183 protein-coding genes, 5 tRNA genes, 1 other RNA gene, 1 pseudogene and 1 riboswitch are annotated in these 203,739 nt (G+C 71.3%); of the genes and pseudogenes, 75 read left to right on the top strand and 115 right to left on the bottom strand.

Going from position 1 to position 203,739, the window contains the following annotated elements; all coding sequences use genetic code 11:
- From M8H82_RS20435 to M8H82_RS20445, 3 genes are all read right to left on the bottom strand, one after another.
- Positions 1-416, bottom strand: a 416-nt coding sequence (locus tag M8H82_RS20435) for a cellulose binding domain-containing protein (protein WP_250076170.1), incomplete at its 3' end; no start/stop codon positions are given.
- Between the two features lie 110 nt (positions 417-526).
- Positions 527-1,924: a HAMP domain-containing sensor histidine kinase gene (locus M8H82_RS20440; protein ID WP_250076172.1), complete on the bottom strand. Its 1,398-nt coding sequence runs from the start codon at positions 1,922-1,924 to the stop codon at positions 527-529.
- Positions 1,921-2,610 (bottom strand): response regulator transcription factor, encoded by a 690-nt coding sequence (locus M8H82_RS20445; RefSeq protein ID WP_250076174.1) that lies wholly within the window; start codon positions 2,608-2,610, stop codon positions 1,921-1,923. Before M8H82_RS20445 ends, M8H82_RS20440 begins: the two co-directional genes overlap by 4 nt.
- A 110-nt stretch (positions 2,611-2,720) precedes the next feature.
- On the opposite strand from M8H82_RS20445, the gene M8H82_RS20450 reads away from it, so the two are divergent.
- Complete coding sequence (locus tag M8H82_RS20450) at positions 2,721-3,251, top strand: hypothetical protein (RefSeq protein WP_250076176.1); 531 nt, start codon at positions 2,721-2,723, stop codon at positions 3,249-3,251.
- Between the two features lie 18 nt (positions 3,252-3,269).
- On the opposite strand, the gene M8H82_RS20455 is transcribed toward M8H82_RS20450, so the two are convergent.
- Together M8H82_RS20455 and M8H82_RS20460 are read right to left on the bottom strand one after the other, a co-directional pair.
- A complete protein-coding gene (locus M8H82_RS20455; RefSeq protein ID WP_250076177.1) occupies positions 3,270-4,139 on the bottom strand; it encodes a spermidine synthase in 870 nt (289 codons plus the stop codon).
- Positions 4,140-4,175: 36 nt separating this feature from the next.
- The gene (locus tag M8H82_RS20460; RefSeq protein WP_250076179.1) at positions 4,176-4,583 is read right to left on the bottom strand and encodes a hypothetical protein; all 408 of its coding nucleotides are present in this window, start codon (positions 4,581-4,583) and stop codon (positions 4,176-4,178) included.
- Positions 4,584-4,866: 283 nt separating this feature from the next.
- Between M8H82_RS20460 and M8H82_RS20465 the strand changes: the two genes are divergently transcribed.
- Positions 4,867-6,300, top strand: a complete 1,434-nt coding sequence (locus tag M8H82_RS20465; RefSeq protein ID WP_250076181.1) for a hypothetical protein — start codon at positions 4,867-4,869, stop codon at positions 6,298-6,300.
- A gap of 17 nt (positions 6,301-6,317) precedes the next feature.
- Here M8H82_RS20465 and M8H82_RS20470 read toward each other — a convergent pair whose 3' ends face one another.
- Positions 6,318-6,914 (bottom strand): histidine phosphatase family protein, encoded by a 597-nt coding sequence (locus tag M8H82_RS20470; RefSeq protein WP_250076182.1) that lies wholly within the window; start codon positions 6,912-6,914, stop codon positions 6,318-6,320.
- Positions 6,915-7,104: 190 nt separating this feature from the next.
- Between M8H82_RS20470 and M8H82_RS20475 the strand changes: the two genes are divergently transcribed.
- The 7 genes from M8H82_RS20475 to M8H82_RS20505 all read left to right on the top strand — a co-directional run bounded on the left by M8H82_RS20475 (position 7,105) and on the right by M8H82_RS20505 (position 13,549).
- Complete coding sequence (locus M8H82_RS20475) at positions 7,105-8,082, top strand: phosphatase PAP2 family protein (protein ID WP_250076184.1); 978 nt, start codon at positions 7,105-7,107, stop codon at positions 8,080-8,082.
- Complete coding sequence (locus M8H82_RS20480; protein ID WP_250076186.1) at positions 8,033-9,166, top strand: hypothetical protein; 1,134 nt, start codon at positions 8,033-8,035, stop codon at positions 9,164-9,166. The genes M8H82_RS20475 and M8H82_RS20480 overlap by 50 nt, the downstream gene beginning before the upstream one ends.
- A complete protein-coding gene (locus tag M8H82_RS20485; RefSeq protein WP_250076188.1) occupies positions 9,157-10,749 on the top strand; it encodes a hypothetical protein in 1,593 nt (530 codons plus the stop codon). Before M8H82_RS20480 ends, M8H82_RS20485 begins: the two co-directional genes overlap by 10 nt.
- Entirely contained in the window at positions 10,746-12,080 is a 1,335-nt protein-coding gene (locus M8H82_RS20490) for an AAA domain-containing protein (RefSeq protein WP_250076189.1), read from the top strand. The genes M8H82_RS20485 and M8H82_RS20490 overlap by 4 nt, the downstream gene beginning before the upstream one ends.
- A gap of 348 nt (positions 12,081-12,428) precedes the next feature.
- Positions 12,429-12,797: a hypothetical protein gene (locus M8H82_RS20495; RefSeq protein WP_250076192.1), complete on the top strand. Its 369-nt coding sequence runs from the start codon at positions 12,429-12,431 to the stop codon at positions 12,795-12,797.
- A 127-nt stretch (positions 12,798-12,924) separates the two neighbouring features.
- Positions 12,925-13,485, top strand: coding sequence for a bifunctional DNA primase/polymerase (locus tag M8H82_RS20500; RefSeq protein WP_250076193.1), 561 nt, complete (start codon positions 12,925-12,927; stop codon positions 13,483-13,485).
- Positions 13,476-13,549, top strand: a tRNA-Lys gene (locus M8H82_RS20505). The genes M8H82_RS20500 and M8H82_RS20505 overlap by 10 nt, the downstream gene beginning before the upstream one ends.
- Positions 13,550-13,752: 203 nt before the next feature.
- Here M8H82_RS20505 and M8H82_RS20510 read toward each other — a convergent pair.
- Entirely contained in the window at positions 13,753-15,099 is a 1,347-nt protein-coding gene (locus M8H82_RS20510) for a M6 family metalloprotease domain-containing protein (RefSeq protein WP_250076195.1), read from the bottom strand.
- Between the two features lie 364 nt (positions 15,100-15,463).
- Here M8H82_RS20510 and M8H82_RS20515 point away from each other — a divergent pair, with 364 nt between their 5' ends.
- On the top strand, positions 15,464-17,314 hold the full coding sequence (locus M8H82_RS20515) for an EAL domain-containing protein (protein ID WP_250076198.1): 1,851 nt from the start codon (positions 15,464-15,466) through the stop codon (positions 17,312-17,314).
- On the opposite strand, the gene M8H82_RS20520 is transcribed toward M8H82_RS20515, so the two are convergent.
- The 3 genes from M8H82_RS20520 to M8H82_RS20530 form a co-directional block, all read right to left on the bottom strand.
- Positions 17,290-18,381: an LLM class flavin-dependent oxidoreductase gene (locus M8H82_RS20520; protein WP_250076199.1), complete on the bottom strand. Its 1,092-nt coding sequence runs from the start codon at positions 18,379-18,381 to the stop codon at positions 17,290-17,292. The genes M8H82_RS20515 and M8H82_RS20520 overlap by 25 nt on opposite strands.
- Positions 18,382-18,527: 146 nt before the next feature.
- The gene (locus tag M8H82_RS20525; protein ID WP_250076201.1) at positions 18,528-19,259 is read right to left on the bottom strand and encodes a decarboxylase; all 732 of its coding nucleotides are present in this window, start codon (positions 19,257-19,259) and stop codon (positions 18,528-18,530) included.
- Positions 19,256-20,044 (bottom strand): aspartate/glutamate racemase family protein, encoded by a 789-nt coding sequence (locus M8H82_RS20530; RefSeq protein WP_250076203.1) that lies wholly within the window; start codon positions 20,042-20,044, stop codon positions 19,256-19,258. The genes M8H82_RS20525 and M8H82_RS20530 overlap by 4 nt, the downstream gene beginning before the upstream one ends.
- A gap of 133 nt (positions 20,045-20,177) precedes the next feature.
- Here M8H82_RS20530 and M8H82_RS20535 point away from each other — a divergent pair, with 133 nt between their 5' ends.
- Both M8H82_RS20535 and M8H82_RS20540 read left to right on the top strand, forming a co-directional pair.
- A complete protein-coding gene (locus M8H82_RS20535; protein WP_250076205.1) occupies positions 20,178-21,125 on the top strand; it encodes a D-2-hydroxyacid dehydrogenase in 948 nt (315 codons plus the stop codon).
- 22 nt (positions 21,126-21,147) lie between these two features.
- On the top strand, positions 21,148-22,524 hold the full coding sequence (locus M8H82_RS20540) for an amidase (protein ID WP_250076206.1): 1,377 nt from the start codon (positions 21,148-21,150) through the stop codon (positions 22,522-22,524).
- Here the strand turns inward: M8H82_RS20540 and M8H82_RS20545 are convergent.
- Entirely contained in the window at positions 22,505-22,999 is a 495-nt protein-coding gene (locus tag M8H82_RS20545; protein WP_250076208.1) for a DUF3830 family protein, read from the bottom strand. The two genes, M8H82_RS20540 and M8H82_RS20545, sit on opposite strands and share 20 nt — an antisense overlap.
- Positions 23,000-23,046: 47 nt before the next feature.
- Between M8H82_RS20545 and ehuB the strand changes: the two genes are divergently transcribed.
- From ehuB to M8H82_RS20575, 6 genes are all read left to right on the top strand, one after another.
- Complete coding sequence (gene ehuB / locus M8H82_RS20550; RefSeq protein WP_250076210.1) at positions 23,047-23,952, top strand: ectoine/hydroxyectoine ABC transporter substrate-binding protein EhuB; 906 nt, start codon at positions 23,047-23,049, stop codon at positions 23,950-23,952.
- Positions 23,949-24,647: an ectoine/hydroxyectoine ABC transporter permease subunit EhuC gene (ehuC, locus tag M8H82_RS20555; protein ID WP_250076212.1), complete on the top strand. Its 699-nt coding sequence runs from the start codon at positions 23,949-23,951 to the stop codon at positions 24,645-24,647. The genes ehuB and ehuC overlap by 4 nt, the downstream gene beginning before the upstream one ends.
- Positions 24,644-25,294, top strand: a complete 651-nt coding sequence (gene ehuD, locus M8H82_RS20560) for an ectoine/hydroxyectoine ABC transporter permease subunit EhuD (RefSeq protein ID WP_250076214.1) — start codon at positions 24,644-24,646, stop codon at positions 25,292-25,294. Before ehuC ends, ehuD begins: the two co-directional genes overlap by 4 nt.
- A complete protein-coding gene (ehuA, locus tag M8H82_RS20565; RefSeq protein WP_284049142.1) occupies positions 25,284-26,075 on the top strand; it encodes an ectoine/hydroxyectoine ABC transporter ATP-binding protein EhuA in 792 nt (263 codons plus the stop codon). Before ehuD ends, ehuA begins: the two co-directional genes overlap by 11 nt.
- A 165-nt stretch (positions 26,076-26,240) precedes the next feature.
- Positions 26,241-26,999, top strand: a complete 759-nt coding sequence (locus tag M8H82_RS20570) for an IclR family transcriptional regulator C-terminal domain-containing protein (RefSeq protein WP_250076216.1) — start codon at positions 26,241-26,243, stop codon at positions 26,997-26,999.
- A 137-nt stretch (positions 27,000-27,136) separates the two neighbouring features.
- Positions 27,137-27,210: transfer RNA gene (locus M8H82_RS20575), tRNA-Lys, on the top strand.
- On the opposite strand, the pseudogene M8H82_RS20580 reads toward M8H82_RS20575, so the two are convergent.
- From M8H82_RS20580 to M8H82_RS20595, 4 genes and pseudogenes are all read right to left on the bottom strand, one after another.
- A pseudogene (locus M8H82_RS20580) lies at positions 27,176-28,862 on the bottom strand (AMP-binding protein). The gene M8H82_RS20575 and the pseudogene M8H82_RS20580 overlap by 35 nt on opposite strands.
- A gap of 90 nt (positions 28,863-28,952) precedes the next feature.
- Entirely contained in the window at positions 28,953-29,558 is a 606-nt protein-coding gene (locus M8H82_RS20585) for a lytic polysaccharide monooxygenase (RefSeq protein WP_250076218.1), read from the bottom strand.
- 143 nt (positions 29,559-29,701) lie between these two features.
- Positions 29,702-30,811, bottom strand: a complete 1,110-nt coding sequence (locus tag M8H82_RS20590) for an SPFH domain-containing protein (RefSeq protein ID WP_250076219.1) — start codon at positions 30,809-30,811, stop codon at positions 29,702-29,704.
- 52 nt (positions 30,812-30,863) lie between these two features.
- The gene (locus M8H82_RS20595) at positions 30,864-32,147 is read right to left on the bottom strand and encodes a peptidoglycan-binding protein (protein WP_250076221.1); all 1,284 of its coding nucleotides are present in this window, start codon (positions 32,145-32,147) and stop codon (positions 30,864-30,866) included.
- Between the two features lie 158 nt (positions 32,148-32,305).
- Between M8H82_RS20595 and M8H82_RS20600 the strand changes: the two genes are divergently transcribed.
- From M8H82_RS20600 to M8H82_RS20610, 3 genes are all read left to right on the top strand, one after another.
- A tRNA-Lys gene (locus M8H82_RS20600) sits at positions 32,306-32,379 on the top strand.
- 414 nt (positions 32,380-32,793) lie between these two features.
- A complete protein-coding gene (locus tag M8H82_RS20605; protein ID WP_250076224.1) occupies positions 32,794-34,767 on the top strand; it encodes a glycosyltransferase family 2 protein in 1,974 nt (657 codons plus the stop codon).
- Positions 34,764-36,701: a kelch motif-containing protein gene (locus tag M8H82_RS20610; protein WP_250076227.1), complete on the top strand. Its 1,938-nt coding sequence runs from the start codon at positions 34,764-34,766 to the stop codon at positions 36,699-36,701. The genes M8H82_RS20605 and M8H82_RS20610 overlap by 4 nt, the downstream gene beginning before the upstream one ends.
- 40 nt (positions 36,702-36,741) lie before the next feature.
- On the opposite strand, the gene M8H82_RS20615 is transcribed toward M8H82_RS20610, so the two are convergent.
- The 14 genes from M8H82_RS20615 to M8H82_RS20680 form a co-directional block, all read right to left on the bottom strand.
- Entirely contained in the window at positions 36,742-37,761 is a 1,020-nt protein-coding gene (locus M8H82_RS20615) for a glycoside hydrolase family 6 protein (protein WP_250076228.1), read from the bottom strand.
- A 318-nt stretch (positions 37,762-38,079) separates the two neighbouring features.
- Entirely contained in the window at positions 38,080-38,745 is a 666-nt protein-coding gene (locus M8H82_RS20620) for a class F sortase (RefSeq protein WP_250076230.1), read from the bottom strand.
- A gap of 2 nt (positions 38,746-38,747) precedes the next feature.
- Entirely contained in the window at positions 38,748-39,278 is a 531-nt protein-coding gene (locus M8H82_RS20625) for a hypothetical protein (protein ID WP_250076232.1), read from the bottom strand.
- A 103-nt stretch (positions 39,279-39,381) separates the two neighbouring features.
- Positions 39,382-40,161, bottom strand: coding sequence for an HAD-IIA family hydrolase (locus M8H82_RS20630; protein ID WP_250076234.1), 780 nt, complete (start codon positions 40,159-40,161; stop codon positions 39,382-39,384).
- Between the two features lie 75 nt (positions 40,162-40,236).
- Positions 40,237-41,763 (bottom strand): alkaline phosphatase family protein, encoded by a 1,527-nt coding sequence (locus M8H82_RS20635; RefSeq protein ID WP_250076236.1) that lies wholly within the window; start codon positions 41,761-41,763, stop codon positions 40,237-40,239.
- Between the two features lie 67 nt (positions 41,764-41,830).
- Positions 41,831-42,886 (bottom strand): 2-aminoethylphosphonate ABC transporter substrate-binding protein, encoded by a 1,056-nt coding sequence (locus M8H82_RS20640; protein WP_250076238.1) that lies wholly within the window; start codon positions 42,884-42,886, stop codon positions 41,831-41,833.
- A 37-nt stretch (positions 42,887-42,923) separates the two neighbouring features.
- Positions 42,924-43,721, bottom strand: coding sequence for an ABC transporter permease subunit (locus M8H82_RS20645; protein WP_250076241.1), 798 nt, complete (start codon positions 43,719-43,721; stop codon positions 42,924-42,926).
- A complete protein-coding gene (locus M8H82_RS20650) occupies positions 43,708-44,526 on the bottom strand; it encodes a 2-aminoethylphosphonate ABC transporter permease subunit (protein ID WP_250076243.1) in 819 nt (272 codons plus the stop codon). Before M8H82_RS20650 ends, M8H82_RS20645 begins: the two co-directional genes overlap by 14 nt.
- A complete protein-coding gene (locus tag M8H82_RS20655) occupies positions 44,519-45,571 on the bottom strand; it encodes an ABC transporter ATP-binding protein (protein ID WP_250076245.1) in 1,053 nt (350 codons plus the stop codon). The genes M8H82_RS20650 and M8H82_RS20655 overlap by 8 nt, the downstream gene beginning before the upstream one ends.
- Positions 45,568-46,233 (bottom strand): phosphonatase-like hydrolase, encoded by a 666-nt coding sequence (locus tag M8H82_RS20660; RefSeq protein WP_250076246.1) that lies wholly within the window; start codon positions 46,231-46,233, stop codon positions 45,568-45,570. The genes M8H82_RS20655 and M8H82_RS20660 overlap by 4 nt, the downstream gene beginning before the upstream one ends.
- 5 nt (positions 46,234-46,238) lie before the next feature.
- A complete protein-coding gene (locus M8H82_RS20665; protein WP_250076249.1) occupies positions 46,239-47,363 on the bottom strand; it encodes a TIGR03364 family FAD-dependent oxidoreductase in 1,125 nt (374 codons plus the stop codon).
- 141 nt (positions 47,364-47,504) lie between these two features.
- The gene (locus M8H82_RS20670) at positions 47,505-48,260 is read right to left on the bottom strand and encodes a GntR family transcriptional regulator (RefSeq protein WP_250076251.1); all 756 of its coding nucleotides are present in this window, start codon (positions 48,258-48,260) and stop codon (positions 47,505-47,507) included.
- Positions 48,261-48,291: 31 nt separating this feature from the next.
- Positions 48,292-49,071 carry a hypothetical protein gene (locus tag M8H82_RS20675; RefSeq protein WP_250076253.1) on the bottom strand — a complete coding sequence of 260 codons (780 nt, stop codon included), beginning with the start codon at positions 49,069-49,071 and terminating at the stop codon, positions 48,292-48,294.
- 109 nt (positions 49,072-49,180) lie between these two features.
- A complete protein-coding gene (locus M8H82_RS20680; RefSeq protein WP_250076255.1) occupies positions 49,181-50,281 on the bottom strand; it encodes an ROK family transcriptional regulator in 1,101 nt (366 codons plus the stop codon).
- Positions 50,282-50,337: 56 nt separating this feature from the next.
- Between M8H82_RS20680 and M8H82_RS20685 the strand changes: the two genes are divergently transcribed.
- Together M8H82_RS20685 and M8H82_RS20690 are read left to right on the top strand one after the other, a co-directional pair.
- A complete protein-coding gene (locus M8H82_RS20685) occupies positions 50,338-51,405 on the top strand; it encodes a Gfo/Idh/MocA family oxidoreductase (protein WP_250076256.1) in 1,068 nt (355 codons plus the stop codon).
- Positions 51,402-51,908: a heme-degrading domain-containing protein gene (locus M8H82_RS20690; RefSeq protein WP_250076258.1), complete on the top strand. Its 507-nt coding sequence runs from the start codon at positions 51,402-51,404 to the stop codon at positions 51,906-51,908. The genes M8H82_RS20685 and M8H82_RS20690 overlap by 4 nt, the downstream gene beginning before the upstream one ends.
- A gap of 82 nt (positions 51,909-51,990) precedes the next feature.
- Here M8H82_RS20690 and M8H82_RS20695 read toward each other — a convergent pair whose 3' ends face one another.
- From M8H82_RS20695 to M8H82_RS20705, 3 genes are all read right to left on the bottom strand, one after another.
- Positions 51,991-52,842, bottom strand: coding sequence for a fumarylacetoacetate hydrolase family protein (locus M8H82_RS20695; RefSeq protein ID WP_250076260.1), 852 nt, complete (start codon positions 52,840-52,842; stop codon positions 51,991-51,993).
- A gap of 120 nt (positions 52,843-52,962) precedes the next feature.
- On the bottom strand, positions 52,963-53,649 hold the full coding sequence (locus tag M8H82_RS20700) for a YidC/Oxa1 family membrane protein insertase (protein ID WP_250076262.1): 687 nt from the start codon (positions 53,647-53,649) through the stop codon (positions 52,963-52,965).
- A 94-nt stretch (positions 53,650-53,743) separates the two neighbouring features.
- Positions 53,744-54,052: a DUF6412 domain-containing protein gene (locus tag M8H82_RS20705; protein ID WP_250076264.1), complete on the bottom strand. Its 309-nt coding sequence runs from the start codon at positions 54,050-54,052 to the stop codon at positions 53,744-53,746.
- A 218-nt stretch (positions 54,053-54,270) separates the two neighbouring features.
- Here M8H82_RS20705 and M8H82_RS20710 point away from each other — a divergent pair, with 218 nt between their 5' ends.
- Together M8H82_RS20710 and M8H82_RS20715 are read left to right on the top strand one after the other, a co-directional pair.
- Positions 54,271-55,743: a glycoside hydrolase gene (locus M8H82_RS20710; RefSeq protein ID WP_250076266.1), complete on the top strand. Its 1,473-nt coding sequence runs from the start codon at positions 54,271-54,273 to the stop codon at positions 55,741-55,743.
- Positions 55,744-55,819: 76 nt separating this feature from the next.
- Entirely contained in the window at positions 55,820-56,851 is a 1,032-nt protein-coding gene (locus M8H82_RS20715; RefSeq protein ID WP_250076268.1) for a YecA family protein, read from the top strand.
- Between the two features lie 81 nt (positions 56,852-56,932).
- Here M8H82_RS20715 and M8H82_RS20720 read toward each other — a convergent pair whose 3' ends face one another.
- Positions 56,933-57,400 (bottom strand): SRPBCC family protein, encoded by a 468-nt coding sequence (locus tag M8H82_RS20720; RefSeq protein WP_250076270.1) that lies wholly within the window; start codon positions 57,398-57,400, stop codon positions 56,933-56,935.
- Between the two features lie 165 nt (positions 57,401-57,565).
- Between M8H82_RS20720 and M8H82_RS20725 the strand changes: the two genes are divergently transcribed.
- Entirely contained in the window at positions 57,566-60,628 is a 3,063-nt protein-coding gene (locus M8H82_RS20725) for a DUF3427 domain-containing protein (protein WP_250076272.1), read from the top strand.
- Between the two features lie 17 nt (positions 60,629-60,645).
- Here the strand turns inward: M8H82_RS20725 and M8H82_RS20730 are convergent, their stop codons facing one another.
- The gene (locus M8H82_RS20730; protein ID WP_250076274.1) at positions 60,646-61,221 is read right to left on the bottom strand and encodes a hypothetical protein; all 576 of its coding nucleotides are present in this window, start codon (positions 61,219-61,221) and stop codon (positions 60,646-60,648) included.
- Between the two features lie 101 nt (positions 61,222-61,322).
- Between M8H82_RS20730 and M8H82_RS20735 the strand changes: the two genes are divergently transcribed.
- A complete protein-coding gene (locus M8H82_RS20735; protein WP_250076275.1) occupies positions 61,323-62,342 on the top strand; it encodes a hypothetical protein in 1,020 nt (339 codons plus the stop codon).
- A gap of 33 nt (positions 62,343-62,375) precedes the next feature.
- Here the strand turns inward: M8H82_RS20735 and M8H82_RS20740 are convergent, their stop codons facing one another.
- The gene (locus M8H82_RS20740; RefSeq protein WP_250076277.1) at positions 62,376-63,029 is read right to left on the bottom strand and encodes an ATP-binding protein; all 654 of its coding nucleotides are present in this window, start codon (positions 63,027-63,029) and stop codon (positions 62,376-62,378) included.
- Positions 63,030-63,221: 192 nt separating this feature from the next.
- Here M8H82_RS20740 and M8H82_RS20745 point away from each other — a divergent pair, with 192 nt between their 5' ends.
- The 5 genes from M8H82_RS20745 (at position 63,222) to M8H82_RS20765 (ending at position 67,151) form a co-directional block, all read left to right on the top strand.
- Entirely contained in the window at positions 63,222-64,070 is an 849-nt protein-coding gene (locus tag M8H82_RS20745; RefSeq protein ID WP_250076280.1) for a helix-turn-helix transcriptional regulator, read from the top strand.
- Positions 64,067-64,303 carry a DUF397 domain-containing protein gene (locus M8H82_RS20750; protein ID WP_250076282.1) on the top strand — a complete coding sequence of 79 codons (237 nt, stop codon included), beginning with the start codon at positions 64,067-64,069 and terminating at the stop codon, positions 64,301-64,303. Before M8H82_RS20745 ends, M8H82_RS20750 begins: the two co-directional genes overlap by 4 nt.
- 143 nt (positions 64,304-64,446) lie before the next feature.
- Positions 64,447-66,123, top strand: coding sequence for a glycosyltransferase family 2 protein (locus M8H82_RS20755; protein WP_250076284.1), 1,677 nt, complete (start codon positions 64,447-64,449; stop codon positions 66,121-66,123).
- Positions 66,124-66,193: 70 nt separating this feature from the next.
- Positions 66,194-66,691, top strand: a complete 498-nt coding sequence (locus M8H82_RS20760) for a peptidylprolyl isomerase (RefSeq protein WP_250076287.1) — start codon at positions 66,194-66,196, stop codon at positions 66,689-66,691.
- A gap of 154 nt (positions 66,692-66,845) precedes the next feature.
- Positions 66,846-67,151 (top strand): hypothetical protein, encoded by a 306-nt coding sequence (locus M8H82_RS20765; protein ID WP_250076289.1) that lies wholly within the window; start codon positions 66,846-66,848, stop codon positions 67,149-67,151.
- A gap of 103 nt (positions 67,152-67,254) precedes the next feature.
- Here the strand turns inward: M8H82_RS20765 and M8H82_RS20770 are convergent, their stop codons facing one another.
- From M8H82_RS20770 to M8H82_RS20780, 3 genes are all read right to left on the bottom strand, one after another.
- Positions 67,255-67,728 (bottom strand): carboxymuconolactone decarboxylase family protein, encoded by a 474-nt coding sequence (locus tag M8H82_RS20770; RefSeq protein ID WP_250076291.1) that lies wholly within the window; start codon positions 67,726-67,728, stop codon positions 67,255-67,257.
- Between the two features lie 133 nt (positions 67,729-67,861).
- Positions 67,862-69,376, bottom strand: coding sequence for an MFS transporter (locus M8H82_RS20775; RefSeq protein WP_250076293.1), 1,515 nt, complete (start codon positions 69,374-69,376; stop codon positions 67,862-67,864).
- 57 nt (positions 69,377-69,433) lie between these two features.
- Positions 69,434-70,804, bottom strand: coding sequence for a DUF445 domain-containing protein (locus M8H82_RS20780; protein ID WP_250076295.1), 1,371 nt, complete (start codon positions 70,802-70,804; stop codon positions 69,434-69,436).
- A 217-nt stretch (positions 70,805-71,021) separates the two neighbouring features.
- Here M8H82_RS20780 and M8H82_RS20785 point away from each other — a divergent pair, with 217 nt between their 5' ends.
- The gene (locus M8H82_RS20785) at positions 71,022-72,356 is read left to right on the top strand and encodes an SGNH/GDSL hydrolase family protein (RefSeq protein ID WP_250076297.1); all 1,335 of its coding nucleotides are present in this window, start codon (positions 71,022-71,024) and stop codon (positions 72,354-72,356) included.
- 47 nt (positions 72,357-72,403) lie between these two features.
- Here M8H82_RS20785 and M8H82_RS20790 read toward each other — a convergent pair whose 3' ends face one another.
- From M8H82_RS20790 to M8H82_RS20805, 4 genes are read right to left on the bottom strand one after another with little or no spacing between them, the layout of a single operon-like run.
- Positions 72,404-73,120 carry a DUF1707 domain-containing protein gene (locus tag M8H82_RS20790; RefSeq protein ID WP_250076299.1) on the bottom strand — a complete coding sequence of 239 codons (717 nt, stop codon included), beginning with the start codon at positions 73,118-73,120 and terminating at the stop codon, positions 72,404-72,406.
- 32 nt (positions 73,121-73,152) lie between these two features.
- Complete coding sequence (locus M8H82_RS20795; RefSeq protein ID WP_250076301.1) at positions 73,153-74,112, bottom strand: ATP-binding cassette domain-containing protein; 960 nt, start codon at positions 74,110-74,112, stop codon at positions 73,153-73,155.
- 6 nt (positions 74,113-74,118) lie between these two features.
- Positions 74,119-74,940, bottom strand: a complete 822-nt coding sequence (locus M8H82_RS20800) for an ABC transporter permease (protein WP_250076303.1) — start codon at positions 74,938-74,940, stop codon at positions 74,119-74,121.
- Positions 74,933-75,733 (bottom strand): ABC-2 family transporter protein, encoded by an 801-nt coding sequence (locus M8H82_RS20805; protein WP_250076305.1) that lies wholly within the window; start codon positions 75,731-75,733, stop codon positions 74,933-74,935. Before M8H82_RS20805 ends, M8H82_RS20800 begins: the two co-directional genes overlap by 8 nt.
- A gap of 203 nt (positions 75,734-75,936) precedes the next feature.
- On the opposite strand from M8H82_RS20805, the gene M8H82_RS20810 reads away from it, so the two are divergent.
- The gene (locus M8H82_RS20810; RefSeq protein WP_250076307.1) at positions 75,937-78,276 is read left to right on the top strand and encodes a transglycosylase domain-containing protein; all 2,340 of its coding nucleotides are present in this window, start codon (positions 75,937-75,939) and stop codon (positions 78,274-78,276) included.
- Here the strand turns inward: M8H82_RS20810 and M8H82_RS20815 are convergent, their stop codons facing one another.
- The 3 genes from M8H82_RS20815 to M8H82_RS20825 all read right to left on the bottom strand — a co-directional run bounded on the left by M8H82_RS20815 (position 78,277) and on the right by M8H82_RS20825 (position 79,532).
- Positions 78,277-78,597, bottom strand: a complete 321-nt coding sequence (locus M8H82_RS20815; RefSeq protein WP_250076309.1) for a multidrug efflux SMR transporter — start codon at positions 78,595-78,597, stop codon at positions 78,277-78,279. It lies immediately after the preceding gene.
- A 48-nt stretch (positions 78,598-78,645) separates the two neighbouring features.
- Positions 78,646-78,718, bottom strand: a riboswitch (guanidine-III (ykkC-III) riboswitch).
- Between the two features lie 87 nt (positions 78,719-78,805).
- Positions 78,806-79,159, bottom strand: coding sequence for a co-chaperone GroES (locus tag M8H82_RS20820; protein ID WP_250076311.1), 354 nt, complete (start codon positions 79,157-79,159; stop codon positions 78,806-78,808).
- A gap of 43 nt (positions 79,160-79,202) precedes the next feature.
- A complete protein-coding gene (locus M8H82_RS20825; RefSeq protein WP_250076313.1) occupies positions 79,203-79,532 on the bottom strand; it encodes a DUF3618 domain-containing protein in 330 nt (109 codons plus the stop codon).
- Between the two features lie 93 nt (positions 79,533-79,625).
- Between M8H82_RS20825 and bcp the strand changes: the two genes are divergently transcribed.
- The 4 genes from bcp to M8H82_RS20845 all read left to right on the top strand — a co-directional run bounded on the left by bcp (position 79,626) and on the right by M8H82_RS20845 (position 81,465).
- A complete protein-coding gene (gene bcp / locus M8H82_RS20830) occupies positions 79,626-80,093 on the top strand; it encodes a thioredoxin-dependent thiol peroxidase (protein WP_250076315.1) in 468 nt (155 codons plus the stop codon).
- A 132-nt stretch (positions 80,094-80,225) separates the two neighbouring features.
- Positions 80,226-80,867, top strand: a complete 642-nt coding sequence (locus tag M8H82_RS20835; protein ID WP_250076317.1) for an HNH endonuclease signature motif containing protein — start codon at positions 80,226-80,228, stop codon at positions 80,865-80,867.
- Positions 80,864-81,370, top strand: a complete 507-nt coding sequence (locus M8H82_RS20840) for an HNH endonuclease (RefSeq protein ID WP_250076319.1) — start codon at positions 80,864-80,866, stop codon at positions 81,368-81,370. The genes M8H82_RS20835 and M8H82_RS20840 overlap by 4 nt, the downstream gene beginning before the upstream one ends.
- 12 nt (positions 81,371-81,382) lie before the next feature.
- A tRNA-Leu gene (locus tag M8H82_RS20845) sits at positions 81,383-81,465 on the top strand.
- 42 nt (positions 81,466-81,507) lie between these two features.
- Here the strand turns inward: M8H82_RS20845 and rdgB are convergent.
- The 4 genes from rdgB to M8H82_RS20865 form a co-directional block, all read right to left on the bottom strand.
- Positions 81,508-82,110 (bottom strand): RdgB/HAM1 family non-canonical purine NTP pyrophosphatase, encoded by a 603-nt coding sequence (gene rdgB / locus M8H82_RS20850; protein WP_250076321.1) that lies wholly within the window; start codon positions 82,108-82,110, stop codon positions 81,508-81,510.
- Between the two features lie 10 nt (positions 82,111-82,120).
- Positions 82,121-82,519, bottom strand: a complete 399-nt coding sequence (locus tag M8H82_RS20855) for a hypothetical protein (protein ID WP_250076323.1) — start codon at positions 82,517-82,519, stop codon at positions 82,121-82,123.
- Between the two features lie 144 nt (positions 82,520-82,663).
- The gene (rph, locus tag M8H82_RS20860; RefSeq protein ID WP_250076326.1) at positions 82,664-83,401 is read right to left on the bottom strand and encodes a ribonuclease PH; all 738 of its coding nucleotides are present in this window, start codon (positions 83,399-83,401) and stop codon (positions 82,664-82,666) included.
- Between the two features lie 97 nt (positions 83,402-83,498).
- Entirely contained in the window at positions 83,499-83,732 is a 234-nt protein-coding gene (locus tag M8H82_RS20865; protein ID WP_250076328.1) for a glucose PTS transporter subunit EIIB, read from the bottom strand.
- Positions 83,733-83,859: 127 nt separating this feature from the next.
- Between M8H82_RS20865 and M8H82_RS20870 the strand changes: the two genes are divergently transcribed.
- Positions 83,860-85,152, top strand: a complete 1,293-nt coding sequence (locus tag M8H82_RS20870; RefSeq protein ID WP_250076330.1) for a PTS transporter subunit EIIC — start codon at positions 83,860-83,862, stop codon at positions 85,150-85,152.
- A gap of 194 nt (positions 85,153-85,346) precedes the next feature.
- Positions 85,347-86,612 carry a PTS transporter subunit EIIC gene (locus M8H82_RS20875; protein WP_250076333.1) on the top strand — a complete coding sequence of 422 codons (1,266 nt, stop codon included), beginning with the start codon at positions 85,347-85,349 and terminating at the stop codon, positions 86,610-86,612.
- A gap of 63 nt (positions 86,613-86,675) precedes the next feature.
- Here the strand turns inward: M8H82_RS20875 and M8H82_RS20880 are convergent, their stop codons facing one another.
- Entirely contained in the window at positions 86,676-87,428 is a 753-nt protein-coding gene (locus M8H82_RS20880) for an MBL fold metallo-hydrolase (RefSeq protein ID WP_250076334.1), read from the bottom strand.
- A gap of 212 nt (positions 87,429-87,640) precedes the next feature.
- Between M8H82_RS20880 and M8H82_RS20885 the strand changes: the two genes are divergently transcribed.
- On the top strand, positions 87,641-88,069 hold the full coding sequence (locus M8H82_RS20885; RefSeq protein ID WP_250076336.1) for a type II toxin-antitoxin system PemK/MazF family toxin: 429 nt from the start codon (positions 87,641-87,643) through the stop codon (positions 88,067-88,069).
- Between the two features lie 4 nt (positions 88,070-88,073).
- Here the strand turns inward: M8H82_RS20885 and M8H82_RS20890 are convergent, their stop codons facing one another.
- The 7 genes from M8H82_RS20890 to clpS all read right to left on the bottom strand — a co-directional run bounded on the left by M8H82_RS20890 (position 88,074) and on the right by clpS (position 92,790).
- Positions 88,074-89,024, bottom strand: a complete 951-nt coding sequence (locus tag M8H82_RS20890) for a PLP-dependent cysteine synthase family protein (protein ID WP_250076338.1) — start codon at positions 89,022-89,024, stop codon at positions 88,074-88,076.
- Positions 89,025-89,030: 6 nt separating this feature from the next.
- On the bottom strand, positions 89,031-89,318 hold the full coding sequence (locus tag M8H82_RS20895; RefSeq protein ID WP_250076339.1) for a MoaD/ThiS family protein: 288 nt from the start codon (positions 89,316-89,318) through the stop codon (positions 89,031-89,033).
- A gap of 95 nt (positions 89,319-89,413) precedes the next feature.
- Positions 89,414-89,509, bottom strand: a complete 96-nt coding sequence (locus M8H82_RS36815) for a putative leader peptide (RefSeq protein WP_019065921.1) — start codon at positions 89,507-89,509, stop codon at positions 89,414-89,416.
- An 89-nt stretch (positions 89,510-89,598) separates the two neighbouring features.
- Positions 89,599-90,021 (bottom strand): Mov34/MPN/PAD-1 family protein, encoded by a 423-nt coding sequence (locus M8H82_RS20900; protein ID WP_250076341.1) that lies wholly within the window; start codon positions 90,019-90,021, stop codon positions 89,599-89,601.
- A gap of 77 nt (positions 90,022-90,098) precedes the next feature.
- Positions 90,099-91,523: an amino acid permease gene (locus tag M8H82_RS20905; protein WP_250076343.1), complete on the bottom strand. Its 1,425-nt coding sequence runs from the start codon at positions 91,521-91,523 to the stop codon at positions 90,099-90,101.
- Between the two features lie 334 nt (positions 91,524-91,857).
- A complete protein-coding gene (locus tag M8H82_RS20910; protein ID WP_250076345.1) occupies positions 91,858-92,460 on the bottom strand; it encodes a DUF2017 domain-containing protein in 603 nt (200 codons plus the stop codon).
- A gap of 12 nt (positions 92,461-92,472) precedes the next feature.
- Complete coding sequence (gene clpS / locus M8H82_RS20915; RefSeq protein ID WP_250076346.1) at positions 92,473-92,790, bottom strand: ATP-dependent Clp protease adapter ClpS; 318 nt, start codon at positions 92,788-92,790, stop codon at positions 92,473-92,475.
- Between the two features lie 57 nt (positions 92,791-92,847).
- On the opposite strand from clpS, the gene M8H82_RS20920 reads away from it, so the two are divergent.
- Positions 92,848-94,194: a nicotinate phosphoribosyltransferase gene (locus tag M8H82_RS20920; protein ID WP_250076348.1), complete on the top strand. Its 1,347-nt coding sequence runs from the start codon at positions 92,848-92,850 to the stop codon at positions 94,192-94,194.
- A 75-nt stretch (positions 94,195-94,269) separates the two neighbouring features.
- A complete protein-coding gene (locus M8H82_RS20925) occupies positions 94,270-94,860 on the top strand; it encodes an isochorismatase family protein (protein WP_250076349.1) in 591 nt (196 codons plus the stop codon).
- Positions 94,861-94,873: 13 nt separating this feature from the next.
- Here the strand turns inward: M8H82_RS20925 and M8H82_RS20930 are convergent, their stop codons facing one another.
- Together M8H82_RS20930 and M8H82_RS20935 are read right to left on the bottom strand one after the other, a co-directional pair.
- Positions 94,874-95,218 (bottom strand): hypothetical protein, encoded by a 345-nt coding sequence (locus M8H82_RS20930; RefSeq protein ID WP_250076350.1) that lies wholly within the window; start codon positions 95,216-95,218, stop codon positions 94,874-94,876.
- Positions 95,219-95,339: 121 nt separating this feature from the next.
- On the bottom strand, positions 95,340-97,712 hold the full coding sequence (locus M8H82_RS20935; RefSeq protein WP_250076351.1) for an immune inhibitor A domain-containing protein: 2,373 nt from the start codon (positions 97,710-97,712) through the stop codon (positions 95,340-95,342).
- Positions 97,713-98,112: 400 nt separating this feature from the next.
- Here M8H82_RS20935 and M8H82_RS20940 point away from each other — a divergent pair, with 400 nt between their 5' ends.
- Positions 98,113-98,373 (top strand): hypothetical protein, encoded by a 261-nt coding sequence (locus M8H82_RS20940; protein ID WP_250076352.1) that lies wholly within the window; start codon positions 98,113-98,115, stop codon positions 98,371-98,373.
- Between the two features lie 9 nt (positions 98,374-98,382).
- On the opposite strand, the gene M8H82_RS20945 is transcribed toward M8H82_RS20940, so the two are convergent.
- Entirely contained in the window at positions 98,383-99,045 is a 663-nt protein-coding gene (locus M8H82_RS20945; protein ID WP_250076353.1) for an RDD family protein, read from the bottom strand.
- 89 nt (positions 99,046-99,134) lie between these two features.
- Positions 99,135-100,814 carry an RDD family protein gene (locus M8H82_RS20950; RefSeq protein WP_250076354.1) on the bottom strand — a complete coding sequence of 560 codons (1,680 nt, stop codon included), beginning with the start codon at positions 100,812-100,814 and terminating at the stop codon, positions 99,135-99,137.
- A 231-nt stretch (positions 100,815-101,045) separates the two neighbouring features.
- Here M8H82_RS20950 and M8H82_RS20955 point away from each other — a divergent pair, with 231 nt between their 5' ends.
- A complete protein-coding gene (locus M8H82_RS20955; RefSeq protein WP_250076355.1) occupies positions 101,046-101,522 on the top strand; it encodes an SsgA family sporulation/cell division regulator in 477 nt (158 codons plus the stop codon).
- 12 nt (positions 101,523-101,534) lie between these two features.
- On the opposite strand, the gene M8H82_RS20960 is transcribed toward M8H82_RS20955, so the two are convergent.
- On the bottom strand, positions 101,535-102,905 hold the full coding sequence (locus M8H82_RS20960) for an FAD-binding oxidoreductase (RefSeq protein ID WP_250076356.1): 1,371 nt from the start codon (positions 102,903-102,905) through the stop codon (positions 101,535-101,537).
- Positions 102,906-103,003: 98 nt separating this feature from the next.
- Between M8H82_RS20960 and M8H82_RS20965 the strand changes: the two genes are divergently transcribed.
- Entirely contained in the window at positions 103,004-104,395 is a 1,392-nt protein-coding gene (locus tag M8H82_RS20965; RefSeq protein WP_250076357.1) for a tetratricopeptide repeat protein, read from the top strand.
- Here M8H82_RS20965 and hppD read toward each other — a convergent pair.
- Entirely contained in the window at positions 104,392-105,537 is a 1,146-nt protein-coding gene (gene hppD / locus M8H82_RS20970; protein WP_250076358.1) for a 4-hydroxyphenylpyruvate dioxygenase, read from the bottom strand. The two genes, M8H82_RS20965 and hppD, sit on opposite strands and share 4 nt — an antisense overlap.
- A 124-nt stretch (positions 105,538-105,661) precedes the next feature.
- Here hppD and M8H82_RS20975 point away from each other — a divergent pair, with 124 nt between their 5' ends.
- The 5 genes from M8H82_RS20975 to M8H82_RS20995 all read left to right on the top strand — a co-directional run bounded on the left by M8H82_RS20975 (position 105,662) and on the right by M8H82_RS20995 (position 109,892).
- Complete coding sequence (locus M8H82_RS20975) at positions 105,662-106,132, top strand: Lrp/AsnC family transcriptional regulator (protein WP_250076359.1); 471 nt, start codon at positions 105,662-105,664, stop codon at positions 106,130-106,132.
- 62 nt (positions 106,133-106,194) lie between these two features.
- Positions 106,195-106,842, top strand: coding sequence for an ABC transporter permease (locus M8H82_RS20980; protein ID WP_250076360.1), 648 nt, complete (start codon positions 106,195-106,197; stop codon positions 106,840-106,842).
- Positions 106,835-108,082 (top strand): betaine/proline/choline family ABC transporter ATP-binding protein, encoded by a 1,248-nt coding sequence (locus M8H82_RS20985; RefSeq protein WP_250076361.1) that lies wholly within the window; start codon positions 106,835-106,837, stop codon positions 108,080-108,082. The genes M8H82_RS20980 and M8H82_RS20985 overlap by 8 nt, the downstream gene beginning before the upstream one ends.
- The gene (locus M8H82_RS20990) at positions 108,079-108,936 is read left to right on the top strand and encodes an ABC transporter permease (protein ID WP_250076362.1); all 858 of its coding nucleotides are present in this window, start codon (positions 108,079-108,081) and stop codon (positions 108,934-108,936) included. The genes M8H82_RS20985 and M8H82_RS20990 overlap by 4 nt, the downstream gene beginning before the upstream one ends.
- The gene (locus M8H82_RS20995) at positions 108,933-109,892 is read left to right on the top strand and encodes a glycine betaine ABC transporter substrate-binding protein (RefSeq protein WP_250076363.1); all 960 of its coding nucleotides are present in this window, start codon (positions 108,933-108,935) and stop codon (positions 109,890-109,892) included. Before M8H82_RS20990 ends, M8H82_RS20995 begins: the two co-directional genes overlap by 4 nt.
- Positions 109,893-109,895: 3 nt before the next feature.
- Here the strand turns inward: M8H82_RS20995 and M8H82_RS21000 are convergent, their stop codons facing one another.
- The 5 genes from M8H82_RS21000 to M8H82_RS21020 form a co-directional block, all read right to left on the bottom strand.
- Entirely contained in the window at positions 109,896-110,687 is a 792-nt protein-coding gene (locus tag M8H82_RS21000) for a S16 family serine protease (RefSeq protein WP_250076364.1), read from the bottom strand.
- A gap of 47 nt (positions 110,688-110,734) precedes the next feature.
- On the bottom strand, positions 110,735-111,376 hold the full coding sequence (locus M8H82_RS21005; protein WP_250076365.1) for an IclR family transcriptional regulator: 642 nt from the start codon (positions 111,374-111,376) through the stop codon (positions 110,735-110,737).
- A 301-nt stretch (positions 111,377-111,677) separates the two neighbouring features.
- Positions 111,678-113,471 carry a DEAD/DEAH box helicase gene (locus tag M8H82_RS21010; protein WP_250076366.1) on the bottom strand — a complete coding sequence of 598 codons (1,794 nt, stop codon included), beginning with the start codon at positions 113,469-113,471 and terminating at the stop codon, positions 111,678-111,680.
- A gap of 106 nt (positions 113,472-113,577) precedes the next feature.
- Positions 113,578-113,811: a hypothetical protein gene (locus M8H82_RS21015; RefSeq protein ID WP_308293267.1), complete on the bottom strand. Its 234-nt coding sequence runs from the start codon at positions 113,809-113,811 to the stop codon at positions 113,578-113,580.
- 152 nt (positions 113,812-113,963) lie between these two features.
- Positions 113,964-115,424: an MFS transporter gene (locus M8H82_RS21020; protein WP_250076367.1), complete on the bottom strand. Its 1,461-nt coding sequence runs from the start codon at positions 115,422-115,424 to the stop codon at positions 113,964-113,966.
- 202 nt (positions 115,425-115,626) lie between these two features.
- Here M8H82_RS21020 and M8H82_RS21025 point away from each other — a divergent pair.
- Positions 115,627-115,701 (top strand) — tRNA-Cys (locus M8H82_RS21025).
- 46 nt (positions 115,702-115,747) lie between these two features.
- On the opposite strand, the gene M8H82_RS21030 is transcribed toward M8H82_RS21025, so the two are convergent.
- From M8H82_RS21030 to M8H82_RS21060, 7 genes are all read right to left on the bottom strand, one after another.
- Entirely contained in the window at positions 115,748-116,266 is a 519-nt protein-coding gene (locus tag M8H82_RS21030; RefSeq protein WP_308293268.1) for an SUKH-4 family immunity protein, read from the bottom strand.
- A 71-nt stretch (positions 116,267-116,337) separates the two neighbouring features.
- The gene (locus M8H82_RS21035; RefSeq protein WP_250076368.1) at positions 116,338-118,650 is read right to left on the bottom strand and encodes a molybdopterin cofactor-binding domain-containing protein; all 2,313 of its coding nucleotides are present in this window, start codon (positions 118,648-118,650) and stop codon (positions 116,338-116,340) included.
- Entirely contained in the window at positions 118,647-120,086 is a 1,440-nt protein-coding gene (locus M8H82_RS21040; RefSeq protein ID WP_250076369.1) for a 2Fe-2S iron-sulfur cluster-binding protein, read from the bottom strand. Before M8H82_RS21040 ends, M8H82_RS21035 begins: the two co-directional genes overlap by 4 nt.
- Positions 120,083-120,976 carry a xanthine dehydrogenase family protein subunit M gene (locus tag M8H82_RS21045; RefSeq protein ID WP_250076370.1) on the bottom strand — a complete coding sequence of 298 codons (894 nt, stop codon included), beginning with the start codon at positions 120,974-120,976 and terminating at the stop codon, positions 120,083-120,085. Before M8H82_RS21045 ends, M8H82_RS21040 begins: the two co-directional genes overlap by 4 nt.
- A 225-nt stretch (positions 120,977-121,201) precedes the next feature.
- On the bottom strand, positions 121,202-122,833 hold the full coding sequence (locus M8H82_RS21050; protein ID WP_250076371.1) for a beta-N-acetylhexosaminidase: 1,632 nt from the start codon (positions 122,831-122,833) through the stop codon (positions 121,202-121,204).
- Positions 122,834-123,042: 209 nt separating this feature from the next.
- Complete coding sequence (locus tag M8H82_RS21055) at positions 123,043-123,351, bottom strand: DUF3039 domain-containing protein (RefSeq protein ID WP_250076372.1); 309 nt, start codon at positions 123,349-123,351, stop codon at positions 123,043-123,045.
- A 30-nt stretch (positions 123,352-123,381) separates the two neighbouring features.
- The gene (locus M8H82_RS21060; RefSeq protein ID WP_250076373.1) at positions 123,382-123,954 is read right to left on the bottom strand and encodes a YqgE/AlgH family protein; all 573 of its coding nucleotides are present in this window, start codon (positions 123,952-123,954) and stop codon (positions 123,382-123,384) included.
- A 252-nt stretch (positions 123,955-124,206) separates the two neighbouring features.
- On the opposite strand from M8H82_RS21060, the gene murA reads away from it, so the two are divergent.
- Positions 124,207-125,547, top strand: a complete 1,341-nt coding sequence (murA, locus tag M8H82_RS21065; protein ID WP_250076374.1) for a UDP-N-acetylglucosamine 1-carboxyvinyltransferase — start codon at positions 124,207-124,209, stop codon at positions 125,545-125,547.
- A 163-nt stretch (positions 125,548-125,710) separates the two neighbouring features.
- On the opposite strand, the gene M8H82_RS21070 is transcribed toward murA, so the two are convergent.
- The 6 genes from M8H82_RS21070 to M8H82_RS21095 all read right to left on the bottom strand — a co-directional run bounded on the left by M8H82_RS21070 (position 125,711) and on the right by M8H82_RS21095 (position 132,749).
- A complete protein-coding gene (locus tag M8H82_RS21070) occupies positions 125,711-125,992 on the bottom strand; it encodes an HU family DNA-binding protein (protein WP_007382399.1) in 282 nt (93 codons plus the stop codon).
- 319 nt (positions 125,993-126,311) lie between these two features.
- Complete coding sequence (locus tag M8H82_RS21075; RefSeq protein ID WP_250076375.1) at positions 126,312-127,745, bottom strand: NAD-dependent malic enzyme; 1,434 nt, start codon at positions 127,743-127,745, stop codon at positions 126,312-126,314.
- Positions 127,746-128,102: 357 nt separating this feature from the next.
- Positions 128,103-130,400, bottom strand: a complete 2,298-nt coding sequence (locus M8H82_RS21080; RefSeq protein ID WP_250076376.1) for a UvrD-helicase domain-containing protein — start codon at positions 130,398-130,400, stop codon at positions 128,103-128,105.
- A gap of 82 nt (positions 130,401-130,482) precedes the next feature.
- Positions 130,483-131,244 carry a zf-HC2 domain-containing protein gene (locus M8H82_RS21085; protein WP_250076377.1) on the bottom strand — a complete coding sequence of 254 codons (762 nt, stop codon included), beginning with the start codon at positions 131,242-131,244 and terminating at the stop codon, positions 130,483-130,485.
- Positions 131,245-131,294: 50 nt separating this feature from the next.
- Positions 131,295-131,879 (bottom strand): sigma-70 family RNA polymerase sigma factor, encoded by a 585-nt coding sequence (locus tag M8H82_RS21090; RefSeq protein ID WP_186287205.1) that lies wholly within the window; start codon positions 131,877-131,879, stop codon positions 131,295-131,297.
- A gap of 267 nt (positions 131,880-132,146) precedes the next feature.
- Positions 132,147-132,749 carry an ABATE domain-containing protein gene (locus M8H82_RS21095; protein WP_250076378.1) on the bottom strand — a complete coding sequence of 201 codons (603 nt, stop codon included), beginning with the start codon at positions 132,747-132,749 and terminating at the stop codon, positions 132,147-132,149.
- Positions 132,750-132,915: 166 nt separating this feature from the next.
- On the opposite strand from M8H82_RS21095, the gene M8H82_RS21100 reads away from it, so the two are divergent.
- Positions 132,916-133,380 (top strand): DUF1772 domain-containing protein, encoded by a 465-nt coding sequence (locus M8H82_RS21100; RefSeq protein WP_250076379.1) that lies wholly within the window; start codon positions 132,916-132,918, stop codon positions 133,378-133,380.
- A 121-nt stretch (positions 133,381-133,501) separates the two neighbouring features.
- On the opposite strand, the gene M8H82_RS21105 is transcribed toward M8H82_RS21100, so the two are convergent.
- Both M8H82_RS21105 and M8H82_RS21110 read right to left on the bottom strand, forming a co-directional pair.
- Complete coding sequence (locus tag M8H82_RS21105) at positions 133,502-134,662, bottom strand: uroporphyrinogen-III synthase (RefSeq protein WP_250076380.1); 1,161 nt, start codon at positions 134,660-134,662, stop codon at positions 133,502-133,504.
- Positions 134,663-134,783: 121 nt separating this feature from the next.
- Positions 134,784-136,166 (bottom strand): NarK/NasA family nitrate transporter, encoded by a 1,383-nt coding sequence (locus M8H82_RS21110; RefSeq protein WP_250076381.1) that lies wholly within the window; start codon positions 136,164-136,166, stop codon positions 134,784-134,786.
- A gap of 212 nt (positions 136,167-136,378) precedes the next feature.
- Between M8H82_RS21110 and M8H82_RS21115 the strand changes: the two genes are divergently transcribed.
- The gene (locus M8H82_RS21115; RefSeq protein ID WP_250076382.1) at positions 136,379-136,903 is read left to right on the top strand and encodes a hypothetical protein; all 525 of its coding nucleotides are present in this window, start codon (positions 136,379-136,381) and stop codon (positions 136,901-136,903) included.
- Here M8H82_RS21115 and M8H82_RS21120 read toward each other — a convergent pair.
- The 8 genes from M8H82_RS21120 to M8H82_RS21155 form a co-directional block, all read right to left on the bottom strand.
- On the bottom strand, positions 136,895-137,485 hold the full coding sequence (locus tag M8H82_RS21120) for a hypothetical protein (protein WP_250076383.1): 591 nt from the start codon (positions 137,483-137,485) through the stop codon (positions 136,895-136,897). The two genes, M8H82_RS21115 and M8H82_RS21120, sit on opposite strands and share 9 nt — an antisense overlap.
- Positions 137,486-137,493: 8 nt before the next feature.
- A complete protein-coding gene (locus M8H82_RS21125; protein ID WP_250076384.1) occupies positions 137,494-138,885 on the bottom strand; it encodes a hypothetical protein in 1,392 nt (463 codons plus the stop codon).
- Positions 138,882-139,184 (bottom strand): hypothetical protein, encoded by a 303-nt coding sequence (locus M8H82_RS21130; protein ID WP_250076385.1) that lies wholly within the window; start codon positions 139,182-139,184, stop codon positions 138,882-138,884. The genes M8H82_RS21125 and M8H82_RS21130 overlap by 4 nt, the downstream gene beginning before the upstream one ends.
- Positions 139,181-139,789: a hypothetical protein gene (locus M8H82_RS21135; RefSeq protein WP_250076386.1), complete on the bottom strand. Its 609-nt coding sequence runs from the start codon at positions 139,787-139,789 to the stop codon at positions 139,181-139,183. The genes M8H82_RS21130 and M8H82_RS21135 overlap by 4 nt, the downstream gene beginning before the upstream one ends.
- 141 nt (positions 139,790-139,930) lie before the next feature.
- The gene (locus tag M8H82_RS21140; protein WP_250076387.1) at positions 139,931-141,208 is read right to left on the bottom strand and encodes an acyltransferase; all 1,278 of its coding nucleotides are present in this window, start codon (positions 141,206-141,208) and stop codon (positions 139,931-139,933) included.
- Positions 141,205-143,403, bottom strand: coding sequence for a glycosyltransferase (locus M8H82_RS21145; protein ID WP_250076388.1), 2,199 nt, complete (start codon positions 143,401-143,403; stop codon positions 141,205-141,207). The genes M8H82_RS21140 and M8H82_RS21145 overlap by 4 nt, the downstream gene beginning before the upstream one ends.
- Positions 143,403-144,668 (bottom strand): hypothetical protein, encoded by a 1,266-nt coding sequence (locus tag M8H82_RS21150; RefSeq protein ID WP_250076389.1) that lies wholly within the window; start codon positions 144,666-144,668, stop codon positions 143,403-143,405. Before M8H82_RS21150 ends, M8H82_RS21145 begins: the two co-directional genes overlap by 1 nt.
- A gap of 156 nt (positions 144,669-144,824) precedes the next feature.
- Positions 144,825-145,781, bottom strand: a complete 957-nt coding sequence (locus M8H82_RS21155; protein ID WP_250076390.1) for a LysR family transcriptional regulator — start codon at positions 145,779-145,781, stop codon at positions 144,825-144,827.
- 83 nt (positions 145,782-145,864) lie between these two features.
- Here M8H82_RS21155 and M8H82_RS21160 point away from each other — a divergent pair, with 83 nt between their 5' ends.
- Positions 145,865-147,082 (top strand): MFS transporter, encoded by a 1,218-nt coding sequence (locus tag M8H82_RS21160; protein WP_250076391.1) that lies wholly within the window; start codon positions 145,865-145,867, stop codon positions 147,080-147,082.
- Between the two features lie 64 nt (positions 147,083-147,146).
- On the opposite strand, the gene M8H82_RS21165 is transcribed toward M8H82_RS21160, so the two are convergent.
- The 6 genes from M8H82_RS21165 to ftsE all read right to left on the bottom strand — a co-directional run bounded on the left by M8H82_RS21165 (position 147,147) and on the right by ftsE (position 152,153).
- The gene (locus M8H82_RS21165) at positions 147,147-148,118 is read right to left on the bottom strand and encodes a PHB depolymerase family esterase (protein ID WP_250076392.1); all 972 of its coding nucleotides are present in this window, start codon (positions 148,116-148,118) and stop codon (positions 147,147-147,149) included.
- A gap of 103 nt (positions 148,119-148,221) precedes the next feature.
- Positions 148,222-148,590, bottom strand: a transfer-messenger RNA (tmRNA) gene (ssrA, locus tag M8H82_RS21170).
- Positions 148,591-148,673: 83 nt separating this feature from the next.
- Positions 148,674-149,216 carry an SsrA-binding protein SmpB gene (gene smpB, locus M8H82_RS21175; protein ID WP_250076429.1) on the bottom strand — a complete coding sequence of 181 codons (543 nt, stop codon included), beginning with the start codon at positions 149,214-149,216 and terminating at the stop codon, positions 148,674-148,676.
- A 57-nt stretch (positions 149,217-149,273) separates the two neighbouring features.
- On the bottom strand, positions 149,274-150,437 hold the full coding sequence (locus M8H82_RS21180; protein ID WP_250076393.1) for a S41 family peptidase: 1,164 nt from the start codon (positions 150,435-150,437) through the stop codon (positions 149,274-149,276).
- Between the two features lie 68 nt (positions 150,438-150,505).
- On the bottom strand, positions 150,506-151,423 hold the full coding sequence (ftsX, locus tag M8H82_RS21185) for a permease-like cell division protein FtsX (protein ID WP_250076394.1): 918 nt from the start codon (positions 151,421-151,423) through the stop codon (positions 150,506-150,508).
- Between the two features lie 40 nt (positions 151,424-151,463).
- Positions 151,464-152,153 carry a cell division ATP-binding protein FtsE gene (ftsE, locus tag M8H82_RS21190; protein WP_130436517.1) on the bottom strand — a complete coding sequence of 230 codons (690 nt, stop codon included), beginning with the start codon at positions 152,151-152,153 and terminating at the stop codon, positions 151,464-151,466.
- Between the two features lie 235 nt (positions 152,154-152,388).
- Between ftsE and M8H82_RS21195 the strand changes: the two genes are divergently transcribed.
- Complete coding sequence (locus tag M8H82_RS21195; protein WP_015660032.1) at positions 152,389-152,580, top strand: hypothetical protein; 192 nt, start codon at positions 152,389-152,391, stop codon at positions 152,578-152,580.
- A 122-nt stretch (positions 152,581-152,702) separates the two neighbouring features.
- Here M8H82_RS21195 and M8H82_RS21200 read toward each other — a convergent pair whose 3' ends face one another.
- From M8H82_RS21200 to M8H82_RS21215, 4 genes are all read right to left on the bottom strand, one after another.
- A complete protein-coding gene (locus M8H82_RS21200) occupies positions 152,703-153,311 on the bottom strand; it encodes an LPXTG cell wall anchor domain-containing protein (protein WP_250076395.1) in 609 nt (202 codons plus the stop codon).
- 295 nt (positions 153,312-153,606) lie between these two features.
- Positions 153,607-154,713, bottom strand: a complete 1,107-nt coding sequence (gene prfB, locus M8H82_RS21205; RefSeq protein ID WP_250076396.1) for a peptide chain release factor 2 — start codon at positions 154,711-154,713, stop codon at positions 153,607-153,609.
- A gap of 406 nt (positions 154,714-155,119) precedes the next feature.
- On the bottom strand, positions 155,120-156,355 hold the full coding sequence (locus M8H82_RS21210; RefSeq protein ID WP_250076397.1) for a serine/threonine-protein kinase: 1,236 nt from the start codon (positions 156,353-156,355) through the stop codon (positions 155,120-155,122).
- 120 nt (positions 156,356-156,475) lie between these two features.
- Positions 156,476-158,113, bottom strand: coding sequence for a serine/threonine-protein kinase (locus tag M8H82_RS21215; RefSeq protein WP_250076398.1), 1,638 nt, complete (start codon positions 158,111-158,113; stop codon positions 156,476-156,478).
- A gap of 362 nt (positions 158,114-158,475) precedes the next feature.
- On the opposite strand from M8H82_RS21215, the gene M8H82_RS21220 reads away from it, so the two are divergent.
- From M8H82_RS21220 to M8H82_RS21245, 6 genes are all read left to right on the top strand, one after another.
- Complete coding sequence (locus tag M8H82_RS21220; RefSeq protein WP_250076430.1) at positions 158,476-162,201, top strand: FtsK/SpoIIIE domain-containing protein; 3,726 nt, start codon at positions 158,476-158,478, stop codon at positions 162,199-162,201.
- A gap of 153 nt (positions 162,202-162,354) precedes the next feature.
- Positions 162,355-163,722: an ABC transporter substrate-binding protein gene (locus M8H82_RS21225; protein WP_250076399.1), complete on the top strand. Its 1,368-nt coding sequence runs from the start codon at positions 162,355-162,357 to the stop codon at positions 163,720-163,722.
- Positions 163,723-163,725: 3 nt separating this feature from the next.
- On the top strand, positions 163,726-165,060 hold the full coding sequence (locus M8H82_RS21230; protein WP_250076400.1) for a carbohydrate ABC transporter permease: 1,335 nt from the start codon (positions 163,726-163,728) through the stop codon (positions 165,058-165,060).
- Positions 165,057-165,938, top strand: a complete 882-nt coding sequence (locus tag M8H82_RS21235) for a carbohydrate ABC transporter permease (protein ID WP_250076401.1) — start codon at positions 165,057-165,059, stop codon at positions 165,936-165,938. Before M8H82_RS21230 ends, M8H82_RS21235 begins: the two co-directional genes overlap by 4 nt.
- Before the next feature lie 212 nt (positions 165,939-166,150).
- Positions 166,151-168,406 carry a bifunctional glycosyltransferase family 2 protein/CDP-glycerol:glycerophosphate glycerophosphotransferase gene (locus M8H82_RS21240; protein WP_250076402.1) on the top strand — a complete coding sequence of 752 codons (2,256 nt, stop codon included), beginning with the start codon at positions 166,151-166,153 and terminating at the stop codon, positions 168,404-168,406.
- A 113-nt stretch (positions 168,407-168,519) separates the two neighbouring features.
- Positions 168,520-169,788, top strand: a complete 1,269-nt coding sequence (locus M8H82_RS21245) for a hypothetical protein (RefSeq protein ID WP_250076403.1) — start codon at positions 168,520-168,522, stop codon at positions 169,786-169,788.
- Between the two features lie 83 nt (positions 169,789-169,871).
- Here the strand turns inward: M8H82_RS21245 and M8H82_RS21250 are convergent, their stop codons facing one another.
- Positions 169,872-170,285, bottom strand: coding sequence for an organic hydroperoxide resistance protein (locus M8H82_RS21250; RefSeq protein WP_250076404.1), 414 nt, complete (start codon positions 170,283-170,285; stop codon positions 169,872-169,874).
- 107 nt (positions 170,286-170,392) lie between these two features.
- Here M8H82_RS21250 and M8H82_RS21255 point away from each other — a divergent pair, with 107 nt between their 5' ends.
- Positions 170,393-170,878, top strand: a complete 486-nt coding sequence (locus tag M8H82_RS21255) for a MarR family winged helix-turn-helix transcriptional regulator (protein WP_250076405.1) — start codon at positions 170,393-170,395, stop codon at positions 170,876-170,878.
- Here M8H82_RS21255 and M8H82_RS21260 read toward each other — a convergent pair.
- Positions 170,832-172,367 carry a glycosyltransferase family 39 protein gene (locus tag M8H82_RS21260; RefSeq protein WP_250076406.1) on the bottom strand — a complete coding sequence of 512 codons (1,536 nt, stop codon included), beginning with the start codon at positions 172,365-172,367 and terminating at the stop codon, positions 170,832-170,834. The genes M8H82_RS21255 and M8H82_RS21260 overlap by 47 nt on opposite strands.
- A gap of 105 nt (positions 172,368-172,472) precedes the next feature.
- Here M8H82_RS21260 and galE point away from each other — a divergent pair, with 105 nt between their 5' ends.
- A complete protein-coding gene (gene galE, locus M8H82_RS21265; protein WP_250076407.1) occupies positions 172,473-173,453 on the top strand; it encodes a UDP-glucose 4-epimerase GalE in 981 nt (326 codons plus the stop codon).
- Between the two features lie 26 nt (positions 173,454-173,479).
- Here the strand turns inward: galE and M8H82_RS21270 are convergent, their stop codons facing one another.
- On the bottom strand, positions 173,480-174,118 hold the full coding sequence (locus M8H82_RS21270; RefSeq protein WP_250076408.1) for a TetR/AcrR family transcriptional regulator: 639 nt from the start codon (positions 174,116-174,118) through the stop codon (positions 173,480-173,482).
- 179 nt (positions 174,119-174,297) lie between these two features.
- On the opposite strand from M8H82_RS21270, the gene M8H82_RS21275 reads away from it, so the two are divergent.
- Together M8H82_RS21275 and M8H82_RS21280 are read left to right on the top strand one after the other, a co-directional pair.
- Positions 174,298-175,224: an ABC transporter permease gene (locus M8H82_RS21275; protein WP_250076409.1), complete on the top strand. Its 927-nt coding sequence runs from the start codon at positions 174,298-174,300 to the stop codon at positions 175,222-175,224.
- On the top strand, positions 175,217-176,071 hold the full coding sequence (locus M8H82_RS21280) for an ABC transporter ATP-binding protein (protein ID WP_250076410.1): 855 nt from the start codon (positions 175,217-175,219) through the stop codon (positions 176,069-176,071). Before M8H82_RS21275 ends, M8H82_RS21280 begins: the two co-directional genes overlap by 8 nt.
- Before the next feature lie 85 nt (positions 176,072-176,156).
- On the opposite strand, the gene M8H82_RS21285 is transcribed toward M8H82_RS21280, so the two are convergent.
- The 3 genes from M8H82_RS21285 to M8H82_RS21295 all read right to left on the bottom strand — a co-directional run bounded on the left by M8H82_RS21285 (position 176,157) and on the right by M8H82_RS21295 (position 182,844).
- Entirely contained in the window at positions 176,157-181,091 is a 4,935-nt protein-coding gene (locus M8H82_RS21285; RefSeq protein WP_250076411.1) for an NAD-glutamate dehydrogenase, read from the bottom strand.
- A gap of 490 nt (positions 181,092-181,581) precedes the next feature.
- Positions 181,582-182,247, bottom strand: coding sequence for an HAD family hydrolase (locus M8H82_RS21290; RefSeq protein WP_250076412.1), 666 nt, complete (start codon positions 182,245-182,247; stop codon positions 181,582-181,584).
- Between the two features lie 81 nt (positions 182,248-182,328).
- The gene (locus M8H82_RS21295) at positions 182,329-182,844 is read right to left on the bottom strand and encodes a hypothetical protein (protein WP_250076413.1); all 516 of its coding nucleotides are present in this window, start codon (positions 182,842-182,844) and stop codon (positions 182,329-182,331) included.
- A 328-nt stretch (positions 182,845-183,172) separates the two neighbouring features.
- On the opposite strand from M8H82_RS21295, the gene M8H82_RS21300 reads away from it, so the two are divergent.
- Positions 183,173-183,709 carry an Rv3235 family protein gene (locus M8H82_RS21300; RefSeq protein WP_250076414.1) on the top strand — a complete coding sequence of 179 codons (537 nt, stop codon included), beginning with the start codon at positions 183,173-183,175 and terminating at the stop codon, positions 183,707-183,709.
- A 249-nt stretch (positions 183,710-183,958) separates the two neighbouring features.
- On the opposite strand, the gene secA is transcribed toward M8H82_RS21300, so the two are convergent.
- Positions 183,959-186,805: a preprotein translocase subunit SecA gene (gene secA, locus M8H82_RS21305; protein ID WP_250076415.1), complete on the bottom strand. Its 2,847-nt coding sequence runs from the start codon at positions 186,803-186,805 to the stop codon at positions 183,959-183,961.
- 267 nt (positions 186,806-187,072) lie between these two features.
- Here secA and M8H82_RS21310 point away from each other — a divergent pair, with 267 nt between their 5' ends.
- Entirely contained in the window at positions 187,073-187,645 is a 573-nt protein-coding gene (locus M8H82_RS21310; RefSeq protein WP_250076416.1) for a GNAT family N-acetyltransferase, read from the top strand.
- A gap of 52 nt (positions 187,646-187,697) precedes the next feature.
- The gene (locus tag M8H82_RS21315; RefSeq protein ID WP_250076417.1) at positions 187,698-188,870 is read left to right on the top strand and encodes a winged helix-turn-helix domain-containing protein; all 1,173 of its coding nucleotides are present in this window, start codon (positions 187,698-187,700) and stop codon (positions 188,868-188,870) included.
- A 6-nt stretch (positions 188,871-188,876) separates the two neighbouring features.
- Here the strand turns inward: M8H82_RS21315 and M8H82_RS21320 are convergent, their stop codons facing one another.
- The 7 genes from M8H82_RS21320 to mtnA all read right to left on the bottom strand — a co-directional run bounded on the left by M8H82_RS21320 (position 188,877) and on the right by mtnA (position 197,950).
- Positions 188,877-189,623: a response regulator transcription factor gene (locus M8H82_RS21320; protein ID WP_250076418.1), complete on the bottom strand. Its 747-nt coding sequence runs from the start codon at positions 189,621-189,623 to the stop codon at positions 188,877-188,879.
- Positions 189,624-189,825: 202 nt separating this feature from the next.
- Complete coding sequence (gene hpf, locus M8H82_RS21325; protein ID WP_374211681.1) at positions 189,826-190,518, bottom strand: ribosome hibernation-promoting factor, HPF/YfiA family; 693 nt, start codon at positions 190,516-190,518, stop codon at positions 189,826-189,828.
- Between the two features lie 312 nt (positions 190,519-190,830).
- Positions 190,831-191,721 carry a ComF family protein gene (locus tag M8H82_RS21330; protein WP_250076419.1) on the bottom strand — a complete coding sequence of 297 codons (891 nt, stop codon included), beginning with the start codon at positions 191,719-191,721 and terminating at the stop codon, positions 190,831-190,833.
- Between the two features lie 188 nt (positions 191,722-191,909).
- Positions 191,910-193,751 (bottom strand): LpqB family beta-propeller domain-containing protein, encoded by a 1,842-nt coding sequence (locus tag M8H82_RS21335; RefSeq protein ID WP_250076420.1) that lies wholly within the window; start codon positions 193,749-193,751, stop codon positions 191,910-191,912.
- On the bottom strand, positions 193,741-195,801 hold the full coding sequence (mtrB, locus tag M8H82_RS21340) for an MtrAB system histidine kinase MtrB (RefSeq protein WP_250076421.1): 2,061 nt from the start codon (positions 195,799-195,801) through the stop codon (positions 193,741-193,743). The genes M8H82_RS21335 and mtrB overlap by 11 nt, the downstream gene beginning before the upstream one ends.
- A 1-nt stretch (position 195,802) precedes the next feature.
- Positions 195,803-196,492, bottom strand: a complete 690-nt coding sequence (mtrA, locus tag M8H82_RS21345; protein WP_187283109.1) for a two-component system response regulator MtrA — start codon at positions 196,490-196,492, stop codon at positions 195,803-195,805.
- Positions 196,493-196,807: 315 nt separating this feature from the next.
- Positions 196,808-197,950: an S-methyl-5-thioribose-1-phosphate isomerase gene (gene mtnA / locus M8H82_RS21350; RefSeq protein WP_250076422.1), complete on the bottom strand. Its 1,143-nt coding sequence runs from the start codon at positions 197,948-197,950 to the stop codon at positions 196,808-196,810.
- A gap of 141 nt (positions 197,951-198,091) precedes the next feature.
- On the opposite strand from mtnA, the gene M8H82_RS21355 reads away from it, so the two are divergent.
- The 5 genes from M8H82_RS21355 to M8H82_RS21375 are packed head-to-tail and all read left to right on the top strand — an operon-like array spanning position 198,092 to position 203,675.
- The gene (locus M8H82_RS21355; RefSeq protein ID WP_250076423.1) at positions 198,092-199,414 is read left to right on the top strand and encodes a glycerophosphoryl diester phosphodiesterase membrane domain-containing protein; all 1,323 of its coding nucleotides are present in this window, start codon (positions 198,092-198,094) and stop codon (positions 199,412-199,414) included.
- A gap of 4 nt (positions 199,415-199,418) precedes the next feature.
- Positions 199,419-200,186 carry a DUF4129 domain-containing protein gene (locus tag M8H82_RS21360; RefSeq protein WP_250076424.1) on the top strand — a complete coding sequence of 256 codons (768 nt, stop codon included), beginning with the start codon at positions 199,419-199,421 and terminating at the stop codon, positions 200,184-200,186.
- Positions 200,183-201,376, top strand: a complete 1,194-nt coding sequence (locus M8H82_RS21365; protein ID WP_250076425.1) for a DUF4350 domain-containing protein — start codon at positions 200,183-200,185, stop codon at positions 201,374-201,376. Before M8H82_RS21360 ends, M8H82_RS21365 begins: the two co-directional genes overlap by 4 nt.
- Positions 201,376-202,365, top strand: coding sequence for a MoxR family ATPase (locus M8H82_RS21370; protein WP_250076426.1), 990 nt, complete (start codon positions 201,376-201,378; stop codon positions 202,363-202,365). Before M8H82_RS21365 ends, M8H82_RS21370 begins: the two co-directional genes overlap by 1 nt.
- On the top strand, positions 202,365-203,675 hold the full coding sequence (locus tag M8H82_RS21375; protein WP_250076427.1) for a DUF58 domain-containing protein: 1,311 nt from the start codon (positions 202,365-202,367) through the stop codon (positions 203,673-203,675). Before M8H82_RS21370 ends, M8H82_RS21375 begins: the two co-directional genes overlap by 1 nt.
- The last annotated feature ends 64 nt before the right edge of the window (positions 203,676-203,739 follow it).

Below are 203,739 nucleotides of genomic sequence, written 5' to 3' on the forward strand. Positions count from 1 at the left end.
GCGCACTTGACGCCGTCCACGACGCAGCCGGTGGGGTCGCCGGAGCCGTTGACGACGAAACCGACGGTGACCGACTCCCCGGCCGCGAGGCCGTCCTTGTCCCAGCCGGCCGGCTTCACGGTGACGCGGGCACCGCTGACCTGGGACTCGGCGTTCCACAGCGAGCTCAGCTTCGCCCCCGGCGGCAGGTCGAAGGTGAGGGTCCAGTCGGGCTTCGCCGAGCCGGTGTCGTTGGTGACGACGTACTGCGCGGTGTAGCCGGTCGACCAGTCACTGGTCTTCGTGTACACGGCGCCCACACCGGCCGCCTGCGCGGTGCCGGTGAGGAAGACGGCGCCGCCACCGACCACGGCCGCGGCGACGAGACCGCCTATCGCCTTGTTCCTGCCGCTGATCCTGCGTCGGTGGGTGCTCATCGCGTGCCTGCTTTCACTGCTCACGGGGGAGGGGGTGCGGCAGCACGCTAGCGAGGCCGAATCGGGCAAAAAGCCTGATCGGGGCGGGGGTTGCGGATCTTAGGGTGCGCTTAAGGAAGGGATCGGGGGCGGTTAAAGGTCGAGACCAGCCGGCCGCCGCGGCGTCTGCGCACCCGGTGCCCCCGGCGCTCGGGCGCCCGCCCGTCGAGCTGGATCCAGATCCGCACCTCGGTCCCGCCGAGCACCGAGGATCCGATCCGCACGTCCCCGCCGGTCGACTCCGCGAGCCGGCGCACGATGTCCAGGCCGAGCCCGGTCGACCCGGCGCTGCCCGAGCCCCGTCCGCGGGCCATCGCCGCCTCCGGGTCGGGTATGCCGGGCCCGGCGTCCGACACCAGCACGATGACCGCGTCCTCGCCGTTGTGCACGTCGACCGCGAAGGCCGTGCCCTCGGCGGTGTGCCGGAAGACGTTGCCGAGCAGGGCGTCCAGCGCGGCAGCCAGCTCCGCCCGGGCCACGGGTATGCGCACCGGCCGGTCGATCCCGGCCACCCGGACCTTGCGGCCCTCGTCCTCCGCGAGCGCCGACCAGAACGCCATCCGCTCGCGCACCACCTCGGCCGCGTCGCATCCGGCGCCCGGACCGGCCGCGGCCGTCTGGGGCTTGGCCTCCCGGGCGGTCCGGATGATGGTGTCGACCTCCCGCTCCAGCTGCGCGACGGCGGCCCGGGTCTGCTCGGCGGCGGGGCCGTCCCCGAGCGAGGCCGTGTTCAGCCGCAGCACGGTCAGCGGTGTGCGCAGCCGGTGCGACAGATCGGCGGCCAGCTCCCGCTCGTTGGCGAGCAGCTGGACGACCTGGTCGGCCATGGAGTTGAACGCGGTCGCCGCGAGCCGCAGTTCGGTCGGCCCCTCCTCCGGCACCCTGGCACCGAGCTTGCCCTCCCCCAGTTCGTGCGCGCCCTCGACCAGGCGCTGGGCGGGCTGCACCATCCGCACGCCGAGCCGGTCGGCGACGGCGACCGAGCCGACGATCAGCGCGGCACCGACGGCGGCGAGGACCGCCCAGGCCGTCGAGACGCCGTTGCTGACCTCTGCCTCGGGGACGTAGACCTCCACGACCGCGATCTCGCCGGAGCTCAGCGCGACGGGCTGCAGGAGGGTGGAGCCGCCGGGCACCTCGGTGGTGGAGGCGCGGCCGAGCCGCCGTACGGTCGCGATGTCGTCGTCCGCGGCGCGCTGCCGGCCGATGTCGACGGCCTGCGCCTGGTCGGCCGCCGGGATGTGCACGGCCATCTCCGCCTCGGAGCCGGCCGAGGCCACGACGCGCTCGAGCTGGTCGCGGTCGGTGGTGATGGACAGCGCCGGGGCGACCGCGGCGGCCTCCCGCTCGGCGTTGGAGAAGGCGCGGTCGCGGGCCATCTCCTTGATGACGAGTCCGAGCGGCACCGCGAAGGCCAGCACGACCATGGTGGTGACCGCCAGCGAGACCTTGACCAGGGCCCACCTCACAGCGGTGGCTCCAGCTTCACGCCGACCCCGCGCAGGGTGTGCAGATAGCGCGGGTTCGCGGCGGTCTCGCCGAGCTTGCGGCGCAGCCACGACAGGTGGACGTCGATGGTCTGGTCGTCGCCGTAGGACTGCTGCCACACCTCGGCGAGCAGTTCCTTGCGGGGGACGACGACGCCGGGGCGGCCGGCCAGGAAGGCGAGCAGGTCGAACTCACGGCGGGTCAGGTCGAGCCGGACGCCGTCCAGTTCGGCCTGGCGGCGCAGCGGGTCGACGGTGAGGCCGCCGACGCGGAGCACGGAGGAGGGGGCGGCCTCGGCGCCGCCCGAGCGGGCCCGGCGCAGCACGGCGGCCATCCGGGCGGACAGGTGCTCGACGGAGAACGGCTTGGTCAGATAGTCGTCGGCGCCCGCGTTCAGCAGCCGGACGACCTCCGTCTCGTCGTCGCGGGCCGTGGCGATGATCACGGGCACGTCGGTGATGCCGCGCAGCATCTTCAGGGCCTCGGACCCGTCCAGATCGGGCAGACCGAGGTCCAGGATGACCACGTCGAAACGGAAATGGGCGACCTCGCGCAGCGCCTCCAGAGCGGTGCCGACGCTGCGCACGGTGTGTGCGGCGTCGGTCAGATGCCGGATGAGGGCCGAGCGCACGAACTGGTCGTCCTCGACCACGAGCACACTTGCCATGCGCCGCACCGTACGCCATGCGGGCGAGCCCGGTCGGGGCCTGTGGACAACTCCACCGCCGGGGACAACCGGGCGACACCTGTGGGGCGCGTGAGGCAGTATGGCCCGCGATGCGCAGAGGACTCGTACACGTACTGGCTTGGTCGCTCGCCACGGGCGCGGCGGTCACGCTGTCGTGGTGGGGCGTGCACACGGTCATGGCGGGCACGGCCTACGACCCCCCGCGCGCCCTGCCCATCTCGGCGGGCGACGCGACGACGCAGGAGTCGAAGCCGCTGGCGTCCTCGACCCGCCGGGGCACCCCCTCGCAGTCGGCGTCGGCCCCGGAGAAGAGTCCCGCACCGAGACCGTCCCCTTCCGGCACCCCCCGCCCGTCCGGCACGCCCACCACTGCCCCGGCCCCCTCCCCCACCTCCTCCGGCCAGGTCAAGAGCTACGCCACCGAGGGCGGCCGGGCGGTCTTCGACCTCGGTAAAACGTCCGCGACGCTGGTGTCGGCGACGCCCGGCACGGGGTGGTCGATGCAGGTGTGGAAGACGGAGTCGTGGATCCGGGTGGAGTTCGCGCGGGGAGCGGACCGGGTGTCGGTGTTCTGCACCTGGCACGACAGCGCGCCGCGGGTGGAGATCGGCACCTACTAGGCCCTGCCCGCCCGACGGCTAGCGGAAGACCGACGCCGGGGGCGCCGGTGAGGCCACCGCCGCGGCGTCCGTGACGGGGGTCGCGCCGCCGGTGAAGTCCGTGAGGTTCCTGCCGTGCTCGACCCTGCCCGGGTGCGGGTCCGAGGCGGCGCGCCGGGTGAGGTCCGCGACCGGGAGCGGGTGGTCGGCGGCGACCAGGACGGCGTTGCCGAAGCGTTTGCCGCGCAGGACCGTCGGGTCGGCGACCAGGGCGAGTTCGGGGAAGCGGGCGGCGGCGGTGGCGATCTGGCCGCGCAGATGGGCCAGCGGCGGTCCGTCGGCGAGGTTGGCGGCGTACCAGCCGCCGGGGCGCAGGGCGCGGCGCACCTCGTCGAGGAACTCGGTGGAGGTCAGATGGGCCGGGGTGCGGGCGCCGCTGAACACGTCGGCGATGACGAGGTCGGCCCAGCCGTCGGGCACCTTGGCGAGCCCTTCGCGGGCGTCCGTCGAGCGCACCCGGATCCGGGCGTTGCGGTCCAGCGGCAGTTCGCGGCGGACGAGTTGGAGGAGCGGGCCGTCGCGCTCGACGACCTGCTGGGTGGAGCGGGGGCGGGTGGCGGCGACGTACCGGGCGAGGGTGAGGGCGCCCCCGCCGAGGTGCACGGCCTGGACGGGTCGGCCGGGCGGGGCGACGAGGTCGATGACGTGCCCGAGCCGCCGCTGGTACTCGAAGGAGAGGTAGGCCGGGTCGTCGAGGTCGACGTGCGACTGCGGCGCCCCGTCGATGAGCAGCGTCCAGGCGCGGGCCCGGTCCCGGTCGGGTATCAGCTCGGCAAGCCCTCCGTCGACGGCCTCGACGACGGCTTCGGTGGCCGCCTCGTGGCGCCTGGAGTTCTTGGACCTGCCCATTGGCCCATTATGCGGAGCCGCGGGCGGTCGTGCCCGTCACCGGCAGTTGTCCGCCGCCTCGATCAGCCGCGCCGCCTCCCCGAGCGCCGCCCGCAGCACCGCCGGATCCGTCGCGAGGTCCGCCTCGCCGGGCGGCAGCAGCCAGTCGGAGCCCTCCACCGGCGGCTCCGGGGCCAGGGTCAGCCCCCGGCCGTCGGTCTGCGTACAGGTGCTGCCCGGCATGTCCCAGGCGGCCGCCGTCCCGGCCGGCACCACGAAGCCGAGGGTGTCGCAGCCGTCGTCGTGCAGGACGGGTCCCACCGCGTCCCCCGCACCGCGCCGGAGGATGTCGACGGCCTCCAGTCCTTGCCTCGCGGGCACCGTCACCAGATCGCAGGCCGCCCCTGTGCACGACGGCGTGCAGGGATCGATGCTCTGTCCGGTCTCCATTCCGGCCTCCACCACGGAACCCCTCCTCGAAACGAGCGGGTCGGGAGTCGGGCGGCTCCCGGTCCACGTGGTTCAACGGGTCACCGCGTCAACAGCTACGGCACAAGTGCGCCGCAAAGGATGGCAGTTCATGGCAGATTCTGGATGAGATATCCGGTTTGTAGCCAAACACTGCGTGGCGGGTCCGGCACAGCAGGTACGTTCTTGCCCGCCGGACACCAGGGGCACGAAGCGAACAAATAGTTCAACTCGCCACGGATCCGGCATGGTTCGACGGTTCGCACGAGAGGACCCGGCCATGACGTCGTCAGAGCCGAACTCGGCCCAGCCCTCCAGGCCACCCCGACCGAACCTCGTGTTCCGGCAGTTGCGCGGACAGCGCTCGCCGGCCGAGTTCGCCGCGGCGGTCCGCCGGGCCGCGCGCGAGATCGGGGAGCGCGTCAGCTGTGACGCGCGGTACGTCGGCAGGGTCGAGGCGGGCGAGATCCGGTGCCCCAACTACGCGTACGAACGGGTGTTCCTGCACATGTTCCCCGGCCGCACGCTCACCGACCTGGGCTTCGCGCCCCGCTCGTCCGTCCGCGGGCGCCGGGCGCGTGAGGCCGAGGACGTGCCCCCCGCGAGCCCGGCATATGCCGCGTGTGAGACGCGGGGGGCGTACGAGCCGTATGACACGCAAGACCCGTACGACCCGCACGAGAGACCCGAGGAGAGCGACGTGCTGCGTCGCGCATTCATGACCGGCGGAGGCGCCACGGTGGCCGCCGCCTCCCTCAGCCCCTTCGGGCTCGCCCTCGACGCCACGGCCGCGGAACGTCCCGCGCGGCGGCTCGGGACGAGCGAGGCGGAGGTGGTGGAGGAAGCGGTCCGCAGGATCCGGCTGCTCGACGACCGGCACGGCGCGGACGGCCTGTACCGGCGCGCGGCGGCTCCGCTGCGGGCCGCCTACGAGCTGCTGGACGCCGCTACCACGCGGCACGCGGTGGGTGAGCGGCTCCACTCGGGCGCGGGTGAGCTGGCCATCTCGGTCGGCTGGCTGGCGCACGACTCGGGCCGCTTCGACGACGCGCGCTCCCACTACGCGGAGGCGCTGGCGACCGCCCGGATGGCCGGGGACCCGGCCCTGGAGGCGCACGCCTTCTGCAACGCGTCGTTCCTCGCGCGGGACGCGGGCCGCCCGCGCGAGGCGGTGCGCGCGGCGCAGGCCGCGCAACGCGTCGCACGTCCCCTCGGTTCCGCGCGCCTGATGTCCCTGCTCGCGCTGCGCGAGGCGGGTGGCTGGGCGGGGCTCGCCGACCGCACCGGCTGCGCCCAGGCACTCGCGCGTGCCCAGGCGCTCTACGACCGGGGCCGCTCGGACGCCGACCCCGAGTGGATGAGCTTCTACGGCGAGGCGGAACTGGAGGGCCTGGAGGCGCAGTGCTGGTCGACGCTGGGCGACTGGCGCCGCGCGGCCCGGCACGCGGGACGCGCGGCGCGGCTCCAGGACCCGCACTTCACCCGCAACATCGCCCTGTACACGGCGGAACTGGCGGACGACCTGGCGCGGGGCGGCCACCCCGACGAGGCCGCGGCGGCCGGCCTGCGCGTGCTGGAACTGCTGACCGAGGTCCAGTCGTCCCGGATCCAGACCATGCTGGCGGGCACGGCCCGGGTGCTCCTGCCGCACCGGCGGGCCTCAGGGGTGTCGGCGTTCCTGGAGAAGCACGCGAGCATGCCGCGAGCGGTGTGAGGCGGGGGCTCGTCCGGTCAGCCCGCCAGATGTCCCGTGTCGTTCCAGCTCTCCACGGCCGGCTCCCCGTACGCCCACCCGAGGACGGAGAGCGAGGTCGGATTCAGCCGGATCCGGGCGGCGAAGTCCAGCGGCAGCCCCAGCCACCGGGCGCCGATGGACCGCAGGATGTGCCCGTGGGCGAAGATCAGCACGTCCCGGTCCGCGGACCGCGCCCAGGACACCACCTCGTCGGCCCGCGCGGTGACCTCGGCCCGCGACTCGCCCCCGGGGACACCGTCCCGCCAGATCAGCCAGCCGGGACGGACGGCGTGTATCTCCGCCGGGGTCATGCCCTCGTACGCGCCGTAGTCCCACTCCATGAGCGTGTCCCACTCGGCGGCCCGGTCCCCGAACCCGGCCAGTTCGCACGTCGCACGCGCGCGTGCCAGCGGACTGGTCCGCACCTCCACCCCGGGCAGCCCGTCCAGCGGCGCCCGGTGCAGCCGCTCCCCGAGCAGCTTCGCCCCCCGCTGTCCCTCCTCCAGCAGCGGCACATCGGTCCGCCCGGTGTGCTTGCCGGACAGCGACCACTCGGTCTGCCCGTGCCGGGCCAGCAGAATGCGCGGTGCCATGGGGTGCAGGGCCTTTCCAGGAATATGCGAGGCGGAACCCATCCATCATCCCGCACCCTGTGAGAGGGCAACCCGGCGGGCGATCTCTGCGTCTATCAGGGCCGGGGGCGCCCTACGGAGGCGTGCGCGTACATCGTAAAGTGGCCTGTCCGGGCAACCGGCGCCACGACGAGAAGGGGGAGGCGATCGGATGCCGCACGCCGAGACACCAGGCATTCAGACGGCAGCGCGAGGCCGTCTGCGCTGGTGGACCGAGCTGCCGCTGATCGCCTTGGTGTACGCGTGCTACTCGGCCGGCCGCCTGCTGGCCCGCGGTGATGTCACCACGGCCGTCGACCACGGCCTGGCCATCCTGCGCATCGAGAAGCTGCTGTACCTCAACGCCGAGCACCCGCTCAACCGCCTGTTCACCCGCGAACCCTGGCTGGGTGTGCCGGCCGACTTCTGGTACGCCTCGCTGCACTACCTGATCACCCCGCTGATCCTGATCTGGATCTTCAGGTCCCGTGCCGTGCACTACCGCGCCGCCCGCACCTGGCTGATGACGTCGACCTTCATCGGCCTGATCGGCTTCACCCTGCTGCCGACCTGCCCGCCCCGGCTCCTCTCCCCGACGCACGGCTTCGTGGACACGATGGCCCAGTACAGCCAGTACGGCTGGTGGGCCGGCGACGCCAGCGCCCCGAAGGGCTTGGGCGGTCTGACCAACCAGTACGCGGCCATGCCGAGCCTGCACTGCGGCTGGGCGCTGTGGTGCGGCGTCATGCTGTGGCGGTACGGCGGGACCCGGCTCACCAAGATCGCCGCCGTGGTCTACCCGCTGGTGACGGTGATCGTCGTGATGGGCACCGCGAACCACTACTTCCTGGACGCGGTCGCGGGCGCCGCCGTGATGGGCGCCGGCCTGCTGCTGACGCCGTACGTCCTGCGCGGCGCCGAGCGGGTCCGGGCACGCTTCGAGGGCCGCGGCAGCCTGATCGCGGCCGGCTCGGCGCGGGCGGCCGCAGGGACCTCTCCCGCCGCAGAGGCCTCGATTGTCAGTGGCGGATGCCAGACTTCCGCGGGTGAGCGATTTCCACGGCAGCGCGAGTCACGGTTCGATTCCGGAGCCGAGCCGGGTGCCTCCCCCACGGACGCGGGGGACGGCGCTGCGGCACCGGCTCGCTGAGCTGCGCGGTCCCGAGGTACCGGCCAAGGCGCTGGACGCCCGCGCCCTGGCCGCCCTCGCCGCCAACCCCGGCTGCAGACGGCGCGCCGTCCTGGACGGCGCGGGGGTGGACAAGTCGGCCCTGGCGGGCGCCCTGGGCGCGCCCTCGGCGTTCGGCCAGTCGCAGTTCGCCCTCACCCGGGGCAACGCCTTCGAGGCGAAGGTCAAGGCGGACGGCGGCGCGGAGCTGCTGCGACTCGTGCACGAGAAGCTGGACCGCTCCGCCGAGCCGCCCGCCCGGGCCCAGGTGCCGGACCTCTCCGCCGCCGGCCCCGAGGGCCGCGCGGCCCGTACGGCGCTGGCGCTGCGCGAGGCGGCCGGGGCACCGGGCCGCTGGACGCTGCTGGACCACCCGATGCTCGCGCTCGACGTGGCCGGCTCCCCCGCGTTCCTGGAGCCCGACGCGGTGGTGACGCACCCCGACGGCAGCTGGACGGTCGTGGAGATCAAGTCCTTCCCGATGCTGGACGGCTCCGCGGACCCCTCGAAGGTCGGCGCCGCGGCCCGGCAGGCGGCGGTGTACGTCCTGGCCCTGGAGCAGGTCGCCGCCCGCCTGTCCCCGCCCCCGCGCGTGCGGCACCGGATCCTGCTGGTGTGCCCCAAGGACTTCTCCAACCTCCCCACCGCCTCCGCCGTCGACATCCGCAAGCAGCGCGCGGTGACCGCCCGCCAGCTTTCCCGGCTCACCCGGATCGAGGAGATCGCCGACGCCCTCCCCGAGGGCACCTGCTTCGACCCGGAGCTGCCCGCCGCCGAGCTGACGGCCGCGGTGGAGGCCGTCCCGGCGACGTACGCGCCCGAGTGCCTGTCCGCCTGTGAGCTGGCCTTCCACTGCCGGGACCGCTCCCGCGCGGCCGGCGCGGTCACCTCGCTGGGCCGTTCCGTCCGGGCCGAGCTGGGCGGTCTGACCACGGTCGAGGACGTCCTGGCGGCGGCCCACGGCACCGCCGGGGATCCGGCCGACCCGGCGGTGGCGGCCCTGCGCAGGGCGGCACGGCTGCGGGCCGAGGCGCTCGGCGCCCGGGAGGCGGCCCCGTGTCCCTGATCGCCACCCTCGCCCGCCTGGAAGCGGTCAGCACCGGCCGCGCCCAGCCCTCGGCCACCGTCCGCCACCGCCGCCTCTCCGAGCGCCCGCTGGTCCTCGTGCCGCTCACCACCGCCGGTGAGGCAGGCGCCCCGCTCGGCGCGCTGGTCGGCACGGACCGGGACGCGCCCCGGCTGCTGGTCGTGCCGCAGCCGCGCGACCGGGACCTGCGGTTCGCGTTCCTGGCGGAGCTGGCCGATGTCGTCCTGCCGCACATCGAGGCGTACACCGAGGCCGTCGAGACGGCCGAGCGCACCGACACCGACCCGGAGACCGGCAAGCGGGTCAAGGTCGAGGTCGACCTGTGCGCGGACGCCCCCCAGCTGATCGTCCCGAGCCGCGCTGGCCTGGACTTCGTACGCCTGCTCGGCCGCTCCATGCGCTTTCGCCGTACGGCGGAGCAGGACCCGGAGACGCCCTACCCCGCGCCGCACCGGGTGCCGCTGCTCGGCCGGTGGCTGACGCACTACGGCGAGCGGTCCCGGGTCCCGGGCTCCTCGCTGCTGCTGGCGATGACGGACCTGCTGGCCCGGCACTGGGCCACGGGGCAGTCCACGCTGGAGGACCAGCACCTGGGCGCGCTGCTCGCCTGGATCGACCCGCCCGGTGGCGAGTCGGGCGCCGAGGCCGCCCTGCGCGCGGAGCTCGCCCGGGACGAGCGGGGCCAGTTGCGGTGCCCGCCCGCGGGCCCGGCCACCGACCCGGCGTTCGACAACAAGCTGCTCGCCCCCGCCATCGAGCGCTACGACCGTGCCCGCACCGCGCTCGCCGCGGCGGAGGACGGTCTGCAGGCGGACGACCGGCTCGGGGCGCTGACCGCCGCCGAGCGGGAGATCCGCGCCCTGGTCGAGGGCGTCACCCGGCCCACCTGGGACGCGGTGTGGCAGGGCCTGGACCTGCTGCGCACCCGGCTGCCCGAGGTCGGGCTCCACGTCGAGGAGCGGTGGACGCGCGACCGCTGGTCGTTCACCGCCCACCGGGACCGGATCACGGCCGGTGAGCCCCCGCAGCCGCGCCGCGACGACGCGGTGACCGCGGCGAACAAGCTCGCCGCGCGCGAGCGCGAGCAGGCCCGCCTCGAGGCCCAGGAGGCGCTCGACGACCCGCTGGTGATGGCGGGGCGACGGCTGGCCGGGGAGGCGTTCGCGGGTGAGGTCGTCGAGGTCGTCATGACGTACAGCGAGGGCAAGCGGCCCAGCCCGCGCCCGCTGGTCACGGTGCGCACGGACGACCGGCCGCAGCTCGGGGAGCGGGTGAAGGTGTACCGCTCGCTGGGCGGGAAGGCGCAGTCGGCGGAGTTCGTGAGCGGCGACGGCGATCTGCTGGTGCTGCGCGTCCTGGACAAGATGGGGCGCGGCAAGGAGCCCGAGGCGGGGTCCGTGCCGGAGAAGGGCGACCAGGTCTGCTTCACCCTGTTCGAGCACGAGCAGCGGGGCGGGGCGAAGCTGCCCGACCCGGAGCAGACGCCGTGGACGCACGGCGGGCCGCCCGGCGAGGCCGTACCGGAGCCCGCCGATCAGCCGACCGAGGAGGACGTCCTGTGACCGCCGTGTTCGACCCGGGCGCGGCGGCCGCGCAGGCCACCGACGCGATCCTCGCCGACACCCTGCACGGCACGCACCGCGGGGTGGTCGTCGACTCCCCGCCCGGGGCCGGCAAGTCCACGCTGGTGGTGCGTGCGGCGCTGGAGCTGGCCGACGCGGGCCGCCCGCTGATGGTGGTGGCGCAGACCAACGCCCAGGTCGACGACCTGGTCCTGCGGCTCGCCGAGAAGAACCCCGACCTGCCGGTGGGCCGGCTGCACAGCAGCGACGCCGACCCGTACGACAAGGCGCTGGACGACCTGCCGCACGTGCGCAAGTCGGCGAAGGCCGCGGATCTGACCGGGCTGCCGGTCACCGTGTCCACGGCCGCGAAGTGGGCGCATGTGAAGGTCGACGAGCCGTGGCGGCACGCGATCGTGGACGAGGCGTACCAGATGCGGTCGGACGCGCTGCTGGCCGTGGCCGGGCTGTTCGAGCGGGCGCTGTTCGTGGGCGACCCGGGGCAGCTGGACCCGTTCGCGATCGTGGGCAGCGAGCAGTGGGCGGGGCTGTCGTACGACCCGTCGGCATCCGCGGTGACCACGCTGCTCGCGCACAATCCCGAGCTGCCCCAGCACCGGCTGCCGGTGTCCTGGCGGCTGCCCGCGTCGGCGGCGCCGCTGGTCTCGGACGCGTTCTACCCGTACACGCCCTTCCGCAGCGGCACCGGCCACGGCGACCGCCGTCTCGCCTTCGCCGTCCCCTCCGACGGGTCCGGCCCCGACAAGGTGATCGACGAGGCGGCCGAGGCGGGCTGGGGCCTGCTGGAACTGCCCGCGCGGCACACCCCGCGCACGGACCCGGAGGCGGTGGGGGCGGTGGCGGCGGTCGTACGGCGGCTGCTGGACCGGGGTGGCGCGGCCACCTCGGAGCGGTCCCCGGACCCGGCACCGCTGACCGCCGAGCGGATCGCCGTCGGCACCGCGCACCGGGACCAGGCGGCCGCGGTGCGCGCGGCGCTCGCCGAGCAGGGCGTGCTCGACGTCACCGTCGACACCGCGAACCGCCTCCAGGGCCGGGAGTACGACGTGACTGTGGTCCTGCATCCGCTGTCCGGCCGCCCCGACGCCACCGCGTTCCACCTGGAGACGGGCCGCCTGTGCGTCCTCGCCTCCCGCCACCGGCACGCCTGCATCGTGGTCTGCCGAGCAGGCGTGACCGACCTCCTGGACGACTACCCGTCCACGGAACCGGTCCAGCTGGGCACCCTCGTGAAGTTCCCGGACGGCTGGGAGGCCAACCACGCGGTCCTGTCCCGCCTGGCAGAACACCGGGTGGCGTGGCGCCCATGACCGACGCGCCCGCAACGACCGACCTCGGCACCCGTCCGCCGGACGGAGTCCGGCACGCCGCCGGGGGCGGCCGACGAACACAGCCCGGACGGCTGGGAGGCCAACCACGCGGTCCTGTCCCGCCTGGCGGAACACCGGGTGGCGTGGCGCCCGTGACGGACGCGCCGTGGCGGAACACCGGGCTGCGTGGTGGCGCCAGTGACCCACAGCTCCCGTGTCGCAGGAACATCCCGCGCCGTACGGACCTTGAAACCGCCGGAGGCGACCCGCCCCCTTGCGCGGGCGCGGGACAATGGACGGTGGCCCGCTCCCCAGGGGGTCATCCGTGACGTACGAGGAGGAGAAGACATGGCGGAGCCCACGCCGCGTCGGAACGAACCGCGGCTACGCCCCGCGCCCCTGCTCTTCGAGCCCACGCAGGCGGCGGCCGACCCGGAGCACTTCTTCGACCTGGAGTCGATAGAGGACCCCCGGGCGCTGCTCGCGCGCGCGACGGAGCTCACGCTCGCGTTCCGGGCGGCGGCCGACCGTGCCCTGGAGTTCCAGGCCATGGCGGCGGCCCAGCTCGCCGACCCGCGGCGCTTCGACCGGCTGACGACCGCGGACATCGCGGAGCGGGCCGAGTGGACCGAGGACTACGCCAAGAAGATGGTCGAGTTCGGCAGAGACCTGCTGCGGGGGGCCGTCGAGGGCCGGGAGCAGATCGACCCGGTCTGAGGCGGTCCGGGTCCGGCATATGCCAGACGGGCAAGATCCGGGCAAGATACCCCTTCCCACCCCCTCCTGTCCCGATTTCCGGCAACCCTCAGAGACGGAACGCTCACGGCCGGTAGATGTAGTTGCCATGAGCAGTTGCCTCGGCGCCTCGGGCGTCACTCCGGACGGAGCAGCCTGGCTGGCTTCGGCAGGAACGTATCCGCGCAACACCCTGGCGTTCTGGGAGGAGCGGCCGGACGCTCCGGTCGTACTGCCCTGCGGTGCGGTCTTCGACGTGGTCAGCGTCCCCACGATGTTCGGGCGCCGGATGCTGGACCGGCTCTGGGACGACGGTCCCGGTTCCGGCCCGGTGGCCGTGTTCCGGGGCCGGACCCTGCTGTTCGCCGCGCCCGGCACGGCCCAGCGGCTGCCGTCGCTGCTGCGCTGGGAGGAGTTCGGGCGGACGGCGGACATCCCGCCCCTGCTGTGCCACGGCACCGGGGACGCGGTGACCGTCCCCGCCCCGGCCGGCACCCCCGAGCAGAGCTCGCGCTGGCTGGTGGCCCCGGACACCCGCCACCCCTGGCTTCCCGGCCCCGAAATCCTGCTGTGGGCGGCTGTCCGGGCGGCACGCGCGGCGGTGCGGATATCGATTTTTCCTCCCCCCGACCAGGGTGCTAAGGTCTACGACGTCAGCAGGCGCCGCTAGCTCAGTTGGTTAGAGCAGCTGACTCTTAATCAGCGGGTCCGGGGTTCGAGTCCCTGGCGGCGCACAGACAGTGAAGGCCCTTCGCGGAAGCGGGGGGCCTTCGCATTTCCGCCCAGACGCCCCTCGACGCCGCAGGCGCGGCTGGGGGTCCGGGGGTCATCCCCCGGGAGATGCAGCATCAGCGGGTCCGGGGTTCGAGTCCCTGGCGGCGCACAGACAGTGAAGGCCCCTCGCCAACAGCGAGGGACCTTTCATGTTGCCGACGCCCTACCGCGTAGCGATCCGTACCGTCCACGCCCCCGACGTCGTCCGGCCCTCCACCTCCACGCGTACGCCCTCGCCCGGGACCGTGAAGCTTTCGCCCGCGGCGACGGGGGCGTCGGCCAGGGGTGGGTAGACCGAGTTCTCCCAGCAGGCCTCGGTGCGGGGGTGGGCGTCGATCACCTCGACCGGGCCCCGGCCGGACTCCGCGCCGCCGCGCACGCGGTACACGAGGACCCCGTCCCGGCACGCCCCGGCGTCGTTGCCGATCCGGCCGCGCGCCTCGAAGGCGAGCGCGCTGTCCGCGCCGGTGCGCACCACCGCGAGCTTGGTGCCGCCCCCGAGCCCGAACGCGGGAGCCCCCGCGGCGCCCGCCACCGCCACCCCCGGCCCGGCCCCGAGCGGCTCCAGGGTGAGCCGGGTGCCGTCCGGGTCCCGTACGCAGGCCACCTGGCGCGGATCCAGCCAGCCGAGCTTCCACTTGTGCCAGCCGAACAGGTCGGGGGCCAGCCCGAACTGGCTGCCCATCAGGTCCCAGTCGCCGACGTAGGTGTCCCAGTCGCCCTCGCCGTCCACCGGCCGGTGGTAGAGGTCCGGCAGATCGAAGACGTGGCCCGTCTCATGGGCGAGAACCAGCCGGTCCGGTGGATGCTGCTCGAACACCGTGACGACCCGCCGGATCTCCGCCCCGTCCGCACGCAGCGGGGTGTCCAGGTTCACGACCTTCGTGGCGTCGGAGTCCACCCCGGGCGCGTCCGGGTCGGCGACGAAGTAGACGACGTCGTAGCGGGAGAAGTCGACCCGGGCGTCGGCGGCGGCCAGGGCGTCGCGGAGGTAGGCACCCCGGTGCACGGGCTGCCAGTCGCGCTGTATGGCGTACGCCGTCGAGGGGCGCGGCATCCGGATCCAGTCCCCGAGGGGATGCGCGCGCAGGGTGAACTTGCCGTAGGAGGCCCGCTCGAAGAACCGGCTGGTGGCCGGGAAGTGGTCGGCGGTCAGCACGGCGGGGCTGGTCAGCGGGGTCGAGTCGGGGAAGGACAGGAACACCATGACCGCGTCCAGCGAGCGGGCCGGCCGCGGATAGGCGGCGTTCCAGGTGTCCAGGCCCTCCGAATGGTGGGCGTCGGTGCGCTTGAGGGCGCAGGGCGCCGCCGAGTACGGCTCGGCGACCGAGGGTGCGGAGAGCATCGAGGTCGCGGCGAGCGCCGACATCGTGGTGAACACGGCGGCGGTGGTGCGCAGTCGGGGCCGTTCGCGCAGCCTGTCCCCGAGCCCTCGGAACGTCGCACGGGTGAGTTCCCTGAGCGGGAGCTGACGCGGCACGTGGACCTCCGGGAGCGGTTCGCGGGACACCGCACCCAGCCTGTGGGAATTTGTCGTACTACGCCCTGTTTGTCTGCACCGGACGAGTGAGAGGCGCGGCGGAAAGCCGACGCCGACACCCCCGAAACGCTCACGGACCGTCACATGTGGTCGGGGGGCCGCTGAACCTGTCCAGGTGCGGGCAGAAACGAATTGTCAGATCGGCGGCTCGGCCCGGGACACTGGACAGTGGCTGGAAGGGCCCCGACCCAGCCTCTATGATCGGCACACTTTCCTGACCCTTTCCTGTACTGTCCTGATCCTTTTCCTGCACGGATCCGGCCCGGCGGCCGCCAGGTCGGTCGGCATCCCGACGAGACCCATCCGAAGACCGAGTGCACTGCGGGAGCGAGCGGTGAGCGGAACGTCCGAAGGGCCGGCGCCCGCGGCAGATCTCATCGGGCCGGCTGTCACAGAGAGTAGTCAAGGGTCCCCTTCGCGTACCGGTCCGCACGACCGGCCGGACACCACACCCCTGCGGTCCGCCTTCGACGCCGCTCCCCTGGCGATGGCCGTCGTCGACCGCGAGGGCCTGGTCACCGGCGCCAACCCGGCCCTCGGCGAGCTGCTCGGCAGCACCCCGCAGGCGCTGGCCGGAAAGGTCGCCGCCGAGCTGGTGGACCTGACGTCCGACGCCCGCACCTGGCACGCGTACCGCGAGGTGCTGCGCGGCCGGCAGGCCCGGCTGCGCTGCACGCGCCGGCTGAAGCACCCCGACGGGCACTGCCTGTGGGTGCAGGTCGCCATCGCGCCACTGCCCGCCGAGGAGCGCGGCGGGGTCCTGCTGTCGGTCTCCGACATCAGCGCCCGGCGCGAACTCCAGGCCCGGCTGCGGCACTTGCAGAACCACGACCCGGTGACCCGGCTGCCCAACCGCACCCTGTTCTTCGAGCGGCTGTCGGCCGCGCTGGAGGCGGAGGCGTACCAGGAGGGCGGCACCGGGCGGATCGGCCTGTGCTATCTCGACCTGGACGGCTTCAAGGCGGTCAACGACACCCTCGGCCACCGGGTGGGCGACCGGCTGCTGGCGGCCGTGGCCGAGCGGCTGACCCGGTGCGCGGACGAGGCGGGGTACGCCCGGGCGAGCACCCCGCTGGTGGCCCGGCTCGGCGGCGACGAGTTCGCCCTGCTGGTCGAGGACTCCACCGGCACCGAGCAGCTCGCCGACCTCGCCGAGTCGGTGCTCACGGCGCTCCAGGACCCCTTCGACATCTCGGGCCGGCGGTTGTCGGTGTCGGCGTCGATCGGGGTGGTGGAGCGGCATGCCGCCGGGACCAGTCCGACCGCGCTGATGCAGGCCGCCGACACCACGCTGTACTGGGCGAAGGCCGACGGCAAGGACCGCTGGACGCTGTTCGACCCCGAGCGCAACGCCCACCGCATGACCCGCCAGGCCCTCGCCTCCACGCTCCGGCCCGCCATCGAGCGCGGGGAGTTCGTGCTGGAGTACCAGCCGCTCGTGTGCATGGAGGACGGCCGGCTGCGCGGGGTGGAGGCACTGGTGCGGTGGAATCATCCGCAGTTCGGCCTGCTGACGCCGAATCGGTTCATCGGACTGGCCGAGGAGGACGGCTCGATCGTGCCGCTCGGCCGCTGGGTGCTGGCCACCGCCTGCCGCCAGGCCCGGCAATGGCAGCTGGACCGCCCGGACGAGCCGCCGATCTTCGTCAGCGTCAATGTGGCGGTCCGTCAGGTCTGGGACTCCGACCTGGTCGCCGACGTGGCCGAGGTCCTCGCCGAGACCGGCCTGGCGCCGCACCTGCTCCAGCTGGAGCTGACCGAGTCCGCGGTGATGGGCTCCGGCGGCCGGCCGCAGCAGGCGCTCCAGGCGCTCAGCGACATGGGTGTGCACATCGCGATCGACGACTTCGGCACCGGCTACTCGAACCTGGCCTACCTGAGCCGGCTCCCGGTGTCGGTGCTGAAGCTGGACGGTTCCTTCGTCAAGGGCTTCCAGTACGACGGTGAGGGCATCGCGCCGAACCCGGCCGACGAGGTCGTGGTGGAGGCGATGATCCAGCTCGCCCACCGGCTGGGGCTCACCGTGACGGCGGAGTGCGTGGAGACGTCGGCGCAGGCGTCCCGGCTACGGCGGATCGGCTGCGACACCGGCCAGGGGTGGCTGTACTCGCGGCCGGTGACGCCGGATCGTATCTCCGAGCTGCTGCGCTCGCCGGAGGCTCAGGCGATCGCCCGCAGTTCGTAGGCGTCGGCGAGGAGTTCGTAGGACCGCAGCCGCAGCTCGCCGCGGTGGGCGTGGGACGTGATCATCAACTCGTCGGCGCCGGTGCGCTTGTGGAGGTCGTCCAGGCCCGAGCGGACCTCGTCGGCGGTGCCGTGCACGATGTTGGCGCCCCAGGAGGCGATGAACTCCTCCTCCATGGCGCTGAACCGGTGCGCCTCGGCCTCCTCGGGGCTGGGGAACAGCCCCGGGCGCCCGGTCCGCAGCCGCACCATGTTCAGTCCGGTGGCCCGCACCTGCCGCCGGGCCTCCCGCTCGTCGTCGGTGGCGAGCGCGGAGACGCCGATCAGGGCGTACGGGGCGGCCAGCACCTCGGACGGCCGGAAGGACTCCCGGTAGAGATCGAGCGCCGGGATCGTGTTGTGCGCGGAGAAGTGGTGCGCGAAGGCGAAGGGCAGCCCGAGGGTGCCGGCGAGCCGGGCGCTGAAGCCGGAGGAGCCGAGGAGCCAGAGGGGCGGCCGGTGCGCGCTCTGCACCCCGCCGGGGGCGGTGGCCTGGACCGGCCCCGGGACGGCGTGGATGCGGCGGTAGGGGTGGCCGTCGGGGAAGTCGTCGTCGAGGAAGCGGGTGAGCTCGGCAAGCTGCTGGGGGAAATCGTCGGCGGCCTCGTTCAGCCGGTCGGTGCGGCGCAGGGCGGCGGCGGTGGCACCGTCCGTGCCGGGTGCCCGGCCGAGGCCGAGGTCGACCCGGCCGGGGGCGAGCGCCTCCAGGGTGCCGAACTGCTCGGCGATGACCAGGGGGGCGTGGTTGGGGAGCATGACGCCGCCGGAGCCGAGGCGGATGCGGTCGGTGTGGGCGGCGAGGTGGGCGAGGATCACGGCGGGCGAGGAGGAGGCCACGCCGGGCATGGAGTGGTGCTCGGCGACCCAGTAGCGGTGGAACCCGCGGGACTCCGTGAGGCGGGCGAGGTCGACGCTGGTGCGCAGCGCGTCGGTGGCGGTGCTGCCCGCGCCGACGGTGACCAGGTCGAGTACGGACAGGGGGACGGGGGCGGTGCCCTGTGCCGTGCCCCGGATCTCGTCTGCCGCCATCGGTGAGTGCCTCCTGAATCGCGCCGGCGTGGTTCCTCGGGCGATAACAGGAGGCGGACTCCGCTTTATTCCCGGCCTGTGCTCCCGGCCTGTGCTCCCGGCCGTCTCCCGGCGCCGCGGACCGTGCGCCGGGAGGGCCCGGGCCCCTACACCTGGACGATCGGCTCCCTCGTGAACAGCGAGCCCAGCGCCGGGGCGTTCACCCTGCGGTCGGCCAGGCGCAGGGCCTCCCAGACCGTGACCTGGTTCGCGGTCAGGACCGGCTTGGACAGCTCCTTCTCCAGCACCTGGATCAGCGCCGCCGTGTGCAGTGCCGTGTCCGGCAGCAGGACCGCCTCCGCGGACTCGTGGTCGGCGCGGCGGGCGAGGGCCAGGACCTCGTCCTCGCCCCACTGGCCCACCTCCGCCGCCGTGACGATGCCGGAACCCCGCACCGACACCACCTCCGCGCCGCCCGCCCGCAGGAACCCGGCGAACAGGTCCGCCACGTCGTCGGGGTACGTCGCCCCCACCGCCACCCGGCGCAGCCTCAGCTCGCCCAGCGCGTGCACGAAGCCGAAGGAGGTCGAGGAGGCCGGCATGCCCGCGGTCCGGGCGAGGGCGCGGACCTGCTCGTGGGCGCCCTCCCAGCCGTGCACGAAGCTGCCGCTGGTGCAGGCCCAGACCACCGCCTCCGCGCCGGACAGCCGCAGTTGCTCCACGCCCGCCGTCAGGCGGTCCGCCGAGCCCATCTCCCTGAGGGCGTCCACCCGGTGCGCGTCCTCGCCGATGTCCGTGTGCACCAGGTCCACCCGGATGTCGCTGCCCAGGAGCTGCTCGATGCGTGGATAGTCGTCCTCGGCGGAGTGGCCCGGGTAGAGGAATCCGAGTGCCGTCATGTCGAACCTTCCTGCTGCTGTTCCACGTCCGGAAGTGCGGGACCGTTGCGGGCCGCCGGATCGATCAGCGTCTGGTACGGCCCCACGGCTCGGGTACCCAGCCGACGCAGGGCCGCCCACATCGTGACCTGGTTGGCCGAGATCACCGGTATGCGCAGTTCCGCCTCCAGTTGCGGGATCACGTCGTAGGTCGGCAGGTTGGTGCAGCTGATGAACAGGCAGTCCGTGCCGCGCCGCGCCGCCCTGCGTGCCATGTCCGCCACCTCGCGGTAGGGCACCTTCCATATGTGCCGCGTCAGACCCATGAACGCACACCCCGTCACCCTGACGCCCGCCTCGGCCACGTACTCCTCCAGCGCCCGGGTCACCGACACCGTGTACGGCGTCACCAGCGCCACCCGTCGCGCGCCGAGGTCGGCCAGCGCCTCCAGCAGCGCTCCCGAGGTGGTCACCGAGGGCACCGCGCCCGCCCTGGTCATCGCCTCGCGCATCGCCCGCTCGCCCGCGGTCCCGCCGACGAAGCTGCCCGAGGTGCAGGCGTAGGCCACCACCTCGGGGGCGATGGCGATCAGGGTGCGGACCCCCTCGGAGAGGGTCTCGTGCTCGCTCACCAGCCGCGCCAGATCCAGGCTCACCTCGACCGGCACGTACGGCGTGCGGGTCAGATGCAGGGACACCTCGTCCGGAATCCAGCGCCACAGCTCGCGGTCGAGGGCGAAGTCGAACGGCGCGACCACACCGACACCGCGCTGCGGCCGGGGACCGCCGAGAAAGGACACGTCCATCGCAGGCACCGCCCTCGCGAGGAGACATGGGAACGGCGGACGGTGCGGGCGTCCGTGTTGACGAAGGTAGATTCGGGTGCGAGCGTGGTCAATCCGCGCATGTCAGACGTCCGGTTTTCAGCGAAGGAACGGCATGACCACCCCCACGCTGCTCGTCCTGGACGCCGACCCGCTCCCCCGGCTCGGACGGCTGACCGGACGGGCCCGGATCGAGCACGCGGACCCCACCACGCTCGCCGCCCGGCTGCCGGACGCCGATGTGCTGCTGGTCTGGGACTTCACCTCGCACGCCGTACGGCACGCCTGGCCCGGTGACGGGCCCCGGCCCCGCTGGGTCCACACCGCGAGCGCGGGCGTCGACCACCTGATGTGTCCGGAACTCGCCTCCTGCGACACCGTGGTGACCAACGCCCGGGGCATCTTCGACGAGCCCATCGCCGAGTACGTCGCCGCCCTGGTGCTGGCGATGGCCAAGGACCTGCCGCGCACCCTGGAGCTCCAGGGGCGGCGGACCTGGCAGCACCGCGAGTCGCGGCGGCTGAAGGGCACCCGGGCCTGTGTCGTCGGCTCCGGGCCCATCGGGCAGGCCGTCGTCCGCACGCTCAAGGCGCTCGGCGTCGTCACCGCCCTGGTCGGGCGGGTCCCGCGCACCGGTATCCACGGGCCCGAGGACCTGGACCGGCTGATCGCCCGCGCCGACTGGATCATCGCCGCCGCCCCGCTCACCGAGCAGACGCACGGCATGTTCGACGCCCGCCGGTTCGGCATGATGCAGCCCTCCGCGCGGTTCATCAACGTCGGCCGCGGTCAGCTCGTCGTGGAGGAGGCGCTCGTCGAGGCGCTGTCCAAGCGGTGGATCGCGGGCGCCGCGCTGGACGTCTTCGCACACGAACCCCTCGGCCCCGACAGCCCGTTGTGGGGCCTGCCGGGACTGATCGTCTCCCCGCACATGAGCGGGGACACCGTCGGCTGGCGTGACGAACTCGCCGCGCAGTTCGTGGAGTTCTTCACGCGCTGGGAGGCGGGCAGAACCCTGCCGAACGTGGTCGACAAGCAGCGCGGATACGTACCGGGACGTTGAACTTCCCACCGCTGGAGGGCGTATGACCGACCTGACCGGACTGACCGCCGTACAACTCCTCGACGGGTACCGCGCGGGCGCGTTCAGCCCGGTGGACGCCACGCGTGCGGTGCTGGAGCGGGCCGAGCGGATCCAGCCGGAGGTGAACGCGTTCGTGCGGATCACCGCCGAGCAGGCGCTGGCGCAGGCCCGCGCGTCGGCCGAGCGGTGGCGGCGCGGGGAACCGGCGGGGCTGCTGGACGGGGTGCCGGTCACGGTGAAGGACATCCTGCTGATGCGGGGTGCGCCCACCCTCAAGGGCTCGAAGACCATTTCGGAGCGCGGGACTTGGGACGAGGACGCGCCCTCCGTCGCCCGGCTGCGTGCGCACGGTGCCGTCTTCGTCGGCAAGACCACCACCCCCGAGTTCGGCTGGAAGGGCGTCACCGACTCGCCGCTGACCGGGGTCACCCGGCATCCGCTGGACCCGGCGCGCACGGCGGGTGGTTCCAGCGGCGGCGCCGCGGCGGCCGTGGCGCTCGGCGCGGGCCCGCTCGCGCTCGGCACGGACGGCGGCGGAAGCGTCCGTATCCCGGCGTCCTTCTGCGGGATCTTCGCGCTGAAGCCCACCTACGGCCGGGTGCCGCTGTATCCGGCGAGCGCGTTCGGGACGCTGGCGCACGTGGGCCCGATGACCCGGGACGCCGCCGACGCGGCGCTGCTGCTCGATGTCATCGGGGCGCCGGACTCCCGGGACTGGTCGGCGCTGGGTCCCGCTTCCGGATCGTTCCTCGACGGGCTGTCCGGGGGCGTGCGCGGGCTGCGGGTGGCGTACTCGCCCTCCCTTGGCGGCCAGGTGGCGGTGCGTCCGGCGGTCGCCTCGGCGGTGCGGCGGGCGGTGGAGCGGCTCGCGGGGCTCGGCGCGTACGTCGAGGAGGCCGATCCCGACGTCACCGATCCGGTGGACGCCTTCCACACCCTGTGGTTCACCGGCGCCGCCCGGGTCACCCAGCGCCTCGGGCCGGACCAGCGGGCGCTGCTCGACCCCGGCCTGCGCGAGATCGCCGCACTCGGCGCCCGCCGCAGCGCCCTCGACTACCTGGCCGCCGTCGACGTGCGGGCCGAACTCGGCCGCCGGATGGGCCGCTTCCACGACTCCTACGACCTGCTGGTCACCCCCACCCTGCCGATCACCGCGTTCGAGGCGGGCGCCGAGGTGCCCAAGGGCTCCGGGCACCGCCGCTGGACGGGGTGGACGCCCTTCACGTACCCCTTCAACATGACCCAGCAGCCGGCCGCCACCGTCCCCGTCGGCACCGACGGGGACGGAATGCCGGTCGGCCTTCAGCTCGTGGCCGCCCGGCACCGGGACGATCTGGTGCTGCGGGCGGCGCACGCGCTCATGTCCGGCGGAAGCTGAGCGTCTCCCCCGCGGCGCCCGAGCGCCACAGGTCGTTGCAGGCGTCCGCCATCTCCGGCAGGCCCTCCACGATCTGGCCCCAGACGATGCCGGGCACCCAGCCCACATCGCCGTTGAGCAGCAGGTTGTTGCGTTCGTAGAACAGGGCCAGGTCGACCAGGGTGGTGCCGGGGCGGACCTCGCGGTCGTAGCCGTAGGCCTTGGTGCCCAGCTCCGCGCCCGCGAAGGCGAAGTAGCACAGATCGCCCGGGATGGGGGTGACGGTCGGGTTCTCCAGGGGTGGCTCGGTGTCCGCGAAGGGCGGGAAGAGGGCGTAGATCTCGTTGCGGGCGTATTTGGCGTGGTAGACGTCCCCGCTGAGCGGGAGGGCGTCCCAGACGGCCGCGCAGGTGATCGGTGCGCGGTCGTCCAGGAGTTTCGCCGTGCAGTGGATGTCCCGCTTCAGGAGCGAGACCTCGATGAACCGATCAGTCATGCGAACCAGGGTGCATACAACTCATGCTCTCGGGTAGCCGCGCCGCCATGGCTCCACCACTCGAACATGGCGAACACACATCTGGACCCACCCGCCGAACGCTGCTCGCGGGGGTGGCGGCGCTCGGTGCGCTGGGCGCGGCGGGCTGCTCACGGGTGGCCACCGCCTCCAGCGAGGACGGCGGTGACCTGCTGGAACGGCTGCGCGCCGCGGGTGTCGTACGGCTCGGCATCGCGGGTGAGATCCCGTTCGGTTACATCGACCGCAACGGTGAGCTGACCGGTGAGGCACCGGAACTGGCCGAGGTCATCTTCAAGCGGCTCGGGGTGGACCGGGTGCAGCCCGTGCCGACCGAGTTCGGTTCGCTGATCCCCGGGCTCAACTCGCAGCAGTTCGATGTCGTCGCGGCCGGGATGTACGTCAATCCCGAGCGCTGCGAGCAGGTCATCTTCTCCGATCCCGACTACCAGATGCTCGACTCCTTCATCGTCCGCAAGGGCAACCCGAAGGGTCTGCACACCTACCGGGACGTCGTGGAGAAGAAGGCCAAGTTCGCCACCGGCACCGGGTACGCGGAGATCCAGTACGCGGTGGAGGCCGGGTACGAGGAGAGCGACATCCTCATCGTCCCGGACCAGGTCGCCGGACTGAACGCCGTGGAGGCGGGCCGGGTCGACGTGTTCGCCGGGACCGCGCTGACCACCCGCGAGGTGGTGAAGAAGTCGAGCAAGGCCGAGGCGACCGAGGCCTTCAAGCCCATCGTCGGCGGCAAGCCCCATGTCGACGGCGGCGCGTTCGCCTTCCGGCCCACCGAGACCAAGCTGCGGGACGCCTTCAACGTGGAGCTGCACAAGCTGAAGAAGAGCGGCGAACTGCTGCGCATCCTCAAGCCGTTCGGCTTCACCGAGGCGGAGATGACCGACCTGACCGCGAAGGAGCTGTGCGGCGGATGACGTCGGGACTCTGGGAACTCGTACTCAAGGGCGTCTGGGTCACCGTCCAGCTGCTGTTCTTCAGCGCGCTGCTGGCCACGGCCGTCTCGTTCGTGGTCGGCATCGCCCGCACCCACCGGCTGTGGATCGTCCGCTTCCTCGCGGGCTTCTACACCGAGGTGTTCCGCGGGACCTCCGCGCTGGTGATGATCTTCTGGGTGTTCTTCGTGCTGCCCACGGCCTTCGGCTGGCAGCTGGTGCCGATGTGGGCGGGCACGCTGGCGCTCGGCCTGACGTACGGCGCCTACGGCTCGGAGATCGTGCGCGGCGCCCTGACCGCGGTGGATCCGGCGCAGAAGGAGGGCGGTATCGCCCTCAGCTTCACGCCCTGGCAGCGGATGCGGCTGATCCTGCTGCCGCAGGCGGTGCCGGAGATGATCCCGCCCTTCTCCAATCTGCTGATCGAGCTGCTCAAGGGCACCGCGCTGGTGTCGGTGATGGGCATGGGCGATCTGGCGTTCAGCGGCAATCTGGTACGGCTCGCGCTCCAGGAGAGCGCTGAGATCTACACGTACCTGCTGTTCATCTACTTCGTGATCGCCTTCCTGCTCACCCGGGTGATGCGGGGCCTGGAGAAGCAGCTCAAGGCCGGTGTCGGCAAGCAGCCGGAGAAGCGGGTCGTCGTGCCCGAGCCGGTCGGAGGTGGTGTGCGATGACCTGGGACTGGAACGCCGTGAGCGACTTCATGCCGTACTTCTGGGACGGGCTGTGGGTCACCCTCCAGGCCCTCGCCCTCGGCTCGGTGATCTCCTTCGCCCTCGGTCTGGTGTGGGCGCTGCTGATGCGCGCGCCCTCCCGCTGGGTGCGCTGGCCGGTCGGGGTGGTCACCGAGTTCATCCGCAACACCCCGCTGCTGGTGCAGCTGTTCTTCCTCTTCTACGTGCTGCCGGAGTGGGGCCTTACCTTCTCGGCGTTGACCACCGGTGTGGTCGGCATCGGGCTGCACTACTCGACGTACACGATGCAGGTCTACCGGGCCGGTATCGAGGCGGTGCCGGTCGGCCAGTGGGAGGCCGCGACGGCGCTGAACCTGCCGCTCACCCGGACGTGGACCGCGGTGATCCTGCCGCAGGCGATCCGCCGGGTGGTGCCGGCGCTCGGCAACTACGTGATCTCCATGCTCAAGGACACGCCGCTGCTGATGGTGATCACCGTCCTCGACATGCTCGGCCAGGCGCGGCTGTTCTCCCAGGAGCAGTTCCAGTTCACCGAGCCGCTGACGGTGATCGGTGTGGCCTTCATCGTCATTTCCTATCTGGCCTCCCTTCTTCTGCGAGCCCTGGAGCGACGCCTTGTCCACTGACATCCAGCCCAGCCCCGACACCAATCCCGCCGGCAAGCGCTCGGACGGCGAGCTGATCCGGCTGGAGCAGGTCACCAAGCGGTTCGGCGACAACACCGTCCTCGACCACCTCGACTTCTCCGTCCAGGCAGGCAAGCACGTCACGCTGATCGGCCCCTCCGGCTCCGGCAAGACCACGATCCTGCGCCTGCTGATGACGCTGACCAAGCCCGACGAGGGCACGATCACCGTGGACGGGCAGCGGCTGTTCCCGGCGCCCGAGAAGCAGGTGCGCGAGGTCCGCAAGAAGATCGGGATGGTGTTCCAGCAGTTCAACCTGTTCCCGAACATGACGGTCCTCAGGAACATCACCGAGGCGCCGGTGACCGTGCTCGGCATGTCCAAGGACGCGGCCGAGGAGCGGGCCCGGGACCTGCTGGAGCTGGTCGGGCTCACCGAGCACCTCGACAAGCGCCCCGGGCAGCTCTCCGGCGGCCAGCAGCAGCGGGTGGCGATCGCCCGGGCGCTGGCGATGCGGCCGCAGGTGCTGCTGCTGGACGAGGTGACCTCGGCGCTGGACCCGGAGCTGGTCGCGGGCGTCCTCGATGTGCTCAGGGACATCGCCCGCTCCACCGACATCACGATGCTCTGCGTGACGCACGAGATGAACTTCGCCCGGGACATCTCGGATCAGGTACTGATGTTCGACTCCGGGCGGATCATCGAGTCCGGCGCCCCGGAGAAGATGTTCAGCGACCCCGAGCACGACCGGACCCGGGAGTTTCTCGGCGCGGTGCTGTGACCGAGGCGGGCAGGTCATGGCGCTGTCATATGCCAGCGGGTTATCACCGCAGTTGAGGGCGTCGGATTCTCGTCAACAAGCGCTCGCTACAGGCTCCTTGGCGGCTATCGTGGAGAGCGACTGACCGGAATCCGGCCTCACACAGCTAGCGCAGGGGGAAACACCGTGGCGCTGAAGCACGAGCCGACCGCGCCGTACCACTCGGCCCAGGACGCGCTGCGCGTCCTGGAGACCGTGGCACGGCACACCACCGGAATCACCGACGTCGAACTCGCCCGGCACACCGCCCTCGGCCCGGAGCGCCTGACCAGCCTCCTGAGGATGCTGCGCCGTGAGGGGTACGTCGAGCAGATCACCGACGGCGCCTATGTGACCGGGGAGGCGCTGGCCCGGCTGGGCTCGGCGCACGACCGGGAGACGGCCCTGCGCGAGAAACTCCAGCAGACGCTGGACCGGCTGCGCGACTCGGTCGGCGCGGCGGTGTACATCAGCCGGTACGTCGACGGTGAGGTGAGGGTCACCCAGTACGCCGACAGCCCGGCCGCTCCCGCGGTGAACGAGTGGGTGGACTTCCGTTTCTCCGCCCATGCGACGGCGGTCGGCAAGAGCCTGCTGACGCAGCTCGACCACAACGGCCGGCGGGATCATCTCTCGCGGCACAAGATGGCCCGGCTCACCTCGCGCACGATCACCAGTGACAAGCTCCTGCTGTCCCGTCTCGCGGCCCAGCCGCCGACGGTGCCCGTGCTGGATCTGCAGGAGTACGCGGTGGGCACGGTGTGCGCCGCGGTGCCGATCACGGCGGGGGCGTCCGTGGGGTGCCTGGCGGTGTCGCTGCCGCTGGAGCACGCGCATCGGCTGCGGCAGGCGGCGGACGCGCTGAACCGGAACGCGGCGCCGGTGCTGCTGTCCCTGGCGATCTAGGTCGTCTTCCGTCCGCGGGCCGTGGGGCTGGTCGCGCAGCCCTTCGCGCCCGTGGTTCGAAGCACCCGCTCGGACCAGGTACTATTTTCTTCGTCGCCAGCCGCGAGACATCAAAACGAGCGGTTGTCGTGAGTCATGCGCCGCTAGCTCAGTTGGTTAGAGCAGCTGACTCTTAATCAGCGGGTCCGGGGTTCGAGTCCCTGGCGGCGCACAGATGGTGAAGGCCCCTCGCGAGCAGCGGGGGGCCTTCGCTTTTACTGGCTCGGGGAGACGAGCGGGCCTTGCGCGTCCTCATCCGTGAGCGGGCGGTACGTCGACTCGTTCGGGGGGCGCCACCACACCTGGTCCGGGCTGTGCACGCCCTCCCGTCTGAGCTGGGCTCGGTGGATCTTGTTCGTCGCGGTGACCGGCATGCGGTCCATGACCCGTACGAACCGGGGCGCCATCTTCGTGCCGAGGTCCGGCTGCGCGAGCAGGAACTCCGCGAACGCCGGCGGGGTCGAAGTCCCCGGCGAGGGCCGCCATCACCTGGTCCCCGGTCACCGGGTCCGGCACCGCGTACACGGCGACGGCGCGGGCGCCCTCGTACCGGGCGAGGATGTTCTCGATCATCGCGGCGGCCAGATTCTCCCCGTCGACCCGGATCCGGTCGTCGGCCCGCCCGGCGAAGTAGAGGTAGCCGTCCGCGTCCCGGCAGAACAGGTCGCCGGTCCAGTACGCCCCGTCCCGCCGCCGCTCCGCTTCCGCCTCCGGATTGCGCCAGTACCCCTCGAAGGGGTTCGGCCCCCGGTTCACCAGCTCCCCTATCGCCTCGTCCCCGTTCAGCAGCCGCCCGCCCGCGTCGAACCGCGCCGGCGGCCGCTCCTCGCCCGTCTCCGGATCGAGAACGGCGAGCCCGGGCCCCGCCCGCCCCACCGCGCCGGCCGGGGTTCCCGGCGACCACTGCACCGCGGCGCCGCCCTCGGAGGACCCGTACCCCTCCACCAGCCGCACCCCGAACCGCCGCTCGAAGGCCGCCGCGTCCGCCGCCCCCGCCTCGGTCCCGAAGCCGAGCCGCAGCGGATTGTCGCGGTCGTCGGAGCGCGGCTCGGTGGCGAGGAGGTACTGGATGGCCCGGCCGACGTAGGTGAAGTACGTGGCCCGGTACGTCCGTACGTCCGCCAGGAACCCGGACGCCGAGAACCGCCGCCGCAGCGCCACGCCCGCCCCGGCCGCGAGGGCGGGGGCCCAGTCGGCGATGACGGCGTTGCCGTGGAACATCGGCATGCAGATGTAGTGGACGTCCTCGGGGCCGGTCCCGAACTGTCCGGCCAGCGTCCTCCCCGCCGCCGCCAGCCGGCCCTGCGTGCAGATCGCGGCCTTGGGGGCGCCGGTCGAGCCGGAGGTGAAGCAGAGCAGCAGCCGGTCGCCCGGGGTGGCGCGGGAGGGGTCGGGGCGGGCGTCGGCGTACGGCGCGAGCAGGGCGTCGTACTCCTCGGAGCCGGTCAGCAGGATCCGGACGCCGGGCAGGTCGAGGCCCTTGAGGAGGGGCAGCCATCCGGGCTCGGTGATCAGGACGCGGCACTCGGTGTGCACGATGTCCCGGGCCAGCTCCGGGCCCCTGCGGGTGGGGTTGATCCCGGCGACGGCGGCCCGGGCGAGCGCGGCGGCGCCGATCCAGAGGGGGTACTCCGGGGTGTTGTCGAGCAGGACGCCGACGTGCGGCTCGGCGCCGGCCGGCAGCAGGTCGGCCAGGAGGGCCGCGCGGGCGGCGGCACCGGTGGCGGCCTCGTGGTGGGTCAGGACCTGCTCCGCGCACCACAGTCCCGGCCGGTGATCACCCCAGCGCGCCGCTACGAGTTCGGCGATGCTCGTGGACTCCATGAGCGCGCAGGGTAGTTGACGGTCCGTCAGATGAACATGCCCGGAGTCCCCCAGGGGCGGTCGGCCGCCCCCGGGGGATTTGGGTGAGGATCAGAACGTGACGTCCGAGCAGGCGTAGAACGCGTTGCCGGTGTCGGCGACCGTCCATACCGCCAGGATCACGTGCCGTCCGCTGAGCCCGGACGGCAGCCTGCCACTGTGCGAGAGCGTGGACGGTGGCCGCTGGTTGTTGTACGGCACCGTCAGGAACGGTGTGAGGTTGAGGTCGGAGCGGGCCAGGTTGTGGTTCTGGTTCCAGCCCGGCTTGGTGATGTAGTACCGGAAGTCGGTCGTGGCGTGCATGGCGGTGAACTGCCAGCGGAAGGTGTAGCTCTGACCGCCCGTCACCTTGGTCGCAGGCCAGGCACCGCCCGACGGCGTGCGCGGGGCGCTGAGCTGGCCGAAGTGGCCGACCCCGCCGTTGCATATCTGCCCGTCGGCCGGGCCGGAGCCCGGGAATCCCTTCGGGCCCTCGACGCTCTGCGGCTCCCACTGGATGGAGCCGCAGTTGGTCACGGTGCCGTTCTGGCAGAGCTTCTGCCTGCTGATGGGGAGGTCGGTGTAGCCGTGGCCGCTGGCCCCGCCGGACGAGAGCACAAGGGCTCCAGTGGTGGCGAGACCGACCACGGCAGCAGACAACTTGGTCTTTCTGCGCATGCTGCTGCTCCTGGGAACGTGGGGGATGTTCAGTGAGCTGTGCAGGTAGGTCTAGACCAAGTTCGAGAATATTGCCGTTGGTTGGCCATGTCCATACGCAAGGCATGTCCACACCAATTACGAGAACCACTGACGAGGACCACCTACGAGGCGGATTCCCCCCGCCCGGCGCAGAAAGCGACCGTGAGGTCCTTCACCAGCGCCTTGCGCTCGTAGTCGTCGAGCTCGACGAGCCCCCGCATGGTCAGCCGGGTCACCGTGTCCTCCACCGAGTCCACGACCGAGGTGAGCATCGACGCCCGCTGCTCGGCGTCCAGCGCGGCGATCCGGCGCCGGTGCATGGCGGCGGCCACCTCGGGCGCGTACTCCACCCGGACCGGCTGCACCGAGAACACCTCGACGCCGATGGGCGCAGCGTCTGCCGCGACCAGCCGGGTCAGCGCCTCCACCGTCGCCTCGCCGCCGCCGCGCCCCGACCCGGGCGCCTCCACGGGGACCCGGGCGAGCGCGGCCTCCACGCACTCCCGCAGGTAGGTCTCGTGGTCCTCGACGCCCAGCGTGGCCCGCGCGGTGTCCCGCACCCGCCACACCGCGAGGACCACCACCCGCAGCGCGACCCCGTTCGCGTCGGCCGCCGGCACCGGCTCGCTGCGCCAGTGCCGCAGCCGTACGTCCACCCGGCGGCGCAGCAGCATCGGGTTGACCCACATCAGGCCGGTGCGCCGGACGGTTCCCCGGTAGCGGCCGAACAGACCGAGCACCCAGGCCCGTCCGGTCCGGCCCCGGGCGAGTCCGCCGAAGCCGAACAGGCCGAGAGCGCCGGCCCCGGCATAGGCCGCCCACTGCGCGGGGCCGAGGCTCCCGCCCGCGTACGACGGCAGCCGCAGTGCCTCCAGTACCAGGGGCGGCAGCACCCCGGCCCACCAGGAGGTGACCGCGCAGCCCGCGAGACCGCAGGCGCCGGCCAGCACACCCACCGCGCCGGGCAGCACCCTGGCGGGCCGCTCGGCCAGGGCCGGGTCCACCTCGGGCACGGTCCGCCCCTGCGCGGCGGCCGGCCGGCGCAGCCGCGGCTGCTCCCCCGTGCCCTGCCGGCGGCTGACGACGGCGGGCTTCAGCGGGACGGCCACCGGGGCGGGTTCGTCCCGGAAGAGCAGATGGACGGGGATCTCGGTGGTGGCCTCGTTCTGGATCAGCCGGGCGGTCCTGGGCGGTCCCTCGGACTCCGGTGTCGGTGAAGTGGTCGTGCTCATGCGTGCCTCCAGCCTCCGCGCCAGATGCGTCACAACAGGGGGTACAGGTCGATTACGCGAACAGCCGTCGCCAGGTCTCCGGCCCCGGGTAGCCGTCCGCCGCGCCGCCCCGCCATCCCTGGGCGCGCTGGAACGCCTCGACGTTCCGCCGGTCGGCCTCGCCCCAGCGCGGCCCCGGACCGGTCGTGTAGTACTTGCCGAACCCTTTCTTCACCAGTTGCTCGCCGAGCCGCGTGACGTAGGTGTTGTCGGCTCCGGGCCGGAACAGCGCCCGCCCCGGATACCCGGCCACCCCGTGCGAGGCGGGCGGCGGCGGTCCGGCCGCTCCCGCGGTGATGTCCCTGCCCTGGCCGGTGACCAGCAGCGCCCAGGTCCGCGGCCCCGGCAGCCCGTCCGCCTCCGCGCCGCGCCAGCCCTGCGCCTGCTGGAAGGCCCGGGTGGCCCGTTGGTCGGCGTCCGACCAGCGCGGTCCGGGTCCCGCGGTGTAGTAGCGCCCCGCCCCGCGTTCGACGAGCATGCGGCCGAGCCGGGTGACGTGCTTGTTGTTGGCCCCGGGCCCGAAGTACGCCCGGCCCGGATAGGGCGCCGCGGCGGTGTCCGGGAGGGAGCCCGCGGTACCGCCGGCGAGGCCCTTGTAGCGGTAGGCGACATAGCGGCCGGAGTGGCTCCAGTAGGCGTACGGGGTGGCCTGCCTGCGGGCGTGCGGGCGGGTCGCCTCGTAGGCGATGTAGGAGGTGTGCGTGTAGTCCGTCCAGCCGCCGAAGAGGACGACGTGGGAGCCCCGCTCGGGATCGGCCGGGTTGTGGAACAGCAGCATGTCGCCCGGCTGGAGGTCCTCCTTGGCGATGCGCACGCCGTACTGGCCGAGGGAGCCGGTCCACTCGTTGCCGGGCAGGCTCCAGGCCATCGAGACGAACCCCGAGCAGTCCTGCCGGTATCCGTCCGACCAGTACTGGGACATGCTGTACGGCACCTTCGCCGCGACCCACTGCTTGGCCCGCCGGATGATCTCCGCCCGGCTGGTGACCGGCGCCGCGGCGGGCTTCGACGGGACCCCGGCGGGGCCGTGCAGCGGGGCCTTGCTCCCCTGCGGGGTGTCGGGCTCGTCGGCGGCCGGAAGGCTCGGCCGGACGGGCGCCTGCGGGGCCGCGAGCGCCGGTACGGCCTGCCCGGCCCCGAGCGCCGCCGCGGCGGCCGCCACGATCACCGTCCGGTGGGCCGGATGGGCGCCCCCGCGTCCGGCCGCGGAGTGCGGCAGGACTCGGCGCCAGTGAACGCATCCGGGGCACTCGCAGTCGTTCGCGGGATCGAATTCCTCGAAGACCGGAGTCCCCATGCGATGCCCCTCACATTTCGGTGGGAATATCCGCGTGTGTACACATTCGCCAGTTTCGCAACCGTCGTCCGGGCGCGCATGTTGACGGTCCGAATGATGTACGGCCCGGGGCCGGACGGAGCACCCTCCGAGGTCGGGTAGAGTTGTCGCGTCAGCAGGCGCCGCTAGCTCAGTTGGTTAGAGCAGCTGACTCTTAATCAGCGGGTCCGGGGTTCGAGTCCCTGGCGGCGCACCGACACAGGAAGCCCCCCGTCGACGCGGGGGGCTTCCCGCGTCCCCGGACGCGCACAACAGGTACACAAGCCCCCCACAGCCGCCACAATGAACGCGTATGACCGGTAAACACCGCGTTTCGCATCTTGCGATCATGCTGAACGCCGTAGAACCCTGGTCCTTCAAGCTGCCGCCCTTGCGCGGCGGTTGGGGGGCAAGGAGCCGGTTGCCGTGTCGACGGGGAGAGGGGCCCCGTGCCCGACCGGATGCCGAGGGGGGCATCATGCAACCGGAAGGTCGCGTTTCCATGTCTATGAAGTGGAAGATGTGGTGACGGTGACCCGCCACTGATACGTCTGTGAAGGTCGAGGGGGACCGACACCGACGAAAGAACCGACAGACACGCGGCGACCTGCGTGTGGGGGGATGACTCATGACGTCGACGCCGACGGGCGCCCGGCAGAACTCCGACCCGTCACAGACCACTCAGCTCAGAGTGCCAACTCATCGGACCGGAGCGTTCCGGCGCATCAAGAAGACGCTGCCGAAATACGACTACGAGCACTACAGCCGGCTGGCCGGCCCCCTCACCCAGCCCGATCCGAACAAGCCGTACCGGGTGCAGTACCGCTCGCTGATCTCCCAGGAGCCGCACCGCATACGCGTGGCCCTGATGCTCGCCGCGGCGCCGCTGCTCTCGCTGGTGCTGCTGGCCTGGCTGCTCCAGCCCGAGCACTGGACCGAACGCGACTACCCGGCCTACGACTTCCTGCCGGCGCTCGACATGGTGATGCTCGTCTCGATCGGCCTGATCGAGTTCTTCCGGTGCATGAACGTCCTGTCGAACGCGCACGCCACCCTGGTCGCCCGCGACCCGATCCCGGTGGTGCCCGAGACCGGCACCAGAGTCGCCTTCCTCACCTCCTTCGTGCCCGGCAAGGAGCCGCTGGAGATGGTGACGAAGACCCTGGAGGCGGCGGTCAAGCTGCGCCACCGGGGCCTGCTGCACGTCTGGCTGCTCGACGAGGGCGACGACCCGGAGGTCAAGGAGGTCTGCGCCCGGCTCGGCGTGCACCACTTCTCCCGCAAGGGCATCGCCAAGTGGAACCAGCCCAAGGGCCCGCACCGCGCCAAGACCAAGCACGGCAACTACAACGCCTGGCTGGACGCGCACGGCGACCAGTACGACTTCTTCGCCTCCGTCGACACCGACCACGTGCCGCTCCCGAACTACCTGGAGCGCATGCTCGGCTTCTTCCGGGACCCGAACGTCGGCTTCGTCATCGGCCCGCAGGTCTACGGCAACTACGACAACTTCGTCACCAAGGCCGCCGAGTCCCAGCAGTTCCTCTTCCACGCCCTCATCCAGCGCGCGGGCAACCGCTACGGCTCCCCGATGTTCGTGGGTACGTCGAACGCCGTACGCATCAAGGCGCTGCAGCAGATCGGCGGCCTGTACGACTCGATCACCGAGGACATGGCGACCGGCTTCGAGATCCACCGCCACAAGAACCCGGCGACCGGCAAGAAGTGGCGCTCGGTCTACACCCCGGACGTGCTCGCCGTCGGTGAGGGCCCGAGCGCCTGGACGGACTTCTTCACCCAGCAGATGCGCTGGTCGCGAGGGACCTACGAGACGATCCTCAAGCAGTACTGGAAGGGCTGGTACTCGCTGCCGCCGAGCAAGCTCTTCAACTACACGATGATGATCATCTTCTACCCGATGTCCGCCCTGAACTGGATCCTCGCGGCCCTCAGCTGCGCCCTGTTCCTGGGCCTCGGGGCCTCCGGTGTGAACATCGACCCCACCATCTGGCTGATGCTCTACGGCAACGCCTCCGCGCTCCAGATCGGCCTGTACATCTGGAACCGCCGCCACAACGTCTCGCCGCACGAGCCCGAGGGCTCCGGCGGTGTGGCCGGCATGGTGATGTCCGCGCTGTCGGCGCCGCTGTACGCCAAGGCGCTGATCGACTCGGCGCTGCGCCGCAAGAGCAAGTTCGTCGTGACCCCCAAGGGCGACTCGGCCAGCCCCGACCGCTGGTTCGGCACCTTCCGCTACCACTGGTACTTCATCCTGATCTTCGGCGCCTCGATCGCCGCGGGCTTCGTCTACGGGCACGCGCACCCGGCGATGGTCATCTGGGCGACGTTCGCCATGCTGATCACCGCCACCCCGATCTTCGCCTGGCGGCACATGCTGCGGCAGGCGAAGAAGAAGCCGCCGGTCAGCGGGGAGCCGGAGCCGGGCACGCCCGCGATGCCGCACCAGGCGCAGCCGCTGCCGGACCGACCGGGCGCGCATCACGACCCGCAGCACAAGCCGAGTTGGGCCGCCTCGCAGGGCGGCGGCACCGACCAGACCATGCAGATCGCCCTGGGTGGACTTGGGGGACGTAAGGAATGAAAGACCAGGCCGGCCGCCGCCGTGTCCGTCGACTCGCGATAGGCACGGCGGTGGTGCTCGCGCTGGCCGGGATGAACGGTCCGTGGCTCTACCGCTTCGGCACCGAGAAATACCACCAGTACCAGATCAACCGACCGGAGTACAAAGCCGACAACGGCCACTGGGAGATCGTCGACTTCCCGGAGGAGTACCGGCAGAACACCATCCACGCGGCGCTGCTGCGCACCGGGAAGGTGCTGCTCGTCGCGGGCTCCGGCAACAACCAGGAGAACTTCGACGCGAAGAAGTTCGACACCCGGATCTGGGACCCGGTCAAGGGCACCATCAAGAAGGTGCCCACCCCGACCGACCTGTTCTGCACGGGGCACACCCAGCTGGCGAACGGCAACCTGCTGATCGCCGGCGGCACCAAGCGGTACGAGAAGCTCAAGGGTGACGTCACCAAGGCCGGCGGCCTGATGATCGTGCACAACGAGAACCCGGACGAGCCGATCACCCTGCCCGCGGGGACGAAGTTCACCGGCAAGGAGAACGGCAAGACGTTCGTCTCCAAGGACCCGGTGCTGGTGCCGCGCGCGAAGAAGGTCTTCGACAAGGTGACCGGCGAGTTCCTGCGCAACGACCCCGGCCTCGGGCGGATCTACGTCGAGGCGCAGCAGAGCGGCTCCGAGTACGAGACCGGCACCGAGGACAACTACCGGGTGCACGGCCTGTCCGGCACCGACGCGCGGAACACCTACGGCATCGCGCAGAAGCTGGCGCTGGACAAGAAGGACTTCCAGGGCATCCGGGACGCCTACGAGTTCGATCCGGTCGCCGAGAAGTACATCAAGGTCGACCCGATGAAGGAGGCCCGCTGGTACCCGACGCTCACCACCCTGAGCGACGGGAAGATCCTCAGCGTCTCCGGGCTCGACGACATCGGGCAGTTGGTGCCGGGCAAGAACGAGGTGTACGACCCCGAGACCAAGAAGTGGACGTACACCGACAAGGTTCGGCAGTTCCCGACCTACCCGGCGCTGTTCCTGATGCAGAACGGGAAGATCTTCTACTCCGGCTCCAACGCGGGGTACGGCCCTGACGACGTGGGGCGCGACCCCGGAGTCTGGGACGTGGAGACCAACAAGTTCAGCAAGCTTCCCGGGCTGAGCGACCCCGACCGGCTGGAGACCTCGGCGACCGTGCTGCTGCCTCCGGCGCAGGACGAGAAGTACATGGTCATCGGCGGTGGCGGGGTCGGCGAGTCCAAGCTGTCCAGTGCGAAGACCCGGATCGTCGATCTGAAGGCGGACAGCCCGAAGTTCGTGGACGGGCCCTCGCTGGACAAGGGGACGCGCTATCCGTCGGCCTCCGTGCTGCCCGACGACTCCGTGCTGGTGTCCGGTGGCTCCGAGGACTACCGCGGGCGGGGGGACTCCAACATCCTCGAAGCCCGTATCTACAACGCGTCGAGCGGCTCCTTCGACCAGGTCGCCGATCCGCTGGTGGGACGGAACTACCACTCCGGTTCCGTGCTGCTGCCCGACGGGCGCGTGATGTTCTTCGGGTCGGACTCGCTGTACGCCGACAAGGCGAACACCAAGCCGGGGAAGTTCGAGCAGCGGATCGAGATCTATACGCCGCCGTACCTGTACCAGGGCTCGCGGCCGTCGCTGTCCAAGGGGACGGAGACCATCGAGCACGGCGAGTCCGGGACGTTCACCTCGCAGCACGCCTCCTCCATCAAGAAGGTGCGGCTGATCCGGCCGAGCGCGGCCACGCATGTGACGGACGTGGACCAGCGGTCGATCGCGCTGGACTTCACGACGGAGGGGGACAAGGTGACGGTGACGATGCCGGAGAACAAGAACCTCGTTCAGGCCGGCTGGTACATGCTGTTCGCCGTGGACGACCAGGGAGTGCCGTCCGAGGCGCAATGGGTTCGGGTGCCCTAGAACGATGGCCCGCGCCCCTCTCGGGGCGCGGGCCATTCCCTTACTCGGAGGCCTTCGCCAGACCGAGGGCGTACTCCGGCCACCATTCCCCGGCCTTCGGGCCGCCCTTGCACTCGCCGTCCGACTCGCCCGGGCGCTTGACCCAGACGTAGGCGTCGACCAGCGGGTCCGCCGTCTTGGTCGTCGGGGTCTCGCCCAGGGCGCGGCCGGGCGGGTTGCACCAGCGCTCCGCCGGGTCGCCCTCCTCGTAGGGGCCGTTGCCGTTGCGGCTGGTGTCGATGACGAAGGGCTTGTTGCCCACCTTCGCGGAGAGCGTCTTGCCGTACGCGAGGGAGTCCTCGGTGGTGTAGAAGTTCGAGACGTTGACCGAGAAGCCGTCCGCCTTGTCGATGCCGGCCCACTTCAGCGGCTCGAAGATCTGGTCCGGGTTGCCCCAGCCCGCGTTGCCCGCGTCCAGGTACACCTTGGTGTTCTTCAGCGACTTCAGCTTCTCGATCGCGCCCTTGAGGAGGTCGTAGCGCTCCTCGTGGAACTCGTCCGGGGTGCAGCCGTCCACCAGGTGCAGGACCGCGTCCGGTTCGAGGACGACCGTGGCCGAACGGTCGCCGATGCCCTTGGCGACCCCGTCGACCCAGTCGCGGTAGGCGTTGCCGTCGGCGGCGCCGCCCTGTGAGTACTGGCCGCAGTCGCGGTGCGGGATGTTGTAGAGGACGAGCAGGGCCGTGCGGTCCGCCTCGTCCGCGGCCTCGGTGTAGCCGCGGGCGTCCTCCTCCGGGGTCTCCGGGCCGATCCACTCGCCGGTCGGCTGCTCGGCGATCTTGCGGATCTGCTCGGCGTCGGCCTTCTTGCCCGCCTTCTCGTAGGCGGCCACCTGCTGGGCCGCGTTGCCCTCCGGGTTGACCCAGAACGGGTCGGTCTCCTTGGGCTGCTGGGTGATGCCGGCGCCGGACTTCTCCGGCTCGTCACCCCCGTCGTCCGAGGAAGAACAGCCCGCGATCAGCAGTGCAGCCCCCAGCACCACCGCGGACGCCCCCCTGCGGGCCCCCCTACTGCCGTACATCCAACTCCCCCTTGGGTGCACTCATCCAAGCCTCAATCCTGACACACGCGTCCTGCGCCCCATGAGGTCGGCCCCGCCCTGCCCGGGAGCCGTACCGCCCCGGCCCGCGCCGGCCGGCCTCTAGGCCGCGGCCCGCTTCCGCTCTACAGTCGTATCGGACGGCCCCGGCCCCCGCCCGGCCTGTCGCCTCCCCCACATGACCACTCGAGCCTCCCGCGCTGCCGTCGGGTTTCTCCCGCAGCCCGAGCGCACGCGGTCGAGGACCAGCCCGGTCGGCGGCTTCCCGGGGAGCGGGTCGTCGACCGGGCCGGGTGCGCCTCACAGGCCCGTGCCCGTGAGGTACGCCGACACCACCACGTTCGCCGTGTAGCTGCGGCTCGCCCGGTCGAAGGTGCCGCCGCAGGTGATGAGCCGGAGTTCGGAGCGGCCCGGTTCGCGGGGCCCGTAGGCCTGGCGGGCGTCGAAGAGTTCCCGGGTGACGACCTGGACGTCGTCGACGGTGAACTCGGCGACCCGGCCGTCGTCGCGGATGACCCGGACCGTCGCACCGGGCTTGAGTGCGCTGATCTTGTAGAAGACGGCGGGCCGGGTCTCGGTGTCCACGTGCCCCACCATCAGGGCCGTGCCGCGCGCGCCGGGTGCCGCGCCGGCCGCGTACCAGCCGACGATGCCGGGCTGTTCGAAGGGCGGCGGGTCGACGGCGCCCTGCGCGTCCAGGCCGCGCGCGACCACGGGTGCCTGCACGCCGAGGCCGGGGATGTCCAGGCGCTGGGGACTCGCCGGGCCGAGCGGTCCGGCGGGGGGCGGCAGGTCGACGTCGGGCGGGCGGCCGACCGCGGCCATGTCGCCGGTGGTCGGCGTGGACGTCCCGTGGCGTACCTCGGTGACGTCCCGTCCCCACAGCCAGAGCCCGAGCAGCAGCACGGCCCAGGCCGTGCCCGTCAGCAGCCGGCCGGAGAACCGGGGGCGGTGCTCGTCGGACATGGTCAGTCCGCCCTGCGGCTCCGGCGGGCGCTTCTGAGCGCCACGGCCGTCGCCGCGACTCCGGCGAGGACGAGACCGGTCACCGCGTGGCCGATCCCGGGTCCGGTGGTCCCGCTCTCCTCGGTGCCGAGGTGGACCGCCGCACCGCCGCCGCCCGCCTTGACGGGGGCGATCGGGGAGGCGGGCGCGGCGGGGGTGTCCCCCACCGGGAGTGCGACCGTGTGCCGGGCGTCCCCGCAGGTGACGGTGACGTCGTAGGAGCCGACCCGCAGCGAGGACCGGATGCGGCTCTCGCCGACGAGGATGCCCTCGGAGCCGGTGACGGCCAGCTTGACGTCGGTGACGAACGCGGCCGAGAAGGCACTCGCCGTCCGTTCCGCGCAGCCCGTCATCCGCAGCGCGACCTCGGCGCCCGGGACGGGTGAGGCGGGGTTCACCGAGATGCCACCTCCGTCCGCCGCGTACGCCGCCGGGGTGAGTGCCGCGGCGAGCACCGCGGAAGCTGCACAGAGAGTGACCTTGACTATGCCCATCGTGAACCTCCAGATACCTGGAGAGTCCTCCTGGGTGCCGGACCCCGCATCCGCAGCGGGGTCCGACTGCTCCGAACGGGTCGTATCCGGGCGGAAGCGGGTTTCAGATCCGGTCGACCAGGTCGGCGATGGAGTCGACGACCTGGGAGGGGCGGTACGGGAAGTTCTCCACCTGCGCGGTCCCGGTCAGGCCGGTCAGCACGAGGAAGGTCTGCATCCCGGCCTCGATGCCGGCCAGCACGTCGGTGTCCATCCGGTCACCGATCATGGCGCTGGACTCGGAGTGGGCGCCGATGGCGTTCAGGCCGGTGCGCATCATCAGGGGGTTCGGCTTGCCCGCGAAGTAGGGCTGCTTGCCGGTCGCCTTGGTGATCAGGGCGGCCACGGCGCCGGTCGCGGGCAGCGGGCCCTCGGTGGACGGGCCCGTCTCGTCGGGGTTGGTGCAGATGAAGCGGGCGCCGCCGTTGATCAGGCGGACCGCCTTGGTCATGGCCTCGAAGGAGTACGTCCGGGTCTCGCCGAGGACGACGTAGTCCGGCTCGTGGTCGGTGAGGATGTAGCCGATGTCGTGCAGTGCCGTGGTCAGGCCCGCCTCGCCGATGACGTAGGCGGAGCCGCCGGGCCGCTGGTCGTCCAGGAACTGGGCGGTGGCCAGCGCCGAGGTCCAGATGGACTCGATCGGCACCTCGAGGCCCATGCGGCGCAGCCGGGCGTGCAGGTCGCGCGGGGTGTACATGGAGTTGTTGGTCAGCACCAGGAAGGGCTTGCCGGACTCGCGCAGCTTCTTCAGGAAGGCGTCGGCGCCGGGGATCGGTACGCCCTCGTGGATCAGCACTCCGTCCATGTCGGTGAGCCATGACTCGATGGGCTTGCGGTCTGCCATGTGCGGAACTCCTGGCGTACGTACGGGATGGGCGGAGGGCGCCGGAACCACGGCGTACCGACGCCCTCAGCCTAATCAGGACGCGCTGATCCTGACCCCGTCGATCACCCAGTACCAGTTGTTGGACCCGGTGTAGCGGAAGCGGAAGTTCACGGTGGAGGCTCCGGCCGGGACCGGTACGGACAGGGACTGCGGCTGGGAGACGACGTCGGAGGTGTAGCTCCTGACGGCGGTGGGGGTGCCGCCGTTGAAGGAGGCGAGGACCTGGGCGGTCTGGGCGCCTTCCTGCCGGTAGAAGGTGACGAAGTCCAGGCGGACCGTGCTCTTGCCGGTGACGTCGTGGGCGGGCGTCACCAGGGTGCTGTCGAAGCTGCCGGAGAAGGTCTTGTCCGCCCACTCGTCGGAGTCGGCGACGGCGAAGACCCCGCGGGCGCGGACGTTGAGCTCCCGGGACTGGTCGCGCTGGGTGCGGGACCAGAACTCGTCGGTGGCGAAGGACCAGCCCCGCCACTCGGTGACCCCGCCGGTGCCCATGGCGCTGTTGATGACGGACCAGCCGCTGGGCGGGGTGCGGGTGTAGCCGAGGACGGTCCCCGGGATGCCCGTCTCGTCGGTGCGGGCGGACAGGGCGAGCGTGTCGAAGGGGTCGGTGGAGCGCTCCTGGATCGGCTTGCCGTCCAGGCCCCAGGCGGGGTCGACGGCGATGCCGAGCTGTCTGAGGACGGTGGGCACCACGTCCACGAGCCGGGTGTCGAGGGGGCGGGCGCCGGCCGCGATGCCGGGGCCGGTGGCCAGGACGAAGGTGCGGCGCTCCTCGATGGCGGAGCCGCCGTGGCCGCCCGCGTCCAGATGGCCGTGATCGGTGGTGACGATGACGGTCCAGCGCTCGGTGGAGTAGGTGGGCCGGGCCTTGATCGCGGCGCGGAGCCTGCCGAGGTAGGCGTCCTGTACGGCGATCTGGTTCAGGTAGGCCTGGCTGCCGGCGCCAGAGTTGTGGCCGACGATGTCGGACTGGCCGAAGTAGACGAAGAGGACGTCGGGGTTCTGGTCGCGCAGCAGGGCTTCGGTCTCGGCGGCGATGGTGGCGTCGTGGCCGGTGTAGCCGTCGGCGTCGCCGTCGAGGACCAGCTTGGCGTCGGCGCCGGGGGTGACGGTGCCCTGGGTGTCCAGGGGCTTCCAGTCGACGGCGGCGTAGGTGGACAGCTCGGGCCGGAGCTGGGCGAGGCGGGCGAGGAGGCCGGGGTACTGGCCGTACTTCTTGCCGGTGAAGGTGTTGTCCTTCACTCCGTGCTTGTCGGGCCAGACACCGGTGGCGATGGTCGACCAGCCGGGGCCCGAGGAGGTGGCGGCCATGGGGTTGGCGTAGAGCAGCGAGGTGCCGAAGGTGCCCTCGCTCATCATGGCCTTCAGGTGCGGGGCGTCGGCGGCGGCGATCCGGTCGTGGCGGAGGCCGTCCATGCCGATGACGAGGACCTTGTCCCTGCTGGTGCCGTTGGGCAGCGCGGGCGCGGCGTGGGCGGCGGGGGCGGGCCCGAGGGCGAGGGCCGCTGCGGTGGTCGCGGTGGCGGTGAGCACGGTGCGGCGGGTGGGTGATGACGTCACGTGTTCCTCCGGAATCGAACGGGGGTGTGGGTGCCGTTGGTGCCAGGTGACCCGGGGGTCGTGGTGCTCAGCTGCCGGTCGCCGACTTCCAGTTGTCGACGTGCTCGGTCAGGTTCTTCTCGATGGCGTCCCAGTCCGGCTCGAAGATCTCGACGTCCTTGACGAGGTTCGCCAGGGCGACGGCGTCGGCGTCGACCGCCTTGACGTCCTGGCGGGCGGTGAAGCCGCCGCCGATCTCGCTGACCTGCTGCTGCGCCGTGCGGCCGAGCATGTAGTCGAGGAGCTTCCTGCCGTTCTCCGAATGCGGGGCGTCCGTCACCAGACCGGCCGCGTACGGCAGCGCGAACGTCGTCGGCCTGCCGCCCTCGCGCGCCGGGAACCAGATCCCGAGGTTGGGCATGTCCTTGGACTGGGCGTAGTTCATCTGCACATCGCCGTTGGCGACCAGCAGTTCGCCCTTGTCGACCTTGGGCGCGAGCTTGCCGGTGGAGGCGGACGGGCCGACGTTGTTGGACTGCAGCTCGCCGAGGTACTCCAGCGCGGCCTCCTCGCCGCCGAAGTCGTGCATCGCCTTGATGAGGACGGCGGTTCCGTCGCCGGCCACGCCCGGCGTGGAGTACTGGAGCTTGTCCTTGTACTTCGCGTCCAGCAGCTCCTCCCACGTGGTGGGCGCCTGCGCCAGCTCCTTCTTGTTGTAGATGAACCCGAAGTAGTTGTTGACGACGGAGGTCCACGTCCCGTCGGCGGACTTGTCGGCCCCGCTGACCTGGTCGGCGCCCTTGGGGACGTACGTCTGCAGCAGCCCCTTGCCGTCGGCCTGCTGGATGAACGGCGGCAGGGTGACGAGGACGTCGGCCTGCGGGTTGCTCTTCTCGCGGACGGCGCGCTGCACCATCTCTCCGGAGCCGCCCTCGACGTACTCGACCTCGATGCCGGTCTCCTTCTCGAAGTCCGCGAAGATCCGGTCGTACCAGCCGTCGCCGTTCTCCCCCTTGAGGCCGTCCGCGCTGTAGACGGTGACGACCTTCTCGTCGGAGGCGGCGGAGCTGCCGCCGCAGGCGGACAGCACCGGGACGGCGACCAGCGCGAGGGCTACGGCGAGCGTGCTGCGGTTTCTGGGCATGGCGAGGTGAACTCCCAACGGGTGAGGGGGATGTCGGTCAGCGGTAGGAGGCTTTGGTGCGTACGCGGGAGACGGCGAACAGGACGAGCAGCGTCGCCGTCATCAGGACCACGGCGACGGCGGACCCGGTGAACAGGGCACCGCGGTCGGTGGCCGCGTGGATCAGGACCGGAAGCGGGGTCCAGTCGGGCGGATAGAGCATCATCGTGGCGCTCAGCTCGCCCATGGACAGGGCGAAGCAGAGGCCGGCCGCGGCGGACAGGGAGGGCAGCAGCAGGGGCAGCTTCACCCGCCACAGCACGTAGGAGGGGCGCGCCCCGAGCGAGGCGGCGGCCTGCTCGTAGGCGGGGTCGAGGCGGGTCAGCGCGGCGGACACCGACTGGTGGGCGAAGGCGGTGACCAGCACGGTGTGCGCGACGATCACGATCCACCGGGTGCCGTTGAGCAGCATCGGCGGCTGCGAGAAGGCGACCAGCACGGCGAGCCCGACGACCACGGAGGGCACCGCGAGCGGCAGCACGAACAGCGCGTCCAACACCCGCCGCCCGCGCCTGCCGAGGGCCTGGGCGGTGAGGGCGGCCCAGGTGCCGGTGGCGAGGGCGAGCAGGCTCGCCCCGGCCGCGGTGAGCAGGCTGGTGGTGAGCGCCTGGAGGGCCTCGCCGCGGGTGGCCGCGGAGTAGTGCTCGGTGGTGAAGCCGGACGGCAGCACGCTCGACCAGTTGGTGGCGAAGGAGGCGCCGAGGACCACCAGCAGCGGCAGCGCGAACAGCGGCAGGAACAACAGGAGGAACAGGGCCCATACGGCCCACTTGGCCCCGCGGCTATGCACCAGCACGACGGCTCACCACCCGGTACAGGCCGTACAGGCCCACGGAGATCAGGACGTTGACGACGGCGACCACGCAGGCGCCCGGGTAGTCGGACTCCAGGATCGCCTTGCTGTAGACGAGGGTGGGCAGCGTGGTGACGCCCTTGGCGCCGGTGAAGAGCACGATGCCGAACTCGTTGAGGCACAGGACCAGGACCAGGCTGCCGCCGGCCGCGAGGGCGGGCAGCGCCTCGGGCAGGATGATCCGCCGGACGATCCTCGGCGCCCGGGCGCCCAGCGAACCGGCCGCCTCCAGCTGCGCGGTGTCGAGCTGGGCGAAGGCGGCGAGCAGCGGCCGCATCACGAACGGCGTGAAGTACGTGATCTCGGCGAGCAGGACGCCCCAGGGCGTGGTGAGGAACCGGAAGGGTCCGTCGGCGGCCCCGGTGACGTCCGTCCACAGGCCGTTGGCCATGCCGACGCTGCCGTAGACGAACAGCAGGGCGAGCGTGATCAGGAAGGAGGGGAAGGAGAGGAAGACGTCGATGAACCGGGCCACCGCCCGTGCCCCGGGGAAGGGCACGAAGGCGATGACCAGCGCCAGGACGAAGCCGAGCACCAGGCATCCGGCGGTGGCGGCGAGCGCCAGCCAGACGGTGGTCCACAGTGCCTCGCGGAACGCCTCGGAGGCGAAGACGTCCGTGTACGGCTGGAACGACGTGCCCCCGGTGTCCGGCTTCAGGGACTGCTCGACGACGAGGGCGAGGGGGTAGAGGAAGAAGAGGGCGAGGAGGGCGACGGGCGGGGCCGCCCACAGCAACCGTCTAGTCATCGGTGACTCCCGCGGTCAGCACCACCGCGTCCTCCGGGGAGAAGTGCAGGCTCACCGGGTCGCCGAGGGCGGGCGGGTTCCTCAGTTCCCGCAGGTCCGCCATGACCCGGTGGCCGTCGATCTCGACGTACAGCCGGTGGGTGGATCCCCGCCACTGGATCTCCCGGACCGTCCCGGACAGGCGGTTGGGGCCGTCGCCGAGGCCGATCAGGTGCGGCCGTACGCACAGGGTGGCCCGCGCGCCCGGTGCCGCGCCCATGGTGTCCACCTCGAGTCCGGTGCCGCCGAAGGTCACGCCGCCCGGACGCACGGTCACCGGGAGCAGGTTGGCGTTGCCCACGAAGGACGCGGTGAACTCGTCGGCCGGGGCGCGGTACAGCTCCCGGGGGGTGCCGCAGGCCTGGAGCCGCGCCGAGTCCATCACCGCGATCCGGTCGGCCAGGGTGAGCGCCTCGACCTGGTCGTGGGTGACGTACAGGATGGAGACGTCCGGCAGTTCCCGGTGCAGGCGGGCCAGTTCGGCGAGCATGCCGGAGCGCAGCCGGGCGTCGAGGGCGGACAGGGGTTCGTCCAGCAGCAGCACCCCGGGCCGGATGGCGAGCGCCCGCGCGATGGCGACGCGCTGCTGCTGGCCGCCGGAGAGCTCGCGGGGGTAGCGGCGCGCGTAGGCCGCCATGCCGGTCAGCTCCAGGGCCTCGGCGACCCGCCCGCGGATCTCGTCCCGGGCCGTCCTGCGGGCCTTGAGTCCGAAGGCCACGTTGTCCTCGACCCGCATGTGCGGGAAGAGGGCGTACTGCTGGACGACCATCCCGATGCCCCGCCGGTGCGGGGGCAGTGCGGTGACGTCACGGTAGCCGAGGAAGACCCGCCCGGCGGCGGGCCGCACGAACCCGGCGACCGCCCGCAGCGCGGTGGTCTTGCCGGATCCGGACGGCCCGAGCAGCGCCATGACTTCGCCGGGGGCGACGGTGAGGTCGAGGGCGTCGAGGACGACATGGCCGTCGTAGGAGACGGTGACGCCGTCGAAGCGGATGCCGCTGCTCATGCCAGCGCTCCCGGCAGTTGCGCGACGGAGTCGAGGACCCGGTGCGCGCCGGCGGCCGCGAGCGCCTGCGCGTCGTGGGCGCCGGTCAGGACGCCCGCGACGAGGCCCGCGCCCGAGCGGACGCCGCTGAGCATGTCGTAGGAGGTGTCGCCGACGACCGCGACCTGCCGGACGCCGTCCGCCGCGGCCGTGCGGAGGAACGCGGTCAGGACCATGTCCGGGTATGGCCGTCCGCGGCCTCCGGCGTCGGCCGGGCACAGCGTCAGCGGGACCAGGTCCTGCCAGCCGAGCGCGGTCAGGATGGCGTCCTGGGTGGGGCGGGCGAAGCCGGTGGTCAGCACGACCGTGCGGCCCTGGGACGTCAGCTCCTCGATGGCCTCGCGCGCCCCCGGGACCGGCGCGATCCGGCCGGCGTCGACGAGTCGGGCGTACGCCTCCTCGAAGGCCTTGTTGGCCTGCTGGGCCTTCGCCTCCTCCCCGAACAGGTGCCGGAAGACGGAGATCTTGGACTCGCCCATGGTGGCGCGGACGTGGTCCAGCATCGAGGCGGGTTCGGCGCCGAGCTGCCGGGCCGCCTCGGCGAAGGCCTGCTCCACGAGGCCGCCGTCGGCGACGGTGGTGCCGGCCATGTCGAGGACGACGAGTCGGATGTCTTCGGTCATGTCGGTCACCAGCCCAGTTCGTTCGCGGTGGTCTCGGCTATCGCGGGTGAGCAGGTCATGCCGCGCCCGCCGGGCCCGGTGACCAGCCACACCCCGTCGCGCACCTGCTGGCGGTGCACCACCTGGGAGGGGTCGGTGCACTGCGCGTACACGCCCGCCCAGCGGCGGCGGATCTTCGGCAGCGGGCGGCCGAGGAAGGATTCGACGACCTCGACGAGGTGGTCGTAGGGGTCTTCGAGGGTGTCGAAGGCGAAGGGGTGCTCGTACTCGTGGGTGTCGCCGATGGTCAGTCCGCCGTCGGCGCGCTGGACCATGAGCAGCTGCATCCGGTGCCGCTCGGCGGTCTCGTTCTGCGGCTGCCCGGCGGCGAGGGCGTCCAGGGCGTCGCCGCGGTAGGCGGGGTAGTAGCGGAAGCTGTCGGCGTCGGCGACCGAGGTGGTGAGCGGTTCGCCCAGCGGGTCGGTCTGCATCATCTGCAGGCGGACCCGGCGCACCGGCATCCCGGGCCCGGCCAGCTCGCGGACCAGCCCGCCGAGCCAGGCGCCGGTGCACAGCAGGACCACGTCCCCGCCGTGGACGTCGCCGTGGTCGTCGCGGACGGTACCGGCGCCGATGACCTCGCGGACCTCGCGGCCGGGCAGGAACGTGTAGCGCGGCGACTTCAGCAGCTCTTCGCGCAGGGCGAGCTGGGCCGTGCGCGGTTCCACGGCCGCGTCCCGCTCGCAGTACAGGGCGGCGGTGAACTCCCCGCGCAGGGCGGGGTTGAGGGCGCGTGCCTCGGCCTGGGTGAGCAGCTCCCGGCCCCGCGCCGCGGCGTCCGGGCGGGCTACGGCGGCCTCGGCGACGGCGAGTTCGAGGTCGCCGCGGACGGGGGTGAGCGAGCCGTTGGCCCGGAAGCCCAGCTTCGGCACCCGGGCGCCGATCTCCTCCCACAGCTCCCGCGCCCTGAGGGCGGTGTCCAGCTCCTCGCCGACCGCGCGGCCACTGACCCAGATCTGGCCGAAATTGCGCAGCGAGGCGCCGCGAGCCTCCGCCTCGCGCTCGATCTGTACGACCTCATGGCCGCGTTCCACTGCTTGCCAGGCGTGCATGGTGCCCACCACGCCGGCTCCGACGACTGTCACTCTCACGACGGCAACGCTCCTCGGGCTCGGGGAACCGGAAGGGTCCGGCTACCGACGGGAGCGTGAACGAGCCATCACGTTTGGACTAGACCCGTTATCTATTCGTGATGCTTTTGCCTCCGAAGCAAGGGTCCTGAGCGTCGGTTTTCAGCCGCCGAGATGGGCGCTGAAGGAGAAGCGGTCGCCGCGGTAGAGGGTCCGGACGCGCTCCAAGGGGGCGCCGGAGGTGTCCCGCGAGACCCGGTGGATCAGGAGCATCGGCAGCGCCGGCGGAGTGCCGATGAGCAGGGCCTCGCGCGGGGTGGCCAGCACGGTCTCGATGCGCTCGTCGGCGTCGCCGAAGACGATGTCCTGGGAGTGGAGGTAGGCGTAGAAGGAGGAGTCGGGGTCGAAGTCGGTGTCCAGGCGGGGCACCCGGGCCACAGCCACGTAGGTGCTCTCCAGGCCGACCCGTTCGTCGTCGGCGAGCAGCACCCGCTCCAGGTGCCAGACGGCCTCGCCCCGGGTGAGCCCGGTCTCGGCGGCCAGGGCGTCGGGGCAGGGGAAGCGGTCGAGGGTGACGAGGGTACGGCCGGGGGTGCGCCCCTGGCGCCGTACGCCCTCGGTGTAGCTGGCCAGGGACAGCGGCTGCTCCAGCTTCGGCCCGGCGACGACGGTTCCGCGTCCCTGCCGCCGCAGCTTGCCCTCCAGCACCAGCTCGCGCAGCGCCTGCCGCACGGTCTCGCGGGCGACGTCATACTCCTCGGCGAGATCGCGCTCGGTGGGGATGGCGCTGCCCTCGGGGAGTTGCGCCACGAGGTGGTCGACGCGCGCCTTCACCGCGTAGTACTTCGGGATGCGCCCGTGCTCGGGGATGCCGGAGCGGACGGGGGCGCCGGGGGCCTGGTCGTTCGGGTAGTCCACGCAGGGATCGTCGCAGACGGGCCCGGCGGGCTCAGCGGCGCCTGCGCAGGAGCAGCAGGGTGCCGCCCGCGGTGAGCAGTGCGGCGAGGACGGCGGTGAGGGCGGCGGCGGGGGTGCCGGTGCTGGCGAGTTCCTCGGCGAAGGGCGCGGGGGTGCCGGTGCCGCCGGTGCCGGTGCCTGTGCCTGTGTCGGTGCCGGTGAGCTCCTCGGCGGAGGGGAGCCGGGGGGCGGGGGATCGTTCGGGGTCGGCGGTGCCGGCGGCGGGCTCTGAGTCGATGCCGAACCGGTAGTCGTTGGACTGGCCCACCCAGTCCCCGTCGTCGTCGTGGCGCTGCACGACGGCGGCGTTGGCGGTGACGCGGTTGGGCACGGCGTCGGAGGTGACGGCGAGCCGCACCTTCACGGTGACGGTCCCGCGGGGGCCGACGGTGAAGCCGGGGAACCCCTCGAAGGCCCCGACGAGTTCGTCCTCGTCGGTGGTCTCGAACCGGACGGGGTGGGTCTGGTTCCCCGCGTAGAACTCCAGCCGGGGCTGAGCGGACGTCAGCGCCCGCTTCTCGTCCACGAGCACGACCACGGGGTGCACGTTCTCGCAGGTCGCGCCGGTTCGGTTGGTGAGCTCCAGGTACCAGGTGCCGTATCCGCCGCCGGCCTGGTACGAGGAGAGACCGCCGTGGATGCGGGTGGTCAGCGGGAATGAGCGCCCGTCGGAGGCGGTACAGCCGCTCTCCGGTCCGGCGGCGTGCGCGACCCCGGGCGCGGCGACGAGAGCGAGGGGGAGGAACAGGGACGCGGACAGCAACAGTCGCATGAACACATGACCATGCCGGACACACCGCCCGACACGCGCACGCCACTCCCGGCGACGCGCCGCTTTCCCCCGATCGGCCCTGCGAGCCGTCGCGGGGAGGCCGGTCCCCTCACGTCTCCCCCCGCCCGAACAGCGGCGCGAGTACCAGCTGGGCCGCTCCCTCCGTGACCTCCCGGCCCTGCCCCGGTGCGATCCGCACCGGGACCGGCTCCTCGCCGACCCTCCGGCCGCGCTCGTCGAGAACGGCCGCGGCGCCCCGTACGAAGGGCTCCGGCCGGGCCGCCACCGTGCGGCCGCCCAGCAGCACCACGTCGATGTCGAGCAGCGCGACCAGGTTCCCGGCGCCGGTGCCCAGTACGCGGGCCGCCTCCTCGAAGTGGCCGCGGCGAACGGCGGCCAGGCACAGCGCCTCCACGCAGCCCCGGTTGCCGCACTCGCACACCGGCCCGTCCAGCTGCACCACCTGGTGCCCGAACTCCCCCGCCCCGGTCCTGGCCCCCCGGTGCACCGCGCCGCCGAGCACGATCCCGCCCCCGAGCCCGGCCCCGAAGTGCAGGTACGCGAACGACTCCGCCACCCCGCCGACCGCGAGCCCCAGCGCCGCCGCGTTCGTGTCCTTGTCCACCGTCACCGGCACGCCCAGCTCCCGCTCCAGCGCCTCGCGCAGCGGAAAGCCGTCCCACTCGGGCAGACCGGTGACCCGGTGCAGCACCCCCCGCACGTGGTCCAGCGGCCCGGGCACCCCGACGCCGACCCCGAGCAGGGCACCCCCCGGCCGCTCCGCCAGCAGCGCCGGCACCTCCCGGCTCACCCCCGCCACCACCGCCGCCTGACCGGCCCCCAGCCCCAGCGGAGCGCTCCGCTCCGCCACCACTGCCCCGGTCAGATCCACCAGCACCGCCCGCAGCGCGTCCCGGTCCAGGTGCACCCCCACCGCGTGCCCGGCCTCCGGCACCAGCCGCAGAACGGTCCGCGGCTTGCCGCCCGTCGACGCCCGCCGCCCCGCCTCCGCCGCCAGCCCCTCCGCCCGCAGCCGCGCGGTGATCTTGCTGACGGCCTGCGGGGTCAGCCCGATCCGCTCCGCCAGCTCCAGCCGGCTGATCCCCTCGGGACCGGCCGTCCGCAGCAGATCCAGCACGAGAGCGGTGTTGTGGCTGCGCAACGCCGGCAGATTCACGCCCTGGGTCACGCCGTTCGCACTCCTGCTCATGCGCCCATTCTCCCCGCCGCTTGCACTTTGGCAACAGCGTTGCGAAAGTGGACGTCATGACTGGCACACCCCTCCGCACCGGTTTGATCGGCTACGGCCTCGCCGGCTCCGTCTTCCACGCCCCGCTGATCACCGCCACCGAGGGCCTCGTCCTCGACACGGTCGTCACCGCCAACCCGGAGCGCCAGGAGCAGGCCCGCGCCGGCCACCCGGACGTCCGGATCGCCGCGACCCCCGACGAGCTGTTCGCCCGCGCCGGCGAGCTGGACCTGATCGTCATCGCGTCCCCGAACAAGACGCACGTCCCGCTCGCCACCGCTGCCCTCGACGCCGGCCTGCCGGTCGTCGTGGACAAGCCGGTCGCGGGCACCGCCACCGAGGCCCGGAAGCTCGCGGCACTGGCCGAGGAGCGCGGGCTGCTCCTGTCGGTCTTCCAGAACCGCCGCTGGGACAACGACTTCCTCACCCTGCGCAAGCTCATCGCCGAGGGCGAGCTGGGCGACGTCTACCGCTTCGAGTCCCGCTTCGAGCGCTGGCGCCCCCAACTCAAGGGCGGCTGGCGCGAGTCGGGCGACCCGGCAGAGATCGGAGGTCTCCTCTACGACCTCGGCAGCCACGTCGTCGACCAGGCACTGATGCTCTTCGGCCCCGCCGCCACCGTGTACGCCGAGTCGGACGTCCGCCGCCCGGGCGCCGAGACGGACGACGACACGTTCATCGCCCTCACGCACACCGGCGGCGTCCGCTCCCACCTCTACGTCTCCGCCACCACCGCCCAGCTCGGCCCCCGCTTCCGGGTGCTCGGCTCCAAGGCGGGTTACGTCAAGTACGGCCTCGACCCCCAGGAGGCGGCCCTGCGCGAGGGCGAGCTGCCCGGCGCCGGCTGGGGCACCGAGCCCGAGTCGCTGTGGGGCCGGGTCGGTTCCGGGGAGTCCCCGCTGACCGGCGGAGGCCGCCCGGAACCCACCCTTCCTGGCGACTACCCCGCGTACTATGCGGCCGTGGCCAGGGCCCTTACCGAGGGCGGCACCAACCCGGTGACCGCGCTGGAGGCGGCCGCCGCCCTCGACGTCCTGGAGGCGGCCCGCCGTTCGGCCCGCGACGGAGTGGCGGTGGCACTGTGACGTACAACAGCGGAATCACCCCGAAGGTGACCCCGGAGATCACTCCGACCGTCGAGGAGCTGGAGGCACAGGAACGCCGCCTGGTCTTCCGGGAGTTCACCGCGGACGACGCCTGGCGCCTGGGCACGCTCCTGGTCGAGATGGCCCGCGAGCGCCAGGCCCCGGTCGCCGTCGACATCCACCGCGCCGGCCAGCAGCTCTTCCACGCCGCGCTCCCCGGGGCCACCCCGGACAACGACGCGTGGATCGCCCGCAAGCGCCGGGTGGTGGAGCGCTACCACTCCTCCTCCTACCTGGTCGGCGCCCGCTCCCGGGCCAAGGGCACGACGTTCGAGGACTCCTCCCGCCTGGACCCGGACGTGTACGCGGCCCACGGCGGCTCCTTCCCCCTCACGGTGGAGGGGGTCGGCGTCATCGGAGCGGTGACGGTGAGCGGCTTGCCGCAGCTGGAGGACCACCGGTTCGTGGTGCAGGCGCTGGAGGAATTCCTGAACAAGGGGTGACCGAAGTCCCCCACGGGCACGGGGAACTGCGCGAGCGACCACGGACGGCCCCCGGCCGCCGACGCTCGCGCAGCCCCGGCGACTAGGCGTCCTTGAACTCCTGCCGCTGCCGCCCGAGTCCGGTGATCTCCAGCTCGACCACGTCCCCGGCCCGCAGGAACGGCTTCGGCTCGGGGTGCCCCATGGCCACCCCCGCCGGCGTGCCCGTGTTGATGACGTCCCCGGGGTAGAGCGTCATGAACTGGCTGACGTAGCGGACGACTTCCGCCACCGGGAAGATCTGCTCGGCCGTCGTCCCGTCCTGCTTCAGCTCCCCGTTCACCCACAGTTTCAGCGACAGGTTCTGCGGATCCGGCACCTCGTCCGCCGTCACCAGCCACGGCCCCAGCGGGTTGAACGTCTCGCAGTTCTTGCCCTTGTCCCAGGTCCCGCCCCGCTCGATCTGGAACTCCCGCTCGGACACGTCGTGCGCCACGGCGTACCCGGCGACATGCCCGAGCGCCGCCTCCGCGGACTCGACGTACCGGGCCGTACGCCCGATGACGACGGCCAGTTCGACCTCCCAGTCGGTCTTCACCGACCTCCGGGGCACGAGCACCGTGTCGTTCGGTCCCACGACCGTGTCCGCGGCCTTGAAGAAGATGACCGGCTCGGCGGGCGGCTCGGCGCCGGTTTCACGGGCGTGGTCGTGGTAGTTCAGCCCGATGCACACGACCTTGCCGATCCGCCCGAGCGGCGGCCCGATCCGCAGCCCCGCGGCATCCAGCTCCGGCAGCTCAACGGCCACGGCACGGATGCGCGCGAGCGCGTCGTCGTCGGCGAGCAGCGCTCCGTCGATGTCCGGCACGACGCCCGACAGGTCCCGCAGAACCCCGTCGGCGTCGAGCAGCGCGGGCGTCTCCGCTCCCGCCGTACCGACTCGCAGCAGCTTCATGGTCACAATCTCCCTCGATCGCGGGGGCGCCCGCCGATGTGTGCAGCCATCGGAGGACTGGTCGATCCTCCAAGGTCGCGTTCCGGTACGCAATACCCGGTTCACGTACTGGACCGTAGGTCAGCGGTACAGCACGGCCCGCTCCACGGCGCTCCAGGCCGAACTGGTGACGATGTACAGCGCGGCGGCGAGCGGTACGACAGCGACCGTGATCAGCGTGAAGAAGGAGATGAACGGCATCACCTTGGTGATCGCGCCGGCGCCCGGGGTGTCCAGGGGCGCGCTGTCCGCCAGGGTCTTCCTGGACAGCCGGTAGTTGAAGAAGGCGACGGCGGCGACGAGCGCGAACAGCCCGGCGTACACGAGCCCGGCCGTTCCTCCCGCGCTCAGCGCGTCGGCCCAGCGGTCGCCGAGGGGGGCGGTGAAGAGGTCGTGGCCGAGCAACTCGTTGGGACGGCCGCCGACCTCGGCGCTGGAGAAGAGGTGGTACAGCAGGAAGAACGCGGGCGCCTGGAGCAGGCTCGGCAGACAGCCGGCCAGCGGCGACACCTTGTGCTCGGTGTGCAGCTCCAGCACGGCCCGCTGCAGCTTCTCGGGGCTCTTCCCGTGCTTGCGGCGCAGCTCGGCGATCTGCGGCTGGAGCGCGGCACGGGCCTTCTGGCCGCGGGCGGCGGCCCGGGACAGCGGGTGCACCAGCAGCCGTACGAGCGCGGTGAACAGGACGATCGCGGCGGCGGCCGCGGAGCCCTGGAAGAGCGGCTGGAGCAGCTCGGCGAGCTGCTCGACAAGGCGGGCGAAAGCGGACATGGGTGAGCCCTCCGGGGGTCTCGTCGTGCCGGGATACAGGAGATCGGCATGACGACCCGCGCGGGGTGCCTGGAAGTGGCCTCTGAGGGTGCCCCTACGCGGTCGTCGCGAGGACGAGTCCGGGGGCTCGGGGGCGGGTGCGTCCCCTGGCGTCGGGATCGCGTTGCGGGAGGAAGGCCGTACGGCGGTCCCGGTCCCTGATGGCCGTACGCACCCGGGTGGGCGGCACGGCGGGCGCGCAGCGCGCGGCGATGACCGAGCAGACGGCGAGCGCGGCTCCGGCCGCGGCGGTCGCGGCGAGGGCGACGGTCGCGAAGAGGCTGCCGGCGTCGAGGAGGACCAGGTCGAGGAAGAGGGCGAGGAGGAGGGCGGCGGGGCGGAACGCGGGCCGGCGCTTGATCATCGGATTCCCCCTCCCCGGTTGTCGTCTTGTTATACCACCAGCCGGTATACCGCCGGCCGGGTGCGCCACTTCGTACAGTGGTTTGAGAAAGGGATGCGACAACTCTCGACAACGGGCGGGGCGCCCCCGATGCTTCCTTGTGACATGTACGGGACAGACCCCGGAACGCATCAGAACGCATCGGGACGCATCAGGAAGCATCGGGAAGCGGAGAAGCCATGATCCGACGCAGAACTCTGCTGGCGGCAACGGGCGGAGCACTCCTCGGCAGCACCCTGGCGACGGGCACCGCACACGCGGACGCGACGATCGCCGTCAACCCGGGCACGCGCTACGGCACCTGGGAGGGCTGGGGAACCTCCCTGGCCTGGTGGGGAAACGTCTTCGGCACCCGGGACGACTTCGCCGACCTCTTCTTCACCACCAAGTCGGTGACGTACAACGGCACCTCGCTCCCCGGCCTGGGCCTCAGCATCGCCCGCTACAACCTGGGCGCGTGCAGCTGGAACTCCGTCAACGGCGAGACGATGGTGAAGTCGCCCAACATCCCGGCGTTCAAGCAGATCGAGGGCTTCTGGCAGGACTGGAACAACGAGGATCCGGCATCCTCGGCCTGGGACTGGACGGCGGACGCGGCACAGCGGGCGATGCTGGTGAAGGCGACGCAGCGGGGTGCGGTGAGCGAGCTGTTCGCCAACTCCCCCATGTGGTGGATGTGTTACAACCACAACCCGTCCGGCGCGGCCGACGGCGGCAACAACCTCCAGACCTGGAACCACCGCCAGCACGCCTCCCACCTGGCAGCCGTGGCCCTGCGTGCCCGAACCCACTGGGGCGTGAACTTCGCGACGGTGGACCCCTTCAACGAGCCGGCATCCACCTGGTGGACGGCCACCGGCACCCAGGAGGGCTGCCACCTCGACCCGGCGGTGCAGGCGGCCGTACTGCCGTACCTGCGCAGCGAGTTGGACAAGCGGGGCCTGACGGCCGTACGCATCTCGGCGTCGGACGAGACGAACTACGACACCGCCCGCAGCACCTGGGCGAGTTTCGGCTCCTCGACCAGGGCGCTGGTGTCCCAGGTGAACGTGCACGGCTACCAGGGCGCGGGCGGCCGCAGGGACCTGCTGCACGCGGACGTGGTGACGGCGTCGGGCAAGAAGCTGTGGAACTCGGAGACGGGCGACGGCGACGGCACGGGCCTGAGCATGGCCCGCAATCTCTGCTACGACTTCCGCTGGCTGCATCCGACGGCCTGGTGCTACTGGCAGGTCATGGACCCGTCGACGGGCTGGGCGATGATCGCGTACGACGCGAACACGCTCCAGCCGACGACCGTACAGCCGAAGTACTACGTGATGGCCCAGTTCAGCCGCCACATCCGCCCCGGCATGACGATTTTGGACACGGGCGTGAGCTACGCGGCGGCGGCGTACGACGCGACGGCGCGCCGACTGGTGCTCGTGGCCGTGAACACGGCGACGACCGCCCAGACCCTCACCTTCGACCTGTCCCGCTTCTCGACCGTGACGGGCGGCTCAGGAGGTCTGGTCCCGCGGTGGAACACGGTGACGGGAGGCGGGGACATGTACCGCGCGTACACCGATACGCGGGTGTCCGGAAAGTCGGTGAGCGCGGTGTTCGCGCCGGGGGCCGTGCAGACGCTGCATGTGGACGGGGTGACGATCTAGGAAAGCCGGTCTGTACGCGGGGGCCTGGCCTGCCCGTATCTCTCTTTCGCCGGGCCCCCGCAGTACGGTGTCACCCATGCGCCCCGACACGCCTGCCGAGAACGTCGACCACACTGCCGAAGCGGCACGCCTGGAGCGGACCGCCGGCCTGTACCCCGAGGACGCCGAGGCCCTGCTGCTGCGGGCCGCGGCCCACCTGGAACTCGCCGGCGACCGCCCCGCCGCGTCCACGCTCTACGACCGCCTGCTGTCGTCGGCGGCCACGCTGGAGAACCCGCACCTGGTGCGCGCCCTGAAGGCCGCGAACCTGTGGGAGTACGGCCATGAGGCCGAGGCCAGGGCGATCATCGACGGCATCCGCGCGGCAGCGCCCCGCGACCCGGCGCCCTGGGTGATCGTGGCGGAGGCCCTGGAGGCGCACGACGAGCTGGAGGCGGCGCAGGAGACGTTCACGGAGGCCGTGACCCTGCTCCTCTCGAACGCACCGGAGCCCCCTTACGCCACCCACCCGCTGCTGTACGGCCGCCACCGGGTCCGCCGCATGCTGGGCGCGCCGCACGACGACTGGGACACCACGGCGGACACGCTCCACCTCTCCCACTCGTCCCCCACCTCCGCGGTCTCCCTGGACGAACTCCACGACCCCAAGCGCGTGTGGTCCCTTGGCTCGGACAACCCGGCGGAACTGGAGGCGGAGATCGGCCGCCTGCGGGCGGAGCTGGGCGCGTACCGGGAGGCGCTGTCCCGCCCCTTCCCGGTGGCGGTGCTGCACTGGCCCGAGACGGAACTGGCGGAACTCACTGAGGCCTACCCGGCGCTGGCGGAGGAGTACCCGTCCCACGAGGCACACCTGTCGACCATAGAGGCCTCCCTGCGCGAACTGGCCTCCTCCGGCACCGCGAACCTGGGCATCGTGACGGGGACGGTGCCGTCCTACGAGGCGTTCGCGGCATCGGAGGGCACATCACCGGGCGACGCCTCACTGCTCCCGCAGTACGCGACGACGCTGGCGGCCAGGGGCAGGGCGGTGGCGTGGCCGCCGCAGCGGGGGGCGGAGTGCTGGTGCGGGTCGGGGCGGGGGTATCGGGGGTGTCATGGGGTGGGGTGAGTGAGCGGTTCGGGGGCTGGAGGGGGCGGAGTGACCTGAGCGGAGCCCTGACGCATATCGACGGCGCGGAGTGACCGGAGCTCAGCCCTGGCGCCCCTCCACGGCGGCGGCGACATCGTCCAAGTCCTTGGCGATGGCCTTGCTGACGGCCCGGGTGCCCAGCCCGCCGAGGAGCTTGGCGAGGACTCCCCTGAAGCCGCCGCTGGGGGCATCGGCACTGAACGACAGGGAGACGGTCGTCGTCTCCGGTCCGTCCGCCCGCAGCACCCACTCCGAGAGGTAGCGGGACCCGTGCGACTCGGCCTCGACGACATACCGCACGGGCGGGTCGCAGTCGGTCACCCACATCTCCTCGGTGGCCTCCTTCCCGAACATCCGCCGCGTCTCCCGCCACCGGGTCCCCACATCGAAGGGCCCCTCGGAAAGAACCTCGACCTTCGAGACCCCGCTGAGGACGTCCTCCATCCCCCGGAGGTCGGTTAGGGCATCCCACACCAGGCCTTGAGCTGCGGCGATACGGCGCTCTACGACTACGGTCTTACTGGTCATGGGTCCATGAAAGCAGGGGGGCGGACAGCCGCCCATGGGAACTGTCACAGCTGCCTGCTACAACAGAGCCCTTGCCATGTGAGGGATGGGGGATACGGCGTGGCTCTGCCGGGGGATTTGTCTCAGCCTGTTGCGGGTGTGTACGAGGAGCTTGTCACCCACCGCATGCAGCAGCAGATAGAGCAGCTGACCGGTGCGGGTTGGAAGGCCGTCGATGATGAAGTTAGCGAGGAATCGTCACCGCATGTAATCGCCCGGCATATCGAACGGGCGGTGAGTCACCGCCTCAGCCAGCTACCGCCGGACCAGCGCGTTGCGGTAGCCAACCAGATCATCGCCTCGCTTACACCCAGTGAGAGTGTCGAGCTCATCGCCGATGGACCTCGACAACTCCTTGCGCTGGCCGAGCAGGAAGCCCCTGGCGTTTACGCCATGCGTCCGCTCACTCCCCTCTCAGAGACCGCCCTCATCACCAACTCCCCCGAGGATCCAAGCCTGGGAAGTGAGCTGCGAGCTGAGCTTGCCACCGCAGATCGCATCGATCTGCTGTGTGCCTTCGTCAAGTGGTACGGGCTGCGCGTGCTTGAGGACTCCCTCCGCGCCGCCAGGGATCGTGGCATCCCGATTCGCGTCATCACGACCACGTATATCGGCGCGACCGACCGCCACGCACTGGACCGACTCGTTCGTGACTTCGGCGCTCAAGTAAAGATCAACTACGAGACCCGTTCGACGCGCCTGCATGCCAAGGCCTGGCTGTTTCGCCGCAAAAGCGGCTTCGATACGGCCTACGTGGGTAGCTCCAACCTCTCGCGAGCCGCTCTCCTCGACGGGCTGGAGTGGAACGTACGCCTGTCCTCCGTAGCCACTCCGGTGGTGCTCAAGAAGTTCGAGGCCACCTTCGACGCGTACTGGAACGACATCGCTTTCGAGCTCTACGATCCGGATCGCGACGCGCGCAAGTTGGACGAGGCTCTAGGCGTGGCAGGTGGTTCAACTGCCGGCCACGACTTCAAGATCAGCTTGTCCGGTCTTGAGGTTCGGCCGTATCCGCATCAGGCCGACATGTTGGAGCGCCTGCGCGTTGAGCGTGAAGTCCGCAGTCACCAGCATAACTTGCTCGTTGCTGCGACAGGTACCGGCAAGACTGTCATGGCCGCCCTTGACTACCGCAATCTGCACAAGGAGCTGGGTGGCAAACAGTACCCGCGGCTCCTCTTTGTGGCTCACCGTAAAGAGATTCTGAAGCAGTCTCTGCGCAAATACCGTGAAGTACTCAACGACGCCTCCTTCGGAGAAGTCCTCGTGGGCGGTGAGCTACCTCGCGAATGGAAGCATGTCTTCGCTAGCGTGCAGTCACTCACCGATCAGCGACTCGACCAGTTCGACCCGGAACATTTCGACATCATCGTCGTCGACGAATTCCATCACGCCACCGCTACGACGTACCGACGCGTCCTTAACCACTTCAAGCCGAAACAGCTCCTCGGTCTGACCGCTACTCCCGAACGTGCGGACGGTCTGAACGTTCAGGACGAGTTCTTTGACGGACGAATCGCCGCCGAAATGCGGCTATGGGAAGCCCTCGACAACGACCTGCTCTGCCCATTCCACTACTTTGGCCTGCCCGATGGCACCGATCTCAGGCGACTCAACTGGCGTTCGGGAACGTACGACCAGAGCCAGCTCGGCGAGCTGTTCTCCGCCGACCATGCCCGGGCCCGTATCGTCATCAAACAGGTGCGCAGCAAGGTCTCCGACCCGATGAGCATGCGCGCACTGGGTTTTTGCGTGAGCAGGAAGCACGCTCACTTCATGGCGCAGTGCTTCCAGCTGGCAGGCTTCAAGGCCGCCGCCCTGGACAGCGAGTCGAAGCCCGAAGTCCGCGATCAGGTGCTCGCCCAGCTCAAGGCTGGAGAGATCCAAGTCATCTTCTCGGTGGACCTCTTCAACGAGGGCTTGGATATCCCCGACGTTGACACACTCCTCCTCCTGCGCCCGACAAGCAGCGCCACCGTCTTCCTCCAGCAGCTCGGGCGCGGTCTCCGCCGCACGCCGGACAAACCCGTACTCACGGTGCTCGACTTCATCGGCCAGCATCGCGCCGAGTTCCGGTTCGAAGAACAGTTCCGCGCGATGACGAACCTGTCGCGCAACCGGCTCCTTGAGCACGCCGAGCATGATTTTCCGCTGCTGCCGTCGGGCTGCCAGATCATTCTGGAAGGAAAGTCCAAGGAACTCGTACTGGAGAACATTCGCACCCAGATCAAGGCGAACGTCCAGACCCTCGCCAAGGAGGCCAAGGCCTTCAATACGCCTCTCCTCGCTGACTACCTCAAGGAGAGCCGCCGCGAGATCAGGGAGTTGTATAAGGCGAGCAATTCTTGGACGTCTGTCCTGCGCCGAGCCAGCATGACCGACCTGCCTGAACAAGCTGGTGAGGAGGATCTACTCAAGCGGGTGCATGCGTTTCTGCACGTCGATGACCTCGAACGTGCTGAGGCGTATGCTCGCTTGCTGAGCGATGACGCTCCTCCCTACGATTCCTTGAGTCCGAGGGACAAAACCTTCGCACGCATGCTGTTCTTCAACTTGTGGGACAAGGCTGGTGGGTTCAGTTCGTACGCGCAAGGACTCGAATCGCTTCGTGCACAGCGAGCCCTGCGCAGCGAACTACGGCAGGTGCTGAAGCATGTGATGGGACAGGCCGATCACTTCCCCATCCCCCTCGTTGGCCCGCACGCGCACATCCCTCTGAAGGTCCATAGCGCGTACAACCGCTCTGAGATCCTGGCCGGGCTAGGTGTCGCTCGGCTCGGCGGTCAGATGCCTGGATCTTTTGCGCAGGGTGTGTTGTGGGACGAGCAGAACCAGACGGATGCTCTGCTGATCACTCTAGAAAAGAACGAAAAGGACTTCTCACCCACCGTCCGGTACAAGGACTATGCGCTGAGCCCTTCTCTCTTCCATTGGGAGTCGCAGAGCACAACCGCGGACACATCACCCACCGGACTGCGCTACCAACAGCACGTCCAGCGCGGAAGCCATGTGCTGATGTTCATGCGGCGCTATAAGGACACCGACATCGGCAAAGCCCAACCATGGATGCTGCTCGGTCCAGCAACCTACGTCCGTCATCAGGGCAGCAGGCCCATGGCCATCACCTGGCAACTGCACCACGACCTGCCCGCCGATGTGTGGTCGTACTCGGCTATCACCGCGGGCTAACCGATGACGTACGCGTGCTAACTGACCGGCTGGCGTGGATCACGCAGGATTTCTCCCGCCCTTTGGAGGAAGGCCGCATGGGCGTGCGCCATCTCATCCCTGGCTTCGACAAAGCGGGACCAGGCTGCGCTCATGCCCTCGGGATTCGTACCTACGACCGCCAACAAGGAAGCTACTGCTGCCATCGACGCCTCCGTCAGCAAGTAAGCCAGCTCGTTTGCCTCGCTTGGTCCCCAAAGCGCCAACTGGCTGGTTTTCGCTTGCATCTCAAGCGTGCCCTCTCCCACCTCGCGCCGTGCCGAAGCATCCAGCCCACTGCTGCCGCGCACCTCGGGGGCGAGTCGTGTGAGCACTTCATCGAGTACGGCATAAGCCGCAAAGAGAGCAGCAAAGGACTGATGTCGCTGACTGCGCACCCACTGCCAGTGTTCCGCTGCCGCCTGACCGTGCACCTGCGCTAGCGCTGCCTCAACGGCCTTACGTCCGCCGGCTTCCGCTCCACCCCTGGCATACCTCCCGGCAATCACCGCCCCGATGACCGCGGATGCGAAAGCGATAACAGCTGCGATGATCGTCCCCGTCGCCTCACCCATCGCACCATCCTCACCCGAGCCTGACACGGCCACAACGGCGAGATCGGCGACCTACGTCACCTGCTGCACGCCACGAGCAGTGAACCCACTAGCCTCGCTGCATGACAACAACTCCTTTGGTGTTCCAGCCCGGTGCCATCCTGACGCGTAAGCAGATACACCCCGTACTAGGTGGCAGTGGCTTCGCCGGGATCTGTCCCGCTATCGAAAAGCGCAACGTTCTCCTCTTCTCTGACAGCAAGGTCGGCGAACGCTACGGCTATCACGACGGATGGCTAGCGGAGGATGATGACCTGGGTCCAGTCTTCACTTACACCGGCGCCGGTAAGCGGGGCAACCAGACCTTCACAGGTGGCAACTTATCCATACTTGAGCACGCCCGGATGAGTCGCACGCTGCATCTGTTCGTCGCCGTGGGCAAGGTTCCTGGGAGTGATACCCGAACGCATCGATACATAGGGATGTTCAAGCTTGATGAGCGCAGACCATTCGAGATACGCGAGGCCAAAGACGAGCTAGGTCAGGATCGTGACGTCATCGTCTTTCGGCTGCGCCCCATCGGCCGATACGTGAGAGAGGCGTCCGACACTCTCCAGCTAGCGCGCCGATCCCGGTTGGGGTTCAGTCGTACCGCAGGCCGCTATGCCCGGGCGACTCGACGTCGGAGCCGCGAACGGCGGCCACAGACCGACGTCGACCAGGTGACAGCAACCCGTGATGACCTGGCGGATGCGTTCGAGGAGCGTGAGACCGCCAGTGGGGAAACGATTGGTCAACTGGATCTTGCCATGCGTAACTCCAGCTCTCGGCTCATGTTCGAGCTGTACAACCCCACGAACAACACGGTGTATGAGCCGACGGGCAGCGCGGCGAGCGAGTCGATCACTCAGGCTTTGGCCCAGCTCCTCCGCGCAAGACGCTACTTGAATGAGATCCCGCACGAGCAGCCGCTCCATCTGATGGTGCTGGCACCGGCCCTTCCCCAAGCAGATCTCCGCGACCTGCTCACCGAGCATGGGATTGGCCTCGTGTACCGCAACGACAGCGGCGGCTTCTCTGAGTTTGCGGAAGGCACTTTTACGCGTTCCTTCCGCTGCGTGGATTGCCCCGTGCCCGCATAGGTGTCCGGGTGGGGTTATGCCTCACCCCACCCCTCATGTGGCGGCCCCCGTCTCCACCTCGAAGTGAGTCTGCGCGCGGTCCAACGCGTCATCCACGTCATAGCCATGCACCCGAAGCCAGCGGAGGAAATCCGCGATGGCGGCGATGGCGACGTCCTCCGCCTGGCCCGCTGAAAGGCGATGCACTGCTGAGCGAGGAGGCCGTTTCACCGACGTATAGACGCCGAGCAGGGCCTCGGCGCGCGATACGCCGGGGCTCTCCACATGACCGTTCGGAGTAGAAAGCCCCGTCGCCAACTCGCACCACGTGACCTTGTGATCGGGCCGGAGTTGTACGCCCCAGCGGTCAGCGACCGCGTTCACCAGAGCCATCCCTCTGCCGCCTTCCGCCTCCGGGGCCGCGTCGAGCAGCGTGGGCAGAGCGCGCGTGTCAGGGTCGTGCACCTCGATACGCAGGTAGGTGCCGCTCATAGAGACAGCCAACGTGGCCGGTGTGCCGCGCCCGGTGTGGGTGATGACGTTGGTGACCAGCTCACTAACGCACAACTGAGCCTGGTCGACCGTGCCGTGCAATCCCCAGGCCCCCAGATGGAGCCGCATGACACGGCGCAGCGCGGCCACCTCCGCAGGCTCGGCGGTGAAGGCCAAGTCCCACGGCCTGCGTGGCATGCATGCCTCGTGAGTCATGGGGCCCCTCTCGTCGCAGCGGCTCTTGAAAGAGCACAGCGTTATGGACACTCACGTTGAGTTGCTTCCACTCAGAGTGACGAAATCCCATCCCGTCATGCAATGTGCAGCTCGGGATTCCCACTTATGAGTGATTGGCATCCCCATCCCTTGGCGCAAGACTGAACGCCCGCTATCCGAAAGAGGGTTGAGATGGCCGGTTCACCGACGGCACGTCGCCGGCGTCTGTCGATCGAGCTGAAGAAGCTGCGCGAGAAGAGCTCCCTGACCTGCGCGCAGGTTGGCGAAGCCCTGGACTGGAGCGGCTCGAAGGTCAACCGGATGGAGACGGGGAGCGGTCGGGTTCAACCGTCCGACATCGACGCGCTGTGCCGCTTCTACGGCACCACCGACGAGTTGCGCGAGTTCCTCAGATCATTGGCCCGTCAGGCCAAAATGCGCGGTTGGTGGCAGGTCCATGGCACAGGCGTGCCGGAATGGTTCAACATTTACATCGGCCTAGAACAGGACGCGACCACATTCCGTCAATACCAGTGCGAGCTGATCCCCGGCCTGATGCAGACAGAGCCGTACGCCTGCGAACTTCACAAGGCCGGGGGGCACATGGCCGCGGAGGACATCGACAGGGCGGTACGCGTACGCATGGAGCGCCAAGCCATGCTGGCACGGCCCGACGCCCCCGATGCCTGGTTCATCGTGAGCGAAGGCGCTCTGCGCCACGTCATCGGCGACCGCGGGGTGATGCGGGCGCAGCTCGAACGAGTGCTGGAGACGGCCGAGTTGCCCGCCGTAACCTTGCAGGTCCTTCCCTTCGATTCAGGCACCTGTCCGGTCACGGGCTCATTCACCATGCTGGGCTTCCCTGCGCCGGAAGATCCGGACATCGTGTACAGGGACGGCATCACCGACGCCGTGTATCTGGAAGGCGAGCATCATGTGCGGGAGTACACCAGGGCGTTCGACAGACTTCGGGCAGCGGCTTTGAGCCCTCAGCGCTCGGCCGGGTTGATCGAATCGATCGTGAAGGAATACGCAAAGTGAGCGATGCAATATCCAACGAACGTAACGGGCTGGAGTGGTTCACCTCGTCGTACAGCAACGGCGCCGGGGGTGAGTGCGTCGAATGTGCGCTGAGTGACGGCCGCGCCCATGTGCGGGACTCCAAGATTACAAGGGGGCCAGTGGTCACGTCGGCCCGCGGGCCTTGGCAGGCCTTCATACGTGCGGTGGGACAGGATCAGTTCGCGATGCCCGGAGGGCGGCGGGCTCGCTGAGTTCCACGACGTCCTGATGAGCGGCCGCACGCGGCAGCTGGTCACCGGAGTCAGGCCGGGCCCGATGCCGTGTCGCTTCCCCAGAAGCTGACATAACGTGTCACCTACGCCCAGACGAACCGCAGCTGAACCCCGGGGGCCCCATGCTCAAGGTCAGCGTCGTAGTGCCCGTGTACAACGCGGGTGAATACCTGGCCCGCTGCGCCCCCTCCCTCCTCGACCAGAGCATCGGCCGCGACGCCTACGAGATCGTCTACGTCGACGACGGGTCGACCGACGGTTCCGGCGCGCACCTGGACCGGCTGGCGGCCCGGCATCCGCACGTCCGCGTCGTGCACCAGGAGAATTCCGGCTGGCCGGGCAGACCCCGCAACGTCGGTGTCCGGCACGCCAGGGGCGAGTACGTGCAGTTCGTGGACCAGGACGACGAGCTGACGCCGACGGCGCTGGAGGACCTGTACCGCCTCGCCGCGCGCAACGGCTCGGACATCGTCCTGGGCCGGGTGATCGGCACGATGCAGGCGCCCAGCAGGGTGTTCAGACGTACGGTGGACCGCTGCACCGCCGCCGACGCCCCGCTCTTCGAGAGCCTGACCCCGCACAAGATGTTCCGCCGGGCCTTCCTCCTCGAACACGGCATCGAGTTCCCGGAGGGCCGGGTACGCCTGGAGGACCAGCTGTTCATGGCCCGCGCCTACGTCCGCGCCAGGACCGTCTCGATCCTCGCCACCCCCTGCTACGTCTGGAACCGCCGCGAGGACGGCGGCAACACTAGCGCCTCGGCCACGAGTCCGGAGGCGTACTACGGCTACCTGCGCACGGTGGTGGACGCGGTGAAGGAGGGCACGGAGCCCGGCCCCCTCCAGGACGACTTCCTGCGCCGCTCCTACCGGGTGGAACTCCTGCGCCCGGTGAGCGAGCCGAGGGTCCTCCAGCGCACCGGCCCGGCCCTGAACCGCTACTTCAGCACAGTCCGCCGTATGGCCCTCGACTGCTTCCCGCCGGGCGTACGGGAGGGACTGCCCCCGATCTCCCGCCTGCGCGGCGCGCTGCTGGAGGAGGGCCGGCTGGACTCCCTGATCGAGCTGGCCCGGCGGGTACGGGGGATCAGGCCGCGCCTCACGGTGGAGGACCTCCACTGGAGCGACGGGAGGCTCCGCCTCACCACGACGATCGAGATGCTCCGCCCGGACGGCGAACCTCTCACGCTGTACGAACGCCAGGACGGCCGTCTCTGCCTGGACCCCGAGTTCCTGGACGGCATCGAGGGCGCCGAGGACTGGGAGGTCCGGGACCCCCTGGCGTACGCCGAGGGCGAACTGCTGACCCATGACACGGCCCGCGACGCGTGGTGGTTCCCGGACGGCGACCTGACACCGAGGACCCAACGCGCGGGTGACGGCCGCCATCGCGTCCTGCTGTCGGGTACGACGACCATCGACCCGCTGACCCTGGCCGCGGGCGAGCCCCTGCCCCCCGGTACCCACCTGGCGTGGGCGAGCGCGCAGCTCCTGGGGGTGGGCCGCCGCGCACGGGTCGTCCTGGACGACACCCTCGGCAGGACGCCCACCGTGACGGTGGGCCGGCCGCCCCGCCTGGTCATCCCGACCCGGACACCCCGTGACGCGCAACTCGGCCTGTCGGTGGGCCCGCCGGGGAGCACGGCCCTCCACCACCGCCTCCTCCTCCACGCGGCCACCTCCCCCGACCTGCGCCGAACGACCCGCAAGCTCCTGCACCGCCTCCCACCGTCACTGCGCCGCAGGGCGGGCGGACTGGCACGGCGGGCGGATCCCTGGAGCACCCCGAAGGGCGGCTGAGCGGACGCCATGACGTCGTCCTTGAGGCCCTGCGGCAGTGCCACGGGACCGGAGGGTGCAGGATGGGGGTATGACGACCAAGGTCTATTTCGACATCACCATCAACGGCGAGCCCGCCGGACGCATCAACTTCAACCTCTTCGACGACGTCGTCCCGAAGACCGCGGAGAACTTCCGCGCCCTCGCCACCGGCGAGAAGGGCTTCGGTTACGCCGGGTCCTCCTTCCACCGCGTCATCCCGGAGTTCATGCTCCAGGGCGGTGACTTCACCCGGGGCGACGGCACCGGCGGCAAGAGCATCTACGGCGAGAAGTTCGCCGACGAGAACTTCAAGCTCAAGCACGACCGCCCGGGCCTGCTCTCGATGGCCAACGCCGGCCCGAACACCAACGGCTCCCAGTTCTTCGTCACGACCGTCGTGACGGGCTGGCTGGACGGCAAGCACGTGGTGTTCGGCGAGGTCGCCGACGAGACCAGCATGCAGCTCGTGAAGAAGATCGAGTCGCTGGGCTCCCAGAGCGGCAAGCCGTCCGCGAAGGTGACGATCTCGGCGTCGGGTCAGCTCTGACGAGCGACATCCACCGCTGACGGCCGGGGCATGCACCATCGCCCCGGCCTTCTCACATCCCGGCGTCATGATCACGTCCAGGCGCCTCGAGTGAGTGTCGAGCGTGATGACTAGCCTCGTGCCACACCAGTCACACAGCAGGAGGCAGACAGACATGGCGAAGATTCCCAGCGCGATGATCGCCGCGGGCGGGCTCGTCGGCGGGTACGGCGTGGCCCGGTGGACGAAGAAGCGGCCGCTCGGCGGGGTCGTGCTGGCCGCCGCCGGGGCTGCCGCGGCGCAGCAGTGGCGGCAGCGGGCCGGCGGACCGGCCGCGGGCGCGCTGACGGCGGCGTACGTCGCCGGGTTCGCCGGATCGCACCCCCTCGCCAAGAAGGTCGGCGCCTGGCCCGCCGTGCTCGGCGTGGCCGGCGCCGTGGCCCTGGCGTCCTGGGCGGTGGCCGACCGCAACGGCGGCTGAAGCCGGAGGGGGCATCGGCCCGTACGGCCGGCTACGGCCGCCGGACAGGTCGGGGGCGCTCACCTCGGCGCCCCCGCTCCCCGCTCTCGCTCCCCGACCGGACTCAGCCGAACATCCCCACCTCGTAGTCCCCCGCCGGCTGCTGGAGGATCACGTTGACCCGGTTGTACGTGTTGATCAGCGCGATGATCGCCACCAGCGCCCCGAGCTGCTCCTCGTCGTAGTGCTTGGTGGCGTTCTCCCACACCTCGTCCGGGACACCGCCGGCGGCGTCGGCGATGCGGGTGCCCTGTTCCGCCAGTTCGAGCGCGGCGCGCTCCGCCTCGGTGAAGACCTTGGCCTCGCGCCAGACGGCGACCAGGTGGAGGCGCTGGGGGGTCTCCCCGGCCGCCGCGGCGTCCTTGGTGTGCATGTCGGTGCAGAAGCCGCAGCCGTTGATCTGGCTGGCGCGGATCTTCACCAGCTCCAGGGTGGACTCGGGCACGCCCGCGCCCGACACCGCCTTGGCCGCGGCGTTGACGTGCCGGAAGACCTTGGCCAGGACCGGGTTCTCGAAGAGGTTCAGACGGGCTTCCATGACGGGCTCCTCTGTCGTCGTCGGGTGAGTACACCCTCGGGTGAGTACACCCCTATGACGGGTCAGCCCGAGCCCGTGTGACACGGTCACGTGTGACCCGTGCCACAGCAGCCGTCCTCCCCTGCTCCGCAGGTCACGCCGTCTTCTGCGAAGCCCCGGGGGAAGCTCCGGCCGAAGCCCCGGCCTCGACCTCCGACAGGGGCCGCGCGATGTCCTCCAGCGACCGCCGTTCCGCGTTCACCGCCAGGAACGCCGCCACCAGACCCGCCGCGCACATCAGCCCGGCGCCGATCTGGAAGGCCAGCACGGTGTCCCCGACCACGCCCGACTCCGTCAGGTCGGCGAAGATCAGCGGGCCGCTGATGCCGCCGGCGGCGGTACCGAGGGCGTAGAAGAAGGCGATGGCCATGGCGCGGGTCTCCATCGGGAAGACCTCCGAGACCGTGAGATACGCGCTGGACGCGCCCGCCGAGGCGAAGAACAGCACCACGCACCAGCAGGCCGTCAGCGTGGTCGCGCTCAGCGAACCGCGGTCGAAGAGCCAGGCCGTGCCGAACAGCAGCAGGCCGGAGAGCAGATACGTCGAGCTGATCATGATCCGTCGGCCGGCCGTGTCGAAGAGCCGGCCGAGCAGCAGCGGGCCGAGGAAGTTCCCGGCGGCGATGACGGCGAAGTAGTAGCCGGTGCGGCCGGGCGGGATGTCGTAGAACGTCGTCAGGATGGCGCCGAAGCCGAAGGTGATGGCGTTGTAGAGGAAGGCCTGGCCGATGAAGAGGGAGAGGCCCAGGACCGCGCGGCGCGGGTAGCGGGCGAAGACCGTGCGGGCGATCAGGCCGAAGCCGATGCTCTTGCGCTGATGGATGGTGATCTCCGCGCCCGGGGGCGGCAGCGGCCGGCCCTTCTCGCGCTCGATCTCGCGCTCCACCCCGGCCACCAGTTCCTCCGCGTCCTCGCCGCGGCCGTGGATGAACTGCCAGCGGGGACTCTCCGGGACATGGCGGCGTACCAGCAGGATGACCAGGCCGAGGACGACGCCGAGGGCGAAGCTGAGCCGCCAGCCGAGGTCCTTGGGGAAGATCGCGGTGTCCAGCATCACGATGGAGAGCAGGGCGCCGCCGACCGCGCCGAGCCAGTAGCTGCCGTTGATGATCAGGTCGACCCGGCCGCGGTAGAGGGAGGGGATCAGCTCGTCGATCGCGGAGTTGATGGCCGCGTACTCGCCGCCGATGCCGAAGCCGGTGAGGAACCGGAAGAGGAAGAACCACCAGGACTCGAAGGACAGGGCGGTCAGCGCGGTCGCCGCCAGGTAGACGGCGAGCGTCACCATGAAGAGCTTCTTGCGGCCGTAGCGGTCGGTCAGACGGCCGAAGAAGAGGGCGCCGGTGCAGGCTCCGGCCACGTACAGCGCGGCGGCGGTGCCGGTGACCTGGGCGGAAGTGATGTCGAGGCCGCTGCCCTCCTCGGCGAGGCGGCCGGCGACATTGCCGACGATGGTGACTTCGAGACCGTCCAGGATCCAGACCGTGCCGAGGCCGATCACGATCATCCAGTGCCACCGGGACCACGGCAGCCGGTCGAGTCTGGCCGGTACGGCGGTGGTGACGGTGCCGGTCTCTCCTGGCACGGACGCGGACGCTGTTGCTGTCATGGGCACGGCTCCCTCCGACGCGTGGAACCCGTGTCGGGTGCCCCGGCCTGCGAGGACTTACGCCCCGAGCGCGCGGGACACCGTGTAGATGACCAGTCCGGCCAGCGAGCCGACCACCGTGCCGTTGATCCGGATGAACTGGAGGTCGCGGCCGATGTTCGCCTCGATCTTCCGGGTCGTGTGCTCCGCGTCCCAGCCGGCCACGGTGTCCGTGATCAGGGAGGTGATCTCCTTGCGGTAGGTGGTGACGACGTAGACCGCCGCGCCCTCCAGCCAGGTGTCGACCTTGCCCTGCAGCTTCGGCTCGACCGCCATCCGGGCGCCCAGCGACAGCAGCGAGGCCCGCACCCGCAGCCGCAGCTCGCTGCGCTCGTCCTCCGCCGCCGAGACGATCATGGATCGTACGGCCGTCCAGGCGGACGCGATCAGGTCCTGCACCTCGCCGCGGCCGAGCACCTCGCCCTTGAGGCGCTCCACGCGGGCCCGGGTGTCGGTGTCGGACTGGAGGTCGGAGGCGAAGTCGGCGAGGAAGCGGTCGAGGGCGCCGCGGGCCGGGTGGGAGGGCATGTCCCGCATCTCGGTGACGAACCGCAGCAGCTCCTTGTAGACGCGCTCGCCGACCCGCTTGTCGACGAAGCGGGGGGTCCAGCCGGGCGCCCCGCCCTGGACGGCGTCCATGACCTGCTCGTCGTGCAGGATCAGCCAGTCGTGCGCCCGGGAGACCACGAGGTCGACGACCCGCCGGTGGCCGCCGTCGGCCACCACCTTCTCCAGCATCTTGCCGATGCCGGGGCCGATCTCCTGCGCGTCGGCCCGCCGGGTGATCGCCTCCCCGACCACCGCCTGCACGTCCGAGTCGCGCAGCACCGTCAGCGCGCCCCTGAGCGCCGCCGACAGCTCCGCCGTCACCCGGTCGGCGTGCTCGGGATCGGCCAGCCAGGCGCCGAGCCGGCTGCCGATGCCGACGGCGCGCAGCCGCTGCCGTACGACGTCCTCGGAGAGGAAGTTCTCGCCGACGAACTCGCCCAGGGAGACGCCGAGCTGGTCCTTCTTGGTGGGGATGATCGCGGTGTGCGGGATGGGGATGCCGAGGGGGTGGCGGAACAGGGCGGTGACCGCGAACCAGTCGGCCAGCGCGCCGACCATGCCGGCCTCGGCGGCGGCGGCGACATAGCCGGTCCATGCGCCGCCCCCGGAGTTCTGGGCCCATTTGGCGAGGACGTAGACCACCGCCACGAACAGCAGCAGGCCGGTCGCGGTGAGCTTCATCCGGCGTACGCCGCGCTGCTTCTCCACGTCGGCGGCGCTGAAGGTCGTCATCGCACGGACGGCCGATGCGGGGGCGCCGGCAGGGTTGGCCGGTGCGTCCTGCCGGGCATGCTCCTCCACGTCCGATGACTCCGTTTCGCCCGTTTTCGATCGTTCCATCCGCTCCACCCGTTCGCGAGCCCCCTACATATTGTCCCTTCATGACCGACTACTGGAACGAAACGAGAGTTCCCGGCGTCTGTTCCGTGGGGGGAGCACACTGGGGAACTCCACGGTCCAATGGGGGGCCTGTTCATGTCCTCCCACCCTCATGACGCATCATGAGGTGATCACATCGGAGCCTCGGGCTCCCATCGTCCGAGGAGAACCGCACCGCATGACCAGGCGTCACGGTTATGCCCTGCTTTCCGCCATCGTCGCCCTCGTCCTGGGGCTGTCCGCGGCGATCTACGTCGGAGTCGCCGCCGACGACGGCAGCACCCACCGGTCCACGCTGGCCGGCGGGAACACACCCCGCAATCCCGCCGCACCGGTCTCCACCGGCACCTGGGTGGGCGCCTGGTCGGCCTCCCCGGCCGCCGCCGAACCGGGCACCGAGACGGACGGCATGGCGGGCCGCTCGGTCCGCAACGTCGTCCACACCGGCGTCGGGGGTACGAGTGCCCGCGTCACGCTGTCCAATCTCTACGGCCAGTCCCCGCTGACGATCACGCACGCGTCGGTCGCCGTCGCCGCGGGTTCCGGCACGGCCGCCGCGGTGACGCAGTCCATGCGCCGGCTCACCTTCGGCGGCAACACCACGGTCGTGATCCCGCCGGGCGGGCAGGTGATGAGCGACGCCGTCCGCGTGAACATCCCCGCGGACACGAACGTCCTGGTCACGACCTACTCCCCCACACGCTCCGGCCCGGTCACCCACCACCCGCACGCACGCCAGACCTCCTACGCCGCCCTGGGCGACCGGACCGAGGACGTCACCGGCGCGGCCTACACGGAGGAAGTCGGGTCCTGGCGCTATCTCACCGCGCTGGACGTGCTCAGCAAGGACGCGAACGGCACCGTGGTCGCCCTCGGCGACTCCCTCACCGACGGGATCACCTCCACATCGGGCGCCAACCGCCGCTGGACGGACGTCCTTTCCCGGCGGCTGCGCGCAGCGATCGCGGCCGGGGAGGACGTGCCCCGCTACAGCGTGGTGAACCAGGGGATCAGCGGCAACCGGATCCTGGTCGGCGGGCTCGGCCGGCCCGCGGACAACCCGAGCGGCCTGGACCGCTTCCGCCGCGACGTCCTGGACCGCACCAACGTCAAGGTCGTCGTCATCGCCCTCGGCGTCAACGACATCCTGCGCGACCCCGACCTGGCCGACCCGGAGCTGATCCTGGAGGGCATGCGCACCATGGTCGGCCAGGCGCACGCCCGCGGCCTGAAGGTGGTCGGCGCGACGCTGATGCCGTTCCAGGGCCACCGGGGCTACACGGACGGGCGGGAAGCGGTCCGCGGGCAGATCAACGCGGAGATCCGGGCCGGCCGGGTCTTCGACGCGGTGGTGGACTTCGACGAGGCCCTGCGCGACCCGTACAACCCCCGCAAGCTGCGCCCCGAGTACGACTCGGGCGACCACCTCCACCCCAGCGACCTGGGCTACGCCCGCATGGCCGAGGCCCTCGACCTCAAGGACCTGAAGGGCACGGCCCCGGCGAAGCTGTGACGCACCCGCGCTTGCCCGTGCGCATGCACGCACGGCGCGGGCCGGTGTCAGGAGTCGTCCGAGGGCCCCCGGCCGTGGAACCCGTGCCCGTGCAAGCCCCGCCGCGGACCCTTGCCCTCCAGCTTCTCGCGGCGGCGCTCCTCCCGCAGCCGCTGCCGCTCCGCCTTCGTGGCCTTGCGCTCCACACCGACCCCGCCCCAGAAGGCGAACCCGGTCACGATCACCCGAGGGGCCCCGGGATCACCCGGTACGCCCTCCTCGCGATGGTCGAAGCCGCCCATGACGCCGATGCCGCGCACCACGACCTCGACACCCGGCGGCACGATCACATTCATGCCGCCCATGATCGCCACGCAGTTGATGACGACCTCGCCGTCCGCGAAGTCCGCCTCCCGCAGGTCCAGTTCCCCGCCGCCCCAGAAGGCGAAGCCGGTGAAGCGGCGCGGCACGGTCCAGCGGCCCTTGCGCTCGAACCCGGACATCACCGCCACACCCCACGTCGACGACCCCTCGCCGCCGACGATCCGCCCGCGCCAACTCCCGTCGGCGACCGGCCCCTTCACCATGCTCACGGCGGGCGACGCGGGCAGGTCCCGGGTGATCGGCGCCAGTTCCCCGTACGTCCGCGCCTTGTAGGTGGCGTCCAGGCGCTCCTCGAACTCCTCCATGTCGAGCCGCCCCTCGGCCAGGGCGTCCCGCAGGATCTCGGCGACTCGCTCACGATCGGCGTCGGATGCTCTCAGCTCCGGGAGGTCGTCGGTCATGGCAGCAGCCTACGAGTTCCACCGGCCCGGCACTACGCACCGGCCCTTTCCGCGTACATCCGTGCGATCACCGCCTCGATGTCCGGCTCCCGCACCGACAGGTCCACCAGCGGATACTCCGCCGCGACCCGCGCCACCAGTCCCGCCGCCGACTCCCCCGCCGGGAACGCCAGCCACTGCCGCGGCCCCTCCACCCGCACCACCCGTGCCGCGGGGCCCACCTCGATCGGTGGCAGCTCCCGCTCCAGGTCCACCACCAGGGTCCGCTCGCTGCCGCCCGCCTCGTGCAGCCCGGCGAGCGCGCCGTCGTAGACCATGCGCCCGTGGTCGATGACCATCACCCGCGAGCAGAGCTGCTCGATGTCCTGGAGGTCGTGCGTGGTCAGCAGCACCGTCGTGCCGCGCTCCCCGTTCAACTCCCGCAGAAACCCGCGCACCTTCGCCTTCGAGATCACGTCCAGGCCGATCGTCGGCTCGTCCAGGTACAGCACCTCGGGGTCGTGCAGCAGCGCCGCCGCGATGTCCCCGCGCATCCGCTGCCCCAGCGACAGCTGCCGGACCGGGACCTCCAACAGGCCGCCCAGCTCCAGCAGTTCCACGCACCGGTCGAGGTTCTCCCGGTACCGGGCGTCCGGGATCCGGTACATCCGGTGCATCAGCCGGTAGGAGTCGATCAGCGGCAGGTCCCACCACAGGGTGGTGCGCTGCCCGAAGACCACGCCGATGCGGTGCGCCAGGCGCCTGCGCTCCCGGGACGGATCGATACCGGCGACCCGCAGCCGGCCCCCGCTCGGCGTTAGGATCCCCGTCAGCATCTTGATCGTCGTCGACTTGCCCGCGCCGTTCGGCCCGATGTACCCGACCATCTCGCCCCGCGCCACGGTGAAGGAGATCGAGTCGACCGCCCGCACCTGCCGCCGTTCCCGTTTCAGGAACCCGGTCTTCCTGCGCACGTCGAAGACCTTCTCGACACCGTCCACCTCAATGAACACGCACCCTCAGCTCCCCGTACTCCGATACGCCCGAAGCCCCGCCCGCCAGGCCAGCCCCGCCAGCACCCCGAACGCGCCCGCCACCACCGGCGACGCGAACGCCGCCCAGTCCGGCAGCCCCAGCGGATAGGGCCGCCCCAGCACATACGAGGCCGGCACCCAGTTGATGAAGGCGAGCGGCAGCAGAAAGGTCACCCCGCGCACCAGATCCGTCCCGAACACCGTCGGCGGATACTGCAGCAGCGTGCCCCCGCCGTAGGTGAACGCGTTCTGCACCTCGGCCGCGTCCTGCGCCACGAACTGGAAGGCCGCCCCCGCCACGAACAGCGACCCGAAGATCACCGCCCCGCAGACCACCATCACCGGCACCAGCAGCACCTTCGCCGCCGTCCACTCCACGTCCACCGCCGCCAGCGCCCACCCCAGCACCAGCAGGCCCTGGGTGATCCGGCCCAGCCGGCGCAGCGCGAACCGGTCCGCGCCGACCTGCGCGAGCACCGGCGCCGGCCGCACCAGCAGCGTGTCGAAGGAACCGTCCCGGATCCGGCCGCCCAGCACGTCCATCGAGCCGAGCAGCAGATCCGCGAAGCCGAACGCGGTCGCCGACAGCCCGTACAGCAGGGCGACCTCGGGCAGCGTCCAGCCGCCGAGCGAGTCGACCTGCGAGAACATCAGCAGGATCGCGGCGAAGTCCAGCCCCGTGATCAGCAGGTTGCCGACCACCGTGAGCGCGAAGGAAGTGCGGTAGGTCATCGTCGAGCGGATCCACATCCCGGCGATCAACCGGTAGGCCCGCAGCCCCTCCCCCACCCGGGACGCCTCAGCCACCCTGCACCACCACCCGCCGCGTCGCCGCCGACTGCAGCAGCCGTCCCGCCGCCAGCAGGACCACCGCCCAGCCGGCCTGGAAGGCGTACGCCGACCACGGCGAGACCTCCCCCATCAGCACATCCGCCGGCATCTGCAGCTGCGCCGCCCACGGCAGCGCCTGCACGATGTCCCCGAACGGGTCCGGGAAGGCGTTCAGCGGCAGCGTCATGCCGGAGCAGAAGATCCCGGCGATCGCCAGCGTCTGGGCGATGCCCCGGTCGTCCATCAGCCAGAACATCAGCAGCGCCGCGAGATAGCGGATCCCGAAACTGACGACCATCGCCAGCGCCACCGCGACCAGGAAGGCCGCCCAGGTGCCGACGTCCCCGGGCAGCGCCATCGGGAAGAACAGCGCACCGAAGGCGAAAGGGATCACCCCACGGCCCAGCAACTGGAACACCGACCGGCCCACATCGCTCGCCAGCCACCACAGTTGCAGGTCGGCGGGCCGGTACAGATCGACCGCGATCTCCCCGGTGCGGATCCGGTCCATCAGGTCCTTCTCCGCGCCGCCGCCCTGGATCGCCAGCGTCGAGTACAGGGCCTGGCCGAGCCACGCATAGGTGACGGCCTGTGTCTGGTCGTACCCCCCGAGGTGCGGTCTCTCGTCCCACAGCGCCAGGTACGTGTACACCAGGATGATCCCGAAGACCGTGTTGGTGAACACCCCGGCGGCGGTGGCCGCCCGATAGGTCGCGTACCGTCTGAATCCGCCCGCCGCGACGGCCGCGTACAACCGTCCGGAACCCACTGCCTCAGCCTCCTCGGCCCGCCGCACACCAAAGCGCAGGAGCCTAGTGCGCAGGTGGTGACGCACGCCACGCATTTTCCGCCGCCGAAGCGTGCCGTGATCAGGGAACGGAACACGTGGTGCGAGAGTCTTCAACAGGGGGCGCAGAACGCGTACGAGGTCGTACGGGAACGTACGAGTCGAAACAGGAGTCCGTGCACGAAATGAGCGACGAGCCACAGCCGCAGCAAGACCAGCCGAACGAGAGGCCCAAGCGGCCCAAGCGCACCGGCTGGCGCCGGCTGATCCCGACCTGGCGGATGGTGCTCGGGACGTTCGTCGTCGGCGTACTGCTCCTGGCCGGCCTGTTCTTCCTCGGCTACTCCCTGGTCAAGATCCCGCCGGCCAACGCGCTCGCCATCAAGCAGAGCAACGTGTTCCTGTACGCCGACGGCTCCCAGCTCGCCCGCGACGGCGAGGTCAACCGGGAGAGCGTCAACCTCGCGCAGATCTCCAAGGACGCCCGCAACGCCGTACTGGCCGCCGAGGACCGCGACTTCTACAGCGAGTCCGCGATCGACCCCAAGGCCATGCTGCGGGCCGGCTGGAACACCGCCACCGGCAAGGGCAAGCAGTCCGGCTCCACGATCACCCAGCAGTACGTGAAGAACTACTACCTGGCCCAGGAGCAGACCGTCACCCGCAAGGTGAAGGAGTTCTTCATCTCGGTCAAACTGGACCGCACGGAGTCCAAGGACCACATCCTCGAGGGCTACCTCAACACCAGCTACTTCGGCCGCAACGCCTACGGCATCCAGGCCGCCGCCCACGCCTACTACGGCGTCGACGCCTCCGAACTCACCGCCGCCCAGGGCGCCTACCTGGCCGCCCTGCTCAACGCGCCCAGCGAGTACGACGTCGTCGCCCACCCGCAGAACAAGGCGGCGGCGCAGGCCCGGTGGAACTACGTCCTGGACGGCATGGTCAAGGAAGGCTGGCTCGGCGCGTCCGAGCGGGCGGACCAGAAGTTCCCGATGCCGAAGGAGGCGACGGTCTCCACCAGCCTGTCCGGGCAGCGCGGTTACCTCGTGCAGATCGTCAAGGACTACCTGATCACCAACCGGATCGTCGACGAGGACGAACTCGACGCCGGCGGCTACCGCATCACCACCACCCTGCAGAAGTCCAAGCAGGACGCCTTCGTCAAGGCCGTCGACGACCGGCTGATGGACAAGCTCGACCCCAAGGCCCGCAAGGTCGACTCCTACGTCCGCGCGGGCGGCGCCAGCGTCGACCCCCGCACCGGCAAGGTCGTCGCGATGTACAACGGCATCGACTACGTCAAGCAGTACACCCCCAACGCCACCCGCCGCGACTTCCAGGTCGGCTCCACCTTCAAGCCGTTCGTGTTCACCTCGGCCGTCGAGAACGAGGCCACCACCCAGGACGGCCGCACCATCACCCCCAACACCGTCTACGACGGCACCCACAAGCGCCCCGTCGAGGGCTGGACCGGCGAGACGTACGCCCCGGAGAACGAGGACTACGTCTCCTACGGCGACATCACCGTCCGCGAGGCCACCGGCAAGTCGGTGAACTCCGTGTACGCGCAGATGGCCGTGGACGTCGGCCCCGAGAAGGTCAAGCAGACCGCGATCGACCTCGGCCTGCCCGACAGCACCCCCGACCTCGAGCCCTACCCGTCGATCGCGCTCGGCACCGCCACCGCCAGCGTCCTCGACATGGCCCAGGCCTACGCCACCCTCGCCAACCACGGCAAGCACGGCACGTACACCATGATCGAGCGGATCACCAAGGACGGCGCCGACGTCATCGACCTGCCCAAGCGCAAGACCTCGCAGGCTGTCAGCCGGCAGGCCGCCGACACCACCACCGCGGTGCTGCGGAGCGTCGTCGAGTCCGGCACCGCCACCGCCGCCCAGGCCGCGGGCCGCCCGGCCGCCGGCAAGACCGGCACCGCGGAGAAGGACAAGGCGGCCTGGTTCGCCGGCTACACCCCCGAACTCGCCACCGTCGTCGCCGTGATGGGCCAGGACCCGGTCACGGCCGACCAGAAGTCGCTGTACAACGTGATGGGCCTGCCCCGCATCAACGGCGGCGGGGCACCCACGGAGATCTGGGCGCAGTTCACCAAGGACGCCCTCAAGGGCAAGCCGGTCACCGACTTCGACCTGGAGCTCCAGGACGGCGCCGACGTCGTCCAGCCGCCGCCCGCGGAGCCGTCCGACCAGCCGACCGCGGACGAGACGCAGAGCGACGAACCGACACCGGGCGACGAGACGCCGACGGGCGACCCGACCGCGGGCGGCACCCCGACCGCCGAGGACGGCACGGCAACCGGCGGCGGAACGACGGACGGCGGCACCGGCGACGGGGGGACGACGGACGGCGGCACCGGCGACGACGGGGGGACGACGGACGGCGGCAGCACGGACGGCGGCACCACCGGCGACGACACCACGACCGGCGGCGGCACGGCGGACGGCGGGCTCACCGACGGGACGACGGCGGGCGCGTTCTACTGGCCCCGGCGCGGCGACTGATCAGTGCCCGCCGGTCGCCTTGAGCCCCACCACGGCGACCAGCAGCAGACAGACGAAGAAGATCCGGGCGGCGGTCGCCGGCTCACCGAGCGCCACCATGCCGACCACCGCCGCACCGGCCGCCCCGATGCCGACCCACACCCCGTAGGCGGTGCCGATGGGCAGGGAACGGGCCGCATAGGACAGCAGCAGCATGCTGGCGACGATGCCGGCGCCGGTGAGCAGGCTCGGCACCAGGCGGGTGAACCCGTCGGTGTACTTCATCCCGACCGACCAGCCGACCTCGAGCAGACCGGCGACGACGAGCAGAACCCAGGCCATGGGGAAACCTCCGGAGACGTGAAACGCGGACGGAAACGGACGGACGTCGGTGCGTCGTCTTTTCCTTGGCCCGGTACGGCGCGTCTCGTCGGGGTTGCCTTCAACGCTAGCAAAGGAACGCCGAAAGAGGCCGGTGACGACGGTCACCGACCCCTTTCACCTGCGTATCTACAAGTACGGACCAGTCTCTACAGGTACAGACCCGTCTCTACAAGTACAGCCCCGTGGAGTCCTCGGACCCCTCGAACCGGTCGGCGGCCACCGCGTGCAGATCGCGCTCGCGCATCAGCACATAGGCGATGCCCCGCACCTCCACCTCGGCCCGGTCCTCCGGGTCGAACAGGACCCGGTCACCCGGCTCCACCGTCCGTACGTTCTGCCCCACCGCGACGACCTCGGCCCAGGCCAGCCGGCGACCGACCGCCGCGGTGGCCGGAATCAGGATCCCGCCACCGGAACGCCGCTCGCCCTCGCTGGTGTCCTGCCGCACGAGCACACGGTCGTGCAGCATCCGGATGGGCAGCTTGTCGTCATGGGGGGTGTCGTTTCTGTTGGCGCTCACGCCTCGAACCTACCTGCCTTCACCGTGCCCGTACGCCGCCGGGTCAGCGCTTGCGGCGCCGGGTGCCGACGGTGAGCAGGCCCACGACGCCGACCAGCAGCACCGCGACCGGCACCACCCGCTCCAGCCGGGGCGCGCCCTCCTCGTCGACGAACTGCGCCCTGACGTCACTGACGACGCGGTTGGCCTGGACGTAGGCCCGCCCGAGGGTGTGGTCGATGTTGGAGACCACCTTGGCCCTGGCATCGCCGACGATGGTCTTCGGGTGGACCCGAACCCCGATCTCGTCGAGCGTCTCGGCCAGCACTTCGCGGCGGCGCCTGATGTCCGCCTCGATCTGCGCCGGGGTTCTCGTGTCCGACGTTTCCGCCACCGTACGGCCTCCGAAGTCAGCTGAAACTGTTGCGGACAGTCTGTCAGCTCTCCGCGCCATCGCACTGTCAGGACCCCCCGTTACGCTAGCGGGATGAGCGAGCGACTCCAGCCCGGCGACGTGGCCCCCGCCTTCACCCTCCCCGACGCCGACGGCAACGACGTCTCCCTGTCGGACCACAAGGGACGCAAGGTGATCGTCTACTTCTACCCGGCGGCCCTGACTCCCGGCTGCACCAAGCAGGCCTGCGACTTCACCGACAACCTGGACGTCCTGGCCGGCGCCGGCTACGACGTCATCGGCATCTCCCCCGACGCCCCGGAGAAGCTGGCGAAGTTCCGCGACAAGGAATCGCTGAAGGTGACGCTCCTGGCCGACCCGAAGAAGTCGGTCACCGAGTCCTACGGCGCCTACGGCGAGAAGAAGAACTACGGCAAGACCTACATGGGCGTCATCCGCTCCACGATCGTCGTGGACGAGGAGGGCAAGGTGGAACGGGCCCTGTACAACGTCCGCGCGACCGGCCACGTGGCCAAGATCATCAAGGATCTGGGCATCTGACTCCCCCTGCCGAGCGGCCCGCACCGGGAACTCCGGGTGCGGGCCGCTTTGCCATGCCACCCGTGACTGTCCGATAAACGGTTCGTTACTCCGTACGAGCTGCGAACACGCAGCCGGGACGGAGGGGGCGCGATGGGGGCCAGTACGTACACGAGGGAGCGGCTGGAGGAGGCGGCTCGGGGGGCTCGGACGTTGTCGGAGGCTTGTGTGCGGTTGGGGGTGGATCCGCGGAGTCCGACCCGCCGGTACGTCATGGGGCGGATGAGGAAGCTGGGCGTGGATGTGTCGCACTTCGAGCGGGAGGGGGTCAAGTGGACGAGGGAGATCCTGCAGGCGGCGGTGTCGGCCTCCACGAACATGTGCCAGGTGCTGCGCCATCTCGGGCTTGAGGTCGTCGGCGGACACCACACGCACATCAGCCGACGGATCAAGGCGTACGGCATCGACACCTCGCATTTCCAGGTGCCGACACGGCGCGGCAAGGCATGGCGGCCCCGGACACCGGAGGCGCTGCTCGTCGAACAGCCACTGGGCGCGGCCCGGCGGATCCCGAGCGACCGCCTCAAGTGGGCGATGACCGCGCTGGGCCTGCGGGAGCAGTGCGCCATGTGCGGCATGAACGCCGTCTGGCGGGGCTGCCCCCTCCCCCTGGAGGTCGACCACATCAACGGCAACTGGCGAGACAACCGCATCGAGAACCTGCGGTTCCTCTGCCCCAACTGCCACTCGACGACGGACAATTACCGGGGACGGGGCAAGGGCGGGGCCCTGTGAGCCGACCATGCCGGTTGCCTCGCCCCACAACCGAGGAGCTGCGCAGGGCCGTGACCGAGTCCGTCTCCGTAGCCGGGGTGCTACGCAATCTGGGGCGCCCCGACACCGACAGGCAACGCGCACTGCTACGGCAGTGGATCGCGGAGGAAAACCTGACGACCGAGCACTTCCTGGGGCAGGCACACCAGCGAGGCAAGCCCGGCACGGTCCCCGTCAAGCGCCCCGAAGAGATCCTGGTCAAGCACGACGGCGAACGCCGGACACGGACGCATCTGCTGCGCCGGGCGCTGCGCGAGGTCGGCGTCCCGGAAGTGTGCGCGGAGTGCGGGGTCGGAGCGGAATGGCTCGGCAGGCCGATGACGCTTGAGGTCGATCACGTCAACGGGGACTGGAGCGACGACCGGCGGGAGAATCTGCGGTTGCTGTGCCCCAACTGCCATGCCATCACCAACACCTGGTGCAGAGGTGGTCAGCGACGCACCCGCCGACTCCCAGTAGAGTAGGCAGCGCTGCACGCGGCCGTTGCTGAATGGTATAAGCAGAGGTTTTAGGTGCCTCGGGGCATTTGCCCATGTGGGTTCGACTCCCATCGGCCGCACACGTCGAGGGGCCGCCCAGCTGGGCGGCCCCTTACGTGCGCTCAGCCCAGCAGCTCCCGAACCACCGGTACCAACCCCCGGAACGCCTTCCCCCGGTGGCTGATCGCGTTCTTCTCGTCCGGGGTGAGTTCCGCGCAGGTGCGGGTTTCGCCCTCCGGCTGGAGGATCGGGTCGTAGCCGAAGCCGTTCGTGCCGGTGGGCGTGTGCCGTAGGACGCCCCTCAGTTGACCTTCCACCACCCGGTCCCGCCCGTCCGGCAGGGCGAGGGCCGCCGCGCACGCGAAGTGGGCGCCGCGGTGTTCGTCGGCGATGTCGGACAGTTGGGCCAGCAGGAGTTCCAGGTTGGCACGATCGTCTCCGTGCCTGCCCGCCCAGCGGGCGGAGAAGATGCCCGGGGCGCCGTTCAGGACGTCGACGCAGAGGCCGGAGTCGTCGGCGACCGCGGGCAGGCCCGTGGCCTGGGCCAGGGCGTGGGCTTTGAGCAGCGCGTTCTCCGCGAACGTCACTCCCGTTTCCTTGACGTCCGGGATGTCCGGGAAGGCGTCCGCGCCGACCAGGTCATGGCTCAGACCTGCGTCGGCGAGGATGGCTTTCAGCTCGGTGATCTTTCCGGCGTTGCGCGTGGCGAGGATCAGGCGGGTCATGTCCCCAGTATCAGGGGGTGCAGACCTTGGTGAGTTCGCCGGCCGCGTCGGTGACCGGGCTGAGGTCGGGGGTCTCGTCGCCGTTCTCGATGGCCGTGCGGACGTTCCCGACCGCGGCGGCGAGGTCGTCGACCGCCTTGTCGACGTCGGCGTTGTCGGTCTTGTCGCCGATGTCGTTGAGGTTCTTGTCGATGGAGTCGAGGGACTCGTCGATCTGCGTCGGGTCGTTCGCCGCGCTTTCCATGGCCTGCTGGAGGTCGGTCACGCTGTCGGCGACGGCCTCGGCGGTCTGGACGCAGTCCAGGGCCTTGGTGACGGCGTCGCAGCCGGTGGTCAGTCCGGCGGTCAGCCCTACCGCCACCGCGGCGACAATGGTGATACGGCTCCGACGGCGTCGGCTTGCGCCCATGCTGGTGTCCCTCCGGTGCTCAGGCCTTCCACAGGCCCCCGTGCCTGGCCGGGCGTACGACGGTGTGTCGTACGCCCGTACCCCTAGTGACGCGGGGGCGGTCGGCGTGGTTGCCCGTGCGGGACGCCCTGCTTGGTGCGTCCTTTACTTTTCGAGGACGGTATCAAGGGCCTTGCGCTGCAGGACAGCGAGTTCGGTGCAGCCCAGAACGGCGAGGTCCAGCAGGGAGTTGAGTTCGTCGCGGTCGAAGGGCTCCGCTTCGGCGGTGCCCTGGACCTCGACGAAGCGGCCGTCGCCGGTGCAGACGACGTTCATGTCTGTGTCGGCCTTCACGTCCTCCTCGTAGCAGAGGTCGAGGAGGGGGACGCCGCCGACGATGCCGACCGAGACCGCGGCGACGGTTCCGGTCAGGGGCTTGCGGCCGGCCTTGATGAGCTTCTTCCCCTGGGCCCATGCGACGGCGTCCGCGAGGGCCACGTAGGCGCCGGTGATGGCGGCGGTGCGGGTGCCGCCGTCGGCCTGGAGGACGTCGCAGTCGAGGACGATGGTGTTCTCGCCGAGTGCCTTGTAGTCGATCACCGCGCGCAGGGAGCGGCCGATGAGGCGGCTGATCTCGTGCGTACGGCCGCCGATCTTGCCGCGGACGGACTCGCGGTCGCCGCGGGTGTTGGTGGCGCGGGGCAGCATGGAGTACTCCGCGGTGACCCAGCCCTCTCCGCTGCCCTTGCGCCAGCGCGGGACGCCTTCGGTGACGGAGGCGGTGCAGAAGACTTTGGTGTCGCCGAAGGAGACGAGGACGGAGCCCTCGGCGTGCTTGCTCCAGCCGCGTTCGATGGTGACGGGGCGGAGCTGTTCGGGGGTGCGGCCGTCGATGCGTGACATGGCGATGAGCCTAGCGGGACATCCGGAAGGGGCCCCTCCCGCGGTGGGAGGGGCCCTCAGGGGTGAGCGGTGTGCTCGGCCGGGGTGAGCGGTGTGCTCACATCATGTCTTCGATCTCTCCCGCGATCGGGTCGGCGTCGGTGCCGATGACGACCTGGATCGCGGTGCCCATCTTGACGACGCCGTGGGCGCCGGCCGCCTTGAGGGCCGCTTCGTCGACGAGGGAGGCGTCGCTGACCTCGGTGCGCAGGCGCGTGATGCAGCCCTCGACCTCTTCGATGTTGTCGATACCGCCGAGTCCGGCAACGATCTTCTCAGCCTTGGTGGCCATTTCGGTCTCCTCACGCACAGTTGGCCCAACTTTTCGAGCGATTGCGCCGTACGTACCGAAAGATGACGTCACAGCAACCCAATCGTCGATAACTGGTCTACACCACCTGACAGGCGGTCGCCAACTGATGAACGCCCCCACCGAAACCTCTCCAGCACGTCGGCGGTGGCAGTCGGCGTTCCAGGGCCTGCAGAAGATGGGCCGCAGTCTTCAGCTGCCGATCGCGGTCCTGCCGGCGGCGGGCATCCTCAACCGGCTGGGCCAGCCCGATGTGTTCGGTGACGAGGGGCTCGGCTGGGACAACGTCTCCAAGGTGATGGCCGGTGCGGGCGGCGCGCTGCTCGACGGCTCGCTGGGTCTGCCGCTGCTGTTCTGCATCGGTGTCGCGATCGGCATGGCGAAGAAGGCGGACGGTTCGACGGCGCTGGCGGCGGTGGCGGGCTTCCTCGTCTACTACAACGTGCTGCGCCAGTTCCCGGAGGACTGCCCGGACGGCACGGAGGCGGTCCCCAACATCGGCTGCCAGGGCACCGTGGACGGCACGGTGCAGGCGTTCACCTACCAGAACCCGGGGGTGTTCGGCGGCATCGTCATCGGTCTGCTGACGGCCTTCTTCTGGGCCCGTTACCACCGGACCCGGCTGGTGGACTGGCTGGGCTTCTTCAACGGCCGCCGTCTGGTGCCGATCATCATGGCGTTCGTCGCGATCGCCTTCGCCGCGCTGTGCGTGTGGGTGTGGCCGCCGATCGGTGACGCGCTGGAGAGCTTCAGCGATTGGCTGAGCGACTTGGGTGCCTGGGGCGCGGGCATCTTCGGCATCGCCAACCGGGCCCTGCTGGTGATCGGCCTGCACCAGTTCCTGAACGTGCCCATCTGGTTCCAGTTCGGCACGTACACCAAGCCGGACGGTACCGAGGTGCACGGCGACATCAACATGTTCCTGGCGGGCGACCCGGACGCGGGTCAGTTCACCTCGGGCTTCTTCCCGATCATGATGTTTGCGCTGCCGGCGGCGGCGCTCGCCATCACGCACTGCGCGAAGCAGCACCGCCGCAAGGAGGTCGGCGGTCTGATGCTGTCGGTGGCGCTGACCTCGTTCGTGACCGGCATCACCGAGCCGATCGAGTACTCGTTCCTGTTCGTCGCGCCGCTGCTGTACGTGGTGCACGCGCTGCTGACGGGCGTGTCGATGGCGGTGACGTGGGGGCTCGGGGTGCACGACGGCTTCAGCTTCTCCGCCGGGCTCATCGACTACGTCATCAACTGGAATCTGGCGACCAGACCGTGGGCGATCATTCCGATCGGTCTGGCCTTCGCAGTCGTGTATTACGCGATCTTCCGGTTCGCGATCACCAGATTCGATCTGAAGACTCCGGGACGGGAGCCGGAGGACGAGGTGGAGGACGTCACAAAGGTCTGACGAAAGCCTCGAATAACGGTTGCGCAACCCGCGGTTCCGGTGACGGAATCGCGGGTTCCTTATGCGCCCTTCATCGTGCTACAACAGGTCTACACCACTGAGTGGTGTAGACCATGCGGTGTTTCCGCGTGGCAAAGAGACGCCGCCGTCCCCATCCATGTCCCCGGGCGGCGCCATGCCCTCTGGAGGAAGTTGTGACCACGGCAAGCGCCGCTCCCGCGGCCGAGAAGAAGAAGGGCGCGGGCGTGATGGCGGTCATGCAGCGCATCGGCCGCAGCCTGATGCTGCCGGTGGCCGTGCTGCCCGCCGCCGCGCTCCTGGTCCGCCTCGGCAACACCGACATGCTGGGCCGTCCGGAGTTCCCCGCCTTCCTCACGAAGATCGCGGGCTTCATGGCGGCCGGCGGCAACGCGATCCTGGACAACATGGCGCTGCTGTTCGCCGTGGGCATCGCCATCGGCTTCGCCAAGAAGTCGGACGGCTCGACGGCGCTCGCCGCGGTGGTCGGCTACCTGGTCTTCAAGAACGTGCTCGCCACGTTCACCGACGGCAGCCTGCCCAAGAAGGAAGCCATCGCCGACGGCAAGATCGTCATGGTCGAGCAGGCGGTCGACGCCAAGGTCCTCGGCGGTGTCGTCATGGGCCTCGTCGTGGCCCTGCTCTACCAGCGCTTCTACCGCGCCAAGCTGCCCGACTGGGCCGGCTTCTTCGGCGGCCGCCGCCTGGTCCCGATCCTGTCCGCCTTCGCGGGTCTGCTCATCGGCATCGTCTTCGGCTACATCTGGCCGGTGCTCGGCACGGGTCTGCACAACTTCGGTGAGTGGCTGGTCGGCTCGGGCGCGGCCGGCGCCGGCATCTTCGGTGTCGCCAACCGCGCGCTGATCCCGATCGGCATGCACCACCTGCTGAACTCCTTCCCGTGGTTCCAGGCGGGCGAGTACGAGGGCAAGAGCGGCGACATCGCCCGCTTCCTGGCCGGTGACCCGACGGCCGGACAGTTCATGACCGGCTTCTTCCCGATCATGATGTTCGCGCTGCCGGCCGCCTGCCTGGCGATCGTGCACTGCGCCCGCCCGGAGCGCCGCAAGGTCGTCGGCGGCATGATGTTCTCCCTCGCCCTGACCTCCTTCGTCACCGGCGTCACCGAGCCCATCGAGTTCACCTTCATGTTCATCGCGCCGGTGCTGTACGCCATCCACGCGCTGCTCACCGGTGTCTCGATGGCCCTGACCTGGGCGCTCGGCATGAAGGACGGCTTCGGCTTCTCGGCCGGCGCGGTCGACTACTTCCTGAACCTGGGCATCGCGACCAACCCGTGGGGCCTGGCCCTGGTGGGCCTCGCGTTCGCCGCGGTCTACTACGTCGTCTTCCGCTTCGCGATAACCAAGTTCAACCTTCCGACGCCGGGCCGCGAGTCCGACGAGGAGCTGGCGGAGCTGCAGAAGGCCGAGGCCAAGTAGCCCGTACGGCATGACGAAGGCCCCGGAACCGAGCAGGTTCCGGGGCCTTCGCGCGTGCGGGTGTCAGATCTCGTACGTCCGCCTCGGCTCCGCCAGTTCCACCGGGCCGTCGTAGACCGCGCGCGCGTCGGCCAGGTTGACCTGGGGATCGGTCCACGGGGGGATGTGGGTCAGGACCAGGCGGCGGGCGCCTGCCCGGGCCGCCGTCTCTCCCGCCTCGCGGCCGTTGAGGTGCAGGTCGGGGATGCTCTCCTTGCCGTGCGTGAAGGCCGCCTCGCACAGGAAGAAGTCGGTTTCGCGGGCGAGTTCGTCGAGCGTGGCGGTGACCCCGGTGTCGCCGGAGTACGTCAGGGACCGCCCGCCGTGCTCGACGCGGATGCCGTACGCCTCCACCGGGTGGGCCACGCGTTCCGTGTGCACCGTGAACGGGCCGAGCTCGAAGGTGGACGGCTTGACGGTGTGGAAGTCGAAGACCTCGCTCATCGAGGAGGCCGAGGGGGTGTCGGCGTAGGCCGTGGTGAGCCGGTGCTCGGTGCCCTCGGGGCCGTAGACCGGGATCGGGGCGCAGCGACCCCCGTCGTGCCGGTAGTACCGCGCGACGAAGTAGGCGCACATGTCGATGCAGTGGTCGGCGTGCAGATGGCTCAGGAAGATCGCGTCGAGGTCGTAGAGACCGCAGTGGCGCTGCAGCTCGCCGAGGGCGCCGTTGCCCATGTCGAGAAGCAGCCGGAAGCCGTCGGCCTCGACGAGGTAGCTCGAGCAGGCCGATTCCGCGGACGGGAACGACCCCGAGCAGCCGACGACGGTGAGCTTCATGAAGCAGAAACCTCCGCTGGCGGGAAATCCGGATAGGGGGCGACGGGGGTCGTGCGGTTCGTCGAGCGTAAGGCGCGAAAGGGCCGGTCGCTCCTCCGCCAAGGGCTGTTGTGGGCGAACTCACCTGTGGTGTCACGCGTTCGGCTGGCAGCGGGGCGTATGAGGCGCGAGAAGGGCGCGCGCAGGTGAGCGCGCGCCGGTAACGTCGTCGTATGGACACGTCATGGTGGCTGGCGCTCGCGGCGGTGGTGCTGCTCGCGCTCGTCGCCGCACTCGTGGACGGCTGGGGGCGCAGGCCTCCGGGGCGGCTGGACCGGCGCCGGCCGGCCGTGCGGCCGCGGCCCACGGAGATCTGGTGGGCGAGCGTGCCGTTCGAGGACCGGCCGGGGGCGAAGGACCGGCCGTGTCTGGTGCTGGCGGTGCACGGCAGGCGGGTGCGCGTCGCGAAGATCACCAGCCAGTACCACGACGAGCGGTCCGGGGTGATCCCGCTGCCGCCGGGTGCGGTGAGCGACGCTCAGGGACGGGCGAGCTTCCTGGAGACGGACGAGCTGCGCGAGGTGCCGGTGCGGGACTTCCGCCGGAAGGCGGGGGTGGTGGACCCGGTCCTGTGGGACCAGGTCCGACACTTGGCCGGCTGAGCGGCTACGCCCAGAGCTGCCCCTGCAGCGTCTCGATCGCTTCCTCCGTCGTCGCGGCGGTGTAGACGCCGGTCGACAGGTACTTCCAGCCGCCGTCGGCCACGACGAACGCGATGTCGGCGGACTCCCCCGCCTTCAGCGCCTTGTTGCCGACGCCGATCGCGGCGTGCAGGGCCGCGCCGGTGGAGACGCCCGCGAAGATGCCCTCCTGCTGGAGCAGCTCCCGGGTGCGGGTGACCGCGTCCGCCGAGCCGACGGAGAAGCGGGTGGTGAGGACCGACGCGTCGTACAGCTCGGGCACGAAGCCCTCGTCGAGGTTGCGCAGGCCGTACACGAGGTCGTCGTAGCGCGGTTCGGCGGCGACGATCTTCACGTCCGGCTTGTGCTCGCGCAGGTAGCGGCCGACGCCCATCAGGGTGCCGGTGGTGCCGAGGCCGGCCACGAAGTGGGTGATGGAGGGGAGGTCGGCGAGGATCTCGGGGCCGGTGCCGGCGTAGTGGGCGCCGGCGTTGTCCGGGTTGCCGTACTGGTAGAGCATCACCCAGTCCGGGTGCTCGGCCGACAGCTCCTTGGCCACGCGTACGGCGGTGTTGGAGCCGCCCGCCGCCGGGGAGGAGATGATCTCCGCGCCCCACATGCCGAGCAGGTCCCGGCGCTCCTGGGAGGTGTTCTCGGGCATCACGCAGACCATGCGGTAGCCCTTGAGCTTGGCCGCCATGGCGAGGGAGATGCCGGTGTTGCCGGAGGTGGGCTCCAGGATGGTGCAGCCCGGGGTGAGGCGGCCGTCCTTCTCCGCCTGCTCGATCATGTGCAGGGCCGGACGGTCCTTGACCGAGCCGGTGGGGTTGCGGTCCTCCAGCTTGGCCCAGATCCGGACGTCGGCGGACGGCGACAGCCGCGGCAGGCGCACCAGAGGGGTGTTGCCCACCGCGGCCAGCGGGGAGTCGTAGCGCATACGGGATCAGACCATGCCGCCGGCCACGGCCGGCAGGATCGTGACGCTGTCGCCGTCGGTGAGCTTGGTGTTGATGCCGTCGAGGAAGCGGACGTCCTCGTCGTTGAGGTACACGTTCACGAAGCGGCGCAGCTGCTCGCCGTTCGCCTGGTCGATGAGCCGGGCCTGGATGCCCGCGTGACGGGTCTCGAGGTCGGTGAACAGGTCGGCAAGGGTGTCACCGCTGCCCTCCACCGCCTTCTGACCGTCGGTGTACTGGCGGAGGATGGTGGGGATGCGGACCTCGATGGCCATGGCAAGGGGCTCCTGTCGGAAAAGTGGTCTGGTCTCAGTGGGCGCGCGTCGACGGCGCGCCGCGGCTACACGGCCGTACGGCTGCAGCGGGACGGTCAACAGATGGCGCTGTTCAGCCTGCACAGGTCGACGTGCAGCCGCGCAACGAGCAGCGTGCCCGGCGCCTTGTCGCTCACGTCGAGAAGAACCATGGGCTCATCGTATCGATTCCCGGACCGGCTCCAGGAGTGTGATCTCATCATCCGGACGCAAATCATCCATCATTCGGGATTCGCGGGATTCAGTAGGCCTCCACGACCCTGACCTCCTCCTCCGTGACCTCGCCTTCCAGGATCCGGAACGAGCGGAACTGGAACTCGCCGAGGCCGTCGGTGTCGGCGGTGGAGACGAGGACGTAGTGCGCGCCGGGCTCGTTGGCGTAGGAGATGTCGGTGCGGGAGGGGTAGGCCTCGGTGGCCGTGTGGGAGTGGTAGATGACCACCGGCTCCTCGTCCCGGTCGTCCATCTCGCGGTAGAGCTTGAGCAGGTCGCCGGAGTCGAACTCGTAGAACGTGGGCGACATGGCGGCGTTGAGCATCGGGATGAAGCGCTCGGGGCGGTCGGCGCCGGCCGGCCCCGCGATGACGCCGCACGCCTCGTCGGGATGGTCCTTGCGCGCGTGCGCGACGATCTGGTCGACGAGGGCCTGGGTGATGGTCAGCATGCCCGCCAGGATAAGCAGAAGGGCGGCTCCGTACCGAGGAGTGGTACGGAGCCGCCCACATGCTAGGACGCTGCTGGTCAGCCGACCTTGTCGAACTCCGGCTCACGGCGCTGCGTGACCTCGGGGTTCCGGGACTTCAGCACCAGCCAGCCGATGCCCAGGGCCGCCGCCCAGCCCGCCATGACGTACAGGCAGACGCGGGAGTCGGCGTCGTAGGCGATGATGCCGGTGACGAAGAGCAGGAAGGCGATGGCGACCCAGCTGCACTTCGCGCCGCCGGGGGCCGGGAAGGACGAGGCCGGCAGCCGGCCCGCGTCGACCGCGCGGCGGTACAGCACGTGGCTGACCAGGATCATCAGCCAGGTCCAGATGCCGGCCGCGGTGGCGACGGAGACGACGTAGCCGAAGGCCTTCTCCGGGACGACGTAGTTCAGGATCACGCCGATGCCCATGAAGAGCATGGAGACGGTGATGCCGAAGGCCGGGGTCTTGGTGGAGGAGAGCTTCTTGAAGACCGCGGGGGCCTCACCGCTCTCGGCCAGGTTCCGCAGCATGCGGCCCGTGGAGTACATGCCCGAGTTGCAGGAGGACAGGGCGGCGGTCAGCACCACGAAGTTGACGATGGCCGCGCCCGCCGGGATGCCGATCTTGGCGAAGGCCGCGACGAAGGGGCTGACGCCCTCGCTGAACTCGGTCCACTTGACCACGCACAGGATGACGGTGAGGGCACCGACGTAGAACAGGGCGATCCGCCAGGGCAGGGTGTTGATCGCCTTGGGGAGGGTCTTCTCCGGGTTCTCGGACTCGCCCGCGGTGACACCGACGAGCTCGACGGCGAGGTAGGCGAACATGACGCCCTGGAGGGTCATCAGGGACGAGCCGACGCCCTTGGGGAAGAAGCCGTCGAAGGCCCAGAGGTTGGAGACCGCGGCGGTGTCACCGGCGGAGCTGAAGCCGAAGGTGAGCACCCCGAGGCCGATCACGATCATGCCGATCAGCGCGGTGACCTTGACCATCGAGAACCAGAACTCGATCTCGCCGAACAGCTTCACCGAGATCAGGTTGGCGGCGAACAGCACCAGCAGGAAGACCAGGGCCGTGACCCATTGCGGGATCCCCGGGAACCAGTAGTTGACGTAGATCGCGGCGGCCGTCAGCTCGGCCATGCCGGTGACGACCCACATCAGCCAGTAGGTCCAGCCGGTGAAGTAGCCGAAGAACGGGCCGAGGAACTCGCGGGAGTACTCCGCGAAGGAACCCGAGACCGGGCGGTAGAGGAGCAGCTCACCGAGCGCCCGCATGATGAAGAAGATGATGACGCCGGCGAGGGCGTACATGAGGATGAGGCTGGGACCGGCCTTGGCGATGTTCGCCCCGGCACCCAGGAAGAGGCCGACGCCGATGGCGCCGCCGATGGCGATCATCTGGACCTGGCGGCTGCCGAGGCCGCGCTCGTAGCCCTCTTCCGGAGCCTTCTCCGTGTCGACCTGAGCGGAGGTCATGTGTTCGTGCGCCTTTCTCCACGCCGACCCCCGGCCTGTCGTCGGCCGCGGACCGGATCTCGATCCCCCCGGATTGAATGGAGCGTTCTGCCTGACCAGCGGTCTGCCGGTCGGTGGCGCACCCGGGCGGAACGTGGGTGGTGTTCGCCGGGCGGTCGTGAAGATTTATCACGGCCGCAATCTTGATCGTCCGGGCGATTTGTGGCGCGTTGCACAGGGAGAAGTGGGCAAAGAGGGGCCGAAAGGGACACAGCAGGCCGGGAGGGTGACGGGATCGTTATCCGGATTTGAGCGTCCGCTGAGCGAACACATCAGTCGGCCACAACCGTCACGATCAGGGCATGAGTGTGGAGACGAGGGTCTCCTGGAGGCCGCCCAGCCAGAGGTAGGCCATCACCATCGGCTTGCGCGGGTCCTCGTCCGGCAGCCGGTAGAGCAGGTCGGTGTCGTCCTCGTCGACGATGTCGAGGCGCGAGCCGATCGCCAGGCGCAGGTCGTTGAGGGCGCTGAGCCACTGGCGGGACCGGTCGGGGGACAACTTCAACACCGCCCCGCCGTCGCCCGCGGAGCGGAGCTCGTCCAGGGAGCGGATCACCGCGAGGGCGTTGTCCCGCTTGCCGGCCCTCAGGTCGTTCTCGGTGTAGCGGCGGAACTCGGCGGAGTACGCGCGCTGCTCCTCGGCCTGCTCGGGGCCGGGGGTGCCCTCGGGGTCGCTGTAGGCGTCCGGGAACAGCCGGCGCAGGACGGGATCGGCGGGCGGTTCGCTGGGGCCGTCGGCGAAGAGTTCGGCGAGCGGGTCGTCGCTGGTCTCCGCGCCGGGTCCGGGCCCGATCAGCTCCAGGAGCTGGACGGCCAGCGACCGGATGATGGAGATCTCGACGTCGTCGAGGGCGACGGCCGCGCCGCCGCCGGGAAGAGGTTCGAAGGTTCCTGGCATCAGCGGTCGTCGCTACTTCCGGTCCTGCTGGAGGGTGGCCCACAAGCCGTAGCCGTGCATGGCCTGGACATCGCGTTCCATCTCCTCGCGGCTGCCGCTGGAGACGACCGCACGGCCCTTGTGGTGGACGTCGAGCATGAGCTTGGTGGCCTTGTCCTTGGAGTAGCCGAAGTACGACTGGAAGACGTACGTCACATAGCTCATGAGGTTGACCGGGTCATTGTGGACGATCGTGACCCAGGGGACGTCGGGCTCGGGGACGGCGGATACCTCTTCCGCCGACTCGGTGCGTTCGATCTCTACGGGAGCGGGTGACGTCACATGGCCCATGCTGCCACGGGCACCATAAATCGTCACACTGACGCGAAGTGGGGTACAGTCCTTGCCATGAACACAGCGGACCTTGGGCTGCCGGTGGACGTTCCCTCGACGGCGCTCTTCACGGACCAGTACGAGCTGACGATGCTCCGGGCCGCCCTGAAAGCGGGCACGGCCGAACGGCGGAGCGTCTTCGAGGTCTTCGCCCGCCGACTGCCGGAGGGGCGCCGCTACGGCGTGGTCGCGGGCACCGGCCGGGTGCTGGACGCCGTGGAGAACTTCCGTTTCGACCCGGCCGTCCTCGGCTTCCTGCGCGAGCGGGCCATCGTCGACGAGGAGACCCTGGACTGGCTCGCCGGCTACCGCTTCAGCGGCGACATCTGGGGCTACCCCGAGGGCGAGGTGTACTTCCCGGGCTCGCCGATCATGCGGGTGGAGGGCTCCTTCGCCGAGTGCGTGCTGCTGGAGACGGTGATCCTGTCGATCCTCAACCACGACTCGGCCATCGCCGCGGCCGCCTCCCGGATGTCCTCGGCGGCCGGGGACAGGCCGCTGATCGAGATGGGCGCCCGGCGCACCCATGAGCTGGCCGCGGTCGCCGCCGCGCGCGCCGCGTACGTCGGCGGCTTCACCACCACCTCCGACCTGGCGGCCGGTTTCCGTTACGGCATCCCGACCGTCGGCACCTCCGCGCACGCCTTCACCCTGCTGCACGACCGCGAGCGGGACGCCTTCCGGGCCCAGGTGGACGCGCTCGGCCGGGGCACCACCCTGCTGGTGGACACCTACGACGTCACCGAGGCGGTCCGTACGGCGGTGGAGGTCGCCGGACCCGAGCTGGGCGCCGTCCGCATCGACTCCGGGGACCTGCTCCTGGTGGCGCACCGGGTGCGCCAGCAGCTCGACGAGCTGGGCGCCCGGGACACACGGATCATCGTGACCTCGGACCTCGACGAGTACGCCATCGCCTCGCTGGCGGCGGCGCCGGTCGACGCGTACGGCGTCGGCACCCAGCTGGTGACCGGCTCCGGGCACCCGACCTGCTCGATGGTCTACAAGCTGGTCGCCCGCGCCGAGTCCGCCGACCCGAGCGCCCCGCTGGTGCCGGTCGCGAAGAAGTCCTCCGGCGGCAAGACCTCCATCGGCGGCCGCAAGTGGGCGGCGCGCCGCCTGGACGCGTACGGCATCGCGGAGGCCGAGGTCATCGGCACCGAGGCGGTGCCCGCGGAGCTCGCCGACCGGCAGCTGCAGGTGGAGCTGGTCAAGGGCGGGGAGGTGGTGGCCCGGGAGCCGCTGGACGTCGTACGGGACCGGCACATCGCCGCCCGGGCGGGGCTGCCGCTGTCCGCGACCCAGCTGTCCCGAGGGGAACCCGTCATTCCGACGGAGTACCTCCCGGTGCGGTCGGGTAGCTAAATGCGGTGCCCCTTCCCGCAGTGCCGCCTAAGTCTCTAGGCTCGTGAGTTCACCCTTAGTCGAAGGACAGCCACCATGCGCCGCGCCTTGATCGTCGTAGACGTGCAGAACGACTTCTGCGAGGGGGGCAGCCTCGCGGTGGCCGGGGGCGCGGATGTCGCCGCCGCCATCACCGAGCTGGTCGGGCAGGCCGCCGGTTCCGGCTACCAGCACGTGGTGGCCACCCGCGACCACCACATCGCGCCCGGCGGCCACTTCGCCGACAACCCGGACTACACGCACTCCTGGCCGGCGCACTGCGTGGCCGGCACCGAGGGCGTCGGCTTCCACCCGAACTTCGCCCCCGCGGTCGCCTCCGGCGCGGTCGACGCCGTCTTCGACAAGGGGGCGTACGCGGCCGCCTACAGCGGCTTCGAGGGGGCCGACGAGAACGGCGTGACGCTCGCCGACTGGCTGCGGGCCCGGGAGGTCTCCGAGGTGGACGTGGTGGGCATCGCCACCGACCACTGCGTCCGGGCCACGGCCGTGGACGCGGCCCGGGAGGGTTTCCGTACGCACGTGCTGCTGGACCTGACCGCGGGAGTCGCCGAGGAGACCACCGGCCGCGCCCTGGAGGAGATGCGCGAGGCCGGCGTCGAACTGACCGGGAAGCCGGTCGTCGCCTAGGTCCGGTGCGCGGCTAGGCCTGGGCCGTCGGTCTTCGCAGCAGGGCTCTGATCGGGCGCCACAGCTCCTGGGCGAGGTCCGGGGCCAGGGCGACACCGTTGTCAGGGGCCGTCCGCCATATCAGACCGTCGGGGTGGTGCAGGACCGCGGTGATCTCGTCCGGGGTCGGCGGGGCGGCGTTGCCGCGCAGGTAGACCGCGCGCAGGCCCAGATTGCGGAGCCTGGTCAGGGCTCGCGCACGGTTCTGGGCGTGCACCAGGAAACGGACCGAGCCGGTGCCGCTCGCGGTGGGCATCGGCAGGTTCAGCGCCACCACCACGCTGCCGGTCGGCAGCTTGCAGAAACCTCCTGCGGCCATGCGGTCACATCCCCGTGTGCGTCGGTGTCAATAAGAGAGCCACAGGACGCACCTAAACACGGATCGGCGGCAACCCGCCAGGGGTCACCGCCGATACGCTTCTGACCTGCGAAAATGACGCTTACTTCACCGCGGGCCCGACCTCGACCGAGATCGTCGAGCCGTTCTTGGCCTCCTTGACGATCTTGATCTTGGTGTTGGTGTCAGTGACGTTGACACCGGCCAGCGGGGTCGCCTTGTCGTAGTAGGTGTGCGTGTGGTCGTTGAAGACCGGCACCCCCTTCGACGAGGGGATCCTGGTCGCGACGTCCGCGTTGTGCAGCGTGATGCCGTCCGTGCGGTACAGGCTGAACGGCGAGTCGTAGGACTGGATCCGGCTGCGCATCGGCGTGCCGTCGGACCACTTCAGCGCCGCCGGGTGCGAGTCGACCGGCAGGATCAGGCCGGTGCCCGGGTGCACGCTGGTGTTGTTGTCCGCCTGGGAGGTGTCCCACTTCCAGATCAACAGGCCGTTCTGGTACGGGTAGTGCTCCACCCAGCTCGGACGGGTCGTCGAGAAGCCGAAGTTGTACGGGCCGACCTTCAGGGTCTTGTCGTACGACACGTACTGGCGGTTCTCGGCGATGTAGTACTGCGCGTAGTCCTTGGTGAACGACGCACCCATGCGCTGGAAGCCGTTCGCCGTCCAGGCCGCGTCCGCCGTCTCGGCGGTGTCGGTGAACAGCGCGGTGCCTCCCCCAGAGGGGGTACCCCCAGCAATGACCGAGATCCGGTCGGCCGCGAAGCCCTTCTCGGCCACGCCGCCGTCGGTGGCGTAGCGGAAGCGCAGGTCGATCTTCTTGCCGGCGTAGGCGTCCAGCGGGAAGGACAGCTTCTTGTACGTCTCCGAGAAGCCGCTCAGCGCGGGCTTGTCGCTGCCGTCGCGCGGGATGGCCTGGCCGTCCGCGGTGCCGTCCAGGGCGGTCCAGTTGGCGCCGCCGTCGGTGGAGACCTCGGTGTAGAGGTAGTCGTAGCCCGCCTCGATGGCGTACCAGCCGTCGAAGGCCAGCGTCGCCGAGGACGTGCCGGTGAGGTCGACGGAACGGGTCAGCGTGTTCTTGAGGTTGTCACCGCTGCCGCTCCACCACTGGTGCGTGCCCTCGGCCGGGGCGACGATCTCGGTCGTCACCGCCTTCTTGGGCAGCTCGACGATGAGCGCCTGCTTGTTCTTGGTGTTGTACTCGGCGACGCCCAGCTTGTGCTTCGACCTGGTCGCGGCCTTCGCCGTGGCGTAGTCGAGCCAGCCCAGCTGGAGCTTGTCCCAGGAGGTCATGTCACCGGGCAGGTCGCCGATGGCCTCCTTGCCGGTGCCGAGCCAGGAGCCGGAGGACATGAGGGTCCAGAAGCCGGTGGAGTTCTCGCCGCCGCCGGTGGTGTCGTAGTGGTCCGGCAGACCGAGGTCGTGGCCGTACTCGTGGGCGAAGACGCCGAGTCCGCCGTTCTCCGGCTGGACCGTGTAGTCGCCGACCCAGATCCCGGTGTCGCCGATCTGCGCGCCGCCGAGCCGGTTGCCGTCGGGGCCGGTGGCGCCGGCGTCGGTGCCGAAGGCGTACCAGCGGTGGGCCCAGATCGCGTCCTCGCCCTGGGCGCCGCCACCCGCGGACTCGTCCTCACCGGCGTGCACGACCTGGAAGTGGTCGATGTAGCCGTCGGACTCGTTGAAGTCGCCGTCGCCGTCGAAGTCGTAGCGGTCCCACTGGTCGAACTGCTTGACGTCCGCCTGGATCTCGGCGTCGGTCCGCCCCGCTGCCTTCTGCTGGGCGACCCAGGCCGTCACACCGTCGCTGACGATGTTCCACACGCTCGGGCAGTTGGTCTCGCCGCACTTGTTGTTGCCGTAACGGGCCTCGTTGTAGGGGACCTTGACCCAGTCGGAGACCTCGCCCTCGATGGAGTAGCGGCCCGAGGACTGCTTCTCGTAGTACTTCCTCATCGACTCGACACCCTTGCCGGTGCCGAAGTAGAGGTCCTCGAAGTGCTTCTGGTTGTAGTCCGCCTGCCAGGCCGTGCTGTTGTCCTGGGTGCGGTCCGGCTCGGCTATCTCGTTGTGCAGCGGGCCGGGGGTGCCGCCGAACTCGGGCTTGGTCTGCTCGCCGAACTCCACCAGGATCGTGAAGATCTTGTCGGTCTTCTCGCGGCCGAGCTCGACGTACTTGCTGTCGCCCTTCCGGCTCTTGAGCTCGACGACCTTCGAGCCCTCGCGCTCCTTCACCTCGGCCTTGCCCGAGATGACCTGCTTCAGGGCCTCTTCGCGCTGGGCGTCCTGGGTCTTGCTCAGCGGGCCTTCGAGGTCGTGCTCGTGCTCCTGGTGCACCGGCGCCGGGTCGTGCCGGTCGATGGGGCTCGAGGCCGTGTCGTCGGCCTGGGCCGTGGTGAACGCCGAGAGCGTGGCGGTGGCCGCCGCGAGCGCGACAGCCGTCGCGGCCGCTCTGAACGTCCAGTTCCTGTTCGTCACTTGAGATCCTCCCCCGCGTTCGAGCGCGCACGACGGGAGGGTTCCGGGTCATGGATTTCGCGCGCGCGTGATCAACGCGTGTAGTCAAGTGACGACATTTGACTAGAGGTTCACGGGAAAAGACAGACCTTGACTTGAACAGGTCAACTGCACTATGCGGAGTCGAGGTCCGCTTTACGGACACTCGCGAGCCCCCGGACAGGCGCGTGACGCCGTCCACTGGGTGGACGCCATGACTCCGTGCGCCCCCCATGCACCGGTACTGTTGGTTAGGTCACGCTTACTGTTCGTTCCGCTCGGGCATGCAGGCGATTAGAGTCGACTGGCGGAACGCCCGATAGTTGGCGGATTGCCAGGCCCACACCCCCCGTGTACCCCCGAATCCGAGGACACGATGACCATGCCTCGTCCGACCGCCGCACAGCTCGCCTACGGTTCGTGCACCGTGCTCCTGTCGACCCTCGCCATGCTGCTGCTGTCACAGACGAGTTCGGGTGCGGGGATCGCACTCATCGCCGTCGCGGCGCTCGTCCTCGGGCTGCTGGTCGCGCTGACCGTGCCGACGCCCAAGGCCCGCGTGATCGCCATGCGCAGGCCGTCCCCGGTCCCCGCCGAGGACGCGCCCGCCCCCGCCCAGGTACCCGAGCGGGCCGCCTCCTGACGTCCGGGCCTAGCGGGTGCTGACCACCACCGTCTTGGCCGCCTTGTCGTGCAGGCCCTGCTTGTAGGGCCGGTCGAAGAAGCTCCAGCCGCCGCAGATCGCGGTCCAGACGCAGGCGCAGCAGAAGGCGAACGGGATCCACAGCACCAGGGAGCGGACCAGCGCGGTCTGCGTGGAGGGCGTGGCGCCGTTGTCCAGGTTGGCCACCCGCATGCCCAGCCACTTCTTGCCGAGCGTCTGCCCGGACTTGGCGATCATGAAGGTGTCGTAGCCGATGTAGAGCAGGGCGGCGATCAGGGACTGCCCGAAGGACTTGCCGTAATCGACGTCGTCGGCGTTCATGTCCAGCTCGCTGACCCGGAACGCCCAGGTGAGCAGCCAGACCACGACGGCCACCATCACCATGTCGATGATCCGGGCGAGCGTGCGCTTGCCGCTGTCGGCGAGCGGGGGCATGCCCGCGAGCGGATCGGCCGGGAAGCCTCCACCGCCGCCGTAGGGGTCACCGCCGTAGGGTCCGCCGTACGGCGGCGGCTGGCCGCCCTGGCCCCCGGGCGGGGCGTCGTAGGGCGAGCCGGCGCCCGCACCGGGTTCCCCGGACGGGGGCTGCTTCCTGAACGGGTCGTCTTCCGGCGGCTGCTGACCGGATCCGGGGGGCGGTTCGCTGCTCATGGCCCGAGTCGACCGCGAACCTCGCGCCCGCGCATCCGGCGAGCGGCCGTCCGGGGTACGGCATCAGCCCGGCGGCTCGCCGTACCCCGTCATCCCGAGACGAACGTGCCCGCGGCCTTGTCGTGCCAGCACTGGCGCCACGGCTTGTCGAACAGGCACCACAGGATGCCGACGACCCCGATGACGAGCAGTCCGGGGACGCTGTAGACGAGCCACCGGCGCAGGGCCCCGCCGAAGGACGGCGGTTCGTGCGCCTCGATGTCCCGCACCTCCAGGCCGAACAGCTTCTTGCCCAGGGTGCGGCCCCACTTGGCGGTGGGCAGCGCCTCGTAGAGGGCGCCGAAGACCAGCAGGACGGCCAGCACGATGCCGAGGTACATCGACGTGGTGGCGTCCAGCAGCCATACGGTGACGGTCTCGCCGGAGAGCTTGGCCGCGTCGATCTTCTCGTCGACGTGGTCGATCGCCTTGAGGCCGAGCGGTACGGCGGCCACGCCGGTCACGCCCGCGAGGACGACGGTGTCGAGCAGCCGGGCGGCGAACCGCTTGCCGAGGGAGGCGGGCCGCGCGGACGCCTGGCGCCGGGCGGCCGCCTGGAAGATGTCCTCGACCGGCGGCTTCCAGGGCGCGACGGGCTGCTCCTCGCCGGGCGCTCCGGCGAGCCGGTGCACCTGCTGCGCCCAGGAGGGCTGGCCGCCGCCGGGGCCACTGGTGAGGGGGGTCCCGGCCGGGGCGCCGCCGCCCTGAGCCGGGACCTGGGATGCGGCCTGCGGGGCGGACTGGGGGCCGGGCTGCGGGCCGGACCGGGGGTTCGACCGGGGGCTCGACTGCAGGCCCTGCGGGCCCGACTGCTGGGGGACCGCCGAGGCCGCCTGCGGGCCGGAGAGGGCGGTGGGGGCGGCGGCTTGGGCCTGCTGCCCCTGCACGGCGGCCCGGTCCACGGCGGCCTTGCCCGCGGCGAACCCGGGGCCCTGGGCGGCGGGGGCGCCGAATCCACTGGCACCGGCTGAGGCAGCGGCACCCGCCGACGCCGTACCGGCCCCGGGATGCGCGCCGAAACCGCCTGCACCACCGGCACCAGCACCCGGACCAGGCGCGCCCGCCGCAGCCGTACCCGCCACGTCATTGGCCCCCTGGCCGGGAGGCGCGGCCGGGGTGCGCCCCTGGTGTGCTCCGGGCGCCCCGTCCTGGCGACCCGTGCGCGGGGACACGGCGCGGAACGTCATGGTGCCCTGGTCCGTGTCGGGGGCCCCGGGGTCGGGGGTGCCCTGTGCGGCCGGGCCCGGGGTCGGGCGGCGGAAGACGAAGGTGTTGTTGGCGGCCGCGTCCTCGGCCGGCGGGATCGTGGCCGTGCCGTCCGTCCGCGGGGCGGTGCCGTCGGCCGGGGCCGGGGTGCGCGGGTCGGGGGCGCCGCCCCAGGAGACCCGGCGGTCCTGGTCGCCGCCGAAGCCGGACTGACGGGAGCGGTCGGCGCCCCACGCCACGGCGGGCTCGGGGCGGTTGCCGTGCTGGGACCGGCCCTGGGCCGGGGCGGGTTCGCCGACCGGGTCCTCGTCGAAGAAGTGCGGACCCGTCTCCTCGACCGGGGCCGGGGCCGGGGCCGCGCCGGACGGCGGGGCGAGCGGTTCGCCGTCCGTGGGCGCCGGACGGCTGGTGCCCGGTACCCAGGAGGCACCGTTCCAGTACCGGACATATCCAGGAATGGACGGGTCCGGGTAATACCCTTCGCGGGGCCTGTCGTCACCGGGGGCCGGGGTTGGGGCGCTCATGTCCGTCGTCCCGTATCTGCTCGGGGGTCATTTGGGGGCCTCCACATCTATCAGACGCGGGCAACCCCCACCGCCAGTCCCGCGGTACCCACCCCTTTCGGGAGACGTTTCGGGAGACGTTTCGCGAGACCTTCCGGGAGACGGAGAAAAAGTCGCGCGGACCCGCGTAATGCTCCGGGCCCGCCCCTCTCTCCCCTCGTACGAGACGTCACCAGAGAGGACACCGACGCCATGCACCCCACCGTGGTGGAGCGGGAGCTGGAGCTCAAGCTCGTCCTGTCGCCCGAGCGCAGCATCCCGGTCCCGGCCCGGCTGAGCTACCGCAGCGACGACCCGTACGCCGTCCACGTCGCCTTCCACATCAACTCCGACCGCCCCGTCGACTGGACCTTCGCCCGTGAACTCCTCGTGGAGGGGGTGTTCCGCCCGTGCGGCCACGGGGACGTACGGGTGTGGCCGACGAAGGTCGAGGGCCGCAACGTCGTGCTGATGGCGCTGAGTTCACCCGACGGGGACGCCCTGCTGGAGGCCCCGGCCGCGCAGGTGTCGGCCTGGCTGGAGCGGACCCTGCGGGTGGTCCCGCCGGGCTCCGAGGCCGAGCGGCTCGGCATCGACGACGGCCTGGCCGAGCTGCTCGCCCCGACCCCGGCCGACGACCTGTGGCTGCGCGACCCCTGGCCGAGCGACGAGTCCACGGACGGGGAGTGAGCCCCGCAGGCGTCAGAAGAGCTTTCCCGGGTTCAGGATGCCGAGCGGGTCGAAGACCTGCTTGATCCCCCGCTGCAGCTCCACTCCCACCGGGCCGATCTCGCGCGCCAGCCACTCCTTCTTCAGGACGCCGACGCCGTGCTCGCCGGTGATGGTGCCGCCGAGTTCCAGACCGAGCGCCATGATCTCGTCGAAGGACTCGCGGGCGCGCCGGGACTCGTCGGGGTCCTGCGCGTCGAAGCAGACCGTGGGATGGGTGTTGCCGTCGCCCGCGTGCGCGACGACACCGATGGTCAGCTGGTACTTCTCGGCGATCCGGTCGACGCCCTCGAGCATGTCGCCGAGCCGGGACCGCGGCACGCACACGTCGTCGATCATCGTCACGCCCCGCACGGCCTCCAGCGCGGTGAGGGACAACCGCCGCGCCTGGAGGAGCAGTTCGGACTCGGCCGGGTCCTCGGCGGGGACGACCTGGGTGGCGCCCGCGGCCTCGCACAGGGCGCCCACCGCGGCGAGGTCGGGGGCCGGGTCCGGGGTGTCGAAGGCGGCGAGGAGAAGGGCCTCGGTGGTCTCCGGGAGCCCCATGTGCGCCAGGTCGTTGACGGCCTTGACGGTCGTACGGTCCATCAGTTCGAGGAGGGACGGGACGTGTCCGCCGGCCATGATCCGGCACACCGCGTCGCAGGCCTCGGCCGCGGAGGCGAACTCGGCCGCCAGCGCCAGCTGCCGCGGCGGCTGCGGCTTCAGCGCCAGGACGGCCCGTACGACGATGCCCAGTGAGCCCTCGGAGCCGACGAACAGGCGGGTCAGGTCGTAGCCCGCGACCCCCTTCGCCGTACGGCGGCCGGTGGTCATCAGCCGTCCGTCGGCGAGGACGACGTCGAGGCCGAGGACGTACTCGGCCGTCACCCCGTACTTCACACAGCACAGGCCCCCGGAGGCGGTGCCGATGTTGCCGCCGATCGTGCACTGCTCCCAGCTGGAGGGGTCCGGCGGGTAATACAGGCCGTGTTCGCCGACCGCGCGGGACAGGGCGGCGTTGACGACGCCCGGTTCGACGACGGCGATGCGGTCGACCGGGTTGATCTCCAGGATCCGGTCCATCCGGGTCAGGGACAGCACGATGCAGCCGTCGCTGGCGTTGGCCGCGCCGGACAGGCCGGTGCGGGCGCCCTGCGGGACGACCGGCACGCGCAGGTCGGTGGCGGTGCGCATGACGTGCTGGACCTGCTCGACCGTCCGCGGCAGGACGACCGCGGCCGGGACGCCCGCCGGGCAGAAGCTGGCCATGTCGTGCGCGTAGGAGCCCGTGATGTCGGGGTCGGTGAGGACCGCCTCGGCGGGCAGAGCGGTGAGCAGCCGGTTGACGAGGTCGTGGCTCATGATCACAGCCTGACACCGGGGGCCATCGGTGTGAACCCCGCTGGCGGGGGGCTTTCGGTACGGGAATGTGGTCGTCGTACTGGCGCACAGTGAGCGCCATGGAGAACCAACAGGAGGAGCGGCGCCGGTGGGCCGGCCGACGGGTGCTGGTCGGTTCGGCCGTGGGGTGTGCCGTGCTGGGCGGGGTCCTGACGCTGCTGCCGTGGGAGGCGCGGACGGGCGCGCCGCCCGCACCGGCGCCGGGTGCCCAGGCGCTGGCCGCGGTCACCACCGGCGTACCGGCCGCGCTGCCCGACCTGGCGGTGCTGATCGACGAGCGGGAGAGCCGTGTGCGCGAGCACCCGGGGGACGCCCGGTCCTGGGCGGTGCTCGGGACCGCCTATGTGGAGCTGGGGCGGCGGACGGCGGACCCGGCGTACTACCCGAAGGCCGAGCGGGCGCTGCGGACCTCCCTGAAGGTGCGGGCGAAGGGCAATGCCGAGGCGCTCGGCGGTCTTGCCGCGCTGGCGAACGCGCGCCGGGACTTCCGCGCCGCGCGGACGTGGGGCGAGGCGGCGCTGAAGCTGGAACCGAAGCGCTGGACGACGTACCCGCTGCTGATCGACGCCTATACGGGGACGGGCGAGTACAAGGCGGCGAAGAGGACCCTGGACCGGCTGCTGGAGCTGCGCTCCGGGCCCGCGGTGCTGGCCCGGGCCGGGGCCGTCTACCGGGACCACGGCTGGCGCGAGGACGCGGCGGCCGCCCTCTCCGACGCGGCGGCGGCCGCCGAGGCGCCGGCCGAGCGGGCCGCGTACCTGGAGCGGGGCGGGCAGCTGGCCTGGGAGCGCGGCGACCGGGAGGGGGCGCTGCGCCACTTCCAGGAGGCGGTGCGGCTCGACCCGGACCAGCGGGCCGCGCAGGCCGGGCAGGGCCGGGCGCTGGCGGCCCTCGGCCGCACCACCGAGGCGCTGAACGCCTACCGGGTCGCCCTCGCCAAGCAGCCGCTGCCCGAGTACGCCTTGGAGCTGGGCGAGTTGTACGAATCCCTCGGGCTCGGGCAGGCGGCCCGGGTGCAGTACGACGTGCTGCGCGACCAGGTGCGCCGGGCCACCGCGGCCGGGGCCGACGAACAGTTGGTGCTCGGCCGGTTCGAGGCGGACCACGGGGACCCGCAAGCGGCCGTACGGCGGCTGCGGGCCGAGTGGAAGCGGCAGCCCGGGATCGCGGTGGCGGACGCGCTGGGGTGGGCGCTGCACCGGGCCGGAAACGACGAGGAGGCGCTGCGGTTCGCGCGGATCGCGACCGACAGGACGAAGGGCGGCGGGGTGCGCAGCGCGCTGTATGCCTACCACCGCGGGATGATCGAGCGGGACCTGGAGCGGTCCGGTCCCGCCCGGCGCCATCTTCAGGAGGCGCTGCGGATCAACCCGTACTTCTCGGCGCTGCACGTGGCGCGGGCCCGCCGGGCCCTGGACGAGCTGGGCGAGCCCGCGCCGGAAGCGCTCTAGAGGTTGCCGCGCTTGGCCTGCTCGCGCTCGATCGCCTCGAAGAGGGCCTTGAAGTTGCCCTTGCCGAAGCCCATCGAGCCGTGGCGCTCGATCAGCTCGAAGAAGACGGTCGGACGGTCCTGGACCGGCTTGGTGAAGATCTGCAGCAGATAGCCGTCCTCGTCCCGGTCGGCGAGGATCTTCAGCTCGCGCAGGGTCTCGACGGGGACGCGGGTGTCGCCGACCCACTCGCCGAGGGTGTCGTAGTAGGAGTCCGGGGTGTCGAGGAACTGGACTCCGGCCGCGCGCATGGTGCGCACGGTGGCGACGATGTCGTTGGTGTTCAGCGCGATGTGCTGGACGCCGGCGCCGCCGTAGAACTCCAGGTACTCGTCGATCTGGGACTTCTTCTTGGCGATGGCGGGCTCGTTGATCGGGAACTTGACCTTGAGCGTGCCGTCGGCCACCACCTTCGACATCAGCGCGCTGTACTCGGTGGCGATGTCGTCGCCCACGAACTCCTTCATGTTCGTGAAGCCCATGACGTTGTTGTAGAAGCCGACCCACTCGTTCATGCGGCCGAGTTCCACGTTGCCGACGCAGTGGTCGATCGCCTGGAAGGTGCGCTGCGCGGGCGGCGCGACGAGCGGGGCGGCGGCGGTGTAGCCGGGCAGGTACGGGCCGTCGTAGCCGGTGCGCTCGACGAGGGTGTGGCGGGTCTCGCCGTAGGTGGCGATGGCGGCGAGGACGACCGTGCCGTGCTCGTCCTTCAGCTCGTAGGGCTCGGCGACGGAGCGGGCGCCGTGCTCGAGGGCGTGGGCGTAGGCGGCGCGGGCGTCCGGGACCTCGATGGACAGGTCGATGACGCCGTCGCCGTGCTCGGCCACGTGCCGGTCGAGGAAGTGGCCCCACTCGGTGGCGGGCTTGATCACCGAGGTGAGGACGAAGCGGGCCGAGCCGTTCTCCAGGACGTACGAGGCGGTCTCGCGGGTGCCGTTCTCCGGTCCGGAGTAGGCGACCAGCTTCATGCCGAAGGCGGTGGAGTAGTAGTGCGCCGCCTGCTTGGCGTTGCCCACGGCGAAGACGACCGCGTCCATTCCCTTGACCGGGAAGGGGTCGGCCTGCCGGGCGGTGTCGGGAGTGTGGTCTGTGGTCTGCGTCATAGCCGAAGCCTGGCCCCACCTCGCAAGGTGCGCAATAGTTTGCGTAATCGCTGGGCAATGTGCGCAGTGATACGCCCGTCTCGGCGGGCTTTCTGTACAGGATGACCAGTGCCGGGAGGGGCCCATGGGGATCGATCAGCTGGACGGGCGCATCATCGTGCTGCTCGCGCGGGAGCCGCGGATCGGGGTGTTGGAGATGTCCCGGCGGCTGGGCGTGGCCCGCGGGACCGTGCAGGCGCGGCTGGACCGGCTTCAGTCGAACGGAGTCATCCGGGGCTTCGGTCCGCAGGTGGATCCGGCGGCGCTCGGTTATCCGGTCACCGCCTTCGCCACGCTCCAGATCCGGCAGGGCCAAGGGCCCGACGTCCGGGCGCACTTGACGACGGTGCCGGAGGTGCTGGAGCTGCACACGACCACCGGCAGCGGGGACATGCTGTGCCGGCTCGTGGCCCGCTCGAACGCCGATCTGCAACGGGTCATCGACCGGGTTGTCGGTTTTGATGGGATCGTCCGGGCCTCCACCGCGATCGTGATGGAGAACCCTGTGCCGCTGCGGGTCATCCCGCTGGTGGAGCAGGCGGCGGCCGCCGAGTGAGGTGAGCCGGCGGTCGAGGGGCCCGGGAGCGGAGCTGACCGTCGAGCGGCTGGGGTGAGCGTGTGAACTTCTGGGAGTACCTGGCCACCCGCCACCAGCAGTTGCTCACCGACGCCTACCAGCACGCGAGCGCCGTGTTCCAGTGCATGGTCATCGCGACCCTGCTGGGCGTGCTGATCGGGGCCGTCACCTATCGCAGCGACTGGGCCGGGAACCTCGCCACGACGACCACCTCGGCCATCCTGACCATTCCGTCGCTCGCCATGATCGGTCTGCTCATCCCGATCGTCGGCCTCGGCGTCCCGCCCACGGTGATCGCGCTGACGCTGTACGGGCTGCTGCCGATCGTGCGCAACGCGATCGTCGGACTGCGCGGGGTCGATCCCACCCTGGTGGACGCGGCCAAGGGCATCGGGATGTCCCGGCTGATGCGGCTGGCCCGGATCGAGCTGCCGCTGGCCTGGCCGCCGATCCTGACCGGCATCCGGGTCTCCACACAGATGCTGATGGGCATCGCGGCGATCGCGGCCTACGCCTCGGGTCCCGGCCTCGGCAACGAGATCTTCCGCGGCATCGCCTCGCTGGGCAGCAAGAACGCGCTCAACCAGGTGCTGGCGGGCACGCTCGGGATCATCGTCCTGGCCCTGCTGTTCGATGCCGCGTACGTCCTGATCGGACGGCTGACCATTCCCAGGGGGATCCGTGCCTGAGTCCAGTACGTCCGGTACGTCCGGGGCCTCGATCGAGCTGGAGAACCTGACCAAGCGGTATCCGGGCAGTCCTGCCCCGGCCGTCGACAACGTCAACATGGAGATCCAGGCGGGCGAGATCGTCATCTTCGTGGGCCCGTCGGGGTGCGGGAAGTCCACGACGCTCAAGATGATCAACCGGTTGATCGAACCGACCGGTGGCCGGATCCGGATCGGCGGTGAGGACGTCACCGACATCGACCCGGTGAAGCTGCGCCGGAAGGTCGGGTACGCCATCCAGTCGGCCGGTCTGTTCCCGCACATGACGGTCGCGCAGAACATCGCGCTGGTGCCGAAGATGGTCGGCTGGCCCAAGGGGCGGATCAAGAACCGGGTGGAGGAGCTGCTCGACCTGGTCGGGCTCGACCCGGGGGAGTTCCACGGCCGCTATCCGCGCCAGCTCTCGGGCGGTCAGCAGCAGCGGGTGGGCGTGGCCCGGGCGCTGGCCGCCGATCCCCCGGTCCTGCTGATGGACGAGCCGTTCGGCGCGGTCGACCCGATCACCCGGGACCATCTGCAGGACGAGCTGATCAGGTTGCAGCACGAGCTGCACAAGACGATCGTCTTCGTCACCCACGACTTCGACGAGGCGATCAAGCTCGGTGACCGGATCGCCGTGCTGCGCGAGCACTCGCACATCGCCCAGTTCGACACCCCGGAGGCGATCCTCACCAACCCGGCCGACGACTTCGTCTCCGGGTTCGTCGGCGCCGGCGCGGCGCTGAAGCGGCTGAACCTGACGCGCGTACGGGACGTGGAGATCACCGACTACCCGACGGTGACCGTGGACGACCCGCTCCAGGAGATCTTCAACAAGCTCCGCTCCAGCGGCACCAACGAGATCCTGCTGCTCGACAAGCGCGGCCGGCCCTACAAGTGGCTGCGGCGGGGCGACCTGATGCGGGCCAAGGGCTCCCTGGCCCGCGCGGGCACGCTGGTGCACGACACGGTCACCCGGGACGCCACCCTGCGCGACGCCCTGGAGGCGGTCCTCACCGACAACGCGGGCCGGGTCGCGGTCACCGGGCGGCGCGGCGCGTACGAAGGCGTCGTCGACATGGAGACGCTGATGAACTCCGTGCACGAACTGCTGGAGGCGGACCGGCTGGAGGCGATGGAGCACCAGCACGATCTGGAGTCGGCGCGGGCGCCCCAGACGCACGCCGAGCAGGAGGGCATGGGAGGGGAGGAGAAGGCGTGAGCACCTCCCCCGAGCAGCGGCAGCGCCCCGAGGGCGAACACGAGGTCAAGGGGCTCGCCTTCCGTGACGACGACGAGGCCGAACCGGAGGCGCCCCCGCCGCGGGCGGTCACCGCCCGCCGGGTGAGCTGGCAGAAGCTGACCTTCCTGCCGGCGCTGCTGGTGGCGGTGCTGCTGGCGACCTGGCTCTGGTTCCGGCAGGCCGACCTGGACCCGATCTCCGAGAACGCGCTCGCCGACGGCCAGGTGTCCAAGGCGCTGTGGCAGCACATCGAACTGACCGTGGTCTCCACCTTCTTCGTGCTGATCATCGCGATCCCGCTGGGGATCCTGCTGACCCGCAAGGCGTTCCGCAAGGCGACCCCGGTGGCGATGACCATCGCCAACATGGGCCAGGCCACCCCCGCGATCGGCCTGCTCGCCCTGCTGGTGATCTGGCTGGGCACGGGCACGAGGTCGGCGCTGATCGGCATCACCCTCTACGCGATCCTGCCGGTGCTGTCGAACACGATCGCGGGCCTGAAGGCGAACGATCCGACGCTGCTGGAGGCGGCGCGCGGCATCGGTATGTCCTCAATGGGCGTGCTGTCCCGGGTCGAGCTGCCGCTGGCGGTCCCGCTGATCCTGGCCGGGGTCCGCACGGCCCTCGTCCTGAACGTGGGCACGGCGACTCTGGCGACCTTCGGCGGGGGCGGCGGCCTGGGGGTGCTGATCACCACCGGCATCACCAACCAGCGCATGCCGGTGCTGGTGCTCGGCTCGATCCTCACGGTGTCGCTGGCCCTGCTGGTGGACTGGCTGGCCTCGCTGGCCGAACTGCTGCTCAGGCCGCGCGGACTGGAGGTGGGGACATGAGACGGGCCGCGTGTCTGCTGCTGACCGGGGCGCTGGTGTCCGCCTGCGGGTTGACCAGCGGCTCCCCCATGGTCGACGACGTCCGGCCCGGCTCGATCGGCAAGGGCGAGCCGCTGAAGGGCGCCGATCTGACCGTCACGTCCAAGGAGTTCAGCGAACAGCTGATCCTGGGGGCGATCATGGGCATCGCCTTCCAGGCGGCCGGCGCTGATGTGCTGGACCGCACCGGGATCCAGGGCTCGATCGGCTCGCGGGAGGCGGTCAAGAGCGGCGCGGCGGACGCGGACTACGAGTACACCGGCACCGGATGGATCAACTACCTCGGCAACACCGAGCCGTTGCCCGATCCGCGCGAGCAGTGGGAGGCGGTGCGGGACGCGGACCGCGAGAACGGGGTGACGTGGCTGGAGCCGTCACCTTTGAACAACACCTACGCCCTGGCGATGAACCGGGCCAACGCCGAGAAGTACGGCACGAAAACGCTGTCGGACGTGGCGGAGCTGGCGAAGAAGGACCCGGGCGCGGTGACGCTGTGCGTGGAGAACCAGTTCGCCAACCGGGCGGACGGGCTGCCGGGCATGGCGAAGGAGTACGGCATGGACATCCCGGCGAAGAACGTCACCCAGATGGACACCGGGATCATCTACACGCAGGCGGCGAAGGGCAGCTGCACCTTCGGCGAGGTCTTCACCACCGACGGCCGGATCAAGTCGATGGACCTGGTGGTGATGGAGGACGACAAGAAGTTCTTCCCCAACTACAACGCCGCCCCGATGGTCCACACGAAGACGCTGGAGGAGTACCCGGAGATCGCGGACATCCTGGCCCCCGTCACGAAGAAGCTGAACAACACGGTGGCGCGGGAACTGAACGCGAAGGTGGACGTGGAGGGCGAGGACCCGCACGAGGTCGCGCTGGAGTGGATGCTGCAGGAAGGGTTCGTCGAGGAGGGCTGAGCGCTAGCAGCTCGGCACGTTGCCCTCGCCCTTCTCCAGGGCGATCAGGGAGTCGATGGTGCCCTGGAGGGTGGTGACCGGGATGAGGCGCAGGCCCTTGGGGAGTTCCGCCTTCGCGTCCGAGCACTCCGCCTCGGGGACGAGGAAGACGGTCGCGCCGTCCCGGCGGGCGGCCTGCGTCTTCAGGGCGACTCCGCCGACGGCGCCGACCTTGCCGTCGGCGTCGATGGTGCCCGTACCGGCGATGCTGCGGCCGCCGGTGAGATCGCCGCCGCTGCCGTCGCCGTCCAGCTTGTCGACGATGCCGAGGGAGAAGAGCAGGCCGGCGCTGGGTCCGCCGACGTCGGCGAGTTCCAGGCCGACCTTGATCTTCCTGGCGTCGAGGTCGAGGTAGTTCAGGGCGGCCTCGGTGGCGTCGTCCTGGGACTCGCGCATCTGCTCGGTGTTGTACTTCTCGATCTCGTCGGTGCTCTTGTCGCTGGGGTAGACCGCGTCCCGGGGCATGACGGCGCGGTCGGTGCGGAACCAGGAATCGAGGATGTCCGGGAGGGACACGCTGGTGTCGGGGCCGGTGGCCTCGATGGTGGTCATCCGCAGCTGCCCGCTGGTCTTCCGGGTGGCCGCCCCGGAGATCGTGATCACCGGCTCCCCCTTGTTCTCCCCGAGCACGTTCGCCGTCATCCCGGGCTGGGTGAGGGAGAACGGCAGCGGCACGAAGGCGGCCGAGGCCAGCAGCCCGACGACGGGCAGGGCGCACACCGCGAGGGCCCGGGGGCGAGAGAGACGAGAGAGCACGGAGTCAATCTAACGTGACGCCGAACGCCCCGGGCGGACAGGCGGCGTCAGCGCAGCGCCTCCGCCACCTCCCGGGCCGCGTCCACCACACGCGGGCCGACCCGTTCCGGGACCGCGTCCGCCAGCATGACCACGCCGACGCTGCCCTCGACGCCGGTCACCCCCAGCAGCGGCGCCGCGGCCCCGCTCGCGCCGGCCTCCAGCTCGCCGTGGGTCAGCGTGTACCCGGGCTCCTCCGGCGACTGCCGCCGGGCCTCCAGGATCGCCTTGCCGGCGGCCCCGCGCTCCAGCGGATGCCGGAAGCCGGCCCGGTAGGCCACGTGGTAGTCCGTCCACGTCGGCTCCACCACCGCCACGGCCAGGGCCTCGGCCCCGTCCACCAGCGTCAGGTGGGCCGTCGCCCCTATGTCCTCGGCCAGCGAGCGCAGCGCGGGCAGCGCGGCCTCCCGGACCAGCGGATGCACCTGGCGGCCGAGGCGCAGCACCCCCAGCCCGACCCGGGCCCGGCCGCCCAGGTCCCGGCGTACCAGGGCGTGCTGCTCCAGCGTGGCGAGCAACCGGTAGACAACGGTCCGGTTCACACCCAGTTTGTTGGATAGCTCGGTGACGGTCAGCCCGTGGTCCGTGTCGGCCAGCAGCTTGAGGACGCGCAGTCCCCGGTCGAGCGTCTGAGAGGTCTCCGCGGTCACGACGCCCACTCCTTAGTGGTGAGGTCGACGGCCCCCTCGCGGCAGATGCGTCACCGAGTCCCGTCGGTGACGCGCTTCAGAGGCCGCCGATCGGCCGGCGGTCCGGCCTGTCCGGACCGCGTCGCTTCACGGCTGCGCTCCGCGGCGGCGCTGCCACGGGGCGTGTGCGTAGCGGGACAGTAGCGAAGCCGGTTCGCTGAGCGGAAGGCTCCGTCCAGAATCCGGGCACCGGCCGGTACGGCCTGCTTGTGTTTGTCCAGTTACGTACGGCACACGAATCCTCCGGGCCGCGCGCCCGGGCTCACCGCATCCGGGTCGCCCACTCCTGGACCTTCGCGATGCGCTGCCGCAGCTGGCCGGCCGTCGCCTCGGCGCTCGGCGGTCCCCCGCACACCCGCCGCAGCTCGGTGTGGATCACTCCGTGCGGCTTGCCGCTCTGGTGGACGTACGCGCTGACCATCGTGTTGAGCTTCTTGCGCAGCTCCATCATCTCCTTGTGCGAGACGACGGGCCGCCGCTCGGCGGGCAGTTCGAGGAGGTCGGCCTCGGTGTCCGGCTTCTTGCGGCTGTGCGCGATCTGCCGGGCCTGCCTCTTCTGGAGCAGCAGCTGGACCTGGTCGGGTTCCAGCAGTCCGGGAATGCCGAGGTAGTCCTGCTCCTCCTCGCTGCCCGGGTGCGCCTGCATGCCGAACTCGGCGCCGTCGTAGAGGACCCGGTCGAAGACGGCCTCGGACTCCAGCGCCTCGAAGGAGAACTGCTCCTGCTCGCCGGTGTCCTCGTCCTGCTCCTTGTTCGCCTCCTCCATCTCCTTCTCGGACTCGGCGTAGGGGTCCTCCTCGCCCTCCTTCTTCGGCTTGTCGAGGGCGTGGTCGCGTTCCACCTCCATCTCGTTGGCGAAGGTGAGGAGGTCGGGGACGGTCGGCAGGAACACCGAGGCGGTCTCGCCGCGCCGCCGGGACCGCACGAAACGGCCGACCGCCTGGGCGAAGAAGAGGGGCGTGGAGATGGTGGTGGCGTACACGCCGACGGCGAGCCGGGGCACGTCGACGCCCTCGGACACCATGCGGACGGCGACCATCCAGCGGTCGTCGCTGCCGCTGAACTCGTCGATCCGCTTCGACGCTCCGATGTCGTCGGACAGCACGAGGGTCGGCCTGGTGCCGGTGATCTCGCGGATGAGCTTGGCGTAGGCGCGGGCGGAGTCCTGGTCGGAGGCGATGACGAGGGCGCCCGCGTCCGGGATGCCCTTGCGGACCTCGGTCAGGCGCTGGTCGGCGGCGCGCAGCACGCTCGGCATCCACTCGCCGCGCGGGTCGAGCGCGGTGCGCCAGGCCTGCGAGACGGCGTCCTTGGTCATCGGCTCCCCGAGCCGGGCCGCGATCTCGTCGCCGGCCTTCGTCCGCCAGCGCATGTTGCCGCTGTAGGAGAGGAAGATGACGGGCCGCACGACCCCGTCCGACAGGGCCGTCCCGTAGCCGTAGGTGTAGTCGGCGGCCGAGCGCCGGATGCCCGCGTTGTCCTCCTCGTAGGTGACGAAGGGGATCGGGTTGGTGTCGGACCGGAAGGGCGTACCGGTCAGCGCGAGCCGGCGGGTGGCGGGCTCGAACGCCTCCAGGCAGGCCTCGCCCCAGGACTTGGAGTCACCGGCGTGGTGGATCTCGTCGAGGATGACGAGGGTCTTGCGCTGCTCGACACGGTTGCGGTGCAGCATCGGCCGTACGCCGACGCCCGCGTAGGTCACCGCGACGCCGTGGTAGTCCTTGCCGAGGGGGCCCGCGCTGTACTCGGGGTCGAGCTTGATCCCTATCCGCGCGGCCGCGTCCGCCCACTGCTTCTTCAGGTGCTCGGTCGGCGCGACCACGGTCACCTGCTGCACGACATGGTGGTGCAGCAGCCAGGAGGCGAGGGTGAGGGCGAAGGTCGTCTTGCCGGCGCCCGGGGTCGCCACCGCGAGGAAGTCACGCGGCTGCTCCTGGATGTACTTCTCCATCGCCCCCTGCTGCCAGGCACGCAGCTTGCCGGCGGTACCCCAGGGGGCCCGGCCGGGGAAGGCGGGGGAAAGGTGGTGCGAGGAGGAAGCGGCGGTGGTAGTCACGGTCTCCGTGGGGGTCGGGCTACGTATGACAACCGGGCCACCCTACCGGCGCCGGGGTCCCGTCCATGTGCGGACGAGGCCCGGCGACCGGCGGGTGGGATCCACATCACAACTGCCGCAGCCGCCCCGCGATCACCGCGATGTCGCTCTCGCCTCCGGAGGCGACAGCGATGACCAGGTCGTACGCGGTGTCCTGGTCGCAGTCGACGAGGGGGTGGTTCATGGCGAGGGCGTGCAGGAGCGCGGCGGCCTGCTCGTACGGATCGACGCAGGCCTGCGTGCCGACCATCCGGGCGCGCGGCCGGCGCACGGCGGAGGCGAGCACCCCGGCGTCCCGCACTGCGGGGCCCGTCCGCCGAAGGCGATCCGGGCCATGGTCCCGACCTCGGCGACGGTGAGGTACCCGTCGTTCGCCGAGCCTGCGCAGCAGACCGGCGGCGGCCCGCACCGGCGAGGCCACCGCCGCCACCCGCTGCGCCACGCCGCCGCCGATCATTTCGCCACGACGGATTCACGGTTCACGCCGGGGCCCAGCCGGGTCGTCACCCACACACCCGCCAGCGCCACCGCCGCCATCGGCAGGAACACCGCGGCGAAGGCCGCCGGATGCGAACCGGAGGCCCCGGCGGCCGTGTGGCCCGCCGTGCCGCCGCCGAGGGCGGCGAAGGCGGCGCCGCCCACGGAGAGCAGGACGACGTTGGACAGGGCGTCGGAGATCTGCAGGGAGGCGGAGTTGGTGCCGGCCTCCTCGGGCGCGGAGAGCTTCAGCAGCAGCACGCTGGCGGAGGAGATCACCAGGCCCATCCCGAAGCAGCCGAACGACCAGACGACGGCCAGGGTCCACACGGGCACGGCGTCGATCAGCACGGTCGGCGCGGCGGCGACGGCGGCGGCCACCAGCACCATCCCAAAGGTGGTCAGCCGCTCCCGGTACGGCTCCAGGCGCGGCCTGGACTGCACCCAGGAGCCCGCCGCCCAGGTCCCGCCGCCGGCCGCGAGGGAGAACCCGGCCAGCGTCGGGGAGAGCCCGCGCTGGGTGACCAGCATCAGCGGGACGAACGACTCGGCGGCGATGAAGGAGCCCGAGGCGACCCCGCGCAGCAGCACGACGGACGGCAGGCCCCGGGCGGCGCGGTAGGTGCCGGGCGGGAGGAGGCCCAGGGCGGCCGGGACGAGCAGCGCGGCGCCCACCAGGCCGGGCAGCAGGGAGAGCGGGCGCAGGTCCTGGGCGGCGTACTGGAGGAGGCCCGCGCCGAGGGAGATCCCGAGGGCGAGCCGGATGCGGCGGCGGTCTAGGGCGGGGGCCGTGCCGGCCACCGGCCCGGAGGCGCGGCGCCTTATCTGCGGCAGGGCGAGGGCCAGGGGGAAGACGACGAGCACCGGGATGCCGAGGAACACCCACCGCCACCCGAGCTGCTCGGTCACCACTCCGGAGGCCAGCGGCCCGACGATCGACGGCACGACCCAGCTCGCCGCGAAGGCGGCCACGATGGCGGGCCGCAGCCGGTCGGGATAGGCCCGCCCGATCACCACGTACAGCCCGACGATGACCAGCCCGCCGCCGAACCCCTGCACCGCCCGCCCGAGCACGAACGCCCACATCACGGTGGCCGTCCCGGCCAGCAGCAGCCCGGCGGCGAATGCCCCGATCCCGGCGGTCACCGGCCCCAGCGGCCCCCGCCGGTCCGCCCACTGCCCGGCCAGCACCATCGCGAACAGGGAGGTGGTGAAGAACCCGGAGAAGGCGAAGGCGTACGACGCCACGCCGTCCAGCTCCCGGGCCGCGACCGGCATGGCCGTCCCCACGGCCGTCGCCTCGAACGCGATCAGCAGCACCACGGACACGATCCCGATGCTGAGCGCCCGGTAGGACCGGCTCAGCACGGTGTCGGCCGGGTCGGGCTCGTCGGATGTCGTCAGGGCATCGGTGTCACGCGGATCAAGGGCGGCCATGCCCGCCAGTGTGCGGCCCGATCCCACCCCTGCCCCCTGCCGGAAGTCCCCCCGCCCCTCGGACCTTGGTCGTAGGACCGCCTTCGTGAACGCGGCATGGCAGTCCCGTTGCGGCCCCCGGCGATCCCTTGTCCCCCTCCCCCACCCCTGCCTACGGTCGGACCATCGAACACGGCAGCAAGCCAGGACCGAGTTCGCACAAGGCCGTGTGCCCGAGTGGTTCAGGGGCTCGCCTGCAAAGCGAGTTACGTGGGTTCGAATCCCGCCACGGCCTCCACGAGGCTTCCGTGATCAGGTGGCCGCCCGGCGCTGTCGCTCGCGCCTCAGGGGCGGTTCGTGCACCCGTGCAGCAGCCACAGGGTGAAGGCCAGGGTGGAGATGTCCGCGTCCAGGGGCTGGGGGCGGGCGGCGGGGGTCCAGAGCAGGAGGCCGCCGGAGTCGCCGTCCAGGAGGAGGCGGTGGGGGCGGTCGAGGTGGCCCAGGAGGATCAGGCGGTCCGCCTCCGCAGGGAGGTGCGGGACGGGCTCGTCCGCGTAGGCCTCCGTCAGGGTCGGGAGGACCGAGTCCGGGTGCAGGCGGAACAGGGCGTGTTCGTCCGGCAGGCCCGTCTCGCGCAGGAAGCGGCGGGTCGGTTCGTGGGTGAGGGCCGCCGGGAAGTCGACGTCCTCGAAGCGCATCACCCCGGCCCGGCCGAACTCCTCGGCGAGCAGCCGCGGCGGGACCGAGACCGCGAGTCCCGACGCCGCCGGCCCGGCCGGTTCCGGGCCCGCGACCAGCGCCAGGGTGCTGATCAGACGTCCGCCCCGCAGCAGCGGATCCGGCCTGGTGATCGTGGCGTTCATGGTGTCCCCCCGTACGTGTCCCGACACCTCGGAACAGTACGCCGCACCACTGACAACGCCCCTCCGGCGCGTCAGGCGCCGCCCGTCACCACCGCCGCCTGCGGGCGGATCGGCAGCCGGTTCACGGGGCGGCCCGTCGCGGCGCGCACCGCCGACGCGATGGCCGCGGGCGACGCGACCACCGGCACCGCGCTGACCGACTTCGCGCCGAACGGCGCCACCACGTCCCGCTCCTCCACCAGCTTCACGATCTTGATGTCCGGCGCGTCCAGGGCCGTCGGCAGGGCGTACCCCGTCAGGTCCGGGTGCCGGATCGAGCCGCGGGCCGTGCGCAGGTTCTCCGTGAGCGCTATGCCGACGCCCTGCGTGACGCCCGCCTCGATGCGGGCCGCCAACTGGGCCGGGTTGAGGATCCGGCCGACGTCCTGGGCGAGCGCCAGCTCCACCACACGCACCGACCCGAGTTCGATGTCGACGTCCACGACCGCGCGGACCGCGCAGAACGCCATGCCCACGAAGGCGTCGCCCTGCCCCGACTCGTCCAGCGGCTCGGTGGGATGCGGGCGGCACTGCGCGGTCGCCCACAGCTCCTTGCCGTCCAGCGCCTCGGACACAGTGGTCGACAGGACGCCGTCGTACGACGTGATCTTGCCGTCGGTGATCTGGAGGAGCTCGGTGGACATGCCGAACTTGTGCGCCAGCGGCTGGAGCAGCTGGGTGCGGACCATCTTCGCCGCGCGCTCCACCGCGCCGCCCGACACCCAGGTGTGGCGTCCGCGGCAGCCGGCGCCCGCCGGGGGCTGGTCGGTGTCGACGGGGGCCACATGGACCTCATCGATGCCGAGGGTGTCCTGGACGATCTGCCGGGCCAGCGTCGTGAAGCCCTGCCCGGTCTCGACCGCCGCGCACAGGACCGTGGCGACCCCGTCGTGCACCTTGACGGTGGCCGTGGAGACCTCGTCGGCGCCCTCCGCGCCCAGCATGTGCACCATGCCGAGCCCGTAGCCCACGCCCCGGCGCACCGCGCCCGGTTCACCGGCGCCCTCGGGCCCGCCGGGCAGCAGCCACTCGTCCTCGGGGGTGTCCTTGGGCAGCGGGGGCAGCGGGAAGTCGCGTACCGCCTGGAGGAGTTCGGCGACCGGCGCCGGGCAGGTCACCGTCTGGCCGGTGGGCAGGACGTCGCCGGTGGCGAGGGCGTTGCGCAGGCGCAGCTCCGCCGGGTCGACGCCGAGCTTCTTGGCCAGCTTGTCCATCTGCGCCTCGTAGGCGGCGGCCACCTGCATGGCGCCCTCGCCGCGGACGTGGCCGGAGGGCGGGTTGTTGGTGCGGACCGCCCAGCCCTCGATGAAGGCGTTGGGGACGACGTACGGGCCGCAGGCGAAGGCGACCGCGGCGGCGAGCGCCTCCGAGGAGGTGTCCGCGTACGCGCCCGCGTCCAGCAGGATCTGCGCCTCGACCTTGACCAGCGTGCCCTCGGCGTCCGCGTGGTGGCGGTATCTGAGCAGCGTCGGATGCCGGTGGACGTGGCCGAGGAAGGACTCCTCGCGGGTGGCCGTCAGCTTCACCGGGCAGCCGGTCCGCAGCGCCAGCAGGCCGAGCGGGAGCTGGAAGCCCTGGTCCTCGCGGTCGGCGGTGGCGCCGGGCACGCCGGTGACCACGACCTTGACCTGCTCGGGCGCCAGGCCGTAGCAGGCGGCGGCGGTGTCGCGGTCGGTGTGCGGGTCGGTGGAGGCCACGTACAGCTCCACGCCGCCGTCCGGGCGGGGCACCGCGAGGCCCGCCTCGGCGCCGATGGGCGCCGGGTCCTGGCGGCCGATGCGGTAGAGGCCCTCGACGACGATCTCGCCGGTCGCGTCGGGGTCGCCGTGGCGCAGCGGGATGTGCCGGATCAGGTTGCCGTCGGGGTGCAACGGCTCGGCCTCGAAGGCGTGCTCGGGGTCGGTGACCGGGTCGAGCACTTCGTACTCGACGATGACGGCCGCCGCGGCCATGCGCGCGGTGTCGGGGTGGTCGGCGGCGACGGCGGCGATGGGCTCGCCGTGGTGGCGCACCACCTCGGAGGCGAAGACCGGGCGGTCGGCCCTGCCGCGGCCGTGCACCGGGGTGCCGGCGACGTCCTCGTGGGTGACGACGGCGTGCACGCCGGGCATCTCGCGCGCGTGGGTGGTGTCGATCGACAGGATGCGCGCGTGCGCGTGCGGGGAGCGCAGCACGGCCGCCCACAGCAGGCCCTCGGCCCACAGGTCGGCCGCGTAGGGGAAGGTGCCCTCGGTCTTGGCCCGGGCGTCGGCGGCCGGCAGGGAGACGCCGAGGCCGTGCGGGATCGGTTCGCGGGTGGGGGCTGTCTCCGCGGGAGTGGGCGCGGTGGCGGCTTCGTTGCTCACGCCTGGCCTCCGTCCTGTCTGTACGCCTGGTCATGCGGTGCCTGGCGGGGCTCGAAGGCCGACGGATGCACCCCGCCGGCGCCGGGGCCCGCCTGGTGCGGGATGCGTGCCTCGTCGGAGTCGCCGTCGCCGGCGCTGTGCGCCTCGCGTTCGGCGACGACCTCCTTGACCGCGTCGACGACGCCCCGGTAGCCGGAGCAGCGGCACAGGTTGCCGCACAGCGCCTGGCGGGTCTCCAGCTCGGTCGGGGCGGGGTTGCCCTCCAGCAGGTCGTGCACGGTCATCGCCATGCCGGGCACGCAGAAGCCGCACTGGACGGCGCCGCACCGGGCGAGCGCGCGCTGCACGTCGGAGGGCTGTCCGTCGGCGGCGAGCCCCTCGACGGTACGGACCTCGCTGCCGGCGGCGGTCACGGCGGGCACCAGGCAGGAGGCGACGAGCCGTCCGTCGACCTGGACGTTGCAGGCTCCGCACTCGCCCTGCGAGCAGCCGTCCTTGGCGCCCGCGAGCCCGAGCCGCTCCCGCAGCACGTACAGCAGCGACTCGCCGATCCAGGCGTCGGTGACGGGCCGGTCGGCGCCGTTGACCCGCAGCACGTAGGAGGCGAGCGGGTGTTCCTCGCCGGGCAGCGAGGACTCGGAGGACGCGGACGGCTCTACGGCGCTCTCGGCGGCGTTCCCGGCTTCCGCGGGCTCCTGGGCCCTCTCGTCGGCCCCGTCGGCCTCACGGGCCTCTGGAGCGTCCTGTGAGGCCCCCTGGGCGTCCTCGGGGGCGTCGTGCGGGGGCTGTTCGGGTTCGGCTGCCCCGGCGTCGGCGGGCACGTGCGTGTGCGGGGCGTTCTCCTCGGCGGTGTGCTCCGCCGGTTCGGGCGGCTGCGGTCCCCACGGTTCGCCGATCGCCTGGGTCGCCCAGGGCGCGGCGGCGCCGCCGGGGAGGGTGGCCGGCGGGGTGCCGCCCCACTGCTCGACCAGTGCGGAAGTGGTGAACTCGCCCGATTCGTCCGGAAGGTCGCCGCCCGCGACGGGGATCGACCACTGGCCGGTGACGTCATGGCCGGGCGCGCTCCCGGTGGCCGGGGCGTCCTCGAAGGTCCACTGCCCGGTGGCGCCGGGGTTGTACCTGAACCGGTCGTTCCCGGCCTCCTCGGTCCCCGCGTTCGCGTCGGGCCACTGGACGCCGCCCGGGGGCAGCGTCCAGGTGCCGGTGGCCGCGGGATCGGTGCCCGCGGTGGTGGCGGGCGTGACCGTTATGGGCGGCGGCACGTAGCCGTGGCCGGGTGCGGCCAGCGGACTGTCGGCGGAGGCCAGCAGGGCGTCGACGCCGCCCTCGGGAAGCTCCACGAAGGCGGTGGCCCCGTCGTCGTAGTCGCCCTGCGGCAGCGGGTCCCAGCGGCCCGCGCCCTGCCGGGCGCCCTCTCCGTGCTGGTCGTCGGTCACGACAGCGCCCTCCCCAGTGCTCGTCGGGCCAGCGCGGCGACGGTGCGCCGCAAGTGCAGTACGGCGGGCGGCAGCGGCTCCACGGAGCCGTCCTGGGCCGGCACCGGATCGGGGATGCAGGCGGCGGCGACGTACTCGCCGAAGGCGGCCAGCGCCTCCGGGACGATCGCGCGGTCGTTGTCCCAGTCGATCAGCTGCGCGACCCACTGCTCGGCCTCCAGGGGCCGCAGCGGCATCGGCGCTATGGCACCCACGGCGCACCGCACCCCGCGCCGGGCGGGGTCGAGGACCAGCGCCACGGAGGCCAGGGCGCGCCCGGGTCCGGTGCGCCCGGTCGCCTTGAGGAAGACCTGGGGGGCGTGCAGCAGCGGCACGCGCACGTAGCCGATGAGTTCGCCGGCCCGCAGCATCTCCATGCCGGCCAGCAGATGCGACACGGGGATCTCCCGGCGGGCCCCGCCCGGTCCGGCGATGATCAGCGTCGCCTCCAGGGCGGCCAGCACCGGCAGCGCGTCGCCGGTGGGGGCGGCGGTGGCGATGTTGCCGCCCAGGGTGCCGGCGTTGCGGATCTGCGGCGGGCCCGCGGCGCGCGCGGACGCGGCGAGCGCCGGGATGAGGGCGGCGAAGTCGGGGCGGCCCATGCGGGCGTGGGTGAGCCCCGCGCCGAGCAGGGCGTGGCCGTCCTGGTACTGCCAGCCGCGGATCTCGCTGATCTTGCCGAGGCCGACGAGCGCGGCGGGCCTGAGCTGCCCGGAGTTGACGGAGGCCATCAGATCGGTGCCGCCGGCCACGGGAACGGCGGCCGGCATGACGGCGAGCGCCGCCACGGCCTCGTCCAGTGTCGTGGGCAGCGTGACGGCCTGCCCCGCCTGCGGTGCGTGCGTGGTCAAACCGGCTGCCCCTTCCCGCTGCCCCACCTGGTCCCACCTGTTGCTGCCGTACGGTACGTGCTGACAGGGCGGACGTGGCAACTCTGGCACATCTTCGCAGGGCTCGAACGCGGGGGTCCGCTAGGAGGCATTCGCCCACTTCACCGGGGAGATGGTCCGTTTTGGTGCGGCATCTCCGGTGCGCGCGAATTGCCTCTCTTCGGTGACCCTGCCGCGGTTTCTCCGCTACCTGTTCGGGGGCGGCCCGTCGAGCGGGCGGCCGAGCACTCCGGGACGCCGCTGCCACGGACGCGGTCCGGTGGGCGGGCGGTAGGCGACACCCAGGGCGTCGAGGCGGGCGTAATGGGCCGTCATCCGCCGCTCGAAGCCGGCGAAGTCCCGCTCCTGCGGGGCCGGCAGGCGGCTCCACGCCACCTCGGCGAAGGCCGCGAGCCGGGGAAACGCCTGGTAGTCCACGCGCCCCTGGTCCTCCATCACCTCGGTCCACACATTGGCCTGCGTCCCGAGCACATGCCGCGCCTCCTGCTCGGTCAGGGCGGGCGGAACGGGCTCGAACCGGTAGACGTCCTCCAGGGTGCGGACGTACCCGATGGGCACCGGCTCGTCCTCGCCCCCGTCCTGGCGGTGGTCCAAGTACACGTACTGCTCGGGGCACATGACGACGTCGTGTCCCGCGCGCGCGGCGGCGATCCCGCCCTGGTAACCGCGCCACGACGAGACCGCGGCGCCCTTGGCGAGGCCGCCCTCGAGGATTTCGTCCCAGCCGATGAGTCTGCGCCCGCGCGCGGAGAGCCAGTTGTCGAAGTGCCCGATGAACCACGCCTGGAGTTCGTCCTCGTCGGCGAGTCCGAGTTCGGCGATACGGGCCTGCGCGGCCGGTGACTGCCGCCACTGGTCCTTCAGGCATTCGTCGCCGCCGACATGGACGAACTCCGAGGGGAACAGCTCCAGGAGTTCCTCGAACACCCCCTCGTAGAAGCGCAGGGTGCTGTCAGTGGGGGCGAGTACGTTGGCGGTGATTCCCCAGCTGTCCCAGACCGTCAGGGAGGTGGTGTCGATGACGTCGGTGTTGCCGAGTTCCGGGTATGCGGCGATGGCGGCCTGCGAGTGCCCGGGTACGTCGATCTCGGGGACCACGGTGATATGCCGCTCGGCGGCGTAGGCGACGATTTCCCGGATGTCGTCCTGGGTGTAGTAGCCGCCGTGCGGCTTCTCCTCCCACAACGGTGAGGCGCGGTGGCCGAATTTCGTACGGGCCCGCCAGGAGCCGATTTCGGTGAGCCGGGGGTACCTCTTGATCTCGACGCGCCAGCCCTGGTCGTCGGTCAAGTGGAGGTGGAGGACGTTGAGTTTGTGCGCGGCCATCAGGTCGAGGTAGCGCAGGACCCCGTCCTTGGGCATGAAGTGCCGGGCCACGTCGAGCATGAGGCCGCGCCAGGCGAAGCGGGGCGCGTCCGCGATCTCCACCTCGGGCAACTCCCATGCGGTGCGCCCCAGGTGGGCCCGGCGGAAGGCGTCGGGGCCGAGCAGCTGCCGCAGCGTCTGGGCGCCGTGGAAGGCGCCGGCCGGGTCACCGCTCCTGATCAGCGCGCGGTCGTCGCGGACGGTGATGCGGTACCCCCCGGGCGGGAGCGCGTGGTCGTGGCGCAGCTCCACCGAGTTCGGCGCGGCCCGTCCGGGCGGCCCGGGTTCGCCCTGCCGGAGCGGCAGGCCGGTGGCCGCCTGCAAGGTCGTACGCAGCCAGCGTTCGGCGCTGCCCACACCCGGTCCCGCCGTGAGCGTGGTGTCCTCGTCGAGCGTGAACACCCGCTCGCCGTACGCCGTGACGCTCAAGGGCGCCGGAATCAATTCGGTCACGTCAGCCCTTCACCGCTCTGTCCGCGTTGCACCATGCGCAATAGCTGTTCTGCTCTGCACAACGACAGCGGAAGGCTATGGACTGCGGGAACCTGTCCACAAGAGGTCTCGACCACTTGGTGCCCACGCGAAGGCCCCCGTGACGCGCCTCGGCGCGCCCCGGGGGCCTTCGAAGAGTCGGACGACCGCAGGGCCGGACGACGGGCGGTCTACTTCTTGTCGCCGCCCTTGCCCTTGCCCTTGTCGTCGCCACCGCCGGCGCCCATGGACTCGTAGATCTCCTTGCACATGGGGCACACGGGATACTTCTTCGGGTCGCGGCCGGGCACCCAGACCTTGCCGCAGAGCGCCACGACGGGGGTCCCGTCGAGGGCGCTCGCCATGATCTTGTCCTTCTGGACGTAGTGGGCGAAGCGCTCGTGATCGCCGTCGCCGTGGGACACCTGCGGCGTCGGCTCTACGAGGGTCCCCGTACCAGTCCCGCGCTGCGGCTGGGTCTCAGGCTCAAGAGTGCTCATAACAACCAAGAGTACTGAAGCTCACAGGGGTCAGTTGAGCGAAGGGTCGTCCGGATACGTGGCCACCATCGCGAGCTCGTTGCGCTGGCGGCGCAGGACCTCGCGCCAGAGCCGCTCGGGGGCCGGGGAGGACACATCACCGGGCTCCGACTCCACGACGTACCAGGCGCCCTCCACCAGCTCGTCCTCCAGCTGACCAGGCCCCCAGCCGGCATACCCGGCGAAGATCCGCAGCGAGCCGAGGGCGGAGGCGAGCAGCTCGGGCGGGGCCTCCAGGTCCACCAGCCCGATCGCGCCGTGCACCCGGCGCCAGCCCAGCGGCGCGCTCTCGCCGCTCGCCCCGCCGGGGATGACGGCGACGCCGAGAGCGGAGTCGAGGGAGACCGGACCGCCCTGGAAGACGACCCCGGGGGCGCCGGCCAGCTCGCCCCACCCCTCCAGGATGTCGCCCACGTCCACCGGGGTCGGACGGTTGAGGACGACGCCGAGGGAGCCCTCCTCGTCGTGGTCGAGGAGCAGCACCACCGCACGGTCGAAGTTCGGGTCCGCCAGGGCGGGCGTTGCCACGAGCAGCCGCCCTGTGAGCGAGGACACCTCGGTCATGCCAGACATGATCCCGCATCTTCCCTTCGCATGGGGAGGCAATCCGGGTAAGGGAGTGAACGCAGCTCAGCGACGGATCGAGCGCCCCCGGCGCACACCGGCCCCCGGTGACCGCTCGTGCCCGCCGGCGAACCGTTCGTGTTGTGACACAGCCATGACGTATCCGGGCCGTCCTCGGGCTTACAGAAGGGGGGCCCACGGCGATTACCCTGTTTCCTCGGCCCCTGCCCCACTCATCGGAACGCGAGATACATGACCGTCAACGACGATGTCCTGCTTGTCCACGGCGGAACCCCGCTGGAGGGCGAGATCCGTGTCCGCGGCGCGAAGAACCTCGTGCCGAAGGCGATGGTCGCCGCCCTGCTGGGCAGTGAGCCAAGTCGGCTGCGCAATGTTCCGGACATCCGTGACGTGCGTGTCGTACGCGGGCTGCTCCAATTGCACGGGGTGACGGTCCGTCCGGGCGAGGAGCCCGGCGAACTGGTGATGGACCCCTCGCACGTGGAGAGCGCGAACGTCGCCGACATCGATGCCCACGCGGGTTCCTCGCGCATCCCCATCCTCTTCTGCGGCCCGCTCCTGCACCGCCTCGGGCACGCGTTCATCCCGGGTCTCGGCGGCTGCGACATCGGCGGCCGGCCCATCGACTTCCACTTCGAGGTGCTGCGGCAGTTCGGGGCGACGATCGAGAAGCGGGCGGACGGCCAGTTCCTGCAGGCTCCGCAGCGGCTGCGCGGCACGAAGATCCGGCTGCCGTACCCGTCGGTGGGCGCGACCGAGCAGGTGCTGCTGACGGCCGTCCTCGCGGAGGGCGTCACGGAGCTCTCGAACGCGGCCGTCGAGCCGGAGATCGAGGACCTGATCTGCGTCCTGCAGAAGATGGGCGCCATCATCGCGATGGACACCGACCGGACGATCCGCATCACCGGTGTGGACAAGCTCGGCGGCTACAACCACCGCGCGCTGCCGGACCGGCTCGAGGCGGCCTCCTGGGCGTCCGCGGCGCTGGCGACCGAGGGCAACATCTACGTCCGGGGCGCCCAGCAGCGCTCGATGATGACGTTCCTGAACACCTACCGCAAGGTGGGCGGCGCCTTCCAGATCGACGACGAGGGCATCCGCTTCTGGCACCCCGGTGGCCAGCTGAAGTCCATCGCGCTGGAGACGGACGTGCACCCCGGCTTCCAGACGGACTGGCAGCAGCCGCTGGTGGTGGCCCTGACCCAGGCGACAGGCCTGTCGATCGTCCACGAGACGGTCTACGAGTCCCGCCTCGGCTTCACCTCCGCGCTCAACCAGATGGGCGCCCACATCCAGCTCTACCGCGAGTGCCTCGGCGGCTCCGACTGCCGCTTCGGGCAGCGCAACTTCCTGCACTCGGCGGTCGTGTCGGGCCCCACCAAGCTCCAGGGCGCCGACCTGGTCATCCCCGACCTGCGCGGCGGCTTCTCCTACCTCATCGCCGCCCTCGCGGCCCAGGGCACGTCCCGCGTCCACGGCATCGAACTCATCAACCGCGGCTACGAGAACTTCATGGAGAAGCTTGTCGAGCTGGGCGCGAAGGTGGAACTGCCGGGCAAGGCGCTCGGCTAGCCTGCGCCGTACGAAAACGCCGATGGGGCGGTCACCCTGGTCAGGGTGACCGCCCCATACGCGTTCACTGCACGCCGGTCAGGGGGCGCGGGGAACTGCGCGAGACACCACAACGGGTCCGCAGTCGCCCACGGCGCCGAGCCGCAACGGCGAACAGGCGTCCTTACTTGCCCTTGGCGGCTTCCTTGAGCTTCGAGCCCGCGGAGACCTTCACGCTGTAGCCGGCCGGGATCTGGATCGGGTCGCCGGTCTGCGGGTTGCGCGCGGTGCGAGCGGCACGGTGGGTGCGCTCGAAAGTCAGGAAGCCGGGGATGGTGACCTTCTCGTCGCCCTTGGCAACGATCTCGCCGACGGTCTCGGCGAACGCGGCCAGCACGGCATCGGCGTCCTTGCGGGTCACCTCGGCGCGGTCGGCCAGGGCGGCCACCAGCTCACTGCGGTTCATGTTGTTACTCCCGTGTTCTTCTTGCTGTTGAGGCGTGCCACGCGGCGGAGCCGCACATTGGGCACAGCGAAGCCGATGCTGCCAGGGTCCTCGGACAGTCCCCGGACCCGGGTCCGGCGTCAGACCCTCGCGCCCAGAGACGCATCCTGCCCCTACCTGCGGCGGGAAAGCCAATCCGGCACCCGTCCGAGTCGTGAGAACACCCTTGGGAGTCACACGAAAAGAGGGCCTGAGCCTGGCCGTCACCATAAACGGCTGCCCCAGGCCCTCGGTTCCACGACGCGCCGCGACCGGGGCTGCCGTGGCGATCGTCACGTCGTCAGACGCCGGAGTGGTCGCCCGGCGCGAGCCCGGCCGCCTTGGCCGCTTCCCGCACCGCACCCGCCACCGCGCCCGCGACCTTGTCGTTGAAGACGCTCGGGATGATGTAGTTCGGGTTCAGCTCGTCCTCGGTCACCACGTCCGCCAGCGCCTTCGCGGCCGCGAGCATCATCTCGGTGTTGACCGTGCGGGACTGCGCGTCCAGCAGACCGCGGAAGACACCCGGGAAGACCAGCACGTTGTTGATCTGGTTCGGGAAGTCGGAGCGGCCGGTGGCCACAACTGCCGCCGTCTGGCGGGCGATTGCCGGCTCCACCTCGGGGTCGGGGTTCGCGAGCGCGAACACGATGGCGCCGTCGGCCATCGCGGCCACGTCGTTGCCGTCGAGGACGTTCGGCGCCGAGACGCCGATGAAGACGTCCGCGCCCCGCACGGCCTCCTTCAGCGTGCCGGTCAGGCCCTCGGGGTTGGTGTTGTCGGCGATCCAGCGCAGCGGCGAGTCGGGCGCGGCGTCCACCAGGTCCTCGCGGCCCGCGTGCACCACGCCGTGGATGTCGGCGACGACGGCGTTCTTCACCCCGGCCGCGAGCAGCAGCTTCAGGATGGCCGTACCGGCCGCGCCGGCGCCGGACATGACGACCCGGATACCCTCGATCGACCTGCCGGTCACCCGCAGGGCGTTGGTGAGCGCCGCGAGCACCACGATGGCGGTGCCGTGCTGGTCGTCGTGGAAGACGGGGATGTCGAGGGCCTCGCGCAGCCGCGCCTCGATCTCGAAGCAGCGGGGCGCCGAGATGTCCTCGAGGTTGATGCCGGCGAAGCCGGGGGCGATGGCCTTGACGATCTCGACGATGGCGTCGGTGTCCTGGGTGTCCAGGCAGAGCGGCCAGGCGTCGATCCCGGCGAACCGCTTGAACAGGGCCGCCTTGCCCTCCATGACCGGCAGCGCGGCCTTGGGGCCGATGTTGCCGAGGCCCAGCACCGCGGAGCCGTCCGTCACGACCGCGACGGAGTTGCGCTTGATGGTGAGCCGGCGGGCGTCCTCGGGGTTCTCGGCGATGGCCATGCAGACCCGGGCCACCCCCGGGGTGTAGATCATGGACAGGTCGTCACGGTTGCGGATGGGATGCTTGGACTGCATCTCGATCTTGCCGCCGAGGTGCATCAGGAACGTACGGTCCGAGACCTTGCCGAGGGTGACGCCCTCGATGCCCCGGAGCTCCTCGACGATCTCGTCGGCGTGCGCGGTGGACGACGCCGCGATGGTGACGTCGATACGGAGCTTCTCGTGCCCGGACGCGGTGACGTCGAGGCCGGTGACCGAGCCTCCGGAGGACTCCACGGCGGTGGTGAGCTGCGAGACGGCCGTTCCGCTCGCGGGCACCTCCAACCGGATGGTCATCGAGTAGGAGACGCTGGGCGCCGTTGCCATGGCCGACTTCCTCTGCTTTCACCGTGTCGCGAAGTTGTGCCGTCCGATCGTCGCACCTACCGCTGAGTACGTGGTAGCCGCCCTGGATTGCGGACTTTTTGTTCACCGGTGGACGACGCGTTCGGAAAACATCTTCCACGATACGAGAATCGATCAGCCAGGGCTACGACGACAAAGAGGCCCACGTCACATCGTGACGTGGGCCTCTTCGGACGTTCAGTGACACCGACCCGCCATGCTCGCCTCGCGGCAAGTGGTCGCTCGTAGCGACGAAGGTTGGGCCCGGGGGCTTGGATCGGGCCGGTGTCACACCCAGGCTAACAAACCCGGCCCGGAAGACCATTCCCCTCTCGCGAGTCAGTCCCGCAGAAGGTCCGGCACCCCCGTCGCGTCCGGCTCGTCCCGCTCGCCCGAGACCACCGTGAGCTGCTGGGTCGCGCGGGTGAGGGCGACGTAGAGCACGCGCAGACCGGCCGGGGACTCGTCGGCGATCTCCGCGGGCGAGACGACGACCGTCGCGTCGTACTCCAGGCCCTTGGCCTCCAGGCTGCCGAGGGCCACCACCCGGTCGCCGAGCCCGGAGAGCCAGCGGGCGGCCTCCTCGCGGCGCTGCATGGCGACCACGACGCCGATGGTGCCGTCGACCCGGTCGAGCAGCCGGGCGGCCTCCTCGCGCACGGTCCGGCCGAGCGACTCCCGCACGACGGCGAACCGCGGCTCGATCCCGGTGGACCGGACGGCGGACGGCGACTCGGAGCCGGGCATGGCGAGCGCCAGCACCCTCGCCGCCAGCTCGGCGATCTCCGCGGGGTTGCGGTAGTTCACGGTGAGCCGGAAGCGGCGGCGCGGGCGGGTGCCGAGGGCCTCGTCGCGGGCCTGGGCGGCCTCGTCCGGGTCGGACCAGGAGGACTGGGCCGGGTCGCCGACGACCGTCCAGGTGGCGTGCCGGCCGCGGCGGCCGACCATGCGCCACTGCATCGGGGTGAGGTCCTGGGCCTCGTCGACGATGACATGGGCGTACTCGACGCGCTCCTGCGCGAGGCGCTCGGCGCGTTCGCGCTGGGTCTCCTCGCGCACCGGCATCAGCTCCTCCAGCCCGGTGAGCTGGTCGAGCGGGTCCAGTTCGCGCCGCTTCCTGGGGCGCGCCGGGGCGCCGAGGATCGCCTGGAGCTCGTCGAGCAGGGCGATGTCGTGCACGGACCAGCCGTCCCGGCGCAGCGAGCGGGCCACCCGGCGGATCTCGCCCGGGTTGAGGATGCGCCGGGCCCAGCGGCCGAGGCGCTTGTCGTCGGCCATCGCCGCGAGCACGCCCCTCGGGGTCAGCTCGGGCCACCAGGCGTCGAGGAACTCGATGAAGGAGTCCTCGCCGGTCACGTCCTCGTCGAAGGAGGAGCGCAGCTCGGCCGCGAGCTCGGGGTCGCTGTGCCGGCCGGCGCTCCCGGAGCGCGACCACAGGGCGTCCAGCAGCAGCTTGCGGGCGCGCGGGCGCAGCAGGTTCACCGGGGCGGTGCCGCTGAGGGCGGTGCGGCGGATCTCGGCCAGCTCCTCGGCCTCCAGCTCCAGGCGGCGGCCGAAGGCGACCACGCGGAGCCGGCTCGGAGAATCGTTCAGCTCCAGCACTCCGCGCGCGGCCTTCCGCACCACCTTGAGCATGCGGTACGAGCCCTTGGCGCGGGCCGTGGCCGGGGAGTCGTACAACGTGGCCTCGGCGCCGTCGACCAGCGAGCCGATCGCCCGGATCGCGACCTGGCCCTCCTCGCCCAGCGAGGGCAGCACGCCCTCGGTGTACGCCACCAGCAGCGGGGTCGGCGAGACGATCAGGATGCCGCCCGCGTACCGGCGCCGGTCCTGGTAGAGCAGGTAGGCGGCGCGGTGCAGGGCGACGGCCGTCTTCCCGGTCCCCGGGCCGCCCTCGACGTAGGTGACGGAGGCGGCGGGGGCGCGGATGACCAGGTCCTGCTCGGCCTGGATGGAGGCGACGATGTCCCGCATGGTGTGGGTGCGGGCCTGCCCGAGGGCGGCCATCAGGGCGCCGTCGCCGATCACGGGCAGCTCGTGGCCGCCCAGGAACGCCTTGAGCTCGGGACGCATCAGGTCGTCCTCGACGCCGAGGACCCGGCGGCCCTTGGAGCGGATGACCCGGCGTCTCACGACCCGGCCGGGGTCGACCGGCGTGGACCGGTAGAAGGGGGCGGCGGCGGGCGCCCGCCAGTCGATGACCAGCGGGGCGTAGTCGGTGTCGAGGACGCCGATCCGCCCGATGTGCAGGGTCTCGGCGATGTCCGCGGTGTTGTCGGAGCGCACCGCGCCCTCGGCGGGCTCGACGGCGGTGTAGGCGCCGTCCGGGCCCTTCTTGCCGTCCTTGCCGGGCAGCAGGTCGATCCGGCCGAAGAGGAAGTCCTCGTACTCGTTGTTCAGCCGGTTGAGGTGGACACCGGCCCGGAAGACCTGGGCGTCCCGTTCGGCGAGCGCACCCGGGGTGCCGACCTGGCCGCGGCGGGCCGCGTCGTGCATGAGGAACTCGGCCTCGTGGATCTTCTCCTCGAGACGCTGGTACACCCGGTCCAGGTGTTCCTGTTCGACGCTGATCTCACGGTCCCGGACCGAATCCGGGACCGCATCGACCGCGGTTTCCTGTTGAGCCTGTGCGGCCACCGGGCCCCCTTCTGACGTGCTGGGCAGCCGTCAACCGTACGCGAAGGGGGGCCCTGGAAGCTATGCGTCCGCCCGAGCGGACTCACGCGTCCACTTCGACCAGCCGTTTGCCGTCGAAGGTGAGGACCTCGAAGCGCTCGATCTCCTCGGGCGTGAAGGCCGCTCCGCCGTGCACGTACAGCGGCTGGCGGGCCTGCTCGGTCTTGGCGCCCGGGATGCCGTAGCCCCACTTCGGGACCGACCAGGAGGTGATCGTCTCGCGCTCGCCGTTCTTCCCCACGGCGATCAGGGAGCACTTCTCCGGCCCGGTGACGTTCTTCAGCTCCAGCACGGCGTGGGTGCCCCAGGCCTTCGACTCCATGGCGACGGTCGCGGAGACCTTGGTGGAGGCGTCCCGGCCCGAGACCCGGTCCTGCATGACGTCGAAGGCGGCCTTGGCTGGGCTGGTGGCGTGCGCCTCGGTGGAGGTGCCGCCCTCGTCGCCGGTGGTGGCGATGGCGGCGACCGGTCCGCCGATGATCAGCGCGGCCGCGGCGGCCACCATGTAGAAGCTGCGGCGGCGGGTGAGCGCGCGGCGCTCGGCGATCTCGTCGACCAGGTTGTGCACCAGGCGCGGGCTGGGCTTCGCCGACAGCGACTCGCCGATGGCGGGCGTCCCGGCGCCGGGCAGGTCCGCGAGAGCGGCCAGCATCGGCTCCATCCCGGCGAGCTCGTCGAGCTGCTGGGCGCACCACTCGCAGGTCGCGAGGTGCATCTCGAAAGCGGTTGCCTCGGCGTCGTCGAGAATCCCGAGGGCGTAGGCGCCGACGGTCTCGTGCTCGCTCGCGCCCGAAGATCCCTGCATGGGGCCAGACATACCCGGTCCCCCTGCTCCGTATCCCCCGTAGGTGTTCATCACGCCGTCACCCCCCGCTCCTCCAGAGCCAGCTTCATCGACCGCAGGGCGTAGAACACCCGCGAGCGGACGGTGCCGCTGGGTATGCCGAGCGTCTCGGCCGCCTCATTGACGGTACGTCCCTTGAAGTACGTCTCGACGAGCACCTCCCGGTGGGCGGGGGTCAGGTCGTCGAGCGCGTCCGACAGCGTCATCAACCACAGCGCCTTGTCGATCTCGTCCTCCGCGGGGATGACCTCCAGCGGCGACGGATCGACCTCCTGCGGCCGGGCCTGCCGGCTGCGGTGGCCGTCGATGACGATGCGCCGGGCGACCGTCACCAGCCAGGGGCGTACCGAACCGGTCGCTCGATTGAGCTGGCCGGCGTTCTTCCAGGCACGGATGAGCGTCTCCTGCACGACGTCCTCGGCGCGCTGCCGGTCGCCGGCGACCAGCCGGAGCACATACGCGAGCAGGGGTCCCGCGTGCTCTCTGTACAGAGCACGCATCAGCTCCTCGTCAGGTTCGACCGAGGGCTGGGACATGCGATGTCGGGCCCTCGATCCACGTTCTTTGGCCACGGCCGCATCCTTGCGCACGCCCACCTCCGGTGTCCCCGTTTCATCTGGGCTCCCCCAGTCGGTCGCTCCACCACCGGTACGCAGCGAGGACGTTGGGTGTTCAAAGTGGGGTGACAGTTTTCTGCGAGGTGACATGACGGAGGGGACACCGGGGCACATTCCCCCCTCAACGTCTTTACATTTCCGCCATCAGCGCAGAAGCGGCCCGCCACCGGCCGCGCCGGCGAAGGTAAACGATGTGTAATCGAAATCACTTCGACAGCCGTGCCGCAGAAGGGACATAACGCACTGTCAGGCGCGGGCGAGTGCCGCCCGCCGCCGGTGCCGGGCGACCCGCTCGCGGTTCCCGCACACCTCACTGCTGCACCAGCGCCGGCGCCGGCCGCGCGAGGTGTCGAGGTAGACGATCGGGCAGTTGTCCCCCTCGCACTGCCGCAGTCCGGCCCGCGCGACGGGGTCCGTCAGCAGCTCCACGGCATCCCGGGCCACGACGGCGAGCAGCGCGTCCCGCTCCGGCGGCCCCTCCAACTCCCGTACCAGCGTGCCGTCCTGGGCACGGATCGCGCGCGGGGCGGGGGGCGGGGTGCGGGCGGTGTCGTTGACGCGGGTGAGGGCATGGCCGTACGACGACCAGGACGTGGCCTCGGCGGACAGGGCTCCGCGCACCAACTGGCCGACGCGGTCGCGCAGTTCGCGGAAGTCGGCGAGCCAGGCGGGGTCGGCGTGCCCGAGCGGGGTGCCGGCCGGGACGAGCCCGGACCCGGTGATCCACGCGCACAGCACCGGGAGGGAGTCGAGCCGTTCCACCGGGTGGGTCGTGGCGAGGAGATCGAGGCTGATGCGTCCCGCGTCGAAGCGCAGCTCGTACGGGACCGTGGCCGTACCCAGTGCCATGTGCCTGTCACCGCCTAGGGGTCATCCCGGGTCCGGCCCCGGACGAACCGTTCCCTCTAACAGTGCCTTCCCGCTCCCGCGGCAGGAACCCCTAGTGGACGCGCGCTTATGCGGCCGCGCGCCAGGGCCATGTGCCGGTGGGCGGGCGGTGACTTGACTGGGGGGCATGACGACAAGGACAGCCACGCTCACGGCGGCCACCCTCACCACGGGACTGCTCGCCGGCACGTTCTACGCCTTCGGCTGCGCGGTGATGCCGGGGCTGGCCCGGAGCGAGGACGCGGTGTACGTCGAGGTGATGCGGAACATCAACGAGGTGATCCAGAACCCGGTGTTCCTGCTGACCTTCCTCGGCGCACCGGCGCTGACGGGCTGGGCGGCATGGCACCTGCGGGGCGCCCCGGGCCGCCGCTGGGTGTGGGCAGCCCTGGCCGCGAACGTGCTCGCGCTGGTGGTGACGGTGACGGCGAACATCCCACTGAACGAGGCCCTGGCGCGGACGGGGGATCCGGCGGCACTGCGGGAGGAGTTCGAGGACCCGTGGGTGGCCTGGAACACGGCCCGAGCGTCCCTGCTGACAGCAGCCACAGCCTGCCTGACCACGGCCCTGGGGCGGCAAAGCCGCCCGTAAGGGAGCACGGCCCGCTCACGGCGGGGCGGCGCAGCCGCCTCCGAGGGGCGCGGGGAACTGCGCGACCAGCCCCCACCACGCCGCACACGACCAACGACCGGCACGCACCCCCACCCGTCACCTACACGTCCGCGTACTTGGAATCCGCCGCCGGATCCAGCGCCAGCCGATACCCCCGCTTCACCACCGTCTGGATCAGCTTCGGCGTACCCAGAGCGGAGCGAAGCCGTGCCATCGCCGTCTCCACCGCATGCTCATCGCGCCCCGTACCCGGCAGCGCCCGCAGCAACTCCGCCCGCGCCACCACCCACCCCGGCCGCCGCGCCAGCGCCCGCAGCAGGGACATCCCGGCCGGCGGCACCGGCCGCAGCGCCCCGTCCACCAGCACCGCATGCCCCCGTATCTCCACGCGATGGCCGGCCACCGGCAACGCCCGCGCCCGGGAGGGCAGTTCCTGGCAGAGCAACTGGACCAGCGGCCCGAGCCGGAACCGTTCCGGCTGCACGGTGTCGATCCCCCGGGCCTGCAACGGCAACGCGGTCACCGGCCCCACGCACGCGGGCAGCACATCGTGGTGCAACGCCGCCAGCACCTCCGCCAGCAGCCCCCGCTCCTCCGCCCGGGTCAGCAGCGACGCCGCCGCGGGCGCACTTGTGAAGGTGAGCGCGTCGAGACCCCGCGACACCGTCGCGTCCAGCAGCCGGTCCACCGGCGAGAGGTCCTCCGGCGGCATCCACCGGTACACCGGCACCCCGACCACCTCCCCGCCCGCGGCCCGCAGCGACTCGACGAACCCGGGCAACGGCTCCCCGTGCAGCTGTACGGCGATCCGCCGCCCGTCGACGCCCTCCTCCAGCAGCCGGTCGAGCACCTCCGCCATGGACTCGGACGACGGCGACCAGTGCTCGGTCAGCCCGGCGGCCCGGATCGCGCCCTTCACCTTCGGGCCGCGGGCCAGCAGTTCCACCCCCCGCAGCCGGTCCAGCAGGTCCTCGCCGAGCCCCCAGCCGTCGGCCGCCTCGACCCAGCCCCGGAATCCGATCGCGGTCGTGGCGACGACGACGTCCGGCGCCTGGTCCACGATCTCCTTGGTGGCGGCGAGGAGTTCACCGTCGTCGGAGAGCGGCACGATGCGCAGGGCAGGGGCGTGCAGGACGGCGGCGCCGCGCCGCTGGAGCAGCGCCCCGAGCTCGTCGGCCCGGCGCGCGGCGGTCACACCGACGGTGAACCCCGCGAGGGGCCCGTGTTGCCCGTCACCGGGCTTGTGCTGTTCGTCGTACATAACTCTCGTCCCGCACTCGAGTCGTCACATATCGGGTACACCCGCATGCCGATCGAGCCTGTCAATGGTGCGTGACAGGCTCGGTTCGGGTTGATGTCTACGGTGTTACGTCACACCCGTCTCACACCTCGGCGTAGCTGAGCTGCGGCTTCGCCCCGGATGTGGTCGCCGTGGCCTCCTGCTGCGCGGCCGGGCGGCGAAGGTATACGGCCCAGGTGACCACGAAGCAGGCGCCGTAGAAGGCGAGGAAGGCGACGAAGGCGCCGGTGCCGGAGCCCACCGAGAGGAAGGACTGCCGGAAGGCGAGGTTGATGCCGAGTCCGCCGAGCGCGCCGACCGCACCGATCAGGCCCATGGAGGCGCCGGACAGGCGGCGGCCGTAGGCGGCGGCCTCCTCACCGGTGAGCCCCTTGGCGAGGGCCTTCGTGTGGAAGATGCCCGGGATCATCTTGAACGTCGAGCCGTTGCCCAGGCCGCTCAGCACGAACAGGGCGATGAAGGCGGTGGTGAACAGCGGCAGCGACTCCTGCATCGACGCCGCGATGATCACGGAGGTGGCGGCCGCCATGGCGACGTAGTTCCACAGCGTGATCTTCGCGCCGCCGAACCGGTCGGCCAGGGCACCGCCGACGGGCCGGATCAGCGAGCCGAGCAGCGGGCCGATGAAGGTGACGTAGGCGGCCTGGAGCGGCGTACGGCCGAACTGGGTCTGCAGGACGAGGCCGAAGGCGAAGCTGTAGCCGATGAACGAGCCGAACGTCCCGATGTAGAGGAAGGACATGATCCAGGTGTGCCCCTCCTTCACCGCGTCCTTGGCGGCGCCGGTGTCGTTCTTCACGGACGAGATGCTGTCCATGTAGAAGGCGGCGAGGACCGCGGCCACGACGATCAGCGGGATGTAGATACCGAGCAGCACGCGCGGTCCGCTGCTGGCGCCGATCACCGCGAGGCCGACGAGCTGCACGACGGGCACGCCGATGTTGCCGCCGCCGGCGTTCAGGCCGAGCGCCCAGCCCTTCTTGCGGAGGGGGAAGAAGGCGTTGATGTTGGTCATGCTGGAGGCGAAGTTGCCGCCGCCGACACCGGCGAGCATGGCGCACACCAGGAACGTGGTGAAGGACGTCCCCGGCTCCATCACGGTGAACGCGGCGATCGTCGGCAGCAGCAGCATGGTCGCCGAGATGATCGTCCAGTTCCGCCCGCCGAAGATCGCCACGGCGAAGGTGTACGGCACCCGGACGACGGCGCCGACCAGGGTGGCCATCGACACGATGGTGAACTTGTCCGCCGGAGTGAGCCCGTACTCCGGGCCCATGAAGAGGACCATGACGGACCACATGGTCCAGATCGAGAAGCCGATGTGCTCGGAGAGGACGGAGAAGAACAGGTTCCGGCGGGCGATCTTCTCGCCCTTCTCGTTCCAGAAGGTCTCGTCCTCCGGATCCCAGTGATCGATCCAGTGGCCTCCCCTGCTCGCGGCGGGGGCTGTGCTTGGGGCTGTCATGACGCCTCCACGGGGCTCCGGGCTCAGGTCGTACTCCAGGGAGTGGCTGATCCCGAAGGTAGGCAGAGCGCGTTTCCTGCCTGTGCCACCGGGTGACCGGAAAGGAACTTTGCTCTCACCTCCGCAGAAGGTGGGATGAGAGGTTCCCGTGACGGGGGCGGCCGCTCGGGCGCCGCTATCCTCTAGCGGACCCCACAGGAAGGGGAGAGTCCATGTCCGCGGATTCCCGGGCCGAGCAGCCGAAGGCTGAGCGTCCTCAGCGGTCCCTTGCCGGAAATGTCCTCTTCGCGGCGGCGGCGGTCGTCGTGCTGGCGACGACGCTGCTCGGGGCGTTCGCCGCCGCAGCGCTCCTGCTGTCGCCGCTGTCCGACGTAGTGCCGGAGGACGGGGAGCACGCCCTGGCCGTCGGCTGCATGGCCCTCGGCGGCATCACCGGACTCGTGCTGCCGCTGATCCTGTTCGGCATGGTGCGCGGCGACCAGGACACGCCGCGGCTGAGTGCCGGCGCGGCCGCGCGCAAGATCCTGGCCCTGCTGGTCTTCGCCTGCTACCTGCTGGTCGTGGCGGTCGTGGTCGCCCAGCTCGGGCATCTCCTCCCCCGGGACATCACCACGACCGTCGCCGTCTTCGCCGTCGGTTTCGGCTGGATGCCGCTCGCGATGGTGCCGTGGGAGAAGCTGGGCCTGGGCAATGTGCTGCCCGCCCCGCGCAAGACCTCACGCACGGCCTCAAGCTAGACGGACTGAGTCCGCCAGCTCGTCGGCCACCTTCACCAGCTCCTCGCCGAGTCCGAGCGACGTCCACAGCAGCCGGCACTCCAGCGCCGTGGGGTGCCCGGCGGGCAGGACGTAGTGGGCGACACCCTCGACGACCACACCCCGGTCGGATGCGGGTGCCGTGGGCTCCTGCCGGTGGATGCGCAGCGCCGGTCCCAGCGGCAGCGCGACCTCCGACAGCCCCCGGACGCCCCCGAAGTACGGCCCTTCCGCCCGCTCCGCCTCCGCGCGGAAGGCCGCCAGGCTCAAGGACGCCGGCGGGACCCGCAGTTCGCGGACCGTGTAGCTCGCGATGATCGCGTCGCTGCGGGGGGCCAGCACCGCCGCGCACAGCGCGCCCTGCCGTACGGCGGCGCCCCAGTACCAGAGCAGGTCCTCGGCGAAGGCCGTACGCAGCCGCTCGTCGGCCTCGTCGCCGAGGTGCTGTCCGGCGAGGTCGAGTGCCCAGGGTTCGGGGTCGTCGGTGCGCAGGTCCAGCACCAGCCAGTTGTGCGCGGCGGGGAGGTCGACCCGGCACTCCCGCCAGTTCACCGGGGAGGTCATGTCGGGGCTCACACTCCGGCGAGCGACGCGTCGGAGCCGGTGACGTCGATCTCGGGGTCGCCGCCGAACAGACCGACGAAGCTCTTGGTGTCGGCGGCGGCGCCCGTGCCGGTGCCGCCGAGGCCGATCGAGTTGTAGGCGACGGCCTGCTTGAAGGCGTCCGGGGTGCCGATGAAGCTGAGGTCGGCGGGGTCGATGTTCTTGATCCGGGTCAGCTCGTCCACCATGCCCGGACCCGCGTACATGCTGGCGAGGCCGCGCGGACCGGCGGCCCGGTAGGCGTCGCGGGCCGCGGAGAAGTTGTCGCCGACCTTGAAGAGGTCCCGCCAGTTGCCGCGGATGGTGCCGAGGTCGTCGACGAAGGAGGTGGGCAGGCCCCGGAAGGCCGCCGCCAGCGACACATCGGGCAGTGCGGCGCCGGGGCGCGCCCCGGCCCGGGCGCCGACCATGGACTCGACGAGTGCGCGGCGGGCGGCCGAGTTCATCGTGGGGTTCCAGCCGCGGACGTACTGCGTGGCCGCCGTCCAGACCCGGCTGCGGCCGACCGTGGCGGCCATCTTGGCGCCCGCGGAGAAGACCCGGCCGATCCCGAAGGTGGCCAGGCTCAGCACGTCCATGGCGACATCGCCCCAGGAGCCGTCGCCGTTGACGGCGAGCAGGACATGGCAGACGAGCGAGATCGCCGTGGCGATGAGGGCGATCGTGCCCAGCACCGCGGCCAGGGCCTGGCCGATGACCGGGATCCAGCCCACGCACAGCGCGAGCAGCCCGCACACGGCCGCGATGGCGCCCGTGATGTCGCTGACGATCTTCAAAGTGTCCCGGAGATCGTCCAGCCAGGAGTCGTTGAGCCCGTCGCCCTCGGTGGTGTCGTGGATCTTCTTGGCGGCCTTGTCGCCCGCCTCCCGGTGCCGGGTCTTGAGCCCGGCGAGCTGCTCGCGCAGGCCGTCCAGGTCGCCCTGGAGGTCGGCGGCCTTCTTGTCGAGCTTGTCCTGGCCGGCGTCGTCGGTGCCCTTGGGCGGGTTCGCCGCGTTGGACTTGGCCGTGGACAGGTCGCCGGCCTTGGTCTCCGCCTGGGTGAGGAGCTTGTCGGCCTCGCCCTGCACGGCCTCCAGCTCGGTGCAGTACTCCTTGAGCGCGGTACCCGCGTCGGCGTACCGGTCGTGGGCCTTGCTGACGGTCTTCGCGGTCTCGTTGGCCTTCTCGGCGAAGGCGCGGCCCGCCTCGGAGTCCCAGCTCTCCAGGTTCCCGATCCGGCGCAGGGCGGCGGCGGTGTCGGTGATGGTCTTCGCGGTGGCCGCGAACCGCCGCGCGAGCGCCTTCATGTCGTGGAGGTCGCCGGGCACCGGGTCGCCGGTCTCCCCCAGCACCTCCCACCGGTGGTCGGCGGGGCGGGTCACTTCTTCTTCCCCTTGCCCACGAGGGCGTCGTAGAGCGCGGTGTCCAGCGCGGTGTACGCCTTGCCCGCCTCGTGGGCGAGCGTGCCCAGGCCCTTGATCTCCTCGATCATCTTCTTGCGGTTGTCGTCCCAGCCGTCGGAGAACTCCTGGAGCCGCTCGTGGAGGGTCTGGTGCCCGACGGTCCGGCGGTCGTAGGCGTCCATGAGCTTGTCGAGCCCTTCGAGCTCGGTCGCCACGGTCCGCAGCCCGGTGCCGGCGGTGCGCAGGTCGTCCGTGGAGACCTTGAGTTTCTTGCTCACCGCGCGCTCTCCTCCGTCTCCTCGGTCTCCTCCGCCCGATGCCAGCGCAGGGTTCCGGCCACGGCGTCGAACAGCCCGACCATGGCCTCGGCGATCGGCTCCAGAGGCGTGCTGAAGGTCAGCAGCAGCACCTCGTCCCGATCGGGAACCGGCACGAAGTACTCCACGATCGTGTCGTCGAACTCGGTTCCCAGCTTCCGCGACTGCTTGGGCCGCTCACGCCGCAGCAGCCGGGCGGCGGGGCCGGCGGCCGGGAGCTCGACGGGCCCGACCTCCCCGGACCCGGCGAGCGCGACCACGGCATCGAGGCTGTCGAACTTCTCGAAGATCCGGCAGACCAGGAGGGAGGCGGACAACGGGATACCCCCCGCCTCCAGGAACGACAGGTAGAGCACCACCCCGCCCTGCTCGATCCCCGCGTCGGCGGCCCCGAGCAACTGCTCCTCGGCCTTCCGCCGCAGCACGGGCTGATCGTCGACGCCGCCGAACTGCCGCTTGACGAGGGCGGCCACGGACGCCTCCATCCGCTCCCGCGGCCGCAACGGGATCCGGTACCAGTCCTCCGGCGTGACCAACCCGAACACGGGCGCACGCATGTCGTTCATGGAGGCTCCCGGTGGCGCGGAATGATCGTCGTACTGCGTGGTTACGGTAGCGGCTGCCCGGCCGCCGAGAAAGCGGTCCGTCCCCACGCCCGCGGTCATTCCGAGCCACGCCCGCGGTCATCCCGTCCTACGCCCTCGCGGTCATCCCGTGGTGGAGCGCCTGCGGGATCCCCCGCGGCGCACACCGTTCGGCCACAGCCGCGGCCTCCGCTTCGCGGCGATGTCCTCGATCCAGCCCACCGCGGCGATGGTCAGCCCGATCAGCGGCCAGACCAGGAAGAACATCCAGATCAGATACGTCGAGTCCAGGGCCGCCACCGCCCGCTCCCCCTGCATGAAGGGGAGGTCGTAGAGGTGGTCCAGGATCGGGACGGTGGCCATGATCAGCATGTTGTGCCAGAGGTAGATCGTGACGGCACGGTTGTTGGAGAGGGTGACCAGCTTGTCCCACTTCGCCAGGCGGTCCGGCAGCTGTTGCCAGGACGGGGAGTAGATCAGCAGGATCACCACGAAACCGAAGGACCAGGTCGCCTGGGCGAGCGGGATGTCGTTCAGGTCCCAGCCGTCCGCGCCCAGGTGGCCCGAGGCCCACCACAGGCCGAAGGCCATCAGCAGGGAGGAGCCGGACACGGCCACATAGCGCGGGATCTTCTTCAGCAGGCCCTCGTGGTGGGCGAAGCCCAGCACCCAGCAGCCGCCGTAGACCGCGAAGTCGGTGACCGCGTTGCCGGTCTCGCCGGGGATCGTGACCACTCCGGTGCCGACCACCGCCGTCAGCGCCAGCGGTGCCAGCAGCGTCGGCCAGGGGGCCCGGCGGAACGCCCACAGCAGCAGCGGCGAGGCCACCACGAACCACAGGTAGGCGCGCAGGTACCACAGCGGTCCCGCCGCCTGCACCGCCCAGGTGTCCTCCAGCAGGCCCGTCTTGGAGCCGATGTGCCAGGGGAACGGCGGGGCGCCGACCGGGACGATGTAGTTGATCAGCTCCAGGAGGGCCCAGGCCGGGCTGTCCTCGGTGTTCTTCGTCGGGTTCCAGCCGCCCGCGAACATCAGCGCCAGCACCACCGCACTGAACGCCCACAGCGGGGGCAGCAGCCGGCGGACCCTGCCCTTGATCACACCCCACGCGGGACGGTTCAGCGACCGCGCCATCAGCGAGCCCGCCAGCGCGAACATCACGCCCATGGAGGGGAACAGCACGGTCAGCCAGGCCCAGCCGAAGAGGTGGTACACCACGACCCGGACCAGCGCGATCGAGCGCAGCAGGTCCAGGTAGCGGTCCCGGCCCGGCTTCGTCGGAGCGGGGGCGGGGGCGGGGGCGGGCTCGGGAACGGCAGGCGCCGGCTGTTCCGGGATGGCCTGCCCCGGGATGCCGTACGGCTCGTAGCCGTACGACTGCTGCGGTATGCCCTGCGTCATCCGACCGGCCTCCGATCGTCCGCGTCGGACACCCGCTGGCGCGGGATCGGGCCGCCCGGCGCCTCCACCACGCCCGTGCGGCGCAGCTTCTGCCAGCGCAGCCGGCCGCCGGTGAGGGCGGTGATCCAGGACTGGAGGAGGACCACGTACATGAGCTGGCGGTAGAGGATCTGTTGCAGGGGCAGCGAGATGAGGTGGATCATGCGTTCCCGGTCGAGACGGAAGGCGTACGCGGCGCAGACGGCCTGGATGGCGAGGACGCCCAGCCAGGCGACGATCGTCTTCTGGGTGGGGCCGAAGATCAGGCCGTAGAGGAGGAAGACGTCGATCAAGGGGGCGAGCAGCGGGGCCAGCACCATGAACAGGGAGACCAGCGGCAGTCCGACGCGGCCGAAGCGGCCCGAGGGACCGCGCTCCACCAGCGCCCTGCGGTGCTTCCAGATCGCCTGCATGGTGCCGTAGGACCAGCGGTAGCGCTGGGACCACAGCTGCTGGACCGTCTCCGGTGCCTCGGTCCAGGCGCGGGCCTTCTCGGCGTAGACGACCCGCCAGCCGTCCCGGTGCATCGCCATCGTGATGTCGGTGTCCTCGGCGAGCGTGTCCTCGCTCATGCCGCCGACCCGTTCGAGAGCCGTCCGGCGGAAGGCACCCACCGCGCCGGGGATCGTCGGCATGCAGCGCAGCATGTCGTACATACGGCGGTCCAGGTTGAAGCCCATCACGTACTCGATGTGCTGCCAGGCGCCGATGAGGGAGTCCCGGTTGCCGACCTTGGCGTTGCCCGCGACGGCGCCGACGCGCGGGTCGCCGAAGGGCTGCACCAGTTCACGGACCGTGGCCGGTTCGAAGACGGTGTCGCCGTCCATCATCACGACGATGTCGTACCGGGCGTTGGCCAGGCCCCGGTTGAGGGCGGCGGGCTTGCCCGCGTTGAGCTGACGGATCACCCGCACGTTCGGCAGGCCCATGGCCTCCACGATCCGCGCGGTGCCGTCGGTCGAGCCGTCGTCGATGACGAGGATCTCGATGGGATGCTCGCTCGACATCAGGGACCGGACGGTGTTCTCGATGCACTTGGCCTCGTTGTACGCGGGCACCAGCACCGACACCGGTTCGGTCACCGGCGGCCCCCAGCTGAAGCCGCGTCTGCGCACCCGGCGGGCGTGCGCGCCGGACAGGACGAGCATCAGCACGAACCGGCTGATGACCAGGAACCCGATGATCGCGAGCCCGACCACCAGGACGGCGGTGATGTTGTCGGAGGCCTGGACCAGGAAGACCCACGCCTTGCCCTTCCACAGGTCGACGCCGGTGACCTTGCTGTGCGCGCTGGGGGCGCCGAGGGCCTCGGTGAGGTTGTCGAACTCGTAGCCCCGCTCCTGCATCTGCGGCAGGAAGCGGTTCAGCGCCTCGACGGTCTGGTGGCGGTCACCGCCGGAGTCGTGCATCAGGACGATCGCACCGTCGCGGCCCTTGGGCGTGGCCTTGCGGATGATCTCCTCGACGCCGGGCTTGCGCCAGTCCTCGCTGTCGGTGTTGTTGACGACCGTGATGTAGCCGCGGGAGCCGATGTACTCGGTCACCGGCCAGTTCTCGTTGTCCATGGCGGCGGCGAAGGAGGAGTACGGCGGGCGGAACAGGGAGGTGCGGATGCCGGCCGCGCCGGAGATCGCCAGCTGGTTCTGCGACAGCTCCCAGTCGATGCGCTTCTTCGACTGGTAGGAGAGGTCGGGGTGGTTGAAGGTGTGCAGGCCCACCTCGTGGCCCTCCTCGACCATGCGCCGGACCAGGTCCGGGTGGCGTGAGGCCATGGTGCCGGTGACGAAGAAGACGGCGTGCGCGTCGTACTTCTTCAGTACGTCGAGGACCTTGGGCGTCCACTCGGGGTCGGGGCCGTCGTCGAAGGTGAGGACGAGGCGGCGGTCCGGCACCTCCAGGCTCTGGGTCCGGCCGCTGCGGGCGTCGATGACCGGCCCGCCCTTGAGGATCTGCTCCGGGACCTGGTCGGAGGCGGCGGCGGGGCGGACGCGGTGGTCGGCCAGGATCTCGCTGTGCACGTACCCGCGCAGCATCAGCATCGCCATCAGCGCGGCGAGGACGAGCAGGGGCAGGAGCAGGCGCATGGGCAGGCGGCGGCGCCGGGGACCGTCGGGAGCCTGGGGCACGGCGCCCCGACGGTTGGTGCGGGAAGCCATCAGAGGGTGTACTCCGGGGACGGGTCGTACGGGCTGGCGGGGGCGGTGGGGCCCTCGGCGACCGGGCCGGGGTCGACCGGAGCGGCGGCGACCGTGTCGGTTCCGGTGCCGGCGGTGTCGCCGGGCTCCTCGGTCGGAGTCGGGTCGGGCGTGGGTTCGCCGGTGTCCGTCTCGGTGGGCTCGGGGTCGGGCGTGGGGGCCGTGTCGGTGGGGTCCGGGTCCGGCGTCGGGTCGGCGCCCGGCCGCGTGGTCGGCTTGGTCGCCGTCGGCTCGGGGTCGGTGGTGCTGCCCGGCTCCTCGGTGGTGCCGGTCTCGTCCGGGGCGGTGGCGTCGGTGCCCGGGGAGGGCGTGACGCCGTCGCTGACGGAGGGGGAGGCGCCCGGGGTGACGCCGTCGGTGCCGGCAGGCGGCGCCGACTCGGCGGGTTGCGGCGAGGTGTCGACCTGGCCGGCCGGGGTGTCCTGCTGCGGGGCCTGGACCGGCAGCCAGGGGGCGTTGGAGTTGCCGGACAGCACGGTGGCGACGATGACGACGGCGTAGACCGCGCAGGCGATGCCGACCAGCATGCCCAGGCGCCGGAAGCGGCGGCTGCGGCGGCCGGACTCGTCGACGAAGACGGGGCCGTCGGAGCCCTCGGCACCGCCGCCGCGGGGGGCTGCCTTGGCGGCCCGCAGCGAGCCGTCGAGCTGGAGGCCGATGCCGTCGAGCTGGATGGTGACCTCGTGCGGGTCATGGGTGTGGCCGGACGGCGCCGGTTCGTCCCACGGGTCGCCAACGGCACCGCTCGCCGGAGTCCCGGCAGTCGAGGCCGGTGCCGCTGCGGAAGCCGGTGCCGAAGCCCACGCCGAAGCCACCGGAGTCTCGTGGGATCCGCTCACGCCCGCGCCGACCGGCGGGAACGGGTCCCGGGGTGCGGCGCCCGCGGCAGGAGTACGCGCACCCCCGCGCGGAGTGAACACCTCGCCCCCGCTCCGCGCCTTGCGCGGCGTCTCGTGCGCGCCGCCCGCTCCGCCGACCGTCTCCGACCGGTCGAACCGATCGAACGCCGAGAGCAGCTCGGTCAGATCCGCGCGGCCCTCCGCGCCGGAGCCGCCGGCAGCCGCGGCTTGCGGCAGCACCGTCGTCTCGTCGGCGTCGGCGGGCGCCACTCGCTGAGCGGCGGTCTCCGCGAACGCCTGGGTGTCACCCTCGGCCTTCGGAGTCGCTCGGGTTGCGGATGCCGCCTCCGGCCACTCCGGTTGGGCGTCTTCTCGCCAGTTCTTCACGCGCACACATCCCCCCAGGGACAGTTCCGGGTGCGCGCACGACACCGAGCACCCGTCGATCGAAACCAGGCCCCCACCTGGATCGAGCGCCCCCTTTATCACACTGTGCTCAGGCCAAGAATGTAGCGCACGAGTGAGTCCCGTGTTTGCGCTGTCTCAGTTGTGGAGCCGCATCGTGACTTTGTCACTGGCCGGAATCCATCCATCAGAGGGTGGCCGAAGCCACTCCTCCCGCTCCGCCAGCTCGGCCGCGGCCCGCCGAAGCGCGTCCAGTCCGGGGTGCACCAGCCCCTTGCGCCACACCAGAGACACCGGTGACAGGGGCACGGGATCGATCAAGGGCCGCAGCACCGCGCCGGGCATGGCCGGAAAGTCCACCACGACGAGCACCGGTGTCCGCGTCTTGCTCATGATCCGCCGGAACTCCTCGTGCCCGACGGCGAGCGGCGCGGGCGCGGCGGCCTCGATGCCGCGTCCCTCGAAGAGCCGGTGCGCGAGGTCGGTCCACTCCGGTGTGCGGGGATTTCCGGCACCCGCGTAGACGGTCTCCCCGGCCAGCGCGGCGAGGGGCACCTGATGCAAACCGGCCAGCCGGTGGTCCTCGGGCAGCAGGACCGCCATCGGCTCCAGGCGTACGGGCTGCTGCTCCAGGCCCGCCCGCAGCGCCGGGTCGAGACCGGCGAACCGCCCGAAGGAGGCGTCCAGCCGCCCGGCGAGCAGCTCGGCCGCCGCTCCGGTCAGCCCGCTCTCGTAGCGGGCCATCAGCTCATGGTCGGGGGCGAGCTCCCGGGCCCGCCCCAGCACCCGCTGCCCGGTGCCGAGACCGGGTGAGTTCACGTCGACCAGCAGGGGCCTGGCCTGCCCGAACGCGGCGAGCAGGTCGTCCTGTGCGGCCAGCGCCCGCCGCGCGTGCGGTACCAGCCGCTCGCCGTCCGCCGTCAGTGTCACCTGCCGGGTGGTCCGGACGAACAGTTCGGCGCCCAGCTCCCGCTCCAGCCGCCGTACGTCCCGGCTGAGCGCCTGCTGGGCGACGTAGAGGCGGGCGGCGGCGCGGGTGAAGTGCAGTTCCTCGGCGACGGTGAGGAAGGCACGCAGCAGACGGGGGTCGGGCATGACGGGAATTTACAACGCGGGTGCGTGAATCGGTGCGGAGAAGGTGTTGGACCCCTTGATCCACTCCGGGCGAGGGTTGCTCCATGCCGCCCTCGACCTCCGGATACCGCCGCCTGTTCGTCATACCCGGCGCCCGCGCCTTCACCGCCGGGAACCTCATGGCCCGCCTGCCCATGGGCATGTTCAGCGTGAGCGCGGTCATGATGATCGCCGGGACGCGGGACTCGTACGCCCTGGCCGGTGCCGTGGTCGCGACCGGCCTGGCCGCCACCGCGCTGGTCGCCCCCTGGACCGCGCGGCTGATCGACCGGTACGGCCAGGCCCGGGTCGCCCTGCCCGCCACCCTCGTCGCGGCCCTCGGGGGCCTCGCCCTGGTGCTGTGCGTCCGCACCGGCGCCCCCGACTGGACCCTCTTCGCCGCGTACGGCGCCACCGCGACCACTCCCAACACCGGCGGCATGGCCCGGGCCCGCTGGGCGTACCTGCTCAAGGGCGACCGGGTGGCGCTGCACCGCGCGAACTCCTTCGAGCAGGCGGCGGACGAGCTGTGCTTCATGCTGGGCCCGGTCCTCGCGGCCTCTCTGTGCGGAACCCTCTTCCTGGAGGCGGGCACGCTCACGGGGGTGCTGCTCCTGGTGGCGGGCATGGCGCTGTTCACCGCCCAGCGCTCGACCGAACCGCCGGTCCGGCCTCCCTCGACCGCCACGCAAGCCCCGTACCGCGCCCCGGGCATGCCCTCCCTGCTCGCCGTCTGCCTCGCGATGGGGGCCGTGTTCGGCGCCCTGGAGGTCGTCACCATCGCCTTCGCGGACGAACAGGGACACGGCACGGCGGCCGGTGTGGTCCTCGCCCTCCAGGCGGGCGGCTCCTGTGCGGCGGGACTGCTGTACGGGGCGCTGCAGCCGGGCGGTTCCGCCGAGCGCCGCTATCCGTGGTGCATCGCCGCGATGGCCGTCCTGCTGACGCTGCCGCTGCTCGCCGCGTCCCTCACCGGCTCCCTCGTGGTCCTGGCGGGCGCCCTGCTGGTGTCCGGGATGGCCACCGCCCCCACGATGATCACCAATATGACCCTGGTGCAGCAGCGCACCCCCGAGGACCGTCTCAACGAGGGCATGACCCTCGCCGTCACCGGCCTGCTCGGCGGCATCGCCCTCGGCAGCGCGGCCGGCGGCTGGACCACGGAACACGTGTCGGCGACGGCGGGGTTCGGAGTGCCGGTGGCGGCAGCCGTACTGGCCCTGGCGCTCGCGGTCTCCCGGGGTCCGGGCACGCGCCCCGAGCCGCAAGCCGCCCCGGCGTGACGGAACGATCGGCTCCCCCGCCGCCGCCCCGGCTGACGGAGCGGGAGAGCGCGGCACCGCGCGGTCAGCTGCCGAGCCCCCAGGCCAGCCCGAGCCGGTGCGCGGCGCACAGGTCGACGTCGAGGAAGTAGGCACCGGCCGTCCCGCACTGCGCGCTTCCGGTGCCGGGGTCGACGGGCTGGCCGTGGCCCATGCCGGTGAGGCTGTGGGTCTCGACGACGGGGTTGCCCGCGGGACCCCGGAAGACCTGGTGGGGGTACCCGGCGACGGTGTCACTGACGTCGGCCGACTGGTCGGCGCCGTGCACGTCGGTCCACTGTTCCACCAGGTCGGTCATGTTGACGGGCTTCACGGTGTAGTCGGCGGTGCCGTGCAGGACGGTGAGGGTGGGCCAGGGCCCGCCGTACCCCGGCCGGGCGGCCCGCACCCGGTCGCCCCACTGGCGCGGGGTCTGGGCCGCACCGACGTACATGCACACGTACGGCGACCCGGCGGCCTGGGCGCACCCGTGCGGCAGCCCGGCGACGACACCGCCGGCCCGGAACTTCTCGGGGTACGTCGCCATCATCACGGCGGTCATCCCACCCCCGGCGGAGAGCCCCGTGACGTACACCCGCGAGGCGTCCCCGCCGGTGTCGGCGAGCTGCCGGTCCACCATCTGCGCGAGGGAGGCGGCCTCGCCCTGCCCGCGCTGGATGTCGCCGCTCTGGAACCAGTTGAAGCAGCCGGAGGCGTTGTTGACGCTCTGCTGCTGCGGCAGGACGACGGAGAAGCCCCAGCGGTCGGCGAGCCGGAGCCAGCCGGTGCCGCTGGCGTACCCGGCGGCGTTCTGGGTGCATCCGTGCACCGCGAGGACGACGGGCCGCCCGGCGGGGAGTCCGTCGGGGACGTACCGGAACATGCGCAGGGCGCCGGGGTTGCTGCCGAACCCGGTGACCTCCTGGAGGGAGGCGGCGGACGCGGGCGCCGGGGTGATGAGGACGGCGAGGAGGGCCGTCAGGACGGTGAGGAGCGTCGCGGCTCTGGTCTGAGTCATGGGGAAGGACCGTAGAACCGTGAACAACCCGCCGATATGTCGCCGGACAACACAACGAGGGCCCGGCGGGTGTGTGGCCGCCAGGCCCTCGTGTACATGGGAATTGTGGAGATGGCGGGAATCGAACCCGCGTCCAACGGTGCAGAATCAGGGCTTCTCCGTGTGCAGTCTGGTACGAGTTTCTCAGCCCTCCGGATCACCCAGACAAGTCCGGAACGGGCTCAGTCACTGTTTGATTTCCCTCTTCACCCCGTGACCGGGATCAAGGTTTAGTTCCCTAGCTGATGCCAGGATCCGGGTCGGGAACAGCCCCGGGCTGACACTTCGCAAGTCGCTACTTAGGCAGCGAGGGCGAAGGAATCGCGCTTGGTGTTGGCGATTATTGTTTGCGACATATGGTTTACGAGATCATTGCCGCTTCCTCGACACGCTTCCCCTGCTTCGACATCCGCTGTCGAAACCGATCATCCCCATGTGGTGTTTTCAAACCGCGCACCCTCGGTGAGGTGCAGGTGCCATCGTACGTGACCAACGCACCGGCGTGCCACCGTATTCCTACTGGCCGCGCTGGCGCCGCTTCGCCGCCGCGATCGCCCGGTCCGACTCCCGCCGGTCCTGCTTCTCCCGCAGGGTCTGGCGCTTGTCGTACTCCTTCTTTCCTCGCGCGAGCGCGATCTCGGCCTTCGCCCGGCCGTCCCTGAAGTACAGGGCGAGCGGCACGATGGTGTGCCCCGTCTCCTGGGCCTTCGCCTCCAGCTTGTCGATCTCCTCGCGGTGCAGGAGGAGCTTGCGCTTGCGGCGCGCGGAGTGGTTGGTCCAGCTGCCCTGGTGGTACTCCGGGATGTGGGCGTTGTGCAGCCACGCCTCGCCCCGGTCGATCTGGACGAATCCGTCGGTCAGCGAGGTGCGGCCCTCGCGCAGCGACTTGACCTCGGTGCCCATGAGGACCAGACCGGCCTCGAAGGTGTCGATGATCGCGTAGTCGTGCCGCGCCTTCTTGTTCTGCGCGACGATCTTGCGCTTGCCGCCCTTCTCGCCGTCCCTGGCCTTGGCGGCCGTCCCGCCCTGCTTGGGCTGGGACTCCTTCGGTACGTACATTCCCTTGCTCATAGTGCCGCCATTTTCGCACTACGGAGGGGGTCCGCGGGAAGCGGTTTACTCGCTGCCCAGACCGGCGAGCACGGTCTCGGCCCGCTGCAGGGCCTGCCGGTCCGCCTCCAGGTCGGGCGTGATGCCGTGGCCGTCGACTCCGCGCCCCGAGGGGGTGCGGTAGTGCCCGACGGTGAGCTCGGCCACCGACCCGTCCGGCAGCCGGCTGGGCATCTGCACCGAGCCCTTGCCGAAGGTGCGGGAGCCCACCACGACCGCCCTGCCGCGGTCCTGGAGGGCGCCGGTGAGCAGCTCGGCGGCGCTCATGGTGCCGCCGTCGACCAGCGTGACCAGGGGGCGGGTGGTGTTGCCGCCGGGCTCGGCGTGCAGGGCGCGCTGCTCGCCGTCGACGTCGTAGGTGGCGACCAGGCCGCCGTCGAGGAAGGCGGAGGCGGCGGTGACGGCCTCGGTGACCAGGCCCCCGGAGTTCCCGCGCAGGTCGAGGATGATCCCGCCGTCGCCCGGGGCCTGCCGTACGGCGGTGCGCACCGCGTCCCCGGAGCCCTTGGTGAAGGAGTCGATGCGGATGACCGTGACCCCGCCGGCGATCCGGCGGGCGGTGACGGAGTCCGTGGACAGCTCCGCGCGGCGCACGGTGAGGCTCCACGCGCGCGGGCCGCGCTCCAGACCGAGCCGGACCGGCGTACCGGCGGGGGCATCGGTGGTGTCGCCGCGCAGTAAGGAGACGACCTCGCTGACGGGCCGCCCGTCCACCTTCTTGCCGTCGACGCTGCGCAGCCGGTCACCGGCCCGGATCCCGGCGCCGGCGGCGGGCGACCCGGCACGCACCTGGGTCACCTCGATCCGGCCGTCCCGCTCGCGTCGCGCCTGCAGCCCGACGCCGGTGTAGCGGCCGTCGAGGGCCTCCTCGAACTCCTCGTACTCGCCCTCGGAGTACACGGCGGCCCAGCGGTCACCGCTGCGGCTGACGGCGCGCTCGGCGGCCTCCATGGGCGACTTGCCGTCGGCCATCGCCTCGGCGGCGGCCTCGGCGACCTGCTCGTGGCGGGCCGCGGTGGTCGAACGGGCCTCTTGCGGGGCCGACTTCCGGTCGGGTCCGGGCAGCGATCCGGTGGCCGCTCCGGCGACCAGCACGCTGGTGAACACCAATGTCAGGGCGGCCCCGCGGCGCATGCGACGGGGCTGGCAGAACAGGTCACGGCCTGACATGCCGGTGAGTCTAGGACAACGCAAGGGGCCGTACGGCCGGTTGACCGGACGGCCCCTCTTGGCAAGAGTCACACCTTCAGGTACTTGCGCAGCGCGAAGAACGCGGCCAGCGCCGGCATCACGAAGCTCGTCGCGAGGATGAGCGGCAGATACTTCAGCACCGCGTCCCAGCCGATGAAATTGATCAGATTCAGCTTCTCGGACAGCGCGAGTCCGTGATCGATGATGAAGTACCGGGCGACCACCAGGAATCCGCAGGCGACCGCGCCGCCGATCAGTCCGGCGACCGCGGCCTCCATGATGAACGGCGCCTGGATGTAGAAGCCCGAGGCGCCGACCAGGCGCATGATCCCGGTCTCGCGCCGCCGGCTGAACGCCGAGACGCGCACGGTGTTGACGATCAGCATCAGCGCGACCACCAGCATCAGCGCCATCACCGCGCGGGCGGCCCAGTTCATGCCGTTGAGCAGCCCGAATAGATTGTCCAGGATGCCCTTTTGGTCCTGCACCGACTGCACCCCGTCACGCCCGTCGAAGGCGGTGGCGATGACCTGGTACTTCTCCGGGTCGGTGAGCTTGATCCGGTACGACTCCTGCATCTGGTCCGGCGTGAGCGAGCTGGCCAGCGGGGAGTCGCCGAACTGCTCCTTGTAGTGCTTGTACGCCTGGTCCTGGGACTCGTACGTCACGGAGTCGACGACCGTCATCTTCTTCAGGTCGGCGAGGATCTCCTTCTTCTGGTCCGAGGTCACCGCGCCCTTGGCGCAGTTGGGGTCGGACTCGGCGTCGCTCTTGTTGCAGAGGAAGACCGAGACGTTGACCTTGTCGTACCAGTAGCCCTTCATGGTGCTGACCTGGTCGCTCATCAGGAGCGACCCGCCGAACAGGGCGAGCGACAGGGCGACGGAGACGATGACGGCGAACGTCATCGTCAGATTGCGGCGGAGACCGACACCGATCTCGGACAGTACGAACTGGGCGCGCATGGCGTCTGCTTCAAGCCTTTCCGTGGAACTCGCTGCGGTCTCAGTGCTGGTAGCCGTAGACGCCGCGGGCCTGGTCGCGGACGAGGCGGCCCTTCTCCAGCTCGATGACGCGCTTGCGCATCTGGTCCACGATGTTCTGGTCGTGCGTCGCCATCACCACGGTGGTGCCGGTCCGGTTGATCCGGTCCAGCAGCTTCATGATGCCGACGGAGGTCTGCGGGTCGAGGTTGCCGGTGGGCTCGTCGGCGATCAGCAGCTTGGGCCGGTTGACGAAGGCCCGCGCGATGGCGACGCGCTGCTGCTCACCGCCGGACAGCTCGCCCGGCATGCGCTCCTCCTTGCCGCCGAGCCCGACGAGGTCGAGCACCTGCGGCACGGACTTGCGGATCTCGCCGCGCGACTTGCCGATCACCTCCTGCGCGAAGGCGACGTTCTCGGCGACCGTCTTGTTGGGCAGGAGCCGGAAGTCCTGGAACACCGTGCCCAGCTGGCGCCGCATCTGCGGGACCTTCCAGTTGGACAGGCGCGCGAGATCCTTGCCCAGAACGTGCACCTGACCGTGGCTGCACCGCTCCTCACGGAGGACCAGCCGCAGGAAGGTGGACTTTCCGGAGCCGGAGGACCCCACGAGGAAGACGAACTCGCCCTTCTCCACTTCCAGGGAGACATCCCTGAGTGCGGGGCGGGTCTGCTTGGGGTAGACCTTGGATACGTTGTCGAATCGGATCACGGATGCACCACGGGTCGCCGGGGGTAGATGAGCGTGACCATACGCGAGTCGGGTGCGGGGGCGCAGGCGCCGGTCGGGGTTGCACCATGGATGTGCGTATTTGTACCGGGCTCCGGTCACCCCCTTTCATCGCGCCCAGGCAGCCTCCGGGGGAACCTGGCACAGTAGGTGGGGGAACGTTCTGGGTCCCTGAGACGTTCTCCCCCCGGAACCACTCACAAGAAGGGCGAGGCGCATGACGTACGACCGGCTGGTGTGCGCGAACTGCGCGGCGCCCGTGAACGAGGGCCGCTGCCCGGTCTGCCGGGCCAACCGCGAGCGGCTTCAGCAGGGGAATCCGCTCGCGAATCTGACCCCGATGACGCTGATCGCACTGCTGGCGGTGCTGATCGCGGCGGTGGCGCTGCTGGCGCACCAGACCGCGTAGAGCGGCCCCGGAAGACCTGCGCGACGACAACACGGAATACATCACAGACGGCATACGAAGGGCCCGGAGCGCTGCTGCGCTCCGGGCCCTTCGTCACACGCGGTGTGCGCGGGCGGCTACCGTCAGGCAGCCGCACCGCCGCGGCCGCTCACCAGGCGCGGAAGCACCCGGAAGCCGACGCCACCGGCGATCATCGTGGCGGCGCCGATGATCAGGAAGGTGGTCTGCGCGGCACCGGTCTCGGCCAGCTCCTCACCGCTGCCCTGGGCGGAGGTGTCGGAGGTGGTGTCCTCACCGGTGTCGGTCAGGGAGGAGGAACCCTGCTGCTGGGCGGAGTCACCGGAGCCGCCGTCGGGGTCGGTGTTGTTGCCGCCGCCGTTTCCGTTGCCATTCCCGTTGCCGTTGCCGTTCCCATTGCCGTTCCCGTTGCCCGGGTCCTCGGTGGGCTCGGCGGTGGGCTCCGGGTCCTCGGTGGGCTCGGTCGGCTCCTCGGTGGGCTCCGTCGGCTCCTCGGTAGGCTCCGGGTCCTCGGTCGGGATGACCGTCGGCTCGGTGGTGGAGGGCTCCGGCTCGGGCTCGGAGGTCGAGGGCTCCGGCTCGGGCGTGACGCAAATACCCAGTTCGTCACACACGTCGGCGGAAGCGACACCCGCGGCGGAGAGCGAAGCGCCGGCCGCGATCACGGCACCGGCCGCCAGTCGCGCGACACGGATCCGCGTCTTGTTGGTCATGTGGTTGCTACCCCCAGTAGCTCATCGTCAGTGAGGCGGCGCTCGGGGCGGTGATCGACGGAAGGAGCTGAATTCGAGCCCCCCGGTTCACATGCGCCCCGGAGATACGCATGCCGCGCTTCACCCTTCCGATTTTTCAAAGCAACGTCAAGGCCGTTGCGTACGCGATGTCCGGGTACGGGTTCTTTGCCGGAGGAGGAAGCCTGTGAGTGTGATGTAAAACCCAGACATCGGGCACAGAAAAGGCAACTGCCGCCCCGACGGCGGCAGTTGCCTTGTCGATAAAACGCTTCGCTTACTTCTCCTGCTGCTTGCGCCAGCGAATTCCGGCCTCCAGGAAGCCGTCGATCTCACCGTCGAGCACGGCCTGCGGGTTGCCGACCTCGAATTCCGTACGCAGGTCCTTGACCATCTGGTACGGGTGCAGGACGTACGAACGCATCTGGTTGCCCCAGGAGTTGCCGCCGTCGCCCTTGAGGGCGTTCATCTTGGCCTGCTCCTCCTGGCGGCGCCGCTCCAGCAGCTTGGCCTGGAGGACGTTCATGGCGGTGGCCTTGTTCTGGATCTGCGACCGCTCGTTCTGGCAGGAGACGACGATGCCGGTGGGGAGGTGGGTGAGGCGGACCGCGGAGTCGGTCGTGTTCACGCCCTGGCCGCCGGGACCGGACGAGCGGTACACGTCGACGCGCAGCTCGGACTCGTCGATCTCGATGTGGTCGGTCTGCTCGACCACGGGAAGCACCTCGACGCCCGCGAAGGAGGTCTGGCGGCGGCCCTGGTTGTCGAAGGGCGAGATCCGGACGAGCCGGTGCGTGCCCTGCTCGACGGAGAGCGTGCCGTAGGCGTACGGCACCTGCACGGAGAAGGTGGTCGACTTGATGCCGGCCTCCTCCGCGTACGAGGTCTCGATCAGCTCGGTCTTGTAGCCGTGCCGCTCCGCCCAGCGCAGGTACATGCGCTGCAGCTGCTCGGCGAAGTCGGCGGCGTCGACGCCACCGGCCTCGGCGCGGATGTTCACCAGCGCCTCGCGGGAGTCGTACTCCCCGCTGAGCAGGGTGCGGACCTCCATCTCGTCCAGCGCCTTCTTGACGGAGGTGAGTTCGGACTCGGCCTCGGCGCGGGCGTCCGGGTCGTCCTCCTCCTCGGCCATCTCGAAGAGCACGCTGAGATCGTCGATGCGACCGCGCAGGGTCTCGGCCTTCCGCACCTCGGCCTGGAGGTGGGAGAGCTTGCTGGTGATCTTCTGCGCCTCGTCCGGGTTGTCCCACAGGGACGGCGCGGCCGCCTGCTCCTCGAGCACGGCGATGTCTGCCCTCAGCTTGTCGAGGTCCAGAACGGCCTCGATCGACTCCATGGTCGAGGAGAGGGACTTGAGCTCTTCGGATACATCGACGACTGCCACGCTCCCAGCGTAACGGCTCCGCCGGGCGTCGAGGGCCGGTGGCCGCCCGGCACCGGTGCGACCGGCGCCCGCGGGCCGCCGCGGGCCGTGATCTCACGGCCGGAGAGCCTGGGGCACCGACCTCCCGCAGACCGCCGCCTCGCGGTCACGGAGTCTCCGGCGCCCCGAGCCTCCGCGGGCCACCGCGGGCCGTCGCCTCGCGGTCAAGGAGTTCCCGGTGCCGAGCTCCCCCAGGCCGCCGCAGGTCGTCGCCTCGCGGTCGGGAGTCCCGGGCGCCGGCCTCCCGCAGGCCGCCGCGAGCCATCGCCTGGCAGTCGGGAAGTCCCCGGTGCCGACCTCCCACGAGCCCTCGCCTCCCGGTCACGGACACCCGGGCGCCGACCTCCCACGGGCCCTCGCCTCCCGGTCAGGGAGTCTCCGGTGCCGAGTTCTCCTGGTCGTCGCGCGGAGTCGCCCCCGCGTCGTCGCCCGTTGTCGCCAGCCAGGTGCCGACGCCTGCCGCCGCCGCCAGCGCCACCGCCGCCGCGCCCAGGGCCAGCCGGCGCCGCCGGGTGGCCGCGCGGTGCCGGGCCGAGCCCGGGCGGGGGGCGCCCGACGCCCGGGGCACCCGGGCCGTGCCGCGGGCGCCGCCCGCCAGCTCGTCAGGTCCCGGCACCCTCATCGACGTATGGGTGTCCCGGTTGGAGTCGGCCGGCTTCGCGCCCGGCACCAGGGGCACCGCGCCCCGGCGCACCGGACGCGAGGGCGCGGGCTGATCCGGTGCCGTCTCCTCCTCGACCGGCTCGGTGTCCGGCTCGTCCACGTCCAGCGGCGGCATGCCCGTCAGCATCGGCAGCAGCTCGCGCAGCCGCGCCCCCAGCTCCGAGGCGCGCAGCCGGGAGGCCGGCGCCTTGGCCAGGCACTGCACGATCAGCTGCCACAGCTCGTCCGGGATGCCGGGCAGCGGGGCGACCGTCTCCGTCACATGGCGGCGCAGGACCGCCCCGGGGTGGCCGCCGCCGAACGGCGTGAAGCCCGCCAGCAGCTCGTACAGGACGGTGGCCAGGGCGTAGATGTCCACCGACGCCCGCGGCGGCAGTCCCTCCACGATCTCCGGCGCCAGGTAGTCCGGCGTACCGATGATCTTGGTGGCGCGGGTCCGCTTCGGGGAGTCGATCAGCTTCGCGACGCCGAAGTCGGTCAGCAGCGCGGGGTGCGCGCCGCCGGGGCCCAGCGGGCCCTGCATGTCCAGCAGGACGTTCTCCGGCTTCACGTCGCGGTGCACGACCCCCGCCGCGTGCGCCGCCGCGAGGCCGTCCGCCACGTCCGCCACGATCGCCACCGCGGCCTCCGGCGCCAGCCGCTTGTCCCGGTCGAGGCGGGTGCGCAGATCGGTGCCCCGGACCAGGTCCATGACGAGCGCGAGGTCGTTGCCGTCGACGACCAGGTCCCGCACGGAGACGACGCGCGGGTGCTCGAGACCGAGCAGCGCGGTGCGCTCCTGCACGAAGCGTCCGACGAGTTCCTGGTCGGACGCGAGGTCCTCGCGCAGCAGCTTGATGGCGACGGGGCCCTCGGGCCCCTCGCCCAGCCACACCGTGCCGGCGCTGCCCCGGCCCAGGATCTGGTGGGCGGTGTACCGGCTGCCGATCTTCCGTGCCAAGACTGCTCCTACAGACGCGTGTTGCCGACAAAGCTACGCGTCCGAGGAGCCGACCTTCACCGTGGAGGCGGAAATCACCCGCCGGGTGTCGACAAATCCACAGAGTCGCTACGGGCCGCGCTACTGACCCGAGGATCCGCCGCTCAGGTCGCCGATCCACCCCGTCACCGTGGTGAACCAGTCCGTGAGTTGCTCCCAGTACCCCTTGCCGGTCCCGATCCAGTCCTGCAGCGGGCTCAGCTCCCACACCAGCCATCCGGCCACGAACAGGATGACGAGCGAGAACAGGCAGCCCTTGAGGCAGCCGAGACCCGGGATCCGCATCGGGTTGGCGCTGCGCTGGCGCGGCTGGCGCGGCTCCCGCTGCGGCCGCTGGGGCTCGGGGGCGGGCGGCGGCGCGTACCGCTGCGGCTGCGGCTGCTGGGGGCGGGGCTGCTGCTGGGGCCGCGGCTGCTGCTGCGGGGCGTACTGCTGCTGGCCCTGCTGGGGATAGCCGTACCCGGGCTGCGGCTGCTGGGGCCGGCGCTGCGGCGGCTGCTGCGGGCGGGCGACCTGCCGCTGGGGGCGGCGGCGCAGCGGGTCCTGGCTGGGGTCGAGGTACTGGACCTGCGTCTGCTCGTTGCGGTCGCGCGCGGCCCGCATCTGGTTCTGCCAGGGGTGCGGGTCCTCGGGCGAGGGTCCGCCGGGCCCGCCCTGCGGCACGGGCGGCAGGACGGCGGTGGGGTCGGCGGCGCCGGACGGTCCGGCGGTGTGCGGCATGACGCTGGTCGCGGCGTTGGGGTCGTAGCCGCCTGCGCCGTGCGGCAGCACCTGCGTGGGGTCGGCCGAGCCCGGGACCGGGGCGGGCGCCGGGTCGGGCGCGAGCAGCGCGGCAACGCCGTCGGCGGCGGCGATCTGCGCGGAGTTCGCGTGCACCCCGATGCCCGCGGCGACGACGCGCAGGCCGCGGGCGAGGTTCTCGGCGCTGGGGCGCCGGTCGGGGTCCTTGGACAGACAGCGCTCGATGACCGTCCACAGCGGGTCGGGGACCGTGGAGGGGCGGCGCGGCTCGGCGCTCAGGTGCTGGTGGAGGACTTCCAGGGCCGAGCCGCCGGAGAACGGGGGCCGACCGGTGACCAGCTCGTACAGCAGGATGCCGGCGCCGTAGATGTCGACGGCGGAGGTCTGCGGGCGGCCCTCGGCGGACTCGGGCGCCACGTACGCGGGCGTGCCGACGAATTCGTGGGTGCGGGTCAGGCCCGGGGAGTCGGCGAGCCGGGCGATGCCGAAGTCGGTGAGCATCGGGTGCATCTGCCCGCCGTCCTGCTTCAGCAGGACGTTCGCCGGCTTCAGGTCGCGGTGCACCACCCCGTCGGCGTGGCTCGCGGCGAGCGCGTCGGCGATCTGGGCGGTGAGCAGGGCGGCGGCGACCGGGCTGAAGGGGCCGTTCTCACGCAGATAGCGGTGCAGGTCGGGGCCGTCGACGAGGTCCATGACCAGCGCCAGCAGCTCGCCCTCGACGACCAGGTCACGGACCCGGACGATGTTCGGGTGGGTCAGCCGGAGCAGGACGGAGCGCTCCCGGAGGAACCGCATGACGATGTCCGCGTCGCTGGCCAGCTCCTCCTTGAGGACCTTGATCGCGACGGTCTCCCCGGGCTGGCCCGGCACGGCCGCCTCGGCGCCCGCGGTCTCACGCTGGCGGGCTCGCCAGACGGTGCCCGTGGCGCCGCGTCCGAGCGGCTCCTCGAGCAGGTACTTGCTGCCGACTGGCCGCACGTCACGCGCTCCCTGCTGATTGCCTGAAAGTGTTCCGATGTTCCGACCCACTGTAGTGCCGGGCGGATCGAAGCAAAGGTTCGCAGGAAAGACGCTCGGGCCGTTCTGTTTGGTTGCCCGAGCCGTTCGTGACCGATCTCAAGTGATCGTGAGCGCGGCAGGTATCAGGCATTTTTGCGGGCAGAGCCGACCAATCAAGATCACTTGCCACCGGGCGGCGGGCGCGTTGTCAGTGGCAGGTGCGAGGATGCCTTCCGTACTGGCCGATGTGCTCGTGTGGCGGTGGGGGAAGTCCGCGGTGGGGGACCGCGGGGCGTCGTCCCCGTTCGCGGGTGCCCGTGCAGAAGGGACCGCTGACGGCGATGCAGATCCGGCTGACCGTCGTAGACCCGCTGGCCCCGCCCCCCGCCGCCGCGCGGGGCCGCGCCGCGAGCTGCGATGTGCTGGTCACGGCGCCCGCCGGGACGGCCCTGGCCGCGGTGGCGTCGGCGCTCGCCTCGGCGGTCTCCGCGGGCGAGGGCCCCGTGGTGGTGTACGCGGGCGCGGAGCGGCTCGACAGCGCGCGCTGCACCCTGGGCGAGCCCCCGCTGATCGACGGCGCGGTCCTCTCGCTGGGCGCCCCCGCCGAGCCCGAGGCCCATCCCGAGTTCGACGACGCCCCGACCCAGCTCCATGTGGTGGCGGGCCCCGACGCGGGCGGCGTCCACCTCCTGCACGGCGGCCGGATCGAGGTCGGCCGCTCCGCCGACGCCGACGTCCCGCTCGACGACCCGGACGTCTCCCGGCTGCACTGCGCGGTCACGGTCGCCGCGGACGGCCACGTCTCGGTCGCCGACCTCGGCTCCACCAACGGCACCACCCTGGACGGCGCCCGCGTGGGCACCCGCCCGGTCCGTCTCGCCCCGGGCGCGCTGCTGCGCATCGGCGAGTCGGCCCTGCGGCTCGCCCCGGCCGGCGGACCGGGGGCCCGGGTGGCGACGGTGCCGGACGGCGAAGGGCACATCCGGCTGTCCGGCGCCCACCCGCGCCGGGAGCCGACGCCGGGCGCCTCCGGGCCCGCCGGGGAGACCCGGCACGGCTACGGTTCGGCCGCGTGGGGGGCGTCCTCGGCCACGCCGGGGGCGCAGGAGCACGGGCCCGTCGTGCCCGGACAGGGCGGTGCGCCCCGCATCGAGAACGACGGGACGCATGTCCCGGCTCCCCGCGGCGGCGACACCCACGGCGCCGGTTTCTCGGCGGAGGGGCACCCTCGCGGGGGTTCTCCGGTGGAGGGGCGTCCACGCGGGGGCACTCCGGTGGAGGGCCGCCCGCGCGGGGGCACTGCGGCTGACGGGCACCCTCGCGGGGGCACTCCGGCGGACGGGCACCTCCGCGGCGGCACTCCGGCAGACGGGCGCCCGCGCGGGGGCACTCCGGCAGACGGCCACCCAGACGGCAGCGCCCCGGCACACGGCTACCCACGCGGCGGCGCTCAGGCCGAGGGGCACCCTCGCGGCGGCGCCCCAGCACCGGGCCGCCGTCCGGGGGATGCGCCCGGGCTCGGGGGGACGCCCACGCCCGGCGGCCGTGCCTCCGGGGACCGCGACCGCGCGGGCCTCCCCGCCGACACCCGCACCCGCGAGGCCCCCCAGGACGCGCTCGGGGGAGCGCACGCCTCCGGTGGCCGCGCCACCGGGGACCGGGACAACGCAGGCCTCCCCGCCGACGCCCGCGCCCGCGATGCCGGTGACCGGCCGGACGGGCGGGACGGTGGCCGTAAAGGCAGTAAAGGCAGCCCGCCGCGCGGCACCGAGGCCCCGCAGGGCCCGCGCCGGCGCGGCCTCGGCGCGTGGGCCCGGCGGCTGACCGGCGGACGCGGCGAACCGGGCCCGCCCGAAAGCGAGTCGTACGACGATCAGGGCCGCGAAGCGGCCGAGCACCCCTCCGCCGCCGACCGGCTCCCGGAGACCTGGCCGGACCCCGCCGCCCTGCTGCTCACCGCCCTCGGCCCGGGCCCCCGCCTGTGGGAGCGCGGGCCGGACCACCCCGAGGCGCTCACCGTCCGGCTCGGCACCGCCGACCGCCCGAGCCCCGACGGCGCCGGACTGCTGCCCGCCGTACCGGTCACCGCCGATCTGCGCGAGATCGGCGCCCTGGGCCTCGCCGGCCCGCGCACGCGGCTCGCCGGACTGGCCCGCGCGGTGGTGGCCCAGCTCGCCGCGCTGCACTCACCGGACGCCCTGGAGATCGTGCTGATCAGCGCGGACCGCTCCCGCCCGCTGGAGGAGCGCGCCGCCGAGTGGTCCTGGCTGGGCTGGCTCCCGCAGCTGCGCCCCTCCCACGGCCAGGACTGCCGCCTGCTGCTGGCCCACGACCGCGAACAGGCCACGGCCCGCACCGAGGAGCTGCTCCGCCGGCTCGACGACCACCTGGACCACCACGGCGAGCAGCCCTCCACGGCCTCCGCGCACCGGCCCTCCTGGGCCCAGGACGACCCGGCCACCTCCTATGCGGGTCCCTGCACGGTGGTCGTGGTGGACGGGGACCCCGGCGCCGCCGACGTCCGGGAGGCCGTCGCACGGCTGGCGTCGGACGGCCCGCGGGCCGGGATCCACGTGGTGTGCCTCGCCGAGACGGCCCCCGCCTCGCCCGCCTCCCCGGTCACCGAGACCTACCGGGCGGCCTGCGCGGCGGCCCCGGCGTTCCGGGAGTGCGGCGCGGTCGCCCTGCTGAGCGGTGACGTGGCGACCGCGCTGCGGCTGATGCGGGTGGCCCGCACCGGCGGAGCGGACGCCCACGCCGACCCGGCCCCCGTGGCCCCCGGCACCGTGGCCACCGTGGACGCCGTCTCGCTCGCCTGGGCCGAGCGGTTCGCGCGGGCCCTGGCCCCGCTGCGGCCGGACGGCGCCGTGGCGGAGCGGCAGACGCGGGTCTCCGCGCCGCTGCCCCAGGCGGCCCGGCTGCTGGACGAGTTGGGCCTGGCCCGGGCCACCCCGGCTTCCCTGATGGCCCGTTGGGCGGACGCGGCCGACGACGCCGAGGCGCTGGGCGGACGCGCGTGTGCCGTGCTGGGCGCCGGTCCGCGCGGCCCGGTCACCGCGGACCTCGCGGCCGACGGGCCGCACCTGCTGGTCGAGGGCCCCACGGGCAGCGGCCGTACGGAGCTGCTGCGCGCGCTCATCGCCTCGCTCGCCGCCGCCGAGCGGCCCGACCGGCTGACCATGGTCCTGGTGGACGGCCGGGACAGCGTGGGCGGCAGCGGCGGTGACGGACTGCGGGTGTGCACCGACGTCCCGCATGTCACCACCCACCTCACCGCCAACGACCCGGTCCGGATGCGGGAGTTCGCCCAGTCGCTGAGCGCCGAGCTGAAGCGGCGGGCCGAGCTGCTGGGCCGTTCCCACTTCACGGAGTGGCACGCGGGCCGGATGGTCTCGGGCCGCATGGTCGCCCAGCGCACCGGTACCGGCACCGCCTCCCCCTCCCCCTCCGCCTCCGTCTCCGTCTCCGGTGGAGCCGCGGATCTGGACACCCCGCCCAGCTCGACCCTGCGGCTGCGCCCGGCGGCCGCGCGCCGGCAGACGGAGGCGGCACCGCCGCTGCCCCGCCTGGTCGTGGTCGTGGACGACCTCGACGCCCTGGTCTCCCCGGCCCTCGGCTCCCCCGGCCGGCCGGCCGCGGGCTCGGTCATACGCGCCCTGGAGGCGGTGGCCCGGGAGGGCGAGCGGCTCGGCGTCCATCTGGTGGCCGCGACGGGCGCGGACGGCCGTACGGCCGAGTCGGAGCCGGCGCGCAGGGCCACCCTGCGGGTCACCCTCGACGCCCCGGCCACCGGTCCGGACGAACCGGCGCCCGGCCGTGGCCGGTTCACCGGGGCGGACGGCCGGGTGACCGCCTTCCAAGGCGGCCGGGTCACCGGCCGTATCCCCCGCACCGCGACCCTGCGCCCCACGGTCGTGCCGCTGGAGTGGCACCGGATGGGCGACCCTCCGGCCCGCCGCCCGGTCCGCGAGCTGGGCAACGGCCCGACGGACCTGGCCCTTCTGGCCAGCGCGCTGGAGCGCGCGGCGAAGGAGGTCTCGGCCGCCGAAGTGCCCTCGCTGCTCTAGGAGGAGTGGAGCCCCAGTCACGAGGCGGTCACGATCGCCTACTTGACAGCGCAGGCGCTCTTGCCGACCTCGGGGACCCGGCGTAGACCAAACGACAACAAGACAGCGCTCGAACGTTCGACGAGGCAACGAAGCACGAAGAACGGGGCAGTGATGCGCACGAATCGCACCATCCGGATCGCCATGGCCACCGTCGGCGCGCTCGCGCTGGCTCTTACCGGCTGCGGCGGAGACGACGACAACGGCAACGGCAACGGAGGAGGCGGCGGCGGGCAGGAGACCGGTGCCGGTTCCACCGTCCAACTCCCCAAGCTCGACGGACAGACGCTCGAGGTGGCGGCCGTCTGGACCGGCCCCGAGCAGGACAACTTCACCAGGGTGCTGGACGAGTTCGAGAAGCGCACCGGCGCCAAGGTGAACTTCGTGCCCACCGGCAACAACACGTCCACCTTCCTCGGTACCAAGATCCAGGGCGGCCAGCCACCGGACGTGGCGTTCCTGCCGCAGGTCGGCGTGTTGCACCAGTTCGCCCAGAAGGGCTGGATCAAGCCCCTCGCCAGCGAGACCCAGGCCCAGCTGGACAAGAACTTCTCCACGGGCTGGAAGGAGCTCGGGGCCTACGAGGGCAAGCAGTACGGCGTCTATGTGAAGGCCGCCAACAAGTCCCTCATCTGGTACAACACCGCCGCCTTCGAGGCCGCCGGCATCAACGAGGAGCCGAAGACCTGGAAGGACTTCCTGGCCACGGCCCAGACGCTCTCCGACGCCGGTTCCCCCGCCGTCTCCATCGGCGGCGCGGACGGCTGGACGCTGACCGACTGGTTCGAGAACATCTATCTCTCGCAGGCCGGCCCGGAGAAGTACGACCAACTGGCCAAGCACGAGATCAAGTGGACCGACCCCTCGGTCAAGGACGCCCTGACCACGCTCGGCGAGCTGTGGGGCAAGGACGAGCTGATCGCGGGCGGCCGCTCGGGCGCGCTCCAGACGGAGTTCCCGAAGTCGGTCACCCAGACGTTCTCCGGTGACACCCCGGCCGCGATGGTCTTCGAGGGCGACTTCGTCACCGCGAACATCAACGCCGACACCGACGCGAAGGTCGGCACGGACGCCAAGGTGTTCCCGTTCCCGGCGGTCGGCGACGAGTCGCCGGTGGTCAGCGGCGGTGACGTGGCGGTGGCGCTGAAGGACGGCAAGGGCGCGCAGGCACTGATGACGTTCCTGTCCTCGACCGACGCGGCCGAGATCTGGGCGGCGCAGGGCGGCTTCATCTCGCCCAACAAGGAGATGGACCAGGGGTCCTACAAGGACGACGTGACCCGGGGCATCGCCGAGGCGCTGATCGCGGCGGGCGACGACTTCCGCTTCGACATGTCCGACCAGGCGCCGGCGGCGTTCGGCGGCACCCAGGGCATCGGCGAGTGGAAGCGGCTCCAGGACTTCCTGAAGAACCCGAGCGATGTGGCCGGCGCCCAGCAAAAGCTGGAGGCGGACGCCGCCAAGGCGTACAAGACCGGCTGACGGATGTCGGCCGTCGCGAACGGGAGTGCCGGCACCGCGCCGGCACCGCGCAAGGGCGTGACGGGCACCAAGGTGTGGGTGGCGGTGCTGTTCCTGCTGCCCGCCCTGGTGCTGCTCGGCGCGCTCGTGGTCTACCCGATCGGGTACTCGGTCTGGCGCAGCCTGTACAACGCGGGCGGGGACGGCTTCGTCGGCCTGGACAACTACATCGACGTCTTCACGGACGACGCGACCCTGACCGCCGTACGCAACACGGCGATCTGGATGGCGGTCGCGCCCGCCGTGGTCACCGTGCTGGGCCTGATCTTCGCCGTGCTCACCGAACGGGTGCGCTGGGGCACGGCGTTCAAGCTGATCATCTTCATGCCGATGGCGATCTCCATGCTCGCGGCCGGCATCATCTTCCGGCTGGTGTACCAGGCGGACCCGGACCAGGGCGTGGCGAACGCGATCGTGACGTCGGTGCACGACACCTTCGCCGACTCCTCCGTCTATCCGAAGGCCCGCCCCAACGCCCAGGTCAGCGATCTGAAGCCGTCCGGCGGCGGTGCGTTCACCACGACGGGCACGGTCCGGGCGGGCACCCCGGCGCTGCTCCCCCTCGTCGGTATCGCGCCCAACAAGGTGCCGGGCTCCCCCGAGGACGCCCGGGCGGCGACCGGTGCCGGCGTCACCGGCACGGTGTGGCTGGACTTCAAGCTCGGTGGCGGCGGCGAGAAGGGGCAGGTCGACGCGGGCGAGAAGGCGCTGGAGGGCGTCAAGGTCGAGGCCGTCAAGGACGGCGAGGTGGTGGCCTCGGCGACCAGCGGCGCGGACGGCACCTTCACCCTGCCCGACTCCGCCGACGGCGCCCAACTGCGCCTGCCGGGGTCGAACTTCGCGGCGCCCTACAACGGCGTCGACTGGCTCGGCCCGACCCTGGTGACCCCGGCGATCATCGGGGCGTACGTCTGGATGTGGGCGGGCTTCGCGATGGTGCTCATCGCGGCGGGGCTCGCCGGAGTCGACCGCAATCTGCTGGAGGCGGCCCGGGTCGACGGCGCCAACGAGTGGCAGGTGTTCCGCAGAATCACGGTGCCGATGCTGGCACCGGTCCTGGTCGTCGTACTGATCACGCTCATGATCAACGTGATGAAGATCTTCGACCTGGTCTACATCATCGCCCCGCAGCCCACCCAGGACGAGGCCAATGTGCTGGCGCTGCAGCTGTTCCTGTCGTCGTTCGGCGGCGGGGGCAACTACGGCATGGGCAGCGCGATCGGCATCATCCTGCTGCTGCTCGTGATCCCGGTGATGATCGTCAACATCCGCCGGCTCAGGAAGGAGCGCGAGCGGTGACCGCACTCGATTCCCCCGTGCGCGGCAAGCGGTCGTGGGCCTCCCGGGTGGCGAGCGGCGCCGCGGGCGGGGCGCTGCGGACCTTCCTGCTGCTGGTGGCGCTGTTCTGGCTGGTGCCGACCTTCGGGCTGCTGGTGTCTTCCTTCCGGGAGCCGACCGAGATCGCCTCCTCGGGCTGGTGGCAGGTCTTCACGGCACCGGCCGAGCTCACCACCGAGAGCTACAGCACCCTGCTGGAGAACGACGACATCACCAACGCGCTGTTCAACACCGTGTGGATCACCGTCCCGGCGACCCTGCTCGTGGTGATCATCGGCGCGATGGCCGGGTACGCCTTCGCGTGGATGGACTTCAAGGGCCGCGACTGGTGGTTCATGGTGGTGATCGCGCTGCTGGTGGTGCCGGTGCAGGTGGCGCTGATCCCGTTGTCCGAGCTCTTCGGGAAGCTGGGGATCTTCGGCTCGATCACCGGTGTCGTGCTGTTCCACGTGGCGTTCGGGCTGCCGTTCGCGATCTTCCTGTTGCGCAACTTCTTCGCGGAGATCCCGAAGGAGCTGCTGGAGGCGGCGCGGCTCGACGGCGCCGGTGAGGCCCGGCTGTTCACCACGGTCGTGCTGCCGCTGGGCGCCCCGGCCATCGCCTCGCTGGGAATCTTCCAGTTCCTGTGGGTGTGGAACGACATGCTGGTGGCGCTGGTGTTCTCCGACTCCGGCTCGCAGCCGCTGACGGTCGCGCTCCAGCAGCAGGTACGGCAGTTCGGCAGCAATATCGAGGTGCTGGCGCCGGGCGCCTTCATCTCGATGGTGATCCCGCTGGCGGTGTTCTTCGCGTTCCAGCGGCAGTTCGTGTCCGGGGTCATGGCGGGCGCGGTGAAGTAGCCCGCGGGACAGGCGGATCGAGGGGCCGGCCGGGAGATACCCGGGCGGCCCCTCGACGTGCGTCCGGGCGTCCCCCGTATGCCGCAACCCCGCGTAACCAAGTCACTCCATCGGCCGTTCCCGGGCCAGGCGTCGCGGGGCAGGCGGGAATGGTCAGGCAGGCCCTGGGGCCCGACCCCCTCACCACCCGCACCGACCCATGGATGTCCCCCTTGCCCAGGTTCAGTGTCATCGTCCCCGCGTACAAGGTTCAGGCGTATCTCCACGCGTGTCTGGAATCGGTGCTCTCCCAGTCGTACCCCGATCTGGAGCTGATCCCGGTGGACGATGCCTCGTCGGACGCCTGCGGCGCGATCATCGACGAGTTCGCCGCCCGCGACCCCCGGGTACGGCCGGTGCGCCTGGCCCGCCGTCAGGGCCCGGGCCCCGCCCGCAACGCCGGGACGAGCGAGGCGACCGGCGACTACCTGCTGTTCCTCGACGGCGCCGACACCCTGACACCGGGCGCCCTCCAGGCCGTCGCCGACCGCCTGAAGGAGACCGGCGGACCGGACGTCCTGGTGTACGACCAGGTACGCGTCCTGCGGACCGGCGAGACGGTCCGCGACGAGACGCTGGTCCCGCTCACCGAGCAGGGCCCGGCACCCTTCCGGCTGGAGGACCGCCCGAGTCTGCTGCGCCTGCCGGCGGCTCCCCACAACCTGGTCTGCCGCCGGGAGTTCGTCGAGCGCGAGGGCCTCTCCTTCCCGCCCGGCTCCGACGAGGACACCCCCTGGACGTACCCGGTCCTGATGACGGCGGAGTCGATCGCCACCCTCGACCGGGTGTGCGTGCACCACCGCGCCTACCGCAAGGACTCCACGAGCCGCCTCCCCTTCGACGTCTTCGAGCAGTACGACCGCCTCTTCGCGTTCCTCGACGGCCGGCCCCGGCTCGCGCGGTGGCGGCCGGTGCTGTTCCGCGGCATGGTCGACCACCTGGCCGCCGTGGCCGCCCGCGCCGGCCGCCTCCCGCGCGGCAGCCGCGCCGAGTTCCTGCGGCGGGCCCGCGCCCACTGCCGCCGCCACCGCGCCCCTGGCGCCCCGGTCCGGCTGCGCGACCGCCCCCGGCACGCCCTGGTCCGGCTGGGCCTGCACCGCACCTACCGCGCCCTGCGCCTGGCCGCCGCCGTGCACCACCGGGCGGTCAAGCTCGCCGTGAAGGCGGCGGGCGCCCTGCGCTCCACCGCCCTGCGCCTGCACTACCGCGTCCAGCTCCGCCTGCCCCTGCGCCGGGACCGGGCCGTGTTCTGCGCGTACGGCGGCCAGGGCCACGGCTGCAACCCGGGCGCCCTGGAGCAGGCGTTCCGCGCCCACGCCCCGCACATCCGCACGGCCTGGATCGCGCATCCCGAGCACCACCACACCGTCCCGGCCGCCACGCGCCGCATCACCCCCGGCACGGCGGCCTACTGGACGGCGCTGGCCCGTTCCGCGTACCTGGTCGACAACACCGGCCTCGACCGCCGGCTGGTCAAGCGCCCCGGGCAGACCGTCGTCCAGACCCAGCACGGCACCCCGCTCAAGCACCTGGGCCTGGACCTGCGCGAGCGCCCCGCGGCCGGCGCGGGCACGGACGTCGGCGCCCTCCTCGACACCGTGGACACCTGGGACTACGTCGTCTCCGCCAACCGCCACTCCACCCTCGTCCAGGAACGCGTCCACCCCGGCCCGTACAAGACGCTGGAGTACGGCCAGCCCCGCAACGACGTCTTCCAGCGGGCCACTTCGGCGGACGTGAGCCGGCTGCGCGAGACGCTCGGCATCCCCGAGGGCGCGGTGGCGGTGCTGTACGCCCCGACTCACCGCGACTACCGCCGCACCCAGCGCGCCCCGCTCGACCTGGACCGGCTCGCGAGCCGCCTCGGCCCGCGCTTCGTGATCCTGGCCCGCGCCCACCGCCGCCACGGCGGCCCGCTCGCCCCCGAGGCGACCTCGCCGCGGGTCATCGACGTCACCGCCCACCCGAGCGTGGAGTCCCTCTGCCTGGCCTCGGACGCCCTGCTCACCGACTACTCGTCGATCATGTTCGACTACGCCGGTCTGGACCGCCCGATCGTCCTGCACACCGGTGACCTGGAGGCCTACGAGGCCGCCCGCGGCACCTACTTCGATCTGCGCTCCTTCCCGCCGGGCGCGGTCGCGCGCAGCGAGGACGAGCTGATCGACATCTTCGCCACCGGCCACTGGCGCGGCTCCCGCTCCGCCCAGCTGCGCGCGGCGTTCCGCCGGCGCTTCTGCCCGTACGACGACGGCCGCGCCGCCGAGCGCGTCGTACGGCACGTGGTGTTCGGCGAGAAGGGCCTGCCGCCGGTCGTACCGCTGGACGAGCGGCATCCGGTGCCGTCGGCGGCCGCGCCCCTCACCGGCTCCCCGCTCATCGCCGCACCGCGCTCCGCGACCCCCCTGCCCCTCACCGACCGTCTCTGAACGCCGTTCTCATCCCGGGGAGTTCTGATGCCCTCCAGCCCGTCGCGGCCCACCCCGAGCCGGCCCCACACCTGGCGTCCGGCCGGGCGGCCCGGTGGCCGGCGCGTGTCCTCGTGAGGCCGCGCACCTGGGTGCTGCTCCTGGCCGCCCTCTTCGCCGTCCTGCAACTGGCGAACGTCTCCGGGCGGGACACCCCCGACTCCAGGAACTACCTCTCCTACGCCCTCGGCCTGCGCGGCGACAGCAAGCGGGAGGCGGCCCTCACGACGATCGAGCACTACTGCGCGGGCAAGGCCGCGATCGCGCACCGCGACCAGACCGTGCACGTGGTGCGCTTCCACCGCCCCGATCCCGCCCCGGCCGTGCTGGCCGGCTGCCGGGCGAAGGAGTGGCGGGAGGTGGAGAAGCGGCTGGCGGCGGGCCGTACGACCGGTCACACCGTCCCCTTCGCCTCGGAGCGCTTCATGCGGATCTTCGAGGCGCGGCCCGGCTACCCGGTGTTCCTGGTGCCGTTCGTGACCGTGCTCGGCGCGACCTGGGGCCTGTGGGCGGCCGGGGTCACGGTGGCGGCCGGGGGCGGGGTGCTGGTGTTCCTGATCCTGCGCACCCTGTCGGTACCGTTCCCGCTCGCGCTGACCGGTCAGGCGCTGTACTACGTCCTGCCGTGCGGGGCGATCGCCATGCGGCCCATGACGGAGGGCCTGCTGATGGCGCTGACGCTGGTGGCGGTGTGGGGCTGCGCGCTGGTGCTGCAAGGGCGGCGGGCGGGACCGGCGCTGATCGCGGGCGCGCTGGCCGCGCTGTTCACGGTGAAGCACTCGCAGGCGCTGTTCCTGGGGGTGTGCCTGGCGGGGGCGGGGGCGCTGGTCGCCGTGGCGCGCCGGCGCAAGGGGCGGGCGCCGGGCCGGGACGTCGCGGTGATCGCGGGCCTCGGTCTGGGCGCGGCGGTGGGCACGCTCGCCCTGGCGAAGCTGCTCGGCCACCCGTCGGCGTCCGAGAGCGTGCAGGATCTGCTGGCCGATCACTTCACCCGCCCCGACCGGGCCGACCCCTGGCCGGAGTTCCTCCAGCTGTCGCGGAACTTCTGGCTGGAGTGGCTGCGCCGGCAGCTGTGGGAGCCGTTGTTCCTGGCGGCGCTGGGCGCGGGGCTGTGGGGCGCGCTGCGCAGGCCGACCTTCGGCGCCTTCCTGATCGCGGCGGCGGCCACCGGCGTCCTGACCCAGGCCGGGCACCCGGACATCCACATCTGGGGCGGCCGGCTGATCGCACTGGCCTGGCTGCTCCCGGTGGTCGGCGTGCCGCTGCTGCTGGAGCACCTGCTGCGCGCCCAGGTGTCGCTGCCGGCCCAGGGGCACTCCGACCGGGCCCACTCCCTGAGGTGACGCGGGGCCGGGCGAGCGAAAGGCGCGGACGTCCCGAGGACGTCCGCGCCTGTCCGGCCCCCGGCTCGCGGGGTGAGCGTCGACTACTCGATGACGAGGTCGACGTCTATGTTGCCGCGGGTGGCGTTGGAGTAGGGGCAGACCTGGTGGGCCTGCTCGACGAGCTTGCGGCCGGTCGCCTCGTCCACGGTGTCGGGCAGTTCGACGCGCAGGGTGACCTTCAGGCCGAACCCCTCGCCCAGCTTGCCGATGCCGACCTCGCCGGTGACGGCGGCGTCGGCGACGTCCACCTTGGCCCGGCGGCCGACGAGGCCGAGGGCGCTGGCGAAACAGGCGGCGTAACCGGCCGCGAAGAGCTGCTCGGGGTTGGTGCCCTGACCGTTGCCCCCGAGCTCCACCGGCGGCGCCAGCTGCAGGTCGAGCGTGCCGTCGGAGCTGATGGCACGTCCCTCGCGGCCGTGGGTGGCGGTGGCGACGGCGGTGTAGATCGCGTCCATGGATGAACCGTCCCTGTTCGAGAAGTCGGGGCTCGCTGACGGGCTCAAGTAGAGCACACAATTAAATTGTGCACAACTAAATGGCGAGCCGGAGCTATCCTGGACCCATGAACCGGACCGGGACACCCGCCACCGCGCCCCAGGAGGAATGGCTCCGCCTGGACCGCCAGATCTGCTTCTCCCTGCACGCGGCCGCCCGCGCCTTCAACGGCGTCTACCGCGTGGTCCTCAAGGACCTCGGTCTCACCTATCCGCAGTACCTGGTGATGCTGGCGCTGTGGGAGCACGGAGATCTGCCCGTCAAGAAGCTGGGCGAGCACCTGCGGCTGGACTCCGGCACGCTCTCCCCGCTGCTGAAGCGGCTGGAGGGCGCGGGTCTGGTGCACCGGGAGCGCAGCGCGCGCGACGAGCGGTCGGTGCAGGTGCGGCTGACCGAGGAGGGCTCGGCCCTGCGCGAGCAGGCGCTCCAGGTGCCGCGCCGGATCGCCGCGGCCACCGGCTTCGACGTCGACGAGATCAACGCCCTGCGCTCCCGCCTGGACGACCTCACCAGCGCTCTCGACGAGGCGGCCCTGTCAGCGGCAGCACCGTAGCCGGGCGCCGCTCGTAGAGCCGCAGGGTCACGCCCCCGCGCACGTACTGCTCGCACGGGACGAAGTCCTCCCACACGGCCGTGATCTTGGCGCGCTCAACGGGATTGCGCGGGCGCCAGTCCGAGCGCAGCGTGTACGGCTCGGCCACCACCCACACCCGGTCCGCCCGCGCCAGTCTGCGGCGCAGCTCATCCGCATCGGTCTCCCGGCCGTACAGCGTCCCGGAGGCGGGTCCCGGCGTCCTGAGCGCGATGTCCCGGGCGTGCCGGAACCCCTCCGGGTAGGCCACCGCCGCCCGGCGGCCGATGGAGGGCACGAACAGCACCGCGTCGCCGCGGCGGATCTGGCCGGCGGCGAGGGCGGAGACGGCGGCGAGGTTGTCGGGCCGACGCTCGGGGGCGCGGTCCTGCCGGTGCAGGGGCAGGTGGTGCAGGAAGGCCACGAGAACGGCGAGGGCACCGGCCAGCGGCACGTACGGCACCCGGCCCAGGATCCAGTGGGCGAGCCGGTCCGCGCCGGCCGCGATCAGCAGCGGTGCCCCCGCCAGCGCGTACAGGACGTACCGGTCGTCGTACATCGGCCGGACCTGCGAGACCAGCATCAGCAGGACCGGCGGGACCGCCATCAGCGGCAACGCCACGGCGGCCACCCGGCGGGCGGCGAATCCCACGAGCATCAGCACCACCCCGGTCTCGAACACCACCCCCTTCGGTCCGACGACGAAACCGCGCAGCACCCGCTCCGCGCTCCCCCAGCCCGGCGTCGGCAGCCACTCCACCTGCCCCGCCTGCGCCTGGGAGACCAGCACCAGCGGCAGCAGGATCAGCCCGGCACCGGCCACCGCTCCGGCCCAGCGGGCCCAGGTCCGCCGACTCACCCCCGACACCGCCAGCGTCACGGCGTGCGCGCACAGCACCAGGACGGCGAACTCGTGCACCAGGCAGGTCACGCCGACGACACCTGCGTACGCGAGCCAGGTCCGCCCGCCGTCCAGCGCCCGCACCAGCAGCAGCGTGGCGCCCACGACTCCGGCGCCGACGAGGGCGTACGACCGCCCCTCCTGCGCGTAGTGGCCGGTCAGCGGTGTGACGGCGTACATCAGACCCGCCCACAGCCCGACCCGCGGACCGGCCAGCCGGATGCCGAGCGCCGCGACCAGGCCCGCCGCGGCGGCGGCCCCGCACACCGAGGGGAGCCGGAGGACCACCTCGTCCGGGCGGAGGGCGAGGACGGGGTGCATCAGGAGGTAGTACAGGCCGTGCACCGCGTCCACGCCGTGCACGAGCCGCCAGATCTCCGGCACCGACCTGCGCGCCACCTGGAAGGTGACCGCCTCGTCGCGCCATATGCCCCCGCGGTCGATGCCCCACAGCCCGAGGGCCAGCACCAGGGCGGCAGGCAGGCCGACCGCCAAGGCCCGGAACCGGCCGTCCGCCTCCGCCTCCGTCTCTTTCTCTTTCTCTTTCTCTGTCTCCCTCTCCTGACTCACCACATCTCAGATCTTGTGCTATTAACCGATGATTCTTGTTCATTGACGGCGAATCGGAGTGGTTATGCTCCACGCACGGGCCAACTGACGAGGGGACGGCCACACATGACCTGGCTGATCACCGGCGGTGCCGGATACATCGGGGCGCATGTCGTACGGGCGATGTCCGAGGCGGGCGAGCGGACGGTGGTCTACGACGATCTGTCCACCGGTCTGTCCGAGCGCGTGCCCGAAGGTGTCCCGCTGGTCGTGGGCTCCACCCTGGACGCCCAGCACGTGGCCCGCGCCCTGGCCGACCACGAGATCACCGGGGTCGTGCATCTGGCGGCGAAGAAGCAGGTCGGCGAGTCGGTGGAGCAGCCGCTGCGCTACTACCGGGAGAACGTGGAGGGCCTGCGCGTCCTGCTGGAGGCGGTGACGCGGGCCGGCGTTCCCTCGTTCGTGTTCTCCTCCTCGGCCGCGGTCTACGGCATGCCGGACGTGGACCTGGTCACCGAGGAGACGCCGTGCGCCCCCATGTCGCCGTACGGCGAGACGAAACTGGCCGGCGAATGGCTGGTGCGGGCCGCGGCGCGGGCGACGGGCCTGTCGACGGCCTCCCTGCGCTACTTCAACGTGGCGGGCGCGGCGGCCCCGGACCTGGCCGACGCCGGCGTCCACAACCTCATCCCGATGGTCTTCGAGAAGCTCACCGAGAACGAACCCCCGCGCATCTTCGGCGACGACTACCCGACCCCGGACGGCACCTGTGTCCGTGACTACATCCACGTCGTCGACCTGGCCGAGGCCCATGTGGCGGCGGCCCGGGCGCTGCGGTCCTCCCCCGGCCGCGACCTGACCCTCAACATCGGCCGCGGCGAGGGCGTCTCGGTGCGCGAGATGATCGACCGGATCAACGCGCTCACCGGCCACGACCGCCCCCCGACGGTCACCCCCCGACGCCCCGGCGACCCGGCCCGCGTGGTCGCCTCCGCCGACCGGGCGGCCACCGAGCTCGGCTGGAAGGCCAGGCACGACGTCCAGGACATGATCACCTCCGCCTGGGAGGGCTGGGTACGCCTGCACCCGTCAGCGGCACGCGACTAGACGTCAGCCCTTGGCCAGGGGCCCTCTCACAGGGCCTTCAGCGCCCCCGCCGTGGCCCGCGCCAGCGACGCCAGATACTCCTTCGGCAGCTTCGGGCTGCGGATCACCACCGCGCGCCAGTACAGCGGCCCGGAGATCAGATCCAGTGCCAGCTCCTGGTCGACCCCCTCGCGCAGCTCCCCGCGCCGCTCCGCCGCCGCCACGATCCCGCTGGCCACCCCGTCCTGCCCCTCCCGCACCGCCTTCTGCAGGGCCTCGGCGATCTCGGGATTGCGCGCGGCCTCCGCCTGGAGGTCCGGGATGATCTGGGAGGCGACCGGGTGGCGCAGCGCGCGTGAGGTCACCTCGTAGAGGAGCCGGAGGTCACCCTCCAGCGAACCCGTGTCCGGCATCGGCAGCCCCTGCACCGCCAGCGCCGACACCACGTCCAGCACGAGGTGCAGCTTCGACCGCCACCGCCGGTACACCGCCGTCTTGCCGACGCCCGCCCGCCGGGCGATCCCCTCGATCGACATCCGCGCGTAGCCGACCGCCGCGAGCTCCTCGAACACGGCCGCCCGGATGGCTTCCGTCACGTCCGCCCGCAGCACGGCCGCCCCCGCGGGGGCCCGGCGGCGCGGGCGCGGCTGGGGTCCCTCGGCGTTCGTCGTCATGCGGACCAGCATAGGGCGTTACGACGAAACGGTTGCGTTCCGACGTCGATTCGGCCTACGCTCGCGTTGCGACGATACGGTCCCGTCCCGACGTAAGCATCCCGTCCCGACGTAAGCGAACAGGAAGCGTCCGGTGGCGAACGCCGGGCCCCGGACCGCGCACCCCCACCCCCCGAGCGAAAGCAGCGGATGTGAGCCAGGTCCTCGACACACCGCCCCCGACGACGGCCCCGACGACCCCTGCCGATGTCGACCTCGCGGCCCTCGCCGCCCGCCACGGCCTCTCGGTCAGCGGTGCCCGCCCCACCTTGCCCGAGTACGTCCGCCAGCTCTGGGACCGGCGACACTTCATCGCCGCGTTCTCCACGGCCAAGCTGACCGCCCAGTACAGCCAGGCCAAGCTCGGCCAGCTCTGGCAGGTGATGAACCCGCTGCTGAACGCGGCCGTCTACTTCCTGATCTTCGGTGTGCTGCTGGGCACCAAGGACGGCGTGCCGGACTACGTGCCGTTCCTGGTCACCGGCGTGTTCATCTGGACCTTCACCCAGAGCTCGATCCTCGCGGGTACCCGCGCCATCTCCGGCAACCTCGGTCTCGTGCGCGCCCTGCACTTCCCGCGGGCCGCGCTGCCGATCTCCTTCTGCCTCCAGCAGCTCCAGCAGCTGCTGTTCTCCATGGGCGCCCTGGTCGTCATCCTGCTGGCCTTCGGCGTGCCGGTCGCCGCCTCCTGGCTGCTCGCCCTGCCGGTGCTGGTGCTCCAGTTCACCTTCAACGCCGGTGTCTCGCTGATGATGGCCCGGGTGGGTGCGAAGACCCCGGACGTCGCCCAGCTGATGCCGTTCGTGCTGCGCACCTGGATGTACACCTCGGGCGTGATGTGGAGCATCGACCACCTGCTGGCCAAGCACGGTGACTGGCCGGCCTGGGTGGGCCCGGTGCTCCAGGCCAACCCGCCCGCCGTCTACATCGACCTGATGCGCTTCGCCCTGATCGACAGCTTCCACGGAAGCCAGCTCCCGCCGCACGTGTGGGCGCTCGCCACCGGCTGGGCCCTGCTCGCCGGAGTCGGCGGTTTCATCTACTTCTGGAAGGCTGAGGAGACGTACGGCCGTGGCTGAGACCCCTGCAAACCCTGAGAACCCGAGCGAACCGACCCCCACCGTCATCGCGGACCGGGTCGACATCGTCTACCGCGTCAACGGCACCGGCGCGGGCCGCGGCTCCGCCACCGCCGCCCTCAACCGCATCGTGCGGCGCAAACAGACCGAGAGGGCGTCCGGCGTGCGCACGGTGCACGCCGTGCGGAACGTGTCCTTCGTCGCCCGCAAGGGCGAGGCCATCGGACTCATCGGCACCAACGGCTCCGGCAAGTCCACCCTGCTCAAGGCGGTCGCGGGCCTGCTGCCGGTGGAGAACGGCGCCATCTACACCGACGGCCAGCCCTCCCTGCTCGGCGTGAACGCGGCCCTGATGGGCGACCTGACCGGTGAGCGCAACGTCTTCCTCGGCGGCCTCGCCATGGGCATGTCCCGCGAGCAGATCAAGGAGCGCTACCAGGAGATCGTCGACTTCTCCGGCATCAACGAGAAGGGCGACTTCATCACCCTGCCCATGCGCACCTACTCCTCCGGCATGGGCGCCCGGCTCCGCTTCTCCATCGCCGCCGCCAAGGACCACGACGTCCTGCTCATCGACGAGGCCCTCGCCACCGGCGACCGCTCCTTCCAGAAGCGCTCCGAGGCCCGGATCCGCGAACTGCGCAAGCACGCGGGCACGGTGTTCCTGGTCAGCCACAACAACAAGTCCATCCGCGACACCTGCGACCGCGTGCTGTGGCTGGAGCGCGGCGAACTGCGCATGGACGGACCCACGGAGGACGTCCTCAAGGAGTACGAGGCCTTCACCGGCGACAAGAAGCCCAAGGCCAAGCCGAAGCCGAAGCCGAAGGCCACGGTCGCCGTGTAGCTTCCGCGGCGGCACTCGAACGACGCGCAGGGCGCCCCGAGCCTTCTCCGGCCCGGGGCGCCCTGTTCGTCGTACCGCCTGCTGCCTACGAATGCGTCCGCAGGAGCGTGCGCATCGTCCGCATGGCCACCGACAGGTTGGCGAGGTCGAACGTCTCCGAGCCCTGGATCTCCTCCAGGGTGGTGCGCGCCCGGCCCAGGATCGCCGCGTTCTTCTCCTGCCACCGCTCGAAGCGCTGCTCAGGGGTGGAGGAGCCGTTGCCGACCGCGAGGACGTCCGAGGTCAGCGCCGCGTGGGCCGCGTAGAGGTCCTCGCGGATGGAGGCGCGGGCCATGGACTGCCAGCGGTCGTTGCGGGGCAGCTCGATGATGCGGTCCATCAGCTGGGTGATCCGCAGCCGGTCGGCGAGGTCGTAGTAGACCTCGGCGACGTCCAGCGGCTCCTTGCCCATGCGGTCGGCCACCGAGACGATGTCGAGCGCCGGGAAGGCGGACGAGAAACCGGCCACGCGCGTGGCGAGTTCACCGGTGACACCGGCGGCGGTCAGCTCGTCGTGGATCTGCTGGTACCACTCCAGGTCCGCGCCGCGCAGCAGCTTGGGCAGCTGCTGCCACACCTGCTCGACCCGCTCACCGAAGAACTCGACGTTCTCGGAGAGCTGGATCGGCTGCGGACGGTTGTTGAGCAGCCAGCGCGTGCCGCGCTCGACCAGGCGGCGCGAGTGCAGCCGGATCCGGGTGAGCACGGCGGCCTCGACCTGGTTGTCCAGGGCTTCGACCGCGTCCCACACGGGCGCCGAGCGGAAGATCGCGCGGGCCGCGGTCTGCGCCCGGACGATCTCCTCCAGCGAGGCACCGGTCTCCTCGCGCAGCCGGTGCAGATAGGTCGTACCGCCGGTGTTGACCGTGTCGTTGACCAGCACGGTCGTGGTGATCTCCCGGCGCAGCGGGTGGCTGTCGATGTGCTCGGGGAACCGCTCGCGCACCGCGCTGGGGAAGTACGTGTCCAGCAGTCCGCGCAGATAGGGGTCGTCGGGGAGCGAGGTGTGCAGCAGCTCCTCGGCGACCGTGATCTTCGTGTACGCCATCAGCACGGCCGTCTCCGGACCGGTCAGACCGTCTCCGGCACCGAGCCGCTCACGGATCTGGCGGTCGGTGGGCAGGAACTCCAGGGCGCGGTCCAGGTGGCCCTCGCGGACCAGGTGGCGCATGTACCGGTGCTGGGCGTGCAGCATGTCCTTGGACTGGGCCAGCGCGTTGGCGATCGCCGTGTTCTGCGCGTAGTTGTTGCGCAGCACCAGCCGGCCGACCTCGTCGGTCATCTCCGCGAGCAGCTTGTTGCGCTGCTTCACGGTCATGTCGCCGTCCGTGACCAGGCTGTTGAGCAGGATCTTGAGGTTCACCTCGTGGTCGGAGGTGTCCACGCCCGCGCTGTTGTCGATGGCATCGGTGTTGATCTTGCCGCCGTTCCGGGCGAACTCGATCCGGCCGAGCTGGGTCAGACCCAGGTTGCCGCCCTCGCCGACGACCTTGACCCGCAGGTCGGCGCCGTCCACGCGGATGGCGTCGTTGGCCTTGTCGCCGACGTCGGCGTTCGACTCGGTGGACGCCTTGACGTACGTACCGATGCCGCCGTTCCACAGCAGGTCCACCGGCGCCTGGAGGATCGCCTTCATCAGGTCGGCCGGCGTCATCTTCGACACCTTGCCCTCGATGCCGAGCGCCTCGCGGACGTGCGCGTTGACCGGGATCGCCTTGGCGGTACGCGGGAAGACGCCGCCACCGGCCGAGATCAGCTCGGTGTCGTAGTCGGCCCAGCTGGAGCGCGGCAGCTCGAACAGGCGGCGGCGCTCGGCGTAGGAGGTCGCCGCGTCCGGGTTCGGGTCGATGAAGATGTGCCGGTGGTCGAAGGCGGCCACCAGCCGGATGTGCTCGCTGAGCAGCATGCCGTTGCCGAACACGTCACCGGACATGTCACCGATGCCGACGACCGTGAAGTCCTCGCTCTGGGTGTCCACGTCCAGCTCCCGGAAGTGCCGCTTGACGGACTCCCAGGCGCCGCGGGCGGTGATGCCCATGCCCTTGTGGTCGTAACCGGCCGAGCCACCGGAGGCGAAGGCGTCACCGAGCCAGAAGTTGTACTGCTCGGCGACCTCGTTGGCGATGTCGGAGAAGGTCGCGGTGCCCTTGTCGGCGGCGACCACCAGGTAGGTGTCGTTGTCGTCGTGGCGCACCACGTCGGCGGGCGGCACGACCTCGCCGGCCACCATGTTGTCGGTGATGTCGAGCAGCGCCGAGATGAACGTCTTGTAGCTGGCGATGCCCTCGGCCAGCCACGCGTCCCGGTCCACCGACGGGTCCGGCAGCTGCTTGGCGACGAACCCGCCCTTCGCGCCGACCGGCACGATGACGGTGTTCTTCACCATCTGCGCCTTCACCAGGCCGAGGATCTCGGTCCGGAAGTCCTCCCGCCGGTCCGACCAGCGCAGACCGCCGCGCGCGACCTTGCCGAAGCGCAGGTGCACGCCCTCGACCCGGGGCGAGTACACCCAGATCTCGTACGCCGGACGCGGCGCCGGCAGGTCCGGGATGGCCTGCGGGTCGAACTTCATGGAGACGTAGTCGTGCGGGCGGCCGCCGGCGGCCTCCTGGAAGAAGTTGGTGCGCAGCGTCGCCTTGATGACCGTGAGGAAGGACCGCAGGATGCGGTCCTCGTCCAGGCTCGCCACCTGGTCGAGGGCCGCGTCGAGCTCTTCCAGCAGGGCGTCCACGATCTCGTGTCCGGCGCGCTGGCGGTCCGGGGACATCCGCGCCTCGAACAGGGAGACCAGCAGCCGGGTGGTGTGGACGTTGTTGCGGAGGGTGTCCTCCATGTAGTCCTGGCTGAAGGTGGACCCCGCCTGGCGCAGGTACTTGGCGTACGCGCGCAGCACCATCGCCTGCCGCCAGGTCAGCCCGGCGCTCAGCACGAGGGCGTTGAAACCGTCGTTCTCGGCCTGTCCGGTCCAGGTGGCGGCGAAGGCCTCCTGGACCCGCTCCCGGGCGTCGTCGCCGAGGTAGTCGGTGCCGCCGCCCGCGAACTTCGGCATGCGCAGGCCGAAGTCGTAGATCCAGGCGACCGAGCGGTCCGAGGAGCGCAGCTCGTAGGGGCGTTCGTCGACGACCTCGACGCCGAGCCGGCTGAGCACCGGCAGAACGGCGGACAGGGAGATGGCCGCGCCCTTGCGGTAGATCTTGAAGCGGCGCTCCTCGGGGGCGGCGCCGACCGGCTCGTAGAGGCTGAGCTCGAAGTTCTTCTGGTCGCCGAGCTCTTCGAGGTTGACGAGGTCGGCGACCGCGGCACGGGGGGTGTGGTCGGCCTTGTAGCCCTCGGGGAAGGCGTTGCCGTAGCGGCGCAGCAGCTCCGCGGCCCGCTCCTCGCCGAGTTCGGCGGTGAGCGCCTCGGCGAAGCCGTCGGCCCAGGAGCGCGCGGCCTCGACCAGACGGGCCTCGATGCGCTCCTTGTCGGCGTCGCTGAGCTGCGCCAACTCGGTGCCCTGCGGGACCCGGACCACGAAGTGCAGCCGGGACAGGATCGACTCGGTGTTCCAGGCGGTGAAGTCGACGCTGGTGCCGCCGAGTTCCTCCTTCAGGATGTCGATGATCCGCAGCCGGACGCCGGTGGTGTAGCGGTCGCGGGGCAGGTAGACGAGGGCGGAGTAGTAGCGGCCGTACTCGTCCTGGCGCAGGTAGAGGCGCAGGCGCCGCCGCTCCTGGAGGTACAGGACGCTGGTGACGATCGACTGCAGCTCGGCGACGGGCGTCTGGAAGAGCTCGTCGCGCGGGTAGGTCTCCAGGATCTGGAGCAGGTCGCGTCCGTCGTGGCTGTTGGGCGAGAACCCGGCGCGCTTGAGCACGTCGGCGACCTTGCGGCGGATGACGGGGACGCGGCGCACGGACTCCGTGTAGGCGGCGGAGGAGAACAGTCCGAGGAAGCGGCGCTCGCCGACGACATTGCCCTCGGCGTCGAACTTCTTGACGCCGATGTAGTCCAGGTACGACGGCCGGTGGACGGTGGCGCGGCTGTTGGCCTTGGTGAGCACCAGCAGCTTGTGCTCGCGGGCCTTGGCGCGGGCGTCGGCGGGCAGCCGCTCGAAGGAGGGGCTGACCGGGTGGGCCTCCTCACCGGCGTGGTGCGGGTCGGAGCGCAGGATGCCCAGGCCGGTGCCGGGGACGGCGGCGAGCGAGTCGTCGGCGCGCAGTTCGTACTCGCGGTAGCCGAGGAAGGTGAAGTGATCGGCGGCGAGCCACTGGAGCAGCTCGCGGGCCTCCTCGACCTCCGGTCCGGGCAGATCGCCGGGGACGTGCTCCTCGCCCAGGCTCTCGGAGAGCCGGATCGAGGCGTCCCGCATCTTCTCCCAGTCCTCCACGGCCTCGCGGACGTCGGACAGGACGCGCAGCAGGTCGGCGGTGATCTGCTTCAGGTCGGCGCGGTCGGTCTCGCGGTCGATCTCGACGTGGATCCAGGACTCGGTGTGCGCGTCGTGCGGGCGCTCGCCGGGGGCCGGCGGAACGGTGAGCACTTCGACGAGCTTGCCGGTGACATCGCGGCGGACCACGACCTGGGGGTGGATGACGACGTGGATGCCCCGTCCCTGACGGGTCAGTTCATTGGTGACGGAGTCGACGAGGAAGGGCATGTCGTCGGTGACGACCTCGACCACGGAGTGGCTGCATGTCCATCCGTTCTCTTCCACCGTCGGGGTGTGGACCCGCACATTGGCCGTACCCTGCGGTCGGGTCTCGGCCAGCCGGTAGTGCGAAAAGGCGGCTCCGAAGACATCGACCGGGTCGCGGTCGGTGAGGTCCTCCGGGGCCGTGTGCAGGTAGTAACGCTGGAGGAACGAGAGCACGGTGTCCCGGTCCGGGGTGGCCTCGCCCGTGGTCCCAGTCGGTAGGTGCCCCCCGGCCGGGCTGTTCTCAGCTACCCGGGCGGCCCTCTCGAGCAGCTCGGCCTTTGCTTCGTCCAGCTTGGTCTGCATTGTCCTCTGGCTCCTGTCGCGCGCCGTTGCGTGACGTAGAAGGAAGTACGGTCTCGTGCCCTCCGGCGTAACGTCGCGACGCGGGGTGTCCGGTCTGCTTCGACGCTATGCCGCGAGGTGAGATGAGCGGGGGGATATCAGCCAAAATCGGCACGGCCGTCGGGTGTGACACTGCTCTCCGCAGTGCCCTAACCGAGGGGTTGCGCGCCGTCGTCCGCCCGCGAGGATCAGCGATCGCCGCCCGGCCACGGATGTCATCCGTGCTCACCGGGCGCAGGGCAGGGGCGGCTTTGCCCCCGCGAGCTATCGCGCTGATCACGCCACCAGGCTATCGCTGATTACCGGGGACCCGTCATGAGCCGTATGTGTACAAAACCGGGGGTGGAAGTTTGACGTTATGCACAGTGCGGGCGCCCGCCGGTTCGGCGCGGGGCCCTCGGGACGCCGGTCTCCTCCCGGGCCCGGCCTGACCCCGGCGTCGCGCCCCGGCTCACGACGCCAGCCGCTCCGCCTCGGCGACGGCCTCGTCCAGCGTGTCCACGACCGGTACGCCGACCCCCTCCAGGCTGGCCCGGCTGTGCGACCCGCCGGTGTACAGCACGGCCCGCGCCCCCACGTGCAGGGCCGCCACGGCGTCGTCTGCCGCGTCCCCGATCACCACGGTCCGCGCCGGGTCCACCCCGGCCAGCGCCCCCAGATGCCGCACCATGTGCTCGGCCTTGCTCCCGCCGGAAGGCCCGGTGCGTCCGTCCACCCGTATGAAGTACGCGTCGATCCCGAAGCCCCGCACCAGCGGCAGCAGGTCGTCGTGCCCGTACATGCTGAGAATCGACTGGCTGCGCCCGCCGGCCCCCCAGCCGGCGAGCAGCTCGGTGACCCCCGGGGTCAGCCCGCACCCCACCCGGTGCTCGGTGTAGTACCGGTGGAAGGTCGCGTCCATGACCTCCCACTCGGTGTCGGTCGGCAGCCTTCCGAGCAACCGCTCGTAGAACTTCGGCACCGGTACGCAGTACAGCGACCGGTACTGCTCGATCGTGATCGGCTCGAGTCCCAGCTCGGCGAAGGCCGCGTTCGTGGCCCCGATGATCGCGTCGTTGTCATGGAACAGCGTCCCGTTCCAGTCCCAGACGATGTGCGCCCCTGTTCGCATCCCCATGCCCAAAAACGTACCCGCCCGCACTGACAATCAAGAGAACCGCTGGTCAAGTCGGGGTGAGCCGCAGACCGCGGACCTCCGCTATCCCGCGAGCCCCACCAGATTCGGGATCTCCTGCGTCGCGAACCACAGCAGCTCGTGGTCCTCGGCCCCGTCCACGGTGAACTGGGCGTCGTCGTCCCCGCCGTCCGCCGCCGCCAGCGCCTGCGCCGCGGCGGCCACATCCGCCTCCGCGTCACCGGCGTCGACGTGCACGGAGGCCGCCTTCGCCAGCGGCACCGCCTGCGCGACCCGCACCTCGCCGAGCGCCGAAGGGTCGAGGCCCCGGTCGGGGTCGGCCGTCGCCGCGCCGTCGGGCACGTCGACCGCGACCACCACGCGTCGCCGCGTCGCCTTGGAGTCCGCCGCCAGCAGCCGCAGCGAGGCGAGCGCGGCCCGGTTCAGCGCCGCGTACTCCAACTCCTCGATGTCGTCCGAGAGGTACCACTCGCGCAGCGCGGGCGTGACGGCGTAGGCGAGCAGCGGCCCGCCCGCCAGTTCGCCCGTCTTGTACGCCTCGGCGAGACCGGGAAGGGTCAGGGGGACGTAGACGCGCATGGCTGGCCGCTTTCGGGTCGGAGGCTTCCGCAACAGTCCCGGGGAGGGCGTTCCCGCACCTCCCGAAGGGCCTTCAGGATACGTGCGGCCGTCCCCTTTCGAGCCCCTGCCCGCCCCTCCGGGGCCGTCCACCCCCGTCCGGGGACTCACCCGGCCCGCCCCCGCGCCCATGGGCCCGGCCACCCCCGGGGTCATCCGGATAGGTGAACATTCCGGGCCCCCCGACGCGCGCCCACCGCCGCTTGCTGCCCCGCGCGGCAGCCCGTACAAGATCCCCAACCACAAAGTTACCGCTCGGTAATTCCGGGCCGACCCGACGGGGGCACCCATGAACAAGGTCATGACGCGGGCGAGGAACCACCCCGGCGCCCGCCCGCCGGTCCGCCGCGACTCCCGCCGCCCCGGCGGCACCCCGGTCCACCGGACCCCGGCCGGCGGGCGCGGCACCGAGCAGGCGGTCCACGTCGTACCGCCCCAGACTCCGCGCCGTCCCGTCGCCCCGGCCGTCCCCCAGCCCCGCCCCACCGATGTCTTCGCCGACCGGCTGCTCGCCGTCCTGAGCGGACAGCGCCCGGTCCACTGCATGCTCCGCCACACCGCCGGCCGCGCCTACGACGATCTGGCCTGGCTCGCCGAGTTCGGCCCCCTGCGCACCTCCCGCGGCACGCCCGGCAGCCGCCCGGTGATCCGGGACATCGGCTACTACGTGCCCTCCCCGGGTGCCATCGAGGCCTTCGCCCGCATCGGCGCCGGCGACCGCCTGCGCGCCATGGCCTTCCGCCTGGAACAGGGCCGCGACCTGCGCTGGCGCTGCACGGCGGTGGAGCTGGGCGGCCCTGCCCGACCCCACAGGGACGACGACTGAGACCACCGTCCCAGGGCTCAAGGGACCGGCGGGACCCGTGAGGCCTTCGCCCGCATCGGCGTCGGTGACCGCCCGCGCGCCATGGCCTTCCGCCCGGAACAGGGCCCGCCCAGGGACGGACGACCAAGGCCGCCGCGGGGCTCCGGGGCCGACAGGATCCATGGGGAGGTCTCATGCCGAAGGGCCGGGCACCCGAACGGTGACCCGGCCCTTCGCGGCCGCTGAGACGCCCTCACGGGCGCTGCGAAACTACTTCTTGCGGCGCTTTCCGCCACGCGCCTGCTTGCGGCGCTCCGCGCGCGTGAGGCCGTCCGCCTCGGAGCGCACCGGCTCCTCGTCGTCGGACCAGTCACGCTCGACGGTGCCGCCGGCGCCGTCGACGGTCGGCGCGGAGAGGTGCAGGTTCCGCCGCTGCGGGGCGTCCAGACCCTTCGCGCGGATCTCCGGACGCCCGCCCGTCTGGGCGGGAACCGCGTCCTGCGGGCTCTTCTGCAGAGTCGGCGCGGCGTCCTCGACCGGGACCTCCTCGACCTGCTGCTCGACCTGGACCTCCAGGTTGAACAGGTAGCCGACGGACTCCTCCTTGATGCCCTCCATCATGGCGGTGAACATGTCGAAGCCCTCGCGCTGGTACTCGACCAGCGGGTCCTTCTGCGCCATCGCGCGCAGGCCGATGCCCTCCTGGAGGTAGTCCATCTCGTACAGGTGCTCGCGCCACTTGCGGTCCAGGACCGACAGCACGACCCGGCGCTCCAGCTCGCGCATGATCTCGGAGCCGAGCTGCGCCTCGCGCTCCGCGTACTGGGCGTGGATGTCGTCCTTGATGGACTCGGCGATGAACTCGGCGGTCAGGCCGGCCCGGTCACCGGCCGCCTCCTCCAGCTCGTCGACGGTGATCTTCACCGGGTAGAGCTGCTTGAAGGCGCCCCACAGCCGGTCCAGGTCCCACTCCTCGGCGAAGCCCTCGGCGGTCTCCGCCGTGACGTAGGCGTCGATGGTGTCGTCCATGAAGTGCTGCACCTGCTCGTGCAGGTCCTCGCCCTCCAGGACGCGGCGGCGCTCGCCGTAGATGACCTCACGCTGGCGGTTGAGGACCTCGTCGTACTTCAGGACGTTCTTGCGGGTCTCGAAGTTCTGCTGCTCGACCTGCGACTGCGCGGACGCGATCGCGCGCGTGACCATCTTGTTCTCGATCGGCACGTCGTCCGGGACGTTCGCCATCGACATCACGCGCTCGACCATCTGCGCCTTGAACAGGCGCATCAGGTCGTCGCCCAGCGACAGGTAGAAGCGGGACTCGCCCGGGTCGCCCTGACGGCCGGAACGACCGCGCAGCTGGTTGTCGATACGGCGCGACTCGTGCCGCTCGGTGCCGAGGACGTAGAGCCCACCGAGCTCCTTGACCTCCTCGAACTCGGACTTCACGGCCTTCTCGGCCCGCTCCAGAGCGGCGGGCAGCGCCGCGGCCCACTCCTCGATGTGCTCCTCGGGGTCGAGGCCGCGCTGGCGCAGCTCCGCCTCGGCGAGGTCCTCGGGGTTGCCGCCGAGCTTGATGTCGGTTCCGCGGCCGGCCATGTTGGTGGCCACGGTCACGGCGCCCTTGCGGCCGGCCTGGGCGACGATGATCGCCTCACGGTCGTGCTGCTTGGCGTTCAGCACCTCGTGCTGCACGCCGCGCTTGCTGAGCTGCTGCGAGAGGTACTCGGACTTCTCGACCGACGTCGTGCCGACGAGGATCGGCTGGCCCTTCTCGTGCTTCTCGACGATGTCGTCGACGACCGCCTCGAACTTCGCGACCTCGGTGCGGTAGATCAGGTCCGACTGGTCCTTGCGGATCATCGGCCGGTTCGTCGGGATCGGCACCACGCCGAGCTTGTAGATCTGGTGGAACTCGGCGGCCTCGGTCATCGCCGTACCGGTCATGCCGCACAGACCGGGCTGTTCCTTGCCGTCGTGGTCGTGGCGCTTGTAGAGACGGAAGAAGTTCTGCAGGGTGATCGTGGCGAGCGTCTGGTTCTCGTCCTTGATGTCCACCCCTTCCTTCGCCTCGATCGCCTGGTGCATGCCCTCGTTGTAGCGGCGGCCGGCGAGGATACGGCCGGTGTGCTCGTCGACGATCATGACTTCGCCGTCCAGGACGACGTAGTCCTTGTCCTTCTTGAAGAGCTCCTTGGCCTTGATGGCGTTGTTCAGGTAGCCCACCAGAGGCGTGTTCACCGACTCGTAGAGGTTGTCGATGCCCAGCCAGTCCTCGACCTTGGCGACACCGGACTCGTGGATCGCGACGGTGCGCTTCTTCTCGTCGACCTCGTAGTCGCCGGTCTCCTCGATGCCCTTGAGCTGGTTGCCGGGCTCGCCCCGCTTCAGGCGGGTGACCAGCTTGGCGAAGTCGCCGTACCACTTGGTGGCCTGGTCGGCCGGGCCGGAGATGATCAGCGGCGTACGGGCCTCGTCGACGAGGATGGAGTCGACCTCGTCGACGATGGCGAAGTTGTGGCCGCGCTGGACGAGTTCGTCCTTGGACCACGCCATGTTGTCGCGCAGGTAGTCGAAGCCGAACTCGTTGTTCGTGCCGTAGGTGATGTCGCAGGCGTACTGCTGGCGACGCTGGGCCGGCGTCATGTTGGCAAGGATGCAACCCACTTCCAGGCCCAGGAACTTGTGGACGCGGCCCATCATTTCGGAGTCGCGCTCGGCCAGGTAGTCGTTGACCGTGATGAGGTGGACGCCCTTGCCGGACAGCGCGTTCAGATACGCGGGCAGGGTGCCGACGAGGGTCTTGCCCTCACCGGTCTTCATCTCGGCCACGTAGCCGAGGTGGAGGGCGGCGCCGCCCATGATCTGCACGTCGTAGTGACGCTGGCCGAGGGCGCGCTTGGCGGCCTCGCGGACGGTGGCGAAGGCCTCGGGGAGCAGGTCGTCGAGAGTCTCACCGTCGGCGTACCGCTGCTTGTACTCCTCGGTGAGGGCCCGCAGCTCGGCGTCGGAGAGGTCGACGAAGTCCTCTTCGATGGAGTTGACCTGGTCCGCGATGCGGTGCAGCTTGCGCAGGATCTTGCCTTCGCCTGCACGCATGAGCTTGGAAAGGACGGACACGGGGGTTGGTCTCCTTGCCGGTCGGGCCTGGGACGGTCGGTTTCCATTTGACTTGACTGAGCAACGGCCATCGTATGCGAGGACCCCGCCACGCCGGGAGGCCTGCCGAGACGGCGACCGCCCGCCGCTGCACATCTCTTCGGAAGGGACAACGGACGGGCGCCGCGGATGGTGCCGTGCGGTGCGGCGAATTACGCGAATTGTGATCGGCCGCTCACGCACGGCACATACTTGGCGTCCGCGGCCGCGCGCGAGCAGAATCGCCCGATGGACCCCGTGACGCTGACCACCGACCGCCTCCTGCTGCGCACGGTCGGCCCGTACGACACCGACGCCGTGTACCGCGCCGTCCAGGACCCCGACATCCAGCGCTGGACCACCATCCCCTCGCCCTACCTCCCCGAGCACGCCAGAAGCTTCACCGAACAACTGGCCCCCGACGGCTGGGCGGACGGCAGCATGTTCACCTTCGGCGCCTTCCTCCGCGACGGGGAGGACCTGGCGGGCATGCTCGGCCTGACGATGCGCGCCCTGGGGGTGGCCGAGATCGGCTTCTGGACTGCGAAGGAGCACCGTGGCAAGGGCTACACCTGCGAGGCGGTCCTGGCGGCCGCCCGCTGGTCCTTCACCGCGGCCTGCGTCGACCGCGTGGAGTGGCGGGCCGAGGTCGGCAACACGGCCTCCCGCGCGGTGGCGGAACGAACCGGCTTCACTATCGAGGGCACCCTGCGCTCCGCGATCAACAACAAGGGCGTACGACGGGACTGCTGGGTCGGCTCGCTCCTCCCGTCGGACCTGGGCCTGGCGTCCACGGCGCCGTACGTGCCGTCGAGGAGCTGAGAAACCCGCTGCTCATCGCCCACTGTCAGTGCCACCCCCTATCGTGCGGACCATGACGACCCCGCGCCCCAGCACCGAGCTCTCGGCAGACGAGGCCCGCCGCATCGCCCTGCGCGCTCAGGGCCTGCTCGGCACCCCCGACCGCAGATCCGGCGTCCGCGGTGTCCTGCGTCATCTGGGCGCGGTCCAGCTCGACACCATCTCGGTGCTGGCCCGCTCCCACGAGCTCATCCCGTACGCCCGCCTGGGCGCGGTGGGCCGCAAGACCGTCGAGGACGCCTACTGGAAGGACACGCACGCCTTCGAGTACTGGTCGCACGCCGCCTGCATCCTGCCGGTGGAGGAGTGGCCGCACTTCGCCTTCCGCCGCCGCGCCTACCGCAGCCGCCCGCACTGGCACCACGACCTCCCCGACGGCGTCTACGACCAGGTGATCAAGCAGCTCACCACCGAAGGCCCACTCACCGCGACGGAGTTGGGCGGTGCGAAGAAGACCAGCGACTGGTGGGACTGGTCCGGCTCGAAGGTCGCCGTGGAGCGCGCCCTGATGTACGGCGAGGTCGTCTGCGTGGAACGCCGGGGCTGGAAGCGCGTGTACGACCTGGCGGAGCGCGCCGTCCCGGCCGCCCTGCTGCACGACGAGCTCGACGACACCGAGTGCCTGCGCCGCCTGGTCCGGCTGGCCGGCCGGTCCCTCGGCGTCGGCACCCGCGCGGACATCGCCGACTACCACCGCCTCAAGGGCGAGCAGGTGGACGCGGTGATCGCGGACTCCGGCCTGGTCCCGGTCACCGTCGAAGGCTGGGCCAAGCCCGCCTGGGCGGACCCGGAGGCGCTGGCCACGCCGCCCCGCGGGCGGCACCGCACGACTCTGCTGTCCCCGTTCGACTCCCTGATCTGGGAGCGGGCACGCACCGAGCGGATCTTCGGCTTCACCCACCGCCTGGAGGCCTACGTCCCCCGCCAGAAGCGCGTCTACGGCTACTTCGCGATGCCGGTCCTGGCGGGCGGCCGGCTCGTCGGCCGCGTGGACCCGGCCCGCGAGGGAAGCACGCTGGTGGCCAGGCAGGTCACCCTGGACGGCCCGAAGGCGGTCCCGGCGGTGGCCCAGGCCCTGGTGGAGGCGGCAAGCTGGGTGGACTGCACGGACGTACGCGTGGAGCGGGTCGATGCCCCGGAGCTGCGCGAGCCCCTGGTCCGCGCGCTCAGCGGGCTGCCGGCCTGACCCCGGCTACCGGATCTCGAGGATCTTCTCCCGCATCGCGTACACCACGGCCTCCATCCTGGAGTGCAGCTGCAGCTTCTCCAGGATGTTGCGCACATGGTTCTTCACGGTGTTCTCGGAGATGAACAACTCCTTCGCGATGTCGCGGTTGTTCATGCCCGTGGCGACCAGCTTGAGGACCTCGAGCTCGCGGTCGGTCAGCCGCGGCGCCGGCACCAGTCGGCGCTCGTCCGTCCGCTGGATCATCGACTTGAACTCGGTGAGCAGCTTCGACGCCATCGAAGGGCTGATCTGCGACTGGCCGTCGGCCACCGCGCGGATGGCGGTGGCGACCTCGTCGGTGGAGATCTCCTTGAGGAGATAGCCGGTCGCGCCCGCCTTGATCGCGTCGTAGAGGTCGGCCTCCTCGTCGCTGATCGTCAGCATGATGATCTTCGCGCTGGGTGCCACCTCCTTGATGGAGGTGCAGGCCTCGATCCCGCCCCGCTTGGGCATCCGCACATCCATCAGCACGATGTCGGGCAGCAGGTCGGCGGCCTTGTCCACGGCCTCGGCGCCGTCGCCCGCCTCCCCGACGACCTGGATGTCCTCCTCGGCCGCGAGCACGATCTCCAGGCCGCGCCGGAAGAGGGCGTGGTCGTCCACGACGAGGACTCTGATCGGCTCCTTGCGTGGAGAGCCCGTGTCCGGGCCCATGCCGACGACACTGCCGTCGGCATCCGCGTCCCGCATCGGTCCGAAGGTGTCCGCCATCGTTCCTCCCCCTGAAGGCTGTGGCTGGTCAGGTGCCATCGCCAACCCAAGGCAGCGGCCCACCGGTTGGGCCGGTGCGGCCATGATTCCATGCCCGGACGACAGCGCGGTGACAGAGCGGGGCGCGAAGTGGTCGCACACCGGTGCCCCTGGGGGCGCACACGCGCTCCAGGGGCACCCGCTCGCTTCTCAGTAGGGTGGCTCAGCCGCCCAGCGTGCCACCGGCCGCCTGGCTCTCCCCCTCAGTGACCATGGGGTCCGTGTTGAGGTGGATGACTCCGTAGTCGTAGGCGTGCCGCCGGTAGACGACACTCGGTTCCTTGGTCTCGGAGTCGATGAACAGGTAGAAGTCGTGCCCGACCAGTTCCATCTCGTAGAGGGCCTGGTCCAGGGTCATCGGGGAGGCGACATGCGTCTTCTCGCGAACGACGAGGGGTCCCTCGCCCTTCACTTCCAGCGAGCCGATCTTCTTGGTGGGGACGCCGTCCGAATCCTCGTCCTGGGAGGAGTGGCCGTTCCCGTTGAGGGTCGCCGCGCCCGGGACGTGGTCGGGGACCTCGGCCGCCGTCAGCCGGCGCGCGCCTCGCCGTGAGTAGCGCTTGTCGTGCTGCTTGCGCAGCCGCGCGTCCAGCTTTTCCGCCGCCAGGTCCAGCGCCGCGTACGGATCGCTGGCCGCCGCCTCCGCCCGGATCACCGGACCGCGGGAGCGGAGCGTGATCTCCACTCGGTCACTGCGGTCGGCCTGTCGGGGGTTGGGCTCCTTGGACACCTCGACGTCGAGGCTGATCACCTTGCCATCGAGCTTCTGGATCTTCTCCAGCTTCAGCTTCTCGGCCACGTGCTTGCGGAACCGCTCGGGCACCTCGGTCTTGCGGCCCTTGACGACGATGTCCACGCAGAACTCCGTTCCCGGATCGCTCCGCTCCAGCGGCGGAGCATCTCCCTTTTGCACCAGGCTCCGCTTCCCGGAGCCTCGGACTCGGTGACGTCCACCTCCTCCTCCCCCACGGGCAAGATCTCCACCCCACCGGCTCGGGTGAATACGGAAAACCCGCAGCACGGCATTCAGATATGAGAGGGATGGCCTGCGCCTTTCTCTCACAACCGAACATATCTCGCCCGGACGGATGTCGTCACCCTCTACAGCGGCATACCTCCGTTCAGGTGAATTGCTCCTCTCATTACCTGCAACGATGCAAGTTCACAGTCAGTTCCGGTTTATTTCGAAAGCGTCCGGCGGAGCCGCGACGACGGCCGCGCACAGCACCTCACCTGCGCGGATGCCGCCCGCGTTGCCCGGCACTCCGGGCATCCGTACCCCCTCGGCCATCACTCCCGTCCTTCGTTCCTCTCTGTCTTCCCGAGTTACCGCTCCGCACACCGCGTTCGCCTCATCACCGCGGCCAACCGGCCGTACCGCATCGAGCGATGCCGTCCGCACGAGTGCCGCCCCTTCCCGTACCGCGCGTGCCGCCTCCGCCAGGGAGGCGCCGGTCGTCATCAAGTCGTCGACGAGGACCACCGAGCCACCGCCCAGCAGCCGCTCCCCACCCGGCGCCACCCGCAGCGCACCGGCCAGATTGTCCATCCGCTGCCGGGAGTTGAGCCCCGACTGATCGGCCACGGCACGCCGCTGCCGCAGCACGGCGAGTACCCGCGCGGCGGTCCCGGTCCGCCGCAGCTCGGCCGCCGCGGCGAGCGCGATCCGCCGCGCCGGGTCATGCCCTCGCGCCCGCACGGCCCGCCGCGCCGACGGCACGGGCACCAGCAGCACCGGTGCGGGCCACTGGTCCGCCCCCGACGGCTGGCGGAGCCCGGCCCGCACGGCCCCCGCCAGCGCCACGCCGAGCGGCGCCGCCAGGGCCAGCGCGCCCCGCTCCTTGTGGGCCAGCAGGGCGGCGCGCACCTCGTCCGCGTACGGTGCCGCGGCGTACGCCACGGGCAGCCCGGGCGGCTCCGGCACCGGTCGGACCCGGCGCGGTGCGGCCCCGCTCAGGGCCGTACGGCACTCCGGGCAGAGCACCGCACGAGGCCTCCCGCAGCCTCCGCACTCGGCCGGCAGCACCAGATCCGTGAGGTCCTGCCACCACCCCCGCATGCCCTCCACTGTGCCAACCGGGGCGCCCACCGGCCACCCCTGTGGATAACCGCCTGTGGATAACCCCGGGACGGCGACCTGCGCACAGCCGGAAAAGCGCGTGGCGAAGACCGCGAGGGGCCTTTCCGGAAAGGGAAACGGCCGCCTCCGTCGGAAGCGGCCGTCGTACTCCTCGGGCGGGCGGGGACTCACCCCGGATAGACCGGCGCGGTCCCGTCCGTCACGACCTTCTGCCACTGCGCCCCGGCCTGGAGGCGCACGATGCCGTCCTCCGAGTACGCCACCAGCGGCAACCGGTCGTCCTCTGCCGCGGCGATCTCCTCGACCCCGGTCAGCGCGGCGGGGACCGGCCCTTCCGGAGTGGATCCGTCGACCTGGACGTACCGCACCGTCTGCACACCGTCCTGCTCGCGCCCGACCACCACGAGCCGGCTGTCACCCGCCCACGACACGGTGGTGACCTCCTCCAGCTCCGGCGTCGCGGACCGCAGTTCCTGCACCGTCACGACCGGCCGGTCCTCGCCCGGCTTGTTCTCCCGCTCGATCCGCCCGATGAGCAGGGCCGAGGTGTCGCCCTTCGCGACGACGAGCGCGATCCGCACCCCGTCCGCGGCCACCCGTACCGACTCGATGCGCCCGTCGAGACCCGGGGTCTGCACCTCGACCGGTTCGCCCGCGCCGTTCTCCAGCAGGAGCAGCCGGGGGTCCTCGGGGTTGCGGTCGGCCACCCACAGGTCGTGCCGGGAGTCCCAGCTCGGCGTCGTCAGCCGGTCCTCGGCCGTCTTGCCGGTACTGCGCAGCACCGGGTCCCCGAGCGACCCGCCGGACACCAGCGAGCCGACGTACAGCTCCTTGCCCTCCACGCCGACCCCGGCCGCCATCCGCTCCTCGCGCGAGACCGCCACGGACCGCAGCTGCGTGTTCCCCTCACCCAGCGCGCCGGGCACCGGCTCCGGCGTCCGGGCGCCGTCCTCGGCCGCCGCCATCCGCACCAGCCGGTGCTTGTCGTCGACGTAGTACAGGTACTCGACGTGCTCCGTGGACCCGCGCGCGGCCGTGCCCTCGGATGCCTTCTCGGTGAGGGAGCACAGATGCTTGCCCCCCGACTCCAGCTCGACCTCCTCCAGCGAGGGAGTGAGGCTGCGCAGGGTGAACAGCAGCTGGGCGGCCATCTCGGTGCACTTGCTCAGGCCGACCCGGGCCGCCCTGCCGTTGAGCGGGACGGTCAGCTTGTTCTGCTCGTCGGGCGTCAGCGTGGTGACACCCTTCTGCAGCGCGGTGCCGGTGGGAAAGCTCGTCCTGACCACCGGGCTGAGCCAGGTGGTGGGCCCGTTCAGCAGGGAACGCACCATCTGCTTCATCGGATCGACGCGCTCACGGACGTAGACGGGATCGGCGACCGCCGCCGTCCGACCGCTGCCGCCGGCCACCGTGTTCGAGGCGAAGTAGTACTTGTTGACCGACGTGTAGTTGCGCTCGAAGTCGCCCTGTCCCATGACGACGCCCTGGGGCAGCCTGCCGATGCGCCACTGTCTGGTCTTCGGGTCCTGGGTCAGATGCAGCAGCGACTCGTACACCCCGTCCGCCGGCGCGTACGACTGCTGCTCGTCCACCGTGGCGATCTTGGCGCCGCTCAACGCGAACGAGGTCTCCCTGACCCCCTCCCGCCCCCGTGACCTGGGCAGCTCGAAGGCGTCCGGACCGTCCGCGAGGACCGTCGTGCCCGTCGTGGGCCGCCAGGTCTTCGCCGCGTCCTCGGTCAGGTACTGGCTGGCGATCTCATAGTTCGGATCGTCGCTGGTCAGCGCCTCCAGAAAACCCTGGACGAGCTGGGTGGGCGTGGCGTCCTCGGAGGGCGGCATCGCGAAGACCCGCACCTGGGTGTCCTGCCGCGCGGTGGAGTCCACCCCGCTCAGATCCCCGCTGTCGGGCATCGAGGCACACCCCGCCAGCAGTACGGCGCCACAGGCGGCGGACGCCGCCGCGCGCCCCGGCCTGCGCCGGGCGCCCCCCACGCGGTCAGCGCCCACGGAATGCCTCCCCTTGCCTGCTCGGGCCCTCGGCCGGCCCGGCGTCCTCGCGCGCTCGCTCACCGGCGGGCGCGTCGTCCTGTCGTCGCGGGCCCGATGCGGGCCGCGGCACCACGCGCGCGCCATTGCCGGGCAGCGCCGTCGGATCGGCCGTGGGGGCCGCTCCGTTCAGCCGCTGGGCCAGCGGGTCCCGGGAGGCCATCGCGGCCGCCTGTTCGCCCGTCTGCTGTGCCGGGACGGTCGCGCTCTTCTCCCCGCGCGGGAGACCGGCGTCGTCGAGGCCGCGGTTGCGGCGCGAGTCCTTCGGCTCCAGCGGTACCGGGGAGCCCCGCAGCGGCTCGTCCGCGGTCCGCGGCAGCGTCAGCCGGAACTGCGAGCCGCCGCCCGGCTCGCCCCAGGCCTGGAGCCAGCCGCCGTGCAGCCGGGCGTCCTCCAGGGCGATGGACAGCCCCAGACCCGTTCCGCCGGTGGTACGCGCGCGAGCCGGGTCGGCCCGCCAGAAACGGCTGAACACGCGCGTGGCCTCGCCGGGCTTGAGCCCGACGCCGTAGTCGCGCACCGCGACCGCGACGGCCCCGCCCGCCGAGGCGAGCTTGACGACGACGTCCTTGCCCTCGCCGTGCTCCACGGCGTTGACCACGAGGTTGCGCAGGACCCGTTCCACCCGCCGGGCGTCCGCCTCGGCGACGACGGGCTGCTGGTCGCCCACCACCCGGATCGTCGTGCCCTTGCGCTCCGCGAGCGGCTCGGCCCCGCTGACGACCCGCCGCACGACCTCGCGCAGATCGATCGGCTCGGCCTCCAGCGCCGCCGCACCCGCGTCGAACCGGCTGATCTCCAGCAGATCCGCGAGCAGCGACTCGAACCGGTCCAGCTGATCGGCCAGCAGCTCCGCCGACCGCGCGGTCACCGGATCGAAATCCTCCCGCGCCTCATGGATCACATCGGCGGCCATCCGTACGGTCGTCAGCGGCGTCCGCAGCTCGTGCGACACGTCGGACACGAACCGCCGCTGCATCCGCGACAGGTCCTCCAGCTGCTGGATCTTCAGCTGCAGGTTCTGCGCCATCTTGTTGAAGGCCTCGCCGAGCCGCGCGATGTCGTCCTCGCCGGTGACCTTCATCCGCTCCTGGAGCCGCCCGGCGGACAACCGCTCGGCGATCCCGGCCGCCATCCGCACCGGCGTGACCACCTGCCGCACGACCAGCCAGGCGATGGCGCCGAGGAGTACGACGACGAAGAGCCCGGCGGTCGCCAGCGTCCCCTTGACCAGGCTCAGCGACTTCTCCTCCTGCGTGAGCGGGAAGAGGTAGTACAGCTGGTAGGGGTCGCCGTTGGGGTCGTTGACCTGCTTGCCGATGACGAGGGCCGGCTGGGACTCCTTGTCGGCGTTGTAGATGATGCGGGTGTAGCTCTGGGCCGCCGCGGTGCTGCTGTCGATGCGCTCGCGCAGGTTCTCGGGCACGCTCGCGGTCGGGTCGACGTAGTTGGAGGCGCGCGGACCGCGTCCGCCGCCGCTGTCCCCGCCCGCGGGCAGGGTCACCACTTCGAAGGCGCCCTGGCCGCCGCTGGAGAGCTGCTCCACCAGGTCGCTCATCCACTGGATGACGTTCTGGTCGGAGCGGCCGTCCGTCGCGGTGCCGTCGTCGCCGGGCCCGGCAGCGCCTGCCTCGTCGGCCGTGGTCTTGGCCGCGGAGAAACCGCCGGTGGCCTGGCTCTGCGAGGCCTTCACCTTGGCGTCCAGCAGGCCGTTGCGCACCTGTCCGATGACCACGAAGCCCAGCAGCAGGACCACGCCCAGCGACATCAGCAGGGTCGTGACGACGACCTTGAGCTGGAGGTTGCGCCGCCACAGCCGCATGACGGGCAGCAGCGGCCGGCGCACCCAGCGCATGAACAACCGGAGGACCGGACTGCCCTGAACCCCGCCCTGGAGCAACCCGCTCTCCAGGAACCGTCGCCAACGGGAGCCTGCCGTCCCCCGGCCGACAGGCCGCCCCCCGCGAGCCCCGGACCGGCCGGGCGCCGAAGCGGCACTGTCACCGGACATGTCAGCTCGGTCCCGCCTTGTAACCGACACCACGGACGGTCACCACGATCTCCGGCCGCTCCGGGTCCTTCTCGACCTTGGACCGCAGCCGCTGTACATGAACATTGACCAGCCGGGTGTCGGCGGCGTGCCGGTACCCCCACACCTGCTCCAGCAGGACCTCGCGGGTGAACACCTGCCACGGCTTGCGCGCGAGCGCGACCAGCAGATCGAACTCCAGCGGGGTGAGCGCGATCGACTGCCCGTCCCGCTTCACGGAGTGGCCGGCCACGTCGATGACCAGGTCGCCGATGGCGAGCTGCTCCGGCGCCGGCTCCTCCGACCTCCGCAGCCGCGCCCGGATCCGGGCGACCAGCTCCTTCGGCTTGAACGGCTTCACGATGTAGTCGTCCGCGCCCGACTCCAGGCCCACGACGACATCGACGGTGTCGCTCTTGGCCGTGAGCATGACGATCGGTACGCCCGACTCCGCCCGGATCAGACGGCAGACCTCGATGCCGTCCCGTCCGGGCAGCATCAGATCGAGCAGCACCAGATCGGGCTTGGCCTCACGGAAAGCGGCCAGCGCCTTGTCGCCGTCGGCTACGAAAGACGGCTCGAAACCTTCACCACGCAGCACGATGCCGAGCATCTCGGCCAGTGCGGTGTCGTCGTCGACGACAAGGACTCGTCCCTTCATAAACGACATCATCCCATTCTCGTAACAGTGACCGGGTCGCTGGTGAGCGAGGTCACTGGCCTGTGACGATAGTCGTACCGAGCCGTCACTGTCTGCCCTGGCCCCACCGGGCGCGCGGGTGACGGCCCCGAGCGGGCCGTGCCCCTTGATGATCCCAGTGGTTCCCGTGCCCGCGCGCAAGATCATCACCGCTGCTGTCCTGACCGCTGCCGCCCCGGCCATGGGCGCCTGTTCCCAGGGCAGCACGATCGACCATTCAGGCCCCTCGGCCGAACACCGGCCTCGGGCCGGGCCGCAGCACGCCGCGGCCCGGCGGTCCGGCCCCGCCTAGCCGATCGTCACCTCCCGCGACCTGGCACACACCTCGGCCAGCGCCTCAGCCGTCACGGGCGACACCACACCCACTTCCGTCACGATCGCCGTCACCAGCTCCGGCGGCGTCACGTCGAAGGCCGGGTTGTACGCCTGTGTCCCGAGCGGCGCCACCGGTATCCCGCCGCCCGGCCCGGTCAGCGGCACCTGCGGCGCGGTCAGCTCGGTCACCTCGAACCCGCCACGCTGCTCCACCTCGATGGACGCCCCGTCGGGGGTCTCCGGGTCCACCGTCGTCACCGGAGCCACCACGATGAACGGCACATGGTGGTAGCGCGCCAGCACCGCCAGCGGATAACTCCCCACCTTGTTGGCCACCGACCCGTCGGCGGCGATCCGGTCCGCCCCGATGAGCACGGCGTCCACCTCACCGGCCGCGAACAGCGAACCCGCCGCGTTGTCCGTCAGCAGCGTGTACGCCATCCCGCTGCGCGCCGCCTCGTACGCCGTCAGCCGGGCACCCTGCAGCAGCGGACGCGTCTCGCCCACCCACAGCCGCCGCAGCTGCCCCGCCCGATGCGCGGCCAGCGCCACCGCGAACGCCGTGCCCTCCCCGCCGGACACCAGCGATCCGGTGTTGCAGTGGGTGAGGATCCGGTGCCCGCCGCCGGGCAGCAGCTCGTCCAGCAGGGCCAGCCCACGCTCGGCCATCCGCGCACTGGCGTCGGCGTCCTCCGCGTGCAGCTTCCGCGCCGCGGCCAGCGCCGCCTCGGCCGCCTTCCCCGAATCGCCGCTCCGGGCCAGCTCGGCCCTGTGCGCGGCCTGCGCCCTGCGCACACCGACGGCAAGGTTCACGGCGGTGGGACGGGCACCCGCGAGCGCGTCCGCCGCGTCGTCCACGTCGAAGCCACGCACGGCGGCCAGCGCGACGCCGTACGCCCCCGCGATTCCGAGCAGCGGCGCCCCGCGCACGGCGAGCGAGCGGATCGCCTCCACCAGCACCGGCGCATCCGTACAGACCAGTTCGACCTCCTCTGCGGGCAGTCTCGTCTGGTCGAGAAGGACCAGTACGGGGCCTTCGGGCGGCTCCTCCCACCGGATCACCGGTATCTCGGTCGGCCGCTTGTCCTCGCCGGATTGCGCGTGCTGATCAGCCATGCGGTCAGTCTGCCCGGAATCCGGCGGACAATTGAAGGTGTGCAGCCCATACCTTGGCCGGTCCCCGGGTGACCACCCCATGGCACGATGGCTGCCAACCTGCCGCCGCGACCCGCGGACGGGCACCGTGAAGGAGCGACGATGAACGACACTCCGGGCTGGGCCTCGCCCGGATCCGCCCCGTCCGACGGACAGGAGCCCGGCACCTCCGGCCCTGACCGGCCCGCCGACCGACCGGAGTCCGAGCAGCCCGCGGACCAGTCCGGCCCGCAGCCGCAGGGCTCCGGCCCGAAGTGGTCCAAGGAGCAGCCGCCACCGGCCCAGTGGTCCGCACCCACCGGCCCCACGGCCCCGGGACAGACCCCGCCGCCCCCGCCCCCCGGCCCGGGCTGGGGCAACCGCCCCCCGGCCGGCCCGGGAGGCTACGGAGGCCCCGGCGGCGGATACAGCTCCTGGGGCGGCGGTTGGGGCGGCCCCCCGCCCGCGGCCAAGCCCGGCGTCATCCCGCTGCGCCCGCTCGGCGTCGGTGAGATCCTCGACGGCGCCGTCTCCACGATGCGCGCCTACTGGCGCACGGTCCTCGGCATCGCCCTCACCGTCGCGGTCCTCACCGAGATCGTCGTCGTCCTGCTCCAGGGCTTCTTCCTGAACGACCGCATCGACACCGACGCCCTCGAGGACCCCAGCGCCACCTTCAGCGAGCTCAGCCGCGCCATGGGCGACGCCATGCTCAGCCTCGGCGTCATCTCCGTGATCTCCCTGATCGGTACGGTCGTGGCGACCGCCCTGCTCACCACCGTCACCAGCCGCGCCGTCCTGGGCAGGTCGGTGACCATCGGCGAGGCCTGGAGCGACGCCCGCCCGCAGCTCGCCAGGCTGTTCGGCCTGATCTTCCTGCTCGTGCTGATCGCCTTCGGCATCGTCGCCGTGGGCGTCCTGCCGGGGGTCCTGGTGGCCGCCACCGGCGCCGGTGAGGTGGGCGCCGCGCTCACCGCCCTGGGCAGCCTCTGCGCCATCGTCGTCGCAGTCTGGCTGCTGCTGCGCTTCTCCCTCGCCTCGCCGGCGCTGATGCTGGAGAAGCAGGGCATCGTGAAGTCGATGAGCCGCTCCGTGAAGCTGGTCCGCGGCTCGTGGTGGCGCATCTTCGGCATCCAGCTGCTGGCCATGCTCATCGCGAGCATCCTCGCGTCGATCATCGCCATCCCGTTCGCCTTCCTGGCCGACGCCTTCGGCGGCTCCAGCGGCAGCGGCCTCCTCGACAGCGGCAGCGGCGACCTCAGCTGGACGTACCTCGTCGTCAGCGGCATCGGCTCGGTGATCGGGTCCATGATCACCTTCCCGATCTCGGCGGGCGTCACCGTGCTCCTCTACATCGACCAGCGCATCCGCCGCGAGGCCCTCGACCTCGAACTGGCCCGCGCCGCCGGCGTCCAGGGCTACGGATCCGACACCCCGGGGAGCTGAATCGGTGAGCCTGGCGGGGGGAGTTCTCACCGCGGCGCCGGCCCTGCCGCGCACCGCCGTACGGATGTCATCGCATGTCACGGACGCGCTGTCCCGCGCGCGCTCCGGCGACGAACCGCCGGTGACGATCCCGCGCGACCCCGCGCGGGAGGCCGCGCGGCGCGAGCTGTCCAAGCGGATGTACCACGAGAACGAACCCGGCCTGTTCCAACGTGCCCTCGACGCCTTCTGGGGCTGGGTCGACGACCTGTTCAGCAGCGCCTCGGCCGTGGCCCCCGGAGGCCCGTTCGGCCTGTTCGTCGTCATCCTCGCCGTACTCGCCGTCCTGGGCGCCCTGTGGTGGCGCCTGGGCACCCCGCGCCGTGAACCCACCTCGGCCGCCGCCCTGTTCGATGACCGCCCCCGCAGCGCCGCCGAACACCGCGCCGCCTCCGAGGCACACGCCGCCCAGGGCCACTGGAACCAGGCCGTCCAGGAACGCATGCGGGCCATCGTCCGCTCGCTGGAGGAACGCGCCCTCCTCGACGTCCGCCCCGGCCGCACCGCCGACGAGGCAGCCGCCGAAGCCGGCCGAGTCCTGCCCGGCCACACCGACCGACTCCGCACCGCCGCACGGGACTTCGACGACGTGACGTACGGCGGCCGAGCCGCCACCGAGCCGTCGTACCGGCGCGTCGCCGAGCTCGACCACGACCTGGAGCGCACCAAGCCCCACCTCACCAGCAGCGCCCACAGCGCGGCCCCCCACACCCACCAGGGAGCCGCCCAGTGACCACCGGGGCCACCCTGCCGTCCACCTCGGCCTCCCCCACCGCCCGCCAGGTGTGGACCCGCGCGCGAGGCATCGCCCTCGCCCTCGTCATCCTCCTCGCAGGCGCCGTCGCCATCGCGGTGGTCCGCTCCGACGCCCGGCACGGCACCCTCGACCCCCGTTCCGCCGACGCCCAGGGCAGCCGCGCCGTCGCCGAACTCCTCGCCGACCGGGGCGTGTCCACGCGCGTGGTCACCACCCTCGACCAGGCACGCGCCGCGACCGGTCCGGAAACCACCCTCCTGGTCGCCGCCCCCGACCTGCTGACCGAGCGTCAACAGACCGCGCTGCACACCGCGATCGCCGACAGCGGCGGACGCACCCTCCTCGTCGCCCCCGGCGGCTGGTCCGTCGAACGACTCGTCCCCGGCGTCGTCGCCGACCCCGCCAAGAGCCTGGACTCCACCCTCCGGCCCGACTGCGACCTCCCCGAGGCCCGGCGCGCAGGCGCCGCCGACACCGGCGGCATCCGCTACACCACCACCCACCTCCAGGCAGACTCCTGCTACCCGAGCGAGCGCCTGGCCACCCTCCTGCGCATCCCCGGCGCCGGGGACGGCGACACCGTGGTCCTCGGCGCGCCCGACATCCTCTACAACGACCACCTCGACGAGCAGGGCAACGCCTCGCTCGCCCTCCAACTCCTCGGCTCCCGCCCCCATCTGGTCTGGTACCTCCCCTCGCTCTCCGACTCCACCGCCGCCGACCCCGAAGGTGAGCGCGACTTCTTCGACCTGCTCCCCTCGGGCTGGCTCTGGGGCACACTCCAGCTCTTCATCGCGGCAGCCCTGGCCGCCCTCTGGCGGGCACGCCGACTGGGCCCCCTCGTGCCCGAAAAACTCCCCGTGGCGATCCGCGCCTCCGAAACCGTCGAAGGCCGCGCCCGCCTCTACCGCAAGGCCGACGCCCGCGACCGCGCCGCCGCCGCTCTTCGCTCCACCACCCGCACCCGCCTCGCCCCCCTCGTAGGCGTCCCCGTCACCCAGGCGCACTCGCCCGAAGCCCTGCTCCCCGCACTGTCCGCGCACCTCCGCGGCGACGGACAGTCCCTGCACGCCCTCCTCTTCGGCCCGCCGCCCGGCGACGACGCAGCCCTCATCTCCCTCGCCGACCAACTCGACGCCCTCGAAAGTGAGGTACGCCGTCCATGATGGACCCGACCACTGACAACGCCGGGCAGAGCGGGGACCGGCCCGATTCCCGGGCATCCCTGGAAGCCCTGCGCGCCGAGATCGCCAAAGCCGTGGTCGGCCAGGACCCCGCCGTCACCGGCCTCGTCGTCGCCCTCCTCTGCCGCGGACACGTTCTCCTAGAAGGAGTCCCTGGGGTCGCCAAAACGTTGCTCGTCCGTGCCCTCGCATCCGCACTCGAACTCGACACCAAGCGCGTCCAGTTCACCCCCGACCTCATGCCGAGCGACGTGACCGGCTCCCTGGTCTACGACACCCGCACCGCGCAGTTCTCCTTCCAGCCCGGCCCGGTCTTCACCAACCTCCTCCTCGCGGACGAGATCAACCGCACGCCCCCCAAGACCCAGTCGTCCCTCCTCGAAGCCATGGAGGAACGCCAGGTCACCGTCGACGGCACCCCCCGTCCGCTCCCGGAGCCCTTCCTGGTCGCGGCCACCCAGAACCCGGTCGAGTACGAGGGCACCTACCCCCTCCCCGAAGCGCAGCTGGACCGCTTCCTCCTCAAGCTCACGATCCCCCTGCCCTCCCGCCAGGACGAGATCGCCGTCCTCACCCGCCACGCCGAGGGCTTCAACCCGCGCGACCTGCGCGCCGCGGGCGTACGTCCCGTCGCGGGCCCCGCCGACCTCGAAGCCGCCCGCGCCGCAGTGGCCAAAACGACGATCTCCCCGGAGATCACGGCCTACGTCGTCGACATCTGCCGCGCCACCCGCGAATCGCCGTCCCTCACCCTCGGCGTCTCCCCGCGCGGCGCGACGGCCCTCCTCGCTACCGCCCGCGCGTGGGCATGGCTGACCGGCCGCGACTACGTCATCCCCGACGACGTGAAGGCCCTGGCTCTGCCCACCCTCCGGCACCGCGTGCAACTCCGCCCGGAAGCGGAAATGGAAGGCGTGACGACGGACTCCGTCATCAACGCGATCCTCACCCACGTCCCCGTCCCCCGCTGATGGCATTCACCGGCCGCGCCGCGCTCCTCGCAGCCCTGGGCTCGCTCCCCGTCGGCATCTGGGAACCCAGCTGGACCGGCATCCTCGCCGTCAACGCCCCCCTCGCGGTGGCCTGCGCCTGCGACTTCGCCTTGGCCGCCCCCGTACGCCGCCTCGGCCTGAGCCGGTCCGGCGACACCTCCGCACGTCTCGGCGAAACCGCGGACGTGACGCTCACCGTCACCAACCCCTCCGGCCGCCCCCTGCGCGCCCACCTGCGTGATGCCTGGCCGCCGAGCAGCTGGCAGCCCGGCACGGAGATCGAGGCTTCCCGCCACCGCCTGACGGTCCCGCCCGGCGAACGCCGCCGGCTCACCACGCGCCTGCGCCCCACCCGTCGCGGCGACCGCCAGGCCGACCGCGTGACCATCCGCTCCTACGGCCCCCTCGGCCTCTTCACCCGTCAGGGCACCCACAAGGTCCCCTGGGCGGTACGTGTGCTGCCCCCCTTCACCAGCCGCAAGCACCTGCCGTCCAAGCTCGCCCGCCTCCGCGAACTCGACGGCCGCACCAGCGTCCTCACCCGAGGCGCAGGCACAGAATTCGACAGCCTCCGCGAGTACGTCCCCGGCGACGACACCCGCTCCATCGACTGGCGCGCTACGGCCAGACAGTCCGCGGTCGCCGTACGCACCTGGCGCCCCGAACGCGACCGCCACATCCTCCTGGCCCTCGACACCGGCCGCACCTCAGCCGGCCGCGTGGGCGACGCCCCCCGCCTCGACGCCTCCATGGACGCGGCCCTCCTCCTCGCGGCCCTGGCCTCCCGCGCCGGCGACCGCGTGGACCTCCTCGCCTACGACCGCCGGGTACGCGCCCTGGTCCAGGGCCGGACGGCCGGCGACGTCCTGCCGTCCCTGGTCAACGCCATGGCCACGGTGGAACCCGAACTCGTCGAAACGAACGCCCGCGGCCTGACCGCCACGGCCCTCCGTACGGCTCCCCGCCACGCCCTCATCGTCCTGTTCACAAGCCTCGACGCGGCCCCGATCGAAGAGGGCCTGCTCCCGGTGCTCGGTCAACTGACCCAGCGCCACACCGTCCTCCTGGCGTCCGTGGCGGACCCGTACGTCGCCCGCATGGCCAAAGCCCGTGGCACGACGGATTCCGTCTACGAGGCAGCGGCCGCGGCGCAGGCCCAGAACGAACGCCACCGCACAGCGGACCAGCTCCGCCGCCACGGCGTCACGGTGGTCGACGCGACCCCGGACGAATTGGCCCCCGCGCTGGCAGACGCGTATCTGGCCCTGAAGACCGCAGGCCGCCTCTGAGAGGGCTGGTAAAAGACGGTAAACGCAGAAAACCCCCGTACCGAATAAACGGTACGGGGGTTCG

Source organism: Streptomyces sp. YS415, from assembly GCF_023544665.1.
Lineage (GTDB): Bacteria > Actinomycetota > Actinomycetes > Streptomycetales > Streptomycetaceae > Streptomyces.

Excerpts from the sequence above, each read along its gene's own strand:
- M8H82_RS21200 (WP_250076395.1), bottom strand. The coding sequence starts at position 153,311 with ATGACCAACAAGACGCGGATCCGTGTCGCGCGACTGGCGGCCGGTGCC.
- M8H82_RS21140 (WP_250076387.1), bottom strand. The coding sequence starts at position 141,208 with ATGACGCAGGGCATACCGCAGCAGTCGTACGGCTACGAGCCGTACGGC.
- M8H82_RS20945 (WP_250076353.1), bottom strand. The coding sequence starts at position 99,045 with ATGAGCAGCGAACCGCCCCCCGGATCCGGTCAGCAGCCGCCGGAAGAC.
- M8H82_RS21370 (WP_250076426.1), top strand. The coding sequence starts at position 201,376 with ATGGACCCGACCACTGACAACGCCGGGCAGAGCGGGGACCGGCCCGAT.
- M8H82_RS21315 (WP_250076417.1), top strand. The coding sequence starts at position 187,698 with ATGACGACCCCGCGCCCCAGCACCGAGCTCTCGGCAGACGAGGCCCGC.
- M8H82_RS21250 (WP_250076404.1), bottom strand. The coding sequence starts at position 170,285 with ATGGACGCGATCTACACCGCCGTCGCCACCGCCACCCACGGCCGCGAG.
- murA (WP_250076374.1), top strand. The coding sequence starts at position 124,207 with ATGACCGTCAACGACGATGTCCTGCTTGTCCACGGCGGAACCCCGCTG.
- M8H82_RS20905 (WP_250076343.1), bottom strand. The coding sequence starts at position 91,523 with ATGACCTCCGCTCAGGTCGACACGGAGAAGGCTCCGGAAGAGGGCTAC.
- M8H82_RS20520 (WP_250076199.1), bottom strand. The coding sequence starts at position 18,381 with ATGGCGGCAGACGAGATCCGGGGCACGGCACAGGGCACCGCCCCCGTC.
- M8H82_RS20730 (WP_250076274.1), bottom strand. The coding sequence starts at position 61,221 with ATGGGTGAGGCGACGGGGACGATCATCGCAGCTGTTATCGCTTTCGCA.
- M8H82_RS20695 (WP_250076260.1), bottom strand. The coding sequence starts at position 52,842 with ATGAAGCTGCTGCGAGTCGGTACGGCGGGAGCGGAGACGCCCGCGCTG.
- M8H82_RS20470 (WP_250076182.1), bottom strand. The coding sequence starts at position 6,914 with ATGGCACCGCGCATTCTGCTGGCCCGGCACGGGCAGACCGAGTGGTCG.
- M8H82_RS20725 (WP_250076272.1), top strand. The coding sequence starts at position 57,566 with ATGCAGCAGCAGATAGAGCAGCTGACCGGTGCGGGTTGGAAGGCCGTC.
- M8H82_RS21375 (WP_250076427.1), top strand. The coding sequence starts at position 202,365 with ATGGCATTCACCGGCCGCGCCGCGCTCCTCGCAGCCCTGGGCTCGCTC.
- M8H82_RS21100 (WP_250076379.1), top strand. The coding sequence starts at position 132,916 with ATGACGACAAGGACAGCCACGCTCACGGCGGCCACCCTCACCACGGGA.
- M8H82_RS20630 (WP_250076234.1), bottom strand. The coding sequence starts at position 40,161 with ATGGCAGACCGCAAGCCCATCGAGTCATGGCTCACCGACATGGACGGA.
- M8H82_RS21160 (WP_250076391.1), top strand. The coding sequence starts at position 145,865 with ATGCCGCCCTCGACCTCCGGATACCGCCGCCTGTTCGTCATACCCGGC.
- M8H82_RS21085 (WP_250076377.1), bottom strand. The coding sequence starts at position 131,244 with ATGCAGGGATCTTCGGGCGCGAGCGAGCACGAGACCGTCGGCGCCTAC.
- M8H82_RS20925 (WP_250076349.1), top strand. The coding sequence starts at position 94,270 with ATGCGCCGCGCCTTGATCGTCGTAGACGTGCAGAACGACTTCTGCGAG.
- M8H82_RS21225 (WP_250076399.1), top strand. The coding sequence starts at position 162,355 with ATGCGCACGAATCGCACCATCCGGATCGCCATGGCCACCGTCGGCGCG.
- M8H82_RS20995 (WP_250076363.1), top strand. The coding sequence starts at position 108,933 with ATGAGACGGGCCGCGTGTCTGCTGCTGACCGGGGCGCTGGTGTCCGCC.
- M8H82_RS21195 (WP_015660032.1), top strand. The coding sequence starts at position 152,389 with ATGACGTACGACCGGCTGGTGTGCGCGAACTGCGCGGCGCCCGTGAAC.
- M8H82_RS20965 (WP_250076357.1), top strand. The coding sequence starts at position 103,004 with ATGGAGAACCAACAGGAGGAGCGGCGCCGGTGGGCCGGCCGACGGGTG.
- M8H82_RS20900 (WP_250076341.1), bottom strand. The coding sequence starts at position 90,021 with ATGCTGACCATCACCCAGGCCCTCGTCGACCAGATCGTCGCGCACGCG.
- M8H82_RS20890 (WP_250076338.1), bottom strand. The coding sequence starts at position 89,024 with ATGCGCTACGACTCCCCGCTGGCCGCGGTGGGCAACACCCCTCTGGTG.
- M8H82_RS20855 (WP_250076323.1), bottom strand. The coding sequence starts at position 82,519 with ATGGGCGCAAGCCGACGCCGTCGGAGCCGTATCACCATTGTCGCCGCG.
- M8H82_RS20650 (WP_250076243.1), bottom strand. The coding sequence starts at position 44,526 with ATGACTAGACGGTTGCTGTGGGCGGCCCCGCCCGTCGCCCTCCTCGCC.
- M8H82_RS21135 (WP_250076386.1), bottom strand. The coding sequence starts at position 139,789 with ATGAACGACATGCGTGCGCCCGTGTTCGGGTTGGTCACGCCGGAGGAC.
- M8H82_RS21030 (WP_308293268.1), bottom strand. The coding sequence starts at position 116,266 with ATGAACGCCACGATCACCAGGCCGGATCCGCTGCTGCGGGGCGGACGT.
- M8H82_RS20880 (WP_250076334.1), bottom strand. The coding sequence starts at position 87,428 with ATGAAGCTCACCGTCGTCGGCTGCTCGGGGTCGTTCCCGTCCGCGGAA.
- M8H82_RS21115 (WP_250076382.1), top strand. The coding sequence starts at position 136,379 with ATGTCCGCGGATTCCCGGGCCGAGCAGCCGAAGGCTGAGCGTCCTCAG.
- M8H82_RS20660 (WP_250076246.1), bottom strand. The coding sequence starts at position 46,233 with ATGACCGAAGACATCCGACTCGTCGTCCTCGACATGGCCGGCACCACC.
- rph (WP_250076326.1), bottom strand. The coding sequence starts at position 83,401 with ATGTCACGCATCGACGGCCGCACCCCCGAACAGCTCCGCCCCGTCACC.
- M8H82_RS20760 (WP_250076287.1), top strand. The coding sequence starts at position 66,194 with ATGACGACCAAGGTCTATTTCGACATCACCATCAACGGCGAGCCCGCC.
- M8H82_RS20585 (WP_250076218.1), bottom strand. The coding sequence starts at position 29,558 with ATGCGCAGAAAGACCAAGTTGTCTGCTGCCGTGGTCGGTCTCGCCACC.
- M8H82_RS20675 (WP_250076253.1), bottom strand. The coding sequence starts at position 49,071 with ATGCGACTGTTGCTGTCCGCGTCCCTGTTCCTCCCCCTCGCTCTCGTC.
- clpS (WP_250076346.1), bottom strand. The coding sequence starts at position 92,790 with ATGGGCCATGTGACGTCACCCGCTCCCGTAGAGATCGAACGCACCGAG.
- M8H82_RS20955 (WP_250076355.1), top strand. The coding sequence starts at position 101,046 with ATGCACCCCACCGTGGTGGAGCGGGAGCTGGAGCTCAAGCTCGTCCTG.
- M8H82_RS20545 (WP_250076208.1), bottom strand. The coding sequence starts at position 22,999 with ATGACTGATCGGTTCATCGAGGTCTCGCTCCTGAAGCGGGACATCCAC.
- M8H82_RS21285 (WP_250076411.1), bottom strand. The coding sequence starts at position 181,091 with ATGCAGACCAAGCTGGACGAAGCAAAGGCCGAGCTGCTCGAGAGGGCC.
- M8H82_RS21270 (WP_250076408.1), bottom strand. The coding sequence starts at position 174,118 with ATGCTGGTCCGCATGACGACGAACGCCGAGGGACCCCAGCCGCGCCCG.
- M8H82_RS36815 (WP_019065921.1), bottom strand. The coding sequence starts at position 89,509 with ATGGTTCTTCTCGACGTGAGCGACAAGGCGCCGGGCACGCTGCTCGTT.
- M8H82_RS20680 (WP_250076255.1), bottom strand. The coding sequence starts at position 50,281 with ATGAGCAGGAGTGCGAACGGCGTGACCCAGGGCGTGAATCTGCCGGCG.
- M8H82_RS20785 (WP_250076297.1), top strand. The coding sequence starts at position 71,022 with ATGACCAGGCGTCACGGTTATGCCCTGCTTTCCGCCATCGTCGCCCTC.
- M8H82_RS20625 (WP_250076232.1), bottom strand. The coding sequence starts at position 39,278 with ATGGGCATAGTCAAGGTCACTCTCTGTGCAGCTTCCGCGGTGCTCGCC.
- M8H82_RS21290 (WP_250076412.1), bottom strand. The coding sequence starts at position 182,247 with ATGGGGATGCGAACAGGGGCGCACATCGTCTGGGACTGGAACGGGACG.
- M8H82_RS20640 (WP_250076238.1), bottom strand. The coding sequence starts at position 42,886 with ATGCCCAGAAACCGCAGCACGCTCGCCGTAGCCCTCGCGCTGGTCGCC.
- M8H82_RS21055 (WP_250076372.1), bottom strand. The coding sequence starts at position 123,351 with ATGAGCACTCTTGAGCCTGAGACCCAGCCGCAGCGCGGGACTGGTACG.
- M8H82_RS20910 (WP_250076345.1), bottom strand. The coding sequence starts at position 92,460 with ATGCCAGGAACCTTCGAACCTCTTCCCGGCGGCGGCGCGGCCGTCGCC.
- M8H82_RS21075 (WP_250076375.1), bottom strand. The coding sequence starts at position 127,745 with ATGGCAACGGCGCCCAGCGTCTCCTACTCGATGACCATCCGGTTGGAG.
- M8H82_RS21255 (WP_250076405.1), top strand. The coding sequence starts at position 170,393 with ATGAACCGGACCGGGACACCCGCCACCGCGCCCCAGGAGGAATGGCTC.
- M8H82_RS20740 (WP_250076277.1), bottom strand. The coding sequence starts at position 63,029 with ATGACTCACGAGGCATGCATGCCACGCAGGCCGTGGGACTTGGCCTTC.
- M8H82_RS20620 (WP_250076230.1), bottom strand. The coding sequence starts at position 38,745 with ATGTCCGACGAGCACCGCCCCCGGTTCTCCGGCCGGCTGCTGACGGGC.
- ehuB (WP_250076210.1), top strand. The coding sequence starts at position 23,047 with ATGGCTCCACCACTCGAACATGGCGAACACACATCTGGACCCACCCGC.
- M8H82_RS20770 (WP_250076291.1), bottom strand. The coding sequence starts at position 67,728 with ATGGAAGCCCGTCTGAACCTCTTCGAGAACCCGGTCCTGGCCAAGGTC.
- M8H82_RS21120 (WP_250076383.1), bottom strand. The coding sequence starts at position 137,485 with ATGACCTCCCCGGTGAACTGGCGGGAGTGCCGGGTCGACCTCCCCGCC.
- M8H82_RS21060 (WP_250076373.1), bottom strand. The coding sequence starts at position 123,954 with ATGACCGAGGTGTCCTCGCTCACAGGGCGGCTGCTCGTGGCAACGCCC.
- M8H82_RS20870 (WP_250076330.1), top strand. The coding sequence starts at position 83,860 with ATGAACGCCCCCACCGAAACCTCTCCAGCACGTCGGCGGTGGCAGTCG.
- M8H82_RS20950 (WP_250076354.1), bottom strand. The coding sequence starts at position 100,814 with ATGAGCGCCCCAACCCCGGCCCCCGGTGACGACAGGCCCCGCGAAGGG.
- M8H82_RS20605 (WP_250076224.1), top strand. The coding sequence starts at position 32,794 with ATGACGTCGACGCCGACGGGCGCCCGGCAGAACTCCGACCCGTCACAG.
- M8H82_RS21300 (WP_250076414.1), top strand. The coding sequence starts at position 183,173 with ATGAACAAGGTCATGACGCGGGCGAGGAACCACCCCGGCGCCCGCCCG.
- M8H82_RS20940 (WP_250076352.1), top strand. The coding sequence starts at position 98,113 with ATGCCTCGTCCGACCGCCGCACAGCTCGCCTACGGTTCGTGCACCGTG.
- M8H82_RS20445 (WP_250076174.1), bottom strand. The coding sequence starts at position 2,610 with ATGGCAAGTGTGCTCGTGGTCGAGGACGACCAGTTCGTGCGCTCGGCC.
- M8H82_RS20815 (WP_250076309.1), bottom strand. The coding sequence starts at position 78,597 with ATGGCCTGGGTTCTGCTCGTCGTCGCCGGTCTGCTCGAGGTCGGCTGG.
- ftsX (WP_250076394.1), bottom strand. The coding sequence starts at position 151,423 with ATGCGCGCCCAGTTCGTACTGTCCGAGATCGGTGTCGGTCTCCGCCGC.
- M8H82_RS20590 (WP_250076219.1), bottom strand. The coding sequence starts at position 30,811 with ATGAGCACGACCACTTCACCGACACCGGAGTCCGAGGGACCGCCCAGG.
- smpB (WP_250076429.1), bottom strand. The coding sequence starts at position 149,216 with ATGTACGTACCGAAGGAGTCCCAGCCCAAGCAGGGCGGGACGGCCGCC.
- M8H82_RS20975 (WP_250076359.1), top strand. The coding sequence starts at position 105,662 with ATGGGGATCGATCAGCTGGACGGGCGCATCATCGTGCTGCTCGCGCGG.
- rdgB (WP_250076321.1), bottom strand. The coding sequence starts at position 82,110 with ATGACCCGCCTGATCCTCGCCACGCGCAACGCCGGAAAGATCACCGAG.
- M8H82_RS20790 (WP_250076299.1), bottom strand. The coding sequence starts at position 73,120 with ATGACCGACGACCTCCCGGAGCTGAGAGCATCCGACGCCGATCGTGAG.
- bcp (WP_250076315.1), top strand. The coding sequence starts at position 79,626 with ATGAGCGAGCGACTCCAGCCCGGCGACGTGGCCCCCGCCTTCACCCTC.
- M8H82_RS20710 (WP_250076266.1), top strand. The coding sequence starts at position 54,271 with ATGATCCGACGCAGAACTCTGCTGGCGGCAACGGGCGGAGCACTCCTC.
- M8H82_RS20700 (WP_250076262.1), bottom strand. The coding sequence starts at position 53,649 with ATGTCCGCTTTCGCCCGCCTTGTCGAGCAGCTCGCCGAGCTGCTCCAG.
- hppD (WP_250076358.1), bottom strand. The coding sequence starts at position 105,537 with ATGACGCAGACCACAGACCACACTCCCGACACCGCCCGGCAGGCCGAC.
- mtrA (WP_187283109.1), bottom strand. The coding sequence starts at position 196,492 with ATGATGTCGTTTATGAAGGGACGAGTCCTTGTCGTCGACGACGACACC.
- M8H82_RS21295 (WP_250076413.1), bottom strand. The coding sequence starts at position 182,844 with ATGCGCGTCTACGTCCCCCTGACCCTTCCCGGTCTCGCCGAGGCGTAC.
- M8H82_RS20885 (WP_250076336.1), top strand. The coding sequence starts at position 87,641 with ATGGACACGTCATGGTGGCTGGCGCTCGCGGCGGTGGTGCTGCTCGCG.
- M8H82_RS20655 (WP_250076245.1), bottom strand. The coding sequence starts at position 45,571 with ATGAGCAGCGGCATCCGCTTCGACGGCGTCACCGTCTCCTACGACGGC.
- M8H82_RS21145 (WP_250076388.1), bottom strand. The coding sequence starts at position 143,403 with ATGGCTTCCCGCACCAACCGTCGGGGCGCCGTGCCCCAGGCTCCCGAC.
- M8H82_RS21110 (WP_250076381.1), bottom strand. The coding sequence starts at position 136,166 with ATGACAGCCCCAAGCACAGCCCCCGCCGCGAGCAGGGGAGGCCACTGG.
- M8H82_RS20455 (WP_250076177.1), bottom strand. The coding sequence starts at position 4,139 with ATGGGCAGGTCCAAGAACTCCAGGCGCCACGAGGCGGCCACCGAAGCC.
- M8H82_RS21070 (WP_007382399.1), bottom strand. The coding sequence starts at position 125,992 with ATGAACCGCAGTGAGCTGGTGGCCGCCCTGGCCGACCGCGCCGAGGTG.
- M8H82_RS20535 (WP_250076205.1), top strand. The coding sequence starts at position 20,178 with ATGACCACCCCCACGCTGCTCGTCCTGGACGCCGACCCGCTCCCCCGG.
- M8H82_RS20765 (WP_250076289.1), top strand. The coding sequence starts at position 66,846 with ATGGCGAAGATTCCCAGCGCGATGATCGCCGCGGGCGGGCTCGTCGGC.
- M8H82_RS20685 (WP_250076256.1), top strand. The coding sequence starts at position 50,338 with ATGACTGGCACACCCCTCCGCACCGGTTTGATCGGCTACGGCCTCGCC.
- M8H82_RS20475 (WP_250076184.1), top strand. The coding sequence starts at position 7,105 with ATGCCGCACGCCGAGACACCAGGCATTCAGACGGCAGCGCGAGGCCGT.
- M8H82_RS20745 (WP_250076280.1), top strand. The coding sequence starts at position 63,222 with ATGGCCGGTTCACCGACGGCACGTCGCCGGCGTCTGTCGATCGAGCTG.
- M8H82_RS20810 (WP_250076307.1), top strand. The coding sequence starts at position 75,937 with ATGAGCGACGAGCCACAGCCGCAGCAAGACCAGCCGAACGAGAGGCCC.
- M8H82_RS20735 (WP_250076275.1), top strand. The coding sequence starts at position 61,323 with ATGACAACAACTCCTTTGGTGTTCCAGCCCGGTGCCATCCTGACGCGT.
- M8H82_RS20540 (WP_250076206.1), top strand. The coding sequence starts at position 21,148 with ATGACCGACCTGACCGGACTGACCGCCGTACAACTCCTCGACGGGTAC.
- M8H82_RS20705 (WP_250076264.1), bottom strand. The coding sequence starts at position 54,052 with ATGATCAAGCGCCGGCCCGCGTTCCGCCCCGCCGCCCTCCTCCTCGCC.
- M8H82_RS20780 (WP_250076295.1), bottom strand. The coding sequence starts at position 70,804 with ATGGAACGATCGAAAACGGGCGAAACGGAGTCATCGGACGTGGAGGAG.
- M8H82_RS20615 (WP_250076228.1), bottom strand. The coding sequence starts at position 37,761 with ATGTACGGCAGTAGGGGGGCCCGCAGGGGGGCGTCCGCGGTGGTGCTG.
- M8H82_RS20595 (WP_250076221.1), bottom strand. The coding sequence starts at position 32,147 with ATGGGGACTCCGGTCTTCGAGGAATTCGATCCCGCGAACGACTGCGAG.
- ehuD (WP_250076214.1), top strand. The coding sequence starts at position 24,644 with ATGACCTGGGACTGGAACGCCGTGAGCGACTTCATGCCGTACTTCTGG.
- ehuC (WP_250076212.1), top strand. The coding sequence starts at position 23,949 with ATGACGTCGGGACTCTGGGAACTCGTACTCAAGGGCGTCTGGGTCACC.
- M8H82_RS20500 (WP_250076193.1), top strand. The coding sequence starts at position 12,925 with ATGAGCAGTTGCCTCGGCGCCTCGGGCGTCACTCCGGACGGAGCAGCC.
- M8H82_RS20525 (WP_250076201.1), bottom strand. The coding sequence starts at position 19,259 with ATGACGGCACTCGGATTCCTCTACCCGGGCCACTCCGCCGAGGACGAC.
- galE (WP_250076407.1), top strand. The coding sequence starts at position 172,473 with ATGACCTGGCTGATCACCGGCGGTGCCGGATACATCGGGGCGCATGTC.
- M8H82_RS20530 (WP_250076203.1), bottom strand. The coding sequence starts at position 20,044 with ATGGACGTGTCCTTTCTCGGCGGTCCCCGGCCGCAGCGCGGTGTCGGT.
- M8H82_RS20495 (WP_250076192.1), top strand. The coding sequence starts at position 12,429 with ATGGCGGAGCCCACGCCGCGTCGGAACGAACCGCGGCTACGCCCCGCG.
- M8H82_RS20930 (WP_250076350.1), bottom strand. The coding sequence starts at position 95,218 with ATGGCCGCAGGAGGTTTCTGCAAGCTGCCGACCGGCAGCGTGGTGGTG.
- M8H82_RS20465 (WP_250076181.1), top strand. The coding sequence starts at position 4,867 with ATGACGTCGTCAGAGCCGAACTCGGCCCAGCCCTCCAGGCCACCCCGA.
- M8H82_RS21180 (WP_250076393.1), bottom strand. The coding sequence starts at position 150,437 with ATGTCAGGCCGTGACCTGTTCTGCCAGCCCCGTCGCATGCGCCGCGGG.
- M8H82_RS20450 (WP_250076176.1), top strand. The coding sequence starts at position 2,721 with ATGCGCAGAGGACTCGTACACGTACTGGCTTGGTCGCTCGCCACGGGC.
- M8H82_RS20920 (WP_250076348.1), top strand. The coding sequence starts at position 92,848 with ATGAACACAGCGGACCTTGGGCTGCCGGTGGACGTTCCCTCGACGGCG.
- M8H82_RS20775 (WP_250076293.1), bottom strand. The coding sequence starts at position 69,376 with ATGACAGCAACAGCGTCCGCGTCCGTGCCAGGAGAGACCGGCACCGTC.
- mtrB (WP_250076421.1), bottom strand. The coding sequence starts at position 195,801 with ATGTCCGGTGACAGTGCCGCTTCGGCGCCCGGCCGGTCCGGGGCTCGC.
- M8H82_RS20865 (WP_250076328.1), bottom strand. The coding sequence starts at position 83,732 with ATGGCCACCAAGGCTGAGAAGATCGTTGCCGGACTCGGCGGTATCGAC.
- M8H82_RS21330 (WP_250076419.1), bottom strand. The coding sequence starts at position 191,721 with ATGCGGGGGTGGTGGCAGGACCTCACGGATCTGGTGCTGCCGGCCGAG.
- M8H82_RS21105 (WP_250076380.1), bottom strand. The coding sequence starts at position 134,662 with ATGTACGACGAACAGCACAAGCCCGGTGACGGGCAACACGGGCCCCTC.
- M8H82_RS21220 (WP_250076430.1), top strand. The coding sequence starts at position 158,476 with ATGCAGATCCGGCTGACCGTCGTAGACCCGCTGGCCCCGCCCCCCGCC.
- M8H82_RS21310 (WP_250076416.1), top strand. The coding sequence starts at position 187,073 with ATGGACCCCGTGACGCTGACCACCGACCGCCTCCTGCTGCGCACGGTC.
- M8H82_RS21320 (WP_250076418.1), bottom strand. The coding sequence starts at position 189,623 with ATGGCGGACACCTTCGGACCGATGCGGGACGCGGATGCCGACGGCAGT.
- mtnA (WP_250076422.1), bottom strand. The coding sequence starts at position 197,950 with ATGGCTGATCAGCACGCGCAATCCGGCGAGGACAAGCGGCCGACCGAG.
- M8H82_RS20610 (WP_250076227.1), top strand. The coding sequence starts at position 34,764 with ATGAAAGACCAGGCCGGCCGCCGCCGTGTCCGTCGACTCGCGATAGGC.
- M8H82_RS21095 (WP_250076378.1), bottom strand. The coding sequence starts at position 132,749 with ATGGCACTGGGTACGGCCACGGTCCCGTACGAGCTGCGCTTCGACGCG.
- M8H82_RS21165 (WP_250076392.1), bottom strand. The coding sequence starts at position 148,118 with ATGACTCAGACCAGAGCCGCGACGCTCCTCACCGTCCTGACGGCCCTC.
- M8H82_RS21230 (WP_250076400.1), top strand. The coding sequence starts at position 163,726 with ATGTCGGCCGTCGCGAACGGGAGTGCCGGCACCGCGCCGGCACCGCGC.
- M8H82_RS21355 (WP_250076423.1), top strand. The coding sequence starts at position 198,092 with ATGAACGACACTCCGGGCTGGGCCTCGCCCGGATCCGCCCCGTCCGAC.
- M8H82_RS21155 (WP_250076390.1), bottom strand. The coding sequence starts at position 145,781 with ATGCCCGACCCCCGTCTGCTGCGTGCCTTCCTCACCGTCGCCGAGGAA.
- M8H82_RS21020 (WP_250076367.1), bottom strand. The coding sequence starts at position 115,424 with ATGGCCGCCCTTGATCCGCGTGACACCGATGCCCTGACGACATCCGAC.
- M8H82_RS20960 (WP_250076356.1), bottom strand. The coding sequence starts at position 102,905 with ATGAGCCACGACCTCGTCAACCGGCTGCTCACCGCTCTGCCCGCCGAG.
- M8H82_RS20835 (WP_250076317.1), top strand. The coding sequence starts at position 80,226 with ATGGGGGCCAGTACGTACACGAGGGAGCGGCTGGAGGAGGCGGCTCGG.
- M8H82_RS20895 (WP_250076339.1), bottom strand. The coding sequence starts at position 89,318 with ATGGCCATCGAGGTCCGCATCCCCACCATCCTCCGCCAGTACACCGAC.
- M8H82_RS20715 (WP_250076268.1), top strand. The coding sequence starts at position 55,820 with ATGCGCCCCGACACGCCTGCCGAGAACGTCGACCACACTGCCGAAGCG.
- M8H82_RS20755 (WP_250076284.1), top strand. The coding sequence starts at position 64,447 with ATGCTCAAGGTCAGCGTCGTAGTGCCCGTGTACAACGCGGGTGAATAC.
- M8H82_RS20720 (WP_250076270.1), bottom strand. The coding sequence starts at position 57,400 with ATGACCAGTAAGACCGTAGTCGTAGAGCGCCGTATCGCCGCAGCTCAA.